The sequence below is a fragment of the Flavobacterium turcicum genome, assembly GCF_011365745.1.
Taxonomy (GTDB): Bacteria; Bacteroidota; Bacteroidia; order Flavobacteriales; family Flavobacteriaceae; genus Flavobacterium; species Flavobacterium turcicum.
This window is the reverse complement of record NZ_JAAOBY010000005.1, coordinates 57,672-288,357: the sequence shown is the minus strand read 5'-3', so window position 1 is coordinate 288,357 and position 230,686 is coordinate 57,672. Positions and strand designations below refer to the sequence as shown.

Here is a 230,686-nt window from a genome sequence, read left to right as displayed (position 1 = left end):
CACTGTTCCAGATCATTCCACCTTGAATGATTGGGTACTTTATATTGAAAAGAGAGGTAATCTTATTCATTTTTTAAATTAAAAATTATTGTTTTACTAATTTTCCTGATACAGAATAGTCTGCGGAAAGATATCTGTAGAAATAAATACCGTTGGTTATACTTTGAAGATTTATATCTGTGGTCGATTGCGAAATAGTCAGCTCAATCATTTTTTGTCCCAAAACATTATAAACACTAAACGACCCATTTATAGCACTTACAGGAATTTCTAAAGTGACAAAATCCGGAGTAGGATTGGGAAAAACCGTTATACTTTCCTGACTGAGGGACGCTATACCTAAATTGGTATTGAGAGCAGAGGCAAAATCAGGTACACCAAAACCGTATTGATTATCAGGAACTAGAAATCTATCAGCAGATCGAATGATAATATCTCGAATTTCTTTGTTTGTTTTTTGCGGGAGCGCTTGCCACAAGCAGGCTACTAAACCCGCCATTATTGGACTTGAGAACGAAGTACCATTAGCTGTTCTAGAATTACCAAATTCATCCGAAACTACTGCCGCTTGACCTTGCGCCATCACTTCTGGTTTAATCCGACCGTCAAAAGAAGGCCCGATTGAACTAAATGAAGTTCTAACTTCTGATGAATTTACCGCACCAATTGCAAGTACAGAAATAGCATCAGCTGGAACGGCGATAGTTGGACTAGACGAATTACCCGAATTTCCTGCCGAAGTTACAACCAACATCCCTTTATCAAAAGCAATATCAGCGGCGCGCGACATGAATGCGGTTCTTCCGTTCATTTCACTATAAGTATGGTTGTAAGCTGGATTATCAAAATCAAAATATCCCAATGAAGTATTGATTACATCAACTCCTAAACTATCTGCTTTTTCGGCCGCTTCAACCCAAAGCGATTCTTCGACGGGATTTTCTGAAGATTCATTTTCGGTAATAAAAAGATAATATGAAGCATCGGGAGCAGTACCAACAAGCACATTTTCAGTATAACCACCCATAGTAGATAAAACTGATGTACCGTGCGAGCCTCCTGAGTAAAAGTTAGGATTACGTTGCACGTAATTGTATCCACCTAAAATTTGATTATTATCGCGCAAACGTTTAAAAGGTAATGCTGTGTTGACTCCAGGAAAACCTGAATCCATAACAGCAATTATTTTTCCTGCACCAGTAAAGTTTTGTTGGTGCATGAGATCACCTTGTAACATTTTAATTTGGTTAGAAGAAGATCCGTAGGCATATTCGACTTTGGTTTTTTCAGTTTTCAGTGTTTTTTTAGAAGTCGCTAGTTTCTTGGCACCGGAATTTTGATTTAAAGATTTATCTGCAAAATCAATACTTGAAACAAATGCTAAATTTTTAAGTGCGTTGATATTGGCTTGCGAACCACGAACATGTAACGCATTCAACCACTTTGACTGAGCGAGAATGCTGATCCCAATTATATTTCGAACTTGCAATCTATAAGCATTTTCTAAAGGCACATCGCGCAAATCCAACGCTATTTTTTGAGTTGACCTCCTCTCCAATGAACGTGGGGAAAGCATCTTTGTTGGTGTTTCAAGAAAAGTTGCTGCACTTGGCTTGTCTTTAAAGTAAACCCATGCATCTTGTTGCGCAAGACACGACAGAGAGATTAGGAAAAAAAATAGTAGGTAGCGCTTTTTCATCTTTCTTATTTTTTATAAAGATACTATTCTTGCATCAAATGAAAAAGGCAATCGCTAGAATTTCATTATGAAATAACTCCTGAGCCTGTTAATTCATCGTCATGATACCAAGCTGCAAATTGACCTTCGGTAATGGCAGATTGAGGTTCTTCAAATAATAGATACAAACCGCTTTCTAATTGATGAAGTGTAGCTTTTTGCAATGGTTGACGGTATCTGATTCGAGCCATCACCTCCATTGTATCGCCATTTTTTAGCGCTAAATCTTCTCTAATCCAATGAATTTCTTCGGTGGCAATTCGGAGACCTTTTTTAAATAAACCAGGATGCTGACTAGTCAGTCCGGTGTAAATAGTATTTGTATCGACATCAGTGGCAATTACAAATAAAGGATCGGTAGTTCCGCCAACGTTCAAGCCTTTTCTTTGTCCGTTAGTAAAGTAATGAGCACCTTGGTGTTTTCCTACTACTTTTCCCATTTGCGGATTGTAGTTTCTTTTGGCAGCATGATATTGTAATTCTTGTTCTGTTGTCCTATCCGCTGGCAATTCGGTTTGGTAGATTGGATCATTTTTGTCAACTTGAACAATCAAACCTTCTTTAGGTTGTAATTTTTGTTGTAAAAATTCAGGCAAACGTACTTTACCGATAAAGCACAAACCTTGTGAATCTTTCTTTTCGGCAGTTACCAATTCCATTTCTGCAGCAATTTCGCGCACTTCTGGCTTGGTCAATTCTCCGATAGGAAATAACGACTTCGCTAATTGCTCTTGCGATAATTGGCATAAAAAATAAGACTGATCCTTGTTATTGTCGGCACCAGCTTTTAATTGGTAAATAACTTGACCGTCTTGTTCAAATTCTGTTTTTCTACAATAATGGCCCGTTGCAACATAATCTGCACCGAGACTTAATGCGATTTTCATGAAAACATCAAACTTTATTTCACGATTACAAAGTACATCAGGATTAGGAGTTCTTCCTTTTTCGTACTCATTAAACATGTAGTCAACGATTTTTTCTTGGTATTGTTCGCTCAAATCAACCGTTTGAAAAGGAATTCCAAGCTTTTCAGCAACCAACAAAGCGTCATTGCTATCTTCAAGCCATGGACATTCGTTTGAAATTGTTACCGAGTCGTCGTGCCAATTTTTCATAAAAAGCCCAATCACTTCATAGCCTTGCTTTTGTAATAAATACGCAGCAACACTTGAATCGACACCACCAGAAAGACCTACAACTACACGTTTCATTTTGGAAAAATTAAAATTTTACAAGGGTGCAAAGGTACAAAAACATTTAGTACTCCTATTGCTGAAAATGGTGTTAATTAGTTTTGACTTTTACTATTTTTGGAAGCGCACTCATATTGGTTTCTTTAACCAATTTGCCTTTCTCAAAAAACTGCCACATTCCAGCTTTTTTACCTTTAATGAACGTGCCTTGCGAAACTATATTTCCGAATACATCCCTAAAAATGGCTTGTCCCTCGTATTGGTCATTTTTATAATTTGATTCTTCTAAAACAACTCCACGCTCAGTATATTTCTTGTACAGCCCATTTTTTAAATTATTTGTAAAAGTGATTTCTTCAGCCAAAGCTCCACTGATAAAAAAAACTTTCCGAATACCTTCGAGCTTGCCTTTTTTGTAAAATTCTGTAGTCATGATGTTTTTTGAGTCTTTGTGGTAGTAAGTCCAAACCCCTTCAAAAAGTTTGTTCACTACATTGCCCTCGCTCACTTTATTTTTATTTTGATCAAAAAATGTAGTGTACGCTCCATTGTCTTTTGTATTAAACTCTCGGGTAGCAATGATTGATTTTGCTTTGGTGTCATCATAAAAATAAAAAACACCCACCTCTTTACCATGCTCAAAAATCCCCTCGTAACGAGGCCGTTTGGATTGCTCGTAAAAGCCTTTCCATAATCCGTGCTTTTTGCCCTGCGGATCCATTTTATTAAAATCCGCTTGAGAATGCGCTATGCCAAAGGTCATTAAAAAAATGAAAAACAAAAAAATATTACTTTTAGACTTAATCATATTTACTATTATTTACGCTGTGTATAACAACTCTAATCTTCCGAATTTAGTACTGCAAAATTAGAAATTTCACATTCTAAATTAAAACTTTGATCACATTTAACTGATTCCATTTTTGAAACATCAAGCAAAAGAAATAAAAAATCAATTCTAACTTTAACTTGCTTTGAATAAAAAATAAAAAAAACCTCAATAAAATATTGAGGTTTTAAATTTGAACTTTACTGTTTATTCTTTTTATCAAGTGCTTTTTGTGCTTCGGCTTGTTCCATCACTTCTTGCAGTTTGCGCTGGAATTTCCCTTGCTTTTTAGGCTCTTTTAATTTATTCTCTTGAATTTGAGCATGAATTTTGTCTCCATCAATAAAATACTTTTTGATTACGATCATGATTCCAATTGTGATCAAGTTTGAAATAAAGTTATATAAACTCAATCCTGCACCATAACTATTAAAGAATAACAACATCATGATTGGAGAAACATAAATCATGATTTTCATCATCTTAGCCATATCTGGCATTCCTTCTTGCTGTGGTGCCGCCATTTGCTGATCACCGCTTGTCATTTTCATGTAGAAGAAAATCGCGATAGCTGCAAAAATTGGAAACAAACTAATATGGTCACCGTACAACGGAATGTGAAATGGCAACTTAACTACTTCATCAAACGAAGATAAATCGTCAGCCCATAAAAAGCTTTTTTGTCTTAACTCAAAAGCGGATGGGAAAAACTGAAACGAAGCCATCAAGAACGGCATTTGAATCAAAGCAGGAATACATCCCGCCATTGGGTTCACGCCAGCTTTATTGTACAATTTCATTGTTTCCTGCTGCTTTTTCATTGGATCTTTCTTAAACTTTTCACCCAACTCAGCAATTTCAGGACGCAATACTTTCATTTTTGCCTGTGAAAGGAACGATTTAAAAGTAATCGGCGACATTGCTAATTTAATCAAGATTGTAAAAATGATAATTGCAATTCCGTATGCAATGTATGATCCTAAGAAACCAAAAAGTGGCACAAAAATAAATCTGTTAATCCAACCGATGATTCCCCAGCCAAGAGTAATAATTTTTTCAAGATTCAAATCATAGTTTGATAAAGTCTTGTAATCAGATGGTCCCATGTACCAATTCAACTTATAATCAATTTCACCATTGGTAAAAGCCAAAGGCAAATTAGCGTTGAATGATTTAGTAAATGTAGTATCAACTTCTTCGTTAATAACTAAATTTTTTGAACTTACAACTGCATTTTCAAAAGGTGTTTTAGAAACTAAAATTGAACTAAAAAAGTGCTGCTTGAAAGCAATGAAAGTTGGTTGTTCCAATTCTTCTTTTTCTTCAGCGCCCAAACCTGCGTAATCTACTTTGCCGTCTTTGTGTTCAAAATAGATTTCAGTGTATTTGTTTTCGTAAGAAATACTTTTTTCATTTCTGAATGCTTTTAAACTCCATTCTAAGTCTAAAGGTTTTGCAGTACTGATTACTTTGTTTAATCCTTGAGAACGAATATCAAAACCAATCATGTAATCTTTTGGTTTTAAAATGTATTTATACTCTAGAAATTCATTAGCACCTGCTTTCAATTTCATGGATAAAATTTGATCCTCACCAATTTTCGTTAAACTCGGCTCAAAATAAAGGTCTTTTGTATTGAGGGTACGATTGTCATTAGTCATCAACTGTACATTCAAACTTGCATTATTGTCCTTAATCAATTGAACAATCTCGCCTGAACCTTTTTTGTATTTTTCAAAACCTTTCAAGGTAGCTTCTACAATGTATCCTCCTTTATTTGCAACGGTAAGTTTTAAAACCTCATTTTCTAGGGTTGTAACTCCTCCTTTTGCAGACGGTAAAGTAGCAGAATAGGCAAAACTTCCTAATGATTTTTGTAATTGTGCCAATTGAGTTGAGTCGCCTGTTGTTGCTACAGCCATTGCTGCTTTTTCAACTGCTTTTATTTCAATTTCTTTTGCTTTTGCTTTTTGAATCAACAATTCCTTTTGTGCTTTTTCAGCAGCAACTACCTTTGGATCGGGTTGGTTGGTGTACGTGATGTAAGCCAAGATTCCAAAAATCAAGGCAAAACCAATAATCGAATTAAGGTCAAATTTCTTTTGTTCCATTATAATATTTAAAAGTGTTTACACTGTTAGTAGCAAGTTGCAAAATTTGTTTCAAAAGCAACCTACTATTTCTTTTTTGCTTGCACCGCAGCAGCAACAAAATTTACAAAAATTGGGTGCGGATTAGCAACTGTACTCTTGTATTCTGGGTGGTATTGTACACCAATGAAAAACGGATGATCTTTAATCTCTACGATCTCAACCAATCCCGTATCAGGATTTGTACCCGTGGCCAATAATCCGGCATTATGCAATTGCTCTATATAGCTACTGTTGTATTCGTAACGGTGACGGTGGCGTTCAGAAATCGAATCTGTTCCATAAATTTTGTATGCTAACGAATCCTTTTTAATGTCGCACTTCCAGGCGCCTAAACGCATTGTACCGCCTTTATCTGTCACTGTTTTTTGTTCTTCCATCAAATTCACCACAGGATGAGCTGTGTGTGCATTCATTTCGGTTGAATTGGCATCGGAATACCCCAAAACGTTACGAGCGTGCTCAATAACTGCCATTTGCATCCCAAGACAAATTCCGAAAAACGGAACCTTATTTTCACGTGCATATTGTACCGCAGCAATTTTTCCTTCGATACCGCGCTCACCAAAACCTGGCGCTACTAAAATAGCATCTAAATTGGCGAATTTTTCTTTGATAGTACTCGCATCAATATGCTCAGAGTGAATAGAAATTACATTTACTTTTGTCTCATTGGCAGCACCTGCATGTATGAAGGCCTCCAAAATCGACTTATAGCAATCTTGCATTTCTACGTATTTACCAACCAAACCAATATTTACGGTATGCTTTGGATTTTTTAAACGCTTTAAAAATATGTTCCAATTTTTAAGATCGGGAGCTGCTTTTTTAGGTAAATCTAATTTTTTCAAAGCCACTACGTCAAGCCCTTCTTCCAACATTAAATTAGGTACTTCGTAGATAGTAGAAGCATCAATCGACTGAATCACAGCTTCTCTTTTTACATTACAAAACAGTGCTAATTTGTTGCGCAACTCCTCCGTAATTTCGTGTTCTGTTCTGCATACCAAGATATCGGCTTTGATACCACTTTCCATCAAGGTTTTTACAGAGTGTTGTGTTGGTTTTGTTTTTAATTCTCCAGCTGCAGCCAAATATGGCACAAGCGTTAGGTGAATCACAATTCCGTTGTGCTCTCCTAATTCCCATACTAATTGACGTACGGATTCGATGTAAGGAAGAGACTCAATATCTCCTACAGTTCCTCCAATTTCAGTAATTACAATATCGTAATCGCCCGAATTGCCTAGCAACTGCATTCTATCTTTTATTTCGTTTGTGATGTGAGGTACAACTTGCACCGTTTTCCCTAAAAACTCACCACGTCTTTCTTTTTCAATAACCGATAAATAAATTCTACCTGTAGTTACGTTATTAGCTTGAGAGGTTGGAACATTTAAAAAACGCTCGTAGTGCCCCAAATCTAAGTCGGTTTCAGCACCATCATCCGTTACGTAACATTCTCCGTGTTCGTAAGGATTTAGCGTTCCTGGATCGACATTAATATACGGATCGAATTTTTGAATAGTAGTGCGGTAACCTCTTGCTTGTAATAATTTTGCTAATGAAGCAGCAATAATTCCCTTTCCTAAAGAAGAGGTCACACCGCCAGTAACAAAAATATATTTCGTTTGATTCATTGTATTGTGTTTTGTGTTGTGTTTAGTGTTGTAGTTGTGTAAAAAACTTGGCAAAAGTACAAATTTAATTGGACTATTGGAAGATATGTTTCTCAGTTTTTATTGTCTGAAAAACGAGTTCGTACAAGAGTATTCTGCCAATGATTTTGAAGTATAAAAGTACCGTTACGGCTTTGGATATTGCTTTTTAATATTGCGAATCAAATCTTCTAAACCGTTTAATTTCAATTCATAGACCAATTGTAATTGTGCTCCCAATTCGCCTTTTGGAAACCCTTTATTGTTGTACCAAACAATGTAATACTCTGGAATATCAATGAGAAACCAACCTTCGTATTTGCCGAAAGGCATTTTGGTATGCGCCAGTTTTATAAGCTGTTTTTGATTTTGATCCATAGTGTTATAAAAAAGAAGCAAGAACTTTCGGTACTTGCTTCTTTGTTTCATTCTTAATTTTTTTTAAATCCAATCGAAAGTAATTCGTTTTTCGATATCTGGATGCAAACTCAAAAAAACAGGACAGGTCATTGCTGCTCGTTCTAATATTGTTTTCTGCTTGCTGTCATCCGTTCCTTTGAGTACAAAAACAATCTCAATTGCTCCTATTCGTCTTGGTTCGGCATTCATAATTTTAGTTACTTCAGCTATTGACCCAGAAAGATCAACTTCTAAATCTCTTGCTTTTATTCCCATGATGGTCATCATACAAGAGGCTAGCGCATTGGCTACGGTATCTGTTGGTGAGAACGCCTCGCCTTTGCCATTGTTATCTAATGGTGCATCAGATATAATTTCTGTTCCCGATTGTAAATGAATCGATGCTGTTCTTAAATCTCCGAGATAGGTTACTTTGGATGTCATTATTTAGCTTCTTTTATTGTTAAATCACTTTCGTATTGCAAAATGTAAATTCCTTTATTGATGAAAGCCCCCTCGTTGTTTTTATAAAACTCAAATTTATTATCCATTTGTTCTGTAGCGGTACTACCAACGGTTTCTAAATAACTTTTATCTTGTGCCAAACGCATCATTGTATCAAAAGTTACATCAAATCCTCGGATGGCAAAAACGCTCGGATTACTTTTATTTTTTTTCTTGAACTCTTTTTCAAAAATGGCAGCTTGTTCAGAATAACTTTCACGCGTTACCGAAGGATACATCAGTTTTAGCTTCACCAAATTATTGAAGTTAATTTCGTCCGTATCTAGCGTTTCATTTGGCTCTAAAATAACTAGCTGCACTTTATACGTTGCCATGGCACTCATGAGGCTTGCTACAGTTGATTTGATCATTCCTGTATTAGCCGTTTCCATGATCACATAATTGATTTTATCTTTTTTCAACATGCCTTTGATACTTTCTGTTGTTATACCTCCGGCCGCTGTTAAAGGAGCGAATCGAACATCAGGATGTGTATCAGTAATGTATTTAATCACAGAACCTTTCTTTTTATCCACTACAGCAATTATGTTTCCGCCTTTACTTCGCATAAAATCGAAAACAGCATTTTTAACCGCAACAGGATCCGGAATAGATTGCACTAAATTAGGATATGAAACTCCCAAATCTTTAGATAAAGGCGACACTACAGGAACTTGATTAGCTGCTAAAATTTCGGCAGCTTTCTCGACATTGTTTTGATAAAATGGTCCTATCACAGCATCAAAACTTGATAAACCTTCCGATTTAATCAAAGCTGCAACGGCAGTACTATTTTTGGTTTCTTGCGAATCTAAAATTTTAATATCCATATTCAAGCCTAAAACTTTTGCTGAGTCAATAGCCATCATGGCACCCGCATAAAAATCTAAAGTCATGTTCAGGAACTTGTCTTTTTTAATACGAGAACTGATTGAATTAACCGTGTCGTTTTCAATTTTAGAAATATTGAATGGTAACAGCAAAGCTAATTTTTTCTTAGCATTGCTTTTTTTGGTGATTGTTGCGTAATCTTTTTTCGCTTCCGCAGAAGCTGATATTGCTGCTGTTTCAGGAATTTTGATTTCCATCCCTACCTCAACTCCGTTGGCCAAAGCTGGGTTTTGTTGCAACAACTCCTCTTGTGAAATCCCTGCCATTTTTGACAAACTATAAAGCGTTTCTTTTGGTTTTACCTCATAGCTCACATATTTCAATTTAGCTACAGTGGCAGCCGGTACTGGAGCAGCAACTTCTTTTTTAACTTCTGCAACTGCCGTAGGTTTTGTCGTTTTATTTGTATTCCCTTTGATGGTTAATTCATATCCAACAGGCAAATTAGCAACAATCTCAGGATTTTTTTTCTCTAACTCTTCAACAGTCAGTCCGTATTTTTTTGCTATCGAATACTTAGTTTCTTTAGCAAGTACGGTATGAAAAATAACTGGCTCCGTTTTTTGTTTAGCTACAGCTTTAATTTCTCCTGACCCAGGAATAGTAAGAACTTGCCCAATTTGCAATCCTTCTGATTCTAAAAACGGATTGGCGGCTTTCAGCGCTCCATCACTAATTCCGTATTTTTTTTCAATGCCATAAAGTGTCTCTTTGGGTTGCACTTCGTGAGAAGTTACTTTAGCTTTTGCAACAGCGGGAACAACTGCTTTTTTACTTGCTTTTGTTGGAATAATTAATACGCTATTGGGTTTTAAACCGCTTTGAGCATCTGGATTTAACTGGTAAATATCAAAAGGTGTCACTTGATACTTCTGCGCAATTTGATTAATTGTTTCTCCTTTTTCAACCTTGTGAGTACTTGATTTAGCTTGTGCTTGACCATTTTGGTGAAACATCAAAACCGATAGGCAAATTGCAAAAAAATATTTCATTGTATTTGTTTTCTAAATTATTCAAATCTATTAATGAAGCAACGGTATCAAATTTTATTCCAAAAATCTGATACCGTCACTTGTTGTATTTACCAAAGAGAACTCAATTTTAATTTAATTCCGCGTGAAATTAATCTGGAAAACTACGTTTTTTTGGTTGCTTATTCCCATTCTATAGTTGCTGGCGGCTTAGAGCTAATATCGTATACTACTCTATTTACCCCTTTCACTTTATTAATAATATCATTTGATATTTTCATTAAAAACTCATAAGGTAAGTGTACCCAGTCAGCTGTCATTCCGTCTGTCGATTCTACAGCACGTAATGCAATTACTTTCTCATAAGTACGCTCGTCACCCATTACTCCTACACTATTTACAGGAAGTAAAATGGCGCCTGCTTGCCAAACTTTATCGTACAATCCCCATGATTTTAAGCCATCAATAAAAACAGCATCAACATCTTGCAGAATTTGTACTTTTTCTGGTGTAATATCTCCTAAAATTCTGATCGATAAACCTGGACCTGGAAAAGGATGTCTGCCTAACAATTCTGGATCGATACCCAAGGAAGCTCCTACTCTTCGAACCTCATCTTTGAATAGCATTCGCAAAGGCTCCACAATTTTCAATTTCATATAATCAGGTAAGCCACCTACATTATGATGCGATTTAATGGTTGCTGATGGACCTTTAACAGATACCGACTCAATTACATCTGGATAAATTGTTCCTTGAGCCAGCCATTTTACATCTTCGATAATTTTTGATTCATCGTCAAAAACTTCAATAAAAACGCGGCCGATTGTTTTTCTTTTAGTTTCAGGATCACTGATACCTGCCAATTCTGACAAGAAACGATCTCCAGCATCAACGCCTTTTACGTTCAAACCCATTCCTTTGTATTGATCTAATACGTTTTGGAACTCATTTTTACGAAGCAAACCGTTATTTACAAAAATGCAATATAAATTCTTGCCGATAGCTTGGTTCAAAAGTACCGCAGCTACAGTCGAATCAACTCCGCCTGAAAGTCCTAATACTACTTTATCGTCTTGTAATTTTTCTTTTAACTCGGCAACCATATCCTGCACGAATGCATTTGGCGTAAAGGTTTGAGGAACCTCGGCTATTTTTACCAAAAAGTTTTCGAGCATTTTTGCTCCATCCGTCGAGTGGAAAACCTCAGGATGATATTGAATCGCATAGGTAGTCTCGCCTTCAATTTTATAAGCAGCAAACTCAACATCGTGAGTACTTGCCAGCTTAACTCCATTAGTTGGAAGCGCTTTTATACTGTCGCTATGACTCATCCAAACTTGGCTATTTTCAGCTACGCCATCAAAAAACACTTCATCTTGTTTGATGAACGATAAGTTGGCACGACCGTATTCGCGCGTGTTAGATGCAGCTACTTCGCCTCCGCTAAAGTGAGCCAAATATTGAGCTCCATAACACACGGCTAACAAAGGAAGCTTGCCTCTGATTTGCGATAAATCAGGATGAGGCGCATCTTCGGCGCGAACAGAAAAAGGAGAACCACCTAAAATGACTGCTTTATACGGCGATAAATCTGTTGGAAAATTATTGAATGGGAAAATTTCGCAGAATATATTTAATTCGCGAACTCTACGCGCAATAAGCTGTGTGTATTGCGATCCGAAATCTAAAATAAGTACGTTGTGTTGCATGCGCAAAAATACTTTTTATATTTTGATTTGAAAAACTGAATTTTGAAAAAAATCAATTTCTTTGAAAAGAGAGATAAAAAATAGTATCGCCGATTTTTTTTAAACCCAACTGCAAAAAATATCGTAAATGCCAAAACAATTTAAGTAAACACAAAAACAAATCTAAATGAAAAATTCCATTTTTACAGGACTAATAGCCCTATTTTTATGTTGTACTTCGTGCAATGTAATAGACGACTTATTAACTTTTAACATTGAAAATCAAACTAGTTTTAAAATCGAAAGTGCCTTTCCGGTTGGCTCTGCCTTGACGATCGTAACACCTGAAGTAACTACCAACTCTAGCAGCACTTTTGAAAACAATAATACCAAAGCTGATTTGGTGAAAGATGTTAAAATCACCCAATTAAAAGTGAGTATCACCAATCCTAGTGGGAAAAATTTCAGCTTTTTAAAATCGATTGTTTTATATATTTCAACCGATGCAAATGACGAAATAGAACTCGCACAACTAGATAACATTAACAGCACGACCAATACATTAGACTTAATTTGCACCACAGCAAAACTAGATAAATATGTAAAAGCCTCGTCTTATAAAATACGAACTCGAGCAGTGATTAAAGAAACAATCACGGAGGATATCACTGTAAATGCAGCAATGAAATTTAGAGTAACCGCTGATCCTTTCTAAAATAAAAGACATAAAAAAAGACTCTTGAAATCTAAATCAAGAGTCTTTTTTTTATCTAATACTAGGACTACTTAGTCTTTTACCAAAATGATAGTCGCCTTAAAACCGGTACCTAAATTCCACTGACTGGCTGATATTAGCGCTCCTTTGTCATCATAGACCTTGAACTCGGCCGTATTAGGACCTGAACTTCCTTGATTAATCGCTTCGAAATCAATTTTATTAAAACCTTTTTCGAGTACGATTTCAAAACCTTTGTAGTTTGAATCTAAATACACTTGATTCTGAATCACCTTATCGTTTAAATACACACGAATTAAATCACCATCAACATAAGCCGCGTCACGATACATTACTTTGGCTGATACTGAACCTGTGGGAAAACTGCCTAAATCTTGATTTCGTCGGTACACAACCCCTTCAGGATTAGGTTCTTTTTTGTTGAATTTATCTCGTACAACATCTCCTGGATTAATAAATTCGTTTTTAGGGATCAATGATATTTCCTTTTCTGGAAGGCTGGGCTCTGTAACTATCGGGTTTGGGCTAACCACCTTTGGCGTGTTTGGCGAGCTGATAGGCGGGATGTCAATTTTTGGTGGTGCTGTTTTCTTTATTTTAGGTGTATTGTTCTTTGGCGGAATGGCTTTAAATTTAGAACTAAACTCACTCTGTGCCTGTCCTGAGTAAGACCATCCTAAAAGTAAGAGTAAAAATAATATCCTTTTCATAATATGCTACTAAACGTTTTTAATATTTTTTCCGGCCTAAAAATAGAAAATGAAATGTGTAAAATAAGGCCAATTGCTATACTTTAACTTTCATTTATAACTATGCTTTTCTAGTTTTAGTACCTGCGCAAAAAAAATAGGTTTTTCGATTCTGCTTATTTAGAAAATCAAAAAGGTGTTGCTTTGACTATTTTTTTTTTAATTGGTACCAAAAAGTATGCCATTAGAAACAATCGCAAAACTTAAAAATAGAAGAGGAAAGGCTATTAAAAGTAAACCATATCCTATTTTAGAGGCGCGTCTTTATTGAGAAAGTAATACTTTTGTAAATAAAATGTCCCTCACCGTATGAATGTTGTCCCAGTATCACCAAAATTGATTGCAATAGCACAATGGCTATTACTTACTTTGCTTATAGGTGGTGCAGCAGGATCCGCATCAGCTTTTTTCTTGGTGAGTTTAGATTGGGTTACAAAACTTAGAGAACTACAACCTGAAATTATTTGGTTGTTACCAATAGGCGGCTTATTCATAGGTTTAGCTTACCACTATTACGGGCAAAGTGTAGTTGCTGGAAATAATTTAATCTTACAAGAATACGATCAGCCCAAAAATACGATTCCTTTAAAAATGGCGCCATTAGTTTTAATCGGAACTTTGATAACACATCTATTTGGAGGTTCAGCCGGTCGAGAAGGTACCGCAGTGCAAATGGGAGCAGCAATAGCTGATCAATTTACACACGTTTTTAAATTAGAGGCAATTGATCGTAAAACGATCTTGATTATGGGAATTAGTGGAGGTTTTGCGGCGGTTTTTGGTACTCCGCTTGCAGGTGCATTGTTTGCTTTAGAAGTTGTTTATTTTAGTGGTTTACAACCAAAAAGTATTATTTGGAGTTTTATCACTGCTTATGTAGCGCACTATACCGTACTACTTTGGTCCGTTTCACATACGCACTATCACATTCCACAAGTTCCCGAGATCAGCATGAGCGTAATTTTTTGGGTAGTAGGATGCAGTATTTTATTTGGATTTGCATCAATGCTATTCTCCAGAAGTACAAAATTTTGGTCGCTTATATTCAGTTTAGTTACTTATTCGCCATTACGCCCTTTTATTGGAGGAATCGTAATTGCAAGCGTAGTTTATGCAATTGACACTACAAAGTACATTGGCTTAGGAATACCAATGCTTACGGGAGCATTTGTACAAGCAAATGCCATACAAGATTTTGCCATAAAGATTCTATTTACCAGTTTTACTCTAGGCGCTGGCTTTAAAGGTGGCGAAGTGACTCCTTTATTTATTATCGGAGCAACTTTAGGAAGCGCCTTATCTGTGTTTGTGCCTTTACCACTTGCGTTATTGGCAGGAATGGGTTTTGTTGCTGTATTTTCAGGAGCAACTCACACGCCTATTGCTTGCTCTGTTATGGGCATTGAACTTTTTGGTATAGAAAGTGGCATGTATATTGCGCTGGCTTGCGCAGTTGCTTACCTGTTTTCGGGTTCCGTTGGAATCTATAAATCGCAAATTTTGGGCGGACCAAAAATGAAACTTTACCAATTGCTAAAACTCAAATTTTAGGCTAATTACTTACTTTCAAAAACTTTGTTAATTGTATAAATGATTTCAATAGTAGCGCAAAAAAATGTAATTTCGCAAACTATGAATACACAAGATATACAAGCGATAGAGTCGCTATTGGCTAGTCCAAAAAAAATTGCAATCATTCCGCACCGTGGCCCTGACGGCGATGCTATGGGTTCAACCTTAGGATTGTATCATTTTTTACTCAAAAACAATCATCAACCCACCGTTATATCACCAAATGAATTCCCTGATTTTTTAGCATGGATGCCGGGTTCAGATACTATCAAAATCTACGAAAAAGATAAAATCAATTGTACAGCGATATTACAAGAAGCAGACTTGATTTTTACACTCGATTTTAACGCTTTTCATCGCACGGGCGAAATGGAGCAAGTGTTACAAACACTTACCGCTCCTTTCGTAATGATTGATCATCACCAAAAACCTGACGATTATGCAACGGTAACTTTTAGCGATACCGCTTATGGATCAACCTGCGAAATGCTGTATCATTTTATATCCTATTTAGGAAAAAAAGAAGATATTGACACGACCATTGGAACCTGCATCTACACAGGTATTTTAACCGATTCTGGTTCATTTCGTTTTCCAAAAACCACTGGAACTACACACCGAATTGTTGCTGATTTAATAGATTTAGGGGTTGACAATACAGCTATTCCTAGTTTACTGTTTGATAATAGTTCATACAATAGATTACAACTATTAGGCAGAGCATTGCAAAACATGATCATTCATCCGCAATATAAAACAGCTTACATAACGTTGAGCCAGCAAGAATTAGACGAGTTTAATTATATAAAAGGTGATACCGAAGGAATAGTAAATTACGGATTAAGCATCAAGGGCATTGACTTCGCAGCAATTTTTATTGAAAATAAAGATGAAAACATTATCAAAATATCGTTTCGTTCCCAAGGTGATTTTGATGTGAATCAATTTGCTCGCGACCACTTTAACGGCGGTGGACATCGCAATGCGGCAGGTGGAAAATCAGACCTATCTTTACAAGAAACGCAACAAAAATTTGAAGCCTTACTAACCCAAATAAGCATCTAATTCTATGAAAAATAGCAAGCCTATTGCACTCGTGATTATTATGTTATTGCTCATAAGCAGCTGCAAGCAGTCGCAAGATGCACGTAGACCAATATCGCATTCTTCAGGTAGTTTTATGAAAAAATCAATTTTGAGGAACAAAAAATTGGTAGCTACTGAAGAATTGCAAATCCAAAACGTAATCAAAAACAATCCCAACATTGTTTATCTCGCATCCAAAAAAGGCTATTGGTACAGTTACGAGGCTCGAAATACAACTGATACCCTCACACCAATAAAGGGAGATGTTGCTTTATTTGATTACGAAATAAAGGATTTAGCCGGAACTGTAATTTATAGCCAGAGCGAATTGGCTCCTCAAACCTATTATGTCGATAAACAAAATATCTTGATGGGATTACGCGATGGTATCAAACTAATGCGTAAAAACGAAAAAGTCAACTTCCTTTTTCCATCAAATATGGCATACGGATATCGCGGCGACAACAAAAAAATTGGAACTAATCAACCATTGATTTGTTCAGTATTTTTACGTGATTTCATGCCTGAAAACAAGTACAAAATGGCGATTTCAAACCCATCATCTACGCAAATTGACACTGTTATTAAACCTAAAAAAACAAAAAAAATCAAAGTTGGTACTAAACTTGCTACCGACACTTTAAATTAAAACAGAACTACAACAATGAAAAAAAAGATTTTAATTGCCCTAGTAGCTATTGCTAGTTTATATTCGTGTAAAGAAGATCACAACAATTTACCAGACGGATTATACGCTAAAATTGAAACCAACAAAGGCGAAATTATAGTTCAATTAGACTTTGAAAAAGCACCAATCACTGTAGCCAATTATGTGGCTCTTGCCGAAGGAAAAAATGACTTTGTAACTAATGAAAATTTAAAGAACAAGCCCTTTTTTGATGGATTGAAATTTCACCGTGTAATCGCTGATTTTATGATTCAAACCGGTGATCCGTTGGGAACAGGTTCGGGAGACACTGGATATAAGTTCAAAGATGAATTTTCAGATTTACGTTTTGACAAAGGTGGTGTTTTAGCCATGGCCAATAACGGTCCTGCAACTAACAGCAGTCAATTTTTTATCACCCATTTGGCAACGCCTTGGTTAGATGGCAAACACACGATTTTTGGACATGTCGTCGAAAAAGGAATGGACGTAGTCAATACAATTGAGCAAGATGACTTTATCAAAACGGTTACTATAATTCGCAACGGCGAAAAAGCTAAAAAATTCAATGCGGTAAAAGTTTTTACAGATTATTTTGCTGTAGAATCGGAAAACCAAAAGAAAAAAGCAGCTCTTGACGCAGAGAGTAAACGCATTTATAACGAGAAATACAAAGTTGTTCGCGAAGCTAAATTAGCTGAATTTGCAACACTAAAAAGCAAAGCAACCATAACACCAAGCGGACTAAAATATAACATTACACGTAAAAGCGGAGGTAAAAAACCTGCGAATGGTGCAAGCGTTTTTATTCACTATGCAGGCTTCCTTGAAGATGGTGAATTGTTTGATACAAGCATTGACAACGTAGCTAAAACTTTTGGAAAATACGACGAAAATAGAGCTGCGCAAAACGGATACCAACCAATTCCGTTTACTGCTGGACAAAAAGAAGGCTTAATACCTGGTTTTATCGAAGGAATTGAACAATTGTCTTTTGGCGATAAAGCGGTAATTTTCATCCCTTCTCGTTTAGGGTATGGAGCTGCTGGCGCTGGTGGTGTTATTCCGCCAAATGCGAACATCATCTTCGAAATTGAACTTTTAGAAAAAATGCCACAATAATATTAACACGAACCATGAACACTATGAAAATTAAATTGCTTCTTGTATTTCTTTTTGGAATCGTAAGCCTTCAAGCACAATCGGTTAAAAAACCTGTTCCTGCCAAAAAACCTGCAACCACTACTGCCGCAAAAGCAAAAGTTACTCCAAAAGTAGCCGCTAAACCTGTTGCAAAAGCAGCCGTTAAACCTGCAATAACAGATGCTATTTATGCTACAATTGCAACTAACAAAGGTGATATTGTATTGGAACTCGCTTTTAAAAAAGCACCCGTTACTGTTGCCAATTTTATTGCACTTGCTGAAGGAAAGCATCCTTATGTTACCGTTGAAAGTTTAAAAGGAAAACCGTTTTATGATGGTTTAAAATTTCACCGTGTTATAAATGATTTTATGATTCAAGGTGGAGACCCATCTGGAAACGGATCAGGTGGTCCAGGGTACTCTTTCAAAGATGAAATTACCGATTTAAAACACAATAAAGCAGGAACATTGTCTATGGCTAACTCTGGTCCCGCTACTAATGGAAGTCAATTCTTTATCACTCACAAAGATACGCCTTGGTTAGATGGCAAACACACCGTTTTTGGCTATGTTACTGAGGGAATGCCAATTGTTAACGCTATTGTTGGAAACGACGTAATCACAAAAGTTACCATCACACGCAAAGGACCTTTGGCTGAAAAATTCGACGCACCAAAAGTTTTCTCTGATTACTTTAAAAATAAAGCGGAAGACCAAAAAAAGCAAGATGCCGCCAATGCTGAAGCAAAAGCAAAACAAATGGCCTTTTTAGAACAATCTAAAAAAGCATACAACGAAAAATATGGTGCTGTAATTGGAAATAAGAAATCCTATTTTGCCAATTTAAAAACCACTGCTACGACAACTCCATCTGGCTTGATGTATGTTATAACTGAAAAAGGAACGGGAGTAAAACCAGCAGCTGGAACAACCTTTTACTTTCATTACGCGGGCTTTTTCGAAGATGGAAATTTATTTGATAGCAGCATGGAAGAAGTGAACAAAACATTCGGAAAATACGATGCCAATCGCGCTGCTCAAAACGGCTACCGCCCTTTTCCATTCGAGGCTGGTAAAAAAGACGGAATGATTCCTGGTTTCATTGAAGGGCTTGAAAATATGGGCTTTGGTGACAAAGCAGTTGTTTTTATTCCTTCTAACCTCGCTTACGGCGAACGTGGCGCAGGTGGCGTGATTCCGCCAAATACAATGCTTATCTTTGAATTAGAAATGCGCGAAAAACAAGAGTAAATCTTTAATCAAAATCATAAAAAACCCGCTTTAACATTGCTAAAGCGGGTTTCTCTTTTCTAAACTATTTTAAGAAGATTACTTTTTACCAAATTTCCAGTCAAATTCATCTTTTTGATTGATTATGGCGCCAATTTCAAACTTAACCACTTCATCAAATTCAGTCTGAAAAATCATCCAATTTTCTTCATTGAAATAATTTTCAAAAGTATCAAATTCTTCCTGAGTGAACTTTGTAATTGATTTTGCAGTAAGATCTTTTTTTACATCGCTGATCTTTTTGTTGATTATTTTATTTCCAAAAAGAAGCAATTCCGGACTTGAAGCCACGATATATCCCATTTTTAAATCCTCTTCAACGTAAAATGTCAAACGCATTTTTAATTTGTTATAAGCAAAAATAACATTATTGTCTTCGTCTTTGTAATTGCGATCCGGTTTCCCGTAGGCTGACGTCACATCAGTTTGTTTCATTCCGAAAATGAGCTTATCAATTCCGATTTTTGGATTTATTTTCATGTTTTTAATTTAATTAAAATTATCAAGTGATCTCTTCATTAGAAAAATCACCAATTTAAGACCGCAAAGTTCGTAAAGATTTAAGCAACTTTCACTATTTACTTTACCAATTTTATCCCAACCAAATTAGTTATTTCTTATAATAAAAAAATTTGACAACCATTGAAAAGCAATAAAAGCTATGATATAAATAGCACTAAAAATAGAATACAGCTCGTTTGTAGCAACTACGACTGCAATTGAGGCAAATCCTAAAAGGGCTAAACCAATGGCATAACTTGTAAAAAACAGTCTTGGTTTTGCATACAACTTGCCCAACGGCAGCATCATCGAAAACCCAAATGCGATCAAAACGGTACCCAAATTCATGTTTACAAACAATACTCCTAGACCAATGAGCAACAAGAGTAAACTACCGCCTACCCAATTGGCACATTTTATTTCTGTGCTAGTAAGTAAATGCTTGCCATACGGATTTAAGCGAAATAACAAATTACTCAAAGGTCCAATTACCCATGTGGAGAAAGCAAAAATGGCTAACAATACAATTATTGGTGACAAATAAGTATCTAAAACTTCATTCGTATTTGCCAAAGCGCGCAATCCTTTGGTAGATAAGTAGAAACCTATGATAAAAACCCACTGATTTTTAGAGGTCATGTTTTGCATCCAAAAACTATAACGCAAAAACCAACGGTATAAAATGTATTTGGCTTTAAGCGCCTCTGCCATTCCCGCTTGTGCGTACTCGGAGTTAGGATTATTTTTAAGTGATTCTCTAAAATGAACCAGAGCCTTTTCATTTTGACCTTTTTCAAGTAAACCCCAGCCATAATTGGCATGCGTATTGGCATTGTTTGGATCTTGTTCTAAAGCTTCTTCAATAGTCGCAAATGAATCTTCTTTTCGGTTGAGTTTTAGCAAGGCCGTGCTGCGAACATTGAGTCCTAAAATATGCGAGGCATCAATTGCGAGTGCTTGATATGCCGCTTCTAGTGCTGCCGTAAAATTTTTTTTTATATTCAAAATAAAACCTTGAAGCGCGTAATAATCCGGTTCATAAGGATCTAAAATCAAGGCTTCATTCAATACTTGCAACGCAGCATCTGGCTGACCTTTTTCTAATAAAATGCGTGCTTTGGTATGGTATAACGGGTCAAAATCAGGATCCAAACCAATGGCATCATTTACTATTGAAAGCGCTTCTTCAATGCGATCACTATCAATTTTAATTTCGGCCAACATCAATAAACATTGTATATTACCTGGCTCAATTGCCAAAACTTCAAGTATGCTTTTCTCTGCTTCGACATATCGCTTTTGTTGAAAAAGAACGTAGGCTCTTTCCATTATTACATCCGTCATCGGTATTATTTTTTTATTTTTAAAAACTGTAAAATAGGATCATATAATCCCGACTCGTTGGCGTACAAAGCAAAATTCTTCGCCGTTTGAAACCACTCTTTGGTACTCGGTTTGTGTTTTTTTGATGCTTCAATTAAATCCTGATTCCCTAGCGGTTCGGGAATTCCAGTTTTAAAAGCAACTTCCAACTTTTTTTCGATGGCAATATCAATTACAGCACCAATGTCAGCCCCTGAAAAATCAGTGAGCGACTTCACTACTTTTTTGTAATCGATTTGTTGCAGTGGTTTGTCTTTCAATTTAATTTCCAAAATTGATTCTTTGGCAGCATCATCTGGTGGTGGCACAAAAATAATACGATCAAATCGGCCTGGACGTCTGAATGCATTATCCAAATGCCAAGGCGCGTTGGTTGCTCCCAAAATTAGCACGCCATCATTTGAGGTATCAACCCCATCTAACTCTTGCAAAAACTGATTAATCAATACTTTGCTACTGGAATGTTTCATATCATTTCGGCTGGCGCCAAGAGCATCAATCTCATCAAAAAATAAAACACAAGGCGTGTTTCGACGGGCATATTCAAAAACTTCATGCAAATTTTTCTCACTATTGCCCACCCACATATCCAAAATATCATTCAACCCAACCGTAATAAAATTGGCATTAATTTGACCAGCTGTAGCTTTAGCAATAAAAGTTTTTCCGCAACCCGGAGGACCGTATAATAAAATACCTCCACCCGTTTTTTTACCATACGATTTGTACAAATCAGCAAAATTCAAAGGATGGATAATTTTCATTTCGATTTCTTTTTTCACCTCTTCCATACCGCCCACATGTTCAAAATTGATAGAAGGTTTGGTCGTTATAAAAGCTTTTTCGACCGCTTCATTAGCATCTTCATCATTGGTACCGAATGGTTTTGCCTCAGTTAAAGTACTCCTTTTTAAAATAGCATCTAACTCTTCATCTTGAAATTGAGGTTGTATCGCTAGTATCTTTTGATAGCTTTCAATAGCTTCTGCAATCGAGTTTTCTTGAACCAACACGCGTGTGTACAAAAGCAATGCACTCACATTTGAAGGCTGCATACGCAAAACGTCTTCTAAAATAACGATACTTTTGGAGTAAGCTGCTTGCTGAAAATAGACAGACGACAAACCTAATTTGGCCTCAATGTGATTGGAATCTAAGTTTAAGATGGCCAAATAATGAGCCTCCGCCTCTGGAAAACGTATTTTTTTTGCTAAAGTGTTGGCAAGCAACAACCTCAAGGGAATATTATTGGGTGAAAACTGCAAGGCTTCTTCTAAGCTATCGATAGTATCCATTACGGGTATAATTTTAAATTTTGAATAACGAATTTAGGACTTCTTTTTCAATTCTGTCACAAATTACTTTTAAAAATCAATCTAAATCTTCTCCTCAGGCTTTTCAGTAAAAAAATAAAATGTATCAAAAAAATTCAAATTTTCAGCTTTTCAAAGTCCACTAAAAACCATTGATGAAACAAACTCCAACCACAATTATTTGAAAGTAAATTATTATATTTGAAAGTTATCATTTTACAGAGAAAACAAAATAAACTGACACCATTTTTACCTTCATGAAAACAATCTCACTTGCCTTAGATTGGACTCCCAACGTAAACCACATTGGGATTTTAGTCGCAAAAGAATTAGGATATTACACCGAATTAGGAATAGATTTAGAAATAGTAAGTCCGCTAACCGATAATTACCAACTCACACCGGGCAAGAAACTCGAATTGGAGCTCGCCACTTTTGTACTAGCGCCATTTGAAACCGTTATTAGTTTAAACAACAAAGCTAACAAAGTGGAGGCTCGCGCTATTTATGCTTTGCTACAAGAAGATTTAAGCAGCATAGCCTCTTTGTCAAGTTCTAAAATGACAAGTCCGCGACAATTAGATGGAAAAATTTACGCATCCTACCAAGCCCGATACGAAGACAAAATTGTGCAAGAACTCGTGAAAAAAGATGGAGGAACAGGTGATTTTGAGATTTCTTATCCCGCGAAATTAGGAATTTGGAATACCCTATTAGCCAAACAAGCAGATGCAACTTGGATTTTCAACAATTGGGAAGGTATTGAGGCAAAGAACCAAAACATTGCTCTCCAGTGCTGGTCTATGAAAGACTTTGGTATTCCGTATGGATATTCGCCGGTAGTAATTACTACACAAAAAACCATTGACGAACAAGCCGAACTTTGCGAAGCATTTGTAAAAGCAACCCAACGTGGTTATTTATTTGCTTCGCAACATAAAGAAAAAGCAGTTGCAATTTTGAGTCAATACGTCACTGCAGAAGACAAAGCTGCAATTGACCTTGCGCATGCGCTTGAAGCAACGATACCCTATATTGGAGAAGAAAACAAAATGGGATTGATGAAACCAGAACGTGTAGAATCGTTCTTGAAATGGCTAGTAACACATAGTTTAGAACAAGAGCAAATTTTAAATCAGACTTTATATAACAATACTTTTTGCGATAACTAATGCGCCAACGAAAAACACCTATCAAACTCAAAAATTTTACAAAAATAGCAATCAAATAAAAACTAAAAATATGAGCGGAACCATCATGCAATCCATATTCGAAAGATCCAGAGATACGAAAGAAATAATTTCTATTTGGCAATACAACAGCGACAAAGGTTCGCTAGTAGGCTACATCACTGAAATTAGCGAGGAATATATCGGGTTTCGTCATTTTACAAGATTTGGAAAAGCAGATGGTATTATTTTTATCAAAGTGGGAAATATTAAAAGTGTCGACTTTAACGATGATTTTACCAAGGTAATGGAATGTTTGATTGAATATTCCAATATCATAGATCAACCCTCACAGTTTAACCTCAATTTACAACTATCGGATTATTGGCAGCACCAAGCCATTTCGCAGTTGTTTGCAGCAACAGATCAAATTGCTAGTTACGAAATCAACGGAAATGAATATTTCACTGGCTTTGTTCACTCCTATTCTGAAGAAGATTTTATCTTGCGTTGCATTGCCAAAAACGGTGAGGATTTGGGAACTTCTTTATTCAAAATAGAAGATGTCACCGAAATTAGAGTAAATGATATTGACGATCGTAGGCGTTTGGTTTTGTACAAATGGCGAAAGGCAATTTTATAAAGACAAACACTGTTTGTATTTTAGCATCCTTAAAATTTATTTGACATGGAACGGAACCAATACCTCTCTAACCGCCTTCGCGAAGTTTTTTTAAACGGAACTTGGATTGCCAACACCAATTATCAAGACCAATTGAAACAAACAAACTGGGAAGAAGCCAATTTAAAAACAGGAAATTTGAATACAATTGGCAACCTGACTTTTCACATTAATTATTATTTAGAAGGTTTGTTGAGTGCTTTCAATACGGGCCAACTGACCATTAGAGATCAATTTAGTTATGACGATACGCCAGTAACTTCTGCTGAAGATTGGGACCAAAGAATCACTCAGTTCTTGAATAATGCCGAGGATTTTGCAGCAGCAGTCGCTCAATTTAATGATGCTGTATTTGATGAAGATTTTATAGATGCAAAATATGGAACTTACCTAAGAAATATTGAAGGAGTCATCGAGCACAGCTATTACCATTTGGGACAAATTGTTTTACTTAAAAAATTAGTTGCGTCAACAACTAAATAATTTCAAATATTAAGTTTTTCAACAGAGTATTGTCTTAAAATTATAGATTTATACGTACTTTTAACTACTCAAAAAACAACCAAAATCAACTCCATGAGATCATTTTACTTCTTGCTTACTGCTTGCTTAATCTTTGGTAGCGGTAGCAGTTTTGCTCAAAATCAAAAATCCTCCGAATTTAAAGTCGAGTTTGAAAAATTTACACTTCCTAACGGCTTACAGGTTATTTTACATGTTGACCGCTCCGATCCTGTTGTAGCTGTTGCGCTCACAAGTCACGTAGGATCTGCAAGAGAAAAAACAGGCCGTACCGGATTTGCCCATTTGTTTGAACATTTACTTTTTTTAGAATCTGAAAATTTAGGAAAAGGAGGATTGGATAAAATGAGTGCTCGCATTGGTGGCGAAGGCGCTAATGGCTCAACAAGTCGCGACAGAACAAATTATTTTCAAACCGTTCCGAAAGATGCTCTCGAAAAAATGATTTGGGCCGAAGCAGATAAACTCGGTTTTTTTATCAATACCGTTACGGAACCAGTTTTGGCTAAAGAAAAACAAGTTGTAAAAAACGAGAAACGTCAAAGCTATGACAACCGACCTTACGGACACAATTTTTCAGTAATATCAAAAAATCTTTATCCAGCATCGCACCCGTACAGCTGGGAAGTTATTGGTTCACTTGAAGATTTGCAAAACGCCACACTTGAGGATGTAAAAGCATTTTACAACCGTTGGTATGTACCCAACAATGTAACGTTGACTATTTCTGGCGACTTTGATGTGGCACAAACTAAAATTTGGGTCGAAAAATATTTTGGCGAAATCAAGCGCGGTGAAGCGATCCCAAAAATGGAAAAACAAGCCGTTACGCTAGCTACTACCAAAAAACTATTTTACGAAGATAATTTTGCCAAACTACCGCAACTTACCTTGACTTGGCCTTCTGTTTACGAGTACCATCCTGATAGTTACGCATTAGAGGTTTTGGCTAGTTATTTATCAAAAGGCAAAAAAGCACCTTTGTACAAAACGTTAGTCGAGCAAAAAAAACTAACTGATGGCGTTGATGTTTTTCAATACAATTCAGAAATAGCAGGTCAATACATGCTAACCGTTACTGCTTTTGACCAAACCAACCTTAACTTGGTACATGCAGGAATTGAAGAAGCTTTCAAAAATTTTGAAGCAGAAGGCATTTCAAAACAAGACTTAGACCGTATCAAAGCAGGCCAAGAAACCGCATTTTACACTACTTTATCGAGTGTTTTAGGAAAAGGTTTTCAGTTGGCGCAATATGAAATATTTGCAGGAACGCCAGAATACATAAACCAAGATGTCAAAAATATTTTAGCCGTAACGCGAGAAGATGTGATGCGCGTGTACCAAAAATATGTCAAAGGCAAAAATTTTGTAGCCACTAGCTTTGTTCCAAAAGGACAAAAAAACCTGATTCTTGACGGATCTATTTTGGCAGATGTAGTCGAAGAAAAAATCATTGAAGGGAAAGAGGAAGCATTTGATGCCAGCATAGCCGCTACTTATAAAAAAACACCTTCAAAATTTGATCGTAGCATTGAGCCTCCTTACGGCGCAAGTCCTGATGTGATTTTGCCAAGCGTTTGGAAAAACCAACTATCATCTGGGTTGAAAGTTTTTGGTATCGCCAATGAAGAGGTGCCACTGGTTCAATTTCAATTGCAGTTAAAAGGCGGAATGTTATTAGAAGCTAAAAATAAAACCGGCGTAGCAAGCATTTTAGCCGATTTAATGACCAAAGGAACCAAAAACAAAACGCCAGAACAGCTCGAAAATGCTATTGAAAGTCTCGGAGCTACCATTCGTGCTACTGCCACTGACGAGTCGATACTAATTTCAGGGACGAGTTTGGCCAAAAACTACAACGCAACGATGGCCTTGGTCTCTGAAATTATTTTGCAACCAAGGTGGGACGCAGCCGAATTTGAACTCATCAAACAAAGTACTTTGAGTCAAATTTTACAACAAAAAGCCGACCCAAACAGCATTGCCAGAAATGAGTACAAAAAATTAATTTATGGCGCCAATTCGGTTTTGGCCAACAATCGTGTGGGGACTGAAAGTAGTGTGAAAAGTATCACGCTAGAGGACGTAAAAAATTATTACTACCAAAATAGCACCCCAACATTGGTGCAATTACACATTGTAGGCGCTATTGCTACGAACGATGCGCTAACTGCACTTACTGATTTAAACAAAAAATGGGAACCAAAAAATGTTAGTATTCCTGCTGTAGCAACACCAAAAGAAATTACCGCATCGAAAATATATTTTTACGATGTACCCGGTGCAAAACAATCGGTTATTCGAATTGGGTATCCTGCTTTAGCGGCCACTGACGCTGATTTTTACCCAGCTCAAATTTTAAATTACCGTTTGGGTGGCGGCGGATTTGCATCGCAACTTACTCAAGAATTACGCGAAGGCAAAGGATATACGTACGGCATCAGCTCCTCGTTTAGTGGCAGCGCTAGCAAAGGTCCGTTCACCATTGCAAGTGGTGTGCGCTCCAACGTAACCTTTGAGGCCGTGCAACTTATCAAAGATATTGTGAGCAACTACGGCAAAAACTTTAATGAAAATGATTTAGAAGTTACCAAAGGATACCTCATCAAAAGTAACGCAAGAGCTTTTGAAACCTTGTCGTCAAAACTTGAAATGCTGTACGACATCAGCAATTACAATTACGCTGATGATTACGCCAAACAACAAGAAAACATCGTAAAAAACATTAGCATGGATGAGCTGAAACAATTCTCAGACTTGTACTTGAACGCTAATAAAATGATTTACCTCATTGTAGGTGATGCGGCCACACAATTGAATAAATTGGAGCAAATTGGTTTTGGTAAACCTGTTTTATTGAATCCTGCAACGACAAAATAAAGCGATTAGCATTTTTAGTAGCACAAGCGTATTGCATAGCACACAATTACTCCCGCTGTACGCTATATCTTGCTAGCCATCCCGAAGTATCGGGATTTGCCAGCAAGGATGCCGCTTCCATCGCGGCTAAACAAGGCGGTTAATTTTCAGCACAAAAAAAACAGAAGCAATCTTATAGAATGCTTCTGTTTTTTTTAAAATAGATATGATTAGTACGATGTCAACTTGAACACCTTAAACGTCATTACAGCAACAAACGCCAATAGCCCAGACCGAACTGAAAATCCCGGTTTTACAAAAAAATAAATTTTTCTAGTCCTGAAAGAGCGACCAACGGAAGCTCCTTGCAGGATGTAGAAAAATATTTTTTTTGAAAGCGGATTGTAAGAAAGGGCTGGAAATAGCTCCTAAAACAACTAGTCGCTCATTTCGTCGTAGCGCTGTGGCACTTGCGGATCGTACAACGGGCATTTGAATTCTTCGAGTGTATCAGCCAGTAAATTCATGGTTTTACCCTCGGTGCCGTAACAGTCAATTTGGATGCTTTGCGGTGTGGTTTTTACTTGAAAAGCACCTTTACCTTTGGTGTTTTTCCAACTATTTTCGTCTACTTTTTCCCAACTAGAAAAAACAGTCGCCAAGCGGTTTAAAATCACTTGCACTGGCAATTCCTCTAAACCTTCAACGGTTTGTTCCTCCAGCAGCGCCTCGTATACAAGCTGGTGATTGAGGTAGACTTCGTCCTCGTATTTCCAAAAAACTAGTTCGTACATGGGTAACAATTTATTTTTTATCGCAAAAAGCAGCTTTAAGCGTGCTTTTTGACTCTTTTATTAATATTCGAAAGTACCGTATTCACTAGAAATAGTGAGTTTTTTGGCCGATGCTTCCTCCACTCTACCAACAATTTGCGCCTCAACATTAAAAGATTGAGCAATGGCAATAATGTCTTGTGCAACAGCTTCGGGCACGTACAATTCCATACGGTGACCGCAATTGAACACTTGGTACATCTCTTTCCAATCGGTTTTAGACTGCTCCTGAATCAATTGAAACAAAGGTGGCACTGGAAACAAATTATCTTTGATGATGTGTAAGTTCTCTACAAAATGTAAAATTTTAGTTTGTGCACCACCGCTGCAATGCACCACTCCGTGAATTTCATTGGATGAATACTGGTCTAAAATTTTCTTGATAATTGGCGCATAGGTCCTAGTTGGCGATAATACCAACTGCCCTGCATCAATAGGTGAATTGGCTACAGCATCCGTAAGTTGCACTTGTCCACTATAAATAAGTTCATTGGGCACCGCTGCATCATAACTTTCTGGATATTTGTCTGCCAAATATTTAGCAAAAACATCATGACGAGCAGAGGTGAGTCCGTTGCTACCCATACCGCCGTTATAGCTTTTTTCGTAAGTAGCCTGACCAAATGAGGCCATACCTACAATTACATCTCCAGCTTGAATGTTGGCGTTGTCAATAACATCTTTGCGTTTCATGCGGGCTGTTACGGTCGAATCGACAATAATGGTACGCACAATATCACCCACATCGGCAGTTTCTCCGCCTGTAGAATGAATGGTTACCCCAAAGGTTTTGAGCTCTTGAATAAGTTCTTCGGTACCATTGATAATTGCTGAAATAACTTCGGCAGGAATTAAATTTTTGTTACGACCAATGGTTGATGACAGCAAAATATTATCGGTTGCACCTACGCAAAGTAGGTCGTCAATATTCATGATTAAAGCATCTTGTGCAATGCCTTTCCAAACCGAGATGTCGCCCGTTTCTTTCCAATACAAATACGCTAAAGACGATTTTGTTCCGGCGCCATCAGCGTGCATGATCAAGCAATGATCTGGATCGTTAGTTAAATAATCGGGTACAATTTTGCAAAATGCCTGCGGAAACAAACCTTTGTCAATGTTTTTGATTGCATTGTGCACATCTTCTTTTGATGCCGAAACACCGCGAAGTGCATACCTTTTTGAAGTATCTGAACTCATGTAATTTAGTTGTGAAGTCTGCTTTTAGGCAGCTAGTTGTTGGGCAAAGATACTAATTTGATTTAGGAATATAGAAACCCATTTTAGGATTTGTTGCACTATTTTTGGACAATGAGAATCTCTACTCTGCGATTGGCAGCGCGTTCTTTTTCATTTTTTTCAGGAAGTGTAAATAGCGGTTTATTGCTACCAAATCCTTTGTACGAGAGTCTTTGCTGCGAAATTCCGTTCGAAATAAGATAATCCCGAACCGCTTTGGCACGTCTTGCGGATAATTTAATATCGTTTGGATCGCTGTTGCAACAGATATGCCCTTGAATTTCAATCCTTAAATTAGGTTCTAGTTGCATAAAGCGCAGTAATTCTTTTAAAATTTTAGTTGCCGGATCAATCATCATCTCAGAGTTGAATTTAAAATTTACATTTTGTAAAATTATAAATTCACCCGCCTTCGCTTCTTGAAGTTGTGTAGTTAAGTTTTTCGAAGTCACTGTTACTTGCGCTTCTATGGGATTTACCGGATTTTTATTTTGTACCAATGACGGAATTATCAAATCAGACTTCCGAACTGTTTCTTGATAAAAAATAATTACTTTGCGATGAATGCCATGATGTGTTGCTCCTTTGAAATCTTCACCAAATGCAACAATAATTGAGGTAGAATCAACAAGAATTGTATTTTCTTCTAACCGTTTTTTGATGTGCTCTGCTCTTTTATATGCGAGTCGTTTATTATGTGAAAAACTAGCTGTACTATCGCAGTAGGCTTCAATGCGAGAAATTTTAATTTGCTGATTGTCTTGCAACCATTGTGTAAATTTTACTTCAGATGTACGTTTGAGAAAATCTTGATCAAGATCAAAATAAAAAGTAGCCTGTTCTTGCGACAAGATTATTCCGCTCCATAGTAGGCAAACAAAGAGTAAATACTTAGTCATCATTTTTAATTTCAATTAGAATAAAATCGAAAACTTCTGCCTCGTGTGTGAACTAAATCGGATCATTTTAAAAAACCTAATGCATTACTTAACTACTAGAACGAAAAAAGCATCCATTTCTTATAAAAGGATGCTTTTTTTGAAGTTTAGTATTTATATTTCTATTCCCAATCGGGCATACTTGCATTACCGAATAATATAGTTCGTGAAGCACCCGTATTATTTAGCGCTGGGGTAAACTTGACAATATTTTTTATCGATAGGCCATCATTTGAGGTGTTCATCATAATATATTCAGCTTCGTTTGGTGAGTATCTTACATCAATATCTATAGTACCAGAAGGTTTTTCAGTACTCATTTCTGTAACTGCACCTGAACTTAGCACCGCTTGAAAAACCCTGCTATCTAATTGTCTGTAGGTAGCATCTTCAAATCCGGAGACGTCACGTGTAAATAGCAAACGTTGCCCATTTATAGAAAAATTCAAACTTCCAATCGCTCCATCAAAACCAGACACAACTTGATTTAGAACAGCTCCAGAATTATTTATAACATATACCTCAGCATTATAACCCCCAGCATCATTTACTTTTAGAGCAATTTTGGAACCGTCATTACTCCAATCACATTCGGAGATAAATTTTCCATTTGGAGTTTGATACAATCTTATTAAACCGCTTCCGTCAGCATTAATGCGATACAACTTATCAAAGTAAGGATAGATGATTTGGCTGCCCGAAGTATTCCAGGAGAAAGTGAGGAAATCAGAATTAAATCCCGAAATAGGCACAGAATTAGTCACTTTTAAAACATTTGACCCGTCAAAATCCATCGTATAAATATGATTTTGCCCACCATTGGATCTAATAAATGCAATTTTCTTACTTTGATTATTTTTTCGGGGACGCCAACTATTTACTGCTGGACTTGTTAATTGTACCAGATTACCAGCATCATCACCAGAGTAAATCACATAATTATTGTTTTCTTTTTTGACAAATGAGAAGCGTGCATTTGGAAAAGCAGTAGTTGTAAAGGCTCTGATTGGACTTAAAACTGCTGGATTAATTCCATCGCTCACCGAAACTTGCCAGTAATATTTAGTACTGTAGGAAAGGTTTTTAAGTAACAAACTATTCTTACTCCCATTTTGATAAGTAACTACCTCTGTACTGTTTTCTTTCCTTAAAGTAATTTCAAACTTTAAACTGTCTTTTTCAACATCTGTAGCAGTCCAAGATAAATTCAATTCTATAGCTTGATTTGTAGCATTGTCTGCAGGCGAAACCAAACTTGGGGTTGTGGGTGGTTTATTATTTGACGTTGATAATTTCAGTTCAAAAACTAAATTTGTTGCTTTATTCGCATTGACAGTGGCTCCCTCAAATTTAGCAATATACCCGTCTTTTTGTGCCTCAAAAGAATAATCGCCAACTTTTACATCATTTATCACAAACTTACCTTGATCATCTGTAAACACGATACTACTACTAGGATTAGAAAACACCTTTACATTAGCAAGTGGCTTGAAATCAACAGCACTTACCACCTTACCTTCAATTGTACCGAACTCTTCGCCTGCAAATTTTTCTTCGGCACAAGAAACAAACAATAAAAGAAAAGCCGCGAAGACTATTTTAAAAATCAACTTTTCAGTCTTTCCATTTGCAGAACTGAAGATATATCCTTTTTTCATCATTTTTTTATGTTTGAAATCCCACCAGATTTTGGGTTTACTTTTTTGTTTGGAAAATAATAATTGAGTCCTAAGCCGAAACGGAAATAGTAATCATCACGAACTCCTCTTTCCAAATAATCAATTGTATCACTAAAATTGACGTTTTGTTCTGCAAAAACCTTAATACCAACCGTGTTACTAACCAGATATTCTAGTCCTGCTCCATATTGTACCTTTGCATGCACATTTTCAAAAACCTTATTGGCTCCAACACCAAAACCACCATATAAAAAAGGAGTAACTTTATCTTTAGGTAAAAGAATTAGCTCTGCATTACAATCAAAAGTACCATAGCCTACATCAAGTAAACCTTTGTTGGCCAATTTGAAAATTGACACCGATGTACTTAAATTAAAGCTTGGTGTGAAAAAATATTTGAATCCTGCTCTACCCATTGGTCGAAATGTGGGATTATAATAATCTCCATCCATCAAAGTTACTCCTGCAGCTGCTTCAAGACCAAAACGTCCTCTTTTTTCGGTTTTATCTCTTCCATGCAAAAAAGTTACTTCTGCTTCCTCTTTCTCATCAGAATAATTTGCAATATAATTATCCACTATTTCTTTGGATTCCGATGATTTCCAAATTCCCTCTTTTAAACCTTCTAAAACTAATGATTGAACAGCTTTTTCAATAGCTTCTGTAACAGCCATATGTACTGGCTCATTAGTAGTAAAACCTGTTTCAACCTCTAATAATCTTTTAAAATTAACATAACGAAACAAGCTTTGATCAATTGCTTGTGAAAGAATGGTCTTTGAAACGTAAACCGACTTTAAGATTTTACCATTAGCTGTAGAGATCATCCTTAAATAGATACTCACACGGTCTTGTCTGTACTTAACAGAACCTCCAGCGCCAAAGTAACGTGCCCCAAAACCTCCTGTTAAAATATTAGAATCATACGAAATTATTCCGCCTTCTAATAATACACCTGCATATAACAAAGGTGTAATTTGAACTTCATTTGGATTAGTACTTTTAGAATATTCCTGACGTGTTGAACGAATAAGATTTCGCTCTTGCAATAAATTCCCAATATTTTCTCTTTCAATTGGAACAAACCATTTCGAATCCTCTAATGCCTTAATCAATATTGAGGTTGCACCTTGAGTAACTGCGGTACTAAATGTAGTTCCAGTTTCTGCTTCTTTGTATTGTCCGGTTTGATCTCTAAATTTGTATATCCCAACAACCACTGGTTCTTGAGGTTTGGGTAGATTTTTCAATAATGAAGTGGCTGGCGTGCTCTCTCCTATTACGGCTTTTTGCACTCCAGTGGGTTGATTAAAATAAGCCCCACAACTCGTTAGCATAATGACAAAAGTCATTACTAAATATTTTTTACTTTTCATTCTATTTTTTTGGTATTAAAACAGTAGTTTGCTCCCCTGTATTAGTATCCAAAATAGTTACATTAAGTCCACCTTCTGAAGGATAAATATCTACAGATAAACTTCCGAAGGTGTAAGAACCTTCGGTAAGACCCGAAGTACCAAATTGTTGAGTAAAAAGAGATCTTGTAATTTGATTTAACAATTGAGAATTTAAACTCTCGGTAAACCTCTCAAGTTCCGTTTTTTCAACTCTTTCTTGAGATTTATCTTTAAATTTATTTTGATTTTCAGCAGAGCTCATTAACCACTGATAGTTAAAGGTATCACCGCCAAATGCGGGGTTTCTCGGTTTATAGACCAAACTTTGTGCATAAAAAGAAGTGCTGAATAAGCCAATAAAAAGTAGAAAAATTGGTTTCATGGTTATAAAATTAATATTGAATGAAATATTTGCTTTGTTTTTCTAGTTCTTTAAAAAAATGATAAGTTCCCTCAACCGATTCTTGTGCAACCGATTCTAAATATTCATCATCTGGACGAGCTAGAAACTCATACACTACTGAATTGTCTATACTTATCAAAATTTTTGTATTTCTTGCAAAAGTGAATTCTTCACTTATAACTACAATTTTCTTAGCATTTACTCCAATTTCATTATACTTGTAATAATATCGATCATAAAAATCTTGTCCAATTCGTGTCTTAGTTTCGTTGAGTACAACCCCACGCAACTCAAAACCATCAATAGGTATTTTTATTTCATCTTTTTTTTTTTGCTCACCAAGTACTACTCTATCCTTACTAATAATTTGTTTTTTTTCATCAAAAAAAACCAACATAACAATTATTTCATCACCACTCTCGATGTTTATTTGAGTAGAAGATAGTTTTTTAAACTCACCTGGATTCAAAGTAACCATACCTTCCTGAGCATTATTTGTTTGATTATTACTGATATTATTTTTTTTTATAACAGTTAGCTTATAGCTCGCGCTTTTTAAAACATCCGAATTATTTTCAGCAGTTCCAGTCAGAATAGTATTTCCTTCAACATATTTAGTTTCAATTTTAGCTTTAATCTCATCTTGCACTACTTGACTGTAGCTTGCGTTGAGAAAAATAAAAAAGAATAAAAAAAAGTTAAGTTTAAACATCGCACTATTTTAAATTGACTACTATAACTGTTGAACCATTACCACTTTGCGATATTTTCATGTCTTTTGAAATTGAATTTGTTCCAAAAGAATGAATACTTTGATTGTTCCCTTTTTGAATAAAATCCATGGAAACAGCATTATTAGAATAACCACCCAAATCAAAAATGGTGTTATTATAACCTTCTTGTACTATTCTTTGTTGTACCGAAATAGCTTCTTTTGAGACGGCAATACTATTACCATCGCCAAATTGATTAAAGTTAACTTCAGTTAGATTTGCTTTTATATTGGTGTTTACTGAATTAAAATTCCCAATTTGCTGTATATACACTCCATTATTATTACCAATACTGCCATTCTGTTTTTCATATTGATTTGACAATATTAATTTTGTTTCAGCTCTGGTATAATTCTCAGCTAATGCAAACTGTGATTGAGCATAACTATTAAACTGAAAAAGAAAAAATAATCCGGTAAGTACAATAAATTTTTTCATTTTGAGAAAATTTAAAAAAACTGGATGAATTGCACTAAACAATCCATCCAGTTAAGATTATTTTTAGTTAGACTGCAATACTAAAGCAGTATTTGAAGTTCCATTTTGAAAAGTAGCGCTAATATGTCCTGTCCCGCTTTGACCAGTTCCAGAAATATTTCCAGTTCCAATTTGTAACGTTCTTGAGAAATTACCATCACCAAATTGTCCTGTTAAAGATAAATTACTTTTACCATATTGAAAACTTTTGGTATCGTTGGCATTACCTTCTTGCCAGCTATAAGATTCATTTAATTGACCACCTTGACTTGCATAGGCTTTGTTATCATTTCCTAATTGCAATTGAGCCGCTAAGTTTGATCCGTGTGGCGCTGCAGGAACTGTAACACCACCTACAGCAGAAATGTTAATTGTTCCAAAATCAGCTGCAGCAGGCAAATCGTTTCCAGTAGTACCTTGATCTATGGCAGCATAATTTCCATTCCCTTGTTGTGCTTGATATGCTTGATCACTGCCTAGTGATCCTGGTTCATCTTGCCAAATTATAGCTTTATTACTATCTCCAACTTGTGCTTGAGCTGCAAGATTATTAAGATTTGATTGAGATACATAAGCGTCATTACCAGTACCTACTTGTAATTGATTTGATGTGTTATTATCACCACTTTGATTTGACAAAGCAACATTATTTAAACCCATCTGATCTTGAACTGCATCATGATTCGTTCCCATTTGATTTACAGTAGCGTTGTTACTACTTCCATCTTGTTTTTGCCATGAAGTATTATCATCGCCAGTTTGGGTAGCAGTTGCAGTATTTCCTGGAGATTGATTTGGACCTGAATTTTGATCTTGTGTCGCTTTATTACCATTACCCAATTGTGTTACAGTAGCAGTATTGTTGTCAAATCTTTGTGTTTGACTAGAAACATTCATGTCTCCTACTTGAGACGTAGTTGCCACATTGTCTTCTGCATTTCCAACTCCTTGATCGATTTTTGCTTTGTTCTTGTCTCCCAATTGAAAAACTGATCCTAAATTTCGATCCCCTGCTTGTTTAACATCAGATTTGTTTTTCTTTCCATTTTGCATTACTTGAGCATTGTTATTATGCCCTCCATCAATGAAATTAGAACCTAACTGATTAACTTTGGAATCATTTTGATTCCCACTTTGGTTTACAGCTGCATTGTTGCCTGTTCCAACAGAACTAACAGTACTTGAATTGGATTGCGAAAATCCAATCGCTGACACTAGCATCGCGGAGATGCTTAAAACTACTTTTTTCATAATAAATATATTTAATTGGTTGTTAATACAAGTTATTATGTAGGTTTAAAAAAGTGATTTGGGGAATCCTTCTTCATATTTCACAACAAAAAAATTAAATCTTTTTTTGTTTTCAACATTTCAAAGGTAGAAAAGACGAATCAAAAAAAGCACGTATAAATACCTGTTTTTCAATTTAGTAATCTATTATTCGATGAAAAGTAAACCTATATCGACAAACTACACTTTGGCAAAATAAAATAACACACTATTTTGTACTAAATTATAAAAAGTATTAAATGTTAACTTTTATATTACTAATTTATCATAAATACAAGTATTTATTTGATAATATATACTTAAACATTTCTTAATACTAAATGATAATTTTATGCCTGATAAGCCTTTAAAAACGGCACATTACCACAAATTATGAAACTAAAAAAAGCTCCTCTTAGCAGAGGAGCTTTCTAGTAAAAAAGTATTCTAAAATTATTTTGTAAATAGCAGTTCACGGTATTTGGTCAGTGTCCAAATTTCATTATCGACCAATAATTCTAATTTATCACAATGATTTCTGATGATTTCAAAGTAAGGCTTTACATTGTTACAATACGCCTCTGCCATTGCTTGGGCATCAGTCAATGTGTTTGCTGCTCGTCTCTCATTTGTCATCTCCTCAACTTTTGAATTGATTCCTTCAATATGACCTGAAATTTCCTTGATCAAGATAATTTGCTCTTTAGCGATGGTTTCAAATTCTGCTCCAAAAATATCTTTCAATCCTTTCACATTAGTTATTAATGTATTCTGATAACGAATTGCCGTTGGTATGACGTGGTTTTTAGAAATATCACCTAAAACTCTTCCTTCTATTTGAATTTTCTTAGTGTATTCTTCTAATTCGATCTCGTAGCGCGCTTCAACTTCAACATGGTTCATGATGTTTAACTCTGAGAACAAGTCGAGAGATTGCTTAGAAATTCTGGCTTTTAAAGCTTCGGGCGTAGTTTTAAAATTACTCAACCCACGTATTTTTGCTTCAACTTCCCACTCTTCGCTATAACCATCGCCTTCAAAAAGAACTTTTTTAGATTGCTTGATGTACTCGCGCAACACATTAAAAATCGCATCATCTTTTTTCATGTCTTTCGAATCGATTAGCGCATCAACCTCAACTTTAAAGTCGCGCAACTGCTTGGCAACAATAGCATTTAAGGTAGTCATTGCATTTGAACAATTGGCCATTGATCCTACTGCTCTAAATTCAAATTTATTTCCTGTGAAAGCAAACGGAGAAGTTCTGTTTCTGTCTGTGTTATCTAAAAGTACATCTGGGATTTTACCAACTACATTAAGTTTTAATTCTGTTTTTTCCTCTGGTGATAATTTACCTGCGGTAACACCCTCTAACTCGGCCAAAACTTTAGTCAATTGTTCGCCTATAAAAACCGAAATTATGGCTGGTGGAGCTTCATTAGCGCCAAGCCTATGATCATTACTAGCTGATGCAATAGCGGCTCTTAGCAAAGATTCGTTATCGTTAACCGCTTTTATTGTATTTATAAAAAAAGTTAAAAACTGTAGGTTACTCATTGGTGTTTTACTCGGACTCAATAAATTAACTCCTGTATCAGTAGCCAAAGACCAATTGTTATGTTTACCGGAACCGTTTACACCTTTGAATGGTTTTTCGTGGAACAACACCATCAAATCATGACGTTCAGCGACTTTTTGCATCACATCCATTAACAAACAGTTGTGGTCTACGGCAAGATTAGTTTCTTCAAAAATAGGAGCCAATTCAAATTGATTAGGCGCTACTTCGTTATGTCTGGTTTTAACTGGAATACCGAGTAACATGCATTCTTGCTCCAAATCTCTCATATACGTAAGAGCTCGCGTTGGAATCGATCCAAAATAATGATCGTCTAGCTGCTGTCCTTTGGCAGATGTGTGACCTAAAAGTGTTCGTCCGGTCATAATCAAATCAGGACGCGAATTGGCTAATGCACGGTCAATAAGAAAATATTCTTGTTCCCAACCTAAAGTGGCAGTTACTTTTTTTACATTTTTATCAAAATATTTACAAACCTCAGTAGCAGCTTCATCCATAACCATAAGCGCACGAAGTAATGGCGTTTTATAATCTAGAGCTTCACCCGTATAAGAAATAAAAACAGTTGGAATACATAAGGTTGTTCCAAAAATAAACGCCGGAGAAGTAGGATCCCAAGCAGTATAGCCTCGCGCTTCAAAAGTATTTCGAATACCACCATTCGGAAAACTAGAAGCGTCAGGCTCTTGTTGAACCAATTGCGCACCACCAAATTTTTCTACCGGATCACTACCATCAAACGAAGTTTCAAAAAAAGCATCATGTTTTTCAGCAGTTGTTCCTGTCAAAGGCTGAAACCAATGCGTGTAATGTGTCACACCTTTTGAAAGCGCCCATTCTTTCATTCCCATGGCAATATAATCTGCTAGTTTGCGATCAATTTTAGTACCATGTTGCACTGCATTTTGTATTCCTTTTAAAGCGTCTGAGGTTAAAAATTGTCTCATGGCTTTGTCATTAAATACATTCGAACCAAAAATGACTGATTTCCTATCCGTCTCTTCAATGTGAATAGGCTTTCTAGTTGCTGCTTCTCTTAAAGCTTGAAAACGTAATGTTGGCATGTTGTTCTTATTTAAATTAGTATTCCTGATTTTGATAAAGGTCAAATATAAGCAATTTCGTTTAAAAATTAAATTCAGCATTTGTAGAATTCTATTTTTAACCCCTATAAAAATACCAATACACAGCATTACCCCTATCAAAAATTAGCATTTTAAAAAAATAACACATTAAATAACAAAAACAACCCCCTAAATTTTATGGTTAAAAAAATTATTTTACTTTTGTACTATTAATAATCACGAAGTAATTTAAATTGTCATGGCGAAAATAAAATTAGAGTACATTTGGTTAGACGGTTATGAACCAACACAGAATCTTAGAAGTAAAACAAAAGTTGAAGAGCATGAAAACTTTCAAGGAACTTTAGAAGAACTTGGAAATTGGTCTTTTGATGGTTCATCTACTAGACAAGCCGAAGGTGGTTCGTCTGATTGTTTACTAGTTCCAGTAGCAATTTATCCAGATCCTACTCGTATCAATGGTTATTTAGTAATGACAGAGGTTATGAATGCAGATGGAACTCCACATCCTTCAAACGGAAGAGCTACTATTGATGATGATGGTGATTTTTGGTTCGGATTTGAGCAAGAGTACTTTATTATGGATACCAAAACACTTTTACCTCTTGGTTTCCCAATTGGAGGTTATCCAGCACCACAAGGAATGTACTACTGTTCAGTTGGTGGAAAAAATACGCACGGAAGAAAATTAGTTGAAGAGCATGCTGATCTTTGTATTGCTGCAGGAATTAATTTTGAAGGAATCAACCAAGAAGTTGCTTGCGGACAATGGGAATTTCAATTATTTGCAAAAGGAGCTAAAAAAGCAGGTGACGAAATTTGGGTGGCGCGCTACTTACTAGATCGTTTGACTGAAAAATACGGATATTATATTGAATACCACCCAAAACCACTTGGAGATACTGATTGGAATGGTTCTGGTATGCATGCCAACTTCTCTAACGAAGTTTTAAGAACATGTGGGTCTCAAGAAACTTACGAAAAAATTTGTGAAGCTTTCAGACCTGTAACTGCAGAGCACATTGCGGTTTATGGAGCTTACAACGACCAACGTTTAACTGGAAAACACGAAACAGCTTCAATCAACGATTTCTCTTATGGAGTATCTGATAGAGGATGTTCAATCCGTATTCCTTTGATGACTGTTCAAAAAGGTTGGAAAGGATGGCTTGAAGATCGTAGACCAGCTTCAAACGGTGACCCATACAAAATTGCAGCTAGAATTATCAAAACAGTAAACTCTGCTTTATAATTTTGAACACTATATTTTTTTGAATTAAAATGCCTTCACGAGTGAAGGCATTTTTTTTACAACGTTAAAAATTTAGGAATTCAACTTTATCTTGAATACACTTCCTCTTTCAAGATTCTCGAGCTATCTTTGTACTACATTTTAAAATAAAACTTATGATTGTTTGGATCTCTTTTTTAGCTGCAGTTCTCGTTTTTCTAGCATTAGACTTGGGAGTATTTAATAAAAACCCACATATCATTAGCTCAAAAGAAGCTGGGAAATGGACTGGAATATGGGTTACCTTATCATTCCTTTTCTCTGGTGTTGTTTACTGGCTTTATACTACAAATTACATTGCCAATCCAGATGCACTCAAACCTAGTGCTGCTGCAATAAAATTTATCACAGGCTATTTAATCGAACTTTCGTTAAGTATTGACAACATTTTTGTGATAGCTATTATTTTTGCAGCTTTCAAAATTCCACAAAAATACCAACACCGTGTATTGTTTTGGGGCATACTTGGAGCCATTATTTTTAGAGGTTTAATGATCTTTTTTGGAGTAATGCTGATCAATAAGTTTTCATGGATGACCTACATATTTGGCGCATTCTTGATTTACACCGCAATGAAAATGTTGTTTAGCGGCGAGGACGAACAATTTCAACCCAAGAAATCATTCGTTTACAAGAGTCTTAAAAAAATAATACCTATTTCGAACCATATCGATCAGGAACATTTTTTTGTAAAAAGAAGACACATTACTGCTGCAACCCCACTTTTTGTAGCTCTGGTTGTCATAGAGGTGATGGATGTTGTTTTTGCAATTGATAGCGTACCGGCTATTTTAGCTATTACCAATGATCCTTTTTTAGTTTTTAGTTCAAATATCTTTGCTATTTTAGGATTACGTTCGATGTATTTCTTCCTAGCCAACATGCTAGCTAAATTTAGCTACTTAGAATACAGCTTAATTGCAATATTGAGTTTTGTGGGTGTTAAAATGATTGCACATGATTTTATAAAATTACCTGAATGGGTTTCGTTAGCTTTTATAGCAGTAGCTTTAGGCGTAGGGATAATTGTTTCGCTACAAAAAGCAAAACAATCAGAGTAACAACAAAAAAAGGAAATCGATAGATTTCCTTTTTTCTTATGACTGTAATATGAATTACAAATTGATCTTTTTAACATCGGCTTGCGACACCTTCAGAGCCGATAATACCGCACTCATATTATTTTTATCTATAGTTTTTGCAAACCCATCTGGAATAATTACAATTTTAAAAGTTTGATTTTGTGTCCAATCTGATGACAAAGTATTCAAATCAAAATTAGCTGTAAGGTAAATATCAACATAAGACCTAGTATACTCAACGTTAAAATCTAATTCATCTCCTCCAGAGAAATAATAGGTTTGCGCCATTAATTTCCAAACTTTTTGCCCATTTACTACGTCATACAAGTGATATACTAGAACAGAATCCGAAGAATATATTGGCGGATCAAAAACCACTCGTTTTTCGTAATTATTTAATCTGTTAAATGAAGTGTTTACTTCAAATACTTCTGTTCTTGGCGCATCAGTCTCATCATATATTTCTGTAACTTCGCAGCTTTGCAGTGTCATCATCCCGATGAAAACCAACAGTAAGGTAATTTTTTTCATGATTTATAAGTTTTTATTGTTAGTGTTTTAAAGGAGTATTCACGAACTATGCCAAACTTTTTTGTTTCAATTAAACCGCTTTAAAAAAATGGATACAAAACTCAAATTATATATGATTATGCTAGGCTGCAAGCCGGATGGACGATTTACGGAACAGCACGATATTTTTTTTGGAATAGGAACTTCACTCAAAGATTTAGTTCCTCAAATGAAAGCTTTTTGGCCTGAAGCTAAAGGCAAAATTCATATTGATGCTTGGCGCGAAGTGACTCAAGTAAATAATCACCACATTGAAATTGTGCCACGCGAACATAAAGATGAAAGTAGCACAGAAAAATTATTTTTTCTCAATTTGGGTGGTTACAAAGAAAATGACTTTGAAGAATACCATTACAAGATACTTGCAGTTTCCAAAACCTTAGGATTGGCAACACGAAAATCGAAAACCACCGCCTTTTTTAAACATTGCGGTTTTAAAGGTGCGGAATCACATATTGATGAAAAATATGGTGTTGATGTAGATGATCGTTATCGAGTAGATGATATGCTTCCTGCAGCAACCAAATTACTTTACGGTTTGAAAATAACAAAATCAGAAACTGTTATCGAAGATGATCAGTTACATATTGGTTATGTGAAAATTAGTGGTTTAAAGTAATACTTTTATAAACTTTCTTTTACTTGACTCCACAAAAAAGGTCTTTCAGTTATTTCTGAAAGACCTTTTTTATAGAACTAAATCACAGTAATTTATGGAACCAAAACTCCATTACTTTTTAAAACGCCTTGAAAAAACAACAAATGAGTTGGTAAAGCACTCTCCCAATATTCCCAAGTATGTGCTCCCGGGCGTTCGATATATTCGTGCGGTACTTTGGCGTATACTAATCTGCGGTGCAGTTCCCTATTTGTTTCAATTAAAAAATCATCTACCCCGCAATCAATTATGGTTGGTAGTTTATTCGTTTTGATTTTATCAACCATATTCATCACTGCATTGGCAGCATACACTTCTTGAGGAGCACCAGTTGGTCCAAATACAGGCTCTAACAATTTGGTCATTCTCTCTTTGCTTTCAGGCGTAACAATGCTACCCATATCAAGCGCACCGCTCATACTCCCTACAGCACTATACAATTCAGGATGTTTTGTTGAAAGATACATAGCGCCGTGTCCTCCCATTGACAAGCCAGAAATTACCCGACCTTTTTTATCTGCTACTGTTCTGTAAGTTTGATCTATTTTTTGAACTACTTCTTTGGTGATATAAGTTTCAAATTGACTTCCTTTATTAACTGGACTATCTAAGTAAAAACTAAAGGTTTCTCCTTCAGGCATAACGATGATAATGTTATACTTGTCGGCTAAATTATGCACTAGCATTTTATCTGGAGTTTTAGATAGCCAATCATTAAAATGTCCATAGGCACCGTGTAGCAAATACAAAACTGGGTAATTACTTTTGCTTTTTGCGTACGAATTAGGTAAAACTACAGCAGCCTTGTAGGTTTTACTCATAGCAACACTCGGAATTTGCAATGTATCTACTTTCGCGGCATACATATTCATTGTTCCTACTAACAAGCAGAAAACCAGTAATAATTGAGATTTTTTCATAGTTATAAAGTTTAATGTGTAAATATAACACATTACTTTTATTCGACTTAGATATCCACAAAACAAACAAAGGTCTTTCTGTGAAGAAAGACCTTTGAATTATTATTGCAATTAAGCTTGGCTTAAATTAAATTTTATTTGATAAAATACCACCCAAAAGCGGGATAAGCAACTCACACACTTTTTACTTTGCAAAAAGTGATTCTCTGCTTACATATTTCTGCGGTACTGTCCGCCCACTTCAAACAAAGCTGCTGTAATTTGCCCAAGTGAACATACTTTAGTTGCTTCCATCAAATGTTCAAATAAATTTTGGTTTTTAATGGCTGCTTCTTGAATGCTGTTCAATTGTTCATTTACTTTATCTTGATTTGATTGGTGAAGATTATTCAACATATCAATTTGATATTGTTTTTCTTCTTCAGTAGCACGAATTACTTCGGCAGGTATTACAGTCGGAGAACCTTTTGAACTCAAGAACGTATTTACTCCCACAATTGGGAATTCACCTGTATGTTTCAGGGTTTCGTAATACAAACTTTCTTCTTGAATTTTACTGCGTTGGTACATTGTTTCCATAGCACCAAGAACGCCTCCACGCTCTGTAATTCGGTCAAATTCTAACAATACTGCAGCCTCAACAAGATCAGTCAATTCTTCAATTATAAAAGCACCTTGAATAGGGTTTTCGTTTTTGGCTAAACCTAATTCTTTATTGATGATTAATTGAATAGCCATCGCACGACGCACTGATTCTTCTGTAGGTGTAGTAATCGCTTCGTCATACGCATTGGTATGCAATGAGTTACAATTATCATAAATCGCATACAAAGCTTGCAAGGTAGTACGAATATCGTTGAAATCAATTTCTTGTGCGTGCAATGAACGTCCTGAAGTTTGAATGTGGTATTTCAACATTTGTGCTCTCTCGTTCGCTCCGTATTTGTTTTTCATGGCTTTCGCCCAAATTTTACGCGCTACACGACCAATTACTGCATATTCTGGATCGACACCATTTGAGAAGAAAAACGATAAGTTTGGTCCAAAATCATTAATATTCATTCCGCGACTCAAGTAGTATTCTACGTAAGTGAATCCGTTAGACAAGGTAAATGCCAATTGCGTAATTGGATTTGCCCCAGCCTCAGCGATGTGATATCCTGAAATTGAAACCGAGTAAAAATTACGAACGTTTTTGGCAATAAAATATTCTTGAACATCACCCATTAATCGGAGTGCAAATTCAGTAGAGAAGATACAAGTGTTTTGTGCTTGATCTTCTTTCAAAATATCTGCTTGAACAGTTCCACGAACTTGTGATAAAGTTCTTGCTTTAATTTCGTTATACACATTTTGTGGTAAAACCTGATCACCAGTAACACCTAAAAGCATTAATCCCAAACCATCATTACCAACTGGCAATTCGCCTTGATATTTCGGTCTTGCTACACCTTTTTCTTTGTAAATCGCTTCAATTTTAGCAGTAACCTCAGCTTCTAAATCATTGGCTTTGATGTACAATTCACACTGCTGATCAATAGCTGCATTCATAAAAAACCCAAGCAACATAGGTGCTGGTCCGTTAATGGTCATACTTACTGATGTCATCGCATGAACCAAATCAAAACCAGAATATAATTTTTTAGCATCGTCAAGACAACAGATCGATACTCCTGCATTTCCAATTTTTCCGTAAATATCAGGACGCACATGAGGATCATTACCGTACAATGTCACACTATCAAAAGCAGTAGACAAACGTTTTGCAGGTAATCCCGCACTCACATAATGAAAACGCTTGTTGGTTCTTTCAGGTCCACCTTCTCCGGCAAACATACGCGATGGATCTTCGCCTTCACGTTTAAAAGGATACAATCCGGCAGCGAAAGGGAATTCACCTGGTACATTTTCTTGCAACGACCAACGCAAAATATCACCCCAAGCTTGGTACTTTGGCAAAGCAATTTTTGGTATTTGCGTGTGCGATAACGACTCTGTATGCGTAGCCATTTTAATTTCGCGGTCACGCACCTTAAAGGTATAAACGGGATTTTTGTATTTATCTACTTTCTCTTTCCATGTTAAAATGATTTCCCAGTTGTAAGGGTCTAAATTCATTTTTACACGATCAAATTCTTTCAATAACAACTGTAAAAACAATTGCGATTCTGGCTGACTGCTAAGAATAAATGAGTCGTCAATTCCGGCTTTGTTTAAAACTAAAGTCGTATTCGAAACTGACTCTACCGTTTTGTAAATACCGTATAATTTTTGAGCAACCTCTACTTGAGTAAGAGCAGTTTCGTCATATTTTCGGTTATTTTCGGCAATTTCAGAAAGGTAACGCGTACGATGTGGCGGAATTACGAAAATTTTCTCACTCATTTCGCGCGTAATCTGGAAGGTCGATTTTAAGTCTGAATTTGTTTTTTCGTCTACTTTGTCCATGATGGCTTTGTAGAGCGTATTCATTCCTGGATCATTAAATTGCGAAGCAATAGTTCCAAAAACTGGTAGCGAATCTAAATCCGCATCCCATAAATTATGGTTGCGCTGGTATTGTTTTTTAACATCGCGTAACGCATCAAGTGAACCTCGTTTGTCGAATTTATTGATTGCTACTAAATCAGCAAAATCAAGCATGTCAATTTTTTCTAATTGTGTAGCTGCACCAAATTCCGGTGTCATTACATATAAAGACACATCAGAGTGGTCCATGATTTCAGTATCAGACTGCCCGATTCCTGAAGTTTCTAAAATAATAATATCATAGTTGGCTGCTTTGATTACTTGAATCGCATCGGCAACGTATTTTGATAAAGCCAAATTAGATTGACGTGTAGCCAAAGAGCGCATGTACACACGAGGATTGTTTATGGCGTTCATACGGATACGATCGCCTAAAAGTGCACCACCTGTTTTTCTTTTTGATGGGTCAACAGAAATTAAACCGATTGTTTTTTCAGGAAAATCAATCAAGAAACGACGCACTAATTCATCAACCAAAGATGATTTACCAGCACCACCTGTACCAGTGATTCCTAAAACGGGAGTCGTACTATTTGCATTTTTTTCTTGAATTGCTTCTAAAGTTTTAGCGGCAACTTCAGGGAAATTTTCGGCTGCAGAGATAATACGCGCTAATGCTGTTGGGTTTTTAGACTCTAATTGTTCCAACTCATTAGTCAATTGATTTCCTGTTGGGAAATCAGCTTTTTGAACCAAATCATTAATCATTCCTTGTAATCCCATGGCACGCCCATCATCAGGTGCGTAAATACGAGTGATTCCGTAAGCTTGTAATTCTGCAATTTCAGAAGGCAGGATCACACCGCCACCACCACCAAATATTTTTATTTGACCCGCCCCTTTTTCTTGAAGTAAGTCATACATGTATTTAAAATACTCATTGTGACCACCTTGATAAGAGGTAATGGCAATAGCATTTGCATCTTCTTGAATGGCAGTATTCACCACCTCTTCAACACTGCGGTCGTGACCTAAGTGAATCACTTCGACACCGGTAGATTGGATAATTCGGCGCATGATATTGATTGCTGCATCATGGCCATCAAAAAGAGCTGCTGCCGTTACAATTCTTACTTTATTGTTAGGGATATATGGTATTTGTTGTTCCATTTTATGAATATGATAATTTAAGCCTGCAATTTACAATTTTATTTTAAAAAACTATTTGAAGTTGGATGATGTTATTCACAATCGAAGCAAAAAATAGCTATTCTAGCCCCGATTGCAGCGGCATCCCTCGCTTTTTTTGGGAGCGAGGATACAGCGGAAAGCGGGAGAAGCCGTGATTTGAAAACAAAAACGCCTGCTCCTTGTCAATAATTGGCTTTGTTTTTGCAATTGTTGTATTTTTACCAATGGCAGATGGCCAATTAATGTAACCGATTCTTTTTATGAAAAAAATTATAGTTTTAGCAGTCGCACTTTCTTTATCGAGTTGTGCCGAAATGCAGCAAGTGATGAGTCAATTTCCGCAAACACAAGGTATAGGCGGCGTGGATATTGCGGGCGGATTAAAAGAAGCGTTGAACAACGGAATTTCGAAACAAGTAAGCAAATTAACAGCAACTGACGGGTTTTATCGCAATGAGGCCGTGAAGATTTTACTACCTACTGAATTGAGAAAAGTAGATGCAGGCTTGCGCAAAATTGGATTAAGTTCCTTGGCTGATGAAGGTTTAAAAGTTTTGAATCGTGCAGCAGAAGATGCCGTGAAGCAAGCAACTCCAATTTTCGTAGACGCGGTGCGCAATATGAGTTTTGCCGATGCTAAAACTATTTTATTGGGCAACCAAATCGCAGCAACCACCTATTTACAGAACAGCACGAGTACGGCTTTGTATGGAAAATTCAATCCGGTTATTAAAAATTCATTTACCAAAGTAGGCGCTGATAAAGTTTGGGCTAATATTATCACAAAATACAACAGCATCCCGCTTGTGAACAAAGTGAATCCTGATTTGACAGATTATGTGACTAATCAAGCTTTGAATGGCGTATTTAAAATGGTGGCCGTTGAGGAGCAAAACATTAGAACCAACTTAAGTGCACGAACTTCTGTTTTGTTGCAGCGTGTATTTGCCATGCAAGACAAAAAATAACTAGTCCACTTTTTTAAAACATATTTGGTTGCCTCAGCGATTTTTTAAATGAATTGATTTGGTTATTTTTGATACAAATTACTGAATTCCAGTTATAACAACAATTCAAATGCAAAAAATTACCTTACTCATACATTGCAAAGACCAAAAAGGTATCATTGCTGCTGTAACCAATTACATTGCCAGTATTGACGGCAATATTGTGTACTTAGACCAACACGTAGACGAGGACGAAGATGTTTTTTTTATGCGCATTGAATGCGAGTTTAAAAATCCGAAAAATGATTTGAAGGCGCTAGAAGCAGATTTTGAGCAACAATTGGCAGCGCCTTTCGAAATGACTTGGCAATTGTTTACCCAAGAACAAAAACCGAAGATGGCAATTTTTGTCTCCAAATACGATCATTGTTTGTATGATGTTTTGGGTCGTTACCGAACTAATGAATTACCACTTGAGATTTGTGTAATAATCAGCAATCATAGGGATTTAGAACCCGTTGCGCAACAATTTGGGATTCCGTTTCACCATGTACCTTTTACCAAAGAAATAAAAGAACAAGGCGAACAGCAACAGCTAGCAATACTCCACAAATACGAGATTGATTTCATTGTTTTGGCGCGTTACATGCAAATAATAACTCCAAACTTGATTGCGCGTTACAAAAACAGAATTATCAATATACACCATTCATTTTTGCCTGCTTTTCCTGGTGCCAAGCCGTATCATTCTGCTTTTAAACGTGGTGTAAAAATCATAGGCGCTACAAGTCATTATGTGACCGAAGCCTTAGACGAAGGACCAATTATTGAGCAAGATATTGCACGCGTATCGCACAGCCATTCTATTGAAGATTTTATAACTAAAGGTCGTGATGTAGAGCGAATGGTATTAGCAAGAGCGATCAAACTTCATGCAGAGCACAAGACGATGGTGTACAATAATAAGACAGTTGTTTTTCTATAATTAAAAAACAAAACTCTGATAGTCAGTTTTTTAATCATTAAAAAAACTTAATCACAAAGCGTCTTAAAATCTTAACTTATGGTTCGCAAAGTAATAACAAAATCTTAACAACGATATCTCAACTTGTTGCCGACCTTTGTAGTGTAATAAACTGGTTATTTATTATTTTGGTTTTGGTTAGTTAAAGATTTGCTCGCACAACTTGTGCGGGCATTTTTTTTAGTGGGCTGTTTTAAGGAAAGAAAGCACCACCTCATTAAAAATATTGGGTTGCTCCACGTTTACGACATGTCCTGAATTTTGAACGACAAAAAGTTTAGAAGACTTGTAATGGCTTTGAACTACTTGACGAACGGAAGGTAAAAACATATAATCCTCCTCGCCCATTACGTAAAGCGTTGGGATATTCAATTCAACTTGACGGAACCATTTGAGTACCGGATTTATTTCGGCCGTTAGCTTGAACCATTTAATAAATTCTTTTTGATACAATTTTTTGGCCTCATTGATAAAAAGTAGTCGCGATTGTTTGTGACTTTTTTTCGGCATGATTACAAAGGCAAAAAATTGATACAAAACCAAATATGGTAGCACATATTTGAACATATTACCCAAGCGCATCAAAACTTGCGAACGAAAATTCATTTTTAAAATAGCGCCTCCTAAAATCATACTTTGTACACGTTCCGGATACATTTCGGCTAATTGTCTAATTAAAATAGTACCAAGCGATATGCCAACAAAATGTGATTTCTTGATTTGTAAATGGTCTAAGACTTCAAGTATGTCATTTGCCAGAGCAGAAAAGGTATACTTTTGTTTGAAGGCCGTTTTTAAAGTTGTTTTTGATTCTCCGTGTCCGCGAAGATCTAATAGTAAAACGTTGTACTGCTTTTTAAAATCTCTAATTTGTTTGAACCAAATAGACGAACTCCCTCCTGCACCATGTACAAAAGTAACCCACTGGTCAGTTGAAGCATTGCTATATATGGTGTAACTAATCACGTGTTTTTTTTGGTAAAAATAACACATTAAATCGAAATCTCAATCTTAACAAAAAATATTACGAATTTTATAAAAGTAAGCCTTAAATTTGCAAAAAAATTGCACCCATGAAAGGATTATTGAAAGAGAAGCGTGAAATAGAAAAACTCATTGAAGAATACCAGTTCTTAGCAACTGTAAATTTTGACCTCTCCAAAATTGAACTGGAATCAAGTATATACCACGAAGAATGTGAACTATAGATTTTGGTGTAACTTTATAAAATAATCAAACGCTTTAAGCAACCTGCTGCCGTACCAAGAAAACATCTCGCCATCTACAAATATTGTTTTGGCGTGGTGCGTATGTACGCCAATTTCAAAAGCATGTTGCTCTGTAAAAGGAAACGGCTCCGATGACAAAAACACGATGGCAGGATCGCCTTCTGCACGAATTTTACTGATTTCTACTTCGGGGTAACGACCTCTGCCTTCATAAATATTTTCAAAATGATTTAACTTTAATAATTCATTTATAAAGTTAGATCCACCGGCTACCATGTAAGGATCTTTCCAGATGAAGTAAGCCACCTTTTTGATTGGTTTATCAGCAATGAAATTTTTAAAGTTTGCCAAAGCAAATTTTAACTTATCGTTCCATTTTTGAGCTTCGGTACGGGCATTGAAAAGTTGCCCGAAATCAGTAATCATTTGCAAATTGTCCTCGATTGTGCAAATATCTGTAACCCAAACGGTGGCAATTTTCCGTAATTCGGTCACCATCTCTTCGGTATTTTCCTCTTTGTTACAAATAATAATATCGGGTTGCAAAAGTTTTATTTTTTCGAAATGAACTTTTTTTGTACCACCAACAATTTTTTTAGTTGATTTAAAATGATACGGATGCACGCAAAATTTGGTTATCCCAACAATTTTTTCCTCTAACCCCAACTCATACAATAATTCTGTTTGCGAGGGCACAAGTGAAATAATGCGCTGCGGAGCGGATTCAAAAGAATGTGTAATCCCGAGTTGGTCAGTGTATGTTTTCATTAAAAATCAAGAAAATAAAAAAATTAAAAGTGCAATTACTGCTTAGTTCGAAAATTTAGCTTCTAAAATCACTTGCATTTCTTTCTGCATTTTAAGCGCTTCTGCACGTGCTTTGTCTGCAAAATCAAGTTCGTTAGATGCATAAATAATCGCTCGAGAAGAATTTATTAGCAATCCTACTTGATCATTCATTCCGTGTGCGCACACTTCAGCTAGGTTGCCTCCTTGCGCACCTACTCCTGGAACCAATAAAAAACTATCAGGAACAATTTTTCGAATTTCTGAAAAATAAGTGGCCTTTGTAGCACCCACCACATACATTAGATTTTTGCTGTTGGTCCAATTCTTAGAAATTTCTAGAACTTGTTGGTACAATTCTGCTTCAGGAAGTTTTTCAGATTTAGATTTCAAAGTTTGAAAATCAAATGCACCCGTATTTGAAGTCAAGGCCAAAAGTATAGTATGCTTGTTTTCAAAAGCCAAAAAAGGCTCGACAGAGTCTTTACCCATATAAGGAGCCACGGTAACACTATCAAAATTTAAATCTTCAAAAAATGCCTTGGCATACATAGAAGAGGTATTTCCAATATCGCCCCGTTTAGCATCAGCAATGGTAAATAGATCCGGATAATTCTCGTTGATGTAATTGATTGTTTTTTGAAGTGAAATCCAACCCTTGATTCCGTAAGCTTCGTAAAAAGCCGTGTTTGGCTTGTAGGATACTGCCAAATCGTGGGTTGCATCAATAATAGCTTTGTTAAACTCAAAAATAGGATCTTCAAGTGCTAATATATGTTGCGGAATTTTAGTCAAATCGACATCTAAACCAACGCAAAGAAAGGATTTTTTGAGTTGAATTTGTTCAAATAATTGTTGTGTAGTCATGTTGTTGTAGTTGTGCTGCAAAACTACAAACAAAGGAGCAAAATTTGCTAGTGTAGGGTGATAAAAAACAAAGCTAGTCAAAAAACATTTTCCGGAAAGAATAAAATAATTCAAGGAGTTACAATCTAATGAAGTGAATCAGATAAAAAATAGTATTAACATTACAAAAAAAATAATAAAATTAACTATTGTTTATTCTTTAGGAAAATAAGTAAATCAAACATGTCCTAAAAAAACACACCTCTAATCATCTCATAATCAAAAACAAAATACAATATTGCAACTAAATTAGTTGTTATTACGAACCCTCTCTCAATGTGTACATACTAAGAACTTTTTTTTGTGTCGAACAACATTATTGTTAAAAGAACAGTTTTCATATCTTTACTACATTAAACAACAATTTTTATGAAAGTATATTTAAAATTCGATTATGTACAATTGACAAAAAAAATTGTTCAAGATAGACTGACTGAGCTGGGTTATAAATTTAATATTATCGGATTCGGAGAATTTAATTTTTTAGAAAAAGTACCTACCGCTAAAATGGACGAACTCACTAGCGTTTTTAGAGAATACGGTATTGATATTGTAGAAAATCAAAAAAGCGTTTTGGTTCAAAAGATTAAAGATGCCATTATTGAGATGGTGCACAGCGAAAAACCATTGCAAGTAAAAAGTTCGGTTTACATAGCTGATAAACTAAATTTGAGCTATGCCTATTTATCAAATGTTTTTTCGGAGGTTACGTATACTTCTATTGAAAACTTTATTATCATCCAAAAAATTGAATTGGCCAAACAGCTGATGATTAATACTCCTATGAATTTAACTGAAATTTCGATTCAACTGAATTATTCAAGTGTGGCTCACCTTAGTACGCAATTCAAACACACAACGGGCATGACACCCTCTGCCTTTCAAAAAATTATTCAAAAACGTAGAGCTTTAAGTACGAAAAACTCAATTTAAACAAAACAACGATGAATACTGACTTTATAAATATATGCCTTGCTGATGATGACGAAGACGACAGATTGTTTTTTACTGACGCATTCGAAGAACTCAAAATGAAAACCAATGTAATGACATTTAACGACGGTGTGGAGCTAATGGACTACTTGAATCACGGAGATTCTATTTTGCCAAATGTGTTGTTTTTAGATTTGAATATGCCCAAGAAAAACGGCGTAGAATGTTTACTTGAGATCAAGCAGAACGAAAAACTAAGTGATATCGCAATTGCAATTTACTCTACCTCATCATCCGAAGAGCATATCGAAGAGACTTTTGTAAATGGAGCCAATATCTATATCAAAAAACCGAGCGACTTTGAAGATCTTAAAAAAATTCTATCCGAAGTAGTAACAATAAATTGGCAATACCACACTTCAGGATTAAACAAGGACAATTTTTTAATGCGTCTATAAAATGAAATACATTCAAATTCATAAATCACCCCTATTTTTAAAAATAATTTTTATTGTTTCAGTAGCAGTAATTTTTTTTATTGGTGGTATTACTTTTAAGCACATCACTGTTTTAAAAAAATCATCCCACTTTGTTACTAATAGTCATGCGGTGAATACTGAATTAGAACGTTTAATGTCATACATGAAAGATGCCGAAACTGGGCAACGAGGATATTTATTATCTAAAGACACCGCATTTTTAACACCTTACAATAATTCGAAAGAACTGATTAAAAATTCATTCAACGAATTATCAAAACTCACCAAAAACAGTCGAACGCAACAAGCCAATTTAAAGAAACTTCTTTTTTACATCAATAAAAAACAAAATTACCTTTCGAAAAACATTTATATTACCCAGCAAAAAAACTACAAAGAAGCAGATTTAAGTTACAACTTAACCATAGGTAGACAAGCCATGGACTCTATTCGTAAAAAAATAGACGAAATGATTACTACTCAGAAAATCCTTTTAACCAATAGACAACAGGATTATGATTCAACAATGAGTTATACGCCATTGTTAATATATCTTACATTACTTGTTACCTTAGTTTTGATCACCATTGCTTTTGTTAAAATGAATCGTGACTTAGTATTACTTAAAAACACCATTAATACTTTGACCGTAGCCAATGAAGCCAGCAATTTAGCTGAAATTGTGGGCGGATTTGGTAGCTGGCAATATAACATTGATAGCGGTAAATTTGCTTTTTCTGATAATGAATACCGCCTTTTGGGTTGTGCACCACAATCTTTTGAAGCTAGCTCCGAGGAATTTTATAAATTTGTTCACCCAGAAGATTTACAATATGTAATTGAAAATTCTAAAAGCGTTCAAGAAAAAACTAATTTAAGTCCCTTTACCTATCGCGTCATTCGTAAGGATGGAGAAATTCGATATTTTAGAGCATCCGGACGTGTAGTTACTGTAGCATCCGGGGAGCGCACCCATATTGGTACTACTAGCGATGTTACGGAACAAGTATACGCACAAAATTTTATTGAAGAAAGAAACAGAGAACTTGAAAACAACAATAAAGAATTAACTGCTTTTAATTATATAGCAAGTCACGATTTACAAGAGCCACTGCGCAAAATAGAAACTTTCTTATCCCGACTGATAAGTAAGGACTACGAAAATTTGTCGAAATCAGGTCAACAATATGTAACTAGCATTCAAGCATCAGCAAAACGAATGCGCTTATTAATTGAAGATTTATTGCAATTTTCACGTACCAACAAAGCTGAAAAAATCTTTGAAGAAGCCAATTTAAATGACTTATTAGATCATGTAAAACAAGAATTAGCGCAAGTAATTGAAGAGAAAAAAGGAATAATTGAAAGCGAAACACTTCCTAGTTTACACGTTATTCCTTTTCAAATTCAACAATTATTCACCAACTTGATCAATAATTCCTTGAAATACAGTAAAACTGATGTGGCGCCTACAATCACAATTAAATCTAAGCTAGTCAGTGCTTTGGACGAGGAATTGTTACCTCACAATACATTAGTTAATTACCATAAAATAAAATTTATTGATAATGGTATTGGGTTTGAGCAAGAGTATGCCAAAAAGATATTCATCCTTTTCAACCGCTTACACAACAAAAACGAATACGATGGCACTGGCATTGGGCTAGCTATTTGTAAAAAAATTGCCGAAAATCACAAAGGTTATCTTTTTGCAAAAGGAGAGTTAGGTGTGGGAGCTACTTTTACCCTATTTTTACCCGCAGTGTAAATCAAAATTTACAATGTACAATCATAACAGCAGTTCGACTTTTTAAGTCTAGCTGCTGTTTTTTTTATGGCCTTACTTGACATTTTCAAAAATTAATACTGTTGCAAATAGTTATATTATGTAACACCTTTCATGAAAAAATTCTAGTTGGAGTGAAATCAAAAAAACAACAATAAAACATTAATATTGAACCACTTATAAACGAATTATCCGTCACAAAAAACTCTTAAATGAGTGTTTAATAAGATCGTTTATATTAATCCCATCAAGTACATCTGTAAATTCTATAACAAATCAATAAATTGATGTAACACGCAATTTGTGAAGTGATCGCATCTTTGTAAAAAGAAATTAACACTACAAATAACAAACGATATGAAAAACTTAAAAAACATTTTAGCGCTTGTTCTAGTTCTTGCAGGAGTATCGCAAATACAAGCACAAGAAAACAGCCCTTCTATAGGTATAAAAGGAGGTTACAACATGTCTAACCTTTACACGGAAGATGTAGATGATCAAAACCTATTGAGCGGATTCAATGTTGGTCTTTTTGCAACATTACCAATATCATCAAGTTTAGCGATTCAACCTGAATTAAACTACACCACAAAAGGAGCAGAATTACGATACGATAATTTATTTGCACAAGGAACAGCTAAGTTTAGATTGAACTATGTAGAAGTACCAGTTTTAGTTAAAGCCAATTTAACCAAAAATTTCAACGTGCATTTTGGTCCTTACGCAGCTTTCCTAATTGATTCTAAAATAACAAATGAAGGTCAAGATGGAAACATCAATTTTGAGGAATCAATTGACAAAGATGATTTAAATACTGTAGATATAGGAGTTGCTGCAGGTGTTGGTTTCGATTTTGACAAATTCGGAATTGGAGCACGATACAATTACGGATTAACTACCGTAGGTAAAGAGCGTAATTTTGCTGGAGGAACCTACACCTTTCCCGATTCAAAAAATAGCGTATTGAGCATTTACGCGGCAATAAAATTTTAAAAAAAAATTTAAAAACATACAGTTATGCAAAACTTATTATACGCAGCAGCAGTAGTATTGGTAATACTATGGGCATTAGGATTCTTCGTTTACAGCGCAGGAGGAATCATTCACATTTTATTAGTAATAGCACTAATCGCTATTTTACTAAGAGTAATCAAAGGATAATCAATTAAAACTAGAAAACATGAAAAATAGCAATTTAGCAGTAGGAATATTAGGTGGACTAGCAGTAGGAACTGTTTTAGGAATTTTATTCGCTCCAGCAAAAGGAAGTGAAACTAGAAAAAAAATCGCTGATAAAAGCACCGATTTGAAAGATAAAGTTGTTGAAACAACTGGGAAATTGTCAGATAAAATTTCACAAACTGTGCAAGATCTAAAAAGAGAATCACAAGAATTTTTAGGGCACACGACAGAAATCATCAAAGATGAAGTTCAAAATTTTAATCATCTTGCAGACATCAACAAACAAAAATAAAAGATCAATTCAGTACGATTCACACTATCACAAGTAGTGTGAATTTTGCTGTTTTACTAATTTTTAAATCTCACCAACTATTTCAAACTATTACACCAAAAAAACTCATAGATTATAAAAATTGTTCCAATTACCGAAAAAGATTTTATGATTCCACTTTAAATAAAATAAATGGGAATCATGAGACCCAAGAAAAATCAGTACAAGTAATGCTGATAATCTCTAAAAATAAATGAAAAATGAAAAATGCCTCAATACTTCTACTAATCCTCTTACTGAATATCTGCTTGCTATCTTGCCAAAGTGAAGCCGAAAAAAAAGTAGAAATCGTAACTAATGATTACGTGCGATTCGTAGATTCAGTTACTTCTAGAAATAAAGCAGACGCTAAAGCAAATTGGAATAAAATTGAAACGGCTTTTGAAAAAAAGACTACCGAACTCAATTTTAAAATGGACAATTTAGAAGATTCAAAAAACTTAGGCACCAAAATGGATTCGGCTAGTAAAAAATATAGATCCTTTAAGCAAGCACTATTTGGTCTTACCATTGAGTCAGATACTAGTTTCTTAGCTGAATAATAAAAAAAGTATTATTAATTCAAAAAAATACCGTGTCCCAAAGGCACGGTATTTTTTAATTTTGAAAAAGAAATCGAAATTTAAAAAACCTCGCTCGCTTCTTTTAATTTTTCCATATTGTTTACTAATTGCAACTCGTCAACAATTTTTTGAATGTCACCATTCATGATATTACCCAAATCATAAAGTGTTAAGCCCACACGGTGATCTGTAACACGTCCTTGCGCATAGTTATACGTTCTAATTTTAGCCGAACGGTCACCCGAACTTACTTGCGAAGTACGTTTAGAGGCATCTTCAGCTTGCTTTTTAGCTAATTCCTGCTCGTATAAACGAGAACGCAATACGCCAAAAGCTTTATCTTTATTCTTGTGTTGTGATTTTTGATCCTGACACTGAGCCACTAATCCAGTAGGAATGTGCGTTAAACGTACAGCCGATTTGGTCGTGTTTACCGATTGTCCTCCAGGTCCTGACGAACAAAAGAAATCAACACGAACATCGTTCATATCAATATGCACATCAAATTCCTCCGCTTCTGGCAAAACCATCACTGTCGCTGCCGATGTATGTACACGACCTTGCGTTTCCGTTTGTGGAACACGTTGTACACGGTGTACACCCGCTTCAAACTTCAAAGTACCGTACACATCCTCACCTGTAACTTCAAAGATCACCTCTTTAAATCCGCCCGAAGTCCCTTCGTTCATATCCACTACAGATGTTCTCCAACCATGGTTTTCGCAGTATTTAGTGTACATACGGAACAAATCACCTGCAAAAATACTGGCCTCGTCACCACCTGTACCGGCACGAATCTCCACCATCACGTTCTTAGCATCTTCCGGATCTTTTGGGATCAACATGAATTTGATCTCTTCTTCAAGCACTGGCAAACGTTCTTTGGCTTCCTCTAGTTGCATTTTGGCCATTTCGGTCATATCTGCATCACTATTATCAGCTATAATTTCGTTGGCTTCGTCAATATTAGCCATTAACAAAACGTATTCATCGCGTTTTTCGGCCAACGCCTTTAAACTTTTATACTCTTGATTCAATTGCACATAACGCTTTTGATCCGAGATTACATCCGGTTGAATAATCAAATCCGAAATCTCATCAAAACGCTGTTTTACTATTTGCAGTCTATCTAACATTTTCTTAGTCCTTTATTTAGGGTGCAAAATTACGAAAAAAGTATTCAGTTTGCAAGGCTCGTTTTTGGTGTCTTCTTAATCTACATAAATCTTTATCAGCACAAAGCCATCAACAATACAAACAGCCCTACGGTAGCAACTTTCAACAGTAAAATAGTACACAATCAAAGGTTTTTTTAGGAGCTATTCCTGCTGTCCGCTGTATTCCCGATCATAAAAACTACGGCTAAAAAGCCTTGTTTTTATAATCGGGAGATGCCGCTTCCATCAGGGCTATGGATTTTCGTTAAAAAAGACTTTTAAGGTTTTTCATAAAATTCATAAGAAAATAGATTACTATTATAGAAGTACGTTTTTATCAGCTTTTTCGGAAATAAATTATATATTTGAATGACATACAAAATTGATACAAACTGCCGATTATCAAACCGAATATAGGGAGATTGGAGCAATAGAGTAGGATATATAAACAAGTTGTGTGCTATTTGTACAGAACAGAATTGCTAATTTAACAGGTAAAAACAAAAAAATATATACTAAATGCACTTAAAAAAAATTATCTTTTTAACATTTTTAATTTGTATTTTCTCGTGTGATAAAAGCGAAAATAAAAATGAAAGAATTTTTACAGAAAATTATTCAATAGAAGCTCCTTCAGATTTTGAAAGAACTGATGAAATGAATGAATTAGCTAAAGTTCAGTTTCGAAAATCCGAAGAAGATTTGCATTTTATCGTGTTAGAAGAAACAAAAGAAGGTTTTCAAAATGGAATAAAAATGGGCGTTCATAAAGTTTCTCCGAGCTTGTTTGGGTATTACAAAGTGATAACTAATCATTTCAATGAAATTACAGCAGATTTCAAAACCTCCGATTATGGTGTTACCAAAATTAACTCTTGTAATGCTATTTTTTTCTCAATGAGCGGTAAGGATTTAGAAAATGGAAAAGGAGTTTATTACAGATACGCAATTCTGGAAGACGAGAAAAACCTTTATCAAATAATGTCGTGGACAAACATAGGTTACAAAGATAAACTTGTAGGTCGAATGGAACCAATAATCAATTCATTCAAATCAAATTCAATTTCAAAATAAAAACAGCACATAGCACACGCTACAAGCAATTGTGGTATTAGGCTTAATTTAAATATGGTTCTGTGTTTGGGAGATTTGGCTAATCCGAATAATGAGCTTGATATAGTCCCAAACTGCTTACAGCGCGAGAACACTATCCTTAATTACACCTAAGACACTCAAAACAAACAAGATATAAAGAAAATTAAAAGATATTATGATAACTTCTCTCTTCTTAAGACATTTTAAAATTTATAAAGGAATTAGCTTCATTCCAATTTCAGAAGGAAATGGTTTTTCAAGTCTTATTGGAGAAAATGGAGTTGGAAAGAGTTCAATACTTGAAGCTTTGGATTGCGCCATAAACAAAAAAAATAATCAAGAATGGCCAATAAATAACGAAGCAAAAAACGAAGGCGGTCTTGGTGGCGCAAATATTCCATTTATAGCGCCAGTTTTTATAATAAAAAAGGACGTTTTAAAAAAAAGTAAAAAAGAGGATTTAGAAAACTTTGAGAAAGCAGTAAAACTTTCAAATTTTCTATGGAACACAAAAATAAAAACAAAATCAAAATCACTTGATGAATTTTATAATCATAGAGAAGAATTAAAAGCAGTTTATGATAATCAAGAATACTTGCTTATTCTTATTGGCAAAAAGTTCAATGAAAGCGGAATTTATTTTGGTTCTTATCATAACTATTTAGATTTTATTAATGAAAATCCACTAATTCAGCACGAAGAAGACGAATTACAAAAATATTTTAAAGGATTTTATGACTATATAATTTCTCATTATTCTTACATATATATTCCTGTAGAAACAGATGTTTACACATATACAAAGTTAGAAACCCAAGATATGCAAAAACTGATGGATAGAAATATTCAATCAGAGATTGAAAAAGCAATCAAACCAGCAACACTAAAACAAATTAATAAGGATTTAGATACATTTGTAAAAGACATCGAAGGCGTTTTGGAAATATATGAATATAAAGGGCATTTCAAAAATAGTTTAACAATGCCAGATTTAGTATCGAAAATTATAGAGGCATATTTTTCAATAAAAGTACTTAACAAAAAATCAGAAAACGATACAAAAAGAATTCCAGTAAGCGAATTAAGTTCGGGTGAAAAAAGGAAAGCATTAATTGATGTTGCTTATTCGTTTTTACTAAAAAATAGTGATCGAGATAGTAATATAATTCTAGCAATTGATGAACCAGAGGCATCATTACACATTTCAAGTTGTTATGGACAATTTGAAAAACTAATTGGCATTAGTAAACAAAATCATCAAATAATAATTTCAACTCATTGGTATGGCTATCTTCCTGTAGTTACAAAAGGAAGTGCTACATCAATTAGAAAGAATAGTAAAAATGAAATTACAGTAGATTACTTCAACCTATATAATTATCGCGAAACAATTACTCAATCAAGGAAAAAAATTAAAGGACAGTTACCTATTGATTACAACATAAAAAGTTACAATGATTTAGTTCAATCAATTGTCTTTTCTTTATTACAAGAGAATAATTATAATTGGATTATTTGCGAAGGATTATCTGAAAAAATTTACTTTGAAGAAATTTTTAAAGCAGAAATTAAAAATAATAATTTAAGAATTCTTCCTATGGGAAGTTATAAAGAGGTACGCAAAATTTATATGTATCTTTTATCTCCAATAAAAGACCCAGATTATAGTATTAAAGGAAAAGTTTTCTGCTTAATTGATACCGACAACGAAAAGGTCGACGTTCCTTACGAAACAAATAAAAATTTATTTTTTGAAAGATTAATAAATAAAGAAGAAGGCACAGTGCTAATTGATATAAACAATAATTTGACAAATCCACCAACTGAAATCGAAGATTGTTTAAATGCAATTTTATATTATCAAGCCTTAATGGAATTTTCAGAGGAAGATCAAAAAATCAAAAAAATATTCCTTGAAAACAAACTTTTAGAGAATGCTAAAAACTCAAGTGAATTTTTAGATTTGAAAACTAGTGAAAAGAAAAGTATCAAAGACTTTTTTGATGGAAATGAAGGTTATAATAAAATACGATTTGCAAAAAAATATATAGAAATATCCAAACAACCTTTTTTTAATGAAATAGAAGATATGACGTGGATCAAAAACATCAAAAAACGAATAAAATAACTACGCACAACAGCCGTAGTTGTTGCGCAACCACTGCTAGGCGAAGTCTCCTGACTTCGCCTTTTTATTTACTGATTTGTTAGGAGGAAAAGTGTCTTCAACAACACAAAAGCAGCTTGTTATTGAGCTGCTTTTGTACTTTATCAAAACCGCCACTCGCCTTCTGAAATAGCGCAACGACTGCTAAGCCCCGATAGCAGTGAAAATCCTTTGCTGCCGGAGTTCGGCAGTAAAGATTGTAACGGATAGCGGGAATGTGCGTGTTATGAAAACAAAACGACTGCTACCTAAAAAACAAAGCTAAAAATTGAGGACAGCTTAAAAATGCCCTGTTTGGTGAAGTTCTCCGCCTTCGACGTCATTTGTACTATTTTGGCTAAATCGTTTACCAATTTTATACTAAAACTAAAAAATAGCACTGCCAAACTCAAAATAAAGTAGATACTTGTATTTAATTAATCAGACGATAATTCATTTACAAACAATAATGTTCCACTTTATAAAATACCGATAGTAGTTTAGCATCATTAGTTAGTCTATCTTTGCCTTTCAATTTTATAAAAGCAAATAATATAATGGTGCAAAAAGAGGATATGGAAGCAAATGACGAGCAAGCACTATTAAAAGAAACGAACCATAATTTAGCGCAGCAAATTATGGAAACAGAGCAGCAAAAGCGCGAATTACAAACACTCAATGACTTACTAAAAAAGCAAAGCGTCGAGAATGCCGAATTAGCCCATCAACTCCAAATTGCCAACCAAGAGCTTATTAATCAAAATATTGAAAAAGAAAAAAGAGCGCAGGAATTACTAATTGCTAATAAAGAACTGGCTTATCAAAATCAAGAAAAAGAAAAAAGAGCGCAAGAATTACTCATAGCCAATAAAGAACTGGCGTATCAAAATCAAGAAAAACAAAACAGAGCAAACGAATTGGCGCTTGCGAATATCGAACTCCAATATCAAAACCAGGAAAAGCAAAAACGAGCCGAAGAGCTTGCTGTTGCTAATACCGAATTGGAATTTCAAAATCAAGAAAAGGAAAAAAGAGCCAATGAACTCCTGTTGGCTAACAAAGAAATTGAATCGTTTACCTATATTTCTAGTCATGATTTGCAGGAACCGCTGCGTAAAATTCAATCTTTTTCGGGACGTATTTTTGTTGAAGAATATGACAATTTATCAGCCATGGGCAAATATTACGTAGAGCGAACCAAACTTTCGGCCCTACACATGCAGACTTTAATTAATGACCTACTTGCCTACTCTAGAACAAGCACCACACAACGCAAGTTTGTGTCTTGCAACCTGAAGGAAATTGTAGAAGAAGCAATGGCCATGCTCAAAGAAGATTTAGCTGAAAAGAAAGCAGTAATTGAAATTGCTAATGCAGAAAACATAACTATCATACCGTTTCAATTCCGTCAACTTTTACAAAATATCATAAGTAATTCGTTAAAATTTTGTCCTTCATCAAGAACTCCAATTGTAAAAATCGATAGTAAACTAATCACTTTCGATGCGACTCAGCCTGACAAAATGATATTGAATACTAATTACCATATAATAACCATAACTGATAATGGCATTGGTTTTGAAAAACAATACAAGGATAAAATTTTTGAAATTTTTCAACGCCTTCATGATCGCAAAGAATACGAAGGAACAGGCATTGGCTTGACCATTGCTCGCAAAATCGTTGAAAATCATGGCGGAAAAATCACTGCCGAATCTGAAATAAATGAAGGATCTACTTTTCATATTTACTTACCCGAACTGCAATAGCATTCTCCTGATGTATTCCTAATTCTTTTTCTAAAAATTGTCGTTCATAATTACTGCTGAATTAATTTCAAGACCTATTTGTAAATTCCTAGATTTGCGCCATCAAAAAAAATAGTAAAAAATGAAGGTTTGCATTGCCGAAAAACCAAGTGTAGCGCGTGAAATAGCAGCTGTTTTGGGTGCTAATACCAAGCACGATGGCTATTTTGAAGGCAATGGCTACGCGGTTACATACACCTTTGGGCATTTGTGTACCTTGAAAGAACCCAACGATTACAAACCGCATTGGAAAAGCTGGGATTTGAATAATTTACCTATGCTACCCGAGAAATTTGAAACGAAAATAGTAGCGAATTCGGGGATTCAGAAGCAATTTAAAATCATTAAAAAATTATTTGACCAAGCTGAATTGGTTATCAATTGTGGCGATGCTGGGCAAGAGGGAGAGCTGATTCAGCGCTGGGTAATGACCGAAGCCAATTACAAAGGCAAAGTGCAACGGTTGTGGATTTCATCCTTAACGACCGAAGCCATAAAAGAGGGTTTCCAGAACCTAAAACCTGCTTCAAACTACGATAATTTATACTACGCCGGATTTTCAAGAGCCATTGGCGATTGGCTTTTGGGCATGAATGCAACACGCTTGTACACTGTAAAACACGGCGGATACAAACAAGTACTTTCAATTGGTCGAGTGCAAACTCCAACCTTGGCAATGGTAGTGGACCGTTTCAAGGAAATCGAAAATTTTAAACCGCAACCCTATTGGGAATTGCAAACCTTGTACAGAGATACGCTTTTTAGCTATGAAGATGGTCGCTTTTTAAATAAAGAAGATGGAGAACTTTTGGCCAACAAAGTAAAAGAAAGCGAGTTTGAAATTGTTTCGATCGATAAAAAAAACGGAAACGAATACGCTCCAAAACTGTTTGACTTAACGGGCTTACAGGTGTATTGCAATACAAAATTTGGTTTTTCGGCAGACGAGACTTTAAAAATTGTTCAAACACTGTACGAACAAAAAGTGGTCACCTACCCTAGAGTGGACACTACTTTTTTGCCGAGCGATATTTACCCTAAAGTGCCAGGTATTTTGCAAAAATTAACCAATTATGCGGCGTTGACGCAACCGCTTTTGGAAAAAAAAATTAAAAAATCGCCTAAGGTTTTCAACGATAAAAAAGTAACCGATCACCATGCTATAATTCCGACCGGGGTACAAAACAATTTGCAATACAATCAACAACAGGTCTATGACATAATTACCAAACGCTTTATTGCCGTTTTTTATGATGATTGTTTGGTTGCCAATACCACTGTTGTAGGCAAAGCAGCCGAAGTATTATTTAAAACTACGGGTAAAGAAATTCTGAAAAAAGGTTTTCGTAGCGTTTTCGAAGCTTCGACAAGGCCTGTCTTGAGCGAAGCCGAAAGGCTCAGCTCAAACGCCAAGGAAAAAGAAGCTGATATTTTACCCCGTTTTGTTGTTGGCGAAAAAGGACCACACCAACCTTCCTTTTTAGAAAAAGAAACCAAAGCTCCCAACCAATTTACCGAAGCTACTTTGTTACGCGCCATGGAAACAGCAGGAAAACAAATTGACGATGAAGACTTGCGCGAATTGATGAAAGAAAATGGTATTGGTAGACCGTCAACACGAGCGAATATTATTGAAACACTTTTTAGGAGACAATACATCGTTCGAAATAAAAAACAAGTTTTACCTACTACAACCGGCATTCAATTGATAGACACGATTCAGAACGAATTGGTGAAATCAGCAGAGTTAACCGGAACTTGGGAAAAACAATTAAAAGATATTGAAAAAGGAACTTTTACAGCTGGCTCGTTCATCAAAAACATGAAAATGATGGTGGCCACTTTGGTTGACGAAGTGCGCAGCGAAAGCAGGCGCGCCAACATTTCGCAGGTTGCCACCAGCCCAAAATTAGTTGCAAAAACAGAAAAAAAGAAAGCTGTGGGGATTTTGACCGAAACCTGTCCGAAATGCAAAACAGGAACCTTACTGAAAGGAAAAGCTGCTTACGGTTGTACCAATTATAAAACGGGTTGTAATTTTAAATTGCTATTTATTTTTAGTGATAAAAAAATATCCGAAAATCAATTTATAAGATTACTTCAAAAAGGATCAACGGTGAACTTGAAGGATTTTAAAACCGAAACTGGAACAGTTGAAGGACTGCTGCGTTTTGACGAAAATTTCCAACTTGTTTTGGAAACAAAAAAGACAGTTGCAAAAGCTGTTCCTGACGAATTAGCATGTCCGCAATGCAAAAAAGGAACCGTTTTAAAAGGAAAAACAGCTTACGGTTGTAGTCATTACAAATCCGGATGTACCTTTAAAGTAACTTTTGAACAGGTTCGTACGCAATTGCAAGAGCAAAAACCAACAAAAGAATTGGTGTATGCTATTTTGAAATCGAACATTTAAAAGCATAAATTTATTTCAAACCATATCAGACATATCAGGTCATTGAAGTTGGATTAAGAGAGAAAAGACTTGAGTGAGAAATTCTTCAAAAATGTATTCGTAGTGCAATTAAGGCTAAGTTTTTGAGGTTTGATTAAATTTCAATCTCAAAATATCCTAGCTGCTTTGGTCAAATTACGATTAAGATAAAACTCGATTAATTTTCAAGAATTCAAACTTTAAAAAAGCCAAACCAATACCTTTTTTTTATACTTTAGCTTGTTAAAAATAACCTTCTAATTTTAAGCTTATGTTTCAGAAAACAACCTCGTTACTACTTCTGCTTGCTTTGGTTGCTTGTAAAAATCAAGAAACAACCGAGAAAGAAAAAATAAAAGCGGCCACTTGGCTTCTAGGAAATTGGGAGAGCAAATCAGCTGAAGGAAGTTTAAAAGAAAATTGGAAGCAAGAAAACGATAGTACCTTTTCGGCTACCTCTTATTTTATCAATACCAAAGATACCGTGCATTTTGAAACAATTAATTTGCAACAAATAGGACAACAACTCACCTACACTGCAACGATCAAAGGACAAAACAACGACAAGCCAGTTGCATTCCCTTTATTATCTCAAACCGAAAAGCAAGTCATTTTTGAAAACCTAAAAAACGATTTTCCACAAAAAATAACCTATACCAAAGTCAATTCTGATAGTATTGTAGCTCAAATTTCGGGAAAACTGCTTGGCAAGCCGAGCTCCGAACAATTTGGATTAAAAAAAATCAAATAGAAGTTTTAACTACTTTTAATATAACTCACTCATTTGCAGTGAGTTTTTTTTATGTCAAAAATCAAACAATTTAGTGTACTTACTTTTAATAAAACCTCTATTTCATTGCAACTTTTAAAGCAACTTTCTTATTGATGATAAATGTTTGCCAAAGATTAATTTAAAAAAACACAAAGAAAGGCATTGCAAGTCAGACTGTATGCGATTAAACCTTTTCTTGTTTTTAACATCCAAATAGGCAAATAAATAAGGTAAACGAAAGCTTGAATTATTTAGCTAACAAATCTTAATTTTTTGTGATAATTGCCACAATTATTGCCGAAGATATTAATTTAATTTTTACATTTGTATTATTTTTATTTAATCTAAATAATCAATACAACAGAACATACTTAAGCATCATAAATCTTATGAAAAAAAATCTCATACTAGCACTTACCCTTTGCACCACCGCATGGATGAATGCACAACAAAAAAACAGTCTTTTAGAGCAAGCCTTCTGGAAAACCGCTCCAGATGTGGCTACTGTACAAGCTGAAATTGCAAAAGGAAATAATCCAGCGGCATCTACTTCAAACGCATTTGATGCAACCGTAATGGCCATCAATAATGATGCACCTTTAGCTACTATTCAGTTCTTGATAGACCAACCCGGAAATGAAGTAACTAAAATTACGCACGACAGCCGTATTTATCTGCATTGGGCTGCCAACAAAGGAAATGTAGCGTTAGTTGAATACCTCATCAAAAAAGGATCAGACATAAATCTTGAAGACAGTAAGGGTGAAACTCCTTTAACATTCGCAGCCATCGGTGGACAAAATAATCCAGCACTTTATGAAGCTTTTTTTAAAGCCGGTGCCGACCCAAAGAAAAAATACAAAGATGGAGTGACGCTGCTACTCATGTCGATTGCAGCCGATAAAAACTTAAGTCTTGCTACTTATTTCACCTCAAAAGGATTATCACTAAAAGACACTGATACTGCAGGAAACACCGCATTTGACTATGCTGCCAAATCAGGCAATACCGCTCTTTTACAATCGCTTTTAGACAAAGGCGTAAAATACAGCAACAACGCTTTATTGTTTGCCGCACAAGGTACACGCCGTGAAACTACTTCATTGGAAACTTTTAAATATTTAGTCGAAACTTTAAAAATAAAAGCCACAGCTACCAATAAATCAGGCGAAAATGTGTTGCGTTATTTAGCCAATAAACCCAACCAAACGGCTATCATCAACTACTTTCTTTCGCAAGGTGTAGATGCCAATGCAGCAACTATTGACGGCACGACACCTTTAATGATTGCCGCAACTGCTCGTGACAATGCCGCTTTAGACATATTTTTAGGAGTGGTAAAAAATAGCAATGCTAAAAACAACAAAGGCGAATCCGCGCTAACAATGGCAGTTAAATCAGGAACTCCAGAAGCAATTACCGCACTTTTAAACAAAGGTGCTGACGTAAATGTACTTGATAAAGACAATAATAATTTGGGATTCTATCTCGTACAATCCTACCGACCTGCACCTCGTGGAGCCACTACTGCTGATCCGTTTGAAATAAAAATTAAACTTTTGCAGGACAAAGGCCTAAATTTGGCTACTCCCCAAAAAGATGGCAACACTTTACTGCATTTTGCCGTAGTTAAAAACGACCTTTCTCTGTTGCAAAAATTAGCCACATTAAACATCGATCCAAATGCTAAAAACAAAGATGGCTTAACTGCATTACACAAAGCAGCTCTTATTGCAAAAGACGATACGATCTTGAAATACCTTATTTCTATCGGTGCCAAAAAAGACATTTTAACCGACTTTGATGAAAGTCCGTATGCCTTAGCACAAGAAAACGAGTCGTTAATTCAAAACAAAATTTCTTTAGACTTTTTAAAATAAAAAATAGCATCAACACATGAAATCAATCTTAAAAATCAGCCTTTCCATAGCCTTTTTATTCCTCGTATCTGCGTCGTCTACAGCCCAAACAAGCAAATACAAATGCATGTTGCAAATGTCTAACTACATGGGCGAGGGCGCATATATCGTAGTGTCGTTGGTCAATGCCAAAGGCGAATACGTAAAAACCTTATACGTTATGGGCGACGATAAAAAATGGTACAAAACCATTAAAGAATGGCATAAATTTTATTCGAAAAAACCAGAGAACATCAGTGCTAAAACGGGCGCATCGGTAACGGGCGGTGATCGTAGTATTACCACCATCGAAATCGAAGATGCTAAAATCAACAAAGGTTTTAAATTGCGTTTTGAAACATCGGTAGAAGATCAAAAATACCACACTGCCGATCTTGAAATTCCTTTAACAACGGAGGGAATTGCCGCAAAAACCGAAGGCAAAAACTACATTCGCTACGTGCGTTTGAACAAAATTTAAAAAACAAAACAACGTTTTTTTTGGGGCGTGACCCTCTTTAAAAAAAGTCGGGTCGGGTCTTCCGTTCCCGCTTTTTTTATAAAGGCAAAAAAAGCCTTTATAAAAAAGAGCTCCACTGCAACCCCTCACGCAAAACCACCTGAAACACAAATCTGCGTTGATCAAGCAGTAACTTTTTAATATCCCGCTCCTTTTCTCGAACCGACTTTTGGAGTCCTGAAAATACCTTTTCAACATGACACTTTCTTTTTGGCGTTCCGCACACTTAACTTTAGCCATTTTTTCTACTGCATTCTTAGTATTGGCATCGGTTACGGGAGTAATCCTTGCCGTTGATGCCATTCAAGAAAAAACGCCGCCCTACAAGATTGCTAATTTTGATGCCATCAGCCTTGACCAAACCTTTCCTGTTTTACGAAAAACATATCCTGAAATCACTGAACTCACAGTAGATCACAATCAATTTGTAACCCTACAAGGTATCGATCAAAAAGGCAATGATGTAAATGCGTATGTTGATGCAAAAACAGCCAAAATTTTAGGAACACCAGAGCAAAAAAGTGAATTCATACAATGGACAACCGCCTTGCATCGCTCCCTTTTTCTTAAAGAAACGGGACGATTTATTGTAGGTTTTGTTTCTTTTTTATTGCTTTTGATTGCTATTTCAGGTTTTGCCTTATTGCTCAACCGCCAAAAAGGTTTCAAAGCGTTGTACTCCAAAATCATAAAGGAGAATTTTGCGCAATATTATCATGTGTATTTGGGTCGCTTATCATTGATTCCTATAATTTTACTTTCCGTTTCTGGAACGTATTTAACTTTAGAAAAATTTAATTTTTTCCTAGAAAAAAAGACTAGTGAACCAACCAATCAAACCGTTTCTCCTGCAAAAGCGACTACTAATTTCTTTTCGACAACTCTTTTAAGCGAGGTTAAAAAAATTGAATTCCCATTCTCTGACGATCCCGAAGATTTTTACATCATCACACTACACGACCGTGAAATTGAAGTGAACCAACAAACGGGTGCCATCATGAGCGAAACTCTTTTTCCGTTGCAAACCATTGCAACCGAATGGAATTTAGATTTGCACACGGGTCGCACGAGCATTTTATGGGCAATAGTTTTGGCGCTGGCTAGCATCAATATTTTATTTTTCATTTACTCTGGTTTTGCCATGACGCTCAAACGCAGAGCAAGCCGAATCAAAAACATGTTTAAAGCTGTCGAAAGTGAAATTATTTTACTAGTAGGATCAGAAAACGGAAGTACGCTGGCATTTGCAAATGCTATTCAGAAACAGTTAGTAACGCAAGGCAAAAAAACGTTTTTGGGCGAACTAAATTCGTACACAAACTACCCAAAAGCGCAACAACTGATTGTTTTTACTTCAACCCATGGCTTGGGCGATGCACCTGCGAATGCCATTAACTTTTTAGCACGCTTACAAAAAATGGCCCAACAGCAACCCATTCAGTTTTCGGTGGTGGGGTTTGGATCATTAGCCTATCCTGATTTTTGTGCCTTTGCCAATGATGTTGATAAAGCTTTAGCACAGCAAAAATGGGCGAATCGTATATTGGAAATGCAAACAGTCAACGACAAATCGGCTACCGAATTTGTTGCATGGATTAACTTATGGAACGCCCAAACTGGCGTAAACCTATCTACTACTCCATCACTTTATAATGAAGTCCCAAAAGGTCTTGAAAAAATAAAGGTACTCGACAAAACATTGATTTCAGCCACCGAACATACTTTTCTGTTGACATTACAAACCAATACTTTTTCTAGATATACCTCAGGCGATTTACTCGCTGTGTATCCGGCAAATGATAATCAAGAGCGCCTCTACTCTATTGGAAAAGTGAATGGAAAAATGCAATTGGTAGTCAAACTACATCCATCAGGTTTGGGCTCGAACTACCTATATGATTTAGAGAAAGGAAGCGTTTTTAAAGGAAGGATAATTTCAAACAAATCGTTTCATTTACCTAAAAAAGTAACTCAAGTAGCGATGATATCTAACGGAACGGGTATTGCACCATTTTTGGGAATGATTTCACAAAATCAGAAGAAAATAGCAACCCATTTGTATTGTGGTTTTCGTCAGCAAACCGCAACAGTAATGGGTTACCAACAATTTGCTAACGACATGCTGGCAAAGCAACAATTGAGCAGTTTTAATCTGGCACTATCTCGTGAAGGTAAGCAAGAATATGTGATGGATTTGATTCAGCGTGACGCCTTGTTTTTTGGAAAACTATTGCAAGATGGCGGTACGATTTTGATTTGTGGGTCGCTCGCGATGCAAAAAGACGTTGAAAAAGTACTTGATACGATTTGTTTACAGCAATCCAGCAAGAGTATTGCTTTTTATAAAGAAAACGGACAAATACTCATTGATTGTTATTAAAAGGCTGAACTACGTTTTTACAACTCGTGTCATTTGTAGCACTTTGTCCGCGTGAGTGATGGCAGCGGAGCTCTTTTTTAGACTGCCCTTTTTCGGGCAGACTAAAAAAAGCGGGAGCGTACAGCACGACCCGAAGTTTTTACGGAGGGGCACGCCCAAATAATTCTATTGACGAAAAATTCCTTTTTTGAAAACGGACAGCAAATAGTACCTTTACCTTTTACAATTGAAACTGAACCCCATGACTCAAAAAAGTAGTGTTCCCTTAAAAGAAATTGCAGGCCTTTTTTTGAAATTGGGCATCATTGGTTTTGGCGGTCCTCCAGCTCATATTGCGATGATGCAGGACGAGGTGGTTGCCAAAAGAAAATGGTTCAGCGAACAACATTTTTTAGACTTGATAGGCGCTACCAACTTGATTCCTGGTCCAAATAGCACAGAAATGGCCATACATATTGGGTATGAAAAAGGCGGCTGGAAAGGATTATTGATCGCCGGACTTTGCTTTATCTCGCCAGCGGTTTTGATTACTGCTTTTTTGGCTTGGAGCTACAAAGAATATGGACAAACTCCTGCCGTACAACCTTTTTTGTACGGAATTAAACCCGCGATTATTGCTATAATTATTGCAGCGGTTTTTCCGTTGGCCAAAAAATCATTGAAAACGGTGACTTTAGCCCTCATTGGCTTGCTAGTTTTACTGGGTTCATTGCTGCATTATTATGAAATTTATTTGCTATTTGGGGCTGGTTTTGTGGGTCTTTTTTTGAAGTATTGGAATTCGAATGGTGCCTTTAGAAGTAATTGTATGCTACCTTTAGTTGCTTTACCCACAACCACAGGAACACTTTTGGCTAGTACTAATGCAAAGTTATTTTGGATTTTTTTAAAAATTGGCGCTATACTGTACGGTAGTGGCTATGTTTTATTTGCTTTTTTAGACACGGAGTTAGTTGCTACCGGACTTTTAACGCGCCAACAATTAATTGATGCGATTGCGATTGGGCAATTTACGCCCGGACCCGTTTTCTCATCGGTAACGTTTATTGGCTATCAAATAAACGAATGGACGGGCGCGATTGTTGCTACTGTCGGTATTTTTTTGCCTTCGTTTGTATTTGTTGCGTTGCTCAATCCTTTGGTCAGTAAAATGCGAAACTCAGTACTTTTTGCTGCTTTTCTGGATGCTGTAAATGTGGCTTCGGTTGCTATTATTGTGTCGGTTTGCTGGTCAATGGGAGCAGAAAGCATCCTAGATTGGAAAACACTATTGATTGCAGTGCTGAGTATGCTTATTTTGTTAGTCTACAAAAAACTTAACAGCGCCTTGGTGGTTGTTGGAAGTTCACTTTTGGGATATTTACTGAGCTTACTCTAGTCCGAATAATTGATTGACTTGTCCCGCTTAATAGTTTTTGGTAAAAAATAAATTATGAAAACAAAATCGATTACCACTTTTTTCCTTTTGATAGCGCTTGTTGTACATTTTACGGCTAATGCTCAAGTATTGCGTAAACGAACCACTTTATTGATGGGCGGTCGCTTTGACATTACAATTGTAGCGCAAGATTCGCTTACCGCAGAAAAAAATATTGATGTTGTTATTGGAGAAATTAGCCGAATTGAAAATTTAATTTCAGACTGGAAGTCAGACTCCCAAATATCAGAAGTGAATAGAAATGCGGGCGTTCAACCTGTGAAAGTAGACCGAGAAGTTTTTGAATTAACGCAGCGTGCGATACGGTTTTCGGAAGTTACAAACGGCGGTTTTGATATTAGCTTTGCCGCAATGGACAGAATTTGGAAATTTGATGGCTCGATGACTGAAATGCCTTCTGAAGAAGCTATTAAAAAATCAGTTGAAAAAGTAGGCTACAAAAACATTGTTTTGGATAGCGCCAATACAACCATTTTTTTGAAACTGAAAGGTATGAAAATTGGTTTTGGTGCGCTCGGCGAAGGCTACGCAACTGATAAATGTCGCCAAATGATGATCGATAAAGGCATTGAAGCCGGAATCATAAACGGCTCCGGAGACATGAGTACTTGGGGCAAACAACCCAATGGCAAAGCTTGGAATATAGGCATTACAAATCCTTTTCGTCCTGAAAAATTATTGGCTGTAGTGCCTTTAACACAAGAGGCAGTAACCACATCGGGCAGTTATGAAAAATTTGTAGTTTTGGATGGCAAACGCTATTCGCACATTATCAATCCTGCGACAGGTTACCCCGCAACAGGCTTATGCAGCGTTACTGTTTTTGGCCCTGATGCCGAAACAGCGAATGGTTTGAGTACCTCGCTGATGGTTTTAGGCACGGACGCAGGCTTACAATTACTGCAGCAATTCCCAGATTACAGCTGTATCATGATTACCGATACTGGTAAGGTCATTCGATCAAAAAACTTCCGAATCAAAAAATTCAAAAACAAAGTCAAGTAAAAAGTATTTTTCACTGAAAGGTAGATCCGATTAACTCAATGCCGCCGACTTGCTAAGTAATACTTTTCAATTAGTCGCTCATTGTGGGGACTTATGAAATCTACAAACCTTATTTCTCAAGTTAATTTCATTTTATTGGTGTAGAATTCTATTTTTTTAATCCTATTTTACTGTAAAAAAAGGGTCGTGATAAAGATATTTAAAAAAATAATGAATCTAACTAACATTAAAACAATACCTTAACTTTCCTTTTAAATCCTTATTCATATTTAATCTAAATAAATTTTGTTAATTCAAAAGAGGACTCTATCTTTGCGCTGTTATTTTTAATTATTCTAAATAAACAGTCATGAAATACCTATTATTTGCAGCCTCAACGTTACTTTTTAGTACGAACATATTTGCTCAAGAGCCTATACATGCAACAAGCAGCGAACAAAAAGACACTCCTTTTGAAAAAGCATTAAATGATACCATTAAAAACAAAAAAGGTGAAATTTTAAAAGAAGTAATCATAAACAATAATAGAGAGAAAAAACCAGTATCAGTCTTGCGTTCTGGTTTAAAACCTATGGATACTCCGCAAAGTGTTCAAGTTATAGGAGCAGAAATAATTGCCCAACAACAATCAATTAGATTGAGTGATGTCATAAAAAATGCTAACGGAATTTATGTGGGTTCAGCAAGAGGTGGTGCACAGGAATCATTCTTCTCAAGAGGGTATGACATGTCTGGAAATAACATGTTTAAAAATGGCTTTCGTTATAACGGAGGATCAATACCTGAAGTTTCTGGTTTAGAAAAAGTCGAATTTTTAAAGGGAGGATCGGCATTGCTATATGGAAATGTGGCTCCTGGAGGAATTTTGAATTTGGTAACAAAAACGCCAAAGTTTACAGCGGGAGGCGAATTATCTATGCAATTAGGAAGTTTTTCGTATTATAAACCGTCAATAGATTTCTATGGCCCTTTGAATAAAAATATTGCTTATCGTGTGAATGCTTCTTATGAAAAATCAGAAAGTTTTAGAGACTTTGTGAAAAACGATAGAATTTATATCAACCCCTCATTATTGATTAATGTAACCGATAAAACACAAATTACTCTCCAAGGTGATTATTTAAGCGCCGACTGGACACCTGATTTTGGAACAGGAATTGTTGGTAAAGAAATACTCAATACGCCTCGAAACATTAATTTTGGGGCATTATGGTCAAAAGGAAATACAAAATCATCAAGTGCTTCCCTATTATTACACCATGATTTTAATGAGAACTGGAAATTAGGCTTTAATACTTCTTTTCAATCGTACAATAGAACACAAAAATCAACGGCGCAATTATCGAATTTAGCATATACAACTACTAATGGTGTTCAACAAATAAACTGGAAAAGAGGTTTAACACAAGCAGATGGTGCCGAAAAAATTTTCGCCAACCAGTTAAGCTTACAAGGAACATTTACAACTGGTAAAATAAAGCATGATTTATTTACAGGAATTGATTACGAAGATTCTTCGGCTCCAAGCTATACTTTTGGTTTTTTTGCCCCAACAAGACCAGCTGATCTTGTTACCACCGAAACGACAGCCATAAACTTGTTAAACTACAATTACAATACGCAAAGTCTTGATGTGCCATTTCCTAGCAGAATAACGCAACTTGCAACTACAAATACACAGCGTTTTGGAATATTTGCGCAAGATTTAATTTCGATAAATGAATATTTCAAGATTCTTGCAGGGCTTAGATGGTCATGGCAGCAAAATGATGCAACGACTACAAGAGAAGTTATTGAACGCATCAACAATGTAAATAACATTACTACTACTTATGAAAATGCAAAACCTATTACCTCTGCAAAAACAGTTAATAGAGCGTTCTCTCCAAAAGCAGGTATAGTTTTTCAACCTAATAAAGAAGTTTCGTTTTTTGCGAGCTATTCTAACTCATTTACTCCCAATACAGGGACAACGGTAGACTTAAAACCACTTGATCCATCAATTATTGACCAATACGAAGTTGGTGTCAAAAAAGATTTTTGGAAAGGAATTTTAAGTACAAACCTTACTGTTTATCAGATAGAAAACAATAATCTAGCACAAACAGCTCAATTTGGTGCAGATGGCGTTACCCCAAATGTAGATACTAATAGACGAGATTTAGTAGGAGCTACCAAAGGAAAAGGTCTAGAAATAGACATCATTGCTAGGCCAATAGAAGGATTAAATATCAATGCTGGATACAGTTTTAATGAAACTAAAATTTCAAAATCATCTGGTACAAGTGGTAGTTTTGTTGTAGGTGATTTATTTGTAAGAACTCCAAAAAATACAGCAAACTTAAGTTTCTTTTACAAAGTGCCTTCAGGAAAATTAAAGGGATTCACCATAGGTGCCATGGCAAATTATATAGGAAACCGATTAGGAGGATGGAACGACCGTTATGTTTGGACCGAGGTTGCACCTGCTACAACACCTAAAACTTACACAGTACGAATTGAGGACCGGGACATCCCACTAAAAGGTTACACAACGGTAGATGCATCGCTAGGATACGAATGGAATAAAATATCTCTCCTATGCAAACTTTCAAACATAACAAATGAACTAAACTATACTGTTCACGAAAATTACAGCACAAATCCAATTGCTCCAAGACAAGTAATGGCCATTTTAAAGTATAAATTGTAATCTTCAAACAAATAAAATAACAAGGCCCAAAATACACTTATTTTAGGCCTTGTTATTTTATCAATATTTTATTTTTAGTGCATTTCGATTCCGTTCACTTCTAAAAGATCGTTAAGCAAAACATTAACATGAGGTTCGTATTTTTCAATGCCACTAAGGTACCACTCTGAGATTAATGAAAGTTGATAAGGAGTATAACCCTCATCATCGATTGGTAACCCGAGCAAACCTGCAATTAAAAAATCTTCTAGTATTTTATCGGTAACTATTCTCTCTGGGATGCCGTTGCTAATAGAACCATTAAGACGCTCAAACTCGATACGACCGGCAATAAATCCAGCAATGATTGCTTCATTTTTCATGGCATCATTAAACTCTAGATAAGGGTCTAAACCAATTGCAAGTCCTCTGTAATAATTTTGCCTGTATAAATCGTTTAATATCCTTTTCATAGAAAGATCATTTGTGGTATTTGAAATTCATTACAAACTTACTTATATTGCATAATACAAAAAACTATAATCGTTGAACGGGCTATTTACTCTGTTAATTACAAGGCGCTTGCAGTTAATCGATATAATCATAATGTTGAAACATAATACGCAAATGCAACAGTTCTAGCATTTACGGTTGCTATCACACTATACCAATATAAAATTTTCTTTTTTAGACTACTTATCACACTACCAAAACAAAAAAATCCCACTTTAGAACCAATTCTAAAATGGGATTTTTTCATTCTATCTTAGTATAGTTTATTGTAAACCAGCTAAGCTATTTTTCAGTGTCTCGATTTTTGCTAATGCATCGGCTTCTTTTTGTTTTTCGTTAGCCAATACTTTTTCTGGTGCACCAGCAACAAATTTCTCATTAGCTAATTTACTTTGAACCGACTTTAAAAAACCTTCTGTATAACTCAATTCTGAAGTAAGTTTTGCAATTTCTGCAGCAACATCAATATTACCAGTAATTGGAATAAAATATTCATTTGATTTTACACGAAATGATAATGCTCCATCTACTTTATCAGAAACATACTCTAAGTTACTAATGTTGCCTAATTTAGAAACAACGGTGTCGAAATAATCTGATGACTTATCATTATTAACAATCTTTAATTCGATTGTATCTTTGAACGGTATATTTTTGTCTTTTCGAATCGTTCTAATTCCAGAAATTACCTCGATTGTTGCATCAAAATCAGCAATCAAACTCGCATTAAACGGTTTCATTTCTGGCCAAGTAGCTACAATTAAAGCTTCATCTGGAGTACGTTCTGCGATAAACTGCCAAATTTCCTCAGTTAAAAATGGCATAAACGGATGCAATAATTTCAAATTGTTCTCAAGCATTTCTATTGCTTTGGCAAAAGTTACGCTGTCAATTGGCTGCTGGTAACCCGGTTTAATCATCTCTAGAAACCAAGAACAAAAATCATCCCAAACCAATTTATAAATAGCCATTAAAGCATCCGAAATTCTGTATTTTTCAAAATTATCCTCGATTTCTGCTAGCGTTTGTTGCAATTTTGCTTCGTACCATTCAATTGCTACTTTAGAAGATTCTGGTTGTGGAATAGCCTCTGAAACTTCCCAGCCTTTGATCAACTTAAAAGCATTCCAAATCTTATTAGTAAACGCTTTGCCCTGATTACACAATTCCTCATCAAACATAATATCATTTCCAGCTGATGCACTCAATAGCAAGCCAACACGAACACCATCTGCCCCGAATTTATCAATCAAATCTAACGGATCTGGTGAATTTCCTAACGATTTAGACATTTTACGACGTTGCTTATCACGCACCAATCCCGTTAAATACACATTTGTAAATGGCTTTTTACCGGTATACTCATAGCCTGCAATAATCATACGAGCCACCCAGAAAAACAAAATATCTGGACCTGTCACCAAGTCATTTGTAGGATAGTAATATTTAAAATCAGCGCTTTCAGGATCCATAATCCCTCCAAAAACTGACATTGGCCATAGCCATGACGAGAACCAAGTATCAAGCGCGTCAACATCTTGCTTTAAGTCAGTAGACGAAAGTTCTAGGTTTTCAGTCTTTTCTTTCGCCAACTTTAAAGCATCTTCAATATTTTCTGCTACAACAAAATCTTCTTTTCCATCACCATAAAAATAGGCAGGAATTTGTTGTCCCCACCATAATTGACGGGAGATATTCCAATCTCTAATATTGTTTAACCAATGTGCGTAAGTATTATTGAAACGAGCTGGGTGCAATTTAATATCACCATCTTCAAGAACCGATTTGATAGCCGGTTTTACCAACTCCTCCATTTTAAGAAACCATTGGTCTGACAAACGAGGCTCAATGACTGCTTTGGTTCTTTCAGATGTTCCTACTTTATTTAAGTGCGACTCTGTTTTTAACAAAGCACCAATTTTTTCTAATTCGATTGCAATTTCGGCGCGAACCACAAAACGATCTTTCCCTTGGTAGTGCAATCCGAAAGAATTGAGAGAAGCATCTTCATTAAGAATATCGATAATTTCTAAATTGTGCTTTTCGCCCAAAGTTTTGTCGTTCATATCGTGAGCAGGCGTTACTTTTAAGCAACCTGTTCCAAACTCCATATCTACGTACTCATCTTCAATAATAGGAATTACTCGACCGCAAATTGGCACAATTGCTTTTTTACCACGTAAATGGGCAAAACGTTCATCATTAGGATTGATACAAATAGCAGTATCTCCAAAAATTGTTTCAGGTCGTGTAGTAGCAATCGTTAAAAAGTCTTCGCTGCCTTCGATTTTGTATTTTAAAAAGAATAATTTTCCTTGTTGCTCTTCGTAAATTACTTCTTCGTCAGAAAGTGTAGTTTTCGCCTCTGGATCCCAATTCACCATACGATACCCTCTGTAAATCATTCCTTTATTATACAAATCAACAAATGAACGTATTACAGATGCTGACATATCTGGATCCATCGTAAACTTTGTACGTTCCCAATCGCAGGAAGCACCTAGTTTTTTGAGTTGTTCTAGAATTACGCCACCGTATTTATCTGTCCATTCCCACGCATGCGCTAAGAATTCTTCACGAGTTAAATCGTTTTTATTGATCCCTTCTGCTTTTAGCTTAGCAACAACTTTTGCCTCGGTTGCAATTGATGCGTGATCCGTACCAGGAACCCAACAAGCATTAAAGCCTTTCAATCGAGCACGTCTAATTAAAACGTCTTGAATAGTATTGTTTAACATGTGTCCCATGTGCAAAACTCCAGTCACATTGGGCGGTGGAATTACAATTGTATATGGTGTTCTGTGATCTGGCTCCGAATGAAAATAATTATTTTTCATCCAGTAGTCATACCACTTATTCTCAATAGTTTTCGCGTCAAATTGGGCAGGAATTGTCATAAAAAGCAACTGTTAAAACCAAAAATAAGATTTGGTCTGATATTTGTAAATCTAATATTAAACAAAAGTAAATAATAAAGTACACTATAAAAAGCGAAATAAAAATTTGTACGTTATTTAAAAGAAAGTAACTTTACTAAACGAATTTAAACCTTTGATAATGAAAAAAAGTATCGCCTTATTCGCATTTGCCTTAATCAGTACAATTGGTTTTGCGCAGAATGGTCCAAAGATCGAATTTTCGGCAAAGAATAACACTATCGATTACGGGCGAGTTAAAAGTACCGATAACGGTAGCAGAGATTTCATTTTTACTAATACGGGGAATGCTCCTTTATTGATTACCAACGTACTTTCTACTTGCGGCTGTACGATTCCTACAAAACCAGATGCTCCAATAATGCCTGGAAAAACAGGAAAAATAACCGTAAAATACAATATGGCAACAGGACCAATCCGAAAAACACTTACAGTAGAATCGAATGCGATTAACTACGAAAGCGGTCGGATTGCCCTTAAAATTCGTGGTGAAGTAGTAGAAAATTAAATTTTAAAACACTGTAAACTAACATTTTTTACTTCAGAAAAATGTTAGTTTTTTTTTATAATTTATTCTCTAACTGAAAGGAGAATGTTAACAATTGACTTTTCCTTTCAATTTCTAAAGTGATCCATTTATCCTCCTCTGATTTGAAAAGTTGGTTGATCTGCTCTAACGAATATTGATAAGGCACTCGGTTGTTAATCCGAACCAAAACATCACCTTTTTGCAACCCAGCCAATGCTGCGGGAGAATCTTGTCGAATATGTGCAATATCGTATACTGGTTTTAACTTGAACTTGTATTTAAAATCATTCATATATACCGACTTTCCTCCGCCTAAACCGTATCCTGACTCCGGAACCGTTTCCATTTGCACCGTTTCTTGCACCCATTGCAAACCGTGGTGTTGAATTTCAATTCCGCTTTTATTATAAGAAAACGGCTCGTAATAAGCTTTATTTTTTCGCAAGAACATTTGCTGCGAAGAGTAATCGAATAAAACCTTAAATCGTTTCATAATCTCACCACCTACTGACCCCATTCGATCAGGAACCATCGTCACATTTTTGATCGAAATTGAATCGGGAAAAGCACTAATAACTTCATCAAAGGTATAATCTGCCAATTTAAACTTTTTGACTTTTGCTCTTTGACCTTCAACATCCCCACTAAATCCGCGACCCAAAAAATCATTAAAGTTTTTTTTAGGAACATTTACCAATGAATTGCGATTATGAAAAAGCCACACTGCATCGCTATTGCCAATATCAACCAACAATTTTACGGGAATGTCTTGCTTTTCAAGATCTACTTTAGCAATAACATATGGCTTGTTACCATCTATCTGCAATGGTATTATTGATGTTTTAAAAGTATATTTTTTCCTGTTTTGAGGTGTGTCTTTCAACACAACTATTTTTTTTCGTCGGTAATCCAACTGAATCAAATTGTTTTTAAAAAAGTGGTATCCAATAATGCCATTGACAGGAATCCCGATGTGAGAGGACAAATTAAATTCAGGATCTAGTACGATGTACAAAAAATGTCCTTTGTACTGTAAGCGACCAAAATCTAAAATATTGTTAGCCGACTTCAAGCCTTCAACAGCAGTTTGATTTCCTAAACCTTTTAGCATAACCCGCTCAGCATCAAAAAAACGGACTTCCTTTTTTTCCTCAAGGCTAAACAAAATAGTCTCAGAAACCCCAGTATCGAGTAAAAAATTCAACTCGACACCGTTAACTTTGATAGGCACAAAGACTAAATTATTGATCAACTTAAAAGGAACAGTTACTTTTGTTTCACTACCTTTAAATTCAAATCCCTGCTGTGCGACCAAAATTGGGCTACACAACATTACAAATAGGATAAGAATACAATTTTTCATAAATTAACTTTCCTTTAAAATTAAGAAATAAAAGCATGATAAATACAGATTTAACAATTGATAGAGCATTTATTTGGATTTAGTTCGGAAAAAAAATCGCAAATTTGCAATTCAACAAAAAAAGACTATGCCAACAATATCAAAAAAAGGCACACAAATGCCTGAATCTCCTATTCGAAAATTAGTTCCTTTTGCTGAAATCGCAAAGAAAAAAGGGAACAAAGTATTTCATTTAAACATTGGCCAACCGGACATAAAAACTCCAGAAGTTGCCATGGAAGCGGTGAAAAACATCGACTTGACTATTTTAGAATATAGTCACTCAGCTGGTAACGAAAGTTACAGAACTAAATTGAGCGCATCTTATATCAAACAAGGTGTTTCAGTAAACAAAGAAGACATCATCATTACAACCGGTGGTTCAGAAGCTTTGTTATTTACTATTGGTAGCACTATGGATCAAGGTGATGAAATTATTATTCCAGAACCATTTTACGCTAATTACAACGGATTTTCAACTGCATCAGGAGTGACTGTTGTACCTGTAATTTCAACTATAGATACCGGATTTTCTTTGCCAGCTGTAGCTGATTTTGAAAAATTGATTACTCCAAAAACCAAAGCAATTTTGATTTGTAATCCAGGAAATCCAACGGGTTACTTGTATTCAAAGGAAGAAATTATGCAATTGGCTGAGTTGGTTCAAAAACACGATTTGTTTTTGATTTCTGACGAGGTGTACCGTGAATTCACCTATGATGGTGATGTACATTATTCAGTGATGAACATCCCTGGATTAGAGCAACATGCTATTATGATTGATTCTGTGTCAAAAAGATACAGCATGTGCGGCGCACGAATTGGTGCCATGGTTTCAAAAAACAAAGAAGTAATGAACGCGGCCATGAAATTTGCACAAGCAAGATTGAGTCCGCCAACAATTGAACAAATTGCAGCCGAAGCCGCTTTAGACACCCCACAAAGCTATTTTGACGAAGTGATTGCTGAGTACAGAGAGCGTCGCGATACATTGATTGAGGAGTTAAGCCAAATTGAAGGCGTAATTATCAGTAAGCCAAAAGGAGCTTTTTACTGTATTGCACAACTACCAATTGACAATGCAGATGCTTTTGCACAATGGTTACTTGAAAGTTACGACCTAAACGGCGAAACTGTTATGGTTGCTCCTGCCGCCGGATTCTACTCGACTCCAGGCGTAGGTTTAAATCAAGTTCGAATTGCTTATGTTTTGAAAAAAGACGATTTGATAAGTGCGGTTCGCATTTTAAAAGCAGCAATTCCTGCCTACCAAGCTCTGGTTCAAAAAAAATAAATAGTTAAAAACTAATGATTTCAAAAAGGCAATAGCAACACGCTATTGCCTTTTTTTATTTTATACAAATAAAATACTACAGTTGCAAAGCGATAAAGAAGTCTTAAATAGTGTACGCTATAGAAATTCTTAAATTTTTATTATTTATCTTTACCGCTCAAATAAATACACCCACTATAATAGTTGCATTTAATGATAAAAAACGAAGAATTTCAAGACGAAATAGGCGATAATCACGTAAGCTTATCAGCTAAAAACCCAATAAGAGAGGATGCCTTTGCACTTTCTGATGATGATAAAATTGAAAAGATTAAAAAAGATGTCGAAAACATTCTACAAACTTTAGGAATGGATTTGACAGATGATAGTTTAAAAGGCACGCCTAATCGCGTGGCAAAGATGTTTGTAAAGGAAATTTTTGGAGGTTTAAATCCAAATAAAAAACCAAAAGCATCTACTTTTGACAACAACTACAAATACGGTGAAATGCTGGTAGAAAAAAACATTATTGTTTACTCTACTTGTGAGCATCATTTATTGCCAATTATCGGTAGAGCTCATGTGGCATACATTTCAAATGGTACCGTAATTGGATTATCTAAAATGAATCGTATTGTTGAGTATTATGCAAAAAGACCACAAGTTCAAGAGCGTTTAACGATGCAAATAGTACAAGAGTTGCAACAAGCTTTGGGTACCGAAGACGTTGCTTGTGTGATTGATGCTAAACACCTATGTGTAAACTCAAGAGGAATTAGTGATATCGAGAGTAGCACAGTAACCTCTGAATTTGGTGGGAAATTTAAAGATACAGTAACGCGTAGAGAATTTTTAGATTACATCAAATTAGAAACAAAATTCTAAATTAGTTAGGTCGTAATTAGACTGCTAAACCATAGCCCTGATTGTAGTGGAAATCCTTTATATTTTTTCTTAAAAATATAAAGATTGAAACGAAAAGCAGGAAACAGCTCCTAAAAAAAACAAAATGCCTTTATACGAAACGCAAGCTATTAAAATATACAATTCTCTTTCAGGAGAAAAAGAAACATTTACACCTATCACCGAAGGAAATGTAGGAATGTATGTGTGCGGTCCTACGGTGTACAGCAATGTGCATTTAGGAAACGTGCGTACCTTTATGTCGTTTGATATCATTTTTAGGTATTTTCAGCATTTAGAGTACAAAGTGCGCTATGTTCGAAATATTACAGATGTTGGTCATATTGTTGATGATGTAGATGAGGGCGAAGATAAAATTGCCAAAAAAGCTCGTTTGGAACAATTGGAACCAATGGAAGTAGTGCAACGCTACACCGTTGATTTTCATGATATTTTAAGCGCTTTTAACTTTTTGCCACCAAGCATTGAGCCAACGGCAACCGGGCATATTATCGAGCAGATAGAAATTATTAAGACTATCATTGCAAATGGAATTGGATATGAAGCAAATGGCTCGGTGTATTTTGATGTTGTAAAATTCAATGAAACCAATCATTACGGTAGGTTGAGCGGTCGAAATATTGAAGACATGCTTGCCAATACTCGTGATCTTGACGGACAAAGGGACAAGCGCAACCCACAAGATTTTGCACTTTGGAAAAAAGCAGAACCACAGCACATTATGAGATGGCCTTCGCCTTGGAGCGATGGTTTTCCAGGATGGCACCTTGAATGTACTGCTATGAGCACTAAATATTTGGGAAATCATTTTGACATACACGGTGGCGGAATGGATTTGAAATTCCCACATCATGAATGCGAAATAGCACAAAACGAAGCTTGTACCGGACAAACGCCCGTGAATTATTGGATGCACGCAAACATGCTTACGTTGAATGGTAAAAAAATGGCCAAATCTACTGGAAATAATATTTTGCCAAGAGAAATTTTGACTGGCGAAAATACGATTTTAAGTAAAGCTTTCTCTGCAGCAGTAGCACGCTTTTTTATGCTACAAGCGCATTACCGTAGTATTTTAGATTTCTCAGATGATGCTATTGTTGCGGCTGAAAAAGGATACAAAAGATTGATGGAAGCCATGAGTGCATTAGCAACACTTTCTGCAAGCAATACAAGTTCATTAGCTATTGCCGAATGGAAACAATCGTGCTACGATGCAATGAATGACGACTTTAATACGCCAATTTTAATCGCACATTTATTTGAAGGAGTACGCTTTATCAATTTATTGAAAGATGGAAAAGAAATTTTAAACGCAGCTGATTTAGAAACTTTGAAGCAAACTATGAATGCCTTCGTATACGATGTGCTTGGTTTAGAGGATGAAAAAGTTTCTGATAGCAAGAACGATAAGTTAGAGGGAACAATTTCGCTACTAATTGAAATGCGTAAGCAAGCCAGAGAGAATAAAAACTTTGCTCTATCAGACCAAATTAGAGATAAATTATTGGCTTTAGGAATTCAGTTGAAAGACGGGAAAGAAGGAACAACTTTTAGCATTTAAAGGAATTGCTTTTATTTGCTAAAGCGTTACAATCAAAAGAAAGGATCACTATGGTATCTAAAATATTGATTTTACCATTTGTATTATTGGTGCGATTTTATCAAACCGCGATATCTCCTTTTACGCCTGCTGCTTGTCGTTTTGAACCTACTTGCAGTTCGTACATGATTCAATCTTTGCAAAAACACGGCTTGTTTTATGGTGGTTTTTTAGGATTAAAACGAATTTCACGCTGTAATCCTTGGGGACCAACAGGCTATGATCCTGTTCCTGAAAGCCAACCAAAAAAATAAAAAGAATAATAGATAACAAATAAACTCTATTTAACAGAATACAAAAACACTATGACACACGCTTTAACCATTGTTTGGAATCCTTCAGAGGGAATCGATTTAGGATTTTTCACCATACGCTTTTACAGCTTAATGTTTGTAATTGCATTTGGTTTAGGTTGGTACATCATGAAACATATATTTGTTCGTGAAGGAGAATCAATTGAAAAACTAGATTCACTTTTCATCTGGACAGTACTTGCTACTTTGGCTGGAGCTCGTTTGGGTCATGTGTTTTTCTATGATTGGGAATACTACCGCAACCATTTACCTGAAATTATACTACCATTCCGCTTAAGTCCAAGCTTTGAGTTTACAGGCTACCAAGGATTAGCGAGTCACGGTGCGGCAATTTCAATCATAATAGCCATGTACTTTTATAGCAAAAATATTTTGAAGCGACCTCAACTTTGGATTTTAGATCGTGTTGTTATTCCAGTGGCTAGTGGTGCTATCTTTGTACGTTTGGGTAATTTTTTTAACTCTGAAATTATTGGTAACGCAACTGATTCTGCATTCGGAATTAAATTCATAAAAGACCATTTTAGTCCACAAGATGCGGTTAATAACACACAAATTGCAAATCCTAAAGAAGCTTATACAGCTATTGCCACGGATCCTAAATTCGCAAATTTATTAGAGCAAGTACCAAGCAGCCATCCTACACAACTGTACGAAGCATTTAGTTACATATTTGTATTTGCCATTTTATTTTTCTTGTATTGGAAAACTGACAAACGCAAATACACTGGCTATTTGTTCGGAATGTTTTTGGTATTATTGTTCTCGGTACGTTTTGTAGTGGAGTCGGTAAAAGAAAGCCAAGGTGGATTTGAAAGTGCTCTCGGCTTATTTTCAACAGGACAGTGGTTAAGTATTCCTTTTGTACTGATTGGTTTGTATTTTGTAATCACCGCTCAAAGAGAACTTAAATAAAATAAATTACAAAAAATTTAAAGCGCTAATCCCTCACAAAAGGATTAGCGCTTTTTTTTGACTACAATTGAAAAGCACAACTCAACTCTATATTTTTGATGTTATAGCCTGCATTTGGAGCACCAAGACCCGCATTTGACTGATGTTGTACACTTGGTCGAAGATCAACAGTAACGGACTTTATTTTATACGAAAATCCAATAGCCAAAACATCTGAAAAGGCGAAACCCTTGGATAGACGTTCCGTATGCGTATTGGTATACATTGGCCCTACACTCAACAAAACATAACAACTTGCTGAGGAAGATAATTGTTTCCTGAGTAATCCGCCTACATTTAAAATATAACTATTAACTGTCCTATTTTGACTGTAAAGCGCTCGTAAATCCTCATAATTGGGCGTTTCTGGTTTAACAAAAAAGATGTTCAGCATTTGATGTTTAGCGTTATTAAATTCGGGTTGAATTAACAACTCTAATCCGATAGATTTTTTACTCATAAGCGGATACAACAACTCCAACTTTACAAACTCAGCGCTATGACTGTAATTCCGATTTTTAAACTCAGAACCTGTACCAACAGCAAACCCAATTGAAGCGGGACGAAAAACTGATTGACTACGAACAACCGAACCAGAGAATATACAGATGCAAATAACAAGTACGATTCGATAAGATTTTTGACCTAGCATAGATTATCTTGTAAAAATTAAATATAGTAAAATTAAAATCAAAGCATAAAAAAAGGTTCAACTCTCGTTGAACCTTTTTACTATTAATTACTTGCGCAAACTATGCAGCAGCGTGTTCTTTTTCAATAGCATCTTTATCCTCTTTTGTGAAAGTATCAACAACTACTGGAGTTGCAATAAATAAAGAAGAATAAGTACCTACGATAATACCCACTAACATTGCAAAGATAAATCCTCTGATTGACTCACCTCCAAAAAGGAACATTGTCAACAATACCAAGATCATCGTTAATGAAGTATTTAAAGTTCTTGACAACGTAGTGTTAATCGAAGCGTTTACAATACTATCAAAAGTACCTTTACGTTTTCCTAAGATAAACTCACGAATTCTATCAAATACAATTACAGTATCATTCATAGAGTATCCAATAACAGTTAAGATAGCTGCAATGAAGTGCTGGTCCATTTCCATGTGGAAAGGCATAAATTTGTAACATAAAGAGTAAATTCCTAATACGAAGATAACGTCATGCGCAACTGCTGCAATCGCACCTAATGAATATTGCCATTTACGGAAAGAAATCATTAGATATAAAAAGATTACTGCTAATGCACCAAGTACAGCCCAATATGAATTGGTTTTGATATCCTCAGAGATAGAAGCACCAACTTTTGAAGCTTGCAATACCCCTACTTTTTTACCATCAAATGTATTCGTAAATTTATCGTAAGATGTATTTGGATAATACTTAGCTAAAGCTTTGTATAATTTCTCATTCACTTCTTTATCAACCGCAATACCATCCTCTTGAATTTTATATTTAGTTGTAATTTTCAACTGATCGTCATCACCTAATACTTTAGCTTCTACAGGAGTTCCAAATGCAGCTGATAATTCTTCAGAAACAACAGCTGCGTCAACTGGTTTTTCAAATTTTACTTGGAAAGTTCTACCTCCAACAAAATCTACACCTTGATCTAAACCGTTAACGAAGAAGATAGAAATCAAACTTACCACTACTACTAATGAAGAGAAAACATAAGTAAACTTTTTAATTTTGATGAAATCGTAATTAAAGTTAGTGAACCAGTTTTTAGTCATGTTAGTACAGAAAGTTAAATCAGCCTTTCCTGCAATGTTTTTATCAATAAAGATTCTTGCAATGAAAATAGAAGTAAACAATGAAGTTGCAATACCAATAAGTAACGTTAAAGCAAATCCTTTGATTGGTCCTGTTCCAAAGATGAACAAAATTGCACCAGTTAACACGTGAGTAACGTTTGCATCAATGATAGAACGCATTGCACCATGCCATCCGTAAGCCGAAACTACTGCTTCTGATAAAGTTTTACCATCACGCAATTCTTCCTTAGCTCTTTCGTAGATAATGATATTCGCATCAACTGCTGTTCCTAATGTTAAAACGATACCTGCAATACCTGGCAATGTCAATACAAAACCAAAACTTGCCATAATTCCAAATAAGAACAACAAGTTCAATAGCAAAGCTAAATTAGCGTACCAACCTGCTTTTCCGTAATAGAAAACCATCCAGAAACAAACTAATAAAAATCCGATTATAGATGAAATTAATCCCGCATCAATAGACGCTTGTCCTAATGAAGGCCCTACTACAGTAGATTGTACGATATCAGCAGAAGCTGGTAATTTACCTGCATTTAAAACGTTAGCTAAATCTTTAGTTTCAGTAACATCAAAAGCACCTGAAATTTCAGATCTTCCTCCAGCAATTGGACCACTAGAAACACCCGGAGCAGAATAAACTACGTTATCTAAAACAATTGCAATGTTGCTTTTTTGAGTAAAAGCTCTTCCTGTTAATTCTTCCCAACCTTTAGCTCCTTGTGCATTCATTTGCATAGAAACAGCTGGTTTACCCAATTGATCAAAAGTATCTTTTGCATCAGTAACTACAGCACCTAACATTGCTGGCGCATTGTCTCTGTTCCCTTTAAGAGCATACAATTCAACTACTTCAACTTGTTTTTGTTTGTCGTCAGTAATTTTTAATGGTTTTCCCCAAACAAACTTAGCGTAAGTTAAAGCCGCTGGTAAAAGAATTTTAATATCTTGTCTCTTGAAATACGCGTTGATTGTAGCTGTATCTTTTGGAGCAAATAAACCTAAAACTGGTCCACCGCCTTGACCAACAATTTTGTCAAATAATGGATTGTTTCCTTTTTTAGTTGCAGCTGAATCTTTTGTATCAGTCAACAAAGCACTCAATGAATCTTTAACAATTGGTTTTGCTTCCGTTTTAGCAACCTCTGTTTTTTTCAATGCTTCGTTAGCAGCCACTAAAAAGTTTCCAACTTCTTGAACATTGTAGGTTTCCCAAAATTCAAGTTGTGCTTTACCACCTAATAATTTTTTAATTCTATCTACATCTTTAGCACCAGGAAGTTCTACAAGAATTCTTCCTGTTTCTCCTAATTTTTGGATGTTTGGTTGTGTCACACCAAATTTGTCAATACGCTCTCTTAATACTTTAAAAGCACTTTCGATAGACTCATCTACTTTTCTTTTGATTACTTTTTGAACATCAGAATCTGACATTTGAAAACTAACACCACCTTCACCTTGCAATGATCTGTTTGCGAAGATATCTGGAGAAGCTAATTTTACAGTTCCCTTAGAGTTTGCTTCGAAAGCTTCAAAAAACTTATCTAAATAAGTTTTGTTTCCTTCTTTATTTGCAGTAGCATCTGCCAAAGACTTATTAAAAACTGGGTTTTTTGAGTTATTAGATAAACCTTTCAAAACGTCTTTAATAGAAATTTGAAGAATTACGTTAATTCCTCCTTCTAAGTCAAGTCCTTTGTTGATTTGCTTGTTTTTAATTTCATCATAAGTGAAATCAGTAAAACCAAGATCCAATATCTTCTCTTTACCAATAGAATCTAAATATTTCAACTCTTTATCAGGATTGTCTCCCGCAAAAACTTTAGCATCACCTTTGATGTTATTGGCCACAAAAGTGAAAGAAAGTTGGTAAATACTTACCAGTGCAAATAGAATTGCAAAAAATTTAATCAGTCCTTTATTCTGCATTATTACTAAAAATTAATTATTTTAAATTTGTTTATTGATGATTTGCTTCGACTCCTGCTGCACTTTTTCTATTTCACAAACAATAAAAAAGAAACAATTGCGTTTGGCTATTTTTTTTAAACCGAGCAAATATATAATTAAGGTTAAGATTAACCAATTTATTTATTAATTAATCTCAAGAAAAAGACTGCCCTTAAGCAGTCTTCCTTAATTATTTGTAATTTTATTAGGCTAAAATCGATTTTAAAGCGTCGTTCATCTGTCTGACAGCAGCTGCGCTCTTTTCAAACAAGCCTTTTTCAGTTTCGTTCAATTGAATATCTACAATTTCCTCAACACCGTTTTTACCTATTATACAAGGTACACCTATGCAAATATCATCTTGACCATATTCGCCTTCTACAAATACAGAGCAAGCTATCATTTTCTTTTGATCGTTTAAAATACTATCTACTAAAAATGCCACTGAAGCACCCGGCGCATACCAAGCTGATGTACCCAAAAGTCCAGTAAGTGTAGCACCACCTACCATTGTATCAGCAGCTACTTTTTGCAATTGCTCTTCAGATAAAAATTGAGAAACTGGAATACCATTGTAAGAAGCTAAACGAGTAAGCGGAATCATTGTGGTATCACCATGACCACCAATTACCATTGCCGAAATATCATTAGCAGGTTTGTCTAAAGCTAAAGATAAATACGTTCTAAAACGAGAACTATCCAAAGCACCACCCATACCAATGATTCTGTTTTTTGGCAAACCAGTAGATTTTAATGCCAAATAAGTCATTGTATCCATTGGGTTCGAAACTACAACAATGATAGTTTCAGGCGAATATTGTAACACATTTTCAGTCACTGTCTTTACAATTCCTGCGTTGATACCAATTAGCTCCTCGCGCGTCATACCCGGTTTTCTCGGAATTCCTGATGTAATAACTACCACATCACTTCCTGATGTTTTAGAATAATCATTAGTTACTCCTGTCACTTTGGTATTAAATCCTGTATTGGTAGCACATTGCATGATATCAAGCGCTTTCCCTTCAGCAAAACCCTCTTTTATATCTAGCAAAACCACTTCGCTTGCAATTCCTCTGTATGAAATCACATCTGCACAAGTCGCTCCAACATTTCCTGCTCCTACGATGGTCACTTTCATCTTTTATAGTTTATTCGGTTAATTGTTTATTTGGTTTATTATTATTGAGCTTTTCAAAAAAATTGATTAAGCATCGATGTTTGCGTAAACTGCATTTTTCTCGATAAATTCTCTACGAGGTGGCACTTCGTCACCCATTAACATAGAGAACACTCTATCCGCCTCTGCCAAACTATCAATAGTTACTTGACGTAAGGTTCTAAAGTTAGGATCCATGGTAGTTTCCCATAATTGCTCCGCGTTCATTTCTCCAAGACCTTTGTAACGCTGGATTGCTGCACTTCCGCCCATGCGCTCATTGGCTTGATCGCGTTGTACATCATTCCATGCATACTCTTTTTTGTTTCCTTTTTTAACAAGATACAATGGTGGAGCTGCAATATACACGTGCCCTTCTTCAATTAATTCTTTCATGAATCGGAAAAAGAACGTCAAAATTAAAGTAGAAATGTGGCTACCATCGACATCGGCATCACACATAATAATTACTTTGTGGTAACGTAATTTTTCAATATTTAAAGCTTTACTATCTTCGGCAGTACCAATAGTTACACCTAATGCAGTGAAAATATTTCGAATCTCTTCGTTTTCAAAAACCTTGTGGTGCATGGCTTTTTCTACGTTTAAGATTTTACCACGTAATGGCAAAATTGCTTGAAACGCACGATCACGACCTTGTTTTGCTGTACCACCCGCCGAGTCACCCTCGACAAGATAAACTTCACATTTTGCTGGATCTTGCTCAGAACAATCAGAAAGTTTTCCTGGTAATCCACCGCCACCCATTACGGTTTTGCGTTGTACCATTTCACGTGCTTTTTTTGCAGCGTGACGCGCTTGTGCAGCCAAAATTACTTTTTGAACAATGATTCGTGCATCATTTGGATTTTCCTCCAAATAATTTTCTACCATCTCACTCACTGCTTGACTAACAGGAGAAACAACTTCTCTGTTACCCAATTTAGTTTTTGTTTGACCTTCAAATTGAGGTTCAGCAACTTTTACCGAAATAATAGCCGTTAAACCTTCACGGAAATCATCTCCAGAAATATCAAATTTTAATTTATCTAACATTCCAGAAGCATCTGCATACTTTTTCAAGGAACGAGTTAATCCCGTTCTAAATCCTTGCAAGTGCGTTCCTCCTTCGTGCGTATTGATGTTATTTACATAAGAAAAGATGTTCTCAGAATAACTCGTATTATAAATCAAAGCTACCTCAACTGGAATATCACCTTTTTCGTGGTCCATAGAAATTACGTGTCCAATAATTGGCTCACGGTTTCCGTCTAGATAACGAATGTATTCTTTCAAACCTTCAGTAGAATGAAACACTTCTGACAAGAAATTCCCATCTTTATCAACTTCTCTTTTATCAGTGAACGTAATTGTGATTCCTTTGTTTAAGAAAGAAAGTTCACGCATACGTGCCGAAAGTGTGTCGTATGAGTACTCTGTTGTTTGTGTAAAAATGGTTGGATCTGGATAAAAAGTTACGATGGTACCTCTTTTGCTTGTATCTCCAATTTGTTTTACTGGATATAAAGCTTTTCCTTTCTCGTATTCTTGTTGGTACACTTTTCCATCGCTACTGTGAACAGTAGCAATCAGATGGTTTGACAATGCATTCACACACGAAACACCTACACCGTGTAAACCTCCAGAAACTTTATAAGAATCTTTATCAAATTTTCCTCCGGCACCAATTTTGGTCATTACAACTTCTAGTGCAGAAACACCTTCTTTTTTATGAATTCCAACCGGAATACCACGACCGTTATCTTCAACTGTAATCGAACCATCTTCATTAATTGCAACCGAAATCGTATCACAGTGTCCTCCCATTGCTTCATCAATAGAGTTGTCGACAACTTCATAAACCAAATGGTGCAGTCCTCGAACTCCAACATCGCCTATATACATCGAAGGACGCATTCTTACGTGCTCCATTCCCTCTAATGCCTGAATACTATCGGCTGAATAATTCCCTTTATTGATTTCTTCGCTCATATTGTTTTAATCTAAAAAATGTAATTTTTTGTATAACACGCAAATATATAAAAACGCAAATTATATAACCGTTAAAATCACTTTTAAAGGCTTTAAGTTATTAACATTTGTTTAAAAAATTAAGCTATTTGAACTGCTAAAACCAATAAAAAGCAGGCTTGTATTGAAATACAAAAATCATCCTAAATAAAAAACAGATTTTTAGTAGCAAACTGAACAGTTTTACCCTAAAAATCTGTTTTTTTTTATCAAAATTTATATCTGATTTTAGTGGCACGACAAGCACTAAAAGTATTACTGTATCATTCAGTCTTTCCCGACAATGCTGACTTGACATGGGCAGCATTGGCTCTTCCGCTTGGGTCTTGGTTTTCTTGCCATTTTGGAATCCATTTGCGAACCGTTTGCGCCGCACTTAACTGCGGATAATGTTTATGAAAAATTTGACGATACAAATACGCTTCTTTCGTTGTAGGTGAATTGTACGGATATTCTTGAGCAGCTCCAGCCAATTGCTCATCCGAAATTTGCTTGGCGCAAAAGTCAATCAGTTGGTCTACCCACGAATAACCAACACCATCCGAAAATTGTTCTTTTTGTCTCCACAAAACTTCTTCTGGCAAATACGGATTTTCAGGCGTATCAAATGCTTTACGCAAAATAAATTTCTCTTTCCCATCGTGATTTCGAGGCATTTTTTCATCCGGTTGAATACCAAAAGCCACGTTTAAAAATTCTGCATCCAAAAATGGAACTCTTGCTTCTACGCCGTGCGCCATTGTGGCTTTGTCAGTACGCAATAAATCAGCTGTAAATAATTTCTGTACTCTTTCGATTGTTTCTTTTTGAAAATCTTCGGCAGATGGCGCATTCGCAAAATACAAATAGCCACCAAAAATTTCATCGGCACCTTCGCCAGAAAGAATTACTTTAATACCCGCCTGCTGAATTGCATTTGCAACAAAATACATTGGAACGCTAGCTCGCACGGTAATCACATCATAAGTTTCTATTTGTTTGATTAACGTATCTAAAATTTCAAGTCCTTGATCTACGTTAAAAAACACCTCTGTATGCTCTGTATTTAAAAACTGAGCAACTTTTCGAGCCGCGACAACATCTGGTGCTTCACTATCTAAACCAATAGCAAATGACTTTAGTTTTTGCCCTTTTTCTTTGAAAAATCTGCTGGCGATAGCTGTAATAAGTGACGAATCCAATCCACCAGACAACAAGACACCAACAGGAACATCAGCTATCATTCTTTTTTGGGTAGCTTTTGTCAAGGTTTCTCGTATTAGCACCAAATCAGACTCCTGTGTAGCCGTTTGATAATCCTCAAATTCTGGTCTGAAGTACTTCACAAAACCTGTTTTTGGGGTATAATAATGTCCTGGCGGAAAAGTAGAACATGTTTTGCATTGGTCAATTATCGCTTTCATTTCTGAGGCAAAAAACATTCTACCGCGCTCATCCAAACCATAATACAGTGGCTTTACACCCAACGGATCACGGGCTGCCATATAATCATCGCCATCAATAATAACAAAAGCAAAATCACCGTCCAATTGCGTACAAAAATCGTAACCCAATAGTTCATACAAGTGCACAATTACCTCTGAATCACTCTTGGTTCGAAAAGTTCGTCCATCTAGAATTCCGTTTCGCAATTCCTGATGGTTATAGATTTCGCCATTATGCACCATATACACTGACTCAGAACCTTGGATAGGTTGTTTACCCGAATACAAATCGATGACAGCGAGACGTTCGTGAGCTAGGAAATGTCCTTTTTCGGTTTGAAATAAATCATTTTCGTCAGGACCACGATGCGCCATCCGCGCCGAAAGGTCTCGCACCAACTGTTCGTCTTTTCCTTTTCCTATAATGGCTAATAATCCGCACATAGCATATAATTTAACTGTTGAGCAAGTTGGCAAATATGAGCTACTCGCTTATAAGTGCAAACACAACTTTACTTTCTACTTTCGTTTTTGAAGTAAAATATAAGATTTGAATTCAAAATGTAATCAGAATATACCGAAGCATTTCAAATTAAAATGACATTAATCTGAGAGTATCAAATGAAATTACTTCACCTTTTGCCCTTTCAGGTACGTTCCTGCAGGTTTAATTTTTACAATTTGATTTTCTGGCACTTTCATCAAATCTTGATCATAAAGCACAAAATCAGCCCATTTACCAACTTCTAAACTACCTTTTTCTTTTTCTTCGAAATTCGAAAATGCTGCCCACAAAGTCATACCTCGTAGAGTCTCAGCACGAGACAATGCATTTTCAATCTGAAATCCACCTTTAGGATATTCTTTGCTGTCTTTTCGCGCAACGGCAGCGTGAAACGTCAACATCGGATTTACTTCTTCAACTGGAAAATCTGTTCCTAAAGCAATAGTTCCTGCTTTTTGCAATAATTTTTTGTACGCATAAGCATTTTTTAAACGTTCCTTACCAAGGCGTTCGCCTGCCCAATACATATCAGAAGTAGCATGCGTTGGTTGAACCGATGGAATGATTCCGAATTTAAAATAATCAAAATCAGCTTCACGTAGTACTTGAGCGTGTTCAATTTTCCAACGACGATCTTTGGTACCCGCTAAAACTTCTTTGTAAATTTTAAGGATTACCGTGTTTGCGCTATCGCCAATGGCATGTGTATTTAGCTGAAAATCTGAAGGAGCTAGTTGTTTTGCAACATCTTTTAGGCCTACAATTGGCGCTAGCAAAGCCCCAAATTGTCCTGGCTTATCAGAATAGGCTTTGTGCATGCATGCACCGCGAGAACCTAATGCTCCGTCGCCATACATTTTAAAAGAACGTACATTGATTTGATCCGTTTTATACACTCCTTTTTTTAAGTACAAATCAATATTTTTTTGATTGGCAGTAATCATAGCGTAAACATTCAATTTTAATAATTTGGCTTTTTGCAAACTATCAATTAAATGAATTACATCAGGATCTAAACCTGCATCGTTAACTGTTGTTAAACCGTGTTCGAACATTACTTTTTCGGCGTCTAACAAGGCTGCTATTTGAACTTTACGTGTTGGTTTTGGAATAATTTTAAAAACCAATTCCATCGGATTATCAACTAAAATTCCTGTTGGTTCGCCGTTTGCGAGTTCAATTTGACCGCCGTCTGCATTCGTATCTTTTGTAATTCCTGCTAATTGCAAGGCTTTACTATTTACAATTATAGCATGCCCATCAACACGATTTAATACTACCGGAATATCTGGGAAAGCTTTGTCTAAATCGGCTTTTGTTGGATATTTTTTCACTGCCCAATCATTTTGGTCCCAACCATTACCCACAATAAAAGTAGGATTTTTTTTCTTTTGAAAAGCTTGCAAACGACTCACGATTTCATTCATACTTTTGGTTCCTCGTAAATCAACTTCTTGCAAGGTCAACCCAAAATTATAAAAGTGGCAATGTGCATCATACAAGCCCGGATAAATAAATTTTCCTTCAGCTTCAACAGTGTTTTTAGATTCGTATTTTCCTGTAATTTCACCATCTGAGCCAATGGCGACAATTTTTCCATTGTCGATGGCCATGGCTGTGGCGGTAGCAAAAGCTTCGTTTACGGTATAAATAGTAGCATCGGTTACAATGGTATCTACCTCAATTTTGCTTTTATCGGAGCAGGACATTAATAATAACGATGCGAAAAAGAAAGTATAAAATTTCATAGTTGTTTTTTTAGGAATGCTAATATAAAAAACTCTCCCTAAATAACTGACCGCTTGAACGATTATATTTTTTGTCTCACCAAACTTGAAAATATTTCACAAAAAAAGCGTCCCCAAAGGAAACGCTTTTAAAGAAATCCAAAATGGCAAAAATGGATTTGATATCAAAATATTATACTTTTTCATAAGCATCATCATGCACACTCGCCACCGCTCTACCGGATGGATCGTTCATGTTTTTAAAGGCCTCATCCCACTCTAGTGCAATTTTGGTACTACAAGCCACGCTAGCTTCTTGTGGTACGCAAAGCGCCGCCGCATCACTCGGAAAGTGCTCATGAAAAATAGAACGATAATAGTACTCTTCTTTCGAAGTTGGGGTTTGTAATGGGAATTTATATTTGGCATTAGCCAATTGTTCATCGGTAATTTCAACTGCAACAGTAGCTTTCAGCGTATCAATCCAGCCGTATCCTACGCCATCACTGAATTGCTCTTTTTGTCTCCACGCTACACTTTGTGGAAGCATATCTTCAAAAGCCTTACGAACAACCCATTTTTCCATAGGATGCTCTTTGTTGATCATTTTATCTTGTGGATTGATGCGCATGGCCACATCCATAAACTCTTTATCTAAAAATGGAACACGACCTTCAATTCCCCAAGCCGCTAAACTTTTGTTGGCACGCAAACAATCATACATGTGTAATTTACCTAATTTACGAACGTTCTCTTCGTGAAATTCTCTTGCATTTGGCGCTTTATGAAAGTACAGATAACCACCAAAAAGTTCATCGGCACCTTCGCCAGACAATACCATTTTTATGCCCATTGACTTAATCACACGAGCCATAAGCCACATTGGTGTTGATGCTCTAATCGTAGTAACATCATAAGTTTCTAAATTGTAAATCACATCACGTACGGCATCCAAACCTTCTTGAATCGTGAATTTGATTTCGTGATGAATAGTGCCAATATGATCGGCTACAATTTGAGCTGCTGCCAAATCTGGCGAACCTTCCAATCCTACTGAAAAAGAGTGCAATTGTGGGTACCAAGCATCGGCAACATCTCCTGATTCGATACGTTTTTGAGCATATTTTTTGGCTACAGCCGAAGTGATAGAAGAATCTAAACCTCCAGAAAGCAAAACTCCGTAAGGTACATCACTCATTAACTGTCTGTGCACGGCGGCTTCTAAAGCTGTTTTTATAGCACTGATGTCGGTTTCATTGTCTTTTACAGCATCAAATTCGGTCCAATCTCTTTTGTACCATTGTACAAATTCACCATCTGTACTTGTCATGTAATGCCCTGGAGGAAACAATTGAATTTTGGTGCAAAATCCTTCCAACGCTTTCAATTCTGACGCTACGTAAAAAGTACCGTGCTGATCCCAACCGATGTACAAAGGAATAATTCCCATGTGATCACGAGCTACGAAATACTCATCTTTTTCGACATCATAAATAGCAAACCCGAAAATACCATTCATTTCATCAATAAAATGTGGCCCTTTTTCTTGGTACAAAGCCAAAATAACTTCGCAATCGCTCTCTGTTTGAAATTGGTATTTCCCTTCGAATTGTTTGCGTAAAACTCTGTGATTGTAAATCTCACCATTCGCTGCCAAAACCAATTGTTTATCGGCACTCAACAAAGGTTGTTTTCCTGAGGCAGGATCAACGATTGCCAAACGTTCGTGTGATAAAATGGCTTTATCATTGCTAAAAATTCCGCTCCAGTCTGGACCACGGTGACGAATTATTTTAGACATTTCTAGAACTTGAGGCCTTAAAACCTCAGCTTTTTGTTTCAAATCGAAGGCACATACAATTCCGCACATATTGCTATATTTTTGATATTATTATTTATTTTGATAAGGCAAAGATGTGATTATGCTTCTAATTTAAAAACACAAAAGCCTTTTTTAGTTTAAATAATAAACCAAAAAACAACAATAACATTGAATATGTAATTATAGATTGAAAAAATTAGTACTTCTAATTACAAACTGTAAAATTGTTGTTGCAATCTAATTCAGATGGAAAGAATTAATTGATTTCTTCGATCAAATATTTGGTGGTGTTTATCTCAAACGAAAAGCCTACTTGTTGACCCATCAGCTTTGAGCCAAGAGGCGATTGAGGCGAAAGCGCAATTACATTAACTTCATCGACTGCAATCTTTGGAAGTGCAGCACACATATACAAAAGAATACCATTGGCTTTGACCAAACTACCCAAAATAATTGTAGACGCCACAGTTGAAGGATCAATTTTATCAAGAATGGCCTTTTGAGCCAAAACTTCCTTGAGCTTATGATTGAGTTTTTCTTGCTCCAAATGCATCATCGAAAGTGCTGTTTCGTGCTTGTCACCGGCAGAACCTTTGGCATCGTTTTTTGAATCTTCTGTCAAAGCTACAATCATGTCTTTGAATACATCAATTCGGTCTTGCACCAGTTGTGCGTAGTGTTTGTGTATTTTTTGTTTAAAAGTCATATTTATGAAATAATACTAAAATCAATAAAGCAGCTAAGAATTGCATGTAGCAAATTCAATAAGCTGCCTTTTGTTAATTGTTCTGAATTTTATTTTTCTTACTTAAAAATCGAATTTATAATTGGCTCCTACAACAAGTTGCAAACCTTGCACGGGTAAATTCAACCACTTTTGATAGGAATTATTGGCTAAGTTGTTTCCGTTTAAAAATGCAGTCAAACGGTCACTGTATTTGTATCCAATTTTTGCATTTACATCAAAATAGCCATCCAAAGTTATTGGAGAACTATTGGTAACAAGGGAGGTATTTTCTTGAAAGTCTTTTCGTTCTCCGACATAATAAACGTGTGCAGCAGCAAACCATTTTGGAGAAAAAGTAACATCTAAATTGGCATTTACTTGCAGCGTTGGAAGGTTCCAAGCTTCTTGTTGGAAAGCCGTTTTGTAAGTACTTACCGTTCCATTTACACCAAAACTAACCGCTTTTGAAAAATCAGCTTTTAACTCTCCATAAAAACTAGCAGTCTTCACATCATCGTAAACCACCTGAAAAGAATTACCAAAACCATAATCTGGATTCGTATTGTTTTCACTGTAATTATTAGCACGAAACAAAAATTTATTACGTTCGTTTAAGTACGATCCACGTACATTATAGCTAACTGAATTAGATAATTTACCTTTTAAACCTGCATAAATATCAAATTGTTGGTCTGTAGGACGCATCAAATTGGTAGGTGACAAAAACGGATTTTGTCCTACCAAGCTTTCGTAACTGTTTTGTTTTAAATCGCCTTGAGCACCAGCATAAAAAAGCATCAAATCACCTACAACTTTGTATGATGCGGTTACTTTCGGATAGATAAAAAACGAGTTTTTACTGTTTTGACTGTCCATACTGTAAAATAATGCTGCTCCAAGATTCAGTGTCCAATCATCTCTTTGCATCTCAAAACTTGGTGCCAAACCTAAATTTGTAAAACCGTATTTTAAAGCTTCGACATTGGTATTACTAAAATTATTTTTCAAACTTCCAGACAGATAATCAACCGTCAATTCAGTTTTAATAGCTGTATCATTGGTATTAAACACAAAGCTTGGTTTTACTGCGAAGTGATTTTCTGCTGAATCATACTTGTCAAAAAAGTGCGTAAATTTAACCGTTGCGTCCTGCAAGAAACTTTCAGAAACCACAACATTTCCGTCTAAAGAGAGCGTAGTGTATGCCTGAAGTGGGTCAATACCACTAATAAGTTGAGCATTAGCTTGCGGTGTGTTTCCTGCTCCAAAACTAGCTGGTAAACCGTACCAATTGTAAACTTGATTTTGATAGCCTGCATTTAGATTATACGACAATCCTTTTTGATTAGAACCGTACATTACATCGAGAGCAGTATCGTAAAAATTATCATCTAAAACTACCTCATTAATTCCTCCTTGCGAAGAATGATGACGGAACATTCCTCCTACATAATCCGTGTTATTGAGTTCGTGGTTTACAAATAATTCTCCAATCAAAGTACCATAATTCCCTACGCCCAAAGTGGCATAATTTTGAAAAACGTGTGCTTGTTTTTCTTTGGTTACACCTTCTGCTTTTCCTTTTGATGGTGTGAAGGTCGAAGCTACTGGGAAAGAGAAAATAGCATACTTGATACGTTCCTTTTTCTCATTGCCTTCATCGTCTAAATCTGGGTTTTCTTTGGCTTTGGATGCATCCGAAATTTTAGGAGTATAAGCCTTTACAACATTAACTGTTTCATTGCCTATTTGTTCTTTCTTTTGTGCCAACGAAATTTGAGAAACCAACAAAAACAGCAAACTTACCGCAGTGGTTTTTGTGTTCAAAAAAGCAAATTGCTTCGCCTGAGAGGCTTTTATTGTATGTACGATCGATTTTATAACTACCATTTTGTACTGTTTTATACGTGTGTTTGTTTGTGAAAAAGAAGATAATCTTACACTTCCCATTCGCCTTTTGCTACATATTGTGTTTTGCCTCCAATTTTTATTTCAAAATGTTCGGCTTCTTTTTTCCCTTCAAAGTAAATTCGCGAAGGACGGTTCATATAATCGCCTTGGTGATTGGTTATTTGAATTTCTTGCTGGTAATACTTTAGTAAAAAAGCTTGCAAACAAGTACTAGCACTTCCGGTAGCGGCATCTTCTTTGAGTTGATTGTCTTCTATGCAAAGCATGCGCGATTCCAGTTTATTCCCTTCTAAAGTAAAAAAGTAAAAAGCGCGGTGCGCCGTACCACAATTTGCTACCAACCACTCGTGCGCCTTTTGCTTATCGAGTTGCAAACGTTGCAATGCCTCTGCTGATTTCAAAGGAATTATTACGAAAGCGCTACCTGTTGTTACCTCTTGAATGTTAAAATTTGTATCAAAATCAGCTGCATTTAAGTTACTGAAATTCTCAAAATCAGTTGCCGAAAAACTATTTAAAAAGGAAGGCTGCGCAGCTTGAAGCCAAACTAAATCGCCTTTTTGTTGTACAGGAATTGCTCCTACAGGAACCTCAAGCGTAATAGCATCGAAGTTTTTCTGAAAAATTTTATGCATCAAAATCCACGATGTTCCGATTATAGGATGACCTGCAAATTTCATTTCTTGATCAGGTGTAAAAATACGTACCGAAGCAGTTCCCGTGTCCTGATTTAAGGCAGTGATAAAAGTACTTTCGGCAAAATTAATTTCTCTTGCTATTTGTTGCATTTGCTTAGTAGAGAGTGATTGCGCATCAGTAAAAACAGCCAACTGATTGCCAGCATATTTTTGTTCTGCAAAAACATCTACTATATAAAAAGGTAAAGTCATATTTTAAAATATCTAAAAGAGTGCTGCAAAAATTCTCAAAGCACCTTTACTGATTCATTAATTCAATTTATTTGGTAATACTAGAATTGGTTTTTGCCTCTTCGGTTTTTATTCGATCCAATTCTTTCTTTGCATCTTCAACGACATCTTTATAGTCTGTGAAATTCTGAATTACATTTTCAAGAATATAAGTTGCCTGAAAACTATCTTTCAAATTGTAAAAATTAGTCGCCATGAGCACCAAACCTTTGGCTCCGTAATATTTGTAACCCGCATAATTTTTGGCTAGTTTTTGCACAGCCACATTCGAAGCTTCAAACTTTCCTTCTTTTGTTTTAAAATAAGCGTCATAGTATAAAGCCTCGGCTGCAAGTTCCCCTTTGGCGATTAGCTGTACATTGGCGTAAGCCGTTTTGGCTTTGACCTCGTCACCTAGTGCAATTGCCGCACGAGCAATAGTAATTTGCGCATCACTTTTTAAAGCATCATCGGCTTTTGGGTTTTGCAATACCTTCTCAGCAAAACGAACAGCGTTATCATTGTCTTTTATAAGCTGGTACAGTCGCATTAAATTGGCTTGTGCAAAAGTTTTGTTTTGTGCCACTTCGGCTTCGTTTTCTAATCGAAGTAAAACCAAAATAGCTTGCTCGCTATTATCTTTTTTGATGAAAATTTGTGCCAAGCGCGACAAAGATTGCTCCGTATATTCGTTATTAGCTTGTGCAATTACATATTGATACGAAGGCACAGCTTGATCGAAAGACTCTTGTGCAAAATACAATTGTGCTAAAAAGTAATTGGCTTTTAGTGCGTGAATCCCTTTTGGAAATTGACTCACGTAACTGCTGAATCCGGCAATGGCTTGTTTGGTATTGTTTTGCTGGTATTGACGCTCAGCTGCTTCGTATGAATCGTTATCAAGCTCTGCATCAGTTACGGCAACAAAATCTAAAGTACGCACCCAAGTTGCATACTCATCTACCCTACCATTATCAACATAAATCAAACGAGCTGTTGCTACGGCCTCAAGTGCCTCGGGAGTTCTTGGGAATTCAGCAGCAACTTTTTTGAATTTCTGCAAAGCCAAGTCGTCTTTATCAGTATTGTAGTACACCAAGCCTTGACGTAAAATAGCTTTTGACCCAAAAGAACCTTTTTTAAATTCGGTTATCAATCGGTCGTATGTTTTAACAGCCAAATCGTTTTTATTGTCAGCTGCATAGGTATTTGCCAATTCAAAAAGTGCATCATCTCGCCAATCCGACTTTAAATACAATTGTAAAAAGGAGTTCAGTTCTGCAATTTTTTTGTCATTTTTACTTAAAAAACCTTGTGAGATGGCACGTTGAAAATAGGCATAATCTGCATCAGAACTTTTGGCATCGATGGCTTTGGTGTAGCCTTCAATGGCTTGACTGTATTTTGAAGTCACAAAACGACAATCGGCCATGCGCAAATACGAATCGTACAAACGAACCTTATCTGTTGGCGCTTGTTCTATTTGATTCTGGAAAAAAGTAGCCGCCTGATCGTACTCTTTTAGTTTAAAATAAGTGTAGGCAATATTGTAATTGTGATTTTTAAACTCAGGTGTTGTACTCGCTTTTGCCGCAGTACTAAACTGTTTAAAACTTAATACGGCTTCTTTGTAATCTTCTGAAACATACTCCGTTTCGGCTTTCCAAAAAGTAGCTCGTGCTGTAATATATGGATCTTTAGCTTCGTTCAAAGATTTAGATAGCATTGATAAAGCTTCGGTGTATTTTGTATCGGTATACAACTCTAAACCTCTGTAAAATAAAACCTTTTGATAAGCCAACTTATTTTCAGGCGATTTGTTGCGCTCTAACAAAACCAAAGCCTCTTTGTTATTTTTAGATGAAATATAGGAGTCGATTAATAATTTTTCGACCTCAACTCTACTGGCATTTTTAGGATACTTTTTCAAAAAAGCTTGCAATACTGCAGGAACACTTTCGTAAGAATTCCCTAATTCGTAACTTAGTTTGGCGTAATTCAAAGCAGCATCTTCTTGAATGGCAAGATCAAAATCCATTTCAGAAGCATTTTTAAAAGCGTTGAGCGCTTGTTGCTTTTTGTCAGTATTCAAATAGCTTTCGCCTAAATGATAGTAGGCATTTTGAGCTACAAAATCTTTTCCACCAATAATTTTGTTGAATTGTGAGATCGCATTTTCAAAATCTTTTTGTTTGTAGTACGCGTAACCCAATTGGTAAAAATCAGTATTATTCCATTTACCCTTAGTGCCTTTGTATGCTACCAAGTACGGAATAGCTTGGTCGTATTGCTTTAAATTAAAATAACTTTCGCCAATAATTTTATTGAGCTCTGATTTTTCCAAAGCCGAAGAATTAGGCATGGCTTTTTTACCCAAATCAATTGCTTTTTGAAAATTACCCAGCTTAAAATTCATGTCTGCTTGGTAGTACGACAGTTTTTCTTTGTATTTCTCCTCGCCTGAAACCGCATCAAAATATTTGGTAGCTTCTTTATAATCATCGCCTTCGTAAGCCATAAAACCCAGATAATATTTTGCTTGAGAGCCGTATTCTGATGAGTTGACTACTTTATTCAAATAGGCAGTTGCTTGCTTTTTATTTTTTGCAGCAAAATAACTGTACCCTTTTTGAAAGTTATATTTTTCTTGATCTGCTCTAGTGCCTGCATTTTCCTCTACTTTTTCAAACCACTGCAAAGCTTGCGGATAATTGCCTTGTGCAAAATGAAACTGAGCTACTTCGGCGTAAGCTTGATTTTGTTTTACACTTGTAGGATAGGTATCCACAAACTGCTCCATCAACTCATCAGCATTCGACTGATTGGTTTTAATTGCACAAAAAGCTGCGAAATACGCGCAATCCGATTGTAATTCTTCTGTTGATGCAGTGGCTTTTACTCGGTTGAACAAATGTTGTGCAGAGGTATATTGCCCGTCCTTAAACATGGCTACAGCAGTATTAAAATCCTTTGAATCATGGGTATAAATAGTAGATTTTTGTGCCCAAATACTGGTTGACATTCCAAAAAGGATGCAGAGCGTACTCCAAGAAAGTTTATGCATTGTGATTTTATTTTTATAATTCAAATGTATTGTATTCTGCAATGGATAACGAATCCGTTACCGTTTTTATTATCCTTTTTTATGAAAGCTAGTGCTGTGGCAACAACTTTCGTAACATAAAGCCTTACCTTTTTCGTTTGGCATCTTTAAACGTGACCAAATTACAAAATTTGAGTTCCAAGCCAATAATTTATTTGTAATACCAGCGTTATCTTAGTACTTTTACCGCACAAACAAATACAAATTATGTCACAAACCGTACTGTCTTTAAAAAACGTATCCATATATCAAGAAGGAAAATCTATTTTAAGTGAAGTAAATTTAGAAGTTAACCACGGGGAATTTCTATACATAATAGGTAAAACTGGTTCTGGAAAAAGTAGTTTAATGAAAACCTTATACGCTGATTTACCTTTGACAGAAGGAGAAGGCCACGTGGTAGAATTCGATTTAGCTACATTAAAAGAGGATAACATTCCGTTTTTAAGACGCAAGATTGGTATTGTTTTTCAAGACTTTAAATTGCTTCCGGACCGTTCTATCAATGACAATATGCTGTTTGTTTTGAAAGCTACTGGCTGGACGAATCCTGGTGAAATGGATGCAAAAATTGATGAAGTATTGCACAAAGTAGGCATGAGAGATTTTGGTAAAAAAATGCCACATCAACTTTCTGGTGGTGAGCAACAACGCGTAGCAATTGCTCGTGCCTTGCTGAACGACCCTGAATTAATCTTGGCCGATGAACCTACAGGAAATTTAGATCCACAAACTAGTGCTGAAGTTTTAGATTTATTGAAAAAAATCAACGCTAACGGTAAAACAATCATTATGGCAACGCATGATTACGCTTTGTTAATGAAATTCCCATCAAAAACTTTGAAGTGCGAAGATTCTAAAATATTTGAAGTAATACAACAACGTACGGCATAATGCTCTCAATCCTTGTTCCTGTATACAACTACAACGTACTTCCGTTGGTAGAAGCCTTACACGAACAATGCGTAACTTGTGGTATTGATTTTGAAATTTTGTGTCAAGATGATGCTTCTGGATCTGTTTTCAATACCGAAAACGAAAAAATTAACACACTTGCAAATTGCCAATTTACGGCCTTAACAGAAAATTTAGGCCATCGAGAAAACCGGAATTCACTTGCTGCCCAAGCCCAACATAAGTATTTGTTATTTATTGATGGTGATTCAGAATGCATCAATACTCATTTTATAGCAACCTACTTAGAGTATCTGGAAGAATACGATGTGGTTTATGGTGGGCGTGTTCACCCAGAATCTTGTCTATCAAACGATCAAAAACTAAGGTGGAAATACGGCAAATTTACAGAAGACCAAACGGCAACACAGCGACAAAAAAGAAAATACCAAGCTTTACTGTTTAACAACACGGTGATAAAAAAATCGTTTTTTGATCAAATAAAATTTGAACCCTACAAAAAACAATACGGCCACGAAGATACGCAACTCGCTTATCAATTAAGTCTAATTAACGCTAGCATTCAGCATATTGACAACCCAATTTTACATGCTGATGTTGACTCTAATTCAATGTACCTTTTAAAAACCAAAGAAGCATTGGATAGTGCTTTAAGTTTATACACAGACCAAAAAATAGCCGCTTCTTTTATAAAAATTATTCAAGTTTTACTGTCGTTGCAAAAGTTAAAACTAGTTCGTTTTACTTCATTTTTATACCTTCGAAATAAAAAATGGATTGAAAAAAACTTAACTGGTAAAAATCCACGATTATGGATTTTCAAATGTTTTAAACTTGGTTATTTGTGTACTTTGGCACAAAAAAGCAAAGCTTTTAGATAGCTCTCAAAAAAGTATTCCACTGCTCCATAATGTGATCAATACTTTGTTGAACGACCTTTTCTTTACCTTTTTTTCCCATTTCAAGACGTAAGTTTTCATCAGCTAGCAATTGTTTTAAATGGGAAACAAACAATTCTTGGTTGCCATTTGGAATCAAAAACCCAGTCTCTCCAGATTCAATTATAGCTGCAGGACCGCAGGGACAATCATAAGCAATACATGGCAATCCACTAGCCATGGCTTCTAACAAAACCATCGGATAACAATCAAAACGGGAACTTAAAACAAAGACTGATGCATTAGCATATACAACATCAATTGCGGTGACCGATTGCTGCAAACACACACTATCAGAGATGTCCAAAAGATCAACTTGCGCTTGTAACTGCGCTACTTGATCTCCGATTATATGGAGTTTCCAATCCGGATGTTCATTTGTGACCGCTGACCAAATAGGCAAAAGTCGGTCAAGGCCCTTTTCGTAACAATTGCGTGCTATTGCCAAAACTATCTTTCGTTTATCCTCACCAACTGCAACATTTTCTATCCAAACTGGGTTGGGCAAAATGACGCCATTTATATTGTTCCACTCCTTTTTACTATTTTCAGACAAATACACTATTTGAGAAAAGTGCTTGGCGCAAAAGTTTTTATATCTGTATTTCATCCATCGAAATCCTTGATGTAAAAAATGTCGAGCAGGGCGCTCTTCAATAAATTTAGAACTATGAATTTCTAAAATTAATGGCATTTTTACACCAAGAAAAAAAGGCAATAAAAAAGCTTTCAAACCATTATCACAAACCAAAACTACATCGGGCTGAACGGTATTGATGATTTTTTTTAGTTTGGTAATATAATCGAAAACAAAGCCTACTGAGTTTTTTTTCAGGGCAATATCATGTATTGCAATAGCAGTATCAAACTCATAAAAAAGCGGTGTGTGTCCTTGATTCTGCGTCACAATATGCACTTCATATTGCCAATTTCGAATCAAGTAATTGGCTTTTAGCGCCAAAACACGCGCTACGCCTCCGTCATTATTAATGCTGGGAACTACATACAAGATTTTCATTGTACCGATTGTAAAAAGACATCAAAATCCCGAATGTAATCGGCTTCATCAAAAACTTCGGAAGCCAAGACGATACAAACAGCTCCTGACGAAAAATTCTCTAATTCACGCCAAGTATTATTTCGCAACAGCAAACCTTTATCAGGCTTGTTTAATGTTATTGTTTTTTGACTTTTACCATCATTTAGCACCACATCAAAACTTCCTGAAATAGCAATTAAAACCTGCTGTAATTTTTTATGTGAATGACCGCCCCGCTTGGATGTACTTGGAATATCATACAGGTAATACACGCGCTTGATTTCAAAAGGAATTACCTCATTTTCGATAACAGCGATATTGCCCAAAACATTTTCAATCTTAGGGATATCAATAATTTCTATTTGCATGAATGGGAATTTAAGTTTAAAAAATGGAGCCATTGCTGACCAATGTGTTCCAGCTCAAAATGAGTTATGCTGCCTGCTGCGTTGCGCTTGCATTTTTGATACAAATCAGTATCCTCGATCATTCTATTTATGGCTTTTGTCAGTGCTTGTTGATTTTGATTTGGCACTAGTAAACCATTTTTTTCATGATCGATAATTTCGTTCGGACCAGCAAAACAATCAAACGAAACTACGGGAGTACCAACTGCAAGACTTTCAATTAATACATTTGAAAGTCCTTCATACTGACTACTAACCACTGTAAAAAGTGCCTTTTTTAAGTATTTAAAAGGATTTTGTTGCTGACCTGCAAAAACTACTGAATCTTGTACACCGCAATTTAGTGCGACTTTTTTCCACTCCTCTTCTAAAGCACCAGATCCGATTAACAATAACTGCACGCCTTGCTGTGGCAATATCGATTCAGCGAAAGCCTGAATTAAAACATCAAATTGTTTTACTCGTTCGTTCATTCGCCCCACTGCTATGATATACGGATATTCGATTTCAACTTCGACTTTTGCCAATTCCTGAATTTCCTGAATACAAACTGGATTGTAAATAGAAGTTACCTCTTTCTTGTAACGCTTTGCCACTGCAGATGCAACCGCTTTACTTACAGCTACCCAACTATCCTTCCTATAGATAAGTCGCGCTAAAAAACGACTTTCAGGAATATAACTCGTGTACATACTACTATGTATGGTATAAACAACAGGTTTTTTATATACCCAATGAGCCATTAGGTATTCGTTAAAAACATTTACACGAAACCTAAAATCGATAATAATATCAAAATTATGCTCGGCTAAATAGGTCTTGATCTTTTTTAAACGCTTTAGTTTATCAAGGTTTGATTCGGCTTTTTGCTTGCCAAGATTGTACAACTCTCCGGCATAATCATAGGAGGTGTCATTAACAAAAATAATGTGGTGTACGTTAATGCCTTTACTTTCAAAAAAAATAGACAAAAGTGCTTGTACTTTCTCAGCACCGCCTCCGCCAAGGGAATCGCCCACCAATGCTATTTTAGTTTTACGAGTACTCATGCAATAAATTACTATTTTAGCACCAAATATAAACACTTTGCTGTACAAATGAATGACAAACCGCTAGTTTCCATAATATGTCTTTGCTACAATCACGGCCAATACGTGCAAGAAGCATTGCAGTCGGTCAAAAATCAAAGCTACAGTAATATTGAACTTATTGTGGTAGATGATTGCAGCACCGATGACTCTGTGGAAGCAATAACGACTTGGTTGAAAAAAGAACCCAACATAGTATTCATTAAAAATGAACACAATTTAGGAAACACCAAATCATTCAACAAAGCATTTGCACAAAGCAACGGAAGTTATATAGTTGACTTGGCGGCAGATGATGTATTGGCCCACAACTGTGTAGAACTTCAATTAGAAGCTTTTGCAAAAAGCCAATTTTCAAATATTGGAATTGTTTATGGCAATGCAGAATTAGTTTTTGAAGACGACACTCATTTTTATTACTTTTTTGAAGTCGATGAAAACAAAAAAAGAATTAAACCACAAGCTGTAGGCGATATATATTTGAGTCTGTTGCGACTTGAAAATAATGTATGTTCTGTTTCGGCCATGGCAAGAAGAGCAGTTTACGATCGTTTTCAGGGATTTAATGAAAATTTACAATTTGAAGATTATGATTTTTGGATTAAAACAGCGCGTTTCTATCAATTTGATTTTATTGATAGTATTTTAATCAAAAAGAGAGAACTCCGTAATTCCTTAAGCTCGCGCCGTTTTAAACGTTTGAACAGAAAAACAAGATTATACAACCGCAGCACCTACCAAATTGTGCGCAACGCCTTGCAGCTCAATACAACCAAGGAAGAAAACCGAGCCGTCTTGCAAATGATACATTTTGAAATGCAAATAGCGCTGCGAACTATTGATCCTATCTTATTGTTCAAATACTTGAAACTACATTTGAAAATTAGTTTTTCATTGCTATTTAAAAAAGATTTTGTCCGTTTGTAAGTAGCAAAATTAGTGTACTAGTTGTATAAATTAAGGATTCCTTCACAGTTGTTTTTTTCGGGTTTTGAAAGGCTTTAGTATCTTTGTTACAGAAAAATTTTCACTTAGAAATTCATATCCCTTGAAAAATAAAGGAGAGTTTCTGCCACCGAACCTCACAATTTATGGAGAACGACACCTTTATTTTTTGCCTTGAAGCCGTTGCTGACATTGAAGAAGTTACTACTACCGAAGTGGTACAACACCTAGAACGATTGGCTTTTGACAAAGGAATCAGCAGCATACATACCACCTGCGACTCGATAGAAGGGTTAGAGGAGCGCTTACATAGTTTACTGTATGATGATCATAACTTCACCAATTATGAAATCATTTACTTGGTCATGCAAGGCGAAGCCAACACCATTTGTTTGAACAATTATTTTTATACCCTAGAAGAAATTGCAGAGTTATTCGAAGGAAAAATGAGAGGTAAAATCATTCATTTTGCCAGCACCAAAGCATTAGATTTGACTCCAGATGAATCGCAGTACTTTTTAGACATTACTTGTGCTAAAGCCATCTCCGGTTACGGTTCACCGCATGCGGCAGTAAGCAGCACCGCATTGGATCAACTGTTTTTTAGTTTGTTTGAGGCTGATGACTCAATTTTTAATGTAGTTGAAGAATTGCATCAAAAGCAATATGATTTGTGTAAATTTCTAGATTTTAGAATGTATTACTAATTGTATCGCAAATACTTTTTTCAAAAAACTAAGCCTCACTTATTTTGTTTTGATAACGATAACGCCGTTGGTCCCTTGTGCACCATAGGTTGCAGCAGCTGCATCTTTCAGTACAGTAATATCTTTTATATTGTTTGGAGACAAATAATCTAAACTGGTAACAATCATTCCGTCAACTACAAAAAGAGGTTCTCCTGCATTACGAATAGAACTAATTCCTCTGATAGATATTTTGTTATTCCTGGACACAACAACAGATGAAACGCGACCACGTAGCAAATCATAAATATTAGAGAACACACCTTGATATTTGTCGTTTTGCACATTCACATTTTTAGTAGAATTTATTTTGTATTCATTATCAACGGCAGAATAAGTCAAAGGCAACTGCTCTCCTTTTTGCAAACGAATTTTATTGTTTTTTGCCGATTCTAAATATTTAAAACTCATGCGATCCTCGTTATTATATTTTGAAGATAACAGGCCGTATGCTTTAGTGTAAACATTGATAAAACCAACTTTTTGCGGCAACACCAATTCAAATTCGCCTTCGCTGTTTGTCACGCAACTCACGTCAATAGAGTCTAGGTAAATTCGAGCCTCAGCAATGGGTTTATTTTTAAAATCAGTAACCTTGCCCGTCAGCTTACCTTGGGCCTGACCAAAAAAACAACTTAGTAAAAAAGCGACGACATAAAAGGATTTCATTTTCATAAGAATAATTTATAAGGTAAAAATAAGCATTAAATAAATGCAAAACACATTTTTGTGCCTGAATAAGAACCAGATACACAAACAATACGTAAATCAATCGACCCGATTTTTCTTGAAGAGAAAAAAGCTATTGAATACTATTATTAACAAAAAAGGTGAAATTTTAATTAAAAATTAACAATTCAACGAAATCGATTGTAATTACTATTTTTTTAACATATTTTTGAACCTCCAAATCCAAATTTTATGAAGAAAAATTACTTCCTACTAACATTATTAGTATTGCTATTGAACCAAATGTCATTTGGTCAAAGCACCCCTCCAGCAAAAAGAATAACAATAATCAAACCAACAAGTAAACAATTACTTAAAATTAAAGAAATTGGAATTGACTTAAGTTGTGGTGCTGTTTTTATAGATAACAATTTAACTCTTGAACTAGATGCACAAGAATTAAACGCTCTAGATGCAAATAGTATCAAGTACAAAGTCAACATAAATGACTTAAAGGCACATTACGAAAAATTAACCCTAACAGAACTCCCAAAAGCGAAAATGGAACTTGAGAATCTCAAGACCATTTCAAGAAACTCGCAAAAGTCATTGAGTACGAAAACTACCACTGTGAATAACTTTATCCAATATGAAGGAAGCACAGAAATTGATTGGGCAACACCACAAAATTTTCAATTAGGAAGTATGGCAGGCTGTCTAACCTATGCGCAAGTATTAGAGCAGTTAGATCTCATGCGAACCAAATACCCTAACTTAATTTCTGCAAAAACAGATGCATCACCTACTAATCAAAAGACTCATGGTAATGCATTTACCAACGGTGGAGTTTACCAAACTTGGCCTGGACAAACCATCTACTTTGTAAGAATTTCAGATAATCCGGATGTTGTTGAAGCCAACGAACCAGAATCAATGTATTCCGGAATGACCCACTCTCGTGAGGTAAGTAGTTTAATGAATTTAATGTACTATATGTGGTACGTTTTAGAAAACTACAGTACCGACCCTGGCATTAAAAACCTTGTGGACAATCATCAAATGTATTTTATACCCGTTGTAAATCCTGACGGATTGAAATGGAATGAGCAAATTGCGCCAAGCGGCGGTGGATTACAAAGAAAAAATTTGAACCCCACTGCTAATCCAGGAAACAATAACGCTCGCGGAGTAGATTTGAACAGAAACTTCAATTACTTCTGGGGAGGTGATGCAAGATATGCTGGGGGATCGTCTCCTACACAGTCTGATCAAACCTACAGAGGTATTGCCGCTGCCTCGGAACCTGAAACAAAAATAATTTCTGCTTTTGCCTTGAGTAGAAATTTCAAAACAGCAATTAATCACCATGCTTTTCAAAATAATATCCCTCATGCTTATAACGGCTATCCGGCAGCACCATCATCAGGAAGAGAAAATGAATACGCCAAATTCTGCCAAGATCTTACTCGTTTTAATAGATATATATACGGTGAAGCACCAGATATCCTAACCATTGCAAACGGAGACCTAAGTGACTGGTTGCTTGGTGGTGTAGCAGATGTGAACGGCTCTACAGGCTCAGGAAAACAAGTTTTGGCATTAGCTCCAGAGAATGGCGCCGCTACTGGCGAAGGAGATTTTTGGCCATCTCCATCTTTAATTCCAACTATTGCCAAAAGAGCGATGCGCATGAATTTTGTCAATGCCTACTACAGCGGTAAATTTGCCCAATTACACGATCTGAATACTTCTGACATCACTACTACAAGCGGAGACTTAAAATTCGGGTTAGAATATTTGGGACAAACACTAGGAAACTTAACTTTGACGGTGACACCGGTTTCTGCCAACATTACTTCTATTACATCTCCTCCAGTTCAAACAGGATGGACCAAACTAGCACAAAGAACACTTACTGCTGCTTTTGAACTAGATCCAAATATCAAAGATAATGAGGTGATAGAATTTAAGGTTTCATTAAGCAATGACGATGGCTACGTTATGTACGAAACTACTATTGTTAAAAATTACAACCCAACCGTTATTTTTGCAAACAACCCGGACGCAACTAACATAGCAGCATGGACTAGCACTCCAGCTTCGTCATGGGGAACAACCAGCGATGCGTTTTCAGGAACAACTGCCCTGACAGATTCTCCAGCAGGCGCTTACACGAATAATTTATCCAAAACATTACGTTTAACGAATTCTGTTAACTTATCTGGTGCAGCTGCTGCTGTGGTTCAGTTTTACGCAAAATGGGATTTAGAGCGAAATTTTGATTATGTACAATTGCAAGGCTCTACAGATGGTACAAATTGGGTGCCACTGAATGGTAAATACACTAAACCAGGAGCTTCACCGAGTACAACTCCTTACAATAGTGCCGCAAGCACAAACACTTCAACTGGTAAAACAGCTACTGACAGAGATAATCAACCTGATGGACAGCCTGTTTACGAAGCAGACACAATGGATAAATGGGTAATGGAAGAAATTTATATCAGCCCAACCGAAAATAGCTTTTTACACAATAGTAGTACTGCACGTTTTAGATTTTTGTTTGATTCGGACAATTCAAATCGTCGAGACGGTTATTCGACAACATTTGACGGCTTTGTATTTGATGATTTCAAAGTAGTTAAAATTCCATCTGCACCACCAGTTGCAATTTGCAAAACTGCCACTGTAGGTTTAGACTCTAGCGGTAATGCGACTTTATTACCTGCAGCAGTCAATAATAACTCAACTGATGATGTAGCAATAACAACAATTACTGTATCACCGAACACCTTCAACTGTACTCATATTGGCACTCCGCAAACAGTAACACTATCAGTTACTGATGCTGACGGTCAAACAAGGACTTGCACCACAACAGTAACTATTGTTGACAATCTTAATCCTGTACCAACGGTAACCACGTTAACAACCTTAACTGCTCAGTGCTCAATGACGCCTACTGCTCCAACTGCTCTAGACAACTGCTCTGGAACAATAACTGGTACTACCACAACTAGCTTCCCAATAACAAACCAAGGGACCACAGTAGTAACTTGGACTTATACAGACGCAAATGGTAACAGTAGCAATCAAACACAAAACGTGACTATTGACGATACCATCGCACCTGCAGTACCAACCTTAGCGTCTATTAGCGGTCAATGTTCGGTAACACCAACTGCACCTACTACAACTGATAATTGCGCTGGAACCATTACAGGAACTACAACAACTACGTTCCCGATTACAGAAACAACAGCAATAACATGGACTTTTAATGATGGTAATGGCCAGCAAGTAACTGCCAATCAAACTGTAACTATTGGTTCTACAACATGGAACGGAACAAACTGGTCTGCTGGAATACCTGTAGCTGGAACTAACGCAATCATAAATGGCAATTTAACGATTACAGAAAATATTACCGCTTGTAATTTAACGGTTAATAACACAGCTGTAGTATTAGTTAAAAGCGGATTCAACCTTAATATTTTTGGTAATGTGACTGTAGCTAGCGGCGCAACGCTTACATTTGAAAACAATGCTAACTTAATTCAAAGTAAGAACACGAATGGAAACACTGGTAATATCATTGTAAACAGAAAAACAAGTCCTTTGATGCTTTTAGATTATGTTTTATGGTCTTCGCCAGTTGCTAGCCAACAATTACAAGCCTTTTCGCCAGCTACTTTAAGTAACCGTTTTTATACCTATAATCCTGCTACAAATTTGTATAATGCAATTGCATCGACTAATCCTTTTTCTACCGGAAAAGCTTATCTAATCCGAATGCCAAACACGCATCCTACCACTCCAACCATTTGGGATGGGCAATTTAGAGGAGTACCAAACAACGGTACATACACAATATCAGTTAGCGCAAATGCTTTTAATGCAATAGGTAACCCTTACCCATCTACGGTAAATGCTAACACCTTTATCAGTACCAACAATTTAACTGAACCTCTATATTTTTGGAGAAAGACCAACAATTCAGCAACGACCTCATACGCTACTTATACAACCGCAGGTGGAACGGCTAATGCTGGAGGAGCTAGTAGCATCATTCCAAATGGGATCATTCAAGTGGGACAAGGGTTTATCGTAAAATCCCCAACAAGTGCTATTACTTTCAATAATGGTATGCGCTTATTAAATAATGACGATCAATTTTTAAGAACAAATAATTCATCAACACACCGTATCTGGTTGAATTTGAATAAAGAAAATACAGCCATAAACCAGATGATGATCGCTTATTTACCAAAAGCAACTACTGGCATCGACGCCACTATTGACGGAAGATATATTAATGATAATTCTACTGCGTTAAACTCGTTGATTAACAATGAAGAATTTGTAATTCAAGGAAGAGGCATTCCATTCGAAAATACAGATACCGTACCATTGAGCTTTAAGACAAGTGCTGCCGGAGATTTTTCAATTGCTATCGATCATGTAGATGGATTGTTTTTAGGTGACCAAGCCATCTATATTAACGACAAAGTAACTGGACTAACCCACGATTTAAAGAAAAGTGCCTATACTTTCTCTGCTACAGCTGGTATATTTAATGATCGTTTTAATATTGTGTATAAGACAGATGCTACATTAGGATTACCTGAAAACGTAGCAGCGAACGACATTATCGTATATAACGAAAACGGCGTTATTAACATTAAATCTAGTAAAACAGCAATTAAAAGTATTAAAGTTTTTGATATTCGCGGACGAATGCTATTCGAAAAAAATGGCATTAACAATACATCGACTAGTTTAGCAAGATTTACGGCTGCCAACCAAACTTTAATAATTCAAATCACTTCTGAGCACAACCAATCTGTAAGCAAGAAGTTAATCTATTAAAAATAAATTGCAAACTGTTTCATAGGAACAGCTTGTTCTAAAGATAAAAAAATGAAAAAATATACATTCAAATTAATATACACATTTTACTTTGCATTGATAGGTTGTTGCTCTTTATTAGCTCAAATTCCTGGAGATGAGAATGACACTGGAAACTTAGAAGGAACTGATACTCCAAGTGCACCTATTGACAATTTGCTACTAATACTAGCGTTGGCTGGAATAGTGTTTGCTTTTTATCACTTTAGAAAAAATAAAAAAGCAATTCAATAGCTTTTTAATCTATTCTACAGCTTTAATAAAGCCCTGTATTAGTAAGGAGGAATAAAATTAATATTAAAAAAGGATGTTTAATCAACTTGATTAGACATCCTTTTTTTATGCTTGCACTTTTTGCTAAAAACAACTCCAAAGTGACCTGCTTGTAAAATAGCTATAAGACAAATACTTAAAGAAAACATTTTACAATAAATGTGTTTTTTATCGGATTTTAATGCTTTTCATCGATGTGTAAAATTGAGATTCACACTTTTTTTTTATATATTTACGTACCAAACCAAATCACTATGAAAAAAACTACTTTACTTTTTTTACTCTTATTGGGAGCTATTACAACTGGACACACGCAAACCCCAAAATCCAGAACAGAAAATACTAAAAGTCAACAAGAACAGCAGTTGCACCAGCGCGTACAAATTCCTAAAACGCAGACTAATGTGGAGCAAAAAATGGTCGATTTGGGTATCGATATGGACTGTGGCGTTATCAATACAAAAGCTTATCTGCAATTAGAACTCTCAGCATATGAACTAAAAAAGTTAAAAGATGCAGGAATCTCATATAAAACTGTTGTTACTGACTTAACCAAACATTATTCTGAAAGAGCTCAAAAAGACATGTCTCAAGCTCAACTCAATTTAACTCGTGAAAAACGCCAATCACAAACTAACAAATCGTTTAGCGTACAAAATGTAATTATTGGAAATATTGGACAACAAAATGATTGCAGCGAAATCAATTTTACAACACCTTCTAATTTTAAAATACCAACTACGTTTGGCGGAAGCTTAACAAATAGTGGTGTAAATGCTGAGTTAGATAAAATGAGACAATTGTATCCAAACTTAATTTCTGTCAAGAGCAATATATCACCGACAAATCAACTTACACATCAAGGACGACCTATTTATTATGTAAAAATTTCGGATAACCCTGCATCGACTGAGGCTGAGCCTCAAGTTTTATACACCGGAATGACCCACTCAAGAGAAGTAAGCAGTATGATGAACACCATCTATTACATGTGGTATTTACTTGAAAATTATAACACCGATCCCTTTATAAAAAGCATTGTTGACAACACCGAATTATTTTTCATCCCAGTTGCAAACCCAGATGGCCTAGCTTGGAACGAAACCATTGCCCCAAATGGCGGTGGAATGCAACGTAAAAACTTAAGACCTACAATTTGTGACGCTGGAACAACAGCTAGTACCAATAATACAAGAGGTGTAGATCTTAACAGAAATTATGGATATTATTACGGCTTAGTTGGATCATCTGCAGTAGCTTGTGACAATACATACCGTGGTACAGCTGCCTTCTCTGAACCTGAGACCCAAATGATGCGTGACTTTGTACTCACCAAAAATTTTAAAACAGCTTTAAATCACCACGCCTACAGCAACCTTGTTCCGCATCCGGTGAATGGAAAATCTGGTGTACCAACTGGTCGAGAGCGTGAATTTGCAAAACTGAGCCATGACATGACGCAATACAACCGTTACGTATATGGTCCAGCACCCGGTATTTTGTATGCAGCAAGTGGCGACGCAAGTGACTGGATGACCGGTGGCGTGAATGATGGTACCGGGTCAGTAGGTTCTGGCAAAAACACTCTTTCCTTATCTCCTGAAAATGGTAGCCTTGCTGAAGGTGGTTTTTGGCCTAGCCCATTAAGCATTACTGCCATTGCAAAAAGAGCGCTACGCATGAATCTTATAGCTGCCTATTACGCCGGAAAATATGCCAAATTACACGATCTAACACAAAGCAACATCAGTGCACTTAATAGCAACATTACTCTTGGAGTAGAAAGATTGGGGCAAACAGCGTCCACTTATACCCTAACCATCACTCCTATTTCATCAAATATCACCTCGATAACATCTCCTACTACACTAAGTAATATGTCTATTTTGGAACAACGAAATGTTACTGCAGCTTTGCAATTGTCTCCAAACATCAAAGCAAATAGTAAAATAGAATACAATGTCAAACTCAGTAATGGAGATTACGTGCTTTACGATGCAAATTTTGTAAAATATTACCAACCTGCTGTTGTTTTTAATGACAATCCTGACACGAACTTATTGTCAAATTGGACACAAGCTGGAGGAACATGGGTCAACGCATCTTCTGGTTTTACAGGCACTAGATCAATCACAGATGCGTCTACAGTAGCCTATGCTAACAATATCAACAAAACCTTAACTACAGCTACAACCTCAAATTTAACAGCTGCCACAAGAGTTTTAATACAGTACTATGCCAAATGGGATCTTGAACGAAATTTCGATTTAGTACAAATACAAGGATCAACCAACGGCACCAATTGGACACCGCTCTGCGGAAATTATACAAAATCTACTTCAACAACAGAGACCAATCCGCATGCAACAAAAGCATCTACCAACAATTTTCAAAATACAGCCGGAGCTGGCGGTGTAGTCTATGACGGGGATCAAATGGGAAAATGGATAATGGAAGAAATAGTAATTGATGCCAACAATAATAGTTTTTTGGTAGGAGCAACAGCTGCACGTTTCCGTTTTTACATGCGATCTGATAGCTCAAACAACACCGATGGATACACCACAACATTTGACGGCTTTTATGTTGACGACTTTAAAGTGATTAAAATCATCGAAAAATCAGCAGCCCCAATCGCTAACTGTAAAAATGCAACACTATTCTTGAACAGCAGCGGAACTTTGACTGTAACACCTGCCGATATTAACAACGGATCAACAGATGATGTTGCAATAACAAGCACAAGTGTATCACCAAATACATTTACGTGTGCGCAAGTAAATACCAATCAAAATGTAACCTTGACCGTAACTGATGATCAAGGCCAAACATCTACTTGCATCGCAGTTGTAACGATTAAAGATGCTTTAGCTCCGGTTGCACCAACTTTATCCGCAATAACTAGCAAACAAGCCGTAACACCTACAGCGCCCACGGCAACAGACAATTGTAGCAGTACAATAACTGGAACTACTGCAACTACTTTCCCTATTACAACTCAAGGTACTACAGTAGTTACCTGGACTTTTACAGATGCAGAGGGCAATAGTAGTACTACTACTCAAAATGTAATTATTGATAGCACTGCTCCTACTGCACCACAAGACTTGTTGACTAGTAGCACTACAGCTACAAGCACCAATTTGTCTTGGACTGCCGCAACAGATAATAACCAAGTTACAGCCTACGAAGTGTATCAAAACGGAGTGCTACGCGCCACAGTAACAGGCACAACCTACACCGTAACTGGATTAATGGCTGCTACAAACTACACTTTTACGGTGCGTGCCAAAGATGCCGCAGGAAACCTGTCTGCAAACAGCAACAACTTAAGTGTAACTACAACAGCGGTAGCGGTTACCTATTGCAATTCGCAAGGAAACAATACCACTCGCGAACGCATAAGCAGAGTAACATTCAACACAATAAATAATTCAAGCACAAGCAGCGCAGGCTATGAAAACTACACCAATATCAGTACAACAGTTCTCCGAAACTCAGCATACACGCTAAGCATTTCACCTGTCTGGGCAAGCACAAGGTACAACGAAGGTTACGCAGTTTGGATAGATTATAATGGAGATGGAGATTTTATTGATGCAGGCGAGCGGATCCTTGGTAGAGCTGCTACAACGGCCTCACCAATAAGTGCTACCATAACCATTCCAACAACTGCTCGTTTGGGCGCAACACGTATGCGAGTGTCTATGAAATTTAACGCCACACCAACATCCTGTGAAGTATTTACGTACGGTCAAGTAGAAGATTACACTATTAACATAGGCACGACTACAGAACGAATGAATACTGTAAAGGTTACAAAAGAAAGCAGTAGTATAGTTTTATACCCAAATCCAGTGAGTGATTTTATCTATTTAAGTATGGTACCAGAGAAAACCCAATATAAGATATATACTATTTTAGGACAATTGGTAGCTAAAGGCAAGTTAACCCAACCTGAAATTGACGTAGCACAGCTTAGCCAAGGAACATATATTTTAGAAATAGAAAATGAAGGTCAACTTACTAACAAAAAATTTGTTAAAAACTAAAGCTAAGAAACATCATAAAAAATCAAAAAGCTATCGTATTCTGGTAGCTTTTTTGTTTCTCTAAAATTTCAGTATTTTTAGATAAAAATAAAACAAATCTTAAAATATTGAATTTAAGCGGCATAAAATGCTTTTTATCGATAAAAATAGATTTGAATTAAAAATAAATACTGTACTTTTGAAAATTATTTTTCATTAAGTTTAGTCAGAAAACGACACCTTAAAAACCAAATTAGAATACTTTACGTAAATACCACAAATATAAATTGTCAAAAACTTAGCTTATGAATAAAGTTTTACTTAAAAAATTGAACAAAATTTTCAATGTGTTTTTTATTTTAAATTGTTCCGTTTTGTTTGCTCAGCAAATTGATGTTTATGGAAAAGGCATATTGATTAGTAACAATGATACTACCCCGAACGTTGCTGATCAAACAAATTTTGGTTCTACAAATGAAACTTCTGGAGTAATTACAAAAGTTTTTACCATTCAAAATAACGCGCTTCTTGCAACACTTAATCCTGGAGCTATCACCTTTACTGGACCAAATGCAACTGACTTTTTCGTTGTAAGACCACCACAAACGACCCCAGCATTAGGAGGGACCACAACATTTGAAATAGGTTTTAATCCCTCAGCTTTAGGGACTAGAAATGCAACATTATCTTTTTCAACAAATGTGAGTGGCAAAAACCCTTATACTTTCAGTATCAGCGGTACAGGAACTAGTTTCCCTACTCAAAGCTACACGCTATACTATGAAAATTTTGATGCAAACAATGGAGGGTGGACTGCGGTTAGTACCGGCGGAAGTAACTGGCAATATGGTTCTACACCTTTCCTTGCAGAAGGAAATTATTGGAGACTGGGAAACAACTATGCCAACAATACACAAGCTACATTAACTTCACCGAATATAAGTACCGCTAACTACACAAACATTAGAATTCATGTTGATTTGCGGGAAGACATCCCTGATTCTAACGATGGAATGCAAATTCAGTATAGCATTAACAACGGAGTTACCTGGAACGTCCTGGGAGCATATATTAATTCTGAGTCTTGGTATAAAGTAAGCAATACAAACGCCCTATCTAGTTCCCTTGGCAGTACTTTAGGTTTTGGTGAATTGCAACCCGCACTAATTCCTGGAGTTAATAATTTTGTGGAGCGCAGCACTCAAAGTAACATACTAGACAATCAATCAAATTTGAGATTTAGAGTGGTTTTTAATTCAAACGGCAGCACTGTCGGTAGAGGGGTTGCAGTAGATAATTTCTTTGTAAAAGGAGATCCAATAACTCCATTTGCCAACAAACCATTAACACCAGGGAATTCACCAAATAATTTACAATTATGGTTAAAAGCCAATAATGGCACAAGTACTACCGCAGATGGAGTTGCATTAAGTACCTGGAGCGACCAAGCAAATAACAATGATGCAGTAGGTATTGGGGCATCTAGACCTATTTTTAGAGATGGTGCAAGAAACATTAATTACAACCCGATTGTAGATTTTACTGATGCAGGAGCTACATCGATGAGAGGTAAAGGTGGTTTTTACTCTCAAGATTATTTTATAGTTGTTAAGACAAATAATACCGTAAGTAGTACGTCAGTATTAAGTCAAGCACCGATATCTGGTAGAACCTCTGTAAGTTCTTTTCATCTTGATGGTACCGCATTTGCAGTAGGTCCCTTTACTGCCAGATACAAAAACGAAATTGTCTCACACAGTATAGGATCTGTACCGCAATCTCCATCAACTAATTCTTATGGTAGAGCCTACGCATCTACAACAGATACTTACGTTCAAGAAACAACTATTTATAACGTAAAAACAAATGCAGCAGGTACAGCTACAGAAATTTATAAAAATGGCGTTCGTATCGACAATTACGCAGGAGAATCTGTTGCAACGGATCAGATTACAGTTACCGGTACTTTAAATTTTTCGGAATTCAACAACCTTCAATACAATCTTGGTGTGGGTAGATTTTCACTAAATGGTAATGATGCGGACTCCTATTTAGACGGAAAAATATCCGAAATTATTTCCTACTCTAGCCCAAAATCTGCTGTAGATAAAAAGAAAATAGAATCTTACCTAGCCATCAAAAATGGAATAACACTGCATGCTACTAATAGCACAACGGCAACAAATTTAGGTGATACGGATTACTTAGATTCAAATGGAAATACAATTTGGAATACAGTAGCCAATAATGGCTTTAATTATAATATTGCAGGAATTGGACGTGATGATAGTAGTGCATTAAACCAAAAACAATCAAAAAGTGAAAATGCAGGTACAGTTTTAACAATTGGCCTTGGCGATGTACTCGCAACCAATAATGCCAATACCAATACTTTCCCCACTGATAGAAACTTTTTAATCTGGGGCTCTGACAATGGTAGCATGATAGATTCTGGTGTTGATTTACCTATCTCACTTGGACCAACTACCATCACAACAATTACAGAAGTTGTTAATCGCAAATGGAAGGTAAATGAAGTAAACGGTGATGTACCTACAACTAGGGTTGCTATTCCAACTGCATCTTTTGTAAGTGGTTTGCCTGCGCTGGGACCGACAGATGCTTATGTGATGGTTGTAGCTACTAATGCTGCATTTACGACAGGTTTAGAGACCGTATTTATGTCAACAACAGGAGGCAATCAAACATGTCTGTATGATTTTGATGGCACCAAGTACATCACTTTTGGTGTTGCACACAGAGCTACAAACCCGTTACACATTACCTTAGACGGTTTTGACGATTATGTTCGAGTAGATGCTACGAATGATTTACCTGCCTCATTTACGGTAATGACTTGGATACGTCCAAATGGCGCTAATACGTCAGGTACCGAAAGAACTATTTTATCTAAAAAATCTGCAGCTGGAAATGGCTATCAAATAGTTTTACAAAACGACAATAGAGTTCGCTTTGAATTTTATAATGGTACTACATTACGAAGTACTGTATCAAATACTGCGTTTCCAGATGCAAAATGGCACAACATAGCATTTACCTATACTGGTAGTACATTAAGCATATACATAGATGGTGTTTTCGAAAAATCAGTGACAACGATGACTGGTCCAATTACTCCATCAACAGGAATCTTTAGTATTGGTGGTCAATACTTAAGTAAAACTTCTATTAACAACTTGTTCAAAGGAGATATAGACGAACTTAGAATGTGGGATCGTGTACTAACAGCAACTGAAATTCAATTCATCATGAATCAAGAAATACTGGAGAGCGGTACGGGTACAATAGGAACAATCATTCCATCAACAATTACTAAAAATGATGTTAGTGCATTACTTTGGAATAATTTATTTGCATACTACTCAATGAACTCTTACATAGGAACACACCTTGATGATGATTCAAAAAACGTGAACCGAGGAAGTTTAGTAATTCCTGATAAAATATCTATAAATGTTCAAACAGCACCTTTGCCCTATGAATCTTCAGTAGATGGAGATTGGGAAGATAATGCAGTGTGGGCTTTCGGTTCCATTCAAGATGTTCCTCACAGCCTGTCAATTATAAATATAATACCTAAACCTTCAATAGACTGGAATATTGTAAGAACAAAAAATAATATTAGATCAAGAGGCAACAAAACAATACTAGGTTTGTTTGTCAATACCAATACGGTAACAGCAAATTCACTTTCAGGGACACAAACTGATGGAACAAAAATGGAAGTAACCCATTATTTAAAATTAGATGGAACAATTGACTTAGTAGGTCGTTCACAATTGGTACAAAAGACTGGTAGTGATTTAGCTGTCACAATAACTGGAAAAATAGAACGCGATCAACAAGGACAAGCTAATTTTTACAACTACAACTATTGGGGATCACCTGTTGGACCGATTAGCAATCCACTCAATAATTCCGATTATACAGTAGCAGGGGTACTTCGCGATGGTACCAATCCAGCTAGTCCTGCTGCTTTTCAATGGACGTCTAGCTTAAATGCAAACAATGCCACAACACCAAGAACTTTGTCTAATTATTGGATTAATAAATTTGATAATTTATCTAATAATTACGCAAACTGGAGTAGAATTAACGAGAATGCAACTTTACGTGCAGGTCAAGGATTTACCTTAAAAGGTAGTGGAGCTGCAACGGCTACACAAAATTTAGTGTTTATTGGTAAACCAAATAACGGAACAATTAACAATACTGTAGGAAAAAATCAACTGTTATTAGTTGGTAACCCATATCCATCAGCTTTAAATGCTACACAGTTCATCAATGACAATGTTGGTGTTATAACTGGTAACTTATACTTTTGGGAACATTATAGCGCCAATAATTCACACTTTTTAAAAGATTATTTAGGGGGTTATGCTATCAGAAATAATTCAGGAGGAACACTACCTAGTTCAATGGGAGTGAATTTCATTAACCCTTCAGGTACTTCTACCAGAGTAGCACCAAACCAATATATTCCAGTAGGGCAAGGCTTCTTTGTGATTGGTACTACAAGTGGTGGTGGTACGACCTTGCAATTCAACAACGGACAAAGAGACTTTTTTAAAGAAACCAATCCAGACGGATCCGCAAACACATCATCTCAAACAATGTATCGCACAACATCAAGTAAAGCACCGGTACAAGACCATTGGACCGACAATAGCGATACGATGTTAGAGCCCGGCTCTAATAAAAAAATCCATATCGGATTTAATATATTGAGTAACAATTTCCACCGTCAAGTGCTTTTAGCATTTATGGATGAACAAGCCAATAACGACATCAATCCTGGTTATGATGCACCAAACATTGATGGGTCACCGAGCGATATGTATTTATTGAACAAAGATCAAATGTTGAGCATTCAAGGTGAAGGATACTTTAATAAAGAAGCCTCGTACCCGATTGCAGTAAAAATGGCTGAGGAAGGTAAAGTATCATTTGTAATTGATAACCTTGAAAACTTTGATGCTGATCAAAACTACTTTATTTACGATGCTCAAACCGATACCTATAATAGCATCAAAAAAGGACCGTTTGAAGTACTTGTTGCCAAAGGTGAAGACAAAACTCGTTTCGCATTACACTTTACAGATAAAAAAGCAGTAACTGCTATTGAGCAACCAACCACTGACAATAACAGTATTGAAGCGGTATTCACAAGATACAACAACACCTTAAACATTACAAACGGTGTTAAAGATGCCACTATCGAAACAGTACAATTGTATAATATTCAAGGGGCATGTATCAAAACTTGGGACATAAAAGATAAAACACAATTTTATCATAAATTGCCAATCACTGAAAACAGCTCTGAGTTTTACATTGTAAAAATTAAAACTTCAAAAGGCATTATGACACAAAAAATTATTGTCAAGTAACTTTAATTTTTTACACTTAAAAAAAGAGACTTCTCCACCAGAGAGGTCTCTTTTTTTTTACAATTTAATTATCGCATTAAAAATCAAACCATTAAAAATATTAATAAACAAAAAATAAAATTTAAAAATTATTCTTACAAAATAAGAATAAAAGTGCATTTCAACGATTATTTTATACTTTTAAACGTTTTTTTTATAAAAGTAAGTATTTTTATTAGATAAAAAACTTCTCTAAAAAACACCAGAACAAGAGAAAGAAACTAAATACCATAAATTAATAATTAAACAATATTAAATTATGAATAAAACTCTACCTCTATTCACGTTAATAAGTACTATTTGTCTATTTGTAACCTTACAATATACTGCTTTAGCACAAACGTTTTCCTTTACTACAGCAGGACTTCATACTTTTTCTGTTCCATCAGGAGTAACTACTATACAGGCAGAAGCATGGGGCGGCGGAGGTAAAGGCGGCAGTAAAACCTCAGGCAACAGCACTTATGCCGGAGGCGGCGGAGGAGCTTATGCCCGCAAAACCATAGCCGTTTCAAATGGTACTACTTACAACTTATCGGTAGGAGCTGGAAGCAGCAGTGCTACGTCACCGGGCGGAGATTCGTGGGTAATTAACAACAGTACGCTTTTAGCCAAAGGAGGAAATACAGTTCCTAATAATGGAACGACTGGAGCAACTGGAGGCAGCAGTGTAACCAGTATTGGTGACTTAACTCTTTCGGGCGGAAATGGAGCCAATGGAGGAACTAATGGTGGCGGTGGAGGTTCATCAGCAGGAACCTTACTTCAGGGCACAACCGCGCTTTTACAATCTGGAGCAATCGCCCCAAGTGGTGGCGGCAATGGTGGTAACGGTGCTGCAGCCGGAATCGCGACGGCGGGAGTTAATCCGGGTGGCGGAGGCGGCGGAGGAAAAAACAATGATAACGGCGCTTTTGGTGCTTCAGGAAAAGTAGCTTTAACATGGCTTTGTCCTACCTATTTACTACTTTCTACCACAGCAGGGCTTCCAATTTGCGCAGGAGCAAGCAGCACAATTAACGTACTCGGTCTCGCATTAAACTTACCTTCGGGTAATTACACAGTAACTTATAACTTATCAGGAGCCAACACGGCTACAGGACTTACGGCCACTATGGCAGTTAACCTACTAGGCAGCGGAAGTTTTTCTACTACGGCACTAAACAATGCGGGAGCTACTACTTTAACCATTACAAACCTTTCAAGTGGGGTGTCACCAACTATTTGCAGTGCAACTCTTTCATTAAACAACGTTGCAAACATTACTGTGAATGCAGTACCGACCATTTCTGGCACAACTACCGGCAGCACAATAGGACCTGGCTTAGTAACGCTTTCAGCAATTGCATCAGCAGGCACTATCTCGTGGTTTAGCGCTCCTAGTGGCGGCTTAGCCCTAGGTGCAGGCCCAACTTTTATTACACCACTTATCAACACAACAACCACCTATTATGTTGAAACAAGCACTTTATCTTGTACTTCACCCACCCGAGTGGCTGTGACTGCAACAGTTGCTGAACCCGAAATTTCAATAACAGGTAATTCCTTAGCAATAAGTGATGGTGACCTCACTCCTACAACAGCCGATTGGACCAGCTTTGGATCTATGGAAATCAGCACAGGAATTATCACAAAAACGTTTACAATTTTAAATACCGGAAACGCACCACTACTTATTGGAGCCATCAGTTTTAGCGGACCCAATGCTGCTGATTTTAGTGTAAATACGTCTCCTACTTTAATAATTGCTATTGGTGCATCAAGCACATTCTCTATAAGTTTTAATCCGAGTACTGTAGGACTTAAAAATGCGACACTATCTATAGCTAACAATGATAGCAACGAAAACCCATTCGATTTCGCAATACAAGGAACAGGAATTCAAAGTTTTTTTGATAGTGATGGTGATGGTGTTTTTGACAATTTTGATATTGATGATGATAACGATGGCATTACCGACATCACCGAAGAAAATAATTGCAACAGTTCAAATGGCAGTAAAGTTGATTATAAATTTTTGAACGAAACTTTTGGTACAGGCGCACGTACCTCTAACTTTACAGCAACTTACAATGCAACTACCACTTATTGCTATGAGGATGGAATTGTAGGAACCAACACAACCGATTGCCCGTTTCAAACTTCAAAGATTTTAGATGATGGTGAATATACCGTTGTGTCAAAAATAACAGGAACAACCGCTAGCGATCCTGAAAATATCCATGGAGATTTAGCTTGGTACAATGGTGAAGATCATACACCAGGAGATACAAACGGAAGAATGGCTGTATTTAATGCAAGTTTTACTCCAGGCACTTTTTATGAAACTACTATAACTGGAGTATTGTCTAATTTACCTATAACCTACAGTTTTTGGGCGCTCAATATCATGGCAGCTAATACCTATCCCGGTTCAATTTTACCCAATATTACGGTTGAATTTTATGACCTATCTAACAATTTATTGAATACGTTTAATACTGGAGATATCGGTCGTTGTTCCAGTAATGTACTTGACAATTCTTGTACACAAGGTCAATGGATGCAGTTTTCTACTAGTGTCAATCTCGGCAATGTCAATGCTTTTACCATTCGGTTCAAAAATAATGCACCAGGCGGCGGAGGTAATGACTTGGCTTTGGATGACATCCTGATATCGCAAACATTATGCGATCGTGATGGCGATAGCGTTGCTGATCTGTTTGATTTGGACTCCGATAATGACGGAATAGAAGATGTAATTGAAATTGGATTGGGTAGCTTGAGTAATGGAAAAGGTAAAGTTGATGCCGCTTGGGTAGATATAAATTCAAATGGTTTACATGACTTGGCCGAGGCGATAGCAGCCTTACCAACCTTAGACACTGATGGCGATGGCGTTCCTAATTATTTGGATCTAGACAGCGACAACGACAGTATATTTGATGTAGATGAATCAGGTGCTGGTAATATCAATGCACTTTTAGGTTTCGAAAATGGCGATGGAGATATTAACGGAGATGGTGTGGGTGACGGTCTAGAGACAGAATCTTTTAGAAACAAAGACATGAACGGCGATGGAAATACCGAAGGATTTGGGGACGGAATTTTGGATATTTATGACTATGGAACCGGAGCTAACCAATACGGGAATTTGGGTCAAGGCAGTTTACTTGCACCCTTTTTAGACTTTTTATTAGATACAAATGGAAATGGAATTCCCAATTATTTAGACATAAAGTCAAATGGAATTACTTTCGATTTGTCACACACAGCAACTTTATATCCAAATAAAATATTAGATGCTAATAATGACGGAATTATTGATGGCGGAGCAGATATTGACAAAGATGGTATTCTAGATGCATTTGATACTAATACTACTGTTTTTGGTTCTCCAAGAGACATCAATACCAAACTATTTTTAAACTTTGACGGCCGAAATGATTTTATTCAAAGTAGCTCGCTTCTTGGCGGATTGGGTGGTGCAACACTCATGTGTTGGATTGACATCAACCCCTCGTTTTCAGCTGAAGGAATACTTTTGGGTCAAGATCAATTCCATCTCAAAATTGATGCAAGTCGTAAACTTGTAGTGACTCTAAACGGTCAAAGCATTCAAACAAGCGTTAGCTTGAATACCGCACAATGGTATCATGTAGGAGCTGTTTTTAATGGCAACTCGTTAAAGCTGTTTCTGAACGGAAATGTAGTTGGCGTACTATCCATCAGTGGTAGTATTGCTCCTGATTTATCCATCTTCACTGTGGGTAAAAATCCTTTGTTAAACTCGCAGTTCTTCAGAGGTAAAATAGATGAAATACGCGTTTTTGGTAAGGCACTTACGGATACGCAACTGCAAAGAATGGTTTATCAAGAAATTCAATCTGTTGGATCACAAATTCAGGGAACTGTAATTCCAAAAAATATTGCCAGCGGATCTGATTTGCTCTCCATCACTGACATGCTTCATTATTTCAGAATGGACACCTACAAAGACGATGTTATTGATGACTTAACTACAGTTGGCATCGATTTGATAGGCGCTAAATTATTCAATTTTAAAAACATGAATGTGCAAGAAGCTCCAATGCCCTTTATCACAGAGCGTGATGGCGATTTTTCGCTTGCGGCTAACAGTCCGACCAAAGAAGTTCGTGGTCAAGATATTATGGACCAAGACTGGTCTATTGTACATGTTAGACACAACATAACAGAATCAGCCAATACAATCGACCTTGGAATGTTTGTTGACGCGGGAAAAACAGTAACAGTTACCAATGATTCTAAATTACAAAACGATTGGTACTTGGCCCTAAACGGCAAAATTGATTTGGTAGGTATGTCACAATTAGTACAAACAGCCGAAAGCGACCTTGCTCCTACTAGTACCGGATTTATTGAGCGTGACCAACAAGGTCAAACTAACTTGTTCAATTATAATTATTGGAGTTCGCCTGTAAGCCCAATAAATGCCACGACTAATAATACAGATTACAGTGTAAAAAGTGTTTTTAAAGATGGAACTAACCCCGCAAACCCTGTTGACATTAACTGGATAGACGGATTAAATAGTTCGGCTACTGCTCCACTTAGTGTAACCCGCTATTGGCTTTACAAATTTGAAAATAATGCCAGCGCCTATGCCAATTGGATTAAAATTACTGAAAACAGTTCGCTACGTGTGGGACAAGGCTTTACCCTAAAAGGTTCAGGAGCAGGCACTGCTTTACAAAATTATACTTTTGTAGGCAAACCCAATAACGGAACTATCACAACCAATACCGTAAGTGCCAATCAACTTTTACTTACGGGAAACCCTTACCCATCTGCATTAAATGCCGTTCAATTCATTACAGATAATTTAGCTACAATTGACAATTTTGAAAACACCGGAATCAATGGTACTTTATACTTTTGGGAACACGCTTCGAATAATAACACCCATTATTTAAAAGACTATCAAGGTGGTTATGCCGTTTTTAATTTATCAGGTGGTTTGCCTCCAGTAGTACCAGAGTTAATTGCAGGCGTAGGCTTAAGTAACAAAGTACCGAAACAATTTATTCCGGTGGGTCAAGGATTTTTTGTTTATGGCAAAAGTGGCGGTGGCGGAAGTGTCAATTTTAATAATGGGCAGCGTGCTTTTCAAAAAGAAACTGCTGCAGTATCGACTACATTGTTTAAGACTAAAAACGACTCAAAAAACGCTGTCGCAAAACCTAATAATGACAATGATAGCGTACTCGCAGATACTTTTAAAAGAGTGCGCTTGGGTATCAATTCAGCAAGTGGATACCACAGGCAATTACTATTAGCTTTTATGGAAGACAAAGCAACAGACGGATTTGATTTTGGTTATGATGGTATGACAATGGATAACTTACCTGCGGATATGTATTATTTACAAGGAACAAATCCTTTAGTAATTCAAGGAGTTGGACGTTTTGATACCACTGCAAGTTATCCTTTGGGTATAAAAACAGATCGCGAAGGCCCAGTGACTTTTCTAATTGATGGAACTGAAAATTTTGATAATCAGCAAATGATGTTTATTCATGACATGAGTAACAATACCTATCATAACATTCACAATGGAAGTTTTACGGTTAATTTGCCTTTAGGGAAAATCGAAAACCGTTTTGCGTTGACATTCGCCGATAAAACTTTAGGAACTAACGACCAAGAAATTGACAATAACCAAATTACAGTAACCCATTCTCGAAGCAAAAGTCAGCTTGAAATTACGAATACCACAATAGATAATAGTGTAGAAACTGTAAAAATGTATTCCATCTTGGGTCAAATAATAGCAGAATGGGATGCAAAAGACAATGGAGTACAGCAAGGAATTTTACCAATAAAATCAGTGACTTCAGGCGTTTATATTGTTTCAGTAAAAACAACTAAAGGACAAATAAACAAAAAAATTATTATCCCGTAAAAGGAAAAAATAAACACCAATTTTAACCACTATGCTTATTATTAAATCTATCTTTTGAGGATTTAGTAATAAGCATAGTGGTTTATTTTATTTTACGCGCACGCTCCATTCAAAATCCATTTCGGATACTTGAACCCCTTTTTCGTCAATGCCAATTGATTTCATCCAGAAGGTTTGCCCCTCGCCTGTTGCAATTGTTTCTGAAATGGCTTTGGCAATTAAATGACCATCTTGGCAAGTAAAAGTAATGCGACCAGTTGCTTTTTTGGTGAAATTGCCCTTATTATTAGCTACCAACATGGATATTTTGCGGCCACTTTTTTGAATTTGAAACATGACTAAAGCACCCGTAGCAAGCTCGGCAGCCATGGCTTGCACAGCAAAATACATCGAATTAAATGGATTTTGATTGATCCAACGGTGTTTTACCGATACCACACAAGCAGATTCGTTTATACTTTGTACTCGCACTCCGCATATAAAAGCAGAAGGCAATTTAAACATCAAAAATTTATTCAGTTTTGAGGCAGTTAGAGTCATAATAACTAATTTTTAAAAATTTGTATCGAAAATATTGCAGCCATTTTACTTTACGTAAAAAGTGAACTCTTATTAGCTGCAAGATGCGTATTACTTGGTTTTTTGGCTAATATACAACAATTTACTATGCGTGCCTACTATTTTATTTTGTTAATTTTATGTTAATTTTAGGTACTATGCGAAGCAAGATACTGTCTTTTGAACATATATTTGCATAAGAAATTACTAGGTAACCTAATTTAAAAACGAAAGCCGAGTTTCAATCATCATCAAAAAAAATCAAAACATGGAAACATCATCAGAAAAAAACATTGCCACATTTACTCACTTGAGTAGTTTAACACAGTACTTTATTCCGTTTGGGAATTATATTTTCCCGATTGTTTTGTGGAGTACAAAAAAAGAGGAATCGACTTTTGTAGATCACCACGGAAAACAAGTACTTAATTTTCAATTGAGTTTGTTATTGTACTCGTTGCTATTGCTTGTAATTGCGGTACCTGCTTTTATCATTTCGGTGTTTCAAGATATGCCTTTGAGCACTTTGGTGCGCGAAAATCATTATACTATTGAGAATTTCAATTTTGAAAATCACATTGTAGCCTTAACAACAGGATTTGTTTGTATTGCTTTACTGGCAGTTTTAAAAGTTTCGGAGTTTTTCTTAATTATTTACGCTTCTATCAAAGCATCTAGCGGAGAAAAATACAAATACCCAATTACTATTCCGTTTATAAAATAAGTTTTAGAACGGGATTTTAGAAAGTAAGGATTTGGCCCCTAGCCCCGATTGCAATGGAAATCCTTTTTTAAAGTACGAAGCGCAAAGCAGCGAGCTACTTAAAAAAGATTGTAATGAAAAGCGGGAAACAGCTCCTGATAAAAAACATCAAAAATAAATCATCAATCATCAATCAAAAAATGAATCGTTTAATCAACAAAAAATCAAAAAAAAGTACTTATGAACATTGAAAACACAAAAGCACAGATGCGTAAAGGTGTTCTCGAGTTTTGCATCCTATCTGTTTTAAAAGAGCAAGATGCCTACACATCGGAAATATTAGACACTTTGAAAAACGCAAAATTACTGGTGGTAGAAGGAACCATTTATCCGCTATTGACCCGCTTGAAAAACGATGGTTTACTGAACTATCGCTGGGAGGAATCAACCTCAGGACCACCCAGAAAATATTACGGTTTAACCGAAATAGGACACACATTTTTAAAAGAACTAAGTGGCACTTGGACCGAACTTTCAGATGCCGTAACCTTAATAACCAACCAAAAACAATAGTCATGAACAAAACAGTAAATATTAACTTAGGCGGAATGTTTTTTCATATTGATGAAGATGCATACCAAAAATTAACTCGATATTTTGATGCAATTAAACGCTCTTTATCAAATTCGTCAGGACATGATGAAATTATTAAAGACATTGAAATGCGTATTTCTGAGTTGTTGAATGAAAAACAAGTGAGTGACAAACACGTGGTTGGTTTAAAAGATGTAGATGCCGTGATTGCTGTAATGGGTCAGCCAGAAGACTATGTTATTGAGGACGAAAACACTAATACTCAGCACACCTTCAATTACAATACATCTGGAAGGAAATCTAAGAAATTATATCTCGACATCGATAAAAATATGATTGGTGGTGTTGCAGCTGGATTGAGCCATTACTTCGGGATTGATGTAGTATGGATCAGAGCAATATTTGTGTTTTTGGTATTAGCTGGATTTGGAACAGGAGTACTTATTTACATAATCTTATGGATTATAGCACCTGAAGCTAAAACTACTTCTGAAAAACTTGAAATGACAGGAGAGCCAGTAAATATATCAAACATTGAAAAAAAAGTAAGAGAAGAATTTGAGAACGTTTCTGGCAAGCTAAAAAATGTAGATTATGACAAATACGGCAATCAAATAAGAACTGGAGCAAACAAAATAGGAAACTCGTTTGGAGATTTTATCATGACTATTTTTAAAATATTTGCTAAGTTTTTAGGTATCATTTTAATCCTGACTGGTGTTTCAACCTTGATCTTTTTATTAATTGGGATTTTCACAATAGGTTCAGGAGCTTTTATTGATTTTCCTTGGCAAGACTTTATAGAGGCGGGCAATTATACAGATTATCCTGTTTGGTCTTTCGGATTATTAATGTTTTTTGCAGTAGGAATTCCGTTCTTTTTCCTATCATTACTAGGTTTTAAATTGTTGGCTCCAAACATGAAATCGATTGGATCTATAGCAAAATATACCTTACTAGCTTTGTGGATTATTGCTGTTTCATTGGCCATTTCGATTGGTATTAAACAAGCAAGTGCCTTTGCAGTTGACGGACGTGTGGTTAAAAAAGAAAATTTAGCTTTACAACCAAACGATACGCTTTTCATTCAATTCAAACACAATGATTACTTTGCTAAAAATATAGACGATCGTAATGATTTTATTGTAACACAGGATTCTACAGGTACAGACATCATTTACTCAACAGAAGTGAGCATTCGAATTGAAAAAACAAACGAGAAAGTGGCTTATGTACAAATTGAGAAAGAAGCCAGAGGTAAATCGTTATCAGAAGCAAAAAACAGAGCTGAGGCAATTAAATACAACTATACCATTAACGGTAATCGCTTGGTGTTTAACAACTACTTATTAACAGAGTTAAAAAATAAATACCGCGACCAAGAAGTAGAAATCACTTTGTTTGTTCCTCAAGGCACGATGATCAAGCCAGATGCAAGCATGCAAAACTATGACAGATCTGACGATGAATTTTTTAACCTGCACTACAGTTCAGATAATTATGTATACAAAATTGGAGAAAACCAAGCCAAATGTTTGAATTGCCCAGCTGATGAGAACGAATATAACGATGTGGATACCGAAAACATATCAATCGATGTATCAAATAATGAAACTGAAAACGATAGCATTACTACTACCACTGTTCGCGTAAATGGAGAAATTATTAATGTTACCGAAAAAGGGAATCAAAAATCAGCTGGAAAAGGATTGACAATAAGTAAAGATGGTATAATCGAAAAAAGAAACTAATCATGTTAAAACTAATCACCATAATAACCAAATTTATTGCAGTAGTATTAACAGCATTGTTACTAGGCTCTTGCAATCACAACATCAACTTCAACTCGATTGAAGGAAGCGGAAATGTTACTACACAAAAACGTAACATCAGCAGTAGTTTTACTAGTATTGAGGTAAACAATTCAATTGAAGTTGTATTAGAGCAAGCTGATAAAATAGAAGTTGTGGTTGAAACCGATGACAATTTACAAGAGCACTTGACTACAACGGTTGAAAATGGAACTTTAGTGATCACGCTCGATAAAATTTCTATAAGCGACGCTAGCAAGTTAAGAGTAACAGTTAAAATGCCAACTATCGATGAATTAGAAGCTACAAGTACAGCATCAATAGAAAGCGCTAGTTTATTAATAGGTGAAAATGTACGCTTAAACACTTCGAGCGCCGGCAGTATCAATATCGAAATTGAATCGGATATGTTGTCCTGTGATAGTAGTAGCGGAAGTAACATTACTGTGCAAGGAAAAGCATTGCAAATAAAAACTAGCGCCTCAAGTGGTAGCGAAATTAAAGCCAATGAATTACTCGCCAATGAGGTAATAGCAGATGTGTCGAGCGGTGCTAGTACAAGTGTTCGCCCAATAGTATCCTTATCAGCAGAGGCCTCAAGCGGTGGTTCGATAACGTATTACAAAACTCCAAAGCGTATTCAAAAAAACACAAGCTCCGGCGGAAGCATTAGCCTTCAAGAGTAACAAATCACAAAAAGAAATGAAATCATCCATCACAAGTGGATGATTTTTTTATATTTGTTACATACCTAATTCGTTTATACTATGAAAAAATATGCCGCCCTACTTTTACTGCTTTGCTTCACAATTGCAACCGCTCAAAAAAAAGAAAAAATAAAAGGTAGTAAAATAGTCACTGTCGAAAATAGATCTATCGCTGATTTTGAACGTTTAGAAATTGAGGACAACCTAGAAATCAACCTAGAACGTGGCGAAAAAGCAGATTTGAAAATTGAAGCTGATGAGAATTTACAAGATGGAATTAAAGTAGAAGAACGCGACGGAACCTTACGAATTTACACCACCAAAAATGCCACCTCGTATAAAAAACTTTTGGTGCGCCTCAGCTATACGGGAGCCTTAAGACAAATTACGGCTAAAGGTGAAGCAAAAGTTACTGCAATACAAGAATTGTTGTTGCCTTCAATAAAATTGGATGCTACAGATAATGTTGCCCTCTTCATGAACATTAACGCAAGTAATTTTGAATACAAAGCCAATGACAAGGTTAAGGCTGAACTAAATATTAAATCTGAAAATTGTCGTTTGGAATTAAGTAAAAATGCAACTGTCAAAGCATTAATAAATGCAACTGATTTACAAATTGATCAGTACCAAAAATCAGAAGCAAAAATTGAAGGAGACGCAACTACAGCAACTATTCGCCTTGACAACAACGCTACATTGACAGCCAACAAACTTACTTTGAAAAATGTAACTTTGGTAGCTGAAGGTTACACTACAAGTTCAGTAAATGCTAGCAGCACAATAACAATTTCAGCCTCAACAAAAGCTGAAGTACAACTTATTGGCAATCCAAAAATTGAATTAAAACAATTTAGTGATGAAGCCAAATTGATTAAAAAACTAAAATAAATTCAGTGCTAAAACGCAGTTTTACAAAAAAGTCCCATTTGCTGAAGCAAATGGGACTTTTTTATTTAAAATTAACTCTTTTACTCTTGTGCAGCCAAATATCTCTCTGCATCTAGCGCAGCCATACATCCTGTTCCAGCAGCAGTAATTGCTTGACGGTAAACGTGATCAGCGGCATCACCTGCTACAAAAACACCTTCCACATTAGTTTTAGAACTTCCTGGAGTGTTAACAATGTAACCCGTTTCGTCTAAAGTGATATATTCCTTAAAGATATCTGTATTTGGCTTGTGACCAATGGCTACAAAAAATCCAGTTGCAGGAATATCGTATGTTTCGTTAGTAGATTTATTCAAAACCTTGATAGCCTCTACCACTTGACCGTCACCTAATACTTCAACAGTATCATGGTTTAGTAAAATTTCAATATTTTCCGTTTTGCGAACGCGAGCTTCCATAATTTTAGAGGCTCTAAATTTTTCGCTACGAACTAGCATAGTTACTTTTTTACAAAGTTTAGATAAATAATGCGCTTCTTCACAAGCAGAATCTCCTGCACCAACAATTACAACCTCTTGATTTCTATAGAAAAAACCATCACAAACAGCACATGCCGAAACGCCACCGCCCATTTGTAAATAATGCTGCTCTGAAGGCAAACCTAAATATTTAGCAGATGCTCCTGTTGAAATGATTACGGTTTCACAGTGTAGCTCTTTGGTTTCATTGATCCAAACTTTATGAATTGGTCCTGAAAAGTCTACTTTGGTTGCCCAACCGTCACGCACATCAGTACCAAAACGTTGTGCTTGCGCTTGAAGGCCCACCATCATTTCTGGTCCTGTAATTCCTTCTGGATTTCCTGGCCAGTTTTCTACTTCATTTGTAGTGGTCAATTGTCCACCAGGCTGCATTCCTTGATATACCACTGGATTCATATTAGCTCTAGCAGCATAAATAGCTGCTGTGTAACCTGCTGGTCCTGATCCTATGATAAGACATTTTATTTTTTCGATTGAATCTGACATAATACTTGCGATTTAATTTTGTAACAGCACAAAAGTAAGTTTTTATTATTGTAAAAAACAGAGGCTGGAATCAGTTTTTATTATCTGATTATAGAGGAATAAAAAAAAGCCGAACAAGATTGTTCGGCTTTTGTCGGGGTGGCAGGATTCGAACCTGCGGCCTCCTGCTCCCAAAGCAGGCGCGATAACCGAGCTACGCTACACCCCGAAAGCGGGTGCAAATATACAACTCTTTTTGGCTTGCGCAAGTATTTTGTTTAATATCGACTAGAAATATTTTTTATTACTATTTCAGTTAAGCCTGATTAAATTTAAAGTCGGCAGTTTTCCCTAGCCCAGATGGCAACGAAAAGCGTTGCGCAGGTTGTATGCTACTTTTTTAGACCTAAAAGAGCGACAAAAGGAAGCTCCTTTTGGGGCTTTTAAAAAGTAAATACGACTACGAAACCTTGAAGTGCACAGCTGGAATAGCTTTAAAATAAAAAAAGTAAAGACAAAAAAGAACAGTTGATGTACTACTTTTAAATCGTGGTTAATCGATTGTTAACAAAATAGATTTTCATGAACCATAAAAAATTGTATTTTTACGGTTCAAAATTCAGAAAAATAAATGGGCAAAATCATCGCGATTGCTAATCAAAAAGGAGGCGTTGGAAAGACTACTACATCGGTCAATCTTGCTGCTTCATTAGGCGTTTTAGAAAAAAAAGTATTACTAATAGATGCTGATCCGCAGGCCAATGCTTCGTCAGGATTGGGTATTGATGTAGAATCAGTTGAGATCGGTACGTATCAAATATTGGAGCACAGTCACACTCCAAAAGAAGCTGTTGTTACCTGTTCAGCTCCCAATGTGGATGTTATTCCTGCGCATATTGACCTTGTTGCTATAGAAATTGAGTTGGTTGACAAGGAAAATCGTGAATACATGCTTAAAAAAGCGCTAGAAAGTGTTCGCGAAGAGTACGATTATATTATCATAGACTGCGCACCATCGTTAGGTTTATTAACTTTGAATGCTTTGACAGCGGCAGATTCAGTAGTTATTCCTATTCAATGTGAATACTTTGCGTTAGAAGGTCTGGGAAAATTATTGAATACTATTAAAAGTATCCAAAAAATTCACAATCCAAACTTAGACATTGAAGGATTATTGCTGACTATGTTTGACTCGCGCTTGCGTTTGTCTAACCAAGTTGTTGAAGAGGTTCAAAAGCACTTTAACGATATGGTTTTTGAAACCATCATTCAACGCAATGTAAAACTAAGCGAAGCACCAAGTTTTGGTGAAAGCATTATTAACTATGATGCTACAAGTAAAGGAGCTGTAAATTACTTGCACCTTGCACAAGAGATAATAAAGAAAAACAGTAAATAATTTTATGGCACAAGCAATTAAAAAACAAGCCTTAGGAAGAGGATTATCAGCATTGTTAAAAGATCCTGAAAACGATATCAAATCCGTTGATGATAAAAATGCCGATAAGGTTGTAGGTAATATTATTGAGCTTGAAATTGCAGCAATTGAAATTAACCCGTTCCAGCCAAGAAGTAATTTTAATGAGGAATCATTACGTGAATTGGCAACTTCGATCAAGGAACTCGGGGTTATTCAACCTATTACTGTACGTAAATTAGATTTCAATAAATTTCAATTAATATCAGGGGAACGTCGTTTGCGTGCCTCTACACTTGTAGGCTTAACTACTGTACCTGCTTACATCCGAATTGCTAACGATAACGAGTCGCTGGTAATGGCCTTGGTAGAAAACATTCAGCGCCATGACCTTGATCCTATCGAAATTGCACTTTCATACCAACGTTTGATGGATGAAATTCAGTTGACGCAGGAGCAAATGAGCGAGCGTGTGGGTAAAAAAAGATCTACGATTGCCAATTATTTACGTCTGTTAAAATTAGATCCAATCATTCAAACCGGAATACGTGATGGTTTTATAAGCATGGGTCACGGTCGTGCTATCATTAATATTGAGAACCAAGATGCTCAAGCTGATATTTACCAAAAAATCGTAAGTCAAAATTTATCGGTACGCGAAACAGAAACTTTGGTAAAAAACTACCAAGAAAGTTTGAAACCAAAAGCAGCCGGTAAACCAAAAGCAGCCTCATTTGAGATTGCCGAAGATCATAAAAATGATTTTGCCTCCTATTTTGGAACCAAAGTAGATGTTAAAGTGGCTGGTAACGGAAAAGGAAAAATTACTATTCCTTTTCACTCTGAGGAAGATTTTAATAGAATTATTAAACTAATTAAAACCTAGTGTTTAAATCGTCAATCCTTGTATTGTTTCTGTTTTTACTAACGAGCGTTTCTGTTTTTGCACAAAAGAAAAACGCTACCATTTTAGTTGCAAAAGATTCTGTACAATCTAACAATATCGACCCATTAACCCCTGCCAAAGCAGCCTTTTATTCGGCTGTTTTGCCTGGTTTAGGGCAAGCCTACAACAAAAAATATTGGAAAATTCCGCTAGTCTATGGGGCTATTGGAACAAGTGTTTACTTTTATGTTGACAGCAACAAAAGGTACCGTCAGTATCGCACTGCTTACAAAGCACGACTAGAAGGCGTAGTAACTGAAGATTTAGCATTTTTAGATAACAACCGTTTGATTGCTGGTCAAAAATTTTACCAACGTAACCGCGATTTATCTGCTTTATTTATTGCAGCTTTTTATGCTTTAAATATAATTGATGCCAATGTTGATGCGGCTTTATTGCAGTTTAATGTTGATGAAAACTTATCGCTAAAACCAGTTCTTTATCCAAATGATGTAACAATGCGCACTAATGTTGGACTAACATTAAATTATCGCTTTTAAAAATTACATCGCTATGGCATTACTAGCAAATACAACTCGAAACCAATACCTGCTGCTAATAACCGCTTTGCTGGTCATAACAGTTGTAAATTATTCTGAAATCAGTCTTTTTGCACCGATTAAAATGAATGATTTTTCTTCAGGGTTTTTCTTGGGAGCGTTGATAAGCTTGGCTCCAATTGGTCTCTATTATAAAAAATTTAAAAAATAAAAAATGAAAATTGCGCTTTTAGGATACGGAAAAATGGGACAAGTTATAGAGCGAATTGCTCTTGAAAGGGGCCATGAAATCGTTTTAAAAAAAGATCAAAATAATAGCTTTGATGGACTAGAACAAGCTGATGTAGCAATTGATTTTAGTGTACCAAGCGCTGCAGCCAACAACATCAGTAGCTGTTTTCATGCCAATGTACCTGTTGTATCAGGCACGACAGGCTGGTTAGACCAATATGAAACTGTTGCTGCACTTTGCACAGAAAAAAAAGGTGCTTTTATATCGAGCTCTAATTTCAGTTTAGGAGTAAATATCTTTTTTGAGTTGAATGAATACCTAGCTAAAATGATGGCTAAATTTAATAGTTATGGCGTAAGCATGGAAGAAATTCACCATACACAAAAATTAGACGCTCCAAGTGGTACCGCCATTTCATTAGCGAAAGGAATTATTGAAAACAGCAATTACAATAATTGGACATTGGAAAATGCCGTGGCAAATGAAATCCACATTGAAGCCAAACGAATAGGAAACGTTCCTGGAACGCATACAGTGACGTACGACTCTACTGTTGATGCCATCGAAATAAAACACACGGCACACAATCGTGAAGGTTTTGCATTAGGCGCAGTTATTGCCGCTGAATGGATTGTAGGCAAAACAGGAATATTTACAATGCGCGACGTTCTAGAACTATAATCAATAAAATAACTTAAATAAAAGTAGTATCATAAAATACAGCTCTTTTACTAAAATAAATATATCATGACAGCATATCAATGGTTCGTTTTTTTCTTGATAGTACAGTTGATCCACTTTTTAGGAACCTGGAAATTGTATGTTGCCGCTGGGCGCAAAAGCTGGGAAGCAGCTATTCCGGTATACAATGCCATTGTTTTAATGAAAATAATTGGTCGACCAACTTGGTGGACCGTGTTGCTTTTTATTCCAATTATCAATTTAATTTTGTTTCCAGTAATTTGGGTTGAAACCTTACGCAGTTTTGGAAAAAAAAGTTCTTTGGATACCTTTTTAGGAATTGTAACTTTAGGATTGTACATCTACTACATCAATTACACTCAAAAATTGACGTACATAGAAGATAGAAATTTGACACCACAAACCAAAGCTGCTGATACAATTAGTTCATTATTGTTTGCCATTGTGGTGGCAACAATCGTTCATACGTATTTTATTCAACCTTACACAATCCCGACATCATCACTTGAAAAATCATTGTTAGTTGGTGACTTTTTGTTTGTAAGTAAGGTGAATTATGGCGCAAGAGTACCTATGACCACTGTTGCATTGCCAATGGTACACGATTCTATACCATTAACGCACAAAAAATCATACTTAAAATGGCCTCAATTGCCGTACATGCGCATGCCTGGCACTCAAAAAATAGAACGTACTGATATCGTGGTTTTCAACTGGCCTGTTGATACCGTTTACAGATTTTTTGACACTTCAAAACGAAGAGCTGACAAACCAATTGACAAAAAATCGAATTATGTAAAAAGATGTGTTGGTATTCCTGGTGATTCATTATCGATTAAAGATGGTTACGTATATATTGACGGCAAATTATTAACGTTGCCAGAACGCGCAAAACCGCAATTCTCATACAAAGTTGCACTTGATGGTAAAACGCCTATTGATTTAGAATATCTTTTTAAAGAACTTGATATTACTGATCGCGCTTTTTATACTAATGAAACAACAAAAGATACCATCTTCATGAGCGCTTTAACCGAAGCATCTGCAGAGGTTTTAAAAAATACTCCTGGAGTAACAGCAGTAGTTAGACAAATTGCTAAAGATGTTGATCAGGCTAACTTTGGTAAAGGTGTTTTCCCTCATGTACAAAAGTGGAATAGTGATAACTACGGACCAATTTACATTCCTGAAGCTGGGAAAACGGTAGCTTTGAACAGCGCTACGTTGCCTTTTTACAAAACGATCATTAGCGATTATGAGCAAAATGACTTAAAAGTTACAGGAGATGAAATCCGCATCAACGGAAAAGTAGCTACTACTTACACTTTTAAACAAAATTACTATTGGATGATGGGTGACAACCGCCACAACTCTGAAGATAGCCGTTATTGGGGTTTTGTACCCGAAAATCATATTGTAGGGAAACCAATTTTTATTTGGTTGAGCATTGATCCAAACGGAAAAGGATTGAATAAAATTCGTTGGGAACGCGTGTTTACCACAGTAAGTGGCGAGGGACAACCACAATCGTACCTACAATTATTTTTGATTGGATTAGTCGTTTTTTTCGTAGGAGATTATTTCTGGAAAAAGAGAAAAGCTTCAAAAGTTTAAAACTCAAATACTCAAATAAAATTCATAAAGGAAAGCAGTAGATTTCCTTTATGAATTTTTGTTTTTTATTACTCATTTTATTTCAAACGATCATGAATATTATTTTACACCCTACCTACTTCCCATCCATCAGTCAATTTGCTGCTATTGCACAAGCGGATCAAGTAAGCTTTGAAGTAGAAGATAATTTCCAAAAACAAACTAGCCGTAACCGTACTTATATTTACAGTCCAAACGGAATTCAGCTTTTAAATATTCCTATAAAACATTCAAAAGAGAACCGCCAGAAAACAAAAGACATTCGCATTGAGACCGAATTTGGATGGCAAAAACAGCACTTTAAATCTTTGGAAGCTGCCTATAGAAGTTCACCATTCTTTGAATTTTTTGAGGACGATATCAGACCTTTGTTCGAAAAACAGCATGAGTTTTTATTAGACTTAAATTTTGAAGCGCTTGAAATCGTTTTGAAATGCCTGCGATTGAAACTCGATTATAGCACAACAACAGTCTACACGCCCGAAATTACAGATGGTCAAACTATAGATTTTAGACATTTAGCAAACGGAAAAAAAGACACATCCGTTTTTGAGCCTTACACACAAGTATTTGATGATAAGTTTGGATTCTTAAACAACTTAAGTACGTTGGATTTGCTTTTTAATGAAGGAAAATTTGCGTTGGATTATCTTAAGAAACAAGCGCTACTGGACCTTTAATAAATTTTATTCGTAGGAAAGACGAGCCATAATTGGAAAATGATCCGAATTGATGAACTTTGGAAAACTCTCGAAGTCTTTCACCTTCATTTTTTCATCGGCAAAAATGTAATCAATACGTGCCGGATAGTATCTAAATTTATACGTTTCTCCGAAACCTGAACCTGCTTCTTCAAAGCTGTCTTTCATTTTACCTTTAATATTGCGATACACATACGAAAATGCACTATTGTTCATATCACCACAAATGATGATAGGATACGTGCATTGCGCTTTGTGCTCGCTAAATAAAGCAGCTTGTTGCTGTTGTTGTTTGAACGCTTTGCTTATTCTAAAAAACAGTTTCTGCGATTTGCTCTGGTTGATGGCATCAATGTTCTCATCAATTTCATTTACGTCAGGCGAAATTTTGATCGATTGCAAGTGCATGTTGTACACTCTGATAATATCTTTTCCTCGCTTAATATCAGCATAGATCACATTATTACTTGAGTTTGGAAAAACGATATCGCCGCGATCAATAATAGGAAATTTAGAAAAAATAGCTTGACCAGATTTGATTTGATCTCCCGAAGTATGAATGTAACGATGCGGATACACTTTTAAATCGATTCCGGCACTAGCAGAATATTCTTGAATACACAGAATATCTGGATTTTTTTCGTTGACGAAGTCAAGAATATCTGCTGGCACATCATCGCGATCAATCCACTTGAAAACGTTCAGCAAACGCACATTGTAACTCATTACCGTAAAATCTTTTTCTTCAACTGGAAAATTTGGATGCGAAAACTTATAAAATTTATTGATAAAAGTGATTCCGATTAACAAAACCAAACCCGAAACCACCAATTGTTTTTTAAATTGAAGCGTCCAATACACAAAAAATAAGGCGTTAAAAATAAAAAAAACAGGCATAAAAAGCGTGAGCACCGAAAGTATCGGAAACGATTTTGGTGCCAAAAAAGGCAACAAATAAGCGATAAATGTTACTAGAGTCAACAGGATATTCAACAAGAACATTCCTTTATTAAACCAAGAAAGATTTTTCATGCCAACTAATTTAAACCATTATTTGCGCTTTGCAAAATAATGAACTACTTCCCTACTTTGAACAAAAATTCTTTTTCTTCTTTAGATAAACTATCATAACCTGATTGACTAATTTTATCTAAAATAGCATCAATTTGTTGCTGAGATTCATCTTTAATAACAATACGAGAACTTGTGTTTGCCACAGGTTTTTGATACGTTTTATGAACTGCCTTGAACGGTGTTCCTTGTTTCCTCTTCAATCCGTTTACAAAAAAGTTTATTAATTGAGTAACACCTTTTGATAAATCAGTACCATTTTGTAAACACTTCATAAAAATGTAACCAAACAATGCTCCGCCTAAATGCGACAAATGGCCTCCCATGTTAGCAGAGCGGAATTGCATCAAGACCAAAATTAAAATTACAGCCGTAATATGCCATAATTTTACATTACCAATGATTAATAATCGTAAATCCATCAAAGGATTATAAGTAGTTACTGCTACTAAAATAGCCATGATAGCAGCTGAGGCGCCAATAATGGGCATGCTTACACCCAATAAATAAAACACCAAACAGTACACCAAACCAGCAAAAATGGCACTGAGAACGTACAAACCAAATAATTGTTTGCCTGTAAAATAGGTTAAAAATAATCGTCCTGAAAAGTTAAGTACCAATAAATTGAACAAAATGTGCATGAAATCATTATGGAAGAAGGCATACGTGAGTAATGACCACGGCTTCCAAAGCAAATCAGAAGCATCTGAAGACAAGCTTACATAATGCAAATAATCAATTTGTACACCAGCCAAAGAAAGTATTGAAAACAAAAGCCAAGGCAAAACAAAACAAGCGATGTTCCAAAAAATGAGTCGGATCACGATGCCACCCATTTTGTATTGTAATTTTAAATCATCAATAATCCCCATACGATTTCAGCTATTAAATAAATCGGCATTTAAAAATAATTAATTTCAGGCAAAATGAAGCGTTAGTTCCAACGATTTTTATTGAATTGATTTTTTTTCCAGTACCACATCATAAAAAAACCAACAAGCGCTCCGCCTATGTGCGCAAAATGCCCAATTCCACTGCCACCGCCCAAAACTGATTTGCCGACTATTCCTGAATACAAATCCAAAAGTAAAACGGCTGTTACGAAATACTTGGCTTTGATAGGAATTGGCACTAACATCATCAACATTTCTACATTTGGAAACATAAAAGCAAAAGCGACCATCACGCCATAAGTAGCACCTGAAGCACCAAAAGCAGTACCACTATAAGCCGAAACAAAATTATAGAAAGCAGTTGGAGACATTGCCTCTTCCCATTTTGAATTAACCTGCCCTTGCTGCAACAATTGCAGCACCTCTGCTTTTGTAAAACCATTCGAAGCCAAAGCATCAATTCCAGATTGGAAGAAATAATAATTCACTCCTGTATGCAACAAAGCAGCACCTAAACCACAAGAAATATAAAAAAACAAAAACTTGTTACTGCCCCATCGTTGTTCAAGAGTAGTTCCAAAAGAATACAGCGCAAACATATTGAAAAAAATATGCATAAAACCACCATGCATAAACATGTGCGACAGTGGTTGCCACACTTTAAAATGGGTGTTTTCAGGAAAATATAAAGACAATATTTTATACACAGGCTCGCCAAGTAGATACGTTCCTGCAAAAAACAAAAAATTAATAATAATTAGTTGCTTTACGGTCTCGGTCATATTTCTCATACTGCAAATTTTTTATCAAGATCCTCTACACGCATGGTGATAAAGGTCGGTTTTTGAAATGGGGAAACATTAGGCTCCTTGCAAGCAAACAAGCCGTTTACTAAATTTTCTTGCTCTTTTTCAGAGAGATGTGTACCAGTTTTAACGGCTAAACTTTTGGCCATTGACTTGGCAATAGTATCATTTTGACTGAAACTACTATCTGGAATTCCGTCTTGTAAATCACTTAACAATTGCTCTAAAACTATCGAAACCTCACTCTCAGTAACATTAACGGGAATACCCGAAATAACAATATGATCATTCGCATTGTCATCAAATACAAAACCTGTATGAACCAATGCTTGTTGCAACTCTTTGATCAACTCCATCTCAGTTGTCGAATAAAATAAATTGAGAGGAAAAAGCAATTGTTGACTAGCCGCTTGATTTACTGTCATGTTAACCAAAAATTGCTCGTATAAAACTCTTTGGTGCGCACGCTGCTGATCTACAATCACCATTCCAGATTTTATGGACGAGACAATGTATTTTTTATGAATTTGATACGTTTTATGAACGGCTTGCTCCACCTCATCATCGCCAAACAATGACGATGTTACCTCTTCATTTTCAAAATTCATCTGCCCTACCTCAAAAGTATCTTGCTTAAGACCTACATACAAACTTTCCCAACTAGCAGTAGGCTCTGTTTTTTTATACGAAGAAAAAGACGCTTTTGGTTTTTGTTCGGCAAAAGGATTAAAATTACCATCCACTTGAATGGTTGGTGTTTCGCCTGTCAAATCCTTGTAATGATAAGGTGTATCTAAATTGGCATCTCTGTCAAAATCTAAAACTGGAGCAACATTAAACTGACCCAAACTGTGTTTGATAGCCGCACGAAGAATAGCATACAAAGCATGTTCATCATCAAACTTGATTTCAGTTTTGGTAGGATGAATATTGATATCTATGGTATTTGGCGGCACTTGAAGGTATAAAAAATAACTTGGCTGTGCACCGTCTTTTAAAATCCCGTCGTAAGCAGACATAACTGCATGATGCAAATAGCCGCTTTTGATGTAGCGATCGTTTACGAAGAAAAATTGTTCTCCTCGGCTTTTTTTAGCAAATTCGGGCTTGCTCACAAATCCTTGAATGGTAACAATATCTGTTTCTTCCTGCACAGGAACTAATTTCTCGTTGGTTTTTCCGGAAAAAATACCTACAATACGTTGCCTAAAACTGGCTGGAGGCAAATTAAACATTTCGCTACCATTGTGGTAAAAAGTAAAATAAATAGATGGGTGTGCCAATGCTACGCGCTGAAATTCATCGACAACATGACGAAATTCGACCACATCCGATTTTAAGAAATTTCGGCGCGCCGGAATATTAAAAAATAAGTTTTTGATTGCAAACGACGTCCCTTTTGGAAGCACCGCCATTTCTTGTGAAACGAACTTACTTCCTTCAATTATAATATGATGTCCTAACTCCTCTTGATCTTGTTTGGTTTTCAGCTCTACATGTGCAATTGCTGCAATAGAAGCTAACGCTTCACCACGAAATCCTTTTGTATGTAGCGAAAACAAATCTTCGGCCAAACGGATTTTTGAAGTTGCATGACGCTCAAAACACAAGCGCGCATCTGTTACACTCATTCCTTGCCCGTTATCAATAACTTGCACAAGCGCTTTACCAGCATCTTTAATAATTAATTTGATATCAGTGGCTTTCGCATCAACCGCATTTTCCAGCAATTCCTTCACTACTGATGCTGGTCTTTGAACAACTTCACCGGCAGCAATCTGGTTAGCAACATGATCAGGAAGCAATTGAATAATACTCGACATTAAAAAAATAGATTTAAAAGTTGGTGGTTTATTTTTTTAAACCAAGAGGCACAAATTTAAGGAAATTATAGCTGCAAAGGACTACTTTACACTCTTAAATAAAACAAAAAACCCATACTGTTTTTGCAACAATATGGGCTTCTGGGAACTTATAAAATAATTTTATTCTTCTAGTTTTAGCGTTCCATCTTCAATTTTCAAAGCGGCAGCGGCTAATTTTGGCTGATGATTGAATTGGTGTTGTAAACTAGCTTGCTGACGAATGTAGGCCATTTTAATCGCTGCAATAGCTGCTTCGGTACCTTTGTTTCCATGTACACCACCACTTCTATCAAGAGACTGCTGCATGGTATTATCGGTTAAAACACAAAATATAACCGGAATATCAGTTTGAATATTCAAATCTTTAATACCTTGAGTAACGCCTTCACAAACAAAATCAAAGTGTTTTGTTTGACCTTGAATGACGCAACCAATAGCGATAACAGCATCAACATTTTGAGTTTGCAACATTTTTTTAGAACCATAAATAAGTTCAAAACTTCCGGGAACATTCCAACGCACAATATTGGATTGAGGAACTTCATTTTCGATCAATGCTTGATATGCACCATTGAACAAGCCTTCGGTAATTACTTCGTTCCATTCAGCAACCACAATTCCAAATCGAAAATTGCTTGCATCAGGAATTGCACTTTTGTCGTAATCAGATAAATTTTTATTTTCAGTAGCCATAAAGGTTAATTTTATTGTATGATTTAAAAGTTAAAGATACGAGAGAAGGTTAGAAGTTACAAGGATTAAGAAGAAAATCTTAAAGCCAATGCAACCACTAACCTTCGCTATGTAATGTAAGTAAAACTTACTGAGACAATCCGATCAATACATCAACAGATGCTGCCTCTGGAGTTGCTTCGTAGTTTTCTTTAATATCTGTAAAATACTTCAAGGCATCCGCTTTGTTACCAAGAGCCAATGCTACTTTACCCGCTTTTAGCAAAAAGCGTGGTGTAGTAAAGTCGTTTTTATTCATTTCAGCTGCTTTGATATAATACTCTAAAGCCTCTTTTTGTTGATTTTTTTGTGAATAAGCATCTCCAATTGCTCCTTTAGCCAAAGCTGAAAGCACAATATCTTCTGATGAAAATTTGTTTAAATAATCAATAGCTTCTGTGTACTTTCCAGTGTTCAAGTAAGCGATACCTGCGTAGTAGTTCGCTAAATTTCCGGCAGCTGTACCAGAATACTCATCCGCTAATTTTACAAATCCAAATTTTCCTTCAGATCCGTTTAAAGCTAATTTGTATAATGAGTCGCTCGCTACACCATCGGTAGCTTTTTGAAAGTTTTGTTGTGCAACAAACATTTCGTTAGCAGCTTCATCCTCTTTCGGAGCAGCAATAAATCGTTGGTAAGCCAAGTAACCAATAGTTACGATAGCTGCGGCAGCAACAAATCCTAGAATAACTTTCTGATTTTTAGCAACAAAATCTTCTGTTTTGGATGCAGTCTCATCTAATTTAGAAAATACTTCGGCAGTTGTACTGTCTTTATCATCAATAACCACTGCTTCTACTGCTTCTTCCTTAACTTCTTTTTCTTTTGGTACTTTATATCCTCTCTTATTGTAAGTTGCCATTTCAATTTAATTTAGTGAGTGGCAAAAATAAAATTTTTATTCAAACCCACACAAAAAAATAGGTTTTATATTAAAAAATTTTAGAATGTACTGAAACAGCCTCAAAACCTTGCATTATTTCCGCTTCAAACACCAATAAAAAGAAAGTTATATCGATAATTTTCGATAATTTGCACCCGTTTTCAAAGCCACAAAAATACTCTTGAAAGCAAACAATACCAGCACAAGCACCACTCATGTATTTAAAAAAGATTTCCTTATTCAATTATAAAAATTTCTCTGAAGTCAGTTTTAGTTTCGACCATAAAATCAATTGTTTTGTGGGTAAAAACGGAATTGGCAAAACCAATGTATTAGATGCTATTTACCATTTGGCCTATGGCAAGAGTTATTTTAATCCGCTTGCGGTACAAAATATCAAGCATGGTGAGGATTTTTTTGTGATTGATGCCGAATTTGAGAAAAACGATCGCACCGAGCAAATTGTTTGCAGTTTAAAAAAAGGCCAAAAAAAAGTTTTAAAACGCAATGGCAAGGCTTACGACAAATTTTCGGATCATATCGGTTTTATTCCGCTTGTGATTATTTCTCCAGCAGACCGAGATTTAATTGTTGAGGGCAGTGAAACCCGCCGTAAGTTTATGGATAGTGTAATCTCTCAATTGGATGCGCAGTACTTGCAACAATTAATTCATTATCAAAAAGTAATCAGTCAGCGTAATGCTTTGTTGAAATATTTTGCCTTGAATCATGTTTTTGATGCAGATACCTTGTCAATATATAATGAGCAACTGGAGCAGTATGGCAGTTCCATTTTCGAAAAAAGAAAAGCTTTCATAGACCAGTTTGTTCCTATTTTCAACAAACACCACCAAGCAATAACAGGATCACAAGAAACCGTTCAATTAAAATACGAAAGCCATTTAGAAACTAAAAATTTGCTGCAACTTTTGGCTGAAAATCTTGGAAAAGACCGTGCGCTACAATACACTTCTGTTGGTATTCACAAAGATGATTTGTCATTTTGTATTGACGAGCATCCAATTAAAAAATTTGGGTCACAGGGTCAGCAAAAATCATATTTAATTGCTTTAAAGCTGGCTCAATTTGAATTTTTAAAAAAGCAAAGCGGCGTAAAACCACTGCTCTTGTTTGATGATATTTTTGATAAATTAGATGAAACTCGTGTTGGAAAAATAATAGAAATGGTCAACAGCGACACATTTGGCCAATTATTTATTTCAGATACACATCCGGAACGCACGGAGGCAATTGTGAAATCGACCTTACAATCGTATTCTATTTTTAATTTATAATACTTCACAATTAAACCTAACAGACCAATAAGATAATTTAGAAATTCCGTATTTTAGCCTAAATAAATAGCAACCATGAATTACAAGTCATTCCTTTTACTACTAGTTTTCACATTTATTTCTTGCACCGGTCAAACTTCTAAAAACGCTAAAAAAGTAGCCGCTGCAGAATTTTCAGAAAAATTAGCTGCAACACCAAATGCACAGCTTATAGATGTTCGTACACCTTCTGAGTTCGCTGCAGACCATCTTGACAATGCCAAAAACATCAACTGGATGGGAACCGATTTTACATCTAAAGTAGCAACACTTGACAAGTCAAAACCTGTTTTTGTGTATTGCAAAAGCGGAGGCCGAAGCGAAAGCGCAGCTGAAAAACTAGAGCAATTAGGATTTACCACCATATACGAACTTCAAGGAGGTATTTTAAAATGGGATGCCGCAGGATTATCAAAACCTTCTGGTAAAATAATGGGGATGACCCAAGACCAATACAAGCAACTTTTGCAATCTAACCAAAAAGTATTAATCAATTTTTACGCAGAGTGGTGCGCTCCATGCAAAAAAATGGCACCCTATGTTACGGCTATGCAAAAAGAAAAAGGAGCCACAACAATCATAAGACTTGATGCCGATGCAAACAAAACACTTATGACCGAACTTAAAATTAGCGAATTACCTACCTTATTATTTTATGACAACCAAGCTTTAGTTTGGAGACAATCAGGTTTTGTGAGTGAGGAAGATTTAAGAAAACAAATACAATAAGGCAATGCTTTCAAAAAATACGCTTGCTTTTTTAGATGATTTAAAAGCAAACAACAACAGAGATTGGTTTTTAGACCATAAAAAACAATACGAAGCTTTCAAAAAAGATTATCAAAACATGGTAGCCACTTTGCTGGATGTCATGAAACCTTTGGATCCTACCTTAGAAATGCTGGAAGTTAAAAATTGTACATTCCGCATCAATCGTGACATCCGATTTTCAAAAGATAAAACACCATACAAATCGCATTTAGGCATTTGGCTTTCATCTGGAGGAAAAGGTATCACTCGTTCCGGATATTACATTCACTTGGAAAACGGTGCAAGTTTTATTGCTGGCGGCTTGTATTGTCCTGAAGCCGAAGATTTAAAAAAAATGCGCAAGGAAATCGCTTTTTTCTATGACGACCTTGAAGCTATATTGCAAGAAAAAAACTTCAAAAAAGAATTTGGAGATTTTGATCGCGACGAAAAAAACACCTTGAAAAATCCACCTCGCGGTTACGAAAAAGAGCATCCAGCTATTGAATTTTTAAAATTAAAAAGTTTTGAAACCTCACAAAAAATAGATTTTCAAGCAGCTGCAAAACCTGACTTTGTAACAACCGTTGCTCAAAAATTAATTCTTTTAAAACCTTTGAACGATTTTATAAATAGAGCTTTAACCTCCGAATAGTGCGAAATGGCTAAAAGAAAAATACTTTTTCTTGGAGAATCTTACAGAGCCGATGCTATAACTTGGATCAAGGGGCTAGAAGAATTTGGAGATTTTGAAATGATAACTTGGGAGCTAAAAACCCCAAGCAATACAGTACGCAACAGAGTTTTACGAATTTTAGAATACAAATTAGCTATTTTTAAAATTAAAAAATTAATTCGAGCGGAACAGCCTGATATGATCATTGCTGAACGCACTACAAGTTATGGTTTTCTAGCTGCGCTAACCAATTTAAAACCAATAGCTATTGCACAACAAGGCAGAACCGATTTGTGGCCAGAAAACTCAATTCTTTTGCCCTTAAAAAAAGTGATCCAAAACTATGCTTTTAAAAAAGCAGATTTAATTCATGCGTGGGGTCCCGTAATGACACATTCAATGATTGCTGCAAAAGTTGATATGAACAAGGTTCTGGTACTACCTAAAGGAATCGATTTACAAAATTTTAGCAATAACAACACCGCCAATCCACAAAAAATACAAGCCATTGTTACGCGCTCACTGTTGCCAGAATACCGTCATGATATTATCTTAAAAGCTTTTGCTATTATCAACCAAAAGGGTTTCGATTTCGTACTTACCATTATAGGAGATGGCACCCAACTCGAAAAATTAAAAAATCTAGCTAAACAATTAAATATAGATACGAAAGTTCATTTTACAGGACGCATACATAATTCACAATTGCCACAACTGTTGCAACAGTCAAATTTTTATATCAGCATGCCTATCACAGAGGGCGTTTCGGCTTCTTTATTTGAAGCTATGGCAAGCCAATGTTACCCAATTGTAACTGATTTACCAGGCAATCAAAGTTGGATTACACATCGAAAAAACGGACAATTAATACCTGTTGATGATTATATAAGTCTCGCCAACGAACTTATTTGGGCCTTTGAACAGCCTGAATATCGTACGCAGGCGGTTTTGCAAAACAGATTGTTTTTGGAACAAAATGCAAATTATGCCACGAACATGAAAATTATTGCAAAAAAATACCACGAACTAATAAACACAAATAGCCCCAAGTAAAATGTGCGGAATTAACGGAATTTATCATTTACATCCACAAAAAAAAGTAGATGAATATGTCCTTACAAAAATGCGAGATACTCTCGAACACAGAGGCCCTGACGACAAAGGATTATATATCAATCAAAACATAGGATTAGCGCACAGACGCCTCTCTATTCTCGATACTTCTGTTGCCGGTCACCAACCTTTTCGATCTGATGACGGCCGTTACAGCATGGTTTATAATGGTGAAATTTATAATTTTAAAAGCTTTTATCCAGAACTAAAAACCAACGGATTCTCGATAAAAACCAGTTCTGACACAGAAGTTTTATTGAAATTATTTGAATTGTACGGCCTACAAATGTTACCCAAACTGAACGGGATGTTTGCCATTGCAATTTGGGACAATCATTTAAAAAAACTAACCCTTATTCGTGACCGAATGGGTGTAAAACCTTTGTACTACAGTTTTTTTAATGATACAGTTTATTTTGCTTCAGAGCAAAAAGCGTTATTTGTAGCTGGCGTACCCTTAAAATTGGATCAAGATGGTTTAGAAGAATATGTCTTTAATCGATTTGTAGCTGGCGCAAATACTTTGTATCAAAATGTACACAAAGTGCTACCTGGTCATGTTCTGACTTTTGAAGAAGGTGGCAAAACAACTGTTGAGCGCTGGTGGAATTTAAAATCAGAAATAGAAAATCAATCGCCAATTAAAAATCCTGAAGAATGGTTTACAAACACTTTTGATGATGCTATAAAACTGCGTATGGTAAGTGACGTGCCTGTGGGCGTTATGCTTAGTGGCGGATTAGATTCGTCCTCCATTTTGGCCTCGTTACACCACCAAGGGTTTAAAGACATTCAAACCTTTAACATCGGATTCAAAGAAAAAGAACATAATGAATCACATCTTGCCAAAGCATTTGCGGCCCAATTAGAATATGGTTTTCACAGCAGACAACTCGAAGATCAAAACTTATACGATCAAATGATTCAGGCCACTTACTACCAAGACGAGCCGTTGATGCACTTGAGTGAACCTCACCTCCTGGCAGTATCGCAAATGGCAAAACCAAAAGTAAAAGTATTATTATCAGGTGAAGGTGCAGACGAATTAATGGGAGGCTATGTGCGGTATAAAGCATTACAATATCCTACTATTTTACAATCAATTAGTACCATTAGTTCATTTGATGTTTTTTCAAAAAATCCGCGTTACGACAAATTGGCGCGCTACTCTAAAATCGAAAAAAAGTCGGATTTAATTTTATTCAACGGATCAAATATTTATCCTGACGACATTGCTGACACGTATGGCATTAACAACCAACCCAAAAACGAATACCGCAAACTTATTTACAAAGAAGCGAAAGAACTTTATCCTGGTAACCTCCGCCGTCAAGCTTTGTATTTTGACCAACACACTTATTTATGTAGTTTGCTAGACCGCAACGATCGCTGTACAATGGGAGCCTCGATTGAATGTCGAGAACCATTTTTAGACCCACGATTAATTGTAGGGCTTGGTACCTTAGACGATAATTGGCTTTTTACTGGTAAAAAATGGAAATACATTCTCAAAAAATCAATGCAGCAACGGTTACCAAGCTCTATTCTAGATTTTAAAAAAGTAGGTTTAAGTGCTCCCTGGGGCGATTACATTACCAAAAGTCCCGCCTTTAAAGAGGAATTACAGGCATTTTCAAAAAGTGATTTATTTCAAATGCCCTATTTTGAAAATATTAAAATTGAAAAATTAGTTCAACAATTAGAAAATGGGAATACTAACATGACACCGTACATTATGCCGCTGTTTATGATGCATATCTGGTTGAAAACGTATACAAGTAAATTTTAATCCTTACTTTTGAACCATACAAAACGATTCAAAAAACGCAGTCCCATTCATGGAAATACAGTCTAATTTTTCATTAAAAAAACACAACACGTTTGGCATTGACGCTAATGCCAAAGAGTTTGTTGCTATCCAAAACATCAGTACTTTACAGCAGGTTTTACAATCATATAGCGATAAACCGAAATTTATTTTAGGAGGTGGCAGCAATATGTTACTCACAAAAAACATCGATGCACTTGTACTTCATATTGATATAAAAGGAAAGAAAATCATTCAGGAAAACGACGATTTTGTTTGGGTCGAAAGCCAAGCAGGCGAAAATTGGCACGAATTTGTACTTTGGACAATCGAACACAATTTTGGAGGCCTAGAAAACATGTCGCTCATACCCGGAAATGTAGGAACAACTCCAGTACAAAACATCGGCGCTTATGGTACCGAGATCAAAGATACTTTTGAGTCTTGTACCGCAATGACAATTGCTACTCAAGAAATGAGGACATTTACAAAAGAAGAATGCCAGTTTGGTTACCGTGAAAGCATTTTTAAAAATGAGGCAAAAAACCAGTACATCATTACCTCTGTAGTTTTTAAATTAACCAAAAACAAACACAATATCAACATTTCATACGGAGATATTAAAGCAGAATTGGCCAAAAAAAACATTGAAACTCCATCGTTAAAAGAGGTAAGCGAGGCTGTAATTGCCATTCGTCAAAGTAAATTACCTGATCCTAAAGAGTTAGGAAATAGCGGTAGTTTTTTTAAAAATCCGATTTTAAAGAAAACTGATTTTGAACCCATTCATCAAAAGTTTCCAGAAATGAAATATTTTGATATTTCCGCTACCGAGGTAAAAGTTCCTGCTGGATGGCTTATAGAACAAGCTGGTTTGAAAGGAAAACGCTTTGGCGATGCTGGAATTCACAAAAATCAAGCGTTGGTTTTAGTAAATTACGGCTCGGCTACTGGCAAAGAAATTCTAGAAGTTTCTCAAATTGTTCAAGATACCGTTTTTAAAACCTTTGGCATTGCCATAGAGGCCGAAGTCAATATTATTTAAAATTGTAATTCGTAAAAATGGCGCTGTAAAAACTACCAAATATGTACATACCTGAAATTTACAAAAACGAGAATAAAGCGGAAATTCAAAAATTTCTACAAGAAAATAGTTTTGGTATTTTAATAAATCAAACCCAAGGTCGTTTGTGCGCTACTCACATTCCGTTAGAATTAGAAACAAAGCCAGATGGTACCGAAATTTTATACGGGCACTTATCAAAAGCCAACCCGCAATGGCAAGGATTTTTAGAGAACGATCAAGTTTTGGCAGTGTTTTCAGGGCCGCATAGCTACATTTCTTCATCCTGGTACGATCACGAAAACGTACCTACTTGGAACTATATCGCGGTACAAATTCATGGTAAGATAAAAATTGTAACGGGCGATGCTGTAATTGATTCCCTAAAAAAATTAGTTGACAAATACGAAAAAGACCAGCAAAATCCGGTTCGTATCGAGGATTTATCAGATGAAACCATGCAGCAAGCCAACGGAATTATAGCTTTTGAAATTGAAATCACTGAACTACATGCTACTCGTAAAATGTCGCAAAACAGAGATCAAAAAAACTATCAAAATATCATTTCAGAATTAGAGAAAATCAATTCTTACCAATCAATAGATACGGCACAGGAAATGAAAAAATGTCCGATTTAAAATCTTTCGAAATTTTAAAATAGTAGTTAACATTTCGCAATTGAATTCATACCTTTGCAGCCCACAAAACATCGGTTTTAAAACTCACTAAATTCAAATGCTTATTATCCTATTTTACTTTTTTATTTTTATTGTTTTCGTTCAAATTGCTTACTATTTGGGCGTTTTTAGAACCTTTGCTTTTGCGAAACCGCAAAAAATTACATCTAAGCGCATCCCAATTTCGGTAATTGTTTGTGCCAAAAACGAAGAAGAAAATGTATCCAAATTCATCCCTATTTTGGCTGCACAGGATTATCCTGATTTTGAAATTGTACTGATTGATGATGCTTCCAGCGACCGTACACTAGATATTTTTGAGGAATACGAAAAACAATACTCTAACATTCGATTAGTAAAAGTAGCCAATAACGAAGCATTTTGGGGGAACAAAAAATACGCTCTTACGTTGGGTATAAAAGCCGCTAAAAAAGAATACTTATTATTTACTGATGCTGATTGTTACCCAACCTCGAAAGATTGGATTACCGCAATGAGTTCTCAGTTTACCATGCAAAAAACAATTGTTTTGGGATTCGGTAAATACGAACGAATTTCAGGATCATTTTTAAACAAACTGATTCGATTTGAAACCTTATTGACTGCAGTACAATATTTTTCATGGGCAAAAATGGGTCGCCCGTACATGGGAGTTGGTCGCAACTTAGCCTACAAACGCGAAGAATTTTTTAATGTAAACGGTTTCATCGAGCATATGAAAATACGTTCAGGAGATGATGATCTTTTTGTTAATCAAGCGGCTACCAAAAAAAATACAACTATTGTATTTGCACCTGAAAGTTTCACACAATCAATTGCAAAAACAACATTTTCGGATTGGTTATCCCAAAAACGCCGACACATTGCTACAGCAAGTTATTATAAATTCACAGATCAGTTGCAACTAGGCACTTTTTACAGCTCACAATTGTTGTTTTTTATTCTTCCAATTCCAATTTTAATATTCCAATTTCAATGGATTGCAGTAGTAAGTTTAATTGCAGTTCGTTATCTTGTGGCATGGATTATGATTGGTTATTCAGCAGGAAAACTTCAAGAAAAAGATATTAAATTATGGTTTCCTATTGTTGAATTGGTGTTAGTTTTTACACAATTCAATATTTTCATTGTTAACCTATTCTCAAAACCAGCCTCGTGGAAATAATACATCAAATAGAAAAAGCAAAATTAGGCGACCAAATAGCCTTCACCTTTCTATTGGATTATTACTGGAATGAGGTATATGGTTTTATGCTCAAGCGTACCGAAAACGAAACTACCGCTGAAGATATTACCATCGAAACGTTCTCAAAAGCATTCGATAAATTAAGTAGTTATAATCCTGAATTTCAATTCAACACCTGGCTAATTGCTATTGCCAAAAATGTACATATTGATTTACTGCGCAAAAAAAGAACCAATCTATTTATTGAAATTACTGACGAGGAAGACCAGCAAGCATATAATATTGCCGATACTACACCATCAGCCGAAGACGAGTTAATCACCGAGCAGAACTTATCGCAATTGTTGCAATTCATCAAAGAGTTAAAACCCATTTATCAAGAAGTAATTCAATTGCGCTACTTTCAAGAATTGAGCTACCAAGAAATAGCTGATAAAACTGGTGATCCTTTGCCCAATGTAAAGGTTAGACTATTGCGAGCTAAAAAACTGCTTGCGGCTATCATTCAAGGTAAATCCACAAAGTAAACAATTCCGATTTGGCAATTAATTAAAATCTATAAGCGTATCTCACAAGATGCGTTTTTTTTGCATAAAATACATCACAACAAAAAAGTTAAATACTTAAGATTTTCTTACACAATTTAAAAATAAATTAGTAAATTTAGATAATAAAATTCCTATCACTACGTTATTGATAATAAAAACACTTGGCTTATGATTTAATTGTACTTAACCACTAAATCTAATTATCATGTCAAAACTAAGCATTTACGAAACCGGTTGGATTGATTTTGTTTTTCAAGACAGAAACAAAGAGTATGGCGCCTATCAATTGCGTCAAGAGAGTACAAAAACAACTCTGAGAGCATTGTTTTTTGGTGTGAGCGTTTTGGTAACCGCAATAAGCGTTCCTGCTATTGTTCGTGCCATCAACCCGAGTGAAATCACAAAACCCTTGCTACCAGAAATTATAGAAACAACGATCAATGTGACTGATATTGTTCGAGTTGAAGAACCTATTCAACGCGCTTTGCCTCCTGTTAAAAATCAAGTAGCAAATCCGGTAGAGAATGTTCCATTTGTAAACCCTGTGGTAGTAGCTACAGATCAAGCTACTCAAGATATTCCAACAACTGCTGCTATCATTGAAAATACTCCTACCGCAAGTGAAGGCTCAGGAACAATTGGAGTAAATTCTAGCACAAGCACAGGTGCAACAACAGGAACACTTCCTAGCACTGACGCAGGAAACACGGCAGTAGTAAGCGCTGCATTAGATAAATTACCAGAATTTCCGGGAGGAATTAACAAATTTTATACCTATGTGGGAAACAATTTCGAAAAACAAGAAATTGATGGTAGTGGTATCATTAAAATATATGTAGCATTTGTTATCGAACGAGATGGCAGCATGACCGACATTACCGTTAAAAGAGATCCCGGACACGGTTTAGGTCGGGAGGCTATCAGAGTACTTAAATCATTACGTACAAAATGGGCACCAGGAATGATAGATGGCAAACCGGTACGAACCGCATATAGCTTACCAATTGTAGTGCAATTAAATTAAAAAATCTAAAGTCTTGACATAAAAAAAGCAGAACCAATGTTCTGCTTTTTTTTATGATTATATACCAGAAAACTATTTTTTCTTTTTTGCTACCGGCTTTTTCACCACAGGCTTTTTAACAACTGGTTTTTGCTGTACATAAGGCTTGAACAAACCATCTATCTCAGCTCTAAGTCTAGCATTTTCAGCACGCTCTTTGGGATCTGGATGCGAACTCATCATTTTATCTAGAAATGATGCTTGCGATCCTTCGCTCATTTTAGCTAAAATCGAAAAAGCAGAAGCTACTGCATTCACATTGTAACCGTTACTTTTCATAAAGTTATATGAAAACTCATCCGCCTCAGACTCTTGCTTACGACTGTGTTTACTATCAATCATACTGCTTCCAATTTTACCCAATTGACTATCGGTGATAGCGGCAACCTTTTCTGATTGTGAAGCAGCCAAACCTATTAAAGCCTCTTTTCTGTATGAAGCCTTAATTGCATCTTTTGTGTCACTATTGGCAACGTGACCAATTTCATGACCAATTACAGCCAAAAGTTCATTATCATCCATAATATCCATTAAACCAGAATATACACGAACACTACCATCTGCTGTTGCAAATGCATTTACTTCATTCAACTTGTAGACCTTGTAGTTTAAAGTATAGCCTTCGCTTTTAGTGTGTTTACCAAAAACCCTATTCAAGCGCACAGTATAAGGATCTGTAGGTCCAGCCACAGTATTTTCAGCGTCCATTTTAGTTACAGCAGCTTTTGACAATTGTGCCGCATCAGCATCGCTAAAAGTAAAACCAGCTACACCTTTACTCAAAGCTCCCAAGGCTCCTTCTTTTAAATTAATTTGCGCCTGAGAAGATAGACACATCATGAAAGTTCCTAAAACTAAACTAGTTTTCAAATTATTTTTCATTTGCTAAATTTATTGTTGATTGTGACTTCAAAGATACATTTTTATCCAAATCACAAACAAAATGCTCTGCAATAAGTCTAACTTTCAAATCATTTTTACCTTTGAAAGGAATATTTCCAATACCAAGGAAACGAACAATTGTTAAATCTATCTTTAGGAAGGTTAATACAAGGTAGAACGACCACTAAAAGGCATTTTACATTAGGATATCTTCAAACAAGATTCGCTATCTTTGTACTTTGAAAAAATAAAATATGGAAACTGTTTTAGATACTGCTTTGCCAACTGGAAAACCGAAATGGTTGAAAGTAAAACTACCAATAGGTCAAAAATATACTGAACTAAGAGGTTTAGTTGATAAATATAGCTTAAATACAATTTGTACATCAGGAAGTTGCCCAAATATGGGTGAATGTTGGGGCGAAGGCACCGCTACTTTTATGATTTTAGGAAATGTATGCACACGTTCTTGCGGATTTTGTGGTGTTAAAACTGGCCGACCAGAAACCGTAGATTGGGATGAACCAGAAAAAGTTGCTCGTTCTATCAAAATCATGAATATCAAACACGCAGTAATTACAAGTGTAGATCGAGATGATTTAAAGGATGGAGGATCAATCATTTGGATTGAAACGGTAAAAGCAATCCGTAGAATGAACCCAAACACAACACTTGAGACTTTGATTCCAGATTTTCAAGGTATAGAAAGAAATATCGATAGAATTGTAGAAGCTAACCCTGAAGTAGTTTCACACAATGTTGAAACAGTTCGTCGACTTACGCGCGAAGTTCGAATTCAAGCAAAATACGATCGTACCCTTGAAGTATTACGCTACCTAAAAGAAAAAGGTATCAATCGTACCAAGTCAGGTATAATGCTTGGTTTAGGAGAACAAGAAGAAGAGGTTTTTCAAACCTTGCGAGACCTAAGAGCTGCCAATGTAGACGTTGTAACAATTGGTCAATATTTACAACCTAGTAAAAAACACCTTCCGGTAAAAGAGTTCATCACGCCAGAACAATTTGCAAAATATGAGCAATACGGATTGGAACTTGGTTTTCGTCATGTAGAGAGCGGCCCATTAGTTCGTTCGTCATACAAAGCACAAAAACACATTTTGTAAACCGCAAAACACAAATACAAAATGTGTGCGGCATCTTTAGAATTTTACACTTATGATTAGAATTGCTATAAACGGTTTTGGAAGAATCGGTAGAAATTTATTCCGATTACTCCTTAATCACCCAACCATTGAAGTTGTGGCTATCAATGATATTGCCGACAAAAAAACAATGGCACATCTTGTTAAATACGATAGTATACACGGTGTTTTATCCGAAACTGTAAGCCATGATGACATAGGTATATCTGTTGGAGGTAAAAAAGTACTTTTTTTTCACGAAAAAAACATAGCGAACTTAAACTGGAAAGATTGTAACATCGATTACGTTATTGAATCAACTGGTAAGTTCAAAACCTACGAAGAACTATTCCAACACATTGAAGCAGGTGCAAAAAAGGTGATTCTTTCTGCTCCATCAGAAGTGGACACCATCAAAACTGTAGTACTAGGAGTAAATGAACACATTTTAGATGGTTCTGAAATTATAATATCAAATGCGAGTTGTACCACAAATAATGCCGCTCCAATGATACAGGTCATCAATGAGCTTTGTGGTATTGAACAGGCATACATTACCACCATACACTCGTACACTACTGATCAAAGTTTACATGATCAACCACACAAAGATTTGCGAAGAGCGCGCGGCGCTAGTCAATCAATAGTTCCCACTACCACGGGTGCTGCAAAGGCTTTAACCAAAATTTTTCCAGAATTTGAAGGCAAAATTGGAGGATGTGGAATTCGCGTTCCTGTTCCTGACGGTTCACTTACAGACATTACTTTTAATGTCAAAAAAGCAGTGAGTATTGAAGACATAAACATGGCCTTTAGAAATGCAGCAGCAACCAGTTTAAAAGGAATTTTAGATTACACCGAAGATCCAATTGTATCAGTTGATGTTATAGGAAACAAAAATTCATGTATATTTGACGCTCAACTTACTTCGGTTATTGATAAAATGGTAAAAGTTGTAGGTTGGTATGACAATGAAATTGGATATTCATCTCGAATAATTGATTTGATCCTATTGACATCTCAATAAAAAATTAACCCTATTAAACTGCGCATGAAATACTCTTTTTTGTTTATTTTAATGCTAACGCAATTGCTTTTCTCTCAAAAGAAAGAGCAGAAAGATAGCATATTGCTATACAGTCAGCAATCTGAAGCCGCAGTTCAAAAAAACAACTACAAGAACGCCTTAAATCTTACTCAAAAAGCCATCCAATTGGCCAGCAACGCTAATGACGTTTCTTCATTAGCATTACAACATTTTAATTTAGGAAAGCTTTTTTTTGACCTAAAAAAATATAAAGATGCACGAGAGTCGTTAGAAAGAAGTTACCGGTTCTTTAATGCGGTCCCACCTACTTTGGCTGCTGCCAAAATGCATTTTTATTTAGCTACAACTTATCAAGAATTATCCGATTATAAAAACGCTGCTGCCCATTTAGATAAAGCAAATAAGCTACATCAAACTTTAAAATATACCGATAAAAGCGAGAGAGTACTACTTCAAAAAGGTTTACTCTTAGCAGCCAAAAAGAAAAACGCAGAGGCAGCAATTGTTTTTGGTAAAATCATTGCACAAAATGATGCAATCGAATTATTACCTGCAAAAGCTACTGCCTTGTACCAAGTAGGAAACTTTGAAATCGAACAAAAGCACTATAATTTAGCGATCAATTATTTAGAGAAAGCCTTAGAACTAACTCAAAAAACAGATGATTTAGAACTTAAAACAGCGGTTTTACTTGCTTTGAGTATTGCTCACGATAAAATTTTAGACAAGAACAATGCCTACACCTATTTGAAGTTGCACCTCAACCTAAAAGAACGATTGGCAATAATTACAAACGAAAGATTAGGCATTGACGATTACACTCAATTCAAAGAATCTGAAAAACTTAAAGAAATTAAGGCGCTCAACAACGAAACTCGCGAGCAACAAAAAGCTAATAAATTTTCAAAGCTCATTAGCATTTTGGCAATTGCCTTAATTTCAATTTTATCATTATTGAGTCTTTCTCTTTACAAAAACAACATCATTAGAAATCAATCTAATTTATTGTTGAAAGAAAAAAACAACGAATTAGAGCTCGCCAAAAACAAAGCTGAAAAAGCATCGCAAGCCAGAGCAGAATTCTTATCTACAGTTAGTCATGAACTTCGTACTCCTCTGAATGCCATCAACGGTATCACGCATTTACTTTTACAGGAAAATCCAAAAAAATCACAAATTGACTACTTGAGTTCATTAAAGTTTTCTGGTGATTACCTGACGAAATTTATTAATGAAATTTTAGAGATCAACAAAATTGAATCACAAAAACTAGAAATTGAGCAGATTCCTTTTAACTTAAAACAACTTTTGAGCAATATAAAACATTCTTTAAAAGAATTAGCAATCGTCAACAATAATGAATTCAGTCTAGAAATTGACGATACTATTCCGGATTACCTTGTTGGCGACCCTACAAAGTTATCTCAAATTGTTTTGAACTTGATCAACAACGCATTAAAATTTACCAAAAATGGAGTGGTTTACGTGCGTGCAAAATTAGAAAAAAACGAAAATGAAACTGCTTTCATATACTTTGAAATCACAGATACCGGAATTGGTATTCCTGCTGATAAGTTAGAAAGTGTTTTTGATAGTTTTTCTCAAGGATCAATTGAAGTAAATCGCAAATATGGTGGAACTGGTTTGGGATTAACCATTGTAAAAAAGTTGATCAAAATTCTTGGAGGTGAAATTCAATTAAGCAGTATAGTAAACAAAGGGTCTACTTTTTCTTTTACTCTCGGATTTCAAATTGGCGAAAAACCCGCAACCGTAATACTCTTGGACAATGCTGTTGACAATAAATTTTTGGCCAACAAAAAAATCTTATTGGTTGAGGACAATAAAATCAATCAGATGATCACAAAAAAGATGCTCCACAACAAGAAAATTGTTTGCGAGGTTATCGATAATGGTGAAGAAGCTATTGAGAGGATGCGCAAATCAAGCTTTGATATGGTTTTAATGGATGTGCATTTACCGGGAATAAACGGCACTATTGCTACTCAAACTATTAGAAATTTTAACAAAACCACACCAATAATTGCTTTAACTGCCATTTCTCTTCACGAAAATCGTGACATGCTTCTTTCTTTTGGTATGAATGATGTGATTACAAAACCATTTATTCCTGATGAATTTTACAAAATAATTGCTCAACATATTTAAAGCAGTGGTGTACTTTTAAATCACAAAGAATTTAAAGTTGTTTTTTGACCATCCTGGCAATACTCAAAATAACAATATTTATTGCAATACGATCTAGTATTAATAATTCAAGATCAATTCTTTAATTAAACTACGCACTTTAGGTTCAGCTGCTTTAGCTGCTTCTAATACTTCGTCATGAGAGATGGTATCAATACTTTCCGCATTTCCCATATCTGTAATTACAGAAATTCCAAAAGTTTCTACATCCATATGGCGGGCCACTATCACCTCTGGCACAGTTGACATACCAACGCAATCGGCTCCAAGAATCTGAACCATTTTATATTCTGCCAAGGTTTCAAATGTAGGACCTTGTAAACCAAGATAAATTCCTCTCTGAACGTCAATATTTAAATTTTCAGCAATTTCCGTACCTTTTGCAATCATTTTTCGAGAATACGGCTCACTCATATTTACAAATCGAGGACCGAATCGCTCATCATTTTTCCCTCTTAGCGGATGTTCAGGCGTCATGTTGATATGATCTGTAATCATAACAATAGATCCTACTTGATAATTCGGATTTACTCCGCCTGATGCGTTAGACACGACTAATTTATCAATTCCTAAAAACTTCATCACGCGTACCGGAAACGTAACTTCGGTCATTGAGTAGCCCTCATAATAATGAAAACGACCTTGCATGGCTACCACTTTTTTGGTGCCAATTGTACCAAACACCAAAGCTCCTTGATGCCCTTCGACAGTAGAAACGGGAAAATTAGGTATTTCATGATAAGGCAAAGTATGCAAAACCTCCATATCAGTTGTAAAACTGCCCAAACCAGAACCTAAAATAACACCGTATTCTGGCGTAAAATTGATTTTATCTTGAATGTAACTAACTGTTTCTTGTACTTGTTCCCACATAATTTAAAATTGTTTGATCAAAATCATTTCCTGATAAGGTTGCATTTGGTAAAAATACAGTTTGAATCGGCAGATAAAATAATTGGTCAACTGCCAACCTACCTTGCAAACGAACATAATCTTTTTCAGTAGTAATAATGATTTTGTTTTGAGCTATTTTTTTAATTTCTTCTATTTCTTTTTCACTAAAATTATGATGGTCCGGAAACGACAAACAAACATCATTGGTGTTTTTTAAATGATTAAAAAAAGGTTCCGGTTTTGCAATACCAGCTATCAATACCTTTTCAGTTTTTAAAATTGCAGCAACTGAATAAGTACTTGCTTCACCATAGACTTCATCATCGTAACCAATTGCAGTAAAATACAATTGTTGATTATCTCCTAATTTTAATTTCTTTTCTATCTCCTTTTGTTCCTGAGAACTCAAATCAGGAGGACATTTGGTTACCATTACCACTGCCGCTCGGTCTGCTCCACCCCTACTTTCGCGTAAGTTTCCAGTTGGTAACATCCAATCTGTCGCATACAAATCGCCATAAGCTGTGAGCAGCACATACATACCTGCTTTTACTTTGCGGTGTTGGTAGGCATCGTCTAACAAAATGACCTTCGGAATTTCGGCCTGCGAAAGTAATTGATTTATTCCATTATTACGGTCACTATCTACTGCAACTTGTATGTTTTTAAATTTTCTAAAAAACTGATACGGTTCATCTCCTAACAAACTGGCTGTCGCATTTGCTTTTGCCAAAACAAAACCTTGAGACTCCCGTTTGTATCCGCGACTCAACGTTGCCACTTTATATTTTGAAGATAATAACCGAATTAAATACTCAATCTGTGGAGATTTTCCGGTTCCGCCTACGCTCAAGTTCCCAACAGCAATCACTGGCAACTTAAATGAATACGATTGTAAAATTCCTTTATCAAAAAGAAAATTCCGAATACCCGTAACAGCGCCGTACAAAACAGCAAACGGAAAAAGTAGTTTTCGAAGTAAATTCATTTTACGAAAGTAGAATATTTTATTTTAATGTTCTTTTCTTTATTCGTTATTTTGTTCTTCACAAAACGCTCTACCTTTCAATTGAAACATTTATGAAAATCAAAGATATTATCCGTGTTCTCGAAGAAATGGCACCACTAGCCTATGCCGAAGATTTTGACAACGTAGGTTTACTTGTGGGCGACCAAAATGTTGAGGCCACGGGCGTACTAGTGTGTCATGATGCGCTAGAACATATTATTGAGGAAGCCATCACTAAAAAATGCAACATGATTGTGTGTTTTCATCCTATATTATTTGCAGGATTAAAAAAAATAACTGGAAAAACATACGTAGAGCGCGCCATCATCAAAGCCATAAAAAATGACATTGCCATTTATGCAGTACACACCGCTTTAGACAACCACCAAGACGGAGTAAACAAAATATTTTGTGATGCTTTACAACTAATCAATACCAAAATACTAATTCCGAAAGATCAATACATTCGCAAACTCACCAGTTTTGTACCACCCGAAAATGCAAATGTAGTACTCGAAGCACTATTTGCCGCAGGCGCAGGAACAATTGGCAATTATGAAAATTGTAGTTTTAGTTCCAATGGCATCGGAACATTTAGAGGAAATGCAAAAAGCAATCCGGTTCTTGGCGAGCGTTTTGAATTGGTAAAAGCCAACGAAATTAAAATTGAAGTAACCTACGAAAAACATCTTGAAGGCAAAATTTTAAAAGCTTTGCTAGAAAGTCATCCTTACGAAGAAGTTGCTCACGAAATATACACACTACAAAACAAGCATCAAAATATAGGTTTGGGTCAAATAGGAGAATTACCTGAACCGATGAGCGAAACCGATTTTTTACTTTTTGTAAAAGACAAAATGCAATGCGGTGGCATCAGGCATTCAGCCTTTACAGGAAAACCGATCAAAAAAGTAGCTGTTTTGGGAGGTGCAGGAAGTTTCGCGATTGCAAACGCGATTCGAGCAGGAGCCGATGCGTATTTAACCGCTGATTTAAAGTACCATCAGTTTTATGAAGCCGAAAACCAACTTCTTTTAGCCGATATTGGACATTTTGAAAGCGAACGCTATACAAAAAATTATATTGTAGAGTATCTTCGAAAAAAAATCCTTAATTTTGCCGTTATTTTATCAGAAGAAAATTCAAATCCAGTTAAGTACTTATAGAATATGGCGAATACGAAAGAATTAAGTGTTGAGGACAAGTTAAGAGCAATTTACGATTTACAGCTAATTGACTCGAGAATTGACGAAATCAGAAACGTAAGAGGTGAATTGCCTTTAGAAGTTGAAGATTTAGAAGATGAAGTGGCCGGTTTAAGCACACGTTCAGAAAAATTAAAAGGGGAACTTGAAGTAATTGAAGACCTTATTAAAGCTAAAAAAATTGCAATTGAGGAGCACAAAGAATCCATCAAAAAATATACAAAACAACAGGAAACTGTTCGTAACAATAGAGAATTCAACTCTTTAACTAAAGAAGTAGAGTTTCAAGAACTTGAAATTCAATTGGCTGAAAAGCAAATTAAAGAAATGAAAGCTTCTATCGAGCACAAAAAAGAAGTGATTGCTAATTCTAAAGAAAAATTAGAAGCAAAAAGCAACCACTTAAAACACAAAAAATCAGAGTTGGACGCTATCATGGCCGAAACTGCAAAGGAAGAAGAATTCTTATCTCAAAAATCAATTGAGTTCCAAGGACAAATTGAAGAGCGTTTATTAAATGCTTACAAAAGAATTAGAAGCAGCGTTCGCAACGGTTTGGCAGTAGTTTCAATTGAAAGAGGCGCATCTGCAGGATCTTTCTTTACCATTCCACCGCAAACTCAAGTAGAAATTGCTTCAAGAAAAAAAATCATCACTGATGAACATTCTGGAAGAATTCTTGTTGACAGCGTTCTTGCTGAAGAAGAAAAAGAAAAAATGGAACAAATGTTCGCTAAAATATAATACCTTTAAAGTCCCGATGATATCGGGACTTTTTTTTATGATCAAGCAGATAGTCTATAAAATATTTACCAAGTCAGTAGGTGCCTACATTAACCTACTCAGTTACCTTGCTCCAACAAAAGCCGTGCAACTCGCCTACAACTTGTTTAGCAAACCTCGTGATGGAAAGTTACAGTTTGACCAATTACCCACCGTACTGCAACAAGCCCAAACGCAAACACTTTCGTTTCAAGATCAAAAAATACAAACCTATACCTGGCCTGGCAACAGTCATGTGATTTTATTGGTACACGGTTGGGAGAGCAACGCCTCGCGCTGGGAAAAACTCTTGCCTTACCTCACTAAAACCGGCAGCACCGTTGTAGCTCTTGACGGACCTGCGCACGGACTCTCTAGCGGAACAACCTTCAATATTCCGCATTACGCCGAATTTTTACACCAAGTGGTACAGCATTTTCAACCACAAACTTTAATCGGACACTCGCTAGGTGGCAAAACCTGTTTGTACTACCAATCCGTTTACCAAAGCGATAACTTAAAAAAAATGGTTATACTTGGCGCTCCGAGCGATTTCAAGATAATTTTAGACAATTACATCGCACTATTAAGTCTCAATTTTAGAGTTTTAACCGGCCTAAAAAAATATTACCAAGATGTTTTTCAACTCAATACAGATGAGTTTGCAGGACAACATTTTGCGAAAAATATTTTAACCCAAGGACTTTTAGCCCATGATGAGCAAGACCAAGTAGTACTCATTCACGAAGGAAAGAAAATCGCAACCTCTTGGAAAAACGCTACTTTTATTACCACAACTGGTCTCGGACACAGTATGCACGATCACAATTTATACGAAAAAATTAGTCAGTTCATCCAAAATTAGGGCGTGCCGCCGCGGCGACCAGGCTATTCACTACAATCTTTTTTGGGCAAAAAAAGCCCCAAAAAAGGATTTCCGCTGCTATCCTTCACGCAAATCCGTCGTAAAATTGACACCTCAGATCTACAACCAATCTCACAATCAATAGCTATTTTAAATTGCAAATTCATTACTTTTGCAGCATGGAAGATCAATTAAAACGCCTCAATAAATTCATTGGAGAAACCGGTTTTTGCAGCCGCCGCGAAGCGGATAAAATCATCGAAGAAGGTCGTGTTACCATCAATGGTGTTGTACCCGAATTAGGGACCAAAGTTGGTCCTCATGACGAAGTACGTATTGACGGCAAATTAATTCGTGAAAAAACAGAAAAATCAGTATATCTTGCCTTCAACAAACCAGTAGGCATAGAGTGTACCACAAACCTAGATGTACACAACAATATTGTAGATTACATCAATTATCCAAAGCGTATCTTCCCAATTGGGCGTTTAGACAAAGCCAGTGAAGGATTGATTTTCATGACAAACGATGGCGACATTGTAAATAAAATATTGCGTGCGCGTAACAATCACGAAAAAGAATATACCGTTACCGTAAACAAACCCATCACTGATCGTTTCATTGAAAGAATGGGCAATGGAGTTCCAATTTTAGACACCGTTACCAGAAAATGTAAGGTAGAACAAATTAGTAAATTTACTTTCAAAATCATCTTAACCCAAGGTTTGAACCGTCAAATCCGAAGAATGACCGAATATCTTGGCTATGACGTAACTGCCTTAAAACGCATTCGAATTATCAATATTTCACTCGATGTTCCTGTGGGGCGCTACCGTGATTTGACCGATTCCGAGATAAAAGAACTCAACGCCCTTATCGAGCCATCCAGCAAAACAGAAGAAGCTAGTTTACCAAAAGTAGAAACGCCAAGAAAGCGCACCGAATTTATAAAAAGAGACGATCCTAGGTTTAAGAAACGTGGGGATTATTAAATTACTTTTTTTAATAAACCTCAATTGATTACCCGTAACAAAATAGTGTTTTTAAACATATCATTTTTTAAAACCAAAAAGCCAAATCTTGTTTGAATAAGATTTGGCTTTTTTTTGTTACTTAGACTGCAATGTTTCGTAATACAACACTTTCGATAAGAATGACTGTTCTTGACACTCTTTAATTTCATCTTCGCGATACATTTCAGGCTGTTGACCATCTAACTGATTTTCTTGTAAATAGTCTCTCCTACTTGAGTCATTAAACTCTAAACGACTTATAAAAACCGGATCTACTCCTTTATTTACAGCTAAATTATAGCTAGTTATTAATTGTCCCCAGTTCACAAAACTGCACAATAAAAGTACCCCATACACATACCAAACCATATGATTAAATAAGTACGCATTGGTTTTTTGTAAACTAATTTTCAACCACGTATATAATAAACTGATAAATACTAAAATCAGAAAGGCAAAAACGCCCAATCGCTTATAGGTTAAACCAAACTGCTGCACATATTCCATATTTTTTAAAGCGGCAGACAAAACAAGTACCGCATTCAATACCACCCAAATTTTAGCTAGTACTTTCAGTTTATTCGTTGTTGCATCAAAAGTAAACCTAGCTCGAAAGTACAGTAAAATAAGTCCCACAGCCATTAAAACCGAAACAATAACGGCGTTAACACGTTCGTGAGTTGCCGCACTTAACTGCGTACGATTTTGAATTTCAAAAAACTGTTCGTAATTGTACGTCACGATAAAAAACAGCAATAAAATATTCAACAAAACAAAAGTAATTTCACCGCTTTTCCTTTGAAAGTCAAAATCAAGCCATGAAAACGAAGTATCACTTTCATCGTACGAGTTGCTTTCAAATTCATTTTCTAATTGGGAATTAAAACTGATACAAAAATCAGGAACCCAAAAATTCCAAAAGCTAAACGACACATAAAGCCCGAGTACAGCGATAACAATCAATTGAAATACATTAACATCTAGCGTATAGTCATTAAACACAGAAGAAAATAAATCACTACCAAAAGCATATACTCCAAAAAACAATCCGATAAAAAGAAGTGGAATTAAAACAAATGCAACCAATTTCTTTGCAAAATCACCTTGTACCTCTTGTTTAGGAAGCCATTGACTAAACATCAAAATACGTCCTAGCGAAGCAAAACTATTGACAATAATAACTACAAAAACTTGAATGATTTTAAGTTTTGCATGTTGCGTTTTATACTGCAATGACAATAATGAAAGTGAAAGTGCTAAGAAAGAAGGAAAATCACCATACCAAGCAAATGCCAAACACGATAATATTGACGTGATAAGTAAAGCTTTAGTAGTCAATGAATTCAATGACTCCCGATAATTATACACTAATAAAGAAATAAGCAAAAGCCCAAAAAGTGCCAGATTGAGGCCTAAATTTTGGTCATAAAAAAGGATTGTAAAAATGGCAGAACTCACAAAAATTAAATGATGTTTTTTCATAATAATAAATATAAAGCACTTTGTATTTCAAAGTGAGTGGTTAAAAAAAAGTTTATTTAGGTTTCCATAATTTTTCTAAACTACTCAGGTGCGCCGTAAATGCAGCACGCCCAATGTTGGTCACTCGATACGAGGTTTTTGGTTTTTTACCTACAAATTCTTTCTTGATTTCGATATAACCCACCTTTTCTAATGTAGCCGAATGGCTGGCCAAATTTCCATCTGTTGTATTTAAGAGCGCTTTCATCTCTGTAAAATCGATCCAATCGTTTACCATCAATACGGACATTAACCCTAAACGGATCCTGCTTTCGAAATTTTTATTTAACTGGTCGATTATACCCATGATTAGTCGTACTTTTTAAACATAATAGTTCCGTAAACTATATGTAAAACTCCAAAACCAAGGGTCCAAAAAATCAATCCATATCCTAGAAAAAATAAAGAAAGACTACCAAGAAATAATTGAAAGTAACCTAAATACTGAATATCTGAGTACGTATACTTACCCGCATTGACCAATGCTAGTCCGTAAAAAAGTAAAGTAGCAGGCGCTAAAAAGACAAAAAGACCATGATAAACTAATGCCAAACAAAACACGCCACCAACTACTAAAGGAATTGCCAATTGCAAAAGCATCATTTTGGTGGTAGAAGTCCAAATTGGTAAATTGTTTTTCTTGCTCTTTTTATAAGTGAATAGAAATCCTGAAAAAAGGGCTAGTACTAAAACTAAAATCGCCAATACGATAAGTCTGTAAATCAAATCATCAGTGTACACCTTTTCCAGTCCATCAAAATAAGACATCTCATTTGACTCAAATAAAAAAGCTGCATAACCCGCACCAAGTAGCGCAAATACTCCTGCGAAAACACCTGACAATCCGCTTAAGGAAATAAACCTTGAAGAACGTTCCATCATGGAACGAATGTGAACTAAATCTTCTTGCATATTGTGACTCATAATAAAAGTACTTTGAACTACAAAGTTATTGTTTTTAATGTATAATCCAAGAAAAGAAAGAAGAAAAAATAATCTTTTTTAAATAATGCTTTTTAAAACCATCTTTTCTTTTTGAACAAAAATACTCCAAAGCACGAAAGCATAATAGATACGGCAATTACAATCCAGATGCCATAGCGGTTGTTCTCTAAATCGTTGGGAACATTCATGCCGTATAAACTGGCAATCAAGGTGGGAATCATCAAAATAATCGAAATTGAAGTCATTTGCTTCATAATCGTATTCATATTATTTGATATCACAGAGGCGTATGCATCCATTGTACCGGTTAAGATGTCACTATAAATATTGGTGGTTTCTTGGGCTTGGCGCAATTCTATTTCCACATCTTCTAATAATTCTAAATCAAAATGCTCTTTTTGAGATTTGATATTTTTGATGCGATGCAGCAAAATATCATTGCCTTTCAAGGAAGTCATAAAGAAAACCAAACATTTTTCTATTTGGAGTAAAGCTTGTAATTCTTCGTTTTTGATTGATTTTTCTAGATTATCCTCGGCTAATTTTATCTTTTGATTGACTTGTTTCAAGTATTTCAAAAACCAAACACTAGAGGATAACAATAGCTTGAGCACCAAATCAAAGTTGTCCTTAATATCGATTTTTTTACGTTGGGTGTAAATCACAAAATCAGAAAGCATTTCTGTTTTATGAAAACTAATGGTGATACAAACTTCACTTTTGAAAACAACACCAACAGGAATCGTATGAAAAGGCAACTTTACATCGTTGCTTTTCACAGGAATTCGCATGATAATCAGCGTCCAACCATTTTCAATTTCTATCCTTGGTCTCTCGTCAATATCTTCAATGTCGTTATAAAATGCTTCGGGAATTTGTAATTCTTCAAGTAAGTATTTTTTTTCTGCTTGGGTAGGGCATTCGATATTGATCCAGCAGTTTGGAGTCCAATTAGTAGTGGCACTTAATCCGTTGTTGTTTTTGTAAAAAGCTCTCATTTCAAAATTCTATAGGTTTATGTATAGCCTCCTGAAAATAGTTCAAGTGCTACATTAGTTTAACATTTCCGAATAATAATCGTCCATTACCATTTATTTTTTAGTGGTGCAAAAGTATTCTTTAAATTTAGATTACAAGCTTTTGCTAGGTTTATTTTAAGGTCTTCTTAAGACAAAAAAAAGCCTCAAAAATAAATTTGAGGCTTTCTATGTAAAATTTTTTATTTATTTCTCTTCATTTCCCTTGCCAAGAGTGTGTTTTTTAGCAACATGGCAATAGTCATAGGTCCTACTCCACCTGGAACTGGGGTGATGAATGATGCTTTTTTGCTTACTTGATCAAAATCGACATCACCAGTAATAACATAACCTTTTTCGTGGTTATCGTCAGGAACGCGCGTAATCCCTACGTCAATAACTACAGCGCCAGGTTTTACCATATCCGCTTTTAAATAATTAGGAACACCCAAAGCTGTGATAATAATATCGGCCTGAATAGTAATTTCTTCTATATTTTTGGTGTAACTATGTGTAAGTGTAACTGTTGAGTTACCGGGAAAACCTTTGCGCCCCATCAAAATACTCATTGGCCTCCCTACAATATGGCTACGCCCAATAACAACAGTATGCTTTCCTTTTGTTTCAACTCCGTAGCGATCTAGCAATTCTAGAATACCAAATGGTGTTGCAGGAATAAAAGTGGTCATGTCAAGCGCCATTTTCCCGAAGTTCTCCGGATGAAAACCATCAACATCTTTACTTGGGTCAACTGCCATTAAGACTTTTTGCTCGTCAATTTGTTTTGGTAAAGGCAATTGCACAATGAACCCGTCAATTTGCTCGTCTTCGTTTAATTCTTTGATCTTTTTAAGCAATTCAATTTCTGTAGTGGTGTTTGGCATTTTTACCAAAGTAGACTCAAATCCTACTCTTTCACAGGCTTTTACTTTACTTCCTACGTAAGTTAAGCTTGCGCCATCATTCCCTACAATAAGTGCTGCCAAGTGAGGAACTTTCTCACCATTGGCTTTCATTTTTTGTACTTCAACAGCAATTTCGCTTTTGATGTCTTCTGCTGTTTTTTTTCCGTCTAGTAGTTGCATTGTTGTGTTGTTTAATATAGTAAAGACAAAAGTCTTAAAATCATGACGACTTTAAGACTTTCTAAATTTTATTTCATTCCCGGCATTCCTGGCATTCCGCCTTTCATACCGCCCATCATTTTCATTAGGTTTTTTCCGCCCGGACCTTGCATCATTTTCATCATTTTGCTCATTTGGTCGAACTGCTTCATCAACTGATTGACTTGCTCGATTTTAGTTCCAGATCCTTTTGCAATTCGCGCTTTTCTTTTCACGTCAATTACAGCGGGCTTACTTCTTTCTAATGGAGTCATCGAGTGGATGATGGCCTCAATATGTTTGAAGGCATCGTCCTCTATTTGCACATCTTTCATGGCTTTTGAAGCACCTGGTATCATTCCTACCAAATCCTTCATATTACCCATTTTCTTTACTTGCTGAATTTGAGATAAGAAATCATCAAAACCAAATTCATTTTTGGCAATTTTCTTTTGAATTTTGCGCGCTTCCTCTTCGTCAAACTGCTCTTGTGCACGCTCAACAAGGGAAACTACGTCACCCATACCCAAAATTCTCTCGGCCATACGCACAGGATAGAAAACATCAATTGCTTCCATTTTTTCACCTGTACCTACAAATTTGATTGGCTTGTTTACAATTGTCTTGATAGAAAGCGCTGCTCCACCACGAGTATCACCATCTAATTTTGTTAAAATAACACCATCAAAATTCAATCTGTCGTTGAAGGCTTTGGCAGTATTTACGGCATCTTGACCCGTCATAGCATCAACAACGAACAAAGTTTCTTGTGGTTGAATGGCTTTGTGTACGCGCTCAATTTCGTTCATCATCTCTTCATCCACAGCCAAACGACCAGCGGTATCGACAATGACAACATTAAACCCATTTGCTTTCGCATGTTTTATTGCGTTTTGAGCAATTTCAACGGGGTTTTTATTTTCTGGTTCTGAATATACCTCAACACCGATAGAATCCCCAACAACATACAATTGCTGAATCGCCGCAGGACGGTAAATATCACAGGCAACCAAAAGTGGTTTTTTATTCTTTTTAGTTAAAAGGTAATTGGCTAATTTTCCAGAAAAAGTAGTTTTTCCAGATCCTTGCAAACCTGACATCAAAATAACAGATGGATTACCTGACAAATTAATTCCGGCTACATCGCCACCCATTAATTCGGTTAATTCATCTTTAACCAATTTCACCAATAATTGACCTGGTTGCAACGTAGTTAATACATCTTGACCAATAGCTTTTTCTTTTACTTTGGTGGTAAAATCCTTTGCAATTTTAAAATTGACATCGGCATCAAGTAACGCACGGCGCACTTCTTTCAAAGTGTCGGCTACGTTTACTTCGGTAATTTTTCCGTGACCTTTAAGTATGTGAAAGGCTTTATCTAGTTTATCGCTTAAATTATCGAACATAGTATTGATTTATTTTGAAATGCAAAGATAAACTAATTAGGAAATTAGGCAATTAGAACTTTACATTATTAGTAAGGCTTTTTACGCTTTTTGAAAACAAAAAAACGACCGCAGAAAGCAGTCGTTTTGGATCTTTATTTTACATTCTCTCAGGAACATTAATCCCCAGTAATTTAAAAGATGCCGCAATAGTATCGGCCACTTTTTTAGACAGTTGTACTCTAAATTTTTTCTTTTCTAAATCTTCTTCACCTAAAATAGGCACTGCTTGGTAGAACGAATTGTACTCGCGAACTAAGTCATAAGTATAATTGGCTAACAATGCCGGACTGTGATGCTGAGCCGCATTTTGTATCACTTCAGGAAACAACTCCAATTGTTTTACCAATTCTTTTTCTTTTTCATGCAATGAATCTAATGAAACTTTATTTGAATAATCAAAGGTCGCTTTACGAATAATCGATTGAATACGAGCATAAGTATATTGAATAAACGGTCCTGTGTTTCCAGCAAAATCAACAGACTCTTCTGGATTAAAAAGAATTCGTTTCTTTGGATCAACTTTTAAAATATAGTATTTCAAAGCACCTAAACCAATGGTGCTATACAATTTCGCTTTTTCCTCGTCAGAATAGGCTTCTAATTTCCCTAAATCTTCAGCAATTTTTTGCGCGGTGTTTGTCATTTCTTGCATCAAATCATCGGCATCGACAACAGTTCCCTCACGAGATTTCATCTTTCCTGATGGTAAATCTACCATTCCATATGACAAATGATATAAATTTTTAGCCCATTCAAAGCCTAATTTTTTCAAAATCAAAAACAACACCTTAAAATGGTAATCTTGCTCATTCCCTACAGTGTAAACCATTCCGCCTACATCTTGCATGTCTTTCACACGTTGAATTGCAGTACCAATATCCTGAGTCATATACACAGCAGTACCATCTGAACGCAACACAATTTTACGATCGAGACCTTCATCTGTTAAGTCAATCCACACAGAACCATCAGGATCTTTTTCGAAAATTCCTTTTTCAAGTCCAATTTGAACTACATCTTTCCCTAATAAATAGGTATCACTTTCATAATAGTAACGATCAAAATCAACTCCTAGATTTTTGTATGTAATGGCAAAACCATCATAAACCCATTGATTCATTTTAGCCCAAAGTGCCTTCACCTCAGCATCACCAGCTTCCCATTTTTGAAGCATTTCTTGAGCTTCGAGCATAATTGGCGCTTGTTTTTTGGCTTCTTCTTCGGTTTTACCCGCGTTCATTAGTTGCGCTATTTCTTCTTTGTACGCTTTATCAAAAGCAACGTAATAGTTTCCAACTAATTTATCTCCTTTTAAACCAGTTGATTCAGGAGTTTGATCATTACCAAATTTTTGCCAAGCAATCATCGATTTACAGATATGAATTCCTCTGTCGTTGATGATTTGGGTTTTGTAAACTTTTTTACCAGATGCTTTAATGATTTCGGCTACAGAATATCCTAACAAATTATTACGAACGTGCCCTAAATGTAAAGGTTTGTTAGTGTTTGGCGACGAATATTCAACCATTACTGCAGTCGCATCAGCAGTTGGAGAGACAAAACCATAAGATGGATTGTCTTTGATACTGCTGAAAAAATCAAGATAGTAATTATCCGAAATCACAATATTCAAGAAGCCTGACACTACATTAAAACCGCTTACTTCTGGCAGATTTTCTACAAGATAATCACCTATTTTTGTTCCTAATTCTACGGGATTAGAAGCGCCTGGAGCACCTTTTAAAACTTTTAGTAAAGGAAAAATAACCATTGTAATATCGCCTTCAAATTCTTTCCGAGTACTTTGAAATTCAACTTTATCGATTGTAACTTCAAATAAAGCTTGGACAGCTTTTTGTATAGACGGCGTAAGAATTTGTTGTAATGACATTTTAAGTGTTTATTTAAGTGTGCAAAGATAGGTATAATGCCGGAAACTCGAAATTGCTTGATGATATATTTATAGGAATTGTAAGTCTGAAAAATAGTTTACAGAAACCAGCCTACGAACAAAACCAATTGAAAAGAGGTTAATTCAGCTAATTTGATTATTTTTGAGTAACAAACACAACAAACTTAGATATGAAAAAATTACTTATTTTCATTTCGCTCTTGTCAACCTACCAGCTTTATTGTCAATCCGTTAGTATTAATACAACTACCTACAGTACAGAACAATTAGTTAACCAAGTGCTAATCAACTCTCCTTGTGTTACCGGAACTAATATCCAATTCCGTACCGGAACTTCATTTGGATCGAGCAATGGTATTGGTTATTTCGAGAACAGCAATCCCAATTTCCCATTTGCGAGTGGTGTAGTTTTATCAACGGGAGATGTCAACAGAATTCCTGGACCCAATAACACCATTTTGAGCGATGGCACTACCGCATGGGCTGGTGATACTAGTCTTGAATCAATTCTTCTTTCCCAATCAGGAGTTTCCATAAACTCAATCAATGCGAGTTTTATTCAATTCGATTTTCAACCAAAAACAAGTAATTTCAATTTTTCATTTTTATTTGCCTCCGAAGAATACGGAACTTCACAATGCAACTTTTCGGATGCATTTGCGTTTTTGCTCGAGGATCTTACTGCTAGTGGCGCTGCGCAAAACTTGGCAGTAATTCCTAATACCACTATTCCTGTATCTGTCGAAACTATCAGAGACATGACATATAACCCCAATTGTCCTTCAGCAAATGCTAACTATTTTGGTGCATTTAACGGTAGTGGCTTTGGACCAGCAATAAACTTTAACGGCCAAACCATCCCTATGCTTGCATCTGCAACAGCACTGGATATTAATCACGTTTACCGTATTAAAATTGTCATTGCAGATGGCGGGGCCAACACGGGTTACGACTCAGCTATCTTTTTACAAGCCAATAGTTTTAATATTGGTCAAGATGTTTTAGGATTAGATTATACTATTGCCAATAATAGAGCATTTTGTCCAGGAAGTACTTTGCCTATTTTGTCTGCAGCAGGTTTGGCAGCAGGTACCACATTTTCGTGGAGCAAAGAAGGTGTAGCAATTTCACCTGCGCAAACGGCAGAGACACTTGACCTCAATGATTTAAATCCGCTTATCGGACCGGGAATACATCGTTATACTGTCACCTACCAAGAGCCTGGTTGTGTGGCTGTGACCGATGATATTCTGGTAGAAATTTATCCGCAAGTTGGAATTTTACCTGTTTTGCCAAATCTATACAGCTGCGATACCGGTGCAAGTAATTATACTTTTGACTTGACACAAATGAGTAACATAATCCTAGCAGGAATGAATCAAGAAAACAGCGCATCCGGAGCCAGCGATGACTTGCCTGCATCAACCATCATCTCTTATCACTCATCACAAGCTGACGCGGAGGCCAACATAGGAGGACTTACTACAAGTCAAACTATTACAAGCTCGCAAAATGGAATAACATTTTATGCACGTGTACAAAACCCAACAACGCTATGCTTTGAGGTGAGATCGTTTCAACTTCAAGTCGTAGATTCTCCTCAAATTACTGCACAACCTGTTTCATTAAACTTGTGTGCTAGAAATTCATTCGAATCTCCATTGAGCGCTATATTCGATTTATCAGCTGCGATTTCAGACATCATCGGTACACAAGATACAACGTATAATCGAATCAGTTTTCATTCCTCATCAACAGGAGCCAACAACAATACAGATATAATTGTTCTAGAAACAGGTAATCAACTTTTGAGTACAACAGCCACTATTTGGGTGCGATTACAAAACATTTCCGAAAATAACTGCTTTGTCACAACCAGTTTTCAACTAGTTGTAGATCCTTTACCATCAATCGATATTCTACCTGATGTTATTGTTTGTACTGCATACGCATTACCCAATTTGAGCAGTCCCGGGGCACAATATTGGACAGGGCCCAACGGAACCGGTACTCAACTTTTTCCAGGAAACACAATTACCACCACAACGAGAAATTTATACGTTTACAATCAGTCGGCACTTTGTACCAATCAAGACCCTTTTAATGTTACAATAGCCGATTTGGATGATATTACCCCACCTTCAGGCACTTATTGCACACAATACCAATTGCCTGAATTACCTTATGCTAGTTATTATACGCTAAGTGGAGGACCAACCACCGCTGGAAATGTAAATTTACCTGGAGGAACTATCATCAATAATGGAGGAAACAATACAATTTACGTTTGGTTCGAAGATACAATCAGTACCCCTAATTGCACTGTGGAACGACAATTCACAATAACAATTATTCCTTTTACACCATTGCCTACCTATGCCAACCAATTTGCCTGCTCAAGCTACATCATGCCTATTGATACTAATGGAGCTACATATTATACCGGAAGCAACAAAACAGGTTTTATAGTTTTGCCTGGCACAATCATTACAAGTACCACTCGGATATACGCGTACAAAGAAAGTTTAACCTTACCAGTAAACTGCGTCTCAGAAGAATCGTTTGAAATTTTTATTGGCCTTCCGAGCATTAGCCCTCCTACAGATGTTGACTCATGTTCTTCCTACCTTCTTCCAGCACTAACAGTAGGCGAATATAGAACAGCCGCTGCAGGAAACGGATCAGTAATCCCTGCAGGTACTCTAATTAATACGACAACTACTTTATGGTTCTATGTTCCCGGACAAAATTGTACCGATAATTTAAATTTCACTATCACAATTAATATCGAACCATTACCAAATTTCCCAGATACTGCGCCGCAATGTGATGTTTATTTTTTACCTGCCGTGCCGCATGCTGGAAACTACTACACAGGCTCATTAGGAACTGGACAATTACTTGCTGTTGGATCACCAATTATCACATCACAACGAATCTATTTTTATGACAGGGCTCCAAGTGGAACTTGTTTTGTCGAAGAAGATTTTTTTGTAACAATAAACAGTTCGCCTCCTGTTGATGCAAAACCAACTGAAGTAATTCGCTGTGGACAACCTTACATTCTAGACGATCTAACAAACGGGGAATACTATGCCTTTTCTGGCGGACCATCAAGCACTAACCCAGTGTTGCCAGCTGGTACAGTTATCGATTCTTCTCGTACGATTTATGTTTATGCATCAGCAATCAGTCCTAATACTTGCGTTTCTGAATACAGCATTGATATTTTAGTGACTTTTGTTAACGAAATTGACGATCAATTTGCATGTAACAGTTATAATTTGCCACCAATAGGAGGTATGGGAAGTTATTACACAGCACCCAACGGTCCGAATGGTACAGGCGTTCTACTGACACCTCCTTACAATCCTGTCACCACCACGAGTACATTTTATGTTTTTGTTGAAAATAACAATCGAGTAAATTGTACAGACGAAGATGCTTTTACAGTTACAATTTACAACACACCTGCAATTGCCCCGATTTCTCCGGTTACCCGCTGTGAATCGTATGCATTACCCGCGTATCCTGCTCAGGTGACGCGATATTTTCGCAATTCAGGTGGACCAAGTACAACAAATACTGAATTTTTCCCCAGAGATGTAATTACTAGCTCAACAACAATTTATGCCTATGGCGAATCAGGTACCACAGCAACTGTGCTATGCCCTGCGGAACAACCATTTGCAATTACAATAACAGATAGCCCGCGACCTACTTTAACAGTACCATCAATATGCATCGATACTGCAAACGGAACCACTACCAATGCCGTAATAGAAAGTGGCTTTTCGGCACCTCAATATGACTTTGAATGGCGCGACGAAACTGGAACCCTTGTAGGTACATCTTCCAGCTTTAGCACAAACCGCCCAGGAAATTACACGTTAAATGTAATCAATCTTGCTATTTTTGGGTGTTCGTCAGGACCTGTGCCTTTTGAAGTTGTTGCCTCTGCGTTACCAACGGCTATCACCTACACAACTAGTAGTTGGTTTACTGATAATCAAACATTAACAATTATCCCGAGCATATTAGTTGGAAGTGAAAGTGTTTTTTCATATTCGCTTGACGGCGGACCTTATCAAGATAGCCCTGTTTTTACCAATGTACCAAGTGGCCGACATGAAATTACAATTTTAGAAAACAATTGTGGCTTGGTTACCGCTCCTATTTTTATCAGATTAATTTCTAGTCCAAAGTTCTTTACACCGAATAACGACGGTTATAACGACACCTGGAACATCAGCGGAATACCAAGAGAAGGAATTCTAAATCTTTATATTTTTGATCGCTACGGAAAACTTTTAAAAACACTCGACCCTAATGGCAACGGTTGGGACGGTACTTACAACGGAAATCCAATGCCAGCCGATGACTATTGGTTTACAATTTCTTATATTGAAGATAACGTCCAAAAAGAATACAAATCTCATTTTTCATTGAAAAGGTAAATGCTAACTTCAACGAAGCAAAAAATAAAAATCAAATAAAAGTTGACATAATGTGTAACAAACCCATCAACAAGTAGTCTTATATCTAATATGTAATTATAAAGTTACGTCCACATTATTAAAAAAAACTGGCTTTACAATTATAACAAATGCAGTTTCATAACGAATTAGCATTGATTTTAGTAGTTAATTATCAAAAAGAAAACCCGGAGTTTGCCAACTTCGGGTTTTTGATTTTATGATTTTTCAAGGAGCACTTAAACCGTTTCAAGCTAACTCTCATTTTTATTTTTCAGATTACTTTAAAAAATAAGGCGGATCAATCAAACGGTTTCCAGTAGCGTCATGCACGGCGTAATTAAAACCGCCTTGCAAACAATAACTACCATATTCTCCTTTTTTATTTAAGGCAATAAAACCTACTTGAATATCTTTTAAATCTTTGTTGCGCTTTTTACTCAAATTTACAATGCGCGCAACTGCCTCTTCGCAAGCTTTTTGCGGAGACTTTCCTTGACGCATCAACTCAACCACCAAGTGTGAGCCTGTAATACGAATTACCTCTTCTCCATGACCTGTTGCCGTTGCCGCTCCAATTTCATTGTCCACATATAAACCAGCTCCAATGATTGGTGAATCTCCCAAACGGCCGTGCATTTTAAAAGCCATTCCGCTTGTTGTGCAAGCGCCGGACAAATCGCCATTTGCGTCAAGCGCTATCATCCCAATCGTATCGTGATTTTCAATATTGGCAATAGGTTTGTACTCACTTGTTTTAAGCCATTCTTTCCATTCCCGCTCTGAATCGGCAACCAATAAATTTTCTTTTTTGAATCCTTGCGATAAGGCAAATTGAAGGGCGCCATCGCCAACAAGCATCACATGAGGCGATTTTTCCATTACGGCACGTGCTACAGAAATAGGATGCTTGATGTGTTCGAGGCAACCAACTGAACCAATATTCGAATTTTCATCCATGATACAAGCATCAAGCGTCACACGACCATCACGATCGGGTCTTCCACCATAACCTACACTGCGCTCGGTTGGATCGCCTTCTGGGATTTTCACACCTGCTTCAACGGCATCAAGCGCTTTGCCATTATTTTTTAGCACTTCCCAAGCAGCAACATTGGCTTGCAAACCAAAATTCCAGGTAGAAAGTACAATAGGTTTTGTTCCTTTTGTTGAAAACGACTCTTTTTGAGATACAATTTCATCAGCTAAAGAAGGCAAAGCAGCCGCTGCAGTAGCCATAGCAGCCGTTTTCAAAAAGTCTCGACGATTAGCCATAAAATGCTTTTTTTGGTGTTAGATCTAAAAGTAAAGATATAGTTTCGGTTGATTAAAAAAAAACGCAACACAAAATTAATTGGCTCATCAATCTTTACAAAAAATCATGCTTGGGGCTACTCACCAATTCAAAATCAAACCTAATAAAACGTTAACAAAAATTCAGCTTATGCTAAAATTTATATTTTTGCCAAGTGTTAGAATCCATCAGAAATATAAAAGGACTACGGTTTTTTTGTGCTTTTATAGCGCTTTACCTTCTCAATTGTAGCGTTGATAGCAACGACAACACACCTATTTATGTAGCAGAAAATCTAGCAATCAATGATCAAGAAAGTATAATCGAACTTGTTATTGAAAAAGTTTTGGGATATGAAAATGCCATTCCTGAAAATGAAGATACTGATGAGGATAATGCTAGTCATTTCAAAAAAAGAATTTCAATTACTTTTTATGTTTTACCACATACTTCTCAAAAAATCAACACCATTAACCGTTTAAGTGAACTGATTTTTTTTGGATTTAAGATGAAGAATATCGGCCAGCCATTATTCGAAATTCATTCTCCTCCACCCGAAGTTTAATTTGTTTTTATAAGTATCAAACTACTTTGTTTTTCAAAAAAAGAAAGACAAAGCAACTGTATGCATAACCAATTTTACAAATTAAATGAAAAACACATTTTTAAAACCTGCTATTTTAGGGTTTATCACCATACTACTGCATAGCATCAACTCCAAAGCACAATCAACAAGGGACCAACAAAACACCCTAAACGATAGCCTTTATATTCAAGAAGTTCAGGATAAAAAAGAACCTTTAAAAATTTTACATGCCGAACCTTTATACATTGATTTGATTCGTGATTTAGGAGCTCGAAAAGGCGAAAAGGAATGGAATTTTGGTTTAGGAATCACCGACAAAAACAAATACGACGAATATTTAGCATTAGTTGAATACGAATGGGCACCGCTGAATAGATTGGGATTTGAAGTAGAGTTGCCGTTTACTATTTATCCATCAAATCAAAACGGAAACACACCACAAAGCAAATTGAACGGTTTAAAATTAGCCACTCAATATTCCTTTTTTGTATCTGAGAACTACAAAACATCTATGGCAATAGGATACATTCACGAGTTTGAACTCACTCCCTTTTCTAGCTTTGGGAATAGTAAATTGTTTACTGGAAATATCTATAGTCCGTTTTTTGTTGCAGCAAAACGTTGGGGCAGTAATTTTCATACGCTATTGTACACAGGTCCTATCTTTCAACAGCATTTAAATCCTAGCAGTGTTCAAACCTCATGGCAAATTAACAGTAACTTTCATTACATGATTCCCGGTACTCGAAATTTTATAGGGATTGAAGTAAACAAAGAGTTACAAAAAAACGATTTTGATATGACTGTACGACCGCAAATGAGAGTAGAAGTTACGCACCAACTCTTAGTAGGTATCGTTACCGGAATTCCTATCGGCAGAGAGAATGAGAGATTTAGTTCCTTCCTTCGGCTAATTTACGAACCCAAGCATTAAAAACAAAACCCCAATCCTGAATCAAGATTGGGGTTATTATTTTTGTAAAAATATAATTTAGATGTGTTCTCCTACCATTTAATAATCGCACTGGCCCAAGTAAATCCACTACCAAATGCTGCTAAAACCACAGTGTCACCTGATTTGATTTTTCCTTTTTCCCATGCTTCAGTTAAAGCAATCGGAATAGAGGCTGCAGTAGTATTTCCGTATTTTTGAATGTTATTGTACACTTGATCGTCTGTTAAGTCAAATTTCTTTTGGATGAATTGACTAATTCTCAAGTTAGCTTGGTGCGGAATCAACATATCAATATCTGAAACTTGCAAATTATTTGCTTGCAATCCTTCATTAATCACTTCGCTAAAACGAACTACAGCATTTTTAAATACAAATTGTCCGTTCATGTACGGGAAATAACTTTCGTCATCTGGATCGTTGGCTTCTAAAATATCAGTTACCCAACGGCCACCCATTCCTGGTGCTTTTACAATTAATTCTTCGGCATGTTGCCCTTCTGAATGCAAGTGCGTTGATAAAATTCCTTTGGTAATATCTTCCTCTCTACTCAAAACAGCAGCTCCTGCTCCATCACCAAAAATTACCGAAACGCCACGTCCACGTGTAGTCATGTCTAAACCTGTAGAATGTACCTCTGAACCAATAACCAGAATGTTTTTATACATACCCGTTTTGATGTATTGATCAGCTACTGATAAAGCGTAAACAAAACCAGAACATTGGTTGCGCACATCTAATGCACCTACGGTTCTTAATCCCAAATCTCTTTGTACCAAAACTCCAGGTCCTGGAAAATAGTAATCAGGGCTTAACGTAGCAAATACTACAAAGTCAATATCTTCTTTGGCAACACCCGCGCGTTCAATTGCAATTTCGGCTGCTTTTACACCCATTGAGGTTGTTGTATCTTCTCCTCTGATGATGTGGCGGCGTTCTTGAATTCCAGTTCGCTCTTGAATCCACTCATCATTGGTATCCATGATTTTGGATAAATCGTCATTTGTTACTACATTTTCGGGAACGTAATAACCCAATCCTGCTATTTTTGAATGATACATATAATTGTTATTTTATTAAAATCAGTTTGCAAATTTAAAACATACCTTAAAACTAGGGCTACTAAATTACTACTTTTTTACCAAATAACCAGTTTCTAGCTATTTACGGGACTTTACAAGTCTTCATCAAGGAAAAAAAACGATGCTATAATCCAATTTGGAGCTAAAATGGGTATCCTGAGTAGGTTGCAAAAAGTTAAAAGTGTTTTAATTTTTTCAAATGTAACAAGTTTGCGATATTTTAGACTTGTAATACAACAAGACTAACTCTAATTTAAAATGATTATCAAGTATGAAATTTAAAATCTCGCTATTTATTGCGCTTGGCCTGAGCATATCTGCTTTTGCGCAAGAAAATCTTAGCTATCAAAAACCATCGGCATCGATACTCGAATTGGCCGATTACGAACGCGCTCCATCCGTATCGATGGATACCAAAAAAGAATACCTACTCCTTTCGTACCGCAGCACCTACAAAACGCTAGATGATTTGAATAAAGATGAACTGCGTTTGGGCGGTTTGCGTATCAATCCGGTGACGAATATTTCAAGCTCAGTTACTTACGTGAACAACTTAAAACTGCGAAAAGTAAAAGATAGCAACGAAATGCAAGTAGCAGGTTTACCAGCAAATGCTAAAATTAGTAACATATCTTGGTCGCCAAACGATAGTAAAATTTCGTTTTCAAATACCACAGCAACAGGTGTTGAACTTTGGGTTATTGATGTTGCTACGGCAAAAGCGACTCGACTTACTGAAGCTCGTGTCAATGCCAATTTAGGTAATCCGTTTAGCTGGTTAAAAGACAATGCCACTATTTTGGTTAAAATGTTACCTCAAAACAGACCGGCACTTTTGGATGCAAAGAAGGACTTGCCTGCTGGTCCTATTATTTCTAATGCTGATGGATCTAAATCTCAAAACAGAACCTATCCTGACATGTTGAAAAACGCCAATGATGAGATCAATTTTGAGAACATCATGACCTCTGAGTTGTACAAAGTTAGTTTAGATGGAACGGCAACTTTGTTCAAAAAAGCAGCTATGTACGCCGGAGAAAGCTTTTCGCCTGATGGCAATTACTTGATGCTTACTACCATTCAAAAACCGTTTTCATATATTGTTCCGTTAAGTCGTTTTCCAAGTAAATCAGTGGTGTTTGACAAAGACGGTAACGAGGTAAAAACAGTAAACGAAGTTCCTTTGACTGAAATTATTCCGAAAGGTTTTATGGCCGTCCGCAAAGGCAAACGCAACATGACATGGAGAGCCGATCAAGCTGCTACGCTGATGTATGTTGAAGCACTTGATGCTGGTGATCCTGCCAACAAAGTGGAATTTAGAGATGAGGTATTTACGTGGAATGCACCTTTTACAGCCCCTGCAAAATCGCTTGTAAAAACACCTCAACGTTTTAGCGGCATCATGTGGGGTAATGAAAACGTTGCTATTTTAATGGACGAATGGTACGATACGCGTAATACTAAAACTTATCTTTTTAACCCATCTCAGCCAGAGCAAGCACCAAAAGTAATTTTTGACCGCAATTCGCAAGACGTGTATGCTGATCCAGGAAATTTTGAAACGCGCAAAAATGAATTCAACAGATATGTACTTGCTTTAGAAAACAACAAAGCGTTCTTAATTGGTGCTGGTTTTACGAAGAACGGACAATTTCCTTTTATTAGTGAGTTCGATTTAAAAACATTGCAAAGCAAGCGCTTGTACACATCGACTTACATGGATAAAAAAGAAGATGTTATCGAAATTGAAGATTTCAAGAAAGGAACCGTTTTGGTACAAATTCAGTCTAAAAACGAGTATCCGAACTATTACTTGCGCAACATTTACCAAAAAAACAAACTGACACCAATTACATCATTCAAAAATCCGTTTGAAAGTATCAAAAACGTAAGTAAAGAAGTCATTAAATACAAGCGTAAAGATGGCGTGGAACTATCAGGAACTTTATACTTGCCAGTAGGTTACGACAAGGCTAAAAAAGAAAAAATGCCATTGTTGATTTGGGCTTATCCAGCAGAATACAAAGACAAAAATTCAGCGGGACAAAGCACGCAAAACCCAAATGAATTCACTTTCCCAAGTTACGGCTCGTTTGTGTACTGGGTAACCAAAGGTTATGTTGTACTTGACGATGCGGCCTTCCCAATTATTGGTGAAGGAACTACAGAACCAAATGATAATTTTATCACACAATTGGTTGACAATGCTGAGGCTGCTATTAATGCAGTTGATGCTTTAGGTTACATTGACCGTAAAAAAGTAGGTGTTGGCGGACACTCATACGGAGCTTTTATGACGGCCAACTTGCTTACCCATTCTAATTTATTTGCGTGTGGAATTGCCCGCAGTGGTGCTTACAACAGAACTTTAACTCCGTTTGGTTTTCAGAGTGAGCAACGCAATTACTGGGAAAGTCCAGAAGTGTACACAGCGATGTCTCCTTTTATGAATGCTGGAAAAATGAAAACGCCTATGTTATTGGTACACGGTGAAGCGGATAATAATCCGGGAACGTTTACCTTACAAACAGAGCGTTACTTTCAAGCCTTAAAAGGATTGGGTGGCCCAGCACGTATGGTGATTTTACCAAAAGAAGCGCACGGATATGTAGCCAAAGAAAATATTTTGCACCTGCTTTGGGAACAAGATCAGTTTTTAGATAAACATTTGAAAAACTAAAAGCTTTTCTGCAGAAGAGCTAACAACAATAAACCAGCCCGGGATCAATCTGATTTCGGGCTTGTTTTTTTGTGAAAACAGAACTTCCGTCACTTCGAGTGATTTTGAATCGTAATGCGACAGCTTTACGGTTCAAAATTGTATCGAGAAGTTTTGGTTTTTAAAGAGTTCTCGATACTTCGTAGTAATTTTCCAGCGCAAATTGCTACTCAACTCGAACTGACGAATTTCTTAACTTGACGATTCGTAATGAACCACAAAAAAAACTGATAAATTTTAAGGAATTTCAAACGTCACTTCGAGTGATTTTGAATTGTAATGCGACAGCTTTACGAGTCAAAATTGTATCGAGAAGTTTTTGGTTTTAAAGAGTTCTCGATACTTCTTATCAATTTTCTAGCGCAAATTGCTACTCAACTCGAACTGACGAATTTCTTAACTTGACGATTCGGACTGAACTGTTTATTTGAATGGTGTTGCAAACCTCACTTCGAGTTATTTTGAATTGTAATGCGACAGCTTTACGGTTCAAAATTGTATCGAGAAGTTTTGGTTTTTAAAGAGTTCTCGATACTTCGTAGCAATTTTCTAGCGCAAATTGCTACTCAACTCGAACTGACGAATTTCTTAACTTGACGATTCGGACTGAACAGTTTATTTGAATGGTGTTGCAAACGTCACTTCGAGTTATTTTGAATGGTAATGCGACAGCTTTACGATTAAAAATTGTATCGAGAAGTTTTTGGTGGTCAAGTTCTGAAAACAAAACGTTCTCTCGAGCCCCGATGGAAGTGGCATCCTTGCTGGGCAAATCCCGAAACATCGGGATTGCCAGCAAGATATAACGGACAGCGGGACCAGTCGTGTGCGAGGCAATAAACTACTGCTCCCTAAAAAAACACCAACAAACATCTATCTTACCTAAAACGAATCCGTCTGGCTTTTCTGCATAAAAAATGCCCCAAATAGCGCTTGACTTTTTGGGGCATTTTTTATATTTTCGATCATGATTTTTTAGGCTAGCATCAAGCGCACTTCTTGATTAAAGTCTAACTCGGTGTCGTGCTCAAAGAAAATAGCTCTTCGATCAAAGGCTGCTTTTACTAAAAAATGGCCGCCGCGGTAGTAACATTGTTTGACGATGGCTGTCATTTTTGAATTATCAACAACTTTTAATTGGTGCGGATAGAGCAGTAAATACTCGTCGTCCGCGGGGTCAATGTCGATAATTTGCGAGAGCATGAACTCATTGACTTCGCCAAAAAGTGAGGCTACATATTTGGTTGGCGGCACTTCATAAACTGCTCTTGAAGGTCCTTTTACCACTACTTCGCCTTTTTGCAATACGATGGTTTCATCAGCAAATGACAAGGCATCTACGCTATCGTGCGTGGCAATGATGCAGGTAATCTTTTTTTTCTTTAAGTAGGCAAACAAGTTGCGGCGTAAGGCATTTTTCCTGAAATTATCAATGTGACTGAACGGCTCGTCAAGCAATAAAATTTCAGGCTCGAGGGCCAACGCTTTTGCTAATGCCACACGTTGTTGCTGACCACCACTTAGGTCTTTGGCTTTTACTTTGGCAAATTCAGTCATTTCGACCATTTCAAGCAGTTCTTGAATACGAAGTCTTTTTAGGGGTAAAAAAGCGCTCGACAAAAACTTACCTACATTTTCCTCAACGGTGGTGTACGGCATTAAGTCGAAATCTTGTGCCAAGTATTTAATGTAATCTACTCCCGGAATAAGGTTGTATTTAGGGCCAAGAATAGGTTTTTCATCGTTGCTAATACTGCCTTCGTTGAGGTCAAGTAAGCCGTAGATGAGTTTCAGTAAAGTACTTTTTCCGCAACCACTTTCGCCAATAATGGCTATATTTTGTCCTTTCTCTACCGTGAAACTGATGTTTTTGATCACCGGAGTGTCACTATAGGAAAAGTGTATGTTTTTTATTTCTAGCATCATCAAAAATTAAAGCGCAAATTTACAATCTTTAAAACAATTTTAAACACAAAAAAAGCTGCTTCTAGAAAGAAACAGCTCTTGTTATTAATGTAGTTTTAGCTTATTTTTTAACTTCAGCTTCAGCGTCTTTAATCATTTTTTCGTTGGCTGTGATTGCAAACTCTACACGACGGTTTTGGCTTCTGCCCTCTGCCGTTTCGTTAGAAGCTATTGGATCAGCAATACCCAAACCAGTTACTTGGAAACGAGAAGACGATACTCCTTTACTTGCCAAATAATTACGTACGGCCGCTGCTCTATCGCCTGAAAGTTTCAAGTTATAATCTGCTGGACCTGTACTGTCTGTGTAACCATAAATTGTAATGTTTGTGTCTGGATATTCTCCAAAAACAGGAACTAATTTATCAAGGTTTGCTTTTGCCGCAGCAGTCAAAGTAGATTTGTTGGTATCAAAACGCACTGCATTTTCATTCAATACTAATTTAATTCCTTCTCCTACACGCACTACCTCAGCACCTGGAAGCACAGCATCAATTTCGCGGGCTTGTTTATCCATTTTGTTACCGATAGCACCACCGGCAACTCCACCAATAACACCACCTAAAACAGCACCCATTGCGCCTTTTCCACCTTTACCTAGATTGTTACCCAAAACACCACCAATTACGGCTCCTGCTACGGCACCAATACCTGCACCACGTTGTTTTTGATTGGTATTTTTTACAGCCTCACAGCTTGTAAATATTGAACCTATAACCATTATTGTTGCTATAGCAACTACTGAAATCTTTTTCATATTTTTATTTTTTTAGTTTGCTTTTTGAAATTGGTACACTACGTCAGTCATTTTTCCTGCTATATCAATTCTATCTACCAATTGAAATGAAGTTTCGGTTTGATTAGCAAGTCCTAAAATATAACCGTCTCTAACTTTCTTTGCTTTAATACCAGCATCTAAAACTTTTAAAACAAACTGACCTTGATCGTTTACAAACCAAGTAATTGGTGAACTAAAGGCAACACAATTTGCTTTTGTCAAAGCCATAGTTCCTTTGTTATTGTTCGAAACAAATTTCCAAGTACTTCCCACAAAACACTCTGAGTCTGCTAATTGAAAAGAGTTCACTTTTACATATTGAGATCCCGGATAGGTTACAGAACTAATAACCCAGTCACCTTTAATGGCTACTTGTGATTTTCTATCGGTTTTTGTACTTGTGGCTGAAGTTGATTTACATGCAAACATCAAAACAGACAGTAAGCATATCGAAATAATTTTTTTCATTTTAAATATTTTGATGGATTAATACTCGTACAAAGATAAGAAGCAATGCCTGTAATATGTTTCAGAATTTCTAATTTTTGTATCATAATTCCCAAGTCCGACATTTTGTCACTCTCTTTACAATTGGTATTCTATTTGAAAGCTATTTGATACAAAATTTAATTTTAAACTTTAAAAAATATGACAACAGGTAAAATTAATGTTTCAGTAGAAAACATCTTTCCCTTAATCAAGAAATTTTTATACAGCGACCACGAAATTTTCTTGAGAGAATTAATTTCGAATGGTACCGATGCCACTTTAAAATTAAAGCATCTGATCAGTATTGGCGAAGCCAAAGTAGAATATGGCAACCCAATGATCGAGGTAAAAATTGACAAAGAAGGAAAGAAAATACACATCATCGATCAAGGTTTAGGAATGACTGCTGATGAGGTTGAAAAATACATCAATCAAGTTGCTTTTTCAGGAGCCGAAGAGTTCTTAGACAAGTACAAAGATTCTGCTAAAGATTCTGGAATTATAGGACATTTTGGTCTTGGTTTTTACTCTGCTTTTATGGTAGCCGAGAAAGTAGAAATCATAACCAAATCATTCAAAGACGAGCCTGCTGCACACTGGACTTGTGATGGTAGCCCAGAATTCACATTAGAACCAGCTGATAAAACTACACGCGGTACTGAAATTATTTTGCACGTTGCTGAAGATTCTTTAGAATTTTTAGAAGACGCCAAAATCAAAGAATTGTTGAACAAGTACAACAAATTCATGCCTATTCCAATTAAATTTGGAACCAAAACACAAACTCTTCCAAAAGCAGAAGACGCTCCAGAAGATGCCGTTGCCGAAACGATTACTGTAGACAACATCATCAACAACCCAAATCCAGCTTGGACCAAACAACCAACAGAATTGGCTGCTGAGGATTACAAAACCTTCTACCACGAGTTGTACCCAATGCAGTTTGACGAGCCGTTATTCCACATTCATTTAAATGTAGATTATCCATTCAACTTAACTGGTATTTTGTATTTCCCAAAACTAGGATCTGATTTGCAAATCCAAAAAGATAAAATTCAGTTGTACCAAAACCAAGTGTATGTTACCGATAACGTAGAAGGAATTGTACCTGAATTTTTAATGATGTTAAAAGGTGTGGTAGACTCGCCAGACATTCCATTGAACGTGTCTCGTTCTGGATTGCAAGCTGATGCTGCCGTTAAAAAAATCTCTAATTACATCACACGTAAAGTTGCTGATAAATTAAAATCATTGTTCACAGAAAACCGTGAAGATTTTGAGCAAAAATGGAACGACATTAAAATTGTTTTAGAATACGGAATGTTATCCGAAGACAAGTTTTACGAAAAAGCAGGTGCCTTTGTACTTTACCCAACCGTAGATGGCAAATTCCACACGCTTGAAGAATTAAAAGAAAAACTAGCTGCCACACAAACCGATAAAGATGGCAAACTGGTAATCTTGTACGCAGGAAACAAAGATGCGCAGCACTCTTACATTGCTACCGCCAAAGACAAAGGATACGAAGTATTGTTGCTAGACTCTCCAATTATCTCGCACTTAATCCAGAAAATTGAAGGCGACAACAGCAACCTGACTTTTGTACGTGTAGACTCGGATCATATTGACAACTTGATCAAGAAAGACGAAACTACCATTTCAAAACTTTCAGATGAGGAACAAACCAGCCTAAAAACCGTTCTAGAAACCATTGTACCAAAACAAACGTACAGCGTACAACTAGAAGCGCTAGACAGCAACTCGGCACCATTTATCATCACACAGCCAGAATTCATGCGCCGTATGAAAGAAATGAGCCAAACCGGCGGTGGCGGAATGTTCGGGATGGGAAACATGCCAGAAATGTACAATTTAGTAGTAAACACGAACTCTGAATTGGCCAGCAGCATCCTAAACAACAAAGACAAAGACGCTCAAGAAAGCCTAGTAAAACAAGCGCTAGACTTAGCCAAACTATCTCAAAACTTGCTAAAAGGCGAAGCCTTAACCGCATTTGTAAAAAGAAGTTTCGAGCTAATTAAATAAGCCGCCAACCCATTTTATAACCTAAAATGACGTGAAGCGCTTATTCCGAACTTGCTTCGGAATCTTACCTCACAAAAGCTGTCCCAATTGGGGCGGCTTTTTTTTTGGGGAGCAGATCAGCCATTTTCAGCAGGCGCGTACTCCCGCTTTACGCTATAATCTTTGCTTTTGGCTGCCGCCACCGCAAAGGATTTCCGCTGCTATCGGGGCTATTTGAGACGGATAACTTTTACAAAGTCGTTTTTTAAAATCCCAATTTGTAAGATAATTTTAATATATTTGAGGGATGAATATGGTGAAAATATAATTCTCTAAGCCAGGTTGATTGGTTGGTCCTAGGAATGTTTTTGGTACCAATGAAAAAGTTTTACCTAATACTTAAACACGAAAGTGCAATAAATAAAACATATGAAAACAAGATTTGTAGACCCATTTTTTCCAAATAGACCTGTCCAAAATCCAGAATATTTTGAAGGACGTAAAGACCAAGTAGAGGAAGCAGTAGATGCTCTATATCAAACAATGAATAATAACCCTAAACACTTTATAATTTCTGGAGATAGAGGAATTGGAAAATCATCTTTACTCCTCCAAGTTAAATTATTATGCCAAGGAAATAATTCGTTGACTGATAAGCTTGAAATAGATAAAGGTTGTGATAGGTTTGATTATCTTGTCAGTTGGGTAGATGCTGTTGAAAATCAGAGCTTAGAAAATCTCGTTGTTAATATTTTAAACGAATTACAATCAACTATTGGGAGTTTTTTGAGCGCTTTAAAATTTGAGTTTGACCTAGCTGGTTTTGTTCAAATAAGTAAAAAAGAAGCTGCTGATAAATCGATTGCTGATGTTGTAAACGAATTTTGTAAACAAATCAAAAATGCACATGAAAAACTTGATAAAAAAGGAAAACACGGGATTATCATTTTTATTGATGAACTTGATAAAATGAACCCACAATCTGGAATAGCTTCGTTTTTAAAATTATCAACAGAAAAATTGAATAGAGAAAGAATAACAAACATTGCTTTCGCATGTTCTGGAATTACAGGTGCTATTCAGAAATTGGAAACTGAGCATGCATCAATATTTCGAACATTAAGAGATATACCACTACAAAGATTTACCGAAAAAGAATCTGAAGAAATTCTGTCAAATGGTTTTTTAAAAGCAGGCTTTACTTATGACAAAAAAGTGGTGGCAGAAATATTTAATTTAGCTGGTGGCTTTCCTGAGCCACTTCATATAATTGGCAGTGAGATCTTATCAGTTGGGGACGACATGCATTTGACCATTGAAGACTTCACCCTAGCAAAGGAAAAAGTAATTAAAGACGTACGAAAAAATAAACTTGGAGATTTACTTAAACGAGCCGGTTATGGTAAATATCAATTAATTTTAGAAGCAATGTCAACTCATGCCTCTCAGAATGTTCCTCTTGAAGTTATTACAAAACATTTAAACGTCGAATCTAATCAAATAAGCACTAATATTGGAACATTAATAGACAAAGAAATTATAACAAGAGTGGATAGAAGCGTATACTCATTCGTTGACCCTTTATTAAAAGAATATATAAAATCATTTGGGGTAATAAAACTAAAAGATAATGACGAAGATTAAGTACTGTGTTCTCACCCCGCTACCGCACGAATCCTTTCGTGTGGTGCGTGATTAAAGAAGCATGCTGCTCGAAGTATTTTAAAAAAACGTTCATATAACTCAAGGCTGCTTTGCGAATGCACTTAGATATATGACCATAATGATAAAACATCCGCATAACAGGTAAACCAAGTATACTGTTTTGAAATGACAAAAATTAATTATTTAGTATGTCGAGCTAGTTCTGCTTTAGTGGATTTGCTTGTATTTGCTATTTGCTGCAAACTTTTAGAGCCAATTTTAGGAGAAAAAAATCTTGATGGCACCTATTCTTTTGACAGTGGTTTGGTCCTTATTTTATTTTATTCTTTTTACTTAATTCAAGATATTTTTTTCAAAAAAACAATTGGGAAATATTTACTAAAACTAGAATTAAACTTTGAAAAACCATCCCATTTAAATGGGCATCGCAGGTATTTAAGAATAGTGTTAAGAAGGCTTTTTGACTTGATAGAGTTAGTTTGCCCTTTGATTTATATTTTATTTATAATTTCCACAAAAAACAATCAAAAATTGGGAGATTTAATTTCTAAAATTACTGTAAGGCCTGTAAAAATAGCTGCTCGAAATGTTTAAGAAAACGTTCTTAGAACTTTGGGCTGCTGTGCTAATGCATTTAGCTTTACGCTAAAATTGCGATGTGAAGTCAGAGACATTCGCACAGCAGCTAGTTCTGACAACATTTTTGTTCTAAAAAAGAAGACTTCGAGGAGCAAGCGGAAAATTTTTATATTTTTCAAAAAAATAATTTAATCAACTTGATATTTATAAATGAAACAATTATTTAACAAGCCATTACTAAAAACACCTTTAAAATATTCTTTTATCTATGTTTTTTTTGCTACTTTTTTACCTAAAATGTATTACGCTATCTTTATTGAGGATACAATTAAAAGCACTTTTTTAAACAAAATTATTAGTGTACTCTTTATTGATCCTTTTCCATTTATGTCCATTTTATTTACTTTATTAATCGTTTTACTATTATTTGAATTTAGTAAGACAGCATATGTAAATTTTGTTGGGGTCATAAAAATTTGTATCATCTTTTTATTTTTTTGTTTTACTCTAACATATATTTGCTCGAACTTATTTTTTTATCTTTTTTCCGATAAATTCCTTTCCATCCACAGTGGTTCACAAGAAGAGATTTTACTTTCATTTATAAATCCCTTCTCAGCTCTTAGCTTCGACCCAATAAGTTTTTATTTTTCAGGACCAAAAAATTATTTCATCATATGTTATAACAGTGGAAATACTATCAATTTAATCGTAGCTATATTATCTAGTCATGTGTTTTTATTGTGCATGACGTTTTATTATTTCTCTTTATACAGAATATTTAAAGCAAATAGTAAGAACGGCTTACAGTCTTTGATACCCATTTTAAATAATATTAAACTTTTAGAGATAGTTAAAAAGCCAAGGTTTTGGATTATTTTTTTATGTGTTCCTTTTGTACGACTCATTCCAAAGTATTTTATAAATAAAGAACTTTGTTTACAGTACAACAAATCAAATACAGTAGCAATTGCAATGACTACTTTTCCATGGATTTTTTATGGTGTAATTGCCTTTGATAAAAAAAACAAAATAGTTGATGGTAATTAAGATTAAATATAATTGCCGCAGCTGCATGATCTTTTCTTTAAAAAAAAGTTCTTGAACTGAAGGCTTTTATTTGAACTCAAAGACATTCAAGCAGTAACAAGTTCATAAATAACTAAACTATCAAATTGTTGAATTAAACTTTGTAGCAAAATATGAAATACAAACTAGAAATACCCAAACCATGCCACGCAGATTGGAATTCGATGAGTGCTACAAATCAAGGTAAATTTTGCGAAAGTTGTAAAAAAGAAGTTATCAATTTTGAGTTATTGACCAATGCTCAAATTTTGAGTAAAGTTTCGAATAACACATCCGTTTGCGGTAGATTATCTAAAAATCAAATTAATTCAGAGTTTACAAATTCAAATCCCACACCGGCGCCTTTTTGGGGAGTCCTTTTTAGTTTTACGTCTCTTTTGACCGCAGTGCCTGTATTGGCTCAAAAAGAAAAAGCGAAAATAGAAATTATTGAGTCGAAATCTAGCTCTGCTACTGCAGAACAAACAGAAACCTCTTTTGTAACCGTATCAGGTATGGTTTTAGAAAAATTAACTATTGATGCTAAAACAAGCACTCCACTTCCCGGAGCAGTGATTGAGCATAAACAATCTAAAACAAGCGTAACCACAGATTTCAGCGGGAAATTTACAATTAAGATACCATTCAAAGATTATTCAAAATCGAAGTGGCTACATGTTCATTACATCGGAATGGAAAGTAAAGAAACTGAAGTACTGAAAACAACAAACAATCTTAAAATAGAAATGATTCCAACTGAAATGCTACTAGGAGAAGTTGTTATTGTCCGTAAGCGAAATATCTTTGATAGAATTAGAAGTCTATTTCGTTAAATTTTAGTGAATTATGGTACAGCAACCGATATTGATAAAGCATCAAAACATTGTACCTAAAGTACTTCATGGAAATAGAAATCAATCAATCTTAAAAAAAAAAATGAGAGTTTATTTAGCGAGCAATTTCGATCGGAACGCTTGCGGTGATCAAAACTATAACATTAACCAAAAACTAAATAATCAGCATATGAAGAAAATTATCTCAACATTTTTCCTCCTTTTAACTTTCTCTATTTATTCGCAAAATAGATATGAACTTGTTGACGAAGGCAATGACAAATTGTTTCTATCAGATTCTATCTCAAAGATGGCTATAAAAAGTTTAATTACAGACAAACCAATAGTTGTAGTTGATGGCATACCTTTTCGTTATCAAGATTTAGAAAATCAAAAATTACAGTTATCAAAATCTGAAATCGCAAAGATTATAGCAATAGACAAACAAAAAGGCATTAGTATTTTTGGAAACTTTGGAGAAGCAGGCGTTGTAATTATCACAACTAATAGACCAAAAAAGGTAAATTAAATTGAAAGTTTATTATCGCTCTATGTCATAAAAAACATTCAAGGTTTTTACGCTGTATAGCCTTGCAGGAATTAAAAAAAACAGATAAATCAATTCGTCATCCAGCCGTTAAATTACTTTCAACAACAATGAAAACACGTAACACCATAATCTTGATGCTGTTTTTTAATTCGATAGCATTCGGTCAAGTTTCAAATGAAACCCACAAAAAACAGATTGAAAAACTAGTACTCGAATCGTTTGATGAAATTTGGTCCAAACTAGAACCTAAAAACATTGAGAAATACTACACCAAAGATTTCCTGCTATTGGAACACGGCGAAGTTTGGAATAACGATACCATTGCAAAGTATTTAAATAAAGGTAAACTCAAATTACCCATGCCAAAACGAGTAAACACAATTGAAATTATTGATATCAAAGTGACCAACAAAACGGCTTGGGTGGCCTACCACAACTATGCAACCATTTCTGTTGATGATAAAGTTATTAGAAAAGCACATTGGCTAGAAAGCGCCACGGCCATTTTAACCGATAAAGGCTGGAAGTTTGACATGTTGCATTCTACTAGGGTGAAAAGTGAATGAAACATAAACCAGAGTTAAAAAATCCACTCCTTGCATACTTTTTCAAATCTCAATAAACATACAAATCCTGTAACAAAACAGTATTTTAAGCTACTAAATGAAGAACTAAACTCTAATAAACTATGAACTTAAAATCTTCATTATACTGTGGCTTGTTGTTGATAGCAAGCTCAGTATCATTCGCACAAGATGCCCTCTGGTTGCGCCATCCCGCGCTTTCTCCTGATGGTAAAAACATTGCTTTTGGTTATAAAGGCGATATTTATGTAGTCAATGCCAAAGGTGGTACTGCAGTTCCTATTACCATTCATGAAGGACACGACATGATGCCTGTGTGGAGTAAAGACGGAAAGCAAATTGCTTTTGCAAGTGACCGTTACGGTAATTTTGACGTATTTACACTACCCGTAACTGGAGGAACTCCTACCCGACTTACCTTTAACTCCGCCGCTGATTATCCGTATGATTTTTCACCTGATAGTAAAAATGTGTTATTTGGTTCTAGCCGTCAAACGAGCAACAACAACATCCATTTTTATTCGCCGCGTTTGTTCCAAAACCTTTATACAGTTGCAGCAACTGGCGGAAAACCGGTGTTGGTTACTGAGGGCGGAATAGAATATGCGCGCTACAATGCAGCAGGGAATCAAATTGTTTTTCAAGACCGCAAAGGCTACGAAGACCCATTACGTAAACACCACACCAGCAGTGTAACGCGTGATATTTGGGTATTTGATGTTAACAAAAAAACCTACACCCAATTAAGCACTTACGAAGGCGAAGACCGCGAGCCGGTATACAGCAATGACAACCAAAATATTTTCTTTTTGAGCGAAGCCGATGGCAGCAATCAAAATATTTTCAAGCAAAATCTAGGCGCTAAAACAGCAACAGCCTTAACTACTTTCAAAAACAATCCGGTGCGTCATTTAAGCGTAGCACAAGACAATACTTTATGCTTTTCGCAAGACGGTGAAATTTACACTTTGAAAGAAGGCAAAAGTCCACAAAAAGTAAAAATCACTATTCAAAATGATGGTAAAGGCAATGTGGAGAAAAACGTGCCTATTGCAGGTTCTATTTCAGAGTTTGTGCCAAGCCCGAACGGAAAAGAAATTGCAATTGTTTCTAGAGGTGAAATTTTTGTGACCAATGCCGACGGTGGAAGTACCAAAAGAATTACCAACACACCGGAGCAAGAGCGCCATGTGCAATGGTCTACTGACAGTAAAACCCTTATTTACGCCTCAGAACGTGGTGACAGTTGGGATTTATTTACGGCAATAGTAGAACGAAAAGAAGAAGCTTATTTTTACGCAGCTACTCTAATCAAGGAGGAGAAATTAATTGCGTCTAACAAAGAGGAGTTCTTACCTAAATTCAGCCCAGACGGAAAAGAAATTGCTTTTGTTGAAGAGCGCAATATTGTTCGTGTGTATAATTTAGCCAGCAAAACTTCACGAACCATTTTACCAGAAGGTAGAAATCACAGTTATTCTGATGGCGATTTTGGTTTCAACTGGAGCGATGATAGCAAATGGCTTTTTGTAGATGATAGCATGGGTAATTTTAATGCAACGCATACCGCGATGATCAAAGCCGACGGCTCTGAAACTAAATACCCAATTATGAGTGGTTTTGGCGAAGATGCAGCCAAACAACAAATGAAAGGCAAAGCATTAGCGTGGCTGAGCAGCAAAGAAGGTCGTAAATCATTGGCCAATCAAGGCAGCAGAGAACTTGACGTGTACGCCGTATTTTTCGATAAAAAAGACTTTGAAAATTTTAAATTATCCAAAGAAGAAGCGGCTCTTGCAAAAGAAATAAAAGACAAAGAAAAAGAAGCCGAAGACAAAAAAACGGCTGCAAGCACAGATAAAAACAAGAAAGAGACTCCTAAAAAAGAGGAAGCAGTAGTTTGGAATCCAGATTTGACTGACCTTGAAACTAGAAAAGTTCGTGTTACCATCAACAGTTCATCTATTGCGGATTTTGTATTTAATGATGAAGGCAGTAAATTGTTCTATTTAGCTTCTTTTGAAAAAGGATTCGACCTTTGGGTAACTGATACCAAAACCAAAGAAACTAAGATTTTAGCCAAACTAGGATCATCGCCAAGTACTTTATTCTTAAGCAAAGACAATAAAACATTGTTTGTTCGAAACGACGGAAGCTTGTCTAAAATTGATACCGAAAGCGGAAAAATCACAGGAGTTAACGTTTCGGCTGAAATGGTTTTAAATACCGAAGCGGAACGTAACTACATTTTCAATCACATGTGGAGACAAACCGCTAAGAAGTTTTACGACCCAAAATTACATGGCGTAGATTGGAAAATGTATAAAGATACTTATGCTAAATTTTTACCACACATCAATAACAACTATGATTTCCAAGAATTGTTGAGTGAAATTTTAGGAGAACTCAACGCTTCGCACACAGGAGGTCGCTATAGTTTTACACCTCCAAACATGGATGCTACAGCTTGCCTGGGTTTATTGTACGATGAAAAAAATGCCGCTGATGGTTTAAAAGTTACTGAAGTAATTGTAGGCGGGCCTTTTGACAAAACGAATTCAAAGTTAAAAGCAGGTGCTACTATCAATAAAATTGACAACGAAGCAATTACTGCTACTACAGATTGGGCTAAATTTCTAAACAGAAAAACAGGTAAACTAATCCTAATTTCAGGTGTAGATGCTAATGGTGTAGCGTTTCAAGAGTCTGTAAAACCGATTTCATTTGGTGAAGAATCGGGTTTAATGTACAACCGTTGGATTCGCAAGATGAATCAGATTACTGAAAAATTGAGTAATGGAAAAGTAGGCTACGTTCACGTACAAGGTATGAATGACGGCAGTTTTAGAGAAGTTTTTGACCAAGTGATGGGTAAAAATTTCGAAAAAGAAGCTTTGATTGTTGATACTCGTTTTAATGGTGGTGGCTGGTTACACGATGATTTGAATACCTTATTGAGTGGCAAACGTTACCTTGAATTTTCACCACAAGGCAACCGCTTGAAAGATGCAGAACCATTAGGAAGATGGACCAAACCAAGCTGTGTATTAATGGGCGAAGGCAATTATTCAGACGCTTTCATTTTCCCATACGTGTACAAGCAAAACGGAATCGGAAAATTAATAGGAATGGGCGTTCCAGGAACAGGAACGGCTGTTTGGTGGGAAACTCAAATTGATCCTACTTTAGTTTTCGGAATTCCAATGGTAGCTACTATCGGAAAAGAAAACAGACCTACTGAAAACTTGCAAGTAAATCCAGATATTCCCGTTGCTATGAAATACGAAGATTATTTGAATGGACAAGACAAACAATTAGAAAGAGCTGTTGAAGAAATGCTGAAAACGATTAGATAATTATTCTATTCTTAGAAAATTAATTTTCATTAAAAAAGAGGTAGTCCAAAAGCTACCTCTTTTTTAATTAATAATCGCGACTGCGGGTGGGATCAACACTGTACTATCGCAAAATATATTGGCATCCCGAAAGTAATATTGAACGGAAAGGTCACCGCCAAAGCCATCGGTAAAAAGATTCCGGGGTTTGCCTTGGGAACTGCAATTTTCATGGCAGCAGGCACAGCAATATACGAGGCACTTGCCGCCAGTACTGCAAATATGAATCGGTTTCCAATATCAGCAGTAACCCATCCGCTTAAAATAGCTACCACTACACCATTCAATAATGGGAATAGAATTGCAAACAAAATACTAAACCAACCGCTCTTAAAAAAATCGCCTAATTTTCGGCCGCTGACAATCCCCATATCCAATAAAAATAGTGCTAAAAATCCTTTAAAAATATCAGTGGTAAAAGGTTTAATTCCCAATGCTTGCTGTTCACTGGCCAAAAAACCTATAAGCAAGCTACCAATAATAAGCAATACACTTCCGTTGGTAAACGAGTGTTTAAAAACAGAAGACAGCTTTGTTTTCGTATCTGTATTCTTTGCATTAAGCCTTATCAAAATAACACCTACAATAATTGCTGGAGCTTCCATTAAGGCCATAACTGCTACCATATGACCGCTGAAAGTAGAATTTTGTAACTCTAAAAATGAAATAGCTGTAACAAAAGTAACCGCACTTACAGATCCGTAGGCAGCGGCAATTGCTCCTGAATCTTCAATACTGTAAATTCGTTTTAAAATAAAAAACAAGTAAAACGGAATCACAATTGCAATTCCAATTCCGAAAACGATAGACCAAATAATGCCCCAATCAAAATGACTATGAGCCAATTCTTGACCACCTTTAAAACCGATAGAAAAAAGTAAATAAAGGGAAATAAACTTCGAGCTGCCCTCTGGAATTTGCAAATCACTTTTAACTAAAACGGCAATAATTCCGAGGACAAAAAAAAGTAAAGCGGGATTGGTAAGGTTTTCAATTAATAAATTCAAATTCATGATTAAGTTTTTTTATTTTCAATTGCACGATGTGCTTGTCAATTGTTTTGATATGTAAAGTTTAAAAATACCAGTCTTTTATTTTTTAGCTGCGCGTTTTAGTCTGTCATTAATAGTTTTGCCCAATCCAATATCTGGAAAACGCTCGACTAAAATCAAATCTAATTCTTGGCTATCCAAGCGGTGTAATGCAGCGTATAAACGAGAGCTTGCTTCTGCTAATGAGCCTGATTTTGAAAGCACCTCCTGCGCAACAATACAGTCACTTTGATAATTGGTGCTAAAAGACAACACGCCAACTCGCAATTTCAAATTTTGGTCTAAATCCAAACTCATAGCAGTAGTCAACTGCGTAGTTGTAGCGGGCGCATAATGGCGGGCTAACATTCCTGGAGCTGGCGGTGCTTTTTCATTGTAATTATGTACCGCTACAGGCCCAACTACCGCCTCAATGTCCTCAAGCGCGAGAGAACCTAAACGATATAAAACAGGTTCGTCGTTTTCAAAACCTATAATGGTCGACTCGATGCCTTTTTGACAGCTTCCACCATCTAAAATTAAGGGAACCTCTTCTTGAAAATACTGCGCTACATGACTGGCTTGTGTTGGACTAATAGACCCAAACGGGTTGGCACTTGGAGCAGCCAAAGGAAAATCGAGCTGTTCTAAAAGTGCCAAAGTAAGCTCATGATTTGGCACACGCACTGCAACGGTATCTTTACCAGCTGTGACCAAATCTGGTACATTGGACTGCTTTTTTAAAACCATCGTCAAGGGACCAGGCCAAAAAGTAGCAGCCAATTGCGCAGCTTTAATTGGAATTTCTCGTGCAACTTGCGGCAAACTTTCAACTGATTTTAAGTGTACGATTAAAGGATTGAACGTTGGTCGTTTTTTGATGCTAAAAATAGAAGCAATAGCTTTGGGGCTAAAGATGTTTCCTGCTAACCCATAAACAGTCTCTGTAGGAATGGCAATAACTTCTTCTTGATTTAATAATGCAATTGCCTCTGGGATAGATTTTGATATAGAATTCATTACTTAAGGGTTACAATAATCACAATACATGGGATCTTCGGTTGTTTTTTGATACGGAAATGGAACTTCGAGTGTATGTTGGCATTTTTTACAATTATAAACATGGCTTAAAGTAGAACGTGTAGGCGATTTGCACCACTCACAAGGCAAACCAACTTTAGCTTCAGTAACTACAAATCCTGGCGTGTTGCACTCCGGACAAACAGATTGAACGGCTTGAAGCAACTTTTGAGCCGCTACTTCAATAACTCTCATGCGTGTAGGGTTGTTATGCGCTCTCATATCGATCTCGGCATAAACAGAGCCGTATATTTTTTGCAAATGCTCAAAACAACTTTGTAATTGCGGCATGTTGTCAATTCCTTTTAGAATTGATTCGTTATTTTTGGGACCGCTGCGCAAAATAATAGCATGAGAAGGAAAGTGAATTCTCTCTGCAAAATCCAATAAATCTTGCCAAGTGTCTATTGCTATTCCATAGAAATTAGTGTCTAAACTGATTTCTCTTACCACAATCTCGATTTCGTTTTTTTTATCGATTAAAATCAAAAATTCTTCATCCGCTTGCGCAAAAAATAAACTGGGATGCGCACCAAACGAACCTTCACTTGCTATGGCTAAATCACAATCAAAGGCAGTCATCGCAGAAAGACATTTTTCGCGAACAGTTTGTAAAGCAGTTGATTTCCTATCGATCTCACCAGCAAAAGTGCCAAAAATATCGGTATCGAAAACAGTAGGAACAAAACAGCTTACACTAAGCCCTTTTTCAAAAATGGGTGCAATTACCCGCTCTTTCTGATGTTTGGTTGCGATCAGTAACTTTCTGTCTTTAAATAGCTCCATCTGTTTTGGCTTTAGGCCTTACCTCAATTTGAATGATGCCGTTGATGAGCAATTCTAAATCTTTTTCCTCAGCCTCTTTAATCAAAATTCTAATATAATCAGATGCCTCTATTAAAGTTTCTTGTCGTCGTTTTGAATGCTGAAAATCTCTATTAAACCTAAATTCACTGCCGTATTTTTCCAAACTGTGGTAATTTACTTTGGTGTTGATCAGCGAATACAAAACTTTTCCTGCCTCAAGAGGTTCAAATTTTCCCTCGATTAATTTAAATTGAAATTGCTTTTTCATGCTTTCTTTTTTGGTGTCAAAGTGAAATAGAACATAAAAAATTAATATTGCTAAAGCGAATATCAAATGATATTTTCGATCATTTCGATTGCTCTTTAAGCCCAAATAAAAAACAAAAACTAAAGTTAAAAACGCCTTTTTTGCTTTTAGTTTATTTCATATTGGGGCTTTTGTGTTTCATAGTGCAAAAGTACAATAGGCTAATCATTAATTTTTATTTATATTTATAATGATAGTCATAAACAATTTTAATATATCACGATAAAATTAAAAATACCAACTAAAGATCAAACACATACGCAAAAAAAGACAAGGTAAAACAATTAAAAAAAATCTTGAAACGATTGTTAGCTAATGATTAAACCAAATGCGACTATCATAAGAAGCTTTTAGAAAGTAATAATTTTAATACTTCAATAAAAGTAGAGGCTAGCAGTTGATTTTTAAATGCGAGAGAATTGCATTTTATTTGTATTCAAACACCATAGGAAAATGAGAGCTATTTTGTAAAGTTTTAACCACAAAATTAAATTAAATATGGAACTATCGCATTTTTTACAGCATTACATTAGCTTGCATACTGACGCAAATAGTGCAAAGCTTGTTGTTGCGCTACAGCAATCACCTCATTTTGAGGCACAAACTCATTTTCGTAAAAAGACAGTATTCCCGCACGATCAATGGAAGCAATTTGTTGTTTCGCTTTGGTTTTAAAATGAAGCAGCTCATTTTCAATAGTAATCAATTTTTCTTTAGAAATTTTTAAAGCTCCCGTTTGATAATTTTCCAAATTATAAAGTGTACTCAACTCCATTTCCTCTACTTGTTGTATTAAAACCTTTAAATGAAAAGGATTTTCTACCAAAGGAATTATGGATCGAATGGCTCTCAGAATTCTTTTTACAACCGTTGGATCCTCTTTTCCCCATTGAAAAATTTGATCAAAACAAAAATCGATGAACTCTTCAAAATCAAACTCATTGACCTGAATTTTAGCAGTACTCAAAGCTCTTGCATCAGTTGAAGGAAAAGATTTCAAAGCCAATTCCTTAGCAATTTCTCCTATTTGATCAATACAATTCAAGCAAGTTGTAGGATCATTTACCGCAGGAGATATCGCTTTGATAGCAATATCAACTAATTTACGTACCCCAAAATTGATGTCTTGCGTATGACTCCTGAATTGCTCGACTTTAAAGGCACTTTTAACCACAACGCCAACCCTACGTTGCACCACTTGCGCTTGCGTTGCCGTTAAAGGTTGATTAAAAACCAAAGTCACCAAAGTAGTAGTTTCTTTCATGATGAACTCGCCAATGATGGGTTTTTGATACGCATTTTCAAAACAATCTCCAAGGTCGGAATCCGTGAGTACATCAACAATAGTCTTGAGTTTTACATAATTGACACTATCTAAATATCCAGAATCAAACGGACTTAAAATTTGTATTTTGTATTTATCTGAATTGATTAAAGCCCTTTTGTACAACAAACTACTTCCTTTTTTCCAATTTTCTTGGTAGAGTAAATTAATCTCCGCCATCATATCTACTTTGATGCTGTTGGTAATACTAGACACATTCATATTGATGCTTAAATAGGTAATCATGTTGGGATACGACCACGATAATCCGTAAAAAGCCAACAATGTGCCCAATGATAAAGTAACTAAAAACGGAGTTTCAGGAAAAAAGACCGTCACTAATTGCGGCAAGATACACAACGAAATACTGCCTACAATAAGGCCGATGAATTTCTGCATTTTAAAGTCGGTTATCAAAAAATGCCTCAAAATTCGCGGAGAAAACTGTGACGAAGCCAACTGCATGACTACAAAAATAACCGAAAAAGTAGTCAATGAAATACCAATCAAAATAGAAACTAAAATATTGGTTACAGAGAGCAAACTCTCATAAGTAGCTCGAATATCTAAATGAAAGATTTGCCCAAAATCAACAGTTTTTTCGAGTAACATCACCGCCGAGCCAATCACCACGACGTATAAAACACCTAAAAAGGTACCAACATCTTTTAACTGATGAATAAAAATATTCTTTAAGCGGTATTTCATATTATGGTACATCATTTCGGTTTTGGTATAAAAGTATTGTAATTAAATCTGGTTATGAAAAAAAATGGAAATCCTATTGGTACAAATTTGTTTTGTGAAAAAAGTTCTCGTTCAATGCCAAGTCTTTATTACCATTGACTCTTTGAAAATTATTTACTCGAAAAAAAATCTTTTTGTAACAAGATTGGCAAATCAAAAATAATAAAATTGAAAGATGAAAGTTGCAAATGCAGCATTTTAATTTCAGGTGAGCAAGCCGCATTCGCGAAAGCGCAATTTTGTTTTAGTACCTTTGCTTGACACCGATAAACAGTAACAATTTACATCGGCTACAGCCTAACCATAATGGTTGAACCTACTTTATAAAACAGCAAACATGAATTTACAAATTGAAACTCCTGCCCTACTTTTTGGCGCTACCTCCTTAATTTTGTTAGCATACACCAACCGATTTTTAACCATAGCAACCATTGTTCGCGGTTTAAAAAAAACATATAAGGAAAAAGAAAGCGCGCTCATTTTGCTAGAAATAAAAAATCTGAACCTGCGCCTAACGCTTATTCGCAATATGCAAATGGCAGGTGTTTTGAGCTTGTTTTTGAGTGTTTTTGCTATGCTTTTACTTTTTTTAGAACAAGCAACGGCAGGTATCTATTTGTTTGGAGGAAGTTTGTTTTTCCTCCTGCTTTCCCTCGGCCTATCGTTTTGGGAAAAATCAATATCTGTTAATGCCTTGCGCTTGCACCTGAGCGATTTGGTACAAAATGAAAAATAAAAAAATGCTCCTAAACAGATTTGTTAGGAGCATTTTTATTTTAGCAGATGATGACAATTATTGGTTTAGCAAACCACCTTCTTCTTTTTTATCGGTGTTTAACAAACTCGGACTTTCTTTAGCCAATTTGTTTCGTGTTGGAATTTTATAATTCAAACTAAAACCAAAACGTCTCGTATCTTGCTTGTTGCTGATAAAAATTGGTGTTTCGAAAGCATTGAACGCATTGCGGTTTTTATCTAAAACATCATCTACATACACAGACAAAGTCAATTGATCTTTTAAAAACTTTTTTGAAAAAGTCAAATCAAGCGAATTGCGGATGGGAGCCACGGCAATAAAATAGAAGTAATTTCCCTTTGGTACGATATAATTGTAATTGGCAACAAACTTGATTTTTTGTGGCAACACCAACTGCGACATGAAATTTAAAACCCAAAAACCTTTGGTATCAACTCTAGGAATATCGTGCAATTGGTATCCAGCATACACGTATAAAAAATTCATGGTATCTGGATTTACGTTCATTTTCATGGTCTCTGCTAATCCTTTCGTAAAAAGCATGTACGGAATTGGCATCCCGATATTGAAGTTGTGAATTTTTACTTCTGGAATATTTTCGTTGGTATTGGCAACAACAGTGCCGTCAACCATTACCCTTTGAATAACTTGATTTTTAGCCGAACTCAAATTATAACTGATAAAAGCATAATCAAAAGCACTCAGTTTTACTTCGTAATTATCAAAAATAGTTGGTTGTAGGTTCGGGTTTCCTGAGTATTCTATATTTGGGTTTTGATAGTTCGTATTGTTTGGGTTTAATGCTGATGTACTTGGCAAGGTAATTTTCTTGTTGTAATTTACATTAAAATTGATGGCATTGGTAAAATTGTACTGCGCACTTGCATTAGGAAAAAATCTAAATTGTTTAAAAGTGCTCAAAGCAGCCACATCCGTGTTACCTGTGATATTGTAATCTTCGGCACGACCTCCAACAATGAAATTCAATTTATCAAATTTGGTTTGTACTTCAAAGTAGCTCGCGGCTGTTCTTCGTTTGTACTCTAAATTGGTAATACCTCTGTTGGAAGTATCAAAAAGTAATTCTTCGTACAAAGCTCCAATGCTCAATTTACCTTCGTCAGAAAAATCAAAAGGCTGCGAAAAATCTACTTTTCCGTTGTAAACTTTCTGATGCGAAGTATTATCCAAGGTAGGCGTTGTATTGCCAGTTGGACGCAATAAGAAATCGTTAGTGTTCGAATTATAATTGAATTTGAATTCTAATTTCTTGGCGGCATTATCAAATTTTTTCTGGTACGTAACCACAGCATCCTGACGCAAACCATCGCTTACCGAAGTATCGTCAGTGTTAAATCCAGGACCTGAACCCAAGGTATTACTGTTGTTATCGTTTTTTGTAAAGTCATAATTCAACAGCAATCGATCCTTTCCGATATCGAATGTCAAAGCCGATTTTACAAAATTAGTGCGCCCTAATCTGTCCGCATCGGTTTGTGACAATACCGTCGTCATTTCATTTTCTTTGCGCTCCAAAGCCGTCCAAACTGCAGACTCGCGGTAGTTTTGACCAAAATTAAGCTGCCATCCAAAATATTTGTTTTTAGCACTCAATAACAAACTGTTGTTCATTCGCAAACGAACATCATCATAATCTGTAATGCTGGTACTGTTGGTATACGTTGCACTCAAATAGTTTTTCGCATTCCTGTTGGTAATAATGTTAAGGATTGCACCTCCGGAAGTAGCAGGAAACTCGGCTCCTGGTTGGGTAATAATTTCGATTTTTTCGATAGCGTTGGCTGGCATTCCCTCCAAAAAAGCGTTTAATTCATTAGTAGAAATATTCAGCGGACGCCCGTCCATAAAAACATCCAATTGCTTACCTTGATACATCATCCCGGCAATATCCGAAGCGATTAAACCGGGTAATTTTTTGATTCCCTCTAAAACGGAACCGGTATTGAGATTGGCCTGTTCCGAAAAGTTAAAAATAGTCCGATCGGCTTTTTGTTCGATGGCCTTTTTATTTTTAACGATTGTTACTTCTTTTAGTTCGTTCGTTTTTTCAGTTTCGACTTCTGTTTTTTGTTCTGGGGCCGTTTGTGCAGAGGCTGTGTAAAAATGAAACATACTTACTACTGCTAGGCTAATGATTTTTTTCATGATTGATGTGATTGATGCCCATAAGTAGCAATTGTAGAGAATATGTTACAGTGGCACGGTTCATGAAATTGTTTTTATTGATGGTAAATGTTAAGAATTAGCTTCATCCTTAAACCTTTCACAACTCAAGCCATCTAATAATAAAGCAATTACCGATATGAAATCATCTGTATTATGGTCCTTACGACTCGGATTTTCGGCCAAACAAGCCGATTTTATTGAAAAAAATGGCGTGAATGATTTTCTAGAAAAATCTTTTGCTACCCCAATTGATGACCAATTACCCGATTATTTGGCAAAAAGCCCAAAAACTTTAGCCGAATTTAAAGAGTTAAGACAAACGCTGAAAGATGCAAACTCAGATCAAGCCAAAGCCATCCGAAAGCAAGAAGCACAAACGGCACTGGAAATGAAAATGGCTTGGATCGAAAAAATGCAGCAAGATGCTTTTCCGCTTCGTGAAAAAATGACCTGCTTTTGGCACAACCATTTTGTATCGACCATTCAAAAAGTAAAAGTCAATTATTGGATTTACCAACACAACCAAATCCTAAGAACACATGCTTTTGGCAATTTCAAAACGCTTACCAAATTAATCGTTCAAAGCAATGCCATGGTGCGTTACCTCGATAATGTTGACAATCGAAAAGGAAAATGGAACGAAAACCTAAGTCGAGAATTATTAGAACTTTTTACTCTAGGCATTGGGAATTACACCGAAATAGATATCAAAAACGGAGCAAAAGGACTCGCAGGTTTGGGTATTGGCGAGGATAAAGCGCAGTACAGAAAGTTTCTTGAAGATAATGAGCCTTTTACTTATTTGGGCAAAAAAGGGAATTTAAAAGCCGATCAACTCATTGACGCTATTTTTGAACAAAAGGCCATACCTTATTTAATTACTCGAAAAATACTTCAATGGTTTATTTACGACGATCCTTCCGAAGATTTGGTGCTGTACTACGGTGATTATTTCCGAAAGGTAAACTTTGAAATACAACCGCTTTTGGTAAAAATGATAACTGAAGAATATGATAAAAAAACGGCAGGTTCGAAGATTAAAAATCCACTTGAATTCAGTCTGCAATTATTAGATGAATTACAGATAAAAAACCCAAATACGCGAGGTTTGGTGCTATTCATGAAAGAACAAGGCATGGATTTATTCAATCAACCCAATGTAAAAGGTTGGTATGGCGGCAACTCGTGGTTGAGTTCTCAAATGTACTTGCAGCGCAACAATGTAGCCGATTTACTTTGTAACGGAAAAGGAAATTTTAGGAACCAAAATGCGAACAAAACGATGATTGACAAGCCAATTCGCCAAATTCCGGTACAACTTAAGTGGGATAAAAACGCATCCCACAAAAAAATAATTGCCCAATTGGCTGACCGTTTGCTATTTCAAGTAGAAGCCAACACGCAAGCCGACTTTGAAAAAATAATAAAATATGATTTTGACAGCAATGCCATTGGCGCTGATTATGCCGTTTTGCGATTGTTTAATTATATGGTAAAATCGCCCGAGTTTCAACTCATTTAAATCCCACAGTTATGAACAGAAGACACTTTTTAACACTAACAGGAACGCTAACTGGTGGCGCATTGCTGCTTCCTGACTTTCTATATTCTTATGGTTCACAAAGTAATTTGGTAGTTGGTGAACAATGTGTTGTATTTGTACAACTCAATGGCGGTAATGATGGTTTGAATACTTTTATTCCGTTTTCAGATCCTTTGTATTACGAACTCCGCCCAAAAATCGCCATTAGTAAAGGTGATGTTGCTTCGGCCACAAATGGTATGGCCTTTCATCCTGCTTTAAGTGGCTTTGCGCAAATGCAACAAAACGGCGATTTGAGTGTTTTGCAAAATGTAGGTTACCCAAATCCAGTTCGCTCCCATTTTCGCAGTCAAGAAATTTGGCAAACAGCACCAAAAGACCAAGAATATTTGAATGATGGCTGGCTAGGTCGCTATTTAGATTTGCAATGCAAAGAGCACCAACCAACTGCTGGAGTAAATATTGACACCATTGATAATTTGGCATTGAAAGGAGATGCTCCCAATTCTATTACAGTAAAAGATCCGAGCCGATTTGTGGTGAAAAGAAATTCCGAAGCTCCCGTTCAGCTTTCAACTAATCCGCAATTGGATTTTGTTCGAAAAATTGCTAGTTCAGTAGTTGAAGGAGCAGATGACATTCAAAACGCCATTAGCAAAGCTGCAGCCTCAGAGATTACTTATCCAAAAACAGGATTAGCCAAAAATTTAGAGTGGATTGCCAAACTTATCAAGGGAAACTTGAACTCAAAAGTGTATTACACATCGCTAAACGGTTTTGATACCCATGACAATCAACTAGCCATTCATAAAAACAAATTAACTGAATTGAATGATGCTGTTTTTAGTTTTTACCAAGATTTAAAAAAATCACAACAACTGCAGCAAGTAACAATCGTCGTTTTTTCTGAATTTGGGCGCCGTGTAAAAGACAATGGTAGTGGTACCGATCATGGCACTGCAGCTCCTATGTTTATCATTGGCGGAAGCAACAAAGGAAAGGTTATTGGAGCCAACCCAAATTTAGCTGATTTAGATCAAGGCGATTTAAAACACCAACTGGATTTTAGGAGTGTGTACGCGTCCTTGCTACAAAACAAACTACAATTTGACCCTAAAAAAATCGGACTTATGAATGATCCCGTGAAAGGGCTTTTTTAATCACTTTAAAAAACTATCTTTGCCCGCTTTTAAAATTTGAAACAAAGATGATAAATAATAGTGTACTTAAAGGAGTTTTTTTAGTTGGATTGGGCGCTACAAGCTACGGAATGCTGGCAACTTTTGTAAGAATGGCTTATGATGAAAATTATACAACTGCAGAAGTGACTGTTTCACAATTTGTTTTTGGAATTATTGGAATTTTATTAATCAATGCATTTCAAAGAAACCGCAACAACAATACAGCGGTTAAAGCATCTAAAAAAAACAAATCACAATTAATGCTTGCTGGAACTTCAACTGGACTAACGAGCGTTTTTTATTATTTAGCGGTAAAATTTGACATTCCTGTTTCAATTGCTATTGTTCTTTTAATGCAAACAGTTTGGATTGGCGTGCTATTAGAATGGTTTTTAGACAAAAAAGCTCCTTCTAAAGTCAAAACTATATCTGTAATTATTGTTTTAATTGGTACTGTTTTAGCAACTAACTTACTGAATGCAGATGTGAAATTAAATCCATTAGGAATCTTTTTTGGATTATTAGCAGCAACTTCATTTACCACAACCATGTTTACTGCAAACAGAATTGCAACCGAAATTTCATCGGCGCAAAGAAGTCTTTACATGCTTTTTGGTGGCGGAATAATGGTTTTAATTTTCGCACTAATGACGCAAATAATTCCAAATCAATTTCCAGCAATAGCTGATGCATTAGGAGTTTTTTCTACGGCAAAAGATTTTAATTTTACTATTTTCCTTAAATGGGGAATTATACTTTCTCTATTTGGAACAATTATCCCGCCAATGCTTTTAAACGCAGGGTTTCCTTTAACAGGAATTGGTTTGGGGAGTATTGTTTCGGCTCTGGAACTTCCCGTATCAGTATTGATGGCGTATTTTCTTTTGAACGAAAAAGTAATTTTGCTTCAATGGATTGGAATTGTTTTAATCATCTTGGCAATTGTGATTATGAATGTGAATTTTAAGAAAAAAGCTTAATTTCTATTTAAAACATTTATGCTAATTTCATTTATATTTTTATAAATTCGTGACAAATCTATTTATCATGAATTTACCTTGGCATTTGTACGGGATGGCTTTTATTTATTTCATTGCGGGAATCAATCATTTTCGAAATCCTAGATTGTATTTAAAAATCATTCCGCCTTACATTCCAAACCACAAGCTGATGAATTATGCAAGTGGTGTTGCCGAAATTATTTTAGGAATCGCATTGTGTATACCTGTGCTTTCTGCTTATGCTGCATGGGGCGTCATTGCTTTGTTGATCGCTATTTTTCCAACGCATTTGTACATGTATTTTGACCCAAAAGCACATATGGGTTTGCCTAAATGGTTGCTACTTTTGCGAATGCCATTGCAGTTCGCCTTAATGTTTTGGGCGTACCAATACACCTAAGACCCATGAACTCCTTATTTGACAATTCTGCGGAATCGTTTTTGCTTCAGCTTCCTGATGCAGACATTCAATACTTCCCTCAGTTTTTTTCAAAAGAAGAAGCCGATCGTATTTTTACTGATTTGCTTCAAAATATCCCGTGGCAACAAGACGACATTCGTGTTTTTGGCAAAGTGTATCCGCAGCCACGCCTTACCGCTTTGTTTGGCAACGAGGGTAAATCCTATTCGTATTCTAATATCACAATGCAGCCGCATCCTTGGTCGCCACTTTTACTTCAGCTGAAGGAGAAAGTCGAAGCTGTGGCGCAAACGCATTTTAGCACTGTGCTACTCAATCAATACCGCGACGGAAGAGACAGCAACGGCTGGCATGCTGATAACGAAAAAGAATTAGGTGTTAATCCAGTAATTGCATCACTTAGTTTTGGCGCCGAAAGACAATTTCAACTCAAGCACAACGAGATTACCGATTTAAAGAAAAGTATAACCCTGGAGCACGGAAGTTTTTTACTCATGCAAGGAACCACGCAACATTGCTGGAAACATCAAATTCCGAAAACCGCAAAACCAGTTGGCAACCGCATCAATTTAACATTTAGAATCATAAAATAACCGTCTTAAAAACCAATTTGAAATGCGTAATTTTTAAAATAAAAGATCTCAAAAGCCTCCTTTCAAGAAAAAAAAAGTTAGAACGTAAAAAAAACAAGGATTTGATAAAAACTAATTATTTTTTTTCTTAATATTGATATCAAATAGAAATGTAATTTATTAATCATTAACAACTTATTTGAATTAATTTTCACGTGATGAAAAAGAGTAACCGAAAAGAATTAAACTGGGAGCAAACAGAAAAACTTGTTACTATGGCTTTAGAAGAAAAAAATCCTTTTGAAATCATAAAAAAAGAATTTGGTCTGGCAGAAAAAGAGATTCTCGAAATCATGAAAAAGAAAATGCCCGTTGAAAAATTCGAGATGTGGAAAAAGAAAGCAATTGCAAATAAACCAAAACCAAAACCCGTCAAAATTGATGATTTTGATGAAGACTTAGACGGTAAATATTACATAAAAAATAAATTAGACTAATACAGAAAACTCCTGAAATTATCAGGAGTTTTTTTGTTTTAAACCACCAAAAAACATGGTTCACGTTATTAAAAAAGATGATTCTTTACTATTTGAAATTCAAGGATGGCATAAATTATGGGCTTTTCAAAATCAAATTAGGGTTAGCCAAAATCAAATTACCAAAGCTTATCAGGATGAAACTGAAATTAAATTCTGGAAAGGTTTTAGATGTCCTGGTACTGAAATTCCCGGAATTATTGCAGCAGGAACCTATTACCAAAACGGTAAAAACTTTTGGGATGTGTGCGACAAATCGAATAGTATTATTGTAGAATTACAAAATCATACTTTCAAAAAATTATTCATTGAAGTACCCAATACTGAAGAAACACTGGCTTTACTCCATGAGTTCCAATATCAAACATAGTATTCCAATTGTAAAACGATAAAAGCCAAATTCTTTTACTTTTTTAAAAACTACAATTGTAACAAATGGTGCTTTACACCGACCAATAAGCAAAATTAAAGATACACAATGAAAAGAATACTTTATTCCTTAGCGCTTGCAAGCATACTATGGAGTTGTAAAACAACAAATACCGTAACATCGGCAAAAGCCAAAGAACAAATTAATGTAAACATTAACTTAACGGATGTAAAAGACGACAAGGTCTTGGTTACCGTTGCTGCTCCAAAAATAAATGCTGATGAAACAACATATAGTATCCCAAAGATAATTCCAGGAACCTACTCTGTTGATGATTACGGCAAATACATCGAAGACTTTAAAGCATTTGACAGTAAAGGAAATTTACTAAGCAATAGCAAAGCAGATGAAAATACTTGGGTGATCAAAAACGCAAAAACATTAGCGAAAATTACATATTTGGTAAATGATACTTTTGACACCGAAAAAGGTAATGGTTTTGGCAATAACGATGTGTTTTCACCAGCAGGAACAAATATTGATGCAGGAACTAATTTCATGTTGAACATGCATGGCTTTGTAGGTTTTTTTAAAGACAAAAACGACTTACCATATACCGTAAACATTGCCCATCCTGCAAACTTATGGGGAGCTACCTCAATGACTGATCAAGATGCAAGTCAAACCAATGACGTATTTAGCATGCCTCGTTATGCTGAATTGATCGAAAATCCGGTGATGTATGCCAAACCTGACTATACGACCTTTACTGTTGATGGAATGGAAATTTTGATTGGAGTATTTTCGCCTGGCGGCAAAATAACTGCAGAAAGCATCACTCCTGAAATGAAAACAATGATGATTGCTCAAAAAACATTTATGGGCAAAATCAATGCTACTAAAAAATACACGGTATTATTGTATTTATCAAGCATGAAACCTAATGATGCTAAGGGTTTTGGCGCTTTAGAACACCCTACAGCTACAACGGTTGTAATGCCTGAATTATTACCAAAAGACGAATTAGTAAAAAACATGAAAGATGTAGTTTCGCATGAGTTTTTTCATATTGTAACTCCACTTACCATCCACTCGAAAGAGATCCATTACTTTGATTACAATACACCAAAAATGTCAAAACACTTATGGATGTACGAAGGGGTAACTGAGTATTTTGCTAACTTATTCCAAATTAATCAAGGCCTAATCACCGAAGAAGATTTTTACACTCGAATGGCTCAAAAGATCGAACACGCATCTAAAATGAATGACACCATGCCATTTACAACCATGAGCGCTAATGTTCTGACAGAGCCTTACAAAGCACAATACCTAAACGTTTACGAAAAAGGAGCTCTGATAGGAATGTGTTTGGATATAATTATTCGCGAAAAAAGTAATGGCGAAAGAGGAATCTTAGACTTAATGCAAAAATTATCTGTTGAATACGGCGCTTCAAAACCATTTAATGACGAAGAGTTGTTTGCTAAAATTACTTCATTTACTTATCCCGAAGTTGGCGATTTCTTGAACACCTATGTTGCAGGACCTACTCCAATACCTTATGCTGATTTCTTAGCAAAAGTGGGGGTGTCTAAAACAACTACGAAATCACCAGGAAATGTATTTTTAAAAGGACAAACACCTTACATCACAGTGAACCAAGCTACAAAAGAAATTTTGGTTTTACCTAATAATGAATTGAACGTCTTTTTCACTTCATTAGGTTTAAAAGGTGATGATGTACTACTTTCTTTTAATAACAAAGCTTACAGCTTGGAAAACATTTACGACTTGATTACCGATAGTCAAAAATGGAAAGAAGACGAAACAATTGCGATAAAAATAAAACGTAATGGCAAAGAACAAGTGATTACAGGTAAAGTAAAACTACCTTACGAAGAAGTAGAAAGCCTTAACGCTTCAGATTCGACTAAAAAAACACTGAAAGATGCTTGGTTGAAAGGCTAAAAAGAGAGTACGCAGTATAAAAGTCCTAATTTAGAAATGAATTAGGATTTTTTTTGTCAAAATATGAAACTAGCATCCCTTCATTCCAACAATTTTCTTTATTTTGCGCGAAAATAACAAATTCAAACTTGCGGTCATTGCTGGATAAAAATTCTAGCAACAACACAAAAATGAATTATCAAAAACAATCAAACTCAAATGAAAAAATCAATTTTGGCAGTGCTTGGAGTACTTGTTCTAGCAGCATGTTCTAAAACAGAATCAAAAGGCAATGTGCATATCACCGGAAACATCAAGGGATTAAAAAACGGAACTTTATACCTACAACGCTTTGTTGACACCTCGTTAGTAATTCTTGATTCGATTAAAATTGATGGCAAATCTACTTTTGAAAGTCACTTCACACTTGAATCACCTGAAATGTTGTATCTGTCATTAGACCGTGGAGTAACCAATTCATTAGATAATAACTTATCGTTTTTTGCAGAACCAGGAAATCTAACCATCGAAACCTCATTAGATAATTACTTAGCCGATGCTGTTGTAACAGGATCAAAAAACAATGATGTATTTGAAGAGTATAAAAAAATAAAAAGCCGTTTCACAGATGAAAATTTAACCTTGGTTGAAAAAAAATTCAAAGCGATCAAAAGACAAAACAATGCTGTAGTTGATAGTTTATCAGCCAAACAAGACTCTAACCTTAAACGCAGATATTTGTTCGCAACTAATTTTGCTTTGAACAACAGAGATCTTGAAGTAGCACCCTATATTGCCTTATCTGAGATTTACGACATCAATATAAAATATTTAGATACCATTCAAAAGGCGATGTCTCCAAAAGTAGCACAATCGTTATATGGTAAAAAACTAACTAAATTTGTTACTGGCGCAAAGCAGTAAACAATTGCAAAAATTTGCCCCATCATAAAAACCATTTCCTTTCAAGGAGGTGGTTTTTTTTTTGCTTGGTGCGCAACTAAAATTAAAGAACACAACTATAGTTTAAAAAATATTTTAATCGCTTAACAGTCGTTAAAAACAACAATGCAGTATTAATAAATAATAAAAAGGAATTACACATAGTGAATTATAAAGCTACTCAAATAGAAAACTAGACAATTAACAGCGCACATAGCTCCTTGGATATAGTTCAAAAAAAACCACCTAACAAAAGTTAGATGGTTTATCGAAGAGCCGGCGGAGGGACTCGAACCCACGACCTGCTGATTACAAATCAGCTGCTCTAGCCAACTGAGCTACGCTGGCGACTCATTACGGGTGCAAATATACAGCGGTTTTTGAATAATACAAATGTTTTTTAAAAGAAATTTTCATTAAAATTCAAAGCCATTGCAACTGAACAACTTAAGTATAAAACAAAAAAAAAACCACCTAAAAAGGTGGTTTTTACAATGAGCCGGCGGAGGGACTCGAACCCACGACCTGCTGATTACAAATCAGCTGCTCTAGCCAACTGAGCTACGCTGGCGTCTCATTTCCGGTGCAAATATAAGGATGAATTTGACTTCTCCAAAATAATTTTACACTTTTTTTATCGGTTTTTTCGACTACAATTCGTTGATTTTAGCAATCAATTGATTTGCAGTTTGTTCCAATTCAACATTGATTTGCTTGAAGTGTGCTTTTTTATTTTCAACGTTTTTAGCGTTTACTTTTGTGATCAAAACATCAAAAGCAGCAATAGCCTCGTCAATTAAGTTGTTAGTTTCAGTAGTTGGTTTTCCTGTAGTTGAAATCTCGAACAAGTAAACTGCCTCAATAATATCTCCTAAAACGTAGTTGATGTCTTTCTTTAAATTTTTAACGTTTGCCATTTCTATTTATTTAAAATTTGAATTTTAATTTGCGTTTGCAAAAGTACACATAATCTTTCTATTAGCTGCTATGATTTGTAAATTTCTAAAATAGAAGCTTTTCCGTTAAGTATGAAGTACTTTAGGACCTAAAATCATCACTTGCTCAAAAATAATCTTCGCAACCGCTACTCTATTTTTTACAATCGGCGCACAACGGTTCGTGTAAATAAAAACGTAATCTATTTAGATGTCAACTTTTGAGTGGCTTGTAAAGCTTTTGGAATGTGTTTAGTCGCCATCATACTGTCAAAAATCATTTGAATCACACCATTTTTATCAGTCACATAGGTTACTCTTCCCGGCATTAATCCGAACAAACCCGTTGGTACTCCAAAAAGTTTACGAATGGCTTTGTTACTATCTGATAACAAAATAAAAGGCAACTTAAATTGCTTGGCAAATTTTTGGTGCGAGCTAGTACTATCTCCGCTTATTCCAATTACTTCAGCACCCAATTCCTTAAAATCCTCGTATTGATCTCTGAAACTACAAGCCTGTGCGGTACAACCCGGCGTGTTGTCTTTTGGATAAAAATAAATTACAAGAGGCTTTTGACCTAAAACAGTTTTACTGTCAAACAAATTCCCTTCGGTATCTATTGCTGAGAAATGCGGAATCACATCACCTACTTTTAGCTCTTTCATTCTCCTCGGTAGGTTACAAAGTTACGCGGCGTTTCGTATAAAACTACTTCTAAATCGAACTCAGGCTTTATTCTCTTTCTGATTTTATCCCAAATTACGACTACAATATTTTCGGCAGTAGGATTCAAATCTTTAAACTCTGGCACATCCAAATTCAAGTTTTTGTGATCAAATTGATTTTCAACCTCTTCTTTTATAATATCGCTCAAAAACTTCACATCCATTACATAACCTGTCTCAGGATCAATAGCCCCCGTTACGCTAACCGTCATGTCGTAATTATGACCGTGAAAATTAGGATTATTGCATTTGCCAAAAATGGCATCGTTTTGTTCAAAGGTCCAATCCTTTCGGTACAGACGGTGCGCCGCATTAAAGTGGGCTTTTCTCGAAATAGTAACTCTCATATTGATAGTATTAAGGTAAGCGTTTAGGGCGCTAATGGACTTTTATGTTCTTCTAAATAATGGTAAAACTCATCAAAGATAATTTTAAACCACACCGTGTATAGTTCAGGATGCTGAAGCATATCGGTTTTTACATCTTCAATTTTCATCCATTTCCACGCTTCCACTTCTTCAGGATTAATATTCGGTTCGTCATTAGAGTAACCAATCATCACATGATCAAGCTCATGCTCTGTTAATCCATTATCAAAAGGGGCTTTGTAAATAAAATGAAAAAGTTCTTTTAACGGCGTCTTGAAACCCATTTCCTCAAAAAGTCGGCGACTTCCTGCCTCAATATTAGTTTCGCCCTCTCGTTGGTGGCTGCAGCACGTATTGGTCCATAACAAAGGAGAATGGTATTTATGATGTGCCCGTTGCTGCAACATAATTTCGTTGTTGGTGTTTAAAACAAAAACGGAAAAAGCACGATGCAAAACTGCTTTTTGATGTGCTTCTAATTTAGGCATTAAACCTATTTGCTCATCGTTTTCATTTACTAAAATTACATTTTCTTCTACCATTTTACTTTATTATGTTTCCAAAAGTACAAAAAAATAATTTGCCCCTTAGTCTTTAACATTCCGTTTTGAATCGTTTATGATGATTCAAATTTGTTCTGTATACCTTAAGCAAAAATCAACTATTTCTATTGCAAAATAGTATTGTTTTGACAAAAATTATCAGCTGTAAATCTGAAAGAAAATCTTTTAAAAAACTAAAATTGTGCTTTTAAAACCATCTTGCACATTGAAAAAAGGATTTTACATCACACAAAACTGACTCACAAGATGAAAATCTTTTTTGATATTAAAAAAGGGCTGGAAATTCAAGTTCAATTACACGAATCTTTAAAGCTGTATCAATCCAAAGACAATTTTTAACCGTAAATGTTATTATAAAACTCGCTTAAACAAGTATTAATTTGTCCTTTAGGCGACGCTTTAATTGTAAAAAGCAATTTACATTTGTATTGAAATTAAAAAAATAAAATCATGAAAACAGCTCAACGAATTCTTTGTCAATTGTTTATTGTACCGCTATTCATGCTAACTGCGTGTGCACAAACTTCAAAAAAACAAGCCGCGCCTGTCGTTGAAAGTGCTGCAAACACCATCTCGAAACCAGGAAATCCATATTATTCTAATACTGACCAAACCAAGTTAAAGGTTAGCGATGCAGAATGGAAAAAAGTTTTACCCGAAGATGTATACGAAGTTTCACGTAATGCCGATACCGAAAGACCCTTTACAGGAAAGTATTGGAATACCGATGAAAAAGGAACCTATTATTGTGCTGCTTGTGGAAATAAACTTTTTCGATCAGGCGCCAAGTTTGCAAGTAATTGCGGATGGCCAAGCTTTTTTGAACAAGACAATAAAAACAGTGTGGTTTATAAAAATGATAATTCTTTAGGAATGGAGCGCATCGAAGCGCTTTGCGGAAGATGCGACGGACATCTTGGCCACTTATTTGATGACGGTCCGGAGCCTACTGGAAAAAGATACTGTATGAACTCCATTGCTTTAGATTTTATACCTGATACCAAATAATATGAAAAAGATACTTTTTACCCTCCTACTTTTAACAACGGGATTATTTGCTCAAAACAAGTCGAAACCAAATTTAGAAACCATCACATTAGCTGGCGGTTGTTACTGGTGTGTTGAGGCAGTTTACGAAAATTTGGTTGGTGTTCAAAGCGCCGTATCTGGATATGCAGGCGGAAAAACGAGCAACCCTACTTATGAGGACGTTTCCACTGGTCAGTCAGGCTATGCAGAGGTAGTGCAACTTACTTACGATAAGAATGTTACTAATTTAGATGAGATTTTTAAAGTGTTTTTTACCGTTCACGATCCAACAACACTCAACAGACAAGGCGCTGATGTTGGAACACAATACCGCTCCGCTATTTTTTACAAGAACGAGAATGAGAAAAAAATTTCACAAGCTTTGATCAAAGATTTAAGCAAAGCCAAGGTATACGATAGCCCAATAGTGACAACCTTAGAGCCTTTGACTACATTTTACAAAGCCGAGTCGTATCATCAAAATTATTACAAAAACAATAGTTCACAGCCTTATTGTAAGATGGTCATTCAACCGAAATTAGAAAAATTTGAAAAATTATTCAAAAACAGATTGAAAAAAAAGTAATACTACTACAACGCCTTGTCACTAAGACCGAGGCGTTTTTTTTATGCAATGGTTGAAGTTCGAGTACTAGCTTCTTAGCTATTAGAAATTCGTTATATTTGTCTGATAACCTTTCCTTTGAAAACATAAAATTAAAATCACAGGAAATTTTAACTTGCAACAAATAACCAAAAACCATGAAAAAATATTTTCCTTTATTAGGATTACTCGCCGTGAGTAGCATAAGCTCTGGGCAAACTGGATCATTAAAAGCAAAAATTGACCAAAAAGCAACCGCATTAGAATCTCAAGTTATTTCTTGGAGAAGGGATTTTCATCAAAACCCTGAATTAGGCAACCGAGAATTTAAAACATCCGAAAAAATAGCAACTCATTTACGAAGTTTAGGACTAGAAGTGCAAACGGGCGTAGCAAAAACAGGCGTTGTAGGTATTTTAAAAGGCGGTAAACCCGGGCCTGTAGTTGCGTTAAGAGCGGATATTGATGCACTGCCCGTAAAAGAAAGAGTTGAAATTCCTTTTGCATCCAAAGCAGAGGGTGAATATAATGGGAAAGCAGTTTCAGTGATGCACGCCTGCGGACACGATACGCACATTGCTATATTGATGGGAACTGCTGAAATCCTTGCATCAATAAAGAAAGATTTAAAAGGAACCGTGAAATTCATTTTTCAACCCGCCGAAGAAGGTCCACCAGAAGGTGAAGAAGGTGGCGCCAAATTAATGGTACAAGAAGGCGTTTTACAAAATCCGAAGGTTGATGTTATTTTTGGACTTCATATTAACGCGCAAACTGAAGTTGGACAAATTAAATACCGTTCGAAAGGTACAATGGCTGCTTCGGACTGGTTTACCATCAAGTTAAAGGGCAAACAAACGCACGGAGCCTATCCTTGGTTGGGCGTAGATCCTATTGCTACCGCAGCACAGATGATTATGGGCATTCAAACTATTGTGAGCCGAAACGTTAACCTTTCAGAATCGGCTGCAGTTATCAGCGTAGGCCAAATCAATGCAGGTGTTCGCTCTAATGTGATTCCCGAAGAATTAATTATGACGGGAACCATCAGATCACTTGACAAAGAGGTGCAAAAACTGCTACACAATCGATTAAACCAAGTAGTAAAGGGAATCGCAGAAAGCGCAGGTGTAACAGCAGATGTAAAAATCACTAATCAAACACTAATTACATACAACGATCCTGAACTAACTGAAAAAATGGTTCCCACACTCGAAGCCACAGCTGGAAAAAATAAAGTTTCAATAACTCCCGCTGTAACAGGCGCCGAAGATTTCTCGTATTTTCAAGAAAAAGTTCCGGGTTTGTATTTCTTTCTTGGTGGTGCGCCAAAAGGAAAACCCATTGCTGAGACAGCGCCGCATCACACCCCAGATTTTTATATCGACGAGAGTGGATTTGTGTTGGGTATGAAAGCCTTATCAAATTTAACCATTGATTATATGGAAATGAACTCCAAAAAATAAAAAGTAATGCCGTTGCTCCTGCTTCAAAAAGCAAAAAACAACGGCATTTAATTTTAAAACTTACGAAAGTCATGATTTCGGTTGAGATAAAAACTATTTGTTTTTTAATACAGTTGCAATCATCTGAGCGCATTTTTCACCATCAATTGCAGCTGAAATAATTCCGCCAGCATAACCTGCACCTTCTCCGCAAGGATACAAACCTTTAATTTGAACATGCTCATAAGTGTACACGTCTCTAGGAATACGAACCGGTGATGAAGTTCGTGATTCTGGTGCGTGAAGAATTGCTTCATTAGTTAAATAACCGCGCATTGATTTTCCAAATTCTTTAAAACCTTCCCTTAAAATCTGCGTTAAGAAACCAGGAAAAACTTGTCCCATTTCTACCGAAGTTGTCCCAGGCACATAGGATGTTTTTGGAATATCGCTTGAAACTTTACTTTGTGTAAAATCAATCATTCGCTGTGCAGGAGCCTTTTGGGTTTCTCCCGCAAGATGCCAAGCTTTTTGCTCAATACTTTTTTGAAATTCCATTCCAGCAAGCGCTCCAAACTTAGCAAATGGTTTAAAATCTGCCAATTGCAACTCAATTACAATTCCAGAATTAGCGGTAGCTTGATCTCTCTTTGAAGGCGACCAACCGTTGGTTACCACCTCTCCAGGACTTGTTGCGCAAGGAGCAATTACGCCTCCCGGACACATGCAAAAAGAGTACATTCCTCTACCTCCTACTTGTTTGACAATGCTGTAAGGCGCTGGTGGCAAGTGTTCGCCTCTATAATCACAACTGTACTGAATGCTATCAATCAAGGTTTGCGGATGCTCTGCACGCACGCCTAAAGCAAAAGGCTTAGCTTCTATAAAAATCTTTTTTCTATCTAATAGTTCAAAAATATCTCGAGCTGAATGACCAGTTGCTAAAATAATTTTTTGAGCTAAAATGGTATCGCCATTTTGGGTTACAATCCCTTCAACCTCATTATTTTTCACCAAAATATCCGTAACACGGGTTTCAAATAAAACCTGACCGCCGCATTCGATAATTTTTTCACGCATGTCTTGGATAATCTGTGGCAACTTATTAGTACCAATATGTGGATGCGCATCGACCAAAATATCAGATGACGCTCCAAAAGCAACAAACAATTCTAAAACTCGAGTTACATCGCCTCGTTTTTTAGAGCGAGTGTATAATTTACCGTCAGAATACGTTCCTGCACCACCTTCACCAAAACAATAATTAGAATCTTCATCGACAATATGGTCTCGATTTATGGCTTTTAAATCTCTACGTCGTCCGCGAACATCCTTGCCTCTTTCAATTACAATTGGCTTTAAACCCAATTCAATCAATTGCAAAGCAGCAAAAAGACCTGCCGGGCCTGCACCAACCACAATAACCTCTTGAGCAGAAGTGACATTGGGATAGTCTGG

The 230,686-nt window shown here is 36.0% G+C and carries 186 protein-coding genes and 3 tRNA genes (2 of these 189 only partly in view); 102 read left to right on the top strand and 87 right to left on the bottom strand.

Features of this window, described 5'->3' with window-relative positions; genetic code table 11:
• From G9Q29_RS10735 to guaA, 10 genes are all read right to left on the bottom strand, one after another.
• A protein-coding gene (locus G9Q29_RS10735; RefSeq protein ID WP_166136984.1) for an NAD(P)H-dependent flavin oxidoreductase crosses the window boundary here: on the bottom strand, window positions 1-70 show its 5' portion. 875 nt of this gene lie to the left of the window's left edge; only the first 70 of its 945 coding nucleotides appear in the window; its start codon is at window positions 68-70; its stop codon lies beyond the left edge, outside the window.
• Between the two features lie 15 nt (window positions 71-85).
• The gene (locus G9Q29_RS10730) at window positions 86-1,699 is read right to left on the bottom strand and encodes a S8 family serine peptidase (protein ID WP_166136981.1); all 1,614 of its coding nucleotides are present in this window, start codon (window positions 1,697-1,699) and stop codon (window positions 86-88) included.
• Between the two features lie 65 nt (window positions 1,700-1,764).
• Window positions 1,765-2,952, bottom strand: coding sequence for a tRNA 2-thiouridine(34) synthase MnmA (mnmA, locus tag G9Q29_RS10725; RefSeq protein ID WP_166136978.1), 1,188 nt, complete (start codon window positions 2,950-2,952; stop codon window positions 1,765-1,767).
• Between the two features lie 73 nt (window positions 2,953-3,025).
• The gene (locus G9Q29_RS10720; protein WP_225872926.1) at window positions 3,026-3,742 is read right to left on the bottom strand and encodes a toxin-antitoxin system YwqK family antitoxin; all 717 of its coding nucleotides are present in this window, start codon (window positions 3,740-3,742) and stop codon (window positions 3,026-3,028) included.
• A 221-nt stretch (window positions 3,743-3,963) separates the two neighbouring features.
• A complete protein-coding gene (gene yidC / locus G9Q29_RS10715; RefSeq protein ID WP_166136975.1) occupies window positions 3,964-5,874 on the bottom strand; it encodes a membrane protein insertase YidC in 1,911 nt (636 codons plus the stop codon).
• A 65-nt stretch (window positions 5,875-5,939) separates the two neighbouring features.
• Window positions 5,940-7,553: a CTP synthase gene (locus G9Q29_RS10710; RefSeq protein ID WP_166136972.1), complete on the bottom strand. Its 1,614-nt coding sequence runs from the start codon at window positions 7,551-7,553 to the stop codon at window positions 5,940-5,942.
• A gap of 165 nt (window positions 7,554-7,718) precedes the next feature.
• Complete coding sequence (locus G9Q29_RS10705; protein WP_166137017.1) at window positions 7,719-7,949, bottom strand: DUF3820 family protein; 231 nt, start codon at window positions 7,947-7,949, stop codon at window positions 7,719-7,721.
• 63 nt (window positions 7,950-8,012) lie between these two features.
• Complete coding sequence (locus G9Q29_RS10700; protein ID WP_166136969.1) at window positions 8,013-8,414, bottom strand: OsmC family protein; 402 nt, start codon at window positions 8,412-8,414, stop codon at window positions 8,013-8,015.
• Window positions 8,414-10,357, bottom strand: coding sequence for a LysM peptidoglycan-binding domain-containing protein (locus tag G9Q29_RS10695; protein ID WP_166136966.1), 1,944 nt, complete (start codon window positions 10,355-10,357; stop codon window positions 8,414-8,416). The genes G9Q29_RS10700 and G9Q29_RS10695 overlap by 1 nt, the downstream gene beginning before the upstream one ends.
• A gap of 161 nt (window positions 10,358-10,518) precedes the next feature.
• Complete coding sequence (guaA, locus tag G9Q29_RS10690) at window positions 10,519-12,048, bottom strand: glutamine-hydrolyzing GMP synthase (RefSeq protein ID WP_166136962.1); 1,530 nt, start codon at window positions 12,046-12,048, stop codon at window positions 10,519-10,521.
• 166 nt (window positions 12,049-12,214) lie between these two features.
• On the opposite strand from guaA, the gene G9Q29_RS10685 reads away from it, so the two are divergent.
• Window positions 12,215-12,742, top strand: a complete 528-nt coding sequence (locus G9Q29_RS10685; protein ID WP_166136959.1) for a hypothetical protein — start codon at window positions 12,215-12,217, stop codon at window positions 12,740-12,742.
• Between the two features lie 71 nt (window positions 12,743-12,813).
• Here the strand turns inward: G9Q29_RS10685 and G9Q29_RS10680 are convergent, their stop codons facing one another.
• Window positions 12,814-13,473 (bottom strand): hypothetical protein, encoded by a 660-nt coding sequence (locus G9Q29_RS10680; RefSeq protein WP_166136956.1) that lies wholly within the window; start codon window positions 13,471-13,473, stop codon window positions 12,814-12,816.
• A 348-nt stretch (window positions 13,474-13,821) separates the two neighbouring features.
• Between G9Q29_RS10680 and G9Q29_RS10675 the strand changes: the two genes are divergently transcribed.
• The 5 genes from G9Q29_RS10675 (at window position 13,822) to G9Q29_RS10655 (ending at window position 19,233) form a co-directional block, all read left to right on the top strand.
• A complete protein-coding gene (locus tag G9Q29_RS10675) occupies window positions 13,822-15,063 on the top strand; it encodes a chloride channel protein (RefSeq protein ID WP_166136953.1) in 1,242 nt (413 codons plus the stop codon).
• Window positions 15,064-15,144: 81 nt separating this feature from the next.
• Window positions 15,145-16,149, top strand: coding sequence for a DHH family phosphoesterase (locus tag G9Q29_RS10670; RefSeq protein WP_166136950.1), 1,005 nt, complete (start codon window positions 15,145-15,147; stop codon window positions 16,147-16,149).
• 4 nt (window positions 16,150-16,153) lie between these two features.
• Entirely contained in the window at window positions 16,154-16,819 is a 666-nt protein-coding gene (gldI, locus tag G9Q29_RS10665; protein WP_166136947.1) for a gliding motility-associated peptidyl-prolyl isomerase GldI, read from the top strand.
• A 15-nt stretch (window positions 16,820-16,834) separates the two neighbouring features.
• Entirely contained in the window at window positions 16,835-17,959 is a 1,125-nt protein-coding gene (locus tag G9Q29_RS10660) for a peptidylprolyl isomerase (protein ID WP_166136944.1), read from the top strand.
• A 23-nt stretch (window positions 17,960-17,982) separates the two neighbouring features.
• Window positions 17,983-19,233 carry a peptidylprolyl isomerase gene (locus tag G9Q29_RS10655; protein ID WP_166136941.1) on the top strand — a complete coding sequence of 417 codons (1,251 nt, stop codon included), beginning with the start codon at window positions 17,983-17,985 and terminating at the stop codon, window positions 19,231-19,233.
• 78 nt (window positions 19,234-19,311) lie between these two features.
• Here G9Q29_RS10655 and G9Q29_RS10650 read toward each other — a convergent pair whose 3' ends face one another.
• The 3 genes from G9Q29_RS10650 to G9Q29_RS10640 all read right to left on the bottom strand — a co-directional run bounded on the left by G9Q29_RS10650 (window position 19,312) and on the right by G9Q29_RS10640 (window position 22,451).
• Window positions 19,312-19,752: a hypothetical protein gene (locus tag G9Q29_RS10650; protein WP_166136938.1), complete on the bottom strand. Its 441-nt coding sequence runs from the start codon at window positions 19,750-19,752 to the stop codon at window positions 19,312-19,314.
• Between the two features lie 126 nt (window positions 19,753-19,878).
• Complete coding sequence (locus G9Q29_RS10645) at window positions 19,879-21,117, bottom strand: tetratricopeptide repeat protein (RefSeq protein ID WP_166136935.1); 1,239 nt, start codon at window positions 21,115-21,117, stop codon at window positions 19,879-19,881.
• Window positions 21,118-21,122: 5 nt separating this feature from the next.
• Window positions 21,123-22,451, bottom strand: coding sequence for an ATP-binding protein (locus G9Q29_RS10640; RefSeq protein WP_166136932.1), 1,329 nt, complete (start codon window positions 22,449-22,451; stop codon window positions 21,123-21,125).
• 275 nt (window positions 22,452-22,726) lie between these two features.
• Between G9Q29_RS10640 and G9Q29_RS10635 the strand changes: the two genes are divergently transcribed.
• The 4 genes from G9Q29_RS10635 (at window position 22,727) to G9Q29_RS10620 (ending at window position 27,725) form a co-directional block, all read left to right on the top strand.
• The gene (locus G9Q29_RS10635) at window positions 22,727-23,641 is read left to right on the top strand and encodes an ABC transporter substrate-binding protein (RefSeq protein ID WP_166136929.1); all 915 of its coding nucleotides are present in this window, start codon (window positions 22,727-22,729) and stop codon (window positions 23,639-23,641) included.
• Between the two features lie 70 nt (window positions 23,642-23,711).
• Window positions 23,712-24,281, top strand: coding sequence for a hypothetical protein (locus tag G9Q29_RS10630; protein WP_166136926.1), 570 nt, complete (start codon window positions 23,712-23,714; stop codon window positions 24,279-24,281).
• A gap of 45 nt (window positions 24,282-24,326) precedes the next feature.
• Window positions 24,327-24,803 carry a DinB family protein gene (locus G9Q29_RS10625; RefSeq protein ID WP_166136923.1) on the top strand — a complete coding sequence of 159 codons (477 nt, stop codon included), beginning with the start codon at window positions 24,327-24,329 and terminating at the stop codon, window positions 24,801-24,803.
• 93 nt (window positions 24,804-24,896) lie between these two features.
• Window positions 24,897-27,725 carry a M16 family metallopeptidase gene (locus G9Q29_RS10620; protein WP_166136920.1) on the top strand — a complete coding sequence of 943 codons (2,829 nt, stop codon included), beginning with the start codon at window positions 24,897-24,899 and terminating at the stop codon, window positions 27,723-27,725.
• A 416-nt stretch (window positions 27,726-28,141) separates the two neighbouring features.
• Here the strand turns inward: G9Q29_RS10620 and G9Q29_RS10615 are convergent, their stop codons facing one another.
• From G9Q29_RS10615 to G9Q29_RS10570, 10 genes are all read right to left on the bottom strand, one after another.
• Window positions 28,142-28,498 carry a hypothetical protein gene (locus G9Q29_RS10615; RefSeq protein ID WP_166136917.1) on the bottom strand — a complete coding sequence of 119 codons (357 nt, stop codon included), beginning with the start codon at window positions 28,496-28,498 and terminating at the stop codon, window positions 28,142-28,144.
• 60 nt (window positions 28,499-28,558) lie between these two features.
• Window positions 28,559-29,737, bottom strand: a complete 1,179-nt coding sequence (locus G9Q29_RS10610) for an AIR synthase related protein (protein ID WP_166136914.1) — start codon at window positions 29,735-29,737, stop codon at window positions 28,559-28,561.
• Window positions 29,738-29,835: 98 nt separating this feature from the next.
• Complete coding sequence (locus G9Q29_RS10605; RefSeq protein ID WP_166136911.1) at window positions 29,836-30,678, bottom strand: OmpA family protein; 843 nt, start codon at window positions 30,676-30,678, stop codon at window positions 29,836-29,838.
• A gap of 158 nt (window positions 30,679-30,836) precedes the next feature.
• Window positions 30,837-32,375 (bottom strand): carboxypeptidase regulatory-like domain-containing protein, encoded by a 1,539-nt coding sequence (locus tag G9Q29_RS10600; protein WP_166136878.1) that lies wholly within the window; start codon window positions 32,373-32,375, stop codon window positions 30,837-30,839.
• Window positions 32,372-33,769: a CsgG/HfaB family protein gene (locus tag G9Q29_RS10595; RefSeq protein WP_166136875.1), complete on the bottom strand. Its 1,398-nt coding sequence runs from the start codon at window positions 33,767-33,769 to the stop codon at window positions 32,372-32,374. The genes G9Q29_RS10600 and G9Q29_RS10595 overlap by 4 nt, the downstream gene beginning before the upstream one ends.
• 1 nt (window position 33,770) lies before the next feature.
• The gene (locus G9Q29_RS10590; RefSeq protein WP_166136871.1) at window positions 33,771-34,172 is read right to left on the bottom strand and encodes a curli production assembly/transport component CsgF; all 402 of its coding nucleotides are present in this window, start codon (window positions 34,170-34,172) and stop codon (window positions 33,771-33,773) included.
• A gap of 10 nt (window positions 34,173-34,182) precedes the next feature.
• Entirely contained in the window at window positions 34,183-34,842 is a 660-nt protein-coding gene (locus G9Q29_RS14945) for a CsgE family curli-type amyloid fiber assembly protein (RefSeq protein WP_317164739.1), read from the bottom strand.
• Between the two features lie 67 nt (window positions 34,843-34,909).
• A complete protein-coding gene (locus tag G9Q29_RS10580) occupies window positions 34,910-35,404 on the bottom strand; it encodes a hypothetical protein (RefSeq protein ID WP_166136868.1) in 495 nt (164 codons plus the stop codon).
• Window positions 35,405-35,467: 63 nt separating this feature from the next.
• Window positions 35,468-36,694: a hypothetical protein gene (locus G9Q29_RS10575; RefSeq protein ID WP_166136865.1), complete on the bottom strand. Its 1,227-nt coding sequence runs from the start codon at window positions 36,692-36,694 to the stop codon at window positions 35,468-35,470.
• 471 nt (window positions 36,695-37,165) lie between these two features.
• Window positions 37,166-39,355 carry a glutamine synthetase III family protein gene (locus G9Q29_RS10570; protein WP_166136862.1) on the bottom strand — a complete coding sequence of 730 codons (2,190 nt, stop codon included), beginning with the start codon at window positions 39,353-39,355 and terminating at the stop codon, window positions 37,166-37,168.
• A gap of 259 nt (window positions 39,356-39,614) precedes the next feature.
• Here G9Q29_RS10570 and G9Q29_RS10565 point away from each other — a divergent pair, with 259 nt between their 5' ends.
• Together G9Q29_RS10565 and G9Q29_RS10560 are read left to right on the top strand one after the other, a co-directional pair.
• The gene (locus G9Q29_RS10565; protein ID WP_166136859.1) at window positions 39,615-40,628 is read left to right on the top strand and encodes a glutamine synthetase beta-grasp domain-containing protein; all 1,014 of its coding nucleotides are present in this window, start codon (window positions 39,615-39,617) and stop codon (window positions 40,626-40,628) included.
• A gap of 155 nt (window positions 40,629-40,783) precedes the next feature.
• The gene (locus G9Q29_RS10560; protein ID WP_166136856.1) at window positions 40,784-41,728 is read left to right on the top strand and encodes a TerC family protein; all 945 of its coding nucleotides are present in this window, start codon (window positions 40,784-40,786) and stop codon (window positions 41,726-41,728) included.
• Between the two features lie 54 nt (window positions 41,729-41,782).
• On the opposite strand, the gene G9Q29_RS10555 is transcribed toward G9Q29_RS10560, so the two are convergent.
• A complete protein-coding gene (locus G9Q29_RS10555) occupies window positions 41,783-42,280 on the bottom strand; it encodes a hypothetical protein (protein WP_166136853.1) in 498 nt (165 codons plus the stop codon).
• An 88-nt stretch (window positions 42,281-42,368) separates the two neighbouring features.
• Between G9Q29_RS10555 and G9Q29_RS10550 the strand changes: the two genes are divergently transcribed.
• Complete coding sequence (locus G9Q29_RS10550) at window positions 42,369-42,938, top strand: DUF1543 domain-containing protein (RefSeq protein ID WP_166136850.1); 570 nt, start codon at window positions 42,369-42,371, stop codon at window positions 42,936-42,938.
• A gap of 92 nt (window positions 42,939-43,030) precedes the next feature.
• On the opposite strand, the gene G9Q29_RS10545 is transcribed toward G9Q29_RS10550, so the two are convergent.
• Both G9Q29_RS10545 and G9Q29_RS10540 read right to left on the bottom strand, forming a co-directional pair.
• A complete protein-coding gene (locus G9Q29_RS10545) occupies window positions 43,031-43,897 on the bottom strand; it encodes an alpha/beta hydrolase (protein ID WP_166136847.1) in 867 nt (288 codons plus the stop codon).
• A 210-nt stretch (window positions 43,898-44,107) separates the two neighbouring features.
• A complete protein-coding gene (locus G9Q29_RS10540; protein WP_166136844.1) occupies window positions 44,108-47,536 on the bottom strand; it encodes a methylmalonyl-CoA mutase family protein in 3,429 nt (1,142 codons plus the stop codon).
• Between the two features lie 281 nt (window positions 47,537-47,817).
• Between G9Q29_RS10540 and G9Q29_RS10535 the strand changes: the two genes are divergently transcribed.
• The gene (locus G9Q29_RS10535; RefSeq protein ID WP_166136841.1) at window positions 47,818-48,525 is read left to right on the top strand and encodes a DUF4197 domain-containing protein; all 708 of its coding nucleotides are present in this window, start codon (window positions 47,818-47,820) and stop codon (window positions 48,523-48,525) included.
• A gap of 109 nt (window positions 48,526-48,634) precedes the next feature.
• The gene (gene purU, locus G9Q29_RS10530; RefSeq protein ID WP_166136838.1) at window positions 48,635-49,489 is read left to right on the top strand and encodes a formyltetrahydrofolate deformylase; all 855 of its coding nucleotides are present in this window, start codon (window positions 48,635-48,637) and stop codon (window positions 49,487-49,489) included.
• 219 nt (window positions 49,490-49,708) lie between these two features.
• On the opposite strand, the gene G9Q29_RS10525 is transcribed toward purU, so the two are convergent.
• The 3 genes from G9Q29_RS10525 to pyrF all read right to left on the bottom strand — a co-directional run bounded on the left by G9Q29_RS10525 (window position 49,709) and on the right by pyrF (window position 52,410).
• Window positions 49,709-50,494 carry an alpha/beta fold hydrolase gene (locus G9Q29_RS10525; protein WP_166136835.1) on the bottom strand — a complete coding sequence of 262 codons (786 nt, stop codon included), beginning with the start codon at window positions 50,492-50,494 and terminating at the stop codon, window positions 49,709-49,711.
• A 236-nt stretch (window positions 50,495-50,730) separates the two neighbouring features.
• Window positions 50,731-51,525, bottom strand: a complete 795-nt coding sequence (locus G9Q29_RS10520; protein ID WP_166136832.1) for an ABC transporter substrate-binding protein — start codon at window positions 51,523-51,525, stop codon at window positions 50,731-50,733.
• A 42-nt stretch (window positions 51,526-51,567) separates the two neighbouring features.
• Window positions 51,568-52,410: an orotidine-5'-phosphate decarboxylase gene (pyrF, locus tag G9Q29_RS10515; protein WP_166136829.1), complete on the bottom strand. Its 843-nt coding sequence runs from the start codon at window positions 52,408-52,410 to the stop codon at window positions 51,568-51,570.
• A 408-nt stretch (window positions 52,411-52,818) separates the two neighbouring features.
• Here pyrF and G9Q29_RS10510 point away from each other — a divergent pair, with 408 nt between their 5' ends.
• The 7 genes from G9Q29_RS10510 (at window position 52,819) to G9Q29_RS10480 (ending at window position 57,702) form a co-directional block, all read left to right on the top strand.
• Window positions 52,819-53,382: a helix-turn-helix domain-containing protein gene (locus G9Q29_RS10510; RefSeq protein WP_166136826.1), complete on the top strand. Its 564-nt coding sequence runs from the start codon at window positions 52,819-52,821 to the stop codon at window positions 53,380-53,382.
• Window positions 53,383-53,393: 11 nt separating this feature from the next.
• The gene (locus G9Q29_RS10505; RefSeq protein ID WP_166136824.1) at window positions 53,394-53,840 is read left to right on the top strand and encodes a response regulator; all 447 of its coding nucleotides are present in this window, start codon (window positions 53,394-53,396) and stop codon (window positions 53,838-53,840) included.
• Between the two features lies 1 nt (window position 53,841).
• A complete protein-coding gene (locus G9Q29_RS10500) occupies window positions 53,842-55,629 on the top strand; it encodes a sensor histidine kinase (RefSeq protein ID WP_166136821.1) in 1,788 nt (595 codons plus the stop codon).
• 375 nt (window positions 55,630-56,004) lie between these two features.
• Window positions 56,005-56,640, top strand: a complete 636-nt coding sequence (locus G9Q29_RS10495) for a porin family protein (RefSeq protein ID WP_166136818.1) — start codon at window positions 56,005-56,007, stop codon at window positions 56,638-56,640.
• A 24-nt stretch (window positions 56,641-56,664) separates the two neighbouring features.
• The gene (locus tag G9Q29_RS10490; protein WP_166136815.1) at window positions 56,665-56,808 is read left to right on the top strand and encodes a lmo0937 family membrane protein; all 144 of its coding nucleotides are present in this window, start codon (window positions 56,665-56,667) and stop codon (window positions 56,806-56,808) included.
• A 19-nt stretch (window positions 56,809-56,827) separates the two neighbouring features.
• Window positions 56,828-57,121 carry a YtxH domain-containing protein gene (locus G9Q29_RS10485; protein WP_166136812.1) on the top strand — a complete coding sequence of 98 codons (294 nt, stop codon included), beginning with the start codon at window positions 56,828-56,830 and terminating at the stop codon, window positions 57,119-57,121.
• 239 nt (window positions 57,122-57,360) lie between these two features.
• A complete protein-coding gene (locus tag G9Q29_RS10480) occupies window positions 57,361-57,702 on the top strand; it encodes a hypothetical protein (protein WP_166136809.1) in 342 nt (113 codons plus the stop codon).
• 80 nt (window positions 57,703-57,782) lie between these two features.
• On the opposite strand, the gene prfA is transcribed toward G9Q29_RS10480, so the two are convergent.
• A complete protein-coding gene (prfA, locus tag G9Q29_RS10475) occupies window positions 57,783-58,859 on the bottom strand; it encodes a peptide chain release factor 1 (protein WP_166136806.1) in 1,077 nt (358 codons plus the stop codon).
• Between the two features lie 540 nt (window positions 58,860-59,399).
• Here prfA and G9Q29_RS10470 point away from each other — a divergent pair.
• The 11 genes from G9Q29_RS10470 to G9Q29_RS10420 all read left to right on the top strand — a co-directional run bounded on the left by G9Q29_RS10470 (window position 59,400) and on the right by G9Q29_RS10420 (window position 77,065).
• A complete protein-coding gene (locus G9Q29_RS10470) occupies window positions 59,400-59,954 on the top strand; it encodes a hypothetical protein (protein WP_166136803.1) in 555 nt (184 codons plus the stop codon).
• 196 nt (window positions 59,955-60,150) lie between these two features.
• On the top strand, window positions 60,151-62,103 hold the full coding sequence (locus G9Q29_RS10465) for an AAA family ATPase (protein WP_166136800.1): 1,953 nt from the start codon (window positions 60,151-60,153) through the stop codon (window positions 62,101-62,103).
• A gap of 575 nt (window positions 62,104-62,678) precedes the next feature.
• A complete protein-coding gene (locus tag G9Q29_RS10460) occupies window positions 62,679-63,890 on the top strand; it encodes a sensor histidine kinase (protein WP_166136797.1) in 1,212 nt (403 codons plus the stop codon).
• 121 nt (window positions 63,891-64,011) lie between these two features.
• Complete coding sequence (locus G9Q29_RS10455; protein WP_166136794.1) at window positions 64,012-66,342, top strand: type IA DNA topoisomerase; 2,331 nt, start codon at window positions 64,012-64,014, stop codon at window positions 66,340-66,342.
• A 289-nt stretch (window positions 66,343-66,631) separates the two neighbouring features.
• Entirely contained in the window at window positions 66,632-67,111 is a 480-nt protein-coding gene (locus G9Q29_RS10450; RefSeq protein WP_166136791.1) for a DUF6265 family protein, read from the top strand.
• Between the two features lie 410 nt (window positions 67,112-67,521).
• The gene (locus tag G9Q29_RS10445) at window positions 67,522-69,012 is read left to right on the top strand and encodes an ankyrin repeat domain-containing protein (protein WP_166136788.1); all 1,491 of its coding nucleotides are present in this window, start codon (window positions 67,522-67,524) and stop codon (window positions 69,010-69,012) included.
• Between the two features lie 16 nt (window positions 69,013-69,028).
• Window positions 69,029-69,511, top strand: a complete 483-nt coding sequence (locus G9Q29_RS10440) for a DUF2271 domain-containing protein (protein ID WP_166136785.1) — start codon at window positions 69,029-69,031, stop codon at window positions 69,509-69,511.
• Window positions 69,512-69,746: 235 nt separating this feature from the next.
• The gene (locus G9Q29_RS10435) at window positions 69,747-71,930 is read left to right on the top strand and encodes a PepSY domain-containing protein (RefSeq protein ID WP_166136782.1); all 2,184 of its coding nucleotides are present in this window, start codon (window positions 69,747-69,749) and stop codon (window positions 71,928-71,930) included.
• A 241-nt stretch (window positions 71,931-72,171) separates the two neighbouring features.
• A complete protein-coding gene (chrA, locus tag G9Q29_RS10430; RefSeq protein WP_166136779.1) occupies window positions 72,172-73,308 on the top strand; it encodes a chromate efflux transporter in 1,137 nt (378 codons plus the stop codon).
• Window positions 73,309-73,362: 54 nt separating this feature from the next.
• Window positions 73,363-74,373 (top strand): FAD:protein FMN transferase, encoded by a 1,011-nt coding sequence (locus tag G9Q29_RS10425; RefSeq protein ID WP_166136776.1) that lies wholly within the window; start codon window positions 73,363-73,365, stop codon window positions 74,371-74,373.
• Between the two features lie 349 nt (window positions 74,374-74,722).
• Window positions 74,723-77,065 (top strand): TonB-dependent siderophore receptor, encoded by a 2,343-nt coding sequence (locus G9Q29_RS10420; RefSeq protein ID WP_166136773.1) that lies wholly within the window; start codon window positions 74,723-74,725, stop codon window positions 77,063-77,065.
• Window positions 77,066-77,139: 74 nt separating this feature from the next.
• On the opposite strand, the gene G9Q29_RS10415 is transcribed toward G9Q29_RS10420, so the two are convergent.
• Both G9Q29_RS10415 and G9Q29_RS10410 read right to left on the bottom strand, forming a co-directional pair.
• Complete coding sequence (locus G9Q29_RS10415) at window positions 77,140-77,517, bottom strand: hypothetical protein (RefSeq protein ID WP_166136770.1); 378 nt, start codon at window positions 77,515-77,517, stop codon at window positions 77,140-77,142.
• Window positions 77,518-77,820: 303 nt separating this feature from the next.
• A complete protein-coding gene (locus G9Q29_RS10410; protein WP_166136767.1) occupies window positions 77,821-80,454 on the bottom strand; it encodes a valine--tRNA ligase in 2,634 nt (877 codons plus the stop codon).
• Window positions 80,455-80,614: 160 nt separating this feature from the next.
• Here G9Q29_RS10410 and G9Q29_RS10405 point away from each other — a divergent pair, with 160 nt between their 5' ends.
• The gene (locus G9Q29_RS10405) at window positions 80,615-81,001 is read left to right on the top strand and encodes a DUF1573 domain-containing protein (protein WP_166136764.1); all 387 of its coding nucleotides are present in this window, start codon (window positions 80,615-80,617) and stop codon (window positions 80,999-81,001) included.
• Between the two features lie 55 nt (window positions 81,002-81,056).
• Here the strand turns inward: G9Q29_RS10405 and G9Q29_RS10400 are convergent, their stop codons facing one another.
• Window positions 81,057-82,385 carry a PDZ domain-containing protein gene (locus tag G9Q29_RS10400; RefSeq protein ID WP_166136760.1) on the bottom strand — a complete coding sequence of 443 codons (1,329 nt, stop codon included), beginning with the start codon at window positions 82,383-82,385 and terminating at the stop codon, window positions 81,057-81,059.
• Window positions 82,386-82,512: 127 nt separating this feature from the next.
• Between G9Q29_RS10400 and G9Q29_RS10395 the strand changes: the two genes are divergently transcribed.
• The 5 genes from G9Q29_RS10395 to lgt all read left to right on the top strand — a co-directional run bounded on the left by G9Q29_RS10395 (window position 82,513) and on the right by lgt (window position 87,453).
• Window positions 82,513-83,718: a pyridoxal phosphate-dependent aminotransferase gene (locus G9Q29_RS10395; RefSeq protein WP_166136757.1), complete on the top strand. Its 1,206-nt coding sequence runs from the start codon at window positions 82,513-82,515 to the stop codon at window positions 83,716-83,718.
• 192 nt (window positions 83,719-83,910) lie between these two features.
• Window positions 83,911-84,582, top strand: a complete 672-nt coding sequence (gene folE, locus G9Q29_RS10390; RefSeq protein ID WP_166136754.1) for a GTP cyclohydrolase I FolE — start codon at window positions 83,911-83,913, stop codon at window positions 84,580-84,582.
• Between the two features lie 124 nt (window positions 84,583-84,706).
• On the top strand, window positions 84,707-86,185 hold the full coding sequence (gene cysS, locus G9Q29_RS10385) for a cysteine--tRNA ligase (RefSeq protein ID WP_166136751.1): 1,479 nt from the start codon (window positions 84,707-84,709) through the stop codon (window positions 86,183-86,185).
• Window positions 86,186-86,235: 50 nt separating this feature from the next.
• Window positions 86,236-86,478, top strand: a complete 243-nt coding sequence (yidD, locus tag G9Q29_RS10380; RefSeq protein ID WP_166136748.1) for a membrane protein insertion efficiency factor YidD — start codon at window positions 86,236-86,238, stop codon at window positions 86,476-86,478.
• 51 nt (window positions 86,479-86,529) lie between these two features.
• The gene (lgt, locus tag G9Q29_RS10375) at window positions 86,530-87,453 is read left to right on the top strand and encodes a prolipoprotein diacylglyceryl transferase (RefSeq protein WP_166136746.1); all 924 of its coding nucleotides are present in this window, start codon (window positions 86,530-86,532) and stop codon (window positions 87,451-87,453) included.
• A gap of 61 nt (window positions 87,454-87,514) precedes the next feature.
• On the opposite strand, the gene G9Q29_RS10370 is transcribed toward lgt, so the two are convergent.
• The 11 genes from G9Q29_RS10370 to G9Q29_RS10320 all read right to left on the bottom strand — a co-directional run bounded on the left by G9Q29_RS10370 (window position 87,515) and on the right by G9Q29_RS10320 (window position 106,516).
• Window positions 87,515-88,144, bottom strand: a complete 630-nt coding sequence (locus G9Q29_RS10370; RefSeq protein ID WP_166136743.1) for an acyloxyacyl hydrolase — start codon at window positions 88,142-88,144, stop codon at window positions 87,515-87,517.
• Between the two features lie 100 nt (window positions 88,145-88,244).
• On the bottom strand, window positions 88,245-91,217 hold the full coding sequence (gene secDF, locus G9Q29_RS10365) for a protein translocase subunit SecDF (RefSeq protein ID WP_166136740.1): 2,973 nt from the start codon (window positions 91,215-91,217) through the stop codon (window positions 88,245-88,247).
• 226 nt (window positions 91,218-91,443) lie between these two features.
• Window positions 91,444-92,379 (bottom strand): malate dehydrogenase, encoded by a 936-nt coding sequence (mdh, locus tag G9Q29_RS10360; RefSeq protein ID WP_166136737.1) that lies wholly within the window; start codon window positions 92,377-92,379, stop codon window positions 91,444-91,446.
• A 66-nt stretch (window positions 92,380-92,445) separates the two neighbouring features.
• On the bottom strand, window positions 92,446-94,389 hold the full coding sequence (gyrB, locus tag G9Q29_RS10355) for a DNA topoisomerase (ATP-hydrolyzing) subunit B (RefSeq protein ID WP_166136734.1): 1,944 nt from the start codon (window positions 94,387-94,389) through the stop codon (window positions 92,446-92,448).
• A gap of 302 nt (window positions 94,390-94,691) precedes the next feature.
• Complete coding sequence (asnB, locus tag G9Q29_RS10350) at window positions 94,692-96,296, bottom strand: asparagine synthase B (protein WP_166136731.1); 1,605 nt, start codon at window positions 96,294-96,296, stop codon at window positions 94,692-94,694.
• Window positions 96,297-96,479: 183 nt separating this feature from the next.
• Window positions 96,480-98,105 (bottom strand): amidohydrolase, encoded by a 1,626-nt coding sequence (locus G9Q29_RS10345; RefSeq protein WP_166136728.1) that lies wholly within the window; start codon window positions 98,103-98,105, stop codon window positions 96,480-96,482.
• A gap of 172 nt (window positions 98,106-98,277) precedes the next feature.
• Window positions 98,278-99,954: an asparagine synthase B gene (asnB, locus tag G9Q29_RS10340; RefSeq protein ID WP_166136725.1), complete on the bottom strand. Its 1,677-nt coding sequence runs from the start codon at window positions 99,952-99,954 to the stop codon at window positions 98,278-98,280.
• A 208-nt stretch (window positions 99,955-100,162) separates the two neighbouring features.
• Window positions 100,163-100,612: a hypothetical protein gene (locus G9Q29_RS10335; protein WP_166136722.1), complete on the bottom strand. Its 450-nt coding sequence runs from the start codon at window positions 100,610-100,612 to the stop codon at window positions 100,163-100,165.
• Between the two features lie 102 nt (window positions 100,613-100,714).
• Complete coding sequence (locus G9Q29_RS10330) at window positions 100,715-102,523, bottom strand: TonB-dependent receptor (protein ID WP_166136719.1); 1,809 nt, start codon at window positions 102,521-102,523, stop codon at window positions 100,715-100,717.
• A gap of 47 nt (window positions 102,524-102,570) precedes the next feature.
• Window positions 102,571-103,434 carry a PhzF family phenazine biosynthesis protein gene (locus G9Q29_RS10325; protein ID WP_166136716.1) on the bottom strand — a complete coding sequence of 288 codons (864 nt, stop codon included), beginning with the start codon at window positions 103,432-103,434 and terminating at the stop codon, window positions 102,571-102,573.
• Window positions 103,435-103,501: 67 nt separating this feature from the next.
• Window positions 103,502-106,516: a tetratricopeptide repeat protein gene (locus G9Q29_RS10320; RefSeq protein ID WP_166136713.1), complete on the bottom strand. Its 3,015-nt coding sequence runs from the start codon at window positions 106,514-106,516 to the stop codon at window positions 103,502-103,504.
• A gap of 246 nt (window positions 106,517-106,762) precedes the next feature.
• Between G9Q29_RS10320 and G9Q29_RS10315 the strand changes: the two genes are divergently transcribed.
• Window positions 106,763-107,449: a cell division ATP-binding protein FtsE gene (locus tag G9Q29_RS10315; protein ID WP_166136710.1), complete on the top strand. Its 687-nt coding sequence runs from the start codon at window positions 106,763-106,765 to the stop codon at window positions 107,447-107,449.
• Window positions 107,449-108,351 carry a glycosyltransferase family 2 protein gene (locus G9Q29_RS10310; protein ID WP_166136707.1) on the top strand — a complete coding sequence of 301 codons (903 nt, stop codon included), beginning with the start codon at window positions 107,449-107,451 and terminating at the stop codon, window positions 108,349-108,351. The genes G9Q29_RS10315 and G9Q29_RS10310 overlap by 1 nt, the downstream gene beginning before the upstream one ends.
• On the opposite strand, the gene G9Q29_RS10305 is transcribed toward G9Q29_RS10310, so the two are convergent.
• The 3 genes from G9Q29_RS10305 to G9Q29_RS10295 are packed head-to-tail and all read right to left on the bottom strand — an operon-like array spanning window position 108,344 to window position 110,903.
• Window positions 108,344-109,426, bottom strand: a complete 1,083-nt coding sequence (locus tag G9Q29_RS10305; protein WP_166136704.1) for a glycosyltransferase family 4 protein — start codon at window positions 109,424-109,426, stop codon at window positions 108,344-108,346. The genes G9Q29_RS10310 and G9Q29_RS10305 overlap by 8 nt on opposite strands.
• On the bottom strand, window positions 109,423-109,815 hold the full coding sequence (locus tag G9Q29_RS10300; protein WP_166136701.1) for a sugar 3,4-ketoisomerase: 393 nt from the start codon (window positions 109,813-109,815) through the stop codon (window positions 109,423-109,425). The genes G9Q29_RS10305 and G9Q29_RS10300 overlap by 4 nt, the downstream gene beginning before the upstream one ends.
• The gene (locus tag G9Q29_RS10295) at window positions 109,806-110,903 is read right to left on the bottom strand and encodes a glycosyltransferase (protein ID WP_166136698.1); all 1,098 of its coding nucleotides are present in this window, start codon (window positions 110,901-110,903) and stop codon (window positions 109,806-109,808) included. The genes G9Q29_RS10300 and G9Q29_RS10295 overlap by 10 nt, the downstream gene beginning before the upstream one ends.
• A gap of 48 nt (window positions 110,904-110,951) precedes the next feature.
• Here G9Q29_RS10295 and G9Q29_RS10290 point away from each other — a divergent pair, with 48 nt between their 5' ends.
• Both G9Q29_RS10290 and G9Q29_RS10285 read left to right on the top strand, forming a co-directional pair.
• Window positions 110,952-111,869 carry a glycosyltransferase family 2 protein gene (locus tag G9Q29_RS10290; RefSeq protein ID WP_166136695.1) on the top strand — a complete coding sequence of 306 codons (918 nt, stop codon included), beginning with the start codon at window positions 110,952-110,954 and terminating at the stop codon, window positions 111,867-111,869.
• 164 nt (window positions 111,870-112,033) lie between these two features.
• Entirely contained in the window at window positions 112,034-112,594 is a 561-nt protein-coding gene (locus tag G9Q29_RS10285) for a DUF6642 family protein (RefSeq protein WP_166136691.1), read from the top strand.
• Between the two features lie 39 nt (window positions 112,595-112,633).
• Here the strand turns inward: G9Q29_RS10285 and G9Q29_RS10280 are convergent, their stop codons facing one another.
• A complete protein-coding gene (locus tag G9Q29_RS10280) occupies window positions 112,634-113,308 on the bottom strand; it encodes a TonB-dependent receptor plug domain-containing protein (protein ID WP_166136688.1) in 675 nt (224 codons plus the stop codon).
• 246 nt (window positions 113,309-113,554) lie between these two features.
• Here G9Q29_RS10280 and G9Q29_RS10275 point away from each other — a divergent pair, with 246 nt between their 5' ends.
• The 5 genes from G9Q29_RS10275 to G9Q29_RS10255 all read left to right on the top strand — a co-directional run bounded on the left by G9Q29_RS10275 (window position 113,555) and on the right by G9Q29_RS10255 (window position 133,887).
• Window positions 113,555-118,171: a M14 family zinc carboxypeptidase gene (locus G9Q29_RS10275; RefSeq protein ID WP_166136685.1), complete on the top strand. Its 4,617-nt coding sequence runs from the start codon at window positions 113,555-113,557 to the stop codon at window positions 118,169-118,171.
• 51 nt (window positions 118,172-118,222) lie between these two features.
• Complete coding sequence (locus G9Q29_RS10270; protein WP_166136682.1) at window positions 118,223-118,444, top strand: hypothetical protein; 222 nt, start codon at window positions 118,223-118,225, stop codon at window positions 118,442-118,444.
• A 293-nt stretch (window positions 118,445-118,737) separates the two neighbouring features.
• A complete protein-coding gene (locus G9Q29_RS10265) occupies window positions 118,738-122,535 on the top strand; it encodes a M14 family zinc carboxypeptidase (RefSeq protein ID WP_166136679.1) in 3,798 nt (1,265 codons plus the stop codon).
• 284 nt (window positions 122,536-122,819) lie between these two features.
• Entirely contained in the window at window positions 122,820-127,925 is a 5,106-nt protein-coding gene (locus G9Q29_RS10260; RefSeq protein WP_166136676.1) for a LamG-like jellyroll fold domain-containing protein, read from the top strand.
• Window positions 127,926-128,223: 298 nt separating this feature from the next.
• Window positions 128,224-133,887: a choice-of-anchor D domain-containing protein gene (locus tag G9Q29_RS10255; RefSeq protein WP_166136673.1), complete on the top strand. Its 5,664-nt coding sequence runs from the start codon at window positions 128,224-128,226 to the stop codon at window positions 133,885-133,887.
• A gap of 87 nt (window positions 133,888-133,974) precedes the next feature.
• On the opposite strand, the gene G9Q29_RS10250 is transcribed toward G9Q29_RS10255, so the two are convergent.
• A complete protein-coding gene (locus tag G9Q29_RS10250) occupies window positions 133,975-134,427 on the bottom strand; it encodes a DUF4442 domain-containing protein (protein WP_166136670.1) in 453 nt (150 codons plus the stop codon).
• A 286-nt stretch (window positions 134,428-134,713) separates the two neighbouring features.
• On the opposite strand from G9Q29_RS10250, the gene G9Q29_RS10245 reads away from it, so the two are divergent.
• The 5 genes from G9Q29_RS10245 (at window position 134,714) to G9Q29_RS10225 (ending at window position 139,151) form a co-directional block, all read left to right on the top strand.
• Complete coding sequence (locus tag G9Q29_RS10245; protein WP_166136668.1) at window positions 134,714-135,169, top strand: DUF4870 domain-containing protein; 456 nt, start codon at window positions 134,714-134,716, stop codon at window positions 135,167-135,169.
• Window positions 135,170-135,388: 219 nt separating this feature from the next.
• Window positions 135,389-135,721 (top strand): PadR family transcriptional regulator, encoded by a 333-nt coding sequence (locus G9Q29_RS10240; RefSeq protein ID WP_166136665.1) that lies wholly within the window; start codon window positions 135,389-135,391, stop codon window positions 135,719-135,721.
• Between the two features lie 2 nt (window positions 135,722-135,723).
• A complete protein-coding gene (locus G9Q29_RS10235) occupies window positions 135,724-137,493 on the top strand; it encodes a PspC domain-containing protein (RefSeq protein WP_166136662.1) in 1,770 nt (589 codons plus the stop codon).
• Window positions 137,494-137,495: 2 nt separating this feature from the next.
• A complete protein-coding gene (locus G9Q29_RS10230) occupies window positions 137,496-138,239 on the top strand; it encodes a head GIN domain-containing protein (protein WP_166136659.1) in 744 nt (247 codons plus the stop codon).
• Between the two features lie 81 nt (window positions 138,240-138,320).
• Entirely contained in the window at window positions 138,321-139,151 is an 831-nt protein-coding gene (locus G9Q29_RS10225; protein WP_166136656.1) for a GIN domain-containing protein, read from the top strand.
• 80 nt (window positions 139,152-139,231) lie between these two features.
• On the opposite strand, the gene trxB is transcribed toward G9Q29_RS10225, so the two are convergent.
• The gene (gene trxB, locus G9Q29_RS10220) at window positions 139,232-140,179 is read right to left on the bottom strand and encodes a thioredoxin-disulfide reductase (RefSeq protein WP_166136653.1); all 948 of its coding nucleotides are present in this window, start codon (window positions 140,177-140,179) and stop codon (window positions 139,232-139,234) included.
• 133 nt (window positions 140,180-140,312) lie between these two features.
• Window positions 140,313-140,387: transfer RNA gene (locus G9Q29_RS10215), tRNA-Pro, on the bottom strand.
• Window positions 140,388-140,789: 402 nt separating this feature from the next.
• On the opposite strand from G9Q29_RS10215, the gene G9Q29_RS10210 reads away from it, so the two are divergent.
• From G9Q29_RS10210 to G9Q29_RS10180, 7 genes are all read left to right on the top strand, one after another.
• Window positions 140,790-141,557 (top strand): ParA family protein, encoded by a 768-nt coding sequence (locus tag G9Q29_RS10210; protein ID WP_166136650.1) that lies wholly within the window; start codon window positions 140,790-140,792, stop codon window positions 141,555-141,557.
• Window positions 141,558-141,561: 4 nt separating this feature from the next.
• Window positions 141,562-142,461 (top strand): ParB/RepB/Spo0J family partition protein, encoded by a 900-nt coding sequence (locus tag G9Q29_RS10205; RefSeq protein WP_166136647.1) that lies wholly within the window; start codon window positions 141,562-141,564, stop codon window positions 142,459-142,461.
• Window positions 142,461-143,021: a DUF5683 domain-containing protein gene (locus tag G9Q29_RS10200; RefSeq protein ID WP_317164738.1), complete on the top strand. Its 561-nt coding sequence runs from the start codon at window positions 142,461-142,463 to the stop codon at window positions 143,019-143,021. Before G9Q29_RS10205 ends, G9Q29_RS10200 begins: the two co-directional genes overlap by 1 nt.
• Window positions 143,022-143,034: 13 nt before the next feature.
• On the top strand, window positions 143,035-143,232 hold the full coding sequence (locus G9Q29_RS10195) for a hypothetical protein (RefSeq protein ID WP_166136644.1): 198 nt from the start codon (window positions 143,035-143,037) through the stop codon (window positions 143,230-143,232).
• A 3-nt stretch (window positions 143,233-143,235) separates the two neighbouring features.
• Complete coding sequence (gene dapB, locus G9Q29_RS10190) at window positions 143,236-143,934, top strand: 4-hydroxy-tetrahydrodipicolinate reductase (protein ID WP_166136641.1); 699 nt, start codon at window positions 143,236-143,238, stop codon at window positions 143,932-143,934.
• Window positions 143,935-144,000: 66 nt separating this feature from the next.
• Window positions 144,001-145,569, top strand: coding sequence for a signal peptidase I (lepB, locus tag G9Q29_RS10185; protein ID WP_166136638.1), 1,569 nt, complete (start codon window positions 144,001-144,003; stop codon window positions 145,567-145,569).
• Between the two features lie 92 nt (window positions 145,570-145,661).
• A complete protein-coding gene (locus G9Q29_RS10180; RefSeq protein ID WP_166136635.1) occupies window positions 145,662-146,288 on the top strand; it encodes a WbqC family protein in 627 nt (208 codons plus the stop codon).
• Window positions 146,289-146,294: 6 nt separating this feature from the next.
• On the opposite strand, the gene G9Q29_RS10175 is transcribed toward G9Q29_RS10180, so the two are convergent.
• From G9Q29_RS10175 to G9Q29_RS10145, 7 genes are all read right to left on the bottom strand, one after another.
• Window positions 146,295-147,341, bottom strand: coding sequence for an endonuclease/exonuclease/phosphatase family protein (locus G9Q29_RS10175; protein WP_166136632.1), 1,047 nt, complete (start codon window positions 147,339-147,341; stop codon window positions 146,295-146,297).
• Window positions 147,342-147,385: 44 nt separating this feature from the next.
• On the bottom strand, window positions 147,386-148,255 hold the full coding sequence (locus G9Q29_RS10170) for a rhomboid family intramembrane serine protease (RefSeq protein WP_166136628.1): 870 nt from the start codon (window positions 148,253-148,255) through the stop codon (window positions 147,386-147,388).
• A 62-nt stretch (window positions 148,256-148,317) separates the two neighbouring features.
• Complete coding sequence (locus G9Q29_RS10165) at window positions 148,318-149,067, bottom strand: rhomboid family intramembrane serine protease (RefSeq protein WP_166136625.1); 750 nt, start codon at window positions 149,065-149,067, stop codon at window positions 148,318-148,320.
• Window positions 149,064-150,905, bottom strand: a complete 1,842-nt coding sequence (gene mutL / locus G9Q29_RS10160) for a DNA mismatch repair endonuclease MutL (RefSeq protein ID WP_166136622.1) — start codon at window positions 150,903-150,905, stop codon at window positions 149,064-149,066. Before mutL ends, G9Q29_RS10165 begins: the two co-directional genes overlap by 4 nt.
• Before the next feature lie 162 nt (window positions 150,906-151,067).
• The gene (gene ribH, locus G9Q29_RS10155) at window positions 151,068-151,640 is read right to left on the bottom strand and encodes a 6,7-dimethyl-8-ribityllumazine synthase (protein WP_166136619.1); all 573 of its coding nucleotides are present in this window, start codon (window positions 151,638-151,640) and stop codon (window positions 151,068-151,070) included.
• A gap of 127 nt (window positions 151,641-151,767) precedes the next feature.
• A complete protein-coding gene (locus G9Q29_RS10150) occupies window positions 151,768-152,544 on the bottom strand; it encodes a tetratricopeptide repeat protein (RefSeq protein ID WP_166136615.1) in 777 nt (258 codons plus the stop codon).
• A 70-nt stretch (window positions 152,545-152,614) separates the two neighbouring features.
• Window positions 152,615-152,782, bottom strand: a complete 168-nt coding sequence (locus G9Q29_RS10145; RefSeq protein ID WP_166136612.1) for a hypothetical protein — start codon at window positions 152,780-152,782, stop codon at window positions 152,615-152,617.
• Here G9Q29_RS10145 and recF point away from each other — a divergent pair.
• The 10 genes from recF (at window position 152,781) to G9Q29_RS10095 (ending at window position 162,743) form a co-directional block, all read left to right on the top strand.
• On the top strand, window positions 152,781-153,860 hold the full coding sequence (recF, locus tag G9Q29_RS10140) for a DNA replication/repair protein RecF (RefSeq protein WP_166136609.1): 1,080 nt from the start codon (window positions 152,781-152,783) through the stop codon (window positions 153,858-153,860). The two genes, G9Q29_RS10145 and recF, sit on opposite strands and share 2 nt — an antisense overlap.
• Window positions 153,861-153,935: 75 nt before the next feature.
• On the top strand, window positions 153,936-154,628 hold the full coding sequence (locus tag G9Q29_RS10135; RefSeq protein WP_166136606.1) for a thioredoxin domain-containing protein: 693 nt from the start codon (window positions 153,936-153,938) through the stop codon (window positions 154,626-154,628).
• 4 nt (window positions 154,629-154,632) lie between these two features.
• Entirely contained in the window at window positions 154,633-155,304 is a 672-nt protein-coding gene (locus G9Q29_RS10130) for a DUF2461 domain-containing protein (RefSeq protein WP_166136603.1), read from the top strand.
• 6 nt (window positions 155,305-155,310) lie between these two features.
• Complete coding sequence (locus G9Q29_RS10125) at window positions 155,311-156,378, top strand: glycosyltransferase (RefSeq protein WP_166136600.1); 1,068 nt, start codon at window positions 155,311-155,313, stop codon at window positions 156,376-156,378.
• A gap of 1 nt (window position 156,379) precedes the next feature.
• Window positions 156,380-158,227: an asparagine synthase (glutamine-hydrolyzing) gene (asnB, locus tag G9Q29_RS10120; protein WP_166136597.1), complete on the top strand. Its 1,848-nt coding sequence runs from the start codon at window positions 156,380-156,382 to the stop codon at window positions 158,225-158,227.
• Between the two features lie 16 nt (window positions 158,228-158,243).
• The gene (gene murB, locus G9Q29_RS10115) at window positions 158,244-159,290 is read left to right on the top strand and encodes a UDP-N-acetylmuramate dehydrogenase (protein WP_317164741.1); all 1,047 of its coding nucleotides are present in this window, start codon (window positions 158,244-158,246) and stop codon (window positions 159,288-159,290) included.
• Window positions 159,291-159,331: 41 nt separating this feature from the next.
• Entirely contained in the window at window positions 159,332-159,946 is a 615-nt protein-coding gene (locus tag G9Q29_RS10110) for an FMN-binding negative transcriptional regulator (protein ID WP_166136591.1), read from the top strand.
• Window positions 159,947-160,043: 97 nt separating this feature from the next.
• Complete coding sequence (locus G9Q29_RS10105) at window positions 160,044-161,150, top strand: glycosyltransferase (protein ID WP_166136588.1); 1,107 nt, start codon at window positions 160,044-160,046, stop codon at window positions 161,148-161,150.
• Window positions 161,141-161,698 (top strand): RNA polymerase sigma factor, encoded by a 558-nt coding sequence (locus tag G9Q29_RS10100; RefSeq protein WP_166136585.1) that lies wholly within the window; start codon window positions 161,141-161,143, stop codon window positions 161,696-161,698. The genes G9Q29_RS10105 and G9Q29_RS10100 overlap by 10 nt, the downstream gene beginning before the upstream one ends.
• 226 nt (window positions 161,699-161,924) lie before the next feature.
• Window positions 161,925-162,743: an energy transducer TonB gene (locus G9Q29_RS10095; RefSeq protein WP_166136582.1), complete on the top strand. Its 819-nt coding sequence runs from the start codon at window positions 161,925-161,927 to the stop codon at window positions 162,741-162,743.
• A gap of 72 nt (window positions 162,744-162,815) precedes the next feature.
• On the opposite strand, the gene G9Q29_RS10090 is transcribed toward G9Q29_RS10095, so the two are convergent.
• Window positions 162,816-163,664 carry a M48 family metalloprotease gene (locus G9Q29_RS10090; RefSeq protein WP_166136579.1) on the bottom strand — a complete coding sequence of 283 codons (849 nt, stop codon included), beginning with the start codon at window positions 163,662-163,664 and terminating at the stop codon, window positions 162,816-162,818.
• Window positions 163,665-163,918: 254 nt separating this feature from the next.
• On the opposite strand from G9Q29_RS10090, the gene lipA reads away from it, so the two are divergent.
• From lipA to G9Q29_RS10075, 3 genes are read left to right on the top strand one after another with little or no spacing between them, the layout of a single operon-like run.
• Entirely contained in the window at window positions 163,919-164,788 is an 870-nt protein-coding gene (gene lipA / locus G9Q29_RS10085; RefSeq protein ID WP_166136576.1) for a lipoyl synthase, read from the top strand.
• A gap of 52 nt (window positions 164,789-164,840) precedes the next feature.
• Complete coding sequence (gap, locus tag G9Q29_RS10080) at window positions 164,841-165,833, top strand: type I glyceraldehyde-3-phosphate dehydrogenase (protein ID WP_166136573.1); 993 nt, start codon at window positions 164,841-164,843, stop codon at window positions 165,831-165,833.
• A 24-nt stretch (window positions 165,834-165,857) separates the two neighbouring features.
• Window positions 165,858-168,023, top strand: coding sequence for a tetratricopeptide repeat-containing hybrid sensor histidine kinase/response regulator (locus G9Q29_RS10075; RefSeq protein ID WP_166136570.1), 2,166 nt, complete (start codon window positions 165,858-165,860; stop codon window positions 168,021-168,023).
• Between the two features lie 99 nt (window positions 168,024-168,122).
• Here the strand turns inward: G9Q29_RS10075 and G9Q29_RS10070 are convergent, their stop codons facing one another.
• Window positions 168,123-168,935, bottom strand: coding sequence for a purine-nucleoside phosphorylase (locus G9Q29_RS10070; RefSeq protein ID WP_166136567.1), 813 nt, complete (start codon window positions 168,933-168,935; stop codon window positions 168,123-168,125).
• Entirely contained in the window at window positions 168,907-169,944 is a 1,038-nt protein-coding gene (gene lpxK, locus G9Q29_RS10065; RefSeq protein WP_166136564.1) for a tetraacyldisaccharide 4'-kinase, read from the bottom strand. Before lpxK ends, G9Q29_RS10070 begins: the two co-directional genes overlap by 29 nt.
• 92 nt (window positions 169,945-170,036) lie before the next feature.
• Between lpxK and G9Q29_RS10060 the strand changes: the two genes are divergently transcribed.
• The 4 genes from G9Q29_RS10060 (at window position 170,037) to rluF (ending at window position 173,789) form a co-directional block, all read left to right on the top strand.
• Window positions 170,037-171,131 carry a Nif3-like dinuclear metal center hexameric protein gene (locus tag G9Q29_RS10060; RefSeq protein WP_166136560.1) on the top strand — a complete coding sequence of 365 codons (1,095 nt, stop codon included), beginning with the start codon at window positions 170,037-170,039 and terminating at the stop codon, window positions 171,129-171,131.
• A gap of 3 nt (window positions 171,132-171,134) precedes the next feature.
• Entirely contained in the window at window positions 171,135-171,914 is a 780-nt protein-coding gene (locus G9Q29_RS10055; protein WP_166136557.1) for a zinc ribbon domain-containing protein, read from the top strand.
• A gap of 37 nt (window positions 171,915-171,951) precedes the next feature.
• Window positions 171,952-172,797, top strand: a complete 846-nt coding sequence (locus tag G9Q29_RS10050; protein WP_166136554.1) for an alpha/beta fold hydrolase — start codon at window positions 171,952-171,954, stop codon at window positions 172,795-172,797.
• Between the two features lie 179 nt (window positions 172,798-172,976).
• Entirely contained in the window at window positions 172,977-173,789 is an 813-nt protein-coding gene (rluF, locus tag G9Q29_RS10045) for a 23S rRNA pseudouridine(2604) synthase RluF (protein WP_166136551.1), read from the top strand.
• 117 nt (window positions 173,790-173,906) lie between these two features.
• Here rluF and G9Q29_RS10040 read toward each other — a convergent pair whose 3' ends face one another.
• From G9Q29_RS10040 to argS, 7 genes are all read right to left on the bottom strand, one after another.
• Window positions 173,907-175,292 carry a DUF4153 domain-containing protein gene (locus tag G9Q29_RS10040; protein ID WP_166136548.1) on the bottom strand — a complete coding sequence of 462 codons (1,386 nt, stop codon included), beginning with the start codon at window positions 175,290-175,292 and terminating at the stop codon, window positions 173,907-173,909.
• 52 nt (window positions 175,293-175,344) lie between these two features.
• The gene (locus G9Q29_RS10035) at window positions 175,345-175,638 is read right to left on the bottom strand and encodes a winged helix-turn-helix domain-containing protein (RefSeq protein WP_166136545.1); all 294 of its coding nucleotides are present in this window, start codon (window positions 175,636-175,638) and stop codon (window positions 175,345-175,347) included.
• A gap of 2 nt (window positions 175,639-175,640) precedes the next feature.
• Window positions 175,641-176,255, bottom strand: a complete 615-nt coding sequence (locus G9Q29_RS10030; protein WP_166136542.1) for a hypothetical protein — start codon at window positions 176,253-176,255, stop codon at window positions 175,641-175,643.
• Between the two features lie 92 nt (window positions 176,256-176,347).
• Window positions 176,348-177,274: a magnesium transporter CorA family protein gene (locus G9Q29_RS10025; RefSeq protein ID WP_166136539.1), complete on the bottom strand. Its 927-nt coding sequence runs from the start codon at window positions 177,272-177,274 to the stop codon at window positions 176,348-176,350.
• A 221-nt stretch (window positions 177,275-177,495) separates the two neighbouring features.
• Window positions 177,496-178,377 (bottom strand): bifunctional 5,10-methylenetetrahydrofolate dehydrogenase/5,10-methenyltetrahydrofolate cyclohydrolase, encoded by an 882-nt coding sequence (locus G9Q29_RS10020; protein WP_166136536.1) that lies wholly within the window; start codon window positions 178,375-178,377, stop codon window positions 177,496-177,498.
• A 68-nt stretch (window positions 178,378-178,445) separates the two neighbouring features.
• A complete protein-coding gene (gene ffh, locus G9Q29_RS10015) occupies window positions 178,446-179,804 on the bottom strand; it encodes a signal recognition particle protein (RefSeq protein WP_166136533.1) in 1,359 nt (452 codons plus the stop codon).
• Between the two features lie 139 nt (window positions 179,805-179,943).
• Window positions 179,944-181,737: an arginine--tRNA ligase gene (argS, locus tag G9Q29_RS10010; RefSeq protein ID WP_166136530.1), complete on the bottom strand. Its 1,794-nt coding sequence runs from the start codon at window positions 181,735-181,737 to the stop codon at window positions 179,944-179,946.
• A 191-nt stretch (window positions 181,738-181,928) separates the two neighbouring features.
• Between argS and G9Q29_RS10005 the strand changes: the two genes are divergently transcribed.
• Entirely contained in the window at window positions 181,929-186,215 is a 4,287-nt protein-coding gene (locus tag G9Q29_RS10005) for a T9SS type B sorting domain-containing protein (protein WP_166136527.1), read from the top strand.
• 297 nt (window positions 186,216-186,512) lie between these two features.
• Here G9Q29_RS10005 and G9Q29_RS10000 read toward each other — a convergent pair whose 3' ends face one another.
• Window positions 186,513-187,508: an isoaspartyl peptidase/L-asparaginase family protein gene (locus G9Q29_RS10000; protein ID WP_166136524.1), complete on the bottom strand. Its 996-nt coding sequence runs from the start codon at window positions 187,506-187,508 to the stop codon at window positions 186,513-186,515.
• Between the two features lie 194 nt (window positions 187,509-187,702).
• Between G9Q29_RS10000 and G9Q29_RS09995 the strand changes: the two genes are divergently transcribed.
• Window positions 187,703-188,092 (top strand): hypothetical protein, encoded by a 390-nt coding sequence (locus G9Q29_RS09995; protein ID WP_166136521.1) that lies wholly within the window; start codon window positions 187,703-187,705, stop codon window positions 188,090-188,092.
• An 85-nt stretch (window positions 188,093-188,177) separates the two neighbouring features.
• Window positions 188,178-189,047 carry an HAEPLYID family protein gene (locus tag G9Q29_RS09990; RefSeq protein WP_225872925.1) on the top strand — a complete coding sequence of 290 codons (870 nt, stop codon included), beginning with the start codon at window positions 188,178-188,180 and terminating at the stop codon, window positions 189,045-189,047.
• A gap of 71 nt (window positions 189,048-189,118) precedes the next feature.
• Here the strand turns inward: G9Q29_RS09990 and G9Q29_RS09985 are convergent, their stop codons facing one another.
• Window positions 189,119-190,126, bottom strand: a complete 1,008-nt coding sequence (locus tag G9Q29_RS09985; RefSeq protein ID WP_166136518.1) for a 3-oxoacyl-ACP synthase III family protein — start codon at window positions 190,124-190,126, stop codon at window positions 189,119-189,121.
• Between the two features lie 292 nt (window positions 190,127-190,418).
• On the opposite strand from G9Q29_RS09985, the gene G9Q29_RS09980 reads away from it, so the two are divergent.
• Window positions 190,419-192,830: a S9 family peptidase gene (locus G9Q29_RS09980; RefSeq protein WP_166136515.1), complete on the top strand. Its 2,412-nt coding sequence runs from the start codon at window positions 190,419-190,421 to the stop codon at window positions 192,828-192,830.
• Between the two features lie 1,014 nt (window positions 192,831-193,844).
• On the opposite strand, the gene G9Q29_RS09975 is transcribed toward G9Q29_RS09980, so the two are convergent.
• The 3 genes from G9Q29_RS09975 to G9Q29_RS09965 all read right to left on the bottom strand — a co-directional run bounded on the left by G9Q29_RS09975 (window position 193,845) and on the right by G9Q29_RS09965 (window position 196,080).
• A complete protein-coding gene (locus G9Q29_RS09975; RefSeq protein WP_166137005.1) occupies window positions 193,845-194,792 on the bottom strand; it encodes an ABC transporter ATP-binding protein in 948 nt (315 codons plus the stop codon).
• A gap of 103 nt (window positions 194,793-194,895) precedes the next feature.
• On the bottom strand, window positions 194,896-195,591 hold the full coding sequence (locus G9Q29_RS09970; RefSeq protein WP_166136512.1) for an OmpA family protein: 696 nt from the start codon (window positions 195,589-195,591) through the stop codon (window positions 194,896-194,898).
• 12 nt (window positions 195,592-195,603) lie between these two features.
• The gene (locus tag G9Q29_RS09965) at window positions 195,604-196,080 is read right to left on the bottom strand and encodes a lipocalin family protein (protein ID WP_166136509.1); all 477 of its coding nucleotides are present in this window, start codon (window positions 196,078-196,080) and stop codon (window positions 195,604-195,606) included.
• 180 nt (window positions 196,081-196,260) lie between these two features.
• On the opposite strand from G9Q29_RS09965, the gene htpG reads away from it, so the two are divergent.
• The 8 genes from htpG to G9Q29_RS09925 all read left to right on the top strand — a co-directional run bounded on the left by htpG (window position 196,261) and on the right by G9Q29_RS09925 (window position 206,761).
• Complete coding sequence (gene htpG / locus G9Q29_RS09960) at window positions 196,261-198,147, top strand: molecular chaperone HtpG (RefSeq protein WP_166136506.1); 1,887 nt, start codon at window positions 196,261-196,263, stop codon at window positions 198,145-198,147.
• A gap of 408 nt (window positions 198,148-198,555) precedes the next feature.
• Entirely contained in the window at window positions 198,556-199,770 is a 1,215-nt protein-coding gene (locus G9Q29_RS09955; protein WP_166136503.1) for an AAA family ATPase, read from the top strand.
• 186 nt (window positions 199,771-199,956) lie between these two features.
• The gene (locus G9Q29_RS09950; RefSeq protein ID WP_166136500.1) at window positions 199,957-200,385 is read left to right on the top strand and encodes an RDD family protein; all 429 of its coding nucleotides are present in this window, start codon (window positions 199,957-199,959) and stop codon (window positions 200,383-200,385) included.
• 195 nt (window positions 200,386-200,580) lie between these two features.
• Entirely contained in the window at window positions 200,581-201,420 is an 840-nt protein-coding gene (locus tag G9Q29_RS09945) for a DUF5684 domain-containing protein (protein ID WP_166136497.1), read from the top strand.
• A 152-nt stretch (window positions 201,421-201,572) separates the two neighbouring features.
• Window positions 201,573-202,271 carry a carboxypeptidase-like regulatory domain-containing protein gene (locus tag G9Q29_RS09940; protein WP_166136494.1) on the top strand — a complete coding sequence of 233 codons (699 nt, stop codon included), beginning with the start codon at window positions 201,573-201,575 and terminating at the stop codon, window positions 202,269-202,271.
• Window positions 202,272-202,461: 190 nt separating this feature from the next.
• A complete protein-coding gene (locus G9Q29_RS09935) occupies window positions 202,462-202,800 on the top strand; it encodes a hypothetical protein (RefSeq protein ID WP_166136491.1) in 339 nt (112 codons plus the stop codon).
• 128 nt (window positions 202,801-202,928) lie between these two features.
• On the top strand, window positions 202,929-203,387 hold the full coding sequence (locus G9Q29_RS09930) for a DUF4440 domain-containing protein (RefSeq protein ID WP_225872924.1): 459 nt from the start codon (window positions 202,929-202,931) through the stop codon (window positions 203,385-203,387).
• 122 nt (window positions 203,388-203,509) lie between these two features.
• Window positions 203,510-206,761 (top strand): S41 family peptidase, encoded by a 3,252-nt coding sequence (locus G9Q29_RS09925; RefSeq protein ID WP_166136487.1) that lies wholly within the window; start codon window positions 203,510-203,512, stop codon window positions 206,759-206,761.
• Between the two features lie 92 nt (window positions 206,762-206,853).
• Here the strand turns inward: G9Q29_RS09925 and G9Q29_RS09920 are convergent, their stop codons facing one another.
• From G9Q29_RS09920 to G9Q29_RS09900, 5 genes are all read right to left on the bottom strand, one after another.
• Window positions 206,854-207,813: a sodium-dependent bicarbonate transport family permease gene (locus G9Q29_RS09920; RefSeq protein WP_166136484.1), complete on the bottom strand. Its 960-nt coding sequence runs from the start codon at window positions 207,811-207,813 to the stop codon at window positions 206,854-206,856.
• A gap of 78 nt (window positions 207,814-207,891) precedes the next feature.
• Complete coding sequence (locus G9Q29_RS09915; RefSeq protein WP_166136481.1) at window positions 207,892-208,851, bottom strand: L-threonylcarbamoyladenylate synthase; 960 nt, start codon at window positions 208,849-208,851, stop codon at window positions 207,892-207,894.
• 3 nt (window positions 208,852-208,854) lie between these two features.
• Window positions 208,855-209,697, bottom strand: coding sequence for a DUF6671 family protein (locus G9Q29_RS09910; protein ID WP_166136478.1), 843 nt, complete (start codon window positions 209,695-209,697; stop codon window positions 208,855-208,857).
• The gene (locus tag G9Q29_RS09905) at window positions 209,684-209,986 is read right to left on the bottom strand and encodes a hypothetical protein (RefSeq protein WP_166136475.1); all 303 of its coding nucleotides are present in this window, start codon (window positions 209,984-209,986) and stop codon (window positions 209,684-209,686) included. The genes G9Q29_RS09910 and G9Q29_RS09905 overlap by 14 nt, the downstream gene beginning before the upstream one ends.
• Before the next feature lie 568 nt (window positions 209,987-210,554).
• Window positions 210,555-212,072 carry a DUF2254 family protein gene (locus tag G9Q29_RS09900; RefSeq protein ID WP_166136472.1) on the bottom strand — a complete coding sequence of 506 codons (1,518 nt, stop codon included), beginning with the start codon at window positions 212,070-212,072 and terminating at the stop codon, window positions 210,555-210,557.
• Between the two features lie 361 nt (window positions 212,073-212,433).
• Here G9Q29_RS09900 and G9Q29_RS09895 point away from each other — a divergent pair, with 361 nt between their 5' ends.
• A complete protein-coding gene (locus tag G9Q29_RS09895) occupies window positions 212,434-212,832 on the top strand; it encodes a DUF2721 domain-containing protein (protein ID WP_166136469.1) in 399 nt (132 codons plus the stop codon).
• Window positions 212,833-212,889: 57 nt separating this feature from the next.
• On the opposite strand, the gene G9Q29_RS09890 is transcribed toward G9Q29_RS09895, so the two are convergent.
• Complete coding sequence (locus tag G9Q29_RS09890; RefSeq protein ID WP_166136466.1) at window positions 212,890-215,019, bottom strand: TonB-dependent receptor domain-containing protein; 2,130 nt, start codon at window positions 215,017-215,019, stop codon at window positions 212,890-212,892.
• A 157-nt stretch (window positions 215,020-215,176) separates the two neighbouring features.
• On the opposite strand from G9Q29_RS09890, the gene G9Q29_RS09885 reads away from it, so the two are divergent.
• The 9 genes from G9Q29_RS09885 (at window position 215,177) to G9Q29_RS09845 (ending at window position 223,538) form a co-directional block, all read left to right on the top strand.
• The gene (locus G9Q29_RS09885; protein ID WP_166136464.1) at window positions 215,177-216,562 is read left to right on the top strand and encodes a DUF1800 domain-containing protein; all 1,386 of its coding nucleotides are present in this window, start codon (window positions 215,177-215,179) and stop codon (window positions 216,560-216,562) included.
• An 11-nt stretch (window positions 216,563-216,573) separates the two neighbouring features.
• Window positions 216,574-217,743 (top strand): DUF1501 domain-containing protein, encoded by a 1,170-nt coding sequence (locus tag G9Q29_RS09880; RefSeq protein ID WP_166136461.1) that lies wholly within the window; start codon window positions 216,574-216,576, stop codon window positions 217,741-217,743.
• 47 nt (window positions 217,744-217,790) lie between these two features.
• Complete coding sequence (locus tag G9Q29_RS09875; RefSeq protein ID WP_166136458.1) at window positions 217,791-218,744, top strand: DMT family transporter; 954 nt, start codon at window positions 217,791-217,793, stop codon at window positions 218,742-218,744.
• 67 nt (window positions 218,745-218,811) lie between these two features.
• Complete coding sequence (locus tag G9Q29_RS09870) at window positions 218,812-219,165, top strand: DoxX family protein (RefSeq protein WP_166136455.1); 354 nt, start codon at window positions 218,812-218,814, stop codon at window positions 219,163-219,165.
• Window positions 219,166-219,170: 5 nt separating this feature from the next.
• The gene (locus G9Q29_RS09865) at window positions 219,171-219,779 is read left to right on the top strand and encodes an alpha-ketoglutarate-dependent dioxygenase AlkB family protein (RefSeq protein ID WP_166136453.1); all 609 of its coding nucleotides are present in this window, start codon (window positions 219,171-219,173) and stop codon (window positions 219,777-219,779) included.
• Between the two features lie 197 nt (window positions 219,780-219,976).
• A complete protein-coding gene (locus tag G9Q29_RS09860; protein ID WP_166136450.1) occupies window positions 219,977-220,255 on the top strand; it encodes a DUF2805 domain-containing protein in 279 nt (92 codons plus the stop codon).
• 55 nt (window positions 220,256-220,310) lie between these two features.
• Window positions 220,311-220,664, top strand: a complete 354-nt coding sequence (locus G9Q29_RS09855; protein ID WP_166136447.1) for a hypothetical protein — start codon at window positions 220,311-220,313, stop codon at window positions 220,662-220,664.
• 108 nt (window positions 220,665-220,772) lie between these two features.
• Complete coding sequence (locus tag G9Q29_RS09850) at window positions 220,773-222,635, top strand: M61 family metallopeptidase (RefSeq protein ID WP_166136445.1); 1,863 nt, start codon at window positions 220,773-220,775, stop codon at window positions 222,633-222,635.
• A 198-nt stretch (window positions 222,636-222,833) separates the two neighbouring features.
• Entirely contained in the window at window positions 222,834-223,538 is a 705-nt protein-coding gene (locus tag G9Q29_RS09845) for a DUF4369 domain-containing protein (RefSeq protein WP_166136443.1), read from the top strand.
• Window positions 223,539-223,830: 292 nt separating this feature from the next.
• Here G9Q29_RS09845 and G9Q29_RS09840 read toward each other — a convergent pair.
• From G9Q29_RS09840 to idi, 6 genes are all read right to left on the bottom strand, one after another.
• Window positions 223,831-223,904 (bottom strand) — tRNA-Thr (locus tag G9Q29_RS09840).
• Between the two features lie 149 nt (window positions 223,905-224,053).
• Window positions 224,054-224,127 (bottom strand) — tRNA-Thr (locus G9Q29_RS09835).
• Between the two features lie 79 nt (window positions 224,128-224,206).
• The gene (locus G9Q29_RS09830; protein ID WP_166136440.1) at window positions 224,207-224,473 is read right to left on the bottom strand and encodes a hypothetical protein; all 267 of its coding nucleotides are present in this window, start codon (window positions 224,471-224,473) and stop codon (window positions 224,207-224,209) included.
• Between the two features lie 221 nt (window positions 224,474-224,694).
• The gene (locus G9Q29_RS09825; protein ID WP_166136437.1) at window positions 224,695-225,159 is read right to left on the bottom strand and encodes a peroxiredoxin; all 465 of its coding nucleotides are present in this window, start codon (window positions 225,157-225,159) and stop codon (window positions 224,695-224,697) included.
• Entirely contained in the window at window positions 225,156-225,566 is a 411-nt protein-coding gene (locus G9Q29_RS09820) for a 6-pyruvoyl trahydropterin synthase family protein (protein WP_166136434.1), read from the bottom strand. Before G9Q29_RS09820 ends, G9Q29_RS09825 begins: the two co-directional genes overlap by 4 nt.
• A 23-nt stretch (window positions 225,567-225,589) precedes the next feature.
• Window positions 225,590-226,129 carry an isopentenyl-diphosphate Delta-isomerase gene (gene idi / locus G9Q29_RS09815; RefSeq protein WP_166136431.1) on the bottom strand — a complete coding sequence of 180 codons (540 nt, stop codon included), beginning with the start codon at window positions 226,127-226,129 and terminating at the stop codon, window positions 225,590-225,592.
• Window positions 226,130-226,600: 471 nt separating this feature from the next.
• On the opposite strand from idi, the gene msrB reads away from it, so the two are divergent.
• The 3 genes from msrB (at window position 226,601) to G9Q29_RS09800 (ending at window position 229,249) form a co-directional block, all read left to right on the top strand.
• Entirely contained in the window at window positions 226,601-227,158 is a 558-nt protein-coding gene (msrB, locus tag G9Q29_RS09810; RefSeq protein WP_166136428.1) for a peptide-methionine (R)-S-oxide reductase MsrB, read from the top strand.
• A 1-nt stretch (window position 227,159) separates the two neighbouring features.
• The gene (gene msrA, locus G9Q29_RS09805; protein ID WP_166136425.1) at window positions 227,160-227,765 is read left to right on the top strand and encodes a peptide-methionine (S)-S-oxide reductase MsrA; all 606 of its coding nucleotides are present in this window, start codon (window positions 227,160-227,162) and stop codon (window positions 227,763-227,765) included.
• Window positions 227,766-227,941: 176 nt separating this feature from the next.
• Window positions 227,942-229,249 carry an amidohydrolase gene (locus tag G9Q29_RS09800; RefSeq protein WP_166136422.1) on the top strand — a complete coding sequence of 436 codons (1,308 nt, stop codon included), beginning with the start codon at window positions 227,942-227,944 and terminating at the stop codon, window positions 229,247-229,249.
• 93 nt (window positions 229,250-229,342) lie between these two features.
• Here the strand turns inward: G9Q29_RS09800 and G9Q29_RS09795 are convergent, their stop codons facing one another.
• A protein-coding gene (locus G9Q29_RS09795; protein ID WP_166136419.1) for an NAD(P)/FAD-dependent oxidoreductase crosses the window boundary here: on the bottom strand, window positions 229,343-230,686 show its 3' portion. It continues 222 nt past the right edge of the window; only the last 1,344 of its 1,566 coding nucleotides appear in the window; its start codon lies beyond the right edge, outside the window; it ends in the stop codon at window positions 229,343-229,345.

Coding starts and splice junctions, on each gene's coding strand:
- G9Q29_RS10730 (WP_166136981.1), bottom strand. CDS start 1,699: ATGAAAAAGCGCTACCTACTATTTTTTTTCCTAATCTCTCTGTCGTGT.
- mnmA (WP_166136978.1), bottom strand. CDS start 2,952: ATGAAACGTGTAGTTGTAGGTCTTTCTGGTGGTGTCGATTCAAGTGTT.
- G9Q29_RS10720 (WP_225872926.1), bottom strand. CDS start 3,742: ATGATTAAGTCTAAAAGTAATATTTTTTTGTTTTTCATTTTTTTAATG.
- yidC (WP_166136975.1), bottom strand. CDS start 5,874: ATGGAACAAAAGAAATTTGACCTTAATTCGATTATTGGTTTTGCCTTG.
- G9Q29_RS10710 (WP_166136972.1), bottom strand. CDS start 7,553: ATGAATCAAACGAAATATATTTTTGTTACTGGCGGTGTGACCTCTTCT.
- G9Q29_RS10705 (WP_166137017.1), bottom strand. CDS start 7,949: ATGGATCAAAATCAAAAACAGCTTATAAAACTGGCGCATACCAAAATG.
- G9Q29_RS10700 (WP_166136969.1), bottom strand. CDS start 8,414: ATGACATCCAAAGTAACCTATCTCGGAGATTTAAGAACAGCATCGATT.
- G9Q29_RS10695 (WP_166136966.1), bottom strand. CDS start 10,357: ATGAAATATTTTTTTGCAATTTGCCTATCGGTTTTGATGTTTCACCAA.
- guaA (WP_166136962.1), bottom strand. CDS start 12,048: ATGCAACACAACGTACTTATTTTAGATTTCGGATCGCAATACACACAG.
- G9Q29_RS10685 (WP_166136959.1), top strand. CDS start 12,215: ATGAAAAATTCCATTTTTACAGGACTAATAGCCCTATTTTTATGTTGT.
- G9Q29_RS10680 (WP_166136956.1), bottom strand. CDS start 13,473: ATGAAAAGGATATTATTTTTACTCTTACTTTTAGGATGGTCTTACTCA.
- G9Q29_RS10675 (WP_166136953.1), top strand. CDS start 13,822: ATGAATGTTGTCCCAGTATCACCAAAATTGATTGCAATAGCACAATGG.
- G9Q29_RS10670 (WP_166136950.1), top strand. CDS start 15,145: ATGAATACACAAGATATACAAGCGATAGAGTCGCTATTGGCTAGTCCA.
- gldI (WP_166136947.1), top strand. CDS start 16,154: ATGAAAAATAGCAAGCCTATTGCACTCGTGATTATTATGTTATTGCTC.
- G9Q29_RS10660 (WP_166136944.1), top strand. CDS start 16,835: ATGAAAAAAAAGATTTTAATTGCCCTAGTAGCTATTGCTAGTTTATAT.
- G9Q29_RS10655 (WP_166136941.1), top strand. CDS start 17,983: ATGAAAATTAAATTGCTTCTTGTATTTCTTTTTGGAATCGTAAGCCTT.
- G9Q29_RS10650 (WP_166136938.1), bottom strand. CDS start 19,752: ATGAAAATAAATCCAAAAATCGGAATTGATAAGCTCATTTTCGGAATG.
- G9Q29_RS10645 (WP_166136935.1), bottom strand. CDS start 21,117: ATGACGGATGTAATAATGGAAAGAGCCTACGTTCTTTTTCAACAAAAG.
- G9Q29_RS10640 (WP_166136932.1), bottom strand. CDS start 22,451: ATGGATACTATCGATAGCTTAGAAGAAGCCTTGCAGTTTTCACCCAAT.
- G9Q29_RS10635 (WP_166136929.1), top strand. CDS start 22,727: ATGAAAACAATCTCACTTGCCTTAGATTGGACTCCCAACGTAAACCAC.
- G9Q29_RS10630 (WP_166136926.1), top strand. CDS start 23,712: ATGAGCGGAACCATCATGCAATCCATATTCGAAAGATCCAGAGATACG.
- G9Q29_RS10625 (WP_166136923.1), top strand. CDS start 24,327: ATGGAACGGAACCAATACCTCTCTAACCGCCTTCGCGAAGTTTTTTTA.
- G9Q29_RS10620 (WP_166136920.1), top strand. CDS start 24,897: ATGAGATCATTTTACTTCTTGCTTACTGCTTGCTTAATCTTTGGTAGC.
- G9Q29_RS10615 (WP_166136917.1), bottom strand. CDS start 28,498: ATGTACGAACTAGTTTTTTGGAAATACGAGGACGAAGTCTACCTCAAT.
- G9Q29_RS10610 (WP_166136914.1), bottom strand. CDS start 29,737: ATGAGTTCAGATACTTCAAAAAGGTATGCACTTCGCGGTGTTTCGGCA.
- G9Q29_RS10605 (WP_166136911.1), bottom strand. CDS start 30,678: ATGATGACTAAGTATTTACTCTTTGTTTGCCTACTATGGAGCGGAATA.
- G9Q29_RS10600 (WP_166136878.1), bottom strand. CDS start 32,375: ATGATGAAAAAAGGATATATCTTCAGTTCTGCAAATGGAAAGACTGAA.
- G9Q29_RS10595 (WP_166136875.1), bottom strand. CDS start 33,769: ATGAAAAGTAAAAAATATTTAGTAATGACTTTTGTCATTATGCTAACG.
- G9Q29_RS10590 (WP_166136871.1), bottom strand. CDS start 34,172: ATGAAACCAATTTTTCTACTTTTTATTGGCTTATTCAGCACTTCTTTT.
- G9Q29_RS10580 (WP_166136868.1), bottom strand. CDS start 35,404: ATGAAAAAATTTATTGTACTTACCGGATTATTTTTTCTTTTTCAGTTT.
- G9Q29_RS10575 (WP_166136865.1), bottom strand. CDS start 36,694: ATGAAAAAAGTAGTTTTAAGCATCTCCGCGATGCTAGTGTCAGCGATT.
- G9Q29_RS10570 (WP_166136862.1), bottom strand. CDS start 39,355: ATGCCAACATTACGTTTTCAAGCTTTAAGAGAAGCAGCAACTAGAAAG.
- G9Q29_RS10565 (WP_166136859.1), top strand. CDS start 39,615: ATGGCGAAAATAAAATTAGAGTACATTTGGTTAGACGGTTATGAACCA.
- G9Q29_RS10560 (WP_166136856.1), top strand. CDS start 40,784: ATGATTGTTTGGATCTCTTTTTTAGCTGCAGTTCTCGTTTTTCTAGCA.
- G9Q29_RS10555 (WP_166136853.1), bottom strand. CDS start 42,280: ATGAAAAAAATTACCTTACTGTTGGTTTTCATCGGGATGATGACACTG.
- G9Q29_RS10550 (WP_166136850.1), top strand. CDS start 42,369: ATGGATACAAAACTCAAATTATATATGATTATGCTAGGCTGCAAGCCG.
- G9Q29_RS10545 (WP_166136847.1), bottom strand. CDS start 43,897: ATGAAAAAATCTCAATTATTACTGGTTTTCTGCTTGTTAGTAGGAACA.
- G9Q29_RS10540 (WP_166136844.1), bottom strand. CDS start 47,536: ATGGAACAACAAATACCATATATCCCTAACAATAAAGTAAGAATTGTA.
- G9Q29_RS10535 (WP_166136841.1), top strand. CDS start 47,818: ATGAAAAAAATTATAGTTTTAGCAGTCGCACTTTCTTTATCGAGTTGT.
- purU (WP_166136838.1), top strand. CDS start 48,635: ATGCAAAAAATTACCTTACTCATACATTGCAAAGACCAAAAAGGTATC.
- G9Q29_RS10520 (WP_166136832.1), bottom strand. CDS start 51,525: ATGAAAACATACACTGACCAACTCGGGATTACACATTCTTTTGAATCC.
- pyrF (WP_166136829.1), bottom strand. CDS start 52,410: ATGACTACACAACAATTATTTGAACAAATTCAACTCAAAAAATCCTTT.
- G9Q29_RS10510 (WP_166136826.1), top strand. CDS start 52,819: ATGAAAGTATATTTAAAATTCGATTATGTACAATTGACAAAAAAAATT.
- G9Q29_RS10505 (WP_166136824.1), top strand. CDS start 53,394: ATGAATACTGACTTTATAAATATATGCCTTGCTGATGATGACGAAGAC.
- G9Q29_RS10500 (WP_166136821.1), top strand. CDS start 53,842: ATGAAATACATTCAAATTCATAAATCACCCCTATTTTTAAAAATAATT.
- G9Q29_RS10495 (WP_166136818.1), top strand. CDS start 56,005: ATGAAAAACTTAAAAAACATTTTAGCGCTTGTTCTAGTTCTTGCAGGA.
- G9Q29_RS10490 (WP_166136815.1), top strand. CDS start 56,665: ATGCAAAACTTATTATACGCAGCAGCAGTAGTATTGGTAATACTATGG.
- G9Q29_RS10485 (WP_166136812.1), top strand. CDS start 56,828: ATGAAAAATAGCAATTTAGCAGTAGGAATATTAGGTGGACTAGCAGTA.
- G9Q29_RS10480 (WP_166136809.1), top strand. CDS start 57,361: ATGAAAAATGCCTCAATACTTCTACTAATCCTCTTACTGAATATCTGC.
- prfA (WP_166136806.1), bottom strand. CDS start 58,859: ATGTTAGATAGACTGCAAATAGTAAAACAGCGTTTTGATGAGATTTCG.
- G9Q29_RS10470 (WP_166136803.1), top strand. CDS start 59,400: ATGCACTTAAAAAAAATTATCTTTTTAACATTTTTAATTTGTATTTTC.
- G9Q29_RS10465 (WP_166136800.1), top strand. CDS start 60,151: ATGATAACTTCTCTCTTCTTAAGACATTTTAAAATTTATAAAGGAATT.
- G9Q29_RS10460 (WP_166136797.1), top strand. CDS start 62,679: ATGGTGCAAAAAGAGGATATGGAAGCAAATGACGAGCAAGCACTATTA.
- G9Q29_RS10455 (WP_166136794.1), top strand. CDS start 64,012: ATGAAGGTTTGCATTGCCGAAAAACCAAGTGTAGCGCGTGAAATAGCA.
- G9Q29_RS10450 (WP_166136791.1), top strand. CDS start 66,632: ATGTTTCAGAAAACAACCTCGTTACTACTTCTGCTTGCTTTGGTTGCT.
- G9Q29_RS10445 (WP_166136788.1), top strand. CDS start 67,522: ATGAAAAAAAATCTCATACTAGCACTTACCCTTTGCACCACCGCATGG.
- G9Q29_RS10440 (WP_166136785.1), top strand. CDS start 69,029: ATGAAATCAATCTTAAAAATCAGCCTTTCCATAGCCTTTTTATTCCTC.
- G9Q29_RS10435 (WP_166136782.1), top strand. CDS start 69,747: ATGACACTTTCTTTTTGGCGTTCCGCACACTTAACTTTAGCCATTTTT.
- chrA (WP_166136779.1), top strand. CDS start 72,172: ATGACTCAAAAAAGTAGTGTTCCCTTAAAAGAAATTGCAGGCCTTTTT.
- G9Q29_RS10425 (WP_166136776.1), top strand. CDS start 73,363: ATGAAAACAAAATCGATTACCACTTTTTTCCTTTTGATAGCGCTTGTT.
- G9Q29_RS10420 (WP_166136773.1), top strand. CDS start 74,723: ATGAAATACCTATTATTTGCAGCCTCAACGTTACTTTTTAGTACGAAC.
- G9Q29_RS10415 (WP_166136770.1), bottom strand. CDS start 77,517: ATGAAAAGGATATTAAACGATTTATACAGGCAAAATTATTACAGAGGA.
- G9Q29_RS10410 (WP_166136767.1), bottom strand. CDS start 80,454: ATGACAATTCCTGCCCAATTTGACGCGAAAACTATTGAGAATAAGTGG.
- G9Q29_RS10405 (WP_166136764.1), top strand. CDS start 80,615: ATGAAAAAAAGTATCGCCTTATTCGCATTTGCCTTAATCAGTACAATT.
- G9Q29_RS10400 (WP_166136760.1), bottom strand. CDS start 82,385: ATGAAAAATTGTATTCTTATCCTATTTGTAATGTTGTGTAGCCCAATT.
- G9Q29_RS10395 (WP_166136757.1), top strand. CDS start 82,513: ATGCCAACAATATCAAAAAAAGGCACACAAATGCCTGAATCTCCTATT.
- folE (WP_166136754.1), top strand. CDS start 83,911: ATGATAAAAAACGAAGAATTTCAAGACGAAATAGGCGATAATCACGTA.
- cysS (WP_166136751.1), top strand. CDS start 84,707: ATGCCTTTATACGAAACGCAAGCTATTAAAATATACAATTCTCTTTCA.
- yidD (WP_166136748.1), top strand. CDS start 86,236: ATGGTATCTAAAATATTGATTTTACCATTTGTATTATTGGTGCGATTT.
- lgt (WP_166136746.1), top strand. CDS start 86,530: ATGACACACGCTTTAACCATTGTTTGGAATCCTTCAGAGGGAATCGAT.
- G9Q29_RS10370 (WP_166136743.1), bottom strand. CDS start 88,144: ATGCTAGGTCAAAAATCTTATCGAATCGTACTTGTTATTTGCATCTGT.
- secDF (WP_166136740.1), bottom strand. CDS start 91,217: ATGCAGAATAAAGGACTGATTAAATTTTTTGCAATTCTATTTGCACTG.
- mdh (WP_166136737.1), bottom strand. CDS start 92,379: ATGAAAGTGACCATCGTAGGAGCAGGAAATGTTGGAGCGACTTGTGCA.
- gyrB (WP_166136734.1), bottom strand. CDS start 94,389: ATGAGCGAAGAAATCAATAAAGGGAATTATTCAGCCGATAGTATTCAG.
- asnB (WP_166136731.1), bottom strand. CDS start 96,296: ATGTGCGGATTATTAGCCATTATAGGAAAAGGAAAAGACGAACAGTTG.
- G9Q29_RS10345 (WP_166136728.1), bottom strand. CDS start 98,105: ATGAAATTTTATACTTTCTTTTTCGCATCGTTATTATTAATGTCCTGC.
- asnB (WP_166136725.1), bottom strand. CDS start 99,954: ATGTGCGGAATTGTATGTGCCTTCGATTTGAAACAAAAAGCTGAGGTT.
- G9Q29_RS10335 (WP_166136722.1), bottom strand. CDS start 100,612: ATGACTTTTAAACAAAAAATACACAAACACTACGCACAACTGGTGCAA.
- G9Q29_RS10330 (WP_166136719.1), bottom strand. CDS start 102,523: ATGGTAGTTATAAAATCGATCGTACATACAATAAAAGCCTCTCAGGCG.
- G9Q29_RS10325 (WP_166136716.1), bottom strand. CDS start 103,434: ATGACTTTACCTTTTTATATAGTAGATGTTTTTGCAGAACAAAAATAT.
- G9Q29_RS10320 (WP_166136713.1), bottom strand. CDS start 106,516: ATGCATAAACTTTCTTGGAGTACGCTCTGCATCCTTTTTGGAATGTCA.
- G9Q29_RS10315 (WP_166136710.1), top strand. CDS start 106,763: ATGTCACAAACCGTACTGTCTTTAAAAAACGTATCCATATATCAAGAA.
- G9Q29_RS10310 (WP_166136707.1), top strand. CDS start 107,449: ATGCTCTCAATCCTTGTTCCTGTATACAACTACAACGTACTTCCGTTG.
- G9Q29_RS10305 (WP_166136704.1), bottom strand. CDS start 109,426: ATGAAAATCTTGTATGTAGTTCCCAGCATTAATAATGACGGAGGCGTA.
- G9Q29_RS10300 (WP_166136701.1), bottom strand. CDS start 109,815: ATGCAAATAGAAATTATTGATATCCCTAAGATTGAAAATGTTTTGGGC.
- G9Q29_RS10295 (WP_166136698.1), bottom strand. CDS start 110,903: ATGAGTACTCGTAAAACTAAAATAGCATTGGTGGGCGATTCCCTTGGC.
- G9Q29_RS10290 (WP_166136695.1), top strand. CDS start 110,952: ATGAATGACAAACCGCTAGTTTCCATAATATGTCTTTGCTACAATCAC.
- G9Q29_RS10285 (WP_166136691.1), top strand. CDS start 112,034: ATGGAGAACGACACCTTTATTTTTTGCCTTGAAGCCGTTGCTGACATT.
- G9Q29_RS10280 (WP_166136688.1), bottom strand. CDS start 113,308: ATGAAAATGAAATCCTTTTATGTCGTCGCTTTTTTACTAAGTTGTTTT.
- G9Q29_RS10275 (WP_166136685.1), top strand. CDS start 113,555: ATGAAGAAAAATTACTTCCTACTAACATTATTAGTATTGCTATTGAAC.
- G9Q29_RS10270 (WP_166136682.1), top strand. CDS start 118,223: ATGAAAAAATATACATTCAAATTAATATACACATTTTACTTTGCATTG.
- G9Q29_RS10265 (WP_166136679.1), top strand. CDS start 118,738: ATGAAAAAAACTACTTTACTTTTTTTACTCTTATTGGGAGCTATTACA.
- G9Q29_RS10260 (WP_166136676.1), top strand. CDS start 122,820: ATGAATAAAGTTTTACTTAAAAAATTGAACAAAATTTTCAATGTGTTT.
- G9Q29_RS10255 (WP_166136673.1), top strand. CDS start 128,224: ATGAATAAAACTCTACCTCTATTCACGTTAATAAGTACTATTTGTCTA.
- G9Q29_RS10250 (WP_166136670.1), bottom strand. CDS start 134,427: ATGACTCTAACTGCCTCAAAACTGAATAAATTTTTGATGTTTAAATTG.
- G9Q29_RS10245 (WP_166136668.1), top strand. CDS start 134,714: ATGGAAACATCATCAGAAAAAAACATTGCCACATTTACTCACTTGAGT.
- G9Q29_RS10240 (WP_166136665.1), top strand. CDS start 135,389: ATGAACATTGAAAACACAAAAGCACAGATGCGTAAAGGTGTTCTCGAG.
- G9Q29_RS10235 (WP_166136662.1), top strand. CDS start 135,724: ATGAACAAAACAGTAAATATTAACTTAGGCGGAATGTTTTTTCATATT.
- G9Q29_RS10230 (WP_166136659.1), top strand. CDS start 137,496: ATGTTAAAACTAATCACCATAATAACCAAATTTATTGCAGTAGTATTA.
- G9Q29_RS10225 (WP_166136656.1), top strand. CDS start 138,321: ATGAAAAAATATGCCGCCCTACTTTTACTGCTTTGCTTCACAATTGCA.
- trxB (WP_166136653.1), bottom strand. CDS start 140,179: ATGTCAGATTCAATCGAAAAAATAAAATGTCTTATCATAGGATCAGGA.
- G9Q29_RS10210 (WP_166136650.1), top strand. CDS start 140,790: ATGGGCAAAATCATCGCGATTGCTAATCAAAAAGGAGGCGTTGGAAAG.
- G9Q29_RS10205 (WP_166136647.1), top strand. CDS start 141,562: ATGGCACAAGCAATTAAAAAACAAGCCTTAGGAAGAGGATTATCAGCA.
- G9Q29_RS10195 (WP_166136644.1), top strand. CDS start 143,035: ATGGCATTACTAGCAAATACAACTCGAAACCAATACCTGCTGCTAATA.
- dapB (WP_166136641.1), top strand. CDS start 143,236: ATGAAAATTGCGCTTTTAGGATACGGAAAAATGGGACAAGTTATAGAG.
- lepB (WP_166136638.1), top strand. CDS start 144,001: ATGACAGCATATCAATGGTTCGTTTTTTTCTTGATAGTACAGTTGATC.
- G9Q29_RS10180 (WP_166136635.1), top strand. CDS start 145,662: ATGAATATTATTTTACACCCTACCTACTTCCCATCCATCAGTCAATTT.
- G9Q29_RS10175 (WP_166136632.1), bottom strand. CDS start 147,341: ATGAAAAATCTTTCTTGGTTTAATAAAGGAATGTTCTTGTTGAATATC.
- G9Q29_RS10170 (WP_166136628.1), bottom strand. CDS start 148,255: ATGGGGATTATTGATGATTTAAAATTACAATACAAAATGGGTGGCATC.
- G9Q29_RS10165 (WP_166136625.1), bottom strand. CDS start 149,067: ATGAGAAATATGACCGAGACCGTAAAGCAACTAATTATTATTAATTTT.
- mutL (WP_166136622.1), bottom strand. CDS start 150,905: ATGTCGAGTATTATTCAATTGCTTCCTGATCATGTTGCTAACCAGATT.
- ribH (WP_166136619.1), bottom strand. CDS start 151,640: ATGGCTACTGAAAATAAAAATTTATCTGATTACGACAAAAGTGCAATT.
- G9Q29_RS10150 (WP_166136615.1), bottom strand. CDS start 152,544: ATGGCAACTTACAATAAGAGAGGATATAAAGTACCAAAAGAAAAAGAA.
- recF (WP_166136609.1), top strand. CDS start 152,781: ATGTATTTAAAAAAGATTTCCTTATTCAATTATAAAAATTTCTCTGAA.
- G9Q29_RS10145 (WP_166136612.1), bottom strand. CDS start 152,782: ATGAGTGGTGCTTGTGCTGGTATTGTTTGCTTTCAAGAGTATTTTTGT.
- G9Q29_RS10135 (WP_166136606.1), top strand. CDS start 153,936: ATGAATTACAAGTCATTCCTTTTACTACTAGTTTTCACATTTATTTCT.
- G9Q29_RS10130 (WP_166136603.1), top strand. CDS start 154,633: ATGCTTTCAAAAAATACGCTTGCTTTTTTAGATGATTTAAAAGCAAAC.
- G9Q29_RS10125 (WP_166136600.1), top strand. CDS start 155,311: ATGGCTAAAAGAAAAATACTTTTTCTTGGAGAATCTTACAGAGCCGAT.
- asnB (WP_166136597.1), top strand. CDS start 156,380: ATGTGCGGAATTAACGGAATTTATCATTTACATCCACAAAAAAAAGTA.
- G9Q29_RS10110 (WP_166136591.1), top strand. CDS start 159,332: ATGTACATACCTGAAATTTACAAAAACGAGAATAAAGCGGAAATTCAA.
- G9Q29_RS10105 (WP_166136588.1), top strand. CDS start 160,044: ATGCTTATTATCCTATTTTACTTTTTTATTTTTATTGTTTTCGTTCAA.
- G9Q29_RS10095 (WP_166136582.1), top strand. CDS start 161,925: ATGTCAAAACTAAGCATTTACGAAACCGGTTGGATTGATTTTGTTTTT.
- G9Q29_RS10090 (WP_166136579.1), bottom strand. CDS start 163,664: ATGAAAAATAATTTGAAAACTAGTTTAGTTTTAGGAACTTTCATGATG.
- lipA (WP_166136576.1), top strand. CDS start 163,919: ATGGAAACTGTTTTAGATACTGCTTTGCCAACTGGAAAACCGAAATGG.
- gap (WP_166136573.1), top strand. CDS start 164,841: ATGATTAGAATTGCTATAAACGGTTTTGGAAGAATCGGTAGAAATTTA.
- G9Q29_RS10075 (WP_166136570.1), top strand. CDS start 165,858: ATGAAATACTCTTTTTTGTTTATTTTAATGCTAACGCAATTGCTTTTC.
- G9Q29_RS10070 (WP_166136567.1), bottom strand. CDS start 168,935: ATGTGGGAACAAGTACAAGAAACAGTTAGTTACATTCAAGATAAAATC.
- lpxK (WP_166136564.1), bottom strand. CDS start 169,944: ATGAATTTACTTCGAAAACTACTTTTTCCGTTTGCTGTTTTGTACGGC.
- G9Q29_RS10060 (WP_166136560.1), top strand. CDS start 170,037: ATGAAAATCAAAGATATTATCCGTGTTCTCGAAGAAATGGCACCACTA.
- G9Q29_RS10055 (WP_166136557.1), top strand. CDS start 171,135: ATGGCGAATACGAAAGAATTAAGTGTTGAGGACAAGTTAAGAGCAATT.
- G9Q29_RS10050 (WP_166136554.1), top strand. CDS start 171,952: ATGATCAAGCAGATAGTCTATAAAATATTTACCAAGTCAGTAGGTGCC.
- rluF (WP_166136551.1), top strand. CDS start 172,977: ATGGAAGATCAATTAAAACGCCTCAATAAATTCATTGGAGAAACCGGT.
- G9Q29_RS10040 (WP_166136548.1), bottom strand. CDS start 175,292: ATGAAAAAACATCATTTAATTTTTGTGAGTTCTGCCATTTTTACAATC.
- G9Q29_RS10035 (WP_166136545.1), bottom strand. CDS start 175,638: ATGGGTATAATCGACCAGTTAAATAAAAATTTCGAAAGCAGGATCCGT.
- G9Q29_RS10030 (WP_166136542.1), bottom strand. CDS start 176,255: ATGAGTCACAATATGCAAGAAGATTTAGTTCACATTCGTTCCATGATG.
- G9Q29_RS10025 (WP_166136539.1), bottom strand. CDS start 177,274: ATGAGAGCTTTTTACAAAAACAACAACGGATTAAGTGCCACTACTAAT.
- G9Q29_RS10020 (WP_166136536.1), bottom strand. CDS start 178,377: ATGCAACTACTAGACGGAAAAAAAACAGCAGAAGACATCAAAAGCGAA.
- ffh (WP_166136533.1), bottom strand. CDS start 179,804: ATGTTCGATAATTTAAGCGATAAACTAGATAAAGCCTTTCACATACTT.
- argS (WP_166136530.1), bottom strand. CDS start 181,737: ATGTCATTACAACAAATTCTTACGCCGTCTATACAAAAAGCTGTCCAA.
- G9Q29_RS10005 (WP_166136527.1), top strand. CDS start 181,929: ATGAAAAAATTACTTATTTTCATTTCGCTCTTGTCAACCTACCAGCTT.
- G9Q29_RS10000 (WP_166136524.1), bottom strand. CDS start 187,508: ATGGCTAATCGTCGAGACTTTTTGAAAACGGCTGCTATGGCTACTGCA.
- G9Q29_RS09990 (WP_225872925.1), top strand. CDS start 188,178: ATGAAAAACACATTTTTAAAACCTGCTATTTTAGGGTTTATCACCATA.
- G9Q29_RS09985 (WP_166136518.1), bottom strand. CDS start 190,126: ATGTATCATTCAAAAATAGCAGGATTGGGTTATTACGTTCCCGAAAAT.
- G9Q29_RS09980 (WP_166136515.1), top strand. CDS start 190,419: ATGAAATTTAAAATCTCGCTATTTATTGCGCTTGGCCTGAGCATATCT.
- G9Q29_RS09975 (WP_166137005.1), bottom strand. CDS start 194,792: ATGCTAGAAATAAAAAACATACACTTTTCCTATAGTGACACTCCGGTG.
- G9Q29_RS09970 (WP_166136512.1), bottom strand. CDS start 195,591: ATGAAAAAGATTTCAGTAGTTGCTATAGCAACAATAATGGTTATAGGT.
- G9Q29_RS09965 (WP_166136509.1), bottom strand. CDS start 196,080: ATGAAAAAAATTATTTCGATATGCTTACTGTCTGTTTTGATGTTTGCA.
- htpG (WP_166136506.1), top strand. CDS start 196,261: ATGACAACAGGTAAAATTAATGTTTCAGTAGAAAACATCTTTCCCTTA.
- G9Q29_RS09955 (WP_166136503.1), top strand. CDS start 198,556: ATGAAAACAAGATTTGTAGACCCATTTTTTCCAAATAGACCTGTCCAA.
- G9Q29_RS09950 (WP_166136500.1), top strand. CDS start 199,957: ATGACAAAAATTAATTATTTAGTATGTCGAGCTAGTTCTGCTTTAGTG.
- G9Q29_RS09945 (WP_166136497.1), top strand. CDS start 200,581: ATGAAACAATTATTTAACAAGCCATTACTAAAAACACCTTTAAAATAT.
- G9Q29_RS09940 (WP_166136494.1), top strand. CDS start 201,573: ATGAAATACAAACTAGAAATACCCAAACCATGCCACGCAGATTGGAAT.
- G9Q29_RS09935 (WP_166136491.1), top strand. CDS start 202,462: ATGAAGAAAATTATCTCAACATTTTTCCTCCTTTTAACTTTCTCTATT.
- G9Q29_RS09930 (WP_225872924.1), top strand. CDS start 202,929: ATGAAAACACGTAACACCATAATCTTGATGCTGTTTTTTAATTCGATA.
- G9Q29_RS09925 (WP_166136487.1), top strand. CDS start 203,510: ATGAACTTAAAATCTTCATTATACTGTGGCTTGTTGTTGATAGCAAGC.
- G9Q29_RS09920 (WP_166136484.1), bottom strand. CDS start 207,813: ATGAATTTGAATTTATTAATTGAAAACCTTACCAATCCCGCTTTACTT.
- G9Q29_RS09915 (WP_166136481.1), bottom strand. CDS start 208,851: ATGAATTCTATATCAAAATCTATCCCAGAGGCAATTGCATTATTAAAT.
- G9Q29_RS09910 (WP_166136478.1), bottom strand. CDS start 209,697: ATGGAGCTATTTAAAGACAGAAAGTTACTGATCGCAACCAAACATCAG.
- G9Q29_RS09905 (WP_166136475.1), bottom strand. CDS start 209,986: ATGAAAAAGCAATTTCAATTTAAATTAATCGAGGGAAAATTTGAACCT.
- G9Q29_RS09900 (WP_166136472.1), bottom strand. CDS start 212,072: ATGATGTACCATAATATGAAATACCGCTTAAAGAATATTTTTATTCAT.
- G9Q29_RS09895 (WP_166136469.1), top strand. CDS start 212,434: ATGAATTTACAAATTGAAACTCCTGCCCTACTTTTTGGCGCTACCTCC.
- G9Q29_RS09890 (WP_166136466.1), bottom strand. CDS start 215,019: ATGAAAAAAATCATTAGCCTAGCAGTAGTAAGTATGTTTCATTTTTAC.
- G9Q29_RS09885 (WP_166136464.1), top strand. CDS start 215,177: ATGAAATCATCTGTATTATGGTCCTTACGACTCGGATTTTCGGCCAAA.
- G9Q29_RS09880 (WP_166136461.1), top strand. CDS start 216,574: ATGAACAGAAGACACTTTTTAACACTAACAGGAACGCTAACTGGTGGC.
- G9Q29_RS09875 (WP_166136458.1), top strand. CDS start 217,791: ATGATAAATAATAGTGTACTTAAAGGAGTTTTTTTAGTTGGATTGGGC.
- G9Q29_RS09870 (WP_166136455.1), top strand. CDS start 218,812: ATGAATTTACCTTGGCATTTGTACGGGATGGCTTTTATTTATTTCATT.
- G9Q29_RS09865 (WP_166136453.1), top strand. CDS start 219,171: ATGAACTCCTTATTTGACAATTCTGCGGAATCGTTTTTGCTTCAGCTT.
- G9Q29_RS09860 (WP_166136450.1), top strand. CDS start 219,977: ATGAAAAAGAGTAACCGAAAAGAATTAAACTGGGAGCAAACAGAAAAA.
- G9Q29_RS09855 (WP_166136447.1), top strand. CDS start 220,311: ATGGTTCACGTTATTAAAAAAGATGATTCTTTACTATTTGAAATTCAA.
- G9Q29_RS09850 (WP_166136445.1), top strand. CDS start 220,773: ATGAAAAGAATACTTTATTCCTTAGCGCTTGCAAGCATACTATGGAGT.
- G9Q29_RS09845 (WP_166136443.1), top strand. CDS start 222,834: ATGAAAAAATCAATTTTGGCAGTGCTTGGAGTACTTGTTCTAGCAGCA.
- G9Q29_RS09830 (WP_166136440.1), bottom strand. CDS start 224,473: ATGGCAAACGTTAAAAATTTAAAGAAAGACATCAACTACGTTTTAGGA.
- G9Q29_RS09825 (WP_166136437.1), bottom strand. CDS start 225,159: ATGAAAGAGCTAAAAGTAGGTGATGTGATTCCGCATTTCTCAGCAATA.
- G9Q29_RS09820 (WP_166136434.1), bottom strand. CDS start 225,566: ATGAGAGTTACTATTTCGAGAAAAGCCCACTTTAATGCGGCGCACCGT.
- idi (WP_166136431.1), bottom strand. CDS start 226,129: ATGGTAGAAGAAAATGTAATTTTAGTAAATGAAAACGATGAGCAAATA.
- msrB (WP_166136428.1), top strand. CDS start 226,601: ATGAAAACAGCTCAACGAATTCTTTGTCAATTGTTTATTGTACCGCTA.
- msrA (WP_166136425.1), top strand. CDS start 227,160: ATGAAAAAGATACTTTTTACCCTCCTACTTTTAACAACGGGATTATTT.
- G9Q29_RS09800 (WP_166136422.1), top strand. CDS start 227,942: ATGAAAAAATATTTTCCTTTATTAGGATTACTCGCCGTGAGTAGCATA.